The 228,763-nt window shown below is 61.6% G+C and carries 203 protein-coding genes, 1 tRNA gene and 10 pseudogenes (2 of these 214 running past the window's edge); 119 read left to right on the top strand and 95 right to left on the bottom strand.

Annotated elements, in window-relative coordinates:
* The 3 genes from N2605_RS28955 to N2605_RS36610 all read right to left on the bottom strand — a co-directional run.
* Positions 1–826: the beginning of a L,D-transpeptidase family protein gene (locus tag N2605_RS28955; RefSeq protein WP_260344219.1), read on the bottom strand. It extends 1,343 nt beyond the left edge of the window; only the first 826 of its 2,169 coding nucleotides appear in the window; it begins with the start codon at positions 824–826; its stop codon lies off the left edge, out of view.
* A 347-nt stretch (positions 827–1,173) separates the two neighbouring features.
* Positions 1,174–2,670, bottom strand: coding sequence for a sigma-54-dependent transcriptional regulator (locus N2605_RS28950; RefSeq protein WP_035998665.1), 1,497 nt, complete (start codon positions 2,668–2,670; stop codon positions 1,174–1,176).
* Between the two features lie 21 nt (positions 2,671–2,691).
* Positions 2,692–2,859: a hypothetical protein gene (locus N2605_RS36610; protein WP_370128764.1), complete on the bottom strand. Its 168-nt coding sequence runs from the start codon at positions 2,857–2,859 to the stop codon at positions 2,692–2,694.
* Here N2605_RS36610 and N2605_RS28945 point away from each other — a divergent pair.
* From N2605_RS28945 to N2605_RS28890, 12 genes are all read left to right on the top strand, one after another.
* Positions 2,798–4,750: a M3 family oligoendopeptidase gene (locus N2605_RS28945; protein WP_035998669.1), complete on the top strand. Its 1,953-nt coding sequence runs from the start codon at positions 2,798–2,800 to the stop codon at positions 4,748–4,750. The two genes, N2605_RS36610 and N2605_RS28945, sit on opposite strands and share 62 nt — an antisense overlap.
* An 81-nt stretch (positions 4,751–4,831) precedes the next feature.
* Complete coding sequence (locus N2605_RS28940) at positions 4,832–5,056, top strand: AbrB/MazE/SpoVT family DNA-binding domain-containing protein (protein WP_035998672.1); 225 nt, start codon at positions 4,832–4,834, stop codon at positions 5,054–5,056.
* Positions 5,057–5,068: 12 nt separating this feature from the next.
* A complete protein-coding gene (locus N2605_RS28935; RefSeq protein WP_074447732.1) occupies positions 5,069–5,464 on the top strand; it encodes a type II toxin-antitoxin system death-on-curing family toxin in 396 nt (131 codons plus the stop codon).
* A 97-nt stretch (positions 5,465–5,561) separates the two neighbouring features.
* Complete coding sequence (locus tag N2605_RS28930) at positions 5,562–5,714, top strand: aa3-type cytochrome c oxidase subunit IV (RefSeq protein ID WP_035998674.1); 153 nt, start codon at positions 5,562–5,564, stop codon at positions 5,712–5,714.
* 140 nt (positions 5,715–5,854) lie between these two features.
* Positions 5,855–6,982 carry a Re/Si-specific NAD(P)(+) transhydrogenase subunit alpha gene (locus N2605_RS28925; protein WP_035998677.1) on the top strand — a complete coding sequence of 376 codons (1,128 nt, stop codon included), beginning with the start codon at positions 5,855–5,857 and terminating at the stop codon, positions 6,980–6,982.
* A 12-nt stretch (positions 6,983–6,994) separates the two neighbouring features.
* On the top strand, positions 6,995–7,312 hold the full coding sequence (locus N2605_RS28920; protein ID WP_035998681.1) for a proton-translocating transhydrogenase family protein: 318 nt from the start codon (positions 6,995–6,997) through the stop codon (positions 7,310–7,312).
* Between the two features lie 39 nt (positions 7,313–7,351).
* Positions 7,352–8,749, top strand: a complete 1,398-nt coding sequence (locus N2605_RS28915; protein ID WP_035998685.1) for an NAD(P)(+) transhydrogenase (Re/Si-specific) subunit beta — start codon at positions 7,352–7,354, stop codon at positions 8,747–8,749.
* Between the two features lie 210 nt (positions 8,750–8,959).
* Positions 8,960–9,757: an alpha/beta hydrolase gene (locus tag N2605_RS28910; RefSeq protein WP_225112987.1), complete on the top strand. Its 798-nt coding sequence runs from the start codon at positions 8,960–8,962 to the stop codon at positions 9,755–9,757.
* A gap of 97 nt (positions 9,758–9,854) precedes the next feature.
* A complete protein-coding gene (locus N2605_RS28905; RefSeq protein ID WP_035998706.1) occupies positions 9,855–11,189 on the top strand; it encodes a sodium:proton antiporter in 1,335 nt (444 codons plus the stop codon).
* Between the two features lie 48 nt (positions 11,190–11,237).
* Positions 11,238–12,335: a calcium:cation antiporter gene (locus N2605_RS28900; RefSeq protein ID WP_035998688.1), complete on the top strand. Its 1,098-nt coding sequence runs from the start codon at positions 11,238–11,240 to the stop codon at positions 12,333–12,335.
* Positions 12,336–12,347: 12 nt separating this feature from the next.
* Positions 12,348–12,632: a cupin domain-containing protein gene (locus N2605_RS28895; RefSeq protein WP_260344218.1), complete on the top strand. Its 285-nt coding sequence runs from the start codon at positions 12,348–12,350 to the stop codon at positions 12,630–12,632.
* 93 nt (positions 12,633–12,725) lie between these two features.
* Positions 12,726–13,631 (top strand): hypothetical protein, encoded by a 906-nt coding sequence (locus N2605_RS28890; protein ID WP_036021950.1) that lies wholly within the window; start codon positions 12,726–12,728, stop codon positions 13,629–13,631.
* Between the two features lie 26 nt (positions 13,632–13,657).
* Here the strand turns inward: N2605_RS28890 and N2605_RS28885 are convergent, their stop codons facing one another.
* Together N2605_RS28885 and rpsU are read right to left on the bottom strand one after the other, a co-directional pair.
* Positions 13,658–14,308, bottom strand: coding sequence for a tetratricopeptide repeat protein (locus N2605_RS28885; RefSeq protein WP_260344217.1), 651 nt, complete (start codon positions 14,306–14,308; stop codon positions 13,658–13,660).
* Between the two features lie 101 nt (positions 14,309–14,409).
* Positions 14,410–14,706 carry a 30S ribosomal protein S21 gene (gene rpsU, locus N2605_RS28880; protein ID WP_008546194.1) on the bottom strand — a complete coding sequence of 99 codons (297 nt, stop codon included), beginning with the start codon at positions 14,704–14,706 and terminating at the stop codon, positions 14,410–14,412.
* Positions 14,707–14,965: 259 nt separating this feature from the next.
* On the opposite strand from rpsU, the gene aqpZ reads away from it, so the two are divergent.
* Positions 14,966–15,688, top strand: coding sequence for an aquaporin Z (gene aqpZ / locus N2605_RS28875; RefSeq protein WP_035998714.1), 723 nt, complete (start codon positions 14,966–14,968; stop codon positions 15,686–15,688).
* Positions 15,689–15,730: 42 nt separating this feature from the next.
* On the opposite strand, the gene N2605_RS28870 is transcribed toward aqpZ, so the two are convergent.
* A complete protein-coding gene (locus tag N2605_RS28870; protein WP_035998717.1) occupies positions 15,731–16,837 on the bottom strand; it encodes a 5-(carboxyamino)imidazole ribonucleotide synthase in 1,107 nt (368 codons plus the stop codon).
* Complete coding sequence (purE, locus tag N2605_RS28865; RefSeq protein WP_035998720.1) at positions 16,834–17,322, bottom strand: 5-(carboxyamino)imidazole ribonucleotide mutase; 489 nt, start codon at positions 17,320–17,322, stop codon at positions 16,834–16,836. Before purE ends, N2605_RS28870 begins: the two co-directional genes overlap by 4 nt.
* A 142-nt stretch (positions 17,323–17,464) precedes the next feature.
* Here purE and N2605_RS28860 point away from each other — a divergent pair, with 142 nt between their 5' ends.
* Entirely contained in the window at positions 17,465–18,172 is a 708-nt protein-coding gene (locus N2605_RS28860; RefSeq protein ID WP_225141194.1) for a GGDEF domain-containing protein, read from the top strand.
* Position 18,173: 1 nt separating this feature from the next.
* On the opposite strand, the gene N2605_RS28855 is transcribed toward N2605_RS28860, so the two are convergent.
* From N2605_RS28855 to N2605_RS28845, 3 genes are all read right to left on the bottom strand, one after another.
* On the bottom strand, positions 18,174–18,425 hold the full coding sequence (locus N2605_RS28855; RefSeq protein WP_036021965.1) for a hypothetical protein: 252 nt from the start codon (positions 18,423–18,425) through the stop codon (positions 18,174–18,176).
* Positions 18,426–18,447: 22 nt separating this feature from the next.
* Positions 18,448–18,666 (bottom strand): hypothetical protein, encoded by a 219-nt coding sequence (locus tag N2605_RS28850; RefSeq protein WP_035998725.1) that lies wholly within the window; start codon positions 18,664–18,666, stop codon positions 18,448–18,450.
* A gap of 128 nt (positions 18,667–18,794) precedes the next feature.
* A complete protein-coding gene (locus N2605_RS28845) occupies positions 18,795–19,001 on the bottom strand; it encodes a YdcH family protein (RefSeq protein ID WP_008546179.1) in 207 nt (68 codons plus the stop codon).
* A 330-nt stretch (positions 19,002–19,331) separates the two neighbouring features.
* Between N2605_RS28845 and N2605_RS28840 the strand changes: the two genes are divergently transcribed.
* On the top strand, positions 19,332–19,514 hold the full coding sequence (locus tag N2605_RS28840) for a YdcH family protein (protein WP_008546178.1): 183 nt from the start codon (positions 19,332–19,334) through the stop codon (positions 19,512–19,514).
* Between the two features lie 146 nt (positions 19,515–19,660).
* Here the strand turns inward: N2605_RS28840 and N2605_RS28835 are convergent, their stop codons facing one another.
* A complete protein-coding gene (locus N2605_RS28835; protein ID WP_035998729.1) occupies positions 19,661–20,785 on the bottom strand; it encodes an NAD(P)/FAD-dependent oxidoreductase in 1,125 nt (374 codons plus the stop codon).
* Between the two features lie 202 nt (positions 20,786–20,987).
* Here N2605_RS28835 and N2605_RS28830 point away from each other — a divergent pair, with 202 nt between their 5' ends.
* From N2605_RS28830 to N2605_RS28810, 5 genes are all read left to right on the top strand, one after another.
* Complete coding sequence (locus tag N2605_RS28830; RefSeq protein ID WP_225126277.1) at positions 20,988–23,672, top strand: EAL domain-containing protein; 2,685 nt, start codon at positions 20,988–20,990, stop codon at positions 23,670–23,672.
* Positions 23,673–23,810: 138 nt separating this feature from the next.
* Positions 23,811–25,283, top strand: coding sequence for a glycerol-3-phosphate dehydrogenase (locus N2605_RS28825; RefSeq protein ID WP_225126276.1), 1,473 nt, complete (start codon positions 23,811–23,813; stop codon positions 25,281–25,283).
* 169 nt (positions 25,284–25,452) lie between these two features.
* Entirely contained in the window at positions 25,453–26,625 is a 1,173-nt protein-coding gene (locus N2605_RS28820) for an ABC transporter ATP-binding protein (RefSeq protein ID WP_260344215.1), read from the top strand.
* Positions 26,622–27,536, top strand: coding sequence for an ABC transporter permease (locus N2605_RS28815; RefSeq protein WP_225126274.1), 915 nt, complete (start codon positions 26,622–26,624; stop codon positions 27,534–27,536). The genes N2605_RS28820 and N2605_RS28815 overlap by 4 nt, the downstream gene beginning before the upstream one ends.
* Positions 27,537–27,540: 4 nt before the next feature.
* Positions 27,541–28,353 (top strand): ABC transporter permease, encoded by an 813-nt coding sequence (locus N2605_RS28810; RefSeq protein WP_036041161.1) that lies wholly within the window; start codon positions 27,541–27,543, stop codon positions 28,351–28,353.
* Between the two features lie 116 nt (positions 28,354–28,469).
* On the opposite strand, the gene N2605_RS28805 is transcribed toward N2605_RS28810, so the two are convergent.
* The 4 genes from N2605_RS28805 to N2605_RS28790 all read right to left on the bottom strand — a co-directional run bounded on the left by N2605_RS28805 (position 28,470) and on the right by N2605_RS28790 (position 33,741).
* Positions 28,470–29,321 carry a carbohydrate ABC transporter permease gene (locus N2605_RS28805; protein ID WP_035998760.1) on the bottom strand — a complete coding sequence of 284 codons (852 nt, stop codon included), beginning with the start codon at positions 29,319–29,321 and terminating at the stop codon, positions 28,470–28,472.
* The gene (locus N2605_RS28800) at positions 29,318–30,190 is read right to left on the bottom strand and encodes a carbohydrate ABC transporter permease (protein WP_035998764.1); all 873 of its coding nucleotides are present in this window, start codon (positions 30,188–30,190) and stop codon (positions 29,318–29,320) included. The genes N2605_RS28805 and N2605_RS28800 overlap by 4 nt, the downstream gene beginning before the upstream one ends.
* A 93-nt stretch (positions 30,191–30,283) precedes the next feature.
* On the bottom strand, positions 30,284–31,669 hold the full coding sequence (locus N2605_RS28795; protein WP_035998767.1) for an ABC transporter substrate-binding protein: 1,386 nt from the start codon (positions 31,667–31,669) through the stop codon (positions 30,284–30,286).
* A gap of 188 nt (positions 31,670–31,857) precedes the next feature.
* Positions 31,858–33,741 (bottom strand): AsmA family protein, encoded by a 1,884-nt coding sequence (locus tag N2605_RS28790; protein ID WP_260344214.1) that lies wholly within the window; start codon positions 33,739–33,741, stop codon positions 31,858–31,860.
* Between the two features lie 286 nt (positions 33,742–34,027).
* Between N2605_RS28790 and N2605_RS28785 the strand changes: the two genes are divergently transcribed.
* Genes N2605_RS28785 through N2605_RS28775 form a run of 3 tightly spaced genes read left to right on the top strand, consistent with a single transcriptional unit; the run spans position 34,028 to position 36,061 of the window.
* A complete protein-coding gene (locus N2605_RS28785) occupies positions 34,028–34,735 on the top strand; it encodes a CoA transferase subunit A (RefSeq protein ID WP_035998773.1) in 708 nt (235 codons plus the stop codon).
* An 18-nt stretch (positions 34,736–34,753) separates the two neighbouring features.
* The gene (locus tag N2605_RS28780) at positions 34,754–35,404 is read left to right on the top strand and encodes a CoA transferase subunit B (protein WP_035998776.1); all 651 of its coding nucleotides are present in this window, start codon (positions 34,754–34,756) and stop codon (positions 35,402–35,404) included.
* A 21-nt stretch (positions 35,405–35,425) separates the two neighbouring features.
* Positions 35,426–36,061: a GNAT family N-acetyltransferase gene (locus N2605_RS28775; protein WP_260344213.1), complete on the top strand. Its 636-nt coding sequence runs from the start codon at positions 35,426–35,428 to the stop codon at positions 36,059–36,061.
* 81 nt (positions 36,062–36,142) lie between these two features.
* On the opposite strand, the gene N2605_RS28770 is transcribed toward N2605_RS28775, so the two are convergent.
* The 5 genes from N2605_RS28770 to N2605_RS28750 form a co-directional block, all read right to left on the bottom strand.
* Positions 36,143–37,777, bottom strand: coding sequence for an ABC transporter permease (locus N2605_RS28770; protein ID WP_035998781.1), 1,635 nt, complete (start codon positions 37,775–37,777; stop codon positions 36,143–36,145).
* 67 nt (positions 37,778–37,844) lie between these two features.
* The gene (locus N2605_RS28765) at positions 37,845–38,870 is read right to left on the bottom strand and encodes a Fe(3+) ABC transporter substrate-binding protein (protein WP_035998784.1); all 1,026 of its coding nucleotides are present in this window, start codon (positions 38,868–38,870) and stop codon (positions 37,845–37,847) included.
* Between the two features lie 164 nt (positions 38,871–39,034).
* On the bottom strand, positions 39,035–39,913 hold the full coding sequence (locus N2605_RS28760) for an SUMF1/EgtB/PvdO family nonheme iron enzyme (protein ID WP_036022002.1): 879 nt from the start codon (positions 39,911–39,913) through the stop codon (positions 39,035–39,037).
* Positions 39,914–39,971: 58 nt separating this feature from the next.
* Entirely contained in the window at positions 39,972–41,069 is a 1,098-nt protein-coding gene (nirK, locus tag N2605_RS28755; protein ID WP_036022006.1) for a copper-containing nitrite reductase, read from the bottom strand.
* A 302-nt stretch (positions 41,070–41,371) separates the two neighbouring features.
* Entirely contained in the window at positions 41,372–41,572 is a 201-nt protein-coding gene (locus N2605_RS28750; RefSeq protein ID WP_035998787.1) for a hypothetical protein, read from the bottom strand.
* A 165-nt stretch (positions 41,573–41,737) separates the two neighbouring features.
* Between N2605_RS28750 and hemN the strand changes: the two genes are divergently transcribed.
* Positions 41,738–43,090 (top strand): oxygen-independent coproporphyrinogen III oxidase, encoded by a 1,353-nt coding sequence (hemN, locus tag N2605_RS28745; RefSeq protein WP_260344212.1) that lies wholly within the window; start codon positions 41,738–41,740, stop codon positions 43,088–43,090.
* Between the two features lie 178 nt (positions 43,091–43,268).
* On the top strand, positions 43,269–43,466 hold the full coding sequence (locus N2605_RS28740) for a DUF1858 domain-containing protein (RefSeq protein WP_035998817.1): 198 nt from the start codon (positions 43,269–43,271) through the stop codon (positions 43,464–43,466).
* Between the two features lie 103 nt (positions 43,467–43,569).
* Here the strand turns inward: N2605_RS28740 and N2605_RS28735 are convergent, their stop codons facing one another.
* Positions 43,570–44,280 (bottom strand): Crp/Fnr family transcriptional regulator, encoded by a 711-nt coding sequence (locus N2605_RS28735; RefSeq protein WP_260344211.1) that lies wholly within the window; start codon positions 44,278–44,280, stop codon positions 43,570–43,572.
* A 129-nt stretch (positions 44,281–44,409) separates the two neighbouring features.
* Between N2605_RS28735 and N2605_RS28730 the strand changes: the two genes are divergently transcribed.
* On the top strand, positions 44,410–45,621 hold the full coding sequence (locus tag N2605_RS28730; RefSeq protein WP_225137479.1) for an NnrS family protein: 1,212 nt from the start codon (positions 44,410–44,412) through the stop codon (positions 45,619–45,621).
* A gap of 2 nt (positions 45,622–45,623) precedes the next feature.
* Here N2605_RS28730 and N2605_RS28725 read toward each other — a convergent pair whose 3' ends face one another.
* Positions 45,624–46,652, bottom strand: a complete 1,029-nt coding sequence (locus tag N2605_RS28725; RefSeq protein ID WP_260344210.1) for an AraC family transcriptional regulator — start codon at positions 46,650–46,652, stop codon at positions 45,624–45,626.
* 199 nt (positions 46,653–46,851) lie between these two features.
* On the opposite strand from N2605_RS28725, the gene N2605_RS28720 reads away from it, so the two are divergent.
* Both N2605_RS28720 and N2605_RS28715 read left to right on the top strand, forming a co-directional pair.
* Entirely contained in the window at positions 46,852–47,472 is a 621-nt protein-coding gene (locus tag N2605_RS28720; RefSeq protein ID WP_260344209.1) for a response regulator transcription factor, read from the top strand.
* Positions 47,473–47,639: 167 nt separating this feature from the next.
* The gene (locus tag N2605_RS28715) at positions 47,640–49,319 is read left to right on the top strand and encodes a mucoidy inhibitor MuiA family protein (RefSeq protein ID WP_260344208.1); all 1,680 of its coding nucleotides are present in this window, start codon (positions 47,640–47,642) and stop codon (positions 49,317–49,319) included.
* A 172-nt stretch (positions 49,320–49,491) separates the two neighbouring features.
* Here N2605_RS28715 and N2605_RS28710 read toward each other — a convergent pair whose 3' ends face one another.
* From N2605_RS28710 to N2605_RS28695, 4 genes are read right to left on the bottom strand one after another with little or no spacing between them, the layout of a single operon-like run.
* Positions 49,492–50,304 carry a heme ABC transporter ATP-binding protein gene (locus N2605_RS28710; protein WP_260344207.1) on the bottom strand — a complete coding sequence of 271 codons (813 nt, stop codon included), beginning with the start codon at positions 50,302–50,304 and terminating at the stop codon, positions 49,492–49,494.
* Positions 50,301–51,386 (bottom strand): FecCD family ABC transporter permease, encoded by a 1,086-nt coding sequence (locus tag N2605_RS28705; RefSeq protein ID WP_109142538.1) that lies wholly within the window; start codon positions 51,384–51,386, stop codon positions 50,301–50,303. Before N2605_RS28705 ends, N2605_RS28710 begins: the two co-directional genes overlap by 4 nt.
* Positions 51,383–52,333: a heme/hemin ABC transporter substrate-binding protein gene (locus N2605_RS28700; RefSeq protein WP_109142539.1), complete on the bottom strand. Its 951-nt coding sequence runs from the start codon at positions 52,331–52,333 to the stop codon at positions 51,383–51,385. The genes N2605_RS28705 and N2605_RS28700 overlap by 4 nt, the downstream gene beginning before the upstream one ends.
* Before the next feature lie 5 nt (positions 52,334–52,338).
* A complete protein-coding gene (locus N2605_RS28695; protein ID WP_035998834.1) occupies positions 52,339–52,545 on the bottom strand; it encodes a hemin uptake protein HemP in 207 nt (68 codons plus the stop codon).
* A gap of 262 nt (positions 52,546–52,807) precedes the next feature.
* Here N2605_RS28695 and N2605_RS28690 point away from each other — a divergent pair, with 262 nt between their 5' ends.
* The 6 genes from N2605_RS28690 (at position 52,808) to N2605_RS28665 (ending at position 58,273) form a co-directional block, all read left to right on the top strand.
* Complete coding sequence (locus N2605_RS28690; RefSeq protein ID WP_260344206.1) at positions 52,808–55,201, top strand: TonB-dependent hemoglobin/transferrin/lactoferrin family receptor; 2,394 nt, start codon at positions 52,808–52,810, stop codon at positions 55,199–55,201.
* A gap of 126 nt (positions 55,202–55,327) precedes the next feature.
* Positions 55,328–55,663 (top strand): heme-degrading protein HmuQ, encoded by a 336-nt coding sequence (gene hmuQ, locus N2605_RS28685; protein ID WP_035998838.1) that lies wholly within the window; start codon positions 55,328–55,330, stop codon positions 55,661–55,663.
* 24 nt (positions 55,664–55,687) lie between these two features.
* Positions 55,688–56,203, top strand: coding sequence for a heme utilization cystosolic carrier protein HutX (gene hutX / locus N2605_RS28680; RefSeq protein WP_035998840.1), 516 nt, complete (start codon positions 55,688–55,690; stop codon positions 56,201–56,203).
* Between the two features lie 23 nt (positions 56,204–56,226).
* Entirely contained in the window at positions 56,227–57,003 is a 777-nt protein-coding gene (exbB, locus tag N2605_RS28675; protein ID WP_128264129.1) for a tonB-system energizer ExbB, read from the top strand.
* A 2-nt stretch (positions 57,004–57,005) separates the two neighbouring features.
* Positions 57,006–57,446: a TonB system transport protein ExbD gene (exbD, locus tag N2605_RS28670; RefSeq protein ID WP_260344204.1), complete on the top strand. Its 441-nt coding sequence runs from the start codon at positions 57,006–57,008 to the stop codon at positions 57,444–57,446.
* Positions 57,446–58,273: a TonB family protein gene (locus N2605_RS28665; RefSeq protein WP_074447707.1), complete on the top strand. Its 828-nt coding sequence runs from the start codon at positions 57,446–57,448 to the stop codon at positions 58,271–58,273. The genes exbD and N2605_RS28665 overlap by 1 nt, the downstream gene beginning before the upstream one ends.
* 60 nt (positions 58,274–58,333) lie before the next feature.
* Here the strand turns inward: N2605_RS28665 and N2605_RS28660 are convergent, their stop codons facing one another.
* The 5 genes from N2605_RS28660 to N2605_RS28640 form a co-directional block, all read right to left on the bottom strand.
* Positions 58,334–59,689, bottom strand: coding sequence for an esterase-like activity of phytase family protein (locus tag N2605_RS28660; RefSeq protein WP_036022051.1), 1,356 nt, complete (start codon positions 59,687–59,689; stop codon positions 58,334–58,336).
* Between the two features lie 141 nt (positions 59,690–59,830).
* Positions 59,831–60,730 (bottom strand): carbohydrate ABC transporter permease, encoded by a 900-nt coding sequence (locus N2605_RS28655; protein WP_035998862.1) that lies wholly within the window; start codon positions 60,728–60,730, stop codon positions 59,831–59,833.
* Positions 60,723–61,679, bottom strand: coding sequence for a carbohydrate ABC transporter permease (locus N2605_RS28650; protein WP_035998865.1), 957 nt, complete (start codon positions 61,677–61,679; stop codon positions 60,723–60,725). Before N2605_RS28650 ends, N2605_RS28655 begins: the two co-directional genes overlap by 8 nt.
* A 141-nt stretch (positions 61,680–61,820) precedes the next feature.
* A complete protein-coding gene (locus N2605_RS28645; protein ID WP_057028022.1) occupies positions 61,821–63,161 on the bottom strand; it encodes an ABC transporter substrate-binding protein in 1,341 nt (446 codons plus the stop codon).
* 86 nt (positions 63,162–63,247) lie between these two features.
* Complete coding sequence (locus tag N2605_RS28640; RefSeq protein ID WP_260344203.1) at positions 63,248–64,291, bottom strand: C-terminal binding protein; 1,044 nt, start codon at positions 64,289–64,291, stop codon at positions 63,248–63,250.
* A gap of 254 nt (positions 64,292–64,545) precedes the next feature.
* On the opposite strand from N2605_RS28640, the pseudogene N2605_RS28635 reads away from it, so the two are divergent.
* Positions 64,546–66,232 (top strand): annotated as a pseudogene (locus tag N2605_RS28635) (methyl-accepting chemotaxis protein).
* 120 nt (positions 66,233–66,352) lie between these two features.
* Here the strand turns inward: N2605_RS28635 and N2605_RS28630 are convergent.
* Together N2605_RS28630 and N2605_RS28625 are read right to left on the bottom strand one after the other, a co-directional pair.
* Positions 66,353–67,330, bottom strand: coding sequence for a Bug family tripartite tricarboxylate transporter substrate binding protein (locus N2605_RS28630; protein ID WP_260344202.1), 978 nt, complete (start codon positions 67,328–67,330; stop codon positions 66,353–66,355).
* A gap of 97 nt (positions 67,331–67,427) precedes the next feature.
* Entirely contained in the window at positions 67,428–68,363 is a 936-nt protein-coding gene (locus tag N2605_RS28625) for a DMT family transporter (protein WP_036022066.1), read from the bottom strand.
* 104 nt (positions 68,364–68,467) lie between these two features.
* Here N2605_RS28625 and N2605_RS28620 point away from each other — a divergent pair, with 104 nt between their 5' ends.
* The gene (locus N2605_RS28620) at positions 68,468–68,857 is read left to right on the top strand and encodes a DUF1330 domain-containing protein (protein WP_192893391.1); all 390 of its coding nucleotides are present in this window, start codon (positions 68,468–68,470) and stop codon (positions 68,855–68,857) included.
* 194 nt (positions 68,858–69,051) lie between these two features.
* On the opposite strand, the gene N2605_RS28615 is transcribed toward N2605_RS28620, so the two are convergent.
* On the bottom strand, positions 69,052–69,984 hold the full coding sequence (locus N2605_RS28615) for a DMT family transporter (RefSeq protein ID WP_260344200.1): 933 nt from the start codon (positions 69,982–69,984) through the stop codon (positions 69,052–69,054).
* A gap of 422 nt (positions 69,985–70,406) precedes the next feature.
* Here N2605_RS28615 and N2605_RS28610 point away from each other — a divergent pair, with 422 nt between their 5' ends.
* Entirely contained in the window at positions 70,407–71,699 is a 1,293-nt protein-coding gene (locus N2605_RS28610; RefSeq protein WP_109142544.1) for an adenylosuccinate synthase, read from the top strand.
* Between the two features lie 37 nt (positions 71,700–71,736).
* A complete protein-coding gene (locus N2605_RS28605) occupies positions 71,737–73,323 on the top strand; it encodes a hypothetical protein (protein WP_260344199.1) in 1,587 nt (528 codons plus the stop codon).
* Between the two features lie 121 nt (positions 73,324–73,444).
* Here N2605_RS28605 and N2605_RS28600 read toward each other — a convergent pair whose 3' ends face one another.
* The 3 genes from N2605_RS28600 to N2605_RS28590 all read right to left on the bottom strand — a co-directional run bounded on the left by N2605_RS28600 (position 73,445) and on the right by N2605_RS28590 (position 74,466).
* Positions 73,445–73,717, bottom strand: coding sequence for a hypothetical protein (locus N2605_RS28600; RefSeq protein WP_036022099.1), 273 nt, complete (start codon positions 73,715–73,717; stop codon positions 73,445–73,447).
* 252 nt (positions 73,718–73,969) lie between these two features.
* Positions 73,970–74,188, bottom strand: coding sequence for a PIN domain-containing protein (locus tag N2605_RS28595; protein ID WP_035998908.1), 219 nt, complete (start codon positions 74,186–74,188; stop codon positions 73,970–73,972).
* 35 nt (positions 74,189–74,223) lie between these two features.
* Positions 74,224–74,466 carry a hypothetical protein gene (locus N2605_RS28590; RefSeq protein WP_036022082.1) on the bottom strand — a complete coding sequence of 81 codons (243 nt, stop codon included), beginning with the start codon at positions 74,464–74,466 and terminating at the stop codon, positions 74,224–74,226.
* 142 nt (positions 74,467–74,608) lie between these two features.
* On the opposite strand from N2605_RS28590, the gene N2605_RS28585 reads away from it, so the two are divergent.
* Together N2605_RS28585 and N2605_RS28580 are read left to right on the top strand one after the other, a co-directional pair.
* On the top strand, positions 74,609–75,034 hold the full coding sequence (locus tag N2605_RS28585) for a DUF5413 family protein (protein WP_035998913.1): 426 nt from the start codon (positions 74,609–74,611) through the stop codon (positions 75,032–75,034).
* A 58-nt stretch (positions 75,035–75,092) separates the two neighbouring features.
* Positions 75,093–75,635 (top strand): DUF4112 domain-containing protein, encoded by a 543-nt coding sequence (locus N2605_RS28580; RefSeq protein ID WP_260344198.1) that lies wholly within the window; start codon positions 75,093–75,095, stop codon positions 75,633–75,635.
* 238 nt (positions 75,636–75,873) lie between these two features.
* Here the strand turns inward: N2605_RS28580 and N2605_RS28575 are convergent, their stop codons facing one another.
* From N2605_RS28575 to msrA, 4 genes are all read right to left on the bottom strand, one after another.
* Positions 75,874–76,167 carry a hypothetical protein gene (locus tag N2605_RS28575; protein ID WP_024337713.1) on the bottom strand — a complete coding sequence of 98 codons (294 nt, stop codon included), beginning with the start codon at positions 76,165–76,167 and terminating at the stop codon, positions 75,874–75,876.
* A 212-nt stretch (positions 76,168–76,379) separates the two neighbouring features.
* Complete coding sequence (locus tag N2605_RS28570) at positions 76,380–76,544, bottom strand: DUF3309 family protein (RefSeq protein ID WP_036022085.1); 165 nt, start codon at positions 76,542–76,544, stop codon at positions 76,380–76,382.
* Positions 76,545–76,653: 109 nt separating this feature from the next.
* Positions 76,654–77,073 (bottom strand): peptide-methionine (R)-S-oxide reductase MsrB, encoded by a 420-nt coding sequence (gene msrB, locus N2605_RS28565; RefSeq protein WP_109142549.1) that lies wholly within the window; start codon positions 77,071–77,073, stop codon positions 76,654–76,656.
* A gap of 30 nt (positions 77,074–77,103) precedes the next feature.
* Positions 77,104–77,808 (bottom strand): peptide-methionine (S)-S-oxide reductase MsrA, encoded by a 705-nt coding sequence (msrA, locus tag N2605_RS28560; protein WP_260344191.1) that lies wholly within the window; start codon positions 77,806–77,808, stop codon positions 77,104–77,106.
* 247 nt (positions 77,809–78,055) lie between these two features.
* On the opposite strand from msrA, the pseudogene N2605_RS28555 reads away from it, so the two are divergent.
* Positions 78,056–79,743 (top strand): annotated as a pseudogene (locus N2605_RS28555) (caspase family protein).
* 6 nt (positions 79,744–79,749) lie between these two features.
* Here N2605_RS28555 and N2605_RS28550 read toward each other — a convergent pair.
* The 7 genes from N2605_RS28550 to napE all read right to left on the bottom strand — a co-directional run bounded on the left by N2605_RS28550 (position 79,750) and on the right by napE (position 86,842).
* Positions 79,750–81,129, bottom strand: coding sequence for a lipase family protein (locus N2605_RS28550; protein ID WP_260344190.1), 1,380 nt, complete (start codon positions 81,127–81,129; stop codon positions 79,750–79,752).
* 157 nt (positions 81,130–81,286) lie between these two features.
* Positions 81,287–82,402, bottom strand: a complete 1,116-nt coding sequence (locus N2605_RS28545) for an ATP-dependent DNA helicase (RefSeq protein WP_035998929.1) — start codon at positions 82,400–82,402, stop codon at positions 81,287–81,289.
* A 266-nt stretch (positions 82,403–82,668) separates the two neighbouring features.
* Positions 82,669–83,322 (bottom strand): NapC/NirT family cytochrome c, encoded by a 654-nt coding sequence (locus N2605_RS28540; protein WP_035998932.1) that lies wholly within the window; start codon positions 83,320–83,322, stop codon positions 82,669–82,671.
* Positions 83,319–83,789: a nitrate reductase cytochrome c-type subunit gene (locus N2605_RS28535; protein WP_035998936.1), complete on the bottom strand. Its 471-nt coding sequence runs from the start codon at positions 83,787–83,789 to the stop codon at positions 83,319–83,321. The genes N2605_RS28540 and N2605_RS28535 overlap by 4 nt, the downstream gene beginning before the upstream one ends.
* Positions 83,786–86,299, bottom strand: coding sequence for a nitrate reductase catalytic subunit NapA (napA, locus tag N2605_RS28530; protein WP_260344189.1), 2,514 nt, complete (start codon positions 86,297–86,299; stop codon positions 83,786–83,788). Before napA ends, N2605_RS28535 begins: the two co-directional genes overlap by 4 nt.
* A gap of 16 nt (positions 86,300–86,315) precedes the next feature.
* Positions 86,316–86,630, bottom strand: coding sequence for a chaperone NapD (locus N2605_RS28525; RefSeq protein ID WP_157287402.1), 315 nt, complete (start codon positions 86,628–86,630; stop codon positions 86,316–86,318).
* A 26-nt stretch (positions 86,631–86,656) separates the two neighbouring features.
* Positions 86,657–86,842, bottom strand: coding sequence for a periplasmic nitrate reductase, NapE protein (gene napE, locus N2605_RS28520; RefSeq protein ID WP_018318384.1), 186 nt, complete (start codon positions 86,840–86,842; stop codon positions 86,657–86,659).
* A gap of 230 nt (positions 86,843–87,072) precedes the next feature.
* Here napE and N2605_RS28515 point away from each other — a divergent pair, with 230 nt between their 5' ends.
* The 5 genes from N2605_RS28515 to N2605_RS28495 all read left to right on the top strand — a co-directional run bounded on the left by N2605_RS28515 (position 87,073) and on the right by N2605_RS28495 (position 91,326).
* Complete coding sequence (locus tag N2605_RS28515; protein ID WP_036022114.1) at positions 87,073–88,278, top strand: LLM class flavin-dependent oxidoreductase; 1,206 nt, start codon at positions 87,073–87,075, stop codon at positions 88,276–88,278.
* Between the two features lie 255 nt (positions 88,279–88,533).
* Positions 88,534–89,493, top strand: coding sequence for a DUF3618 domain-containing protein (locus N2605_RS28510; protein WP_036022116.1), 960 nt, complete (start codon positions 88,534–88,536; stop codon positions 89,491–89,493).
* Between the two features lie 11 nt (positions 89,494–89,504).
* Complete coding sequence (locus tag N2605_RS28505; protein WP_036022119.1) at positions 89,505–90,182, top strand: hypothetical protein; 678 nt, start codon at positions 89,505–89,507, stop codon at positions 90,180–90,182.
* Positions 90,179–90,595 (top strand): phage holin family protein, encoded by a 417-nt coding sequence (locus N2605_RS28500; RefSeq protein WP_036022122.1) that lies wholly within the window; start codon positions 90,179–90,181, stop codon positions 90,593–90,595. Before N2605_RS28505 ends, N2605_RS28500 begins: the two co-directional genes overlap by 4 nt.
* Positions 90,592–91,326, top strand: coding sequence for a hypothetical protein (locus N2605_RS28495; protein WP_225139230.1), 735 nt, complete (start codon positions 90,592–90,594; stop codon positions 91,324–91,326). Before N2605_RS28500 ends, N2605_RS28495 begins: the two co-directional genes overlap by 4 nt.
* An 84-nt stretch (positions 91,327–91,410) precedes the next feature.
* Here N2605_RS28495 and N2605_RS28490 read toward each other — a convergent pair whose 3' ends face one another.
* From N2605_RS28490 to N2605_RS28480, 3 genes are all read right to left on the bottom strand, one after another.
* Positions 91,411–91,890 carry a DUF2269 family protein gene (locus tag N2605_RS28490; protein ID WP_036022126.1) on the bottom strand — a complete coding sequence of 160 codons (480 nt, stop codon included), beginning with the start codon at positions 91,888–91,890 and terminating at the stop codon, positions 91,411–91,413.
* The gene (locus N2605_RS28485; RefSeq protein ID WP_036022129.1) at positions 91,890–93,164 is read right to left on the bottom strand and encodes an SDR family oxidoreductase; all 1,275 of its coding nucleotides are present in this window, start codon (positions 93,162–93,164) and stop codon (positions 91,890–91,892) included. The genes N2605_RS28490 and N2605_RS28485 overlap by 1 nt, the downstream gene beginning before the upstream one ends.
* A 157-nt stretch (positions 93,165–93,321) precedes the next feature.
* Positions 93,322–94,224, bottom strand: a complete 903-nt coding sequence (locus N2605_RS28480; protein WP_260344183.1) for a LysR family transcriptional regulator — start codon at positions 94,222–94,224, stop codon at positions 93,322–93,324.
* Positions 94,225–94,325: 101 nt separating this feature from the next.
* Between N2605_RS28480 and N2605_RS28475 the strand changes: the two genes are divergently transcribed.
* Together N2605_RS28475 and N2605_RS28470 are read left to right on the top strand one after the other, a co-directional pair.
* Complete coding sequence (locus N2605_RS28475) at positions 94,326–94,592, top strand: hypothetical protein (protein ID WP_141697582.1); 267 nt, start codon at positions 94,326–94,328, stop codon at positions 94,590–94,592.
* Positions 94,593–94,787: 195 nt separating this feature from the next.
* Positions 94,788–95,564: a helix-turn-helix transcriptional regulator gene (locus N2605_RS28470; RefSeq protein WP_036022134.1), complete on the top strand. Its 777-nt coding sequence runs from the start codon at positions 94,788–94,790 to the stop codon at positions 95,562–95,564.
* A 309-nt stretch (positions 95,565–95,873) separates the two neighbouring features.
* Here N2605_RS28470 and N2605_RS28465 read toward each other — a convergent pair whose 3' ends face one another.
* Positions 95,874–96,776, bottom strand: coding sequence for a tetratricopeptide repeat protein (locus N2605_RS28465; RefSeq protein ID WP_225149207.1), 903 nt, complete (start codon positions 96,774–96,776; stop codon positions 95,874–95,876).
* 31 nt (positions 96,777–96,807) lie between these two features.
* Entirely contained in the window at positions 96,808–97,131 is a 324-nt protein-coding gene (locus tag N2605_RS28460) for a hypothetical protein (protein WP_225126228.1), read from the bottom strand.
* Between the two features lie 290 nt (positions 97,132–97,421).
* Here N2605_RS28460 and N2605_RS28455 point away from each other — a divergent pair, with 290 nt between their 5' ends.
* Complete coding sequence (locus N2605_RS28455; protein ID WP_225126226.1) at positions 97,422–97,805, top strand: hypothetical protein; 384 nt, start codon at positions 97,422–97,424, stop codon at positions 97,803–97,805.
* A gap of 49 nt (positions 97,806–97,854) precedes the next feature.
* Here N2605_RS28455 and N2605_RS28450 read toward each other — a convergent pair whose 3' ends face one another.
* On the bottom strand, positions 97,855–98,058 hold the full coding sequence (locus N2605_RS28450; RefSeq protein WP_050995847.1) for a hypothetical protein: 204 nt from the start codon (positions 98,056–98,058) through the stop codon (positions 97,855–97,857).
* A gap of 127 nt (positions 98,059–98,185) precedes the next feature.
* Entirely contained in the window at positions 98,186–99,298 is a 1,113-nt protein-coding gene (locus tag N2605_RS28445; protein ID WP_036022142.1) for a helix-turn-helix transcriptional regulator, read from the bottom strand.
* Between the two features lie 314 nt (positions 99,299–99,612).
* On the opposite strand from N2605_RS28445, the gene N2605_RS28440 reads away from it, so the two are divergent.
* The 9 genes from N2605_RS28440 to N2605_RS28400 all read left to right on the top strand — a co-directional run bounded on the left by N2605_RS28440 (position 99,613) and on the right by N2605_RS28400 (position 106,434).
* Entirely contained in the window at positions 99,613–99,840 is a 228-nt protein-coding gene (locus N2605_RS28440) for a hypothetical protein (protein WP_036022145.1), read from the top strand.
* Between the two features lie 116 nt (positions 99,841–99,956).
* A complete protein-coding gene (locus N2605_RS28435; RefSeq protein WP_225184191.1) occupies positions 99,957–101,123 on the top strand; it encodes a cytochrome P450 in 1,167 nt (388 codons plus the stop codon).
* Positions 101,124–101,647: 524 nt separating this feature from the next.
* Positions 101,648–102,598: a sulfonate ABC transporter substrate-binding protein gene (locus N2605_RS28430; RefSeq protein WP_260344181.1), complete on the top strand. Its 951-nt coding sequence runs from the start codon at positions 101,648–101,650 to the stop codon at positions 102,596–102,598.
* 2 nt (positions 102,599–102,600) lie between these two features.
* Positions 102,601–102,723, top strand: a complete 123-nt coding sequence (locus N2605_RS28425) for a hypothetical protein (RefSeq protein WP_260344179.1) — start codon at positions 102,601–102,603, stop codon at positions 102,721–102,723.
* A gap of 9 nt (positions 102,724–102,732) precedes the next feature.
* Entirely contained in the window at positions 102,733–103,896 is a 1,164-nt protein-coding gene (ssuD, locus tag N2605_RS28420) for an FMNH2-dependent alkanesulfonate monooxygenase (protein WP_260344177.1), read from the top strand.
* Entirely contained in the window at positions 103,893–104,699 is an 807-nt protein-coding gene (gene ssuC, locus N2605_RS28415; protein ID WP_225171454.1) for an aliphatic sulfonate ABC transporter permease SsuC, read from the top strand. The genes ssuD and ssuC overlap by 4 nt, the downstream gene beginning before the upstream one ends.
* A gap of 20 nt (positions 104,700–104,719) precedes the next feature.
* Complete coding sequence (locus N2605_RS28410; RefSeq protein ID WP_036022154.1) at positions 104,720–105,568, top strand: ATP-binding cassette domain-containing protein; 849 nt, start codon at positions 104,720–104,722, stop codon at positions 105,566–105,568.
* A gap of 33 nt (positions 105,569–105,601) precedes the next feature.
* Positions 105,602–106,183, top strand: a complete 582-nt coding sequence (locus tag N2605_RS28405) for a flavin reductase family protein (RefSeq protein WP_225146494.1) — start codon at positions 105,602–105,604, stop codon at positions 106,181–106,183.
* A 95-nt stretch (positions 106,184–106,278) separates the two neighbouring features.
* Positions 106,279–106,434 carry a hypothetical protein gene (locus tag N2605_RS28400; protein ID WP_225141261.1) on the top strand — a complete coding sequence of 52 codons (156 nt, stop codon included), beginning with the start codon at positions 106,279–106,281 and terminating at the stop codon, positions 106,432–106,434.
* Between the two features lie 132 nt (positions 106,435–106,566).
* Here the strand turns inward: N2605_RS28400 and N2605_RS28395 are convergent, their stop codons facing one another.
* The 9 genes from N2605_RS28395 to N2605_RS28355 form a co-directional block, all read right to left on the bottom strand.
* Positions 106,567–107,715, bottom strand: coding sequence for a M20 family metallopeptidase (locus N2605_RS28395; RefSeq protein WP_260344174.1), 1,149 nt, complete (start codon positions 107,713–107,715; stop codon positions 106,567–106,569).
* Between the two features lie 257 nt (positions 107,716–107,972).
* Entirely contained in the window at positions 107,973–109,358 is a 1,386-nt protein-coding gene (gene flbD / locus N2605_RS28390) for a sigma-54-dependent transcriptional regulator FlbD (RefSeq protein WP_035999037.1), read from the bottom strand.
* Between the two features lie 48 nt (positions 109,359–109,406).
* Positions 109,407–109,757, bottom strand: coding sequence for a flagellar motor switch protein FliN (fliN, locus tag N2605_RS28385; RefSeq protein ID WP_057027996.1), 351 nt, complete (start codon positions 109,755–109,757; stop codon positions 109,407–109,409).
* Positions 109,758–109,760: 3 nt separating this feature from the next.
* The gene (locus N2605_RS28380) at positions 109,761–110,384 is read right to left on the bottom strand and encodes a FliH/SctL family protein (protein WP_035999041.1); all 624 of its coding nucleotides are present in this window, start codon (positions 110,382–110,384) and stop codon (positions 109,761–109,763) included.
* Positions 110,384–111,478: a flagellar motor switch protein FliG gene (gene fliG / locus N2605_RS28375; protein ID WP_260344171.1), complete on the bottom strand. Its 1,095-nt coding sequence runs from the start codon at positions 111,476–111,478 to the stop codon at positions 110,384–110,386. The genes N2605_RS28380 and fliG overlap by 1 nt, the downstream gene beginning before the upstream one ends.
* A gap of 32 nt (positions 111,479–111,510) precedes the next feature.
* Positions 111,511–113,121 (bottom strand): flagellar basal-body MS-ring/collar protein FliF, encoded by a 1,611-nt coding sequence (gene fliF, locus N2605_RS28370; RefSeq protein ID WP_057027994.1) that lies wholly within the window; start codon positions 113,119–113,121, stop codon positions 111,511–111,513.
* A gap of 178 nt (positions 113,122–113,299) precedes the next feature.
* Positions 113,300–113,575, bottom strand: coding sequence for a CtrA inhibitor SciP (gene sciP / locus N2605_RS28365; protein ID WP_002714638.1), 276 nt, complete (start codon positions 113,573–113,575; stop codon positions 113,300–113,302).
* A gap of 385 nt (positions 113,576–113,960) precedes the next feature.
* The gene (locus N2605_RS28360) at positions 113,961–114,665 is read right to left on the bottom strand and encodes a flagellar hook assembly protein FlgD (RefSeq protein ID WP_109142571.1); all 705 of its coding nucleotides are present in this window, start codon (positions 114,663–114,665) and stop codon (positions 113,961–113,963) included.
* A 13-nt stretch (positions 114,666–114,678) separates the two neighbouring features.
* Positions 114,679–116,280, bottom strand: a complete 1,602-nt coding sequence (locus N2605_RS28355; RefSeq protein WP_260344103.1) for a flagellar hook-length control protein FliK — start codon at positions 116,278–116,280, stop codon at positions 114,679–114,681.
* A gap of 345 nt (positions 116,281–116,625) precedes the next feature.
* Between N2605_RS28355 and mnmA the strand changes: the two genes are divergently transcribed.
* The 4 genes and pseudogenes from mnmA (at position 116,626) to N2605_RS28335 (ending at position 119,248) form a co-directional block, all read left to right on the top strand.
* On the top strand, positions 116,626–117,807 hold the full coding sequence (gene mnmA, locus N2605_RS28350) for a tRNA 2-thiouridine(34) synthase MnmA (protein WP_260344101.1): 1,182 nt from the start codon (positions 116,626–116,628) through the stop codon (positions 117,805–117,807).
* 81 nt (positions 117,808–117,888) lie between these two features.
* Positions 117,889–118,527: a class I SAM-dependent methyltransferase gene (locus tag N2605_RS28345; RefSeq protein WP_109142574.1), complete on the top strand. Its 639-nt coding sequence runs from the start codon at positions 117,889–117,891 to the stop codon at positions 118,525–118,527.
* 46 nt (positions 118,528–118,573) lie between these two features.
* A pseudogene (locus tag N2605_RS28340) lies at positions 118,574–118,926 on the top strand (hypothetical protein).
* A 245-nt stretch (positions 118,927–119,171) separates the two neighbouring features.
* A tRNA-Met gene (locus N2605_RS28335) sits at positions 119,172–119,248 on the top strand.
* Here N2605_RS28335 and N2605_RS28330 read toward each other — a convergent pair.
* Positions 119,205–120,863 carry a recombinase family protein gene (locus tag N2605_RS28330; RefSeq protein ID WP_260347518.1) on the bottom strand — a complete coding sequence of 553 codons (1,659 nt, stop codon included), beginning with the start codon at positions 120,861–120,863 and terminating at the stop codon, positions 119,205–119,207. The genes N2605_RS28335 and N2605_RS28330 overlap by 44 nt on opposite strands.
* Before the next feature lie 3,599 nt (positions 120,864–124,462).
* Between N2605_RS28330 and N2605_RS28325 the strand changes: the two genes are divergently transcribed.
* The 4 genes from N2605_RS28325 to N2605_RS28310 all read left to right on the top strand — a co-directional run bounded on the left by N2605_RS28325 (position 124,463) and on the right by N2605_RS28310 (position 130,439).
* Complete coding sequence (locus N2605_RS28325) at positions 124,463–124,918, top strand: aspartate 1-decarboxylase (protein WP_260344097.1); 456 nt, start codon at positions 124,463–124,465, stop codon at positions 124,916–124,918.
* A complete protein-coding gene (panB, locus tag N2605_RS28320) occupies positions 124,915–125,787 on the top strand; it encodes a 3-methyl-2-oxobutanoate hydroxymethyltransferase (RefSeq protein WP_260344095.1) in 873 nt (290 codons plus the stop codon). Before N2605_RS28325 ends, panB begins: the two co-directional genes overlap by 4 nt.
* Before the next feature lie 13 nt (positions 125,788–125,800).
* Positions 125,801–126,652, top strand: coding sequence for a pantoate--beta-alanine ligase (panC, locus tag N2605_RS28315; protein ID WP_260344093.1), 852 nt, complete (start codon positions 125,801–125,803; stop codon positions 126,650–126,652).
* A 685-nt stretch (positions 126,653–127,337) separates the two neighbouring features.
* A complete protein-coding gene (locus N2605_RS28310) occupies positions 127,338–130,439 on the top strand; it encodes an efflux RND transporter permease subunit (protein ID WP_260347517.1) in 3,102 nt (1,033 codons plus the stop codon).
* A gap of 291 nt (positions 130,440–130,730) precedes the next feature.
* On the opposite strand, the gene N2605_RS28305 is transcribed toward N2605_RS28310, so the two are convergent.
* Together N2605_RS28305 and gmd are read right to left on the bottom strand one after the other, a co-directional pair.
* Positions 130,731–131,729, bottom strand: a complete 999-nt coding sequence (locus N2605_RS28305; protein WP_311735339.1) for a GDP-L-fucose synthase family protein — start codon at positions 131,727–131,729, stop codon at positions 130,731–130,733.
* Positions 131,710–132,795: a GDP-mannose 4,6-dehydratase gene (gmd, locus tag N2605_RS28300; protein ID WP_260344092.1), complete on the bottom strand. Its 1,086-nt coding sequence runs from the start codon at positions 132,793–132,795 to the stop codon at positions 131,710–131,712. The genes N2605_RS28305 and gmd overlap by 20 nt, the downstream gene beginning before the upstream one ends.
* Before the next feature lie 1,241 nt (positions 132,796–134,036).
* Here gmd and glmS point away from each other — a divergent pair.
* Positions 134,037–135,863 (top strand): glutamine--fructose-6-phosphate transaminase (isomerizing), encoded by a 1,827-nt coding sequence (glmS, locus tag N2605_RS28295; RefSeq protein ID WP_260344090.1) that lies wholly within the window; start codon positions 134,037–134,039, stop codon positions 135,861–135,863.
* Between the two features lie 827 nt (positions 135,864–136,690).
* Complete coding sequence (locus N2605_RS28290) at positions 136,691–136,930, top strand: hypothetical protein (RefSeq protein ID WP_260344088.1); 240 nt, start codon at positions 136,691–136,693, stop codon at positions 136,928–136,930.
* Between the two features lie 1,243 nt (positions 136,931–138,173).
* Here the strand turns inward: N2605_RS28290 and N2605_RS28285 are convergent.
* From N2605_RS28285 to dctA, 4 genes are all read right to left on the bottom strand, one after another.
* Positions 138,174–138,560 carry a response regulator transcription factor gene (locus N2605_RS28285; RefSeq protein ID WP_057028537.1) on the bottom strand — a complete coding sequence of 129 codons (387 nt, stop codon included), beginning with the start codon at positions 138,558–138,560 and terminating at the stop codon, positions 138,174–138,176.
* An 87-nt stretch (positions 138,561–138,647) separates the two neighbouring features.
* Complete coding sequence (locus N2605_RS28280; RefSeq protein ID WP_057027981.1) at positions 138,648–139,331, bottom strand: response regulator transcription factor; 684 nt, start codon at positions 139,329–139,331, stop codon at positions 138,648–138,650.
* Positions 139,328–142,000: a PAS domain S-box protein gene (locus N2605_RS28275; protein ID WP_260344087.1), complete on the bottom strand. Its 2,673-nt coding sequence runs from the start codon at positions 141,998–142,000 to the stop codon at positions 139,328–139,330. The genes N2605_RS28280 and N2605_RS28275 overlap by 4 nt, the downstream gene beginning before the upstream one ends.
* Positions 142,001–142,823: 823 nt before the next feature.
* On the bottom strand, positions 142,824–144,146 hold the full coding sequence (dctA, locus tag N2605_RS28270) for a C4-dicarboxylate transporter DctA (protein ID WP_260344086.1): 1,323 nt from the start codon (positions 144,144–144,146) through the stop codon (positions 142,824–142,826).
* Between the two features lie 1,140 nt (positions 144,147–145,286).
* Here dctA and N2605_RS28265 point away from each other — a divergent pair.
* The 18 genes and pseudogenes from N2605_RS28265 to N2605_RS28180 form a co-directional block, all read left to right on the top strand.
* On the top strand, positions 145,287–145,967 hold the full coding sequence (locus N2605_RS28265; RefSeq protein ID WP_260344085.1) for a molybdate ABC transporter permease subunit: 681 nt from the start codon (positions 145,287–145,289) through the stop codon (positions 145,965–145,967).
* A gap of 71 nt (positions 145,968–146,038) precedes the next feature.
* Positions 146,039–147,301 carry a serine hydrolase domain-containing protein gene (locus N2605_RS28260; protein WP_260344082.1) on the top strand — a complete coding sequence of 421 codons (1,263 nt, stop codon included), beginning with the start codon at positions 146,039–146,041 and terminating at the stop codon, positions 147,299–147,301.
* Positions 147,302–148,102: 801 nt separating this feature from the next.
* Positions 148,103–149,203, top strand: a complete 1,101-nt coding sequence (locus N2605_RS28255) for a hydrogenase small subunit (RefSeq protein ID WP_260347515.1) — start codon at positions 148,103–148,105, stop codon at positions 149,201–149,203.
* Positions 149,204–149,214: 11 nt separating this feature from the next.
* The gene (locus N2605_RS28250; protein ID WP_260344081.1) at positions 149,215–151,005 is read left to right on the top strand and encodes a nickel-dependent hydrogenase large subunit; all 1,791 of its coding nucleotides are present in this window, start codon (positions 149,215–149,217) and stop codon (positions 151,003–151,005) included.
* 5 nt (positions 151,006–151,010) lie between these two features.
* On the top strand, positions 151,011–151,727 hold the full coding sequence (gene cybH, locus N2605_RS28245) for a Ni/Fe-hydrogenase, b-type cytochrome subunit (RefSeq protein WP_260344080.1): 717 nt from the start codon (positions 151,011–151,013) through the stop codon (positions 151,725–151,727).
* A 12-nt stretch (positions 151,728–151,739) separates the two neighbouring features.
* Positions 151,740–152,324 carry a HyaD/HybD family hydrogenase maturation endopeptidase gene (locus tag N2605_RS28240; protein WP_260344079.1) on the top strand — a complete coding sequence of 195 codons (585 nt, stop codon included), beginning with the start codon at positions 151,740–151,742 and terminating at the stop codon, positions 152,322–152,324.
* 16 nt (positions 152,325–152,340) lie between these two features.
* Entirely contained in the window at positions 152,341–152,631 is a 291-nt protein-coding gene (locus N2605_RS28235; protein WP_260344078.1) for a HypC/HybG/HupF family hydrogenase formation chaperone, read from the top strand.
* 616 nt (positions 152,632–153,247) lie between these two features.
* Positions 153,248–154,105 (top strand): hydrogenase expression/formation protein, encoded by an 858-nt coding sequence (locus N2605_RS28230; RefSeq protein WP_260344075.1) that lies wholly within the window; start codon positions 153,248–153,250, stop codon positions 154,103–154,105.
* 91 nt (positions 154,106–154,196) lie between these two features.
* Complete coding sequence (locus N2605_RS28225) at positions 154,197–155,288, top strand: hypothetical protein (protein ID WP_260344074.1); 1,092 nt, start codon at positions 154,197–154,199, stop codon at positions 155,286–155,288.
* Positions 155,281–155,622 carry a hydrogenase maturation nickel metallochaperone HypA/HybF gene (locus tag N2605_RS28220; protein WP_260344073.1) on the top strand — a complete coding sequence of 114 codons (342 nt, stop codon included), beginning with the start codon at positions 155,281–155,283 and terminating at the stop codon, positions 155,620–155,622. Before N2605_RS28225 ends, N2605_RS28220 begins: the two co-directional genes overlap by 8 nt.
* Positions 155,622–156,581: a hydrogenase nickel incorporation protein HypB gene (gene hypB / locus N2605_RS28215; protein WP_260344071.1), complete on the top strand. Its 960-nt coding sequence runs from the start codon at positions 155,622–155,624 to the stop codon at positions 156,579–156,581. The genes N2605_RS28220 and hypB overlap by 1 nt, the downstream gene beginning before the upstream one ends.
* Positions 156,578–158,833, top strand: coding sequence for a carbamoyltransferase HypF (gene hypF / locus N2605_RS28210; RefSeq protein ID WP_260344069.1), 2,256 nt, complete (start codon positions 156,578–156,580; stop codon positions 158,831–158,833). Before hypB ends, hypF begins: the two co-directional genes overlap by 4 nt.
* Before the next feature lie 22 nt (positions 158,834–158,855).
* Entirely contained in the window at positions 158,856–159,071 is a 216-nt protein-coding gene (locus tag N2605_RS28205) for a HypC/HybG/HupF family hydrogenase formation chaperone (protein WP_311735338.1), read from the top strand.
* Positions 159,068–160,210 carry a hydrogenase formation protein HypD gene (hypD, locus tag N2605_RS28200; protein ID WP_260344067.1) on the top strand — a complete coding sequence of 381 codons (1,143 nt, stop codon included), beginning with the start codon at positions 159,068–159,070 and terminating at the stop codon, positions 160,208–160,210. The genes N2605_RS28205 and hypD overlap by 4 nt, the downstream gene beginning before the upstream one ends.
* Entirely contained in the window at positions 160,207–161,253 is a 1,047-nt protein-coding gene (gene hypE, locus N2605_RS28195) for a hydrogenase expression/formation protein HypE (protein ID WP_260344066.1), read from the top strand. Before hypD ends, hypE begins: the two co-directional genes overlap by 4 nt.
* Positions 161,254–161,618: 365 nt before the next feature.
* The gene (ald, locus tag N2605_RS28190) at positions 161,619–162,731 is read left to right on the top strand and encodes an alanine dehydrogenase (protein WP_260344065.1); all 1,113 of its coding nucleotides are present in this window, start codon (positions 161,619–161,621) and stop codon (positions 162,729–162,731) included.
* 738 nt (positions 162,732–163,469) lie between these two features.
* Positions 163,470–163,673: a 4Fe-4S binding protein gene (locus N2605_RS28185; RefSeq protein ID WP_036014930.1), complete on the top strand. Its 204-nt coding sequence runs from the start codon at positions 163,470–163,472 to the stop codon at positions 163,671–163,673.
* 181 nt (positions 163,674–163,854) lie between these two features.
* Positions 163,855–164,104 (top strand): annotated as a pseudogene (locus N2605_RS28180) (Fe-S cluster assembly protein SufB); the annotation flags it as partial.
* A gap of 82 nt (positions 164,105–164,186) precedes the next feature.
* On the opposite strand, the pseudogene N2605_RS28175 reads toward N2605_RS28180, so the two are convergent.
* Positions 164,187–164,342, bottom strand: a pseudogene (locus tag N2605_RS28175) (transposase); the annotation flags it as partial.
* 681 nt (positions 164,343–165,023) lie between these two features.
* On the opposite strand from N2605_RS28175, the gene nifD reads away from it, so the two are divergent.
* The 10 genes from nifD (at position 165,024) to N2605_RS28125 (ending at position 175,029) form a co-directional block, all read left to right on the top strand.
* Positions 165,024–166,526: a nitrogenase molybdenum-iron protein alpha chain gene (nifD, locus tag N2605_RS28170; protein ID WP_260344063.1), complete on the top strand. Its 1,503-nt coding sequence runs from the start codon at positions 165,024–165,026 to the stop codon at positions 166,524–166,526.
* A gap of 67 nt (positions 166,527–166,593) precedes the next feature.
* Positions 166,594–168,150 (top strand): nitrogenase molybdenum-iron protein subunit beta, encoded by a 1,557-nt coding sequence (gene nifK, locus N2605_RS28165; protein WP_057027963.1) that lies wholly within the window; start codon positions 166,594–166,596, stop codon positions 168,148–168,150.
* A gap of 93 nt (positions 168,151–168,243) precedes the next feature.
* Complete coding sequence (nifE, locus tag N2605_RS28160) at positions 168,244–169,890, top strand: nitrogenase iron-molybdenum cofactor biosynthesis protein NifE (protein WP_260344061.1); 1,647 nt, start codon at positions 168,244–168,246, stop codon at positions 169,888–169,890.
* Between the two features lie 9 nt (positions 169,891–169,899).
* Positions 169,900–171,309, top strand: a complete 1,410-nt coding sequence (gene nifN / locus N2605_RS28155; protein ID WP_260344060.1) for a nitrogenase iron-molybdenum cofactor biosynthesis protein NifN — start codon at positions 169,900–169,902, stop codon at positions 171,307–171,309.
* The gene (nifX, locus tag N2605_RS28150; RefSeq protein ID WP_057027961.1) at positions 171,306–171,701 is read left to right on the top strand and encodes a nitrogen fixation protein NifX; all 396 of its coding nucleotides are present in this window, start codon (positions 171,306–171,308) and stop codon (positions 171,699–171,701) included. Before nifN ends, nifX begins: the two co-directional genes overlap by 4 nt.
* A gap of 6 nt (positions 171,702–171,707) precedes the next feature.
* Positions 171,708–172,172, top strand: a complete 465-nt coding sequence (locus N2605_RS28145; RefSeq protein WP_260344059.1) for a NifX-associated nitrogen fixation protein — start codon at positions 171,708–171,710, stop codon at positions 172,170–172,172.
* 12 nt (positions 172,173–172,184) lie between these two features.
* A complete protein-coding gene (locus N2605_RS28140) occupies positions 172,185–172,385 on the top strand; it encodes a CCE_0567 family metalloprotein (protein WP_260344058.1) in 201 nt (66 codons plus the stop codon).
* A 12-nt stretch (positions 172,386–172,397) separates the two neighbouring features.
* Positions 172,398–172,694: a ferredoxin III, nif-specific gene (fdxB, locus tag N2605_RS28135; RefSeq protein WP_260344057.1), complete on the top strand. Its 297-nt coding sequence runs from the start codon at positions 172,398–172,400 to the stop codon at positions 172,692–172,694.
* Positions 172,695–173,520: 826 nt separating this feature from the next.
* Positions 173,521–174,144 (top strand): host specificity protein, encoded by a 624-nt coding sequence (locus tag N2605_RS28130; protein ID WP_260344056.1) that lies wholly within the window; start codon positions 173,521–173,523, stop codon positions 174,142–174,144.
* Between the two features lie 489 nt (positions 174,145–174,633).
* On the top strand, positions 174,634–175,029 hold the full coding sequence (locus tag N2605_RS28125) for a Rieske (2Fe-2S) protein (RefSeq protein WP_260344055.1): 396 nt from the start codon (positions 174,634–174,636) through the stop codon (positions 175,027–175,029).
* A 9-nt stretch (positions 175,030–175,038) separates the two neighbouring features.
* On the opposite strand, the gene N2605_RS28120 is transcribed toward N2605_RS28125, so the two are convergent.
* Positions 175,039–175,629 carry a hypothetical protein gene (locus N2605_RS28120; protein ID WP_260344052.1) on the bottom strand — a complete coding sequence of 197 codons (591 nt, stop codon included), beginning with the start codon at positions 175,627–175,629 and terminating at the stop codon, positions 175,039–175,041.
* A gap of 248 nt (positions 175,630–175,877) precedes the next feature.
* Between N2605_RS28120 and N2605_RS28115 the strand changes: the two genes are divergently transcribed.
* From N2605_RS28115 to N2605_RS28065, 10 genes are all read left to right on the top strand, one after another.
* Positions 175,878–176,198 (top strand): HesB/IscA family protein, encoded by a 321-nt coding sequence (locus N2605_RS28115; protein ID WP_260344051.1) that lies wholly within the window; start codon positions 175,878–175,880, stop codon positions 176,196–176,198.
* A gap of 317 nt (positions 176,199–176,515) precedes the next feature.
* Positions 176,516–177,697: a cysteine desulfurase NifS gene (nifS, locus tag N2605_RS28110; RefSeq protein WP_260344050.1), complete on the top strand. Its 1,182-nt coding sequence runs from the start codon at positions 176,516–176,518 to the stop codon at positions 177,695–177,697.
* Positions 177,694–177,918 (top strand): putative nitrogen fixation protein NifT, encoded by a 225-nt coding sequence (gene nifT, locus N2605_RS28105; RefSeq protein ID WP_260344049.1) that lies wholly within the window; start codon positions 177,694–177,696, stop codon positions 177,916–177,918. Before nifS ends, nifT begins: the two co-directional genes overlap by 4 nt.
* 756 nt (positions 177,919–178,674) lie before the next feature.
* Positions 178,675–180,174, top strand: a complete 1,500-nt coding sequence (gene nifB / locus N2605_RS28100) for a nitrogenase cofactor biosynthesis protein NifB (protein ID WP_425248871.1) — start codon at positions 178,675–178,677, stop codon at positions 180,172–180,174.
* 10 nt (positions 180,175–180,184) lie between these two features.
* Complete coding sequence (locus tag N2605_RS28095) at positions 180,185–180,409, top strand: 4Fe-4S binding protein (protein WP_057027950.1); 225 nt, start codon at positions 180,185–180,187, stop codon at positions 180,407–180,409.
* Between the two features lie 339 nt (positions 180,410–180,748).
* A complete protein-coding gene (locus N2605_RS28090) occupies positions 180,749–181,063 on the top strand; it encodes a nitrogen fixation protein NifZ (protein WP_260344046.1) in 315 nt (104 codons plus the stop codon).
* Complete coding sequence (locus N2605_RS28085; RefSeq protein WP_260344045.1) at positions 181,060–181,299, top strand: nitrogen fixation protein NifZ; 240 nt, start codon at positions 181,060–181,062, stop codon at positions 181,297–181,299. The genes N2605_RS28090 and N2605_RS28085 overlap by 4 nt, the downstream gene beginning before the upstream one ends.
* Before the next feature lie 14 nt (positions 181,300–181,313).
* Complete coding sequence (locus N2605_RS28080; protein ID WP_260344044.1) at positions 181,314–181,673, top strand: DUF3024 domain-containing protein; 360 nt, start codon at positions 181,314–181,316, stop codon at positions 181,671–181,673.
* Positions 181,674–181,707: 34 nt separating this feature from the next.
* Positions 181,708–181,977, top strand: a complete 270-nt coding sequence (locus N2605_RS28075) for a hypothetical protein (protein ID WP_260344043.1) — start codon at positions 181,708–181,710, stop codon at positions 181,975–181,977.
* A gap of 940 nt (positions 181,978–182,917) precedes the next feature.
* A complete protein-coding gene (locus N2605_RS28065) occupies positions 182,918–183,265 on the top strand; it encodes a (2Fe-2S) ferredoxin domain-containing protein (RefSeq protein WP_260344039.1) in 348 nt (115 codons plus the stop codon).
* Between the two features lie 439 nt (positions 183,266–183,704).
* Here the strand turns inward: N2605_RS28065 and N2605_RS28060 are convergent, their stop codons facing one another.
* Complete coding sequence (locus N2605_RS28060; RefSeq protein WP_260344035.1) at positions 183,705–184,436, bottom strand: OmpW/AlkL family protein; 732 nt, start codon at positions 184,434–184,436, stop codon at positions 183,705–183,707.
* A 295-nt stretch (positions 184,437–184,731) separates the two neighbouring features.
* Positions 184,732–185,127 (bottom strand): annotated as a pseudogene (locus N2605_RS36605) (thioredoxin domain-containing protein).
* Positions 185,128–185,707: 580 nt separating this feature from the next.
* Between N2605_RS36605 and nifH the strand changes: the two are divergent.
* The 7 genes from nifH (at position 185,708) to N2605_RS28025 (ending at position 193,387) form a co-directional block, all read left to right on the top strand.
* The gene (nifH, locus tag N2605_RS28055; RefSeq protein ID WP_027571409.1) at positions 185,708–186,592 is read left to right on the top strand and encodes a nitrogenase iron protein; all 885 of its coding nucleotides are present in this window, start codon (positions 185,708–185,710) and stop codon (positions 186,590–186,592) included.
* A 152-nt stretch (positions 186,593–186,744) separates the two neighbouring features.
* The gene (locus tag N2605_RS28050; RefSeq protein WP_425248870.1) at positions 186,745–187,536 is read left to right on the top strand and encodes a nitrogen fixation protein NifQ; all 792 of its coding nucleotides are present in this window, start codon (positions 186,745–186,747) and stop codon (positions 187,534–187,536) included.
* A gap of 230 nt (positions 187,537–187,766) precedes the next feature.
* On the top strand, positions 187,767–188,954 hold the full coding sequence (nifV, locus tag N2605_RS28045; RefSeq protein ID WP_260347513.1) for a homocitrate synthase: 1,188 nt from the start codon (positions 187,767–187,769) through the stop codon (positions 188,952–188,954).
* A 342-nt stretch (positions 188,955–189,296) separates the two neighbouring features.
* Positions 189,297–189,638: a nitrogenase stabilizing/protective protein NifW gene (gene nifW, locus N2605_RS28040; protein ID WP_260344033.1), complete on the top strand. Its 342-nt coding sequence runs from the start codon at positions 189,297–189,299 to the stop codon at positions 189,636–189,638.
* A 984-nt stretch (positions 189,639–190,622) separates the two neighbouring features.
* A complete protein-coding gene (locus N2605_RS28035; RefSeq protein WP_260344031.1) occupies positions 190,623–191,732 on the top strand; it encodes an electron transfer flavoprotein subunit alpha/FixB family protein in 1,110 nt (369 codons plus the stop codon).
* 11 nt (positions 191,733–191,743) lie between these two features.
* Positions 191,744–193,051 carry an FAD-dependent oxidoreductase gene (locus N2605_RS28030; RefSeq protein ID WP_260344029.1) on the top strand — a complete coding sequence of 436 codons (1,308 nt, stop codon included), beginning with the start codon at positions 191,744–191,746 and terminating at the stop codon, positions 193,049–193,051.
* A gap of 39 nt (positions 193,052–193,090) precedes the next feature.
* Positions 193,091–193,387, top strand: a complete 297-nt coding sequence (locus tag N2605_RS28025) for a ferredoxin family protein (protein WP_057028523.1) — start codon at positions 193,091–193,093, stop codon at positions 193,385–193,387.
* 248 nt (positions 193,388–193,635) lie between these two features.
* Here N2605_RS28025 and ahpD read toward each other — a convergent pair whose 3' ends face one another.
* The 8 genes from ahpD to N2605_RS27985 form a co-directional block, all read right to left on the bottom strand.
* The gene (ahpD, locus tag N2605_RS28020) at positions 193,636–194,172 is read right to left on the bottom strand and encodes an alkylhydroperoxidase, AhpD family (RefSeq protein ID WP_260344027.1); all 537 of its coding nucleotides are present in this window, start codon (positions 194,170–194,172) and stop codon (positions 193,636–193,638) included.
* Between the two features lie 6 nt (positions 194,173–194,178).
* Entirely contained in the window at positions 194,179–194,733 is a 555-nt protein-coding gene (locus tag N2605_RS28015) for a peroxiredoxin (RefSeq protein ID WP_260347512.1), read from the bottom strand.
* A 3,684-nt stretch (positions 194,734–198,417) separates the two neighbouring features.
* Entirely contained in the window at positions 198,418–198,912 is a 495-nt protein-coding gene (locus N2605_RS36600; protein ID WP_425248824.1) for a PilZ domain-containing protein, read from the bottom strand.
* Positions 198,875–199,252: a hypothetical protein gene (locus N2605_RS28005; protein ID WP_260344026.1), complete on the bottom strand. Its 378-nt coding sequence runs from the start codon at positions 199,250–199,252 to the stop codon at positions 198,875–198,877. Before N2605_RS28005 ends, N2605_RS36600 begins: the two co-directional genes overlap by 38 nt.
* A 369-nt stretch (positions 199,253–199,621) precedes the next feature.
* Positions 199,622–199,813, bottom strand: coding sequence for a hypothetical protein (locus N2605_RS28000; RefSeq protein ID WP_260344025.1), 192 nt, complete (start codon positions 199,811–199,813; stop codon positions 199,622–199,624).
* Positions 199,814–202,402: 2,589 nt separating this feature from the next.
* The gene (locus tag N2605_RS27995) at positions 202,403–203,926 is read right to left on the bottom strand and encodes a S10 family peptidase (protein WP_260344024.1); all 1,524 of its coding nucleotides are present in this window, start codon (positions 203,924–203,926) and stop codon (positions 202,403–202,405) included.
* Between the two features lie 1,055 nt (positions 203,927–204,981).
* A complete protein-coding gene (modC, locus tag N2605_RS27990; protein ID WP_260344023.1) occupies positions 204,982–206,112 on the bottom strand; it encodes a molybdenum ABC transporter ATP-binding protein in 1,131 nt (376 codons plus the stop codon).
* A gap of 1,224 nt (positions 206,113–207,336) precedes the next feature.
* Entirely contained in the window at positions 207,337–207,537 is a 201-nt protein-coding gene (locus N2605_RS27985) for a hypothetical protein (RefSeq protein ID WP_260344022.1), read from the bottom strand.
* A 143-nt stretch (positions 207,538–207,680) separates the two neighbouring features.
* Here N2605_RS27985 and N2605_RS27980 point away from each other — a divergent pair, with 143 nt between their 5' ends.
* On the top strand, positions 207,681–207,851 hold the full coding sequence (locus tag N2605_RS27980; RefSeq protein WP_260344021.1) for a hypothetical protein: 171 nt from the start codon (positions 207,681–207,683) through the stop codon (positions 207,849–207,851).
* A gap of 26 nt (positions 207,852–207,877) precedes the next feature.
* On the opposite strand, the gene N2605_RS27975 is transcribed toward N2605_RS27980, so the two are convergent.
* Positions 207,878–208,177, bottom strand: coding sequence for a cytochrome-c peroxidase (locus N2605_RS27975; protein WP_260344020.1), 300 nt, complete (start codon positions 208,175–208,177; stop codon positions 207,878–207,880).
* A 3,470-nt stretch (positions 208,178–211,647) separates the two neighbouring features.
* On the opposite strand from N2605_RS27975, the gene N2605_RS27970 reads away from it, so the two are divergent.
* Together N2605_RS27970 and N2605_RS27965 are read left to right on the top strand one after the other, a co-directional pair.
* Entirely contained in the window at positions 211,648–211,878 is a 231-nt protein-coding gene (locus N2605_RS27970) for a hypothetical protein (protein ID WP_260344019.1), read from the top strand.
* 1,407 nt (positions 211,879–213,285) lie between these two features.
* Positions 213,286–215,117 (top strand): annotated as a pseudogene (locus N2605_RS27965) (NEL-type E3 ubiquitin ligase domain-containing protein).
* A 272-nt stretch (positions 215,118–215,389) separates the two neighbouring features.
* Here N2605_RS27965 and N2605_RS27955 read toward each other — a convergent pair.
* From N2605_RS27955 to N2605_RS27910, 10 genes and pseudogenes are all read right to left on the bottom strand, one after another.
* Complete coding sequence (locus tag N2605_RS27955) at positions 215,390–216,109, bottom strand: hypothetical protein (RefSeq protein WP_260344014.1); 720 nt, start codon at positions 216,107–216,109, stop codon at positions 215,390–215,392.
* 58 nt (positions 216,110–216,167) lie between these two features.
* Positions 216,168–216,917: a P-loop NTPase family protein gene (locus N2605_RS27950; protein WP_092302639.1), complete on the bottom strand. Its 750-nt coding sequence runs from the start codon at positions 216,915–216,917 to the stop codon at positions 216,168–216,170.
* Positions 216,918–217,302: 385 nt separating this feature from the next.
* Positions 217,303–217,684 (bottom strand): annotated as a pseudogene (locus tag N2605_RS27945) (M16 family metallopeptidase); the annotation flags it as partial.
* A 506-nt stretch (positions 217,685–218,190) separates the two neighbouring features.
* Positions 218,191–218,895 carry a hypothetical protein gene (locus tag N2605_RS27940; RefSeq protein WP_260344011.1) on the bottom strand — a complete coding sequence of 235 codons (705 nt, stop codon included), beginning with the start codon at positions 218,893–218,895 and terminating at the stop codon, positions 218,191–218,193.
* A gap of 851 nt (positions 218,896–219,746) precedes the next feature.
* Positions 219,747–220,262 carry a tetratricopeptide repeat protein gene (locus N2605_RS27935; RefSeq protein ID WP_260344010.1) on the bottom strand — a complete coding sequence of 172 codons (516 nt, stop codon included), beginning with the start codon at positions 220,260–220,262 and terminating at the stop codon, positions 219,747–219,749.
* 106 nt (positions 220,263–220,368) lie between these two features.
* On the bottom strand, positions 220,369–222,486 hold the full coding sequence (gene sctV, locus N2605_RS27930; protein ID WP_260344009.1) for a type III secretion system export apparatus subunit SctV: 2,118 nt from the start codon (positions 222,484–222,486) through the stop codon (positions 220,369–220,371).
* Between the two features lie 8 nt (positions 222,487–222,494).
* Positions 222,495–222,923: a type III secretion apparatus assembly chaperone SctY gene (sctY, locus tag N2605_RS27925; protein WP_260344008.1), complete on the bottom strand. Its 429-nt coding sequence runs from the start codon at positions 222,921–222,923 to the stop codon at positions 222,495–222,497.
* Positions 222,924–222,925: 2 nt separating this feature from the next.
* On the bottom strand, positions 222,926–223,465 hold the full coding sequence (locus tag N2605_RS27920; protein ID WP_260344007.1) for a hypothetical protein: 540 nt from the start codon (positions 223,463–223,465) through the stop codon (positions 222,926–222,928).
* A 27-nt stretch (positions 223,466–223,492) separates the two neighbouring features.
* A complete protein-coding gene (locus N2605_RS27915) occupies positions 223,493–224,383 on the bottom strand; it encodes an FHA domain-containing protein (protein ID WP_260344005.1) in 891 nt (296 codons plus the stop codon).
* Between the two features lie 115 nt (positions 224,384–224,498).
* Positions 224,499–224,732 (bottom strand): nodulation protein NopA, encoded by a 234-nt coding sequence (locus N2605_RS27910; protein WP_260344004.1) that lies wholly within the window; start codon positions 224,730–224,732, stop codon positions 224,499–224,501.
* Between the two features lie 254 nt (positions 224,733–224,986).
* Here N2605_RS27910 and N2605_RS27905 point away from each other — a divergent pair, with 254 nt between their 5' ends.
* From N2605_RS27905 to N2605_RS27895, 3 genes and pseudogenes are all read left to right on the top strand, one after another.
* Positions 224,987–225,193 (top strand): hypothetical protein, encoded by a 207-nt coding sequence (locus N2605_RS27905; protein ID WP_260344003.1) that lies wholly within the window; start codon positions 224,987–224,989, stop codon positions 225,191–225,193.
* A 529-nt stretch (positions 225,194–225,722) separates the two neighbouring features.
* Positions 225,723–226,390: pseudogene (tnpB, locus tag N2605_RS27900) on the top strand (IS66 family insertion sequence element accessory protein TnpB); the annotation flags it as partial.
* A gap of 139 nt (positions 226,391–226,529) precedes the next feature.
* Positions 226,530–226,859: pseudogene (locus N2605_RS27895) on the top strand (IS66 family transposase zinc-finger binding domain-containing protein); the annotation flags it as partial.
* Between the two features lie 454 nt (positions 226,860–227,313).
* On the opposite strand, the gene N2605_RS27890 reads toward N2605_RS27895, so the two are convergent.
* Positions 227,314–228,763, bottom strand: partial view of an HrpF/NolX family T3SS translocon protein gene (locus N2605_RS27890; protein ID WP_260344001.1) — the 3' portion only. The gene runs 350 nt beyond the window's last position; 1,450 of the gene's 1,800 nt are visible here — the last part of the coding sequence; its start codon lies beyond the right edge, outside the window; its stop codon occupies positions 227,314–227,316.

Here is a 228,763-nt window from a genome sequence, read left to right as displayed (position 1 = left end):
CGACCGGATGCTCGGGATAGAGGATGTCGCCGCCGGCCTGCGACCAATGCATGCGGCCGCTCTGGGCGTGGCGGGCATAGTCGAACATGCTGGCGGTGAGCTTGAGCTCGGCATCCGCCAGCGCATCGGGGGTCGTGGCGGCGAAATCCGGCACCGGATAGTCGGCGGGGTTGAGGCCGTCGGACGCCGCGTCCTTGAGCCGTGCGATCACGCCCTTGGCCGCAGCAGTCAGGTTGCCGCCTTGCGTCCAGATCGGCGCGAAGTCGCGCGCGCCGTAGAACTTCTCAATCGCTGCACGCTCGTTCTTGCGGTCGAAATGGCGCGAGGTCTTGGCGCCGATGATGTCCTTGAGCTTGTCGGCGACCGGTTGGTCGGCGGTGGGCACGTTGCTTGCGGCCTTCACCGGTTCGGCGGCCGGTGCTGCGGGAGCCGCCGGCGTGGCCGTTGCGGTGTCGGCCTTGGCCGGCTCGGTTTTCGCAGTCTCGCTCTTCGGCGCTTCCGGCGCGGGTGTGGTGGCAACGTCGGAGGGCTTGGTCTCCACCTTGTCCGCCGTGGGCGCGACGTTCACCTTGGCGGAATCCCTTGCGACGTCCTTCGTGGAATCCTGCACCGTGGCGGTGGTGTCGAGCTTGATGTCGGCTGCAGTCGGGGGCGGGACGTTTGCCGGTTCGGGGCGCGGGATCGCGGCTTCGATCGCGAGTTCCGCGGCGCTGCTGCGCGGCAGATCCTGCGCCAGGGCCGAGCTGGCCGACACCGTGAGGAAGGTCGCCGCGACCGTCATCAAGACACGGTCAAAGCCCACACGGTGGTTCAAACAGTCACGCATTGTGTCGCACCCCTCGGGTGAGCTGTTCCTTCATGGAACAGCTCGTTATCGCTTATTGATGTTTCGGCTAAACCGCGCCGGCCTCTCGAAAGTTGCACGCCTGCACGCAACGATTCTGACGCAGACGATATACAGGCCCCGATTTTGCGGCCAGCGCTGCCCGGGGCAACTCACGACAAACTGACTTCAAGGGAGCCTCTTGGCAACGGATTGTACGCTTCTGCCACGCGCTTTTCCCTCTGTCTGTCACTTCCAAGTCACGGTTCAAATCGCAGACGAATTCCGTCGTCACGCGAACGGCTTAGAGCGATCTCGCACCGCCGCGCGAAGCTTCGTTCGCACTGGGCTCAATGCGTCTCCTCGCCGCTTTTGCCGCCATGCCCGGGAACCCCGGCCTCGTCGAGTTTGCGGTAGAGCGTCGAGCGGCCGATTTTGAGTCGGCGAGCCACTTCGGACATCTGGCCGCGATAATGCGAGATCGCGAAACGGATGATCTCGTTCTCCATGTCCTCCAGCGGGCGGACATCCCCGGTCGCAGTGAGCATAAACAGCGTTCCCACCGCGGGGAGCGGGGCGATTGGTATTTCATTACCCGACACTACGGAGGGCGTCGCCGCCGGCTCGAGCAGCAACGGAGCGGTCGGAATATCCGTGACGGGATGCGCCTGCGAGGCGAGCAGAGGGAAGTCGCCGAGACCAAGCTGGTCCCCGTCGCTCATCACCACGGCGCGATAGACCGCGTTCTCGAGCTGGCGGATGTTGCCGGGCCAGTCGAGCTGGGCAAGATGGGCCACCGCCTCGCCGCTGATCCCGGTGATCGGGCGGCTCTCCTCGGCGGCAAAGCGCGCGATGAAATGCCTGAGCAGGTGCGGGATATCCTCACGCCGCGCGCGCAGCGAGGGGATCGTCAGCGGCAGCACGTGCAGCCGGTAGAACAGGTCTTCCCGGAATTGTCCCTGCTTCACCCGCTCCAGCAGCTTGCGATTGGTGGCCGAGATGATGCGGACGTCGACCTTGAGCGGCTTGCGGCCGCCGACCGATTCCACGGCGCCTTCCTGGAGCGCACGCAGCAGCTTTACCTGCGCCGTCAGCGGCAGCTCGCTGACCTCGTCCAGAAACAGCGTGCCGCCATGAGCCTCGACGAACTTGCCCGTGTGCCGCTCGGTGGCCCCGGTGAAGGCGCCCTTCTCATGGCCGAACAGGATGGACTCGACGAGGTTGTCGGGAATTGCGCCGCAATTGACCGCAACGAACGGCTTGGCCTTGCGCTCGCCGCTGCCATGGATGGCGCGCGCGAACATCTCCTTGCCGACGCCGGACTCGCCCTCGATCAGCACGGGGATCGCGGAGTTTGCCGCCTTCTGGGCGGCGCGCATCACGCCCGTCATCGCTTCGGAGCGGGTGATGATGTCGGAGAAGGTGAGCCGTCCTTCGCGGCTGTGACGGATGCGCTGCAATTCCCCCTTGAGCGCGGACGTGTTGAGCGCGTTGCGAAGCGAGACCTGGAGCCGCTCGACGCCGACCGGCTTGACGACGAAATCGGCCGCGCCCGCGCGCATCGCGGAGATCACGTTGTCGATACCGCCATGAGCGGTCTGCACGATGACGGGGACGCTCAGGCCGGCTTCGCGGATCTTCGCCAATACGCCCATGCCGTCGAGGCCGGGCATGACGAGGTCGAGGATGACGGCGTCGATGGCCGGTCCGTCGGGGGCAGTGAGGGCGGCAATTGCGGCGTCACCGGAGTCCACGACCACCGTCTCATAGCCGCATTTCTGCACCATGTTCTCGACCAGCCGGCGGGCTACAGCGTCGTCGTCGGCGATCAAAATACTGGCAGCCATGGTGTTCCCCGCACGCTACTACTATCTGTCTCGAATCGGGGCACTCTGGCCGAAGCCGATTAACGCACGCTTAAACCTTGATGCCCCCGCCTGCCGCCGCGATTGTTGAACACAGGTTTCCCACACAATGAATTCGCGCTCCAAGTCCGCCTTGAACAAGTCCGCCTTGAACAAATCTGCCTTGAACAAGTCCGCTCTCAAGAAGTCCGCTCCCGGCAAGCCCGCTCTCCGCAAGCCAAGCACCAAAAAATCCGCCCCCAAGGCACGGCCCTCCAAAGCTGCACCCTCCAAAGCTGCGAGCAAGACCGGCAAGCTTCCGGAGTGGAACCTGACCGACCTCTATTCCGGGATCGAGGCGCCGGAGGTGGCGCGCGACCTCGAGAGAATGGATGCCGACTGCGTCGCCTTCGAGACGGACTACAGGGGCAAGCTGGCGACAGGGACAGCAAACGAAGATGGCGGAAAGTGGCTCGCCGAGGCGGTGCGACGCTATGAGGCGATCGACGATCTCGCCGGCCGTCTCGGCTCCTATGCCGGGCTCGTCCATGCCGGCGACAGTGTGGACCCTGCGATTTCAAAGTTTTACGGCGACGTGTCCGAGCGGCTGACGGCGGCGTCCACGCATCTGTTGTTCTTCGCGCTCGAGCTCAATCGGATCGATGACGATATTTTGAATCGCGCGATGCAGGCCGCCGAGCTCGCGCACTACCGTCCCTGGATCGAGGATCTGCGCAAGGAGAAGCCGTACCAGCTCGACGACAAGCTCGAGCAGCTTTTCCTGGAGAAGGCGCAGACCGGCTATTCAGCCTTCAACCGGCTGTTCGATCAGACCATCTCCAGCCTCCGCTTCAAGGTCGGCGCCAAGGAGCTCGCGATCGAGCCGACGCTGAATCTGCTGCAGGATCGCGACGGCGCCAAGCGCAAGAGCGCGGCGGAGGCACTGGCGAAGACCTTCAAGGCCAATGAGCGCACCTTTGCGCTGATCACCAACACGCTCGCCAAGGACAAGGACATTTCCGACCGTTGGCGCGGCTTCAAGGACGTGGCCGATTCCCGCCATCTGAACAATCGTGTCGAGCGCGAGGTCGTCGATGCGCTGGTCGCCTCGGTGCGCGCAGCCTATCCGAAACTGTCGCATCGCTATTATGCGCTGAAAGCGAAATGGTTCGGCAAGAAGCGGCTGGCCTATTGGGACCGCAACGCGCCGCTGCCTTTCGCGGCGACCGATGTCATCGCCTGGCCGGAGGCGCGCAGCATGGTGCTGACGGCCTATCGCGGCTTCTCGCCCAAAATGGCCGATATCGCCGAGCGCTTCTTCACCGACCGCTGGATCGACGCGCCGGTCCGGCCGGGCAAGGTGCCCGGGGCGTTCTCGCATCCGACCACGCCGTCAGCGCACCCTTACGTTCTCATGAACTACCAGGGCAAGCCGCGCGACGTGATGACGCTCGCGCATGAGCTCGGCCATGGCGTCCATCAGGTGCTCGCGGCAAAGAACGGCGCGCTGATGGCGCCGACGCCGCTGACCCTGGCGGAGACCGCGAGCGTGTTCGGCGAAATGCTCACCTTCAAGCGGCTGCTGGCCCAGACCAAGAGCGCGAAGCAGCGCCAGGCGCTGCTCGCCGGCAAGGTCGAGGACATGATCAACACCGTGGTGCGGCAGATCGCGTTCTATTCCTTCGAGCGTGCGGTCCACACCGAGCGCAAGAACGGCGAGCTCACCGCGACGCGGCTCGGCGAGATCTGGCTGTCGGTGCAGGGCGAGAGCCTTGGACCGGCGATCGAGATCAAGGCGGGCTACGAGAACTACTGGATGTACATCCCGCACTTCATCCATTCGCCGTTCTATGTCTACGCCTACGCGTTCGGCGACTGTCTCGTGAACTCGCTCTATGCCGTCTACGAGAACGCGGCCGAGGGTTTCGCCGAGCGCTATCTCGACATGCTCGCCGCCGGCGGCACCAAGCACTATTCCGAGCTGCTGCGGCCATTCGGGTTAGATGCGAAGGACCCAAAGTTCTGGGACGGCGGGCTCAGCGTCATCGCCGGAATGATCGACGAGCTGGAGGCGATGGGCTGACGCATTCGCCATCCGTAAAACATCCGTTGAACCGACTCGTTGGTTGTGTTATACAAGTGTATAACGCGCCGGAGGTCAGCCATGAAAATTGAGATCAAGAAGATCGGCAATTCGGATGGTTTGCTGTTGCCACGCGAGCTGATGCAGCGCCTCGATCTCAAGCGCGGCCAGCAATTGCATGTGGTGGAATTGCCTGGTGGTGGTTTTCAGCTGCTGCCCTACGACCCCGATTTCGAGCGGACGATGGAGATCGCCGACGAGATCATGGATAAGTATCGCGACACGCTCGCTGCGCTCGCAAAATAGCTGGCGATGCGCATGAGCGATCCTCAGGAGCCGCTCTGGGTCACTTACGAGCAGGCTGTCGCAATTCATGGTCGACAGCTCCGGCGCTTCGGCGGTGCGCCGGGATTGCGCGACGAAGGCATGCTGCGCTCGGCGCTGGAGCGCCCGATCAACAAATGGCGCTCGGAACAGGCGCCGTTGGACGAACTCGCTGCAGCCTATGCATTCGGCCTCGCGAAAAATCATGCATTCGTCGATGGAAACAAGCGCATCGCCTTCATGGCCATGATGGCTTTTCTTCGCAAGAACGGCGTAGCTTTCAGCCCCGATCCCGCGGAAGCGACAACGATCATCCTCTCCCTCGCCGCCGGCGAAGTCAGTGAGGAGAGTCTGACGCGATGGATCCGGGACAATTGGAATTCCAAATGACCCGATTTGCGGGAAAACCCCGCCTCGGTGCCGTTGCCCTGTCTAAATCTTTCAGGTATCCCAGCCCGAGAATTCGACGTTCGACTGGGGACATTCCATGGCTGACCATAGCGAAGTGGCGTACACCACCGCCGACGGCAACGACTACGTTGCCCACGAGCAGACCTATGAGGGCTTCATCAAGCTGGTGAAGTACGGCACGGTCTCGGTCGCGCTCATCGTGATCCTGATGGCGGTCTTTCTGACCTGATCCATCGTCGGCTGCATCCGCCAACGCCGGCGGCTGCTCATTAAATTTGCATACAAGCCGGTTTCAAAACCGGTATCCAAACGTTGCGGGAGTAACGCTAAGTTCGCGTGCGCGTTTTTGTCCGCGTCGCCGGAGGGCCTATGAAGATCGCCGTTGCCAAAGAAATAGATCCGTCGGAGCCGCGGGTCGCCGCTTCGCCTGATACGGTGAAGAAGTTCAAGGCGTTGGGCGCCGAGATCGCCGTCGAGCCGGGTGCCGGCATCAAATCGGGCCTGCCGGATTCCGAATTCACCGCGGTCGGCGCCACCGTCAGCGCTGACGCGCTCAAGGACGCCGACATCATCATCAAGGTGAAGCGCCCTGAGGCATCCGAGCTGGCGCAGTACAAGCGCGGCGCCCTCGTCATCGCCATCATGGACCCCTACGGCAACGAGGCCGCGCTGAAGACGATGGCCGATGCCGGCATCGCCGCCTTCGCGATGGAATTGATGCCGCGCATCACCCGAGCGCAGGTGATGGACGTGCTGTCCTCGCAGGCCAACCTCGCCGGCTACCGCGCCGTGATCGAGGGCGCCGAAGCCTTCGGCCGCGCCTTTCCGATGATGATGACCGCAGCCGGCACCGTGCCTGCCGCAAAGGTGTTCGTGATGGGCGTCGGCGTCGCCGGCCTCCAGGCGATCGCGACCGCGCGCCGTCTCGGCGCCGTGGTGACCGCGACCGACGTGCGGCCCGCCACCAAGGAGCAGGTGGAATCCCTCGGCGCGAAATTCCTCGCCGTCGAGGACGAGGAGTTCAAGAACGCGCAGACCGCCGGCGGCTACGCCAAGGAAATGTCGAAAGAATACCAGGCCAAGCAGGCCGCGCTCACCGCCGAGCACATCAAGAAGCAGGACATCGTCATCACCACCGCGCTGATTCCGGGCCGCCCGGCGCCGAAGCTCGTCAGTGCCGACATGGTCAAGTCGATGAAGCCCGGCTCGGTGCTGGTCGATCTCGCCGTCGAACGCGGCGGCAATGTCGAGGGCGCCAAGGCCGGCGAAGTCGTCGACCTCGATGGCATCAAGATCGTCGGCTACACCAACGTTGCGGGTCGCGTTGCGGCCTCGGCCTCCAGCCTCTACGCGCGCAACCTGTTCTCCTTCATCGAGACCATGGTCGACAAGAAAGAGAAGAAGCTCGCCGTCAACTGGGACGACGAACTCGTCAAGGCTACCGCGCTGACGAAGGACGGCGCCGTGATCCACCCGAACTTCCAGCCGAAAGCTTAAGGAGAGATTGCCATGGAGCACGCTGCACAGGTCGTCGACCCCTTCATCTTCCGGCTGTCGATCTTCGTCCTCGCCGTCTTCGTCGGCTATTTCGTGGTGTGGTCGGTGACGCCGGCGCTGCACACGCCGCTGATGAGCGTGACCAACGCGATCTCCTCGGTGATCGTGGTCGGCGCGCTGCTCGCGGTCGGCGTCGGCATGGTTTCGAGCGGCTCGGGCTGGGCGCGCGGCTTCGGCTTCGTCGCGCTCGTCTTCGCCTGCGTGAACATTTTCGGCGGCTTCCTTGTCACCCAGCGCATGCTGGCGATGTACAAGAAGAAGTCGAAGTAAGCGGCCACCTCGGGCTGAAGGGATCAATGGGGACCTGAGATGAGCGCCAATCTCTCTGCATTCTTGTATCTCGTGGCGGGGGTGCTGTTCATCCTGTCGCTGCGCGGGCTGTCGAGCCCGGCAACCTCGCGCCAGGGCAATCTGTTCGGCATGATTGGCATGGCGATCGCGGTCGCCACCACGCTGGCGAGCCATCCGCCGGCGGATGGCGTGGCCTGGGTCCTCGTGATCCTCGCGGTCGCGATCGGCGGCGGCATCGGCGCGGTGATCGCCCGCCGCGTGCCGATGACCTCGATGCCGGAACTGGTCGCCGCCTTCCACTCGCTGGTCGGCATGGCCGCGGTGCTGGTCGCTGCCGGCGCGTTCTACGCGCCTGAGGCCTTCGACATCGGCAAGCCTGGCGCCATTCATGCATCAAGTCTGGTCGAAATGTCGCTCGGTGTCGCCATCGGCGCGCTGACCTTCACCGGCTCGGTGATCGCCTTCCTGAAGCTGTCCGCGCGCATGAGCGGCGCGCCGATCATCCTGCCGTTCCGCCACATCATCAACATCGCGCTGGCCGTCGCGCTGGTGTTCTTCATCGTCCGTCTCGTCCTCACCGGCGGCGCGTTCGACTTCTGGATGATCACCATCATCGCGCTGGCGCTCGGCGTGCTCATGATCATCCCGATCGGCGGCGCCGACATGCCGGTCGTGATCTCGATGCTGAACTCCTATTCGGGTTGGGCGGCCGCCGGCATCGGCTTCACGCTCGGCAATTCCGCGCTGATCATCACCGGCGCGCTGGTCGGTTCCTCGGGCGCGATCCTGTCCTACATCATGTGCCACGCGATGAACCGGTCCTTCATCTCGGTCATCCTCGGCGGCTTCGGCGGTGAGACCGCGGCGGCCGGCGGCGCCACGGGCGAGCAGAAGCCCGCCAAGCTCGGCTCGGCGGACGATGCGGCCTTCATCATGAAGAACGCCTCCAAGGTCATCATCGTGCCCGGCTACGGCATGGCGGTGGCGCAGGCCCAGCACGCGCTGCGCGAGATGGCGGACATGCTCAAGAAGGAAGGCGTCGAGGTGAAATACGCCATTCACCCGGTCGCCGGCCGCATGCCCGGCCACATGAACGTGCTGCTGGCCGAAGCCAACGTGCCCTATGACGAGGTGTTCGAGCTCGAGGACATCAACTCCGAATTCGCGCAGGCCGACATTGCCTTCGTGATCGGCGCCAACGACGTCACCAACCCGGCGGCCGAAGAGGACAAGACTTCGCCGATCTACGGCATGCCGGTGCTCCAGGTCTGGAAGGCCGGCACGGTGATGTTCATCAAGCGCTCGCTGGCGTCGGGCTATGCCGGTATCGACAATCCGCTGTTCTACCGCGACAACACCATGATGCTGCTCGGCGACGCCAAGAAGGTCACCGAGAACATCGTCAAGGCGATGTGACGGGGGAGGGACCGTGGCCATCAATTAGGAATGGCACCAGTCCGATCGCATGCCGCCCAAGGCGTGCGCGAGCAGCGTGTCGCCTGGCACGCTGCCCACAAGGCGGCGTGCAGCTGCCGCGACGTTCCGGCGAGCCTGCGACCGACGTCATGAAATTGCTGCGGAGCCGTCGCAAGCCCTAGTCTCAAGCGAGGGAGCGGCCGCGCAATGATGAGCATTGTCAAGTGGATCGCCATCGTGCTCCTGACCGTCTATTGCGCCGGTCTCCTCGTGCTGTACGTCCGCCAGCGCGAGATGCTGTTTCCGATCCCGCCCGCCGGCCGCACCGCACCCGATGCTGCGGGCCTTCCCGAGGCGCAAGAGCATGTCCTGACCACGTCTGATGGCGAGCAGGTCATCGTCTGGCACGTGCCGGCCAAGCCCGGTCGTTCCGTGATCCTCTACTTCCACGGCAATGGCGATTTTCTCGCCGGCCGCGTCGGCCGTTTCAAGGCGATGACTGCCGACGGCACCGGCCTCGTTGCGCTGTCCTATCGCGGCTATGGCGGCTCGAGCGGGATGCCGAGCGAGCAGGGCCTGCTGCGCGACGCTGCAGCCGCCTACGCGTTCACCACCGCGCGCTATGCGGCGGAACGAATCGTCGCCTGGGGCTTTTCGCTCGGGACGGGCGTCGCGGTCGCGCTCGCCTCGGAGCATCGCGTTGGAAAACTCATCCTGGAGGCGCCCTATACGTCGACAGCCGACATTGCGGCGTCATCGTTCCGGTTCGTTCCGGTCCGCCTTCTGATGCGCGACCCTTTCCATTCGGACCAGCGCATGTCGCGCGTCACGGTGCCGCTGCTCATCATGCATGGCACCAATGACCTTGTCATTTCGATCGTCTTCGGAGAGCGTCTGTTCGCGCTCGCCCGCGAGCCCAAGCGGTTCGTTCGCATCGAGGGCGGCGGGCACGACGATCTCGATCAATATGGCGCGATCGAAACGGCGAGAGGCTTCATTGGCGGCTGACGGCTTGGCTCAACGTTACATCCCCGCGCTCGCCGTCTCCTGCTTGACGCTTCTGCCGCAGAATGCGCTTGCCGCGACCGGCCTCGATGGTGCGGCGATGCGCTGGCCCTATGCGCTGCCCTTTGCCGGCTTGTTGCTGTCGATTGCAATGGGGCCGCTGCTGTTGCCGAAGATCTGGCATCACCATTACGGCAAGATCACCGCTGCCTGGTCGCTGCTGGCGCTCGCCGCGCTCGTCGTCTTTGCCGGCGGCGCGGCGACCTTGGCGGCGCTGGTCCATGCCATGCTCGCCGAATATCTCGGCTTCATCGTGCTGCTGTTCGCTCTCTATGTCGTGGCCGGCGGCATCCTCATCACCGGCGACATCAAGGGCACGCCGGCGGCGAATGTCGGCATCCTCGCGCTCGGCACGCTGGGGGCGAGCATCGTCGGGACCACGGGTGCCGCGATGATCCTGATCCGCCCCTTGATCCGCGCTAACCGGCAGCGGCGCCACAACACCCATGTCGTCATCTTCTTCATCATCCTGGTGGCCAATGTCGGCGGCGCGCTGAGCCCGCTCGGCGATCCCCCGCTGTTCGTCGGCTTCCTGCATGGCGTTGACTTCTTCTGGACCACGCGGACCATCTGGTTGCAGACCGCACTCGTCGCCGTCCTGCTGCTCGCGATCTTCGCCGTCGTCGACGTCTGGCGCTTTCGCAGTGAGCCGCCGCCCGCCGACACAGGCCGGGGAGAGCCGTTGCGCATCCGCGGCCTCGTCAATCTGGTGCTGATCGCAGCCATCGTCGCCAGCCTTCTCGCTTCGGCGATGTGGAGGCCCGACATTGCCTTCGACATTTTCGGTACCAAGCTGGAGCTGGAGGACGTCGCGCGCAACCTGGCGCTGCTGGCCATCGCGGCGCTGTCGGTGTGGCTGACGCCCGACGAGCACAGGCAGGCCAACGGCTTCACCTGGGAGCCGATCCGCGAGGTCGCAAAACTGTTCGCGGGCATCTTCGTCGCCATCATCCCGGTCATTGCCATGCTCAATGCCGGCCATCACGGCGCGTTCGCCTGGCTGCTGTCGGCGGTGACGGCGCCGGATGGCGCGCCGCGCGAGGTCGTTTATTTCTGGTTCACCGGCCTGATGTCCGCGTTCCTCGACAATGCGCCGACCTATCTGCTGTTCTTCGAGCTCGCCGGCGGCAATCCGCAGGTGCTGATGCATCAGCTCTCGGGCACGCTCGCCTCGATCTCCATGGGAGCGGTCTACATGGGAGCACTCACCTATATCGGCAACGCGCCGAACTTCATGGTGAGCAGCATCGCCCGCGAGAACGGCGTCGCGATGCCGAGCTTCTTCGGTTATCTCCTGCGCGCCGGCGCCGTGCTGATCCCGCTGTTCCTGTTGCTGACGTTCCTGCCGGTCGCACCGATCCTGCACTGGCATTGAATCCGCCGGCCGATTTGCTATTGCTCGCTTTCGTAGTTGGAGCCGATGATGAGCGCGCATGATCCGATGCCCCGGTCGGCCTGGGTCTTTCCGGCGCTGGCCCTGCTGTTGTTCGCAGCCGTCAGCGCCACGGATTACGTCTTCACGCTGTCGTTTGGCGGTCTTCTCTTCACCGTCGTCCTTCTGGTCATCCTGTTCGGCACGGTGTTCGCGGCGGTTCATCATGCCGAGGTGATCGCGGAGCGGGTCGGCGAACCCTACGGCACGCTGGTGCTGACGCTCTCGGTGACCATCATCGAGGTCGCGCTGATCACCACGATCATGCTGGGCGACAAGCCTGCCCCGGCACTGGCGCGCGACACCGTGTTCGCCGTGGTCATGATCGTCTGCAACGGCCTCGTCGGGCTCTGCATCTTCATCGGCGGCCTGCGCTATCGCGAGCAGGGTTTTCAGCTCTCCGGCGCCAACGTCTATCTCAGCGTCCTGTTCGCGCTCGCGACCATCACGCTGATCCTGCCGAACTACACCACCACCACGCCGGGGCCTGTCTATTCGGCGGTCCAGCTCGGCTTCGTCGACGTGGTCACGCTGGCGCTCTATGCGGTGTTTCTCTACACCCAGACGGTCCTGCACAAGGATTACTTCGTCCACGAGCGGGCGTACGCCGGCAGCGGCGAGGTGCATCTGTCGGGCAGGATGCTGGTGCTCAGCGTCGTGCTGCTGCTGATCGCGCTGCTGGCGGTCGTGCTGCTCTCCAAGAAATTCTCGCTGGTGGTCGACGCCGTCGCGGCCAAGATCGGCGCGCCGCCGGCCTTTGCCGGGCTTCTGGTCGCGCTTCTGATCCTGATGCCGGAAGGCGTCGCGGCCGTCTCGGCGGCCCGCCAGAACGACCTCCAGAAGAGCATCAACCTCGCTCTGGGATCGTCGCTGGCGACCATCGGCCTGACCATTCCTGCCGTCGGGGTCGCCACTTACGCGCTCGACAAGGAGCTTGAGCTCGGCCTCGGCGCCCAGGGCAGCGTGCTCCTGCTGCTGACCTTCTTCCTGAGCATGCTGACCTTCGGCACGGGCAGGACCAATGTCCTGTTCGGCCTGGTGCATATGGTGGTATTTGCCGTCTACGTGTTCATGGTTTTCGTACCCTAGAAGGAGCTCCCAGTGCTTGCCGCCAAGTCCGAGGTTCAGGTCGACAACGAAGAGGTCCGGGTGACCGAATGGCGGCTTGCCCCCGGCAGCGCCACCGGCCATCACACCCATGGCATGGACTATGTGATCGTTCCGCTCGCCGCCGGCGAGATGACCATCGTCGCGCCCAATGGCGAAAGGTCCAAGGCGCAGCTTGCCGCCGGGAAATCCTATTTCCGCAAGGCCGGCGTCCAGCATGACGTACTTAACGAAACCTCAACTGAGATCGTGTTCCTTGAAATTGAGCTGAAACGCTAGGGTCGCGCCCCTGTTTGCCATCGATCCGTCGCAGTTGATCCCTCACAATGCCCTAAAGTTCCCGCATCAGGTCGCGCGGGGAGTGTGGTCGGAATGCTGAAATACCTCGCAAAAATTTCGATGGATATTTTCCCCTCGGTGCTCGCGACGATCATCGGGGCCTACATCGTCAATCATTACATCAACGCCAAGCCGGCCGCCGACACCCCAGCCGCCGTGACCGCGCCTGCCCAGACCGGCAGCGACGGCAAACCCACCGATACCGCCAACCTTCCCGCCTCCGGCGTCAAGGCCAAGGGCATCCCCGAGAAGAGCGTGACGGACAAGGCGGCGGTCGAGAAGCCGGTCGATCATCCGCCGGCCGCCGAGACCAAGGCCGCAGACGTGGCTCCCGCTGACACCGGTCCGCGCGGACGTCCCTCTGCCCGCGACAAGGCCGCGGCGAAATCCGCACCGGCGGCTTCTGCTCCCGTGGTTGAGGCCAATTCGGCCCCGACGGCGGCTTCCGCGGCTCCCGACGCCAACGATCTGGCGCGTGCTGCGATCGAGCGCCTGCGCAAGTCGCCCGAGGGCAAGGCTGCCGAGGCCAGGTCGTCGGAAACCAAGCCTGCCGAGGCTCGCGCGTCGGAGACCAAGCCGGCTGAGCCTGCGGTGCGGGACGCCGCCCGCACGCCGGAGGCTCCGCGTGTCGTGAATGTGGAGCCGTCTCCAGTCCGTCCGCTGCCGCCGCCGATCAATGTCTCGACGCCCTCACCCGAGGCCTATGGCAATGGGGGCTCCAATCCGCCCTACACGGCCTCGATCGGCAACGATGATCCGAATCGGGTGACGCCGCCGGCCGACATTCCCGTGCCGGTCATCGCACCGCCGCTCGACCTGCGTGCCGATGCGGGCGCCGCCCTGCCGCGGCCGAAGAAGACCAATGTCGCCGACGAGATGCTGTCGGGCATGAAGTCGATGTTCAACGCCGTTCTGCCCAAGAGCGCCACGCCCGACTAGAACTCCGCTCAGCCTCCGCCAAACCGTCAGCCGCCGACGCGGGCGAGACCGCTGCGAGCGGGTTCGTCGCGTGGACGAAGCGCAACCGCCTTGGTGTAGGACGCCGCCGCCTTGGCTTTGTCGCCCAAGCGCTCATAGACCTGACCTCGCGCGGTCCAAACCTGGGCATTGTTCGGATCGGCCTCGGAGGCTTCGTCGAGATCGGCTGCGGCCTCCTTGACCTTGCCGAGCGCGAGATAGCTGTTGGCGCGGCCCAGCAGCGGCTCGGCCTTTTGCGGGTTGAGTCCGCTGGCGGCGCTGAAATCGGCGATCGCGAAGTCGTGCTGGTTGTTGCCCTGGTAGATCAGGGCGCGGCCATAGAGCGCCTGCGCATTGTAGGGATCGAGGCCGATCGCGCGATTGAACTCGTCGAGCGCTGCCGCGGCCTCGCCTGACTTCGCCAGAAACTGAGCCTTCGCGGTATGGGCCTGGGCTTCGGTGACGTTGCCGGCGCTCACCGCGCTCTCGGCCGGCGCGGCGGCCTTGGGGGCCTCCTGCGGCTTGTCCTTCTCCGGCATCAGTGATCCCAGATCGAACGAGCAGCCGCCCAGCACGATCCCCGTCAGGGCCGCCGCGAGCGGCGGCTGCCAGATCCGGCGCCGTCGCGGAAGGCCGCGCTGGGAGAAAGGGGAGGCCATCTACGGTTGGCTCGCGCTAGAGCTTGATCCGACAAGTCCTCAAAACAATAACGCGGGCCCGGGGCCCGCGTCATCGAAAACTAAAGTCTTGCTGAATCGGCTCAGCGCGGTCCGCGCGGACCTGCACCGGGGCCGCCACGACCGCCGCGATCACCGCCCGGGCCGGCGCCGAACACCGGCTTCGGCTTCATCGGCAGCAGGCCTTCGCGCTGCAGCTTCTTGCGGGCCAGCTTGCGCGCGCGGCGCACGGCTTCGGCCTTTTCGCGGGCCTTCTTCTCGGAGGGCTTCTCGTAATGACCGCGGAGCTTCATCTCGCGGAAAATTCCCTCGCGCTGCATCTTCTTCTTCAGCGCCTTGAGGGCTTGATCAACATTGTTATCGCGAACGAGAACCTGCACGCGGCATCCTCTTCAGGTGGATCGGATTTGAATTCTGGTAAGTCAAAGGGGATGGCGAAACGCGCAAGCCCTTAACCTTGAGCGCGCGGATGTATCAGACAAAACCGCAGATGTCCACCGGCCAAGCGGATTTTCGGGCCAAGTTCGGCCATTAAATGCGGCGAAAATACCTCCATGCGGCCCCGATTTGGGCGATTTGGCGCCGAGGACGGGGCCGCACCGGAGCTTTGTTCCGGAATCTTTGCAATGAGGGACTACAATGGACATCAAAAAATATGCTGCCGAAGCCATCGGCACCTTCTGGCTGACATTCGCGGGCTGCGGAAGCGCGGTGATCGCCGCTGGCTTCCCGCAGGTCGGGATCGGGCTGGTCGGCGTGTCCCTGGCTTTCGGATTGAGCGTCGTCACCATGGCCTACGCGATCGGCCACATCTCCGGGTGCCATCTGAATCCGGCCGTCACGGTCGGTCTCGCCGCCGGCGGCCGCTTTCCGGCCGGCCAGATCCTGCCTTATGTGATCGCCCAGGTGGCGGGCGCGATTGTCGCCGCATCGCTGCTCTATGTCATTGCGAGTGGGGCGCCCGGCTTCGACGTCAGCAAGGGCTTCGCCTCCAACGGCTATGGCGCGCATTCGCCCGGTCAGTACAGCATGATGGCCGGCTTCCTCACCGAGGTGGTGATGACCATGATGTTCCTGTTCATCATCATGGGGGCGACCCATGGGCGCGCGCCGGCGGGATTCGCACCGCTGGCGATCGGGCTCGCGCTGGTGATGATCCACCTCGTCAGCATTCCCGTCACCAACACCTCGGTGAACCCGGCGCGCAGCACCGGCCCGGCGTTGTTCGTCGGCGGCTGGGCGCTGTCGCAGCTGTGGCTGTTCTGGGTCGCGCCGCTGATCGGCGGCGCGCTCGGCGGGGTGATCTATCGCTGGCTCAGCGAGGAGCCCAGCGGCGTCGTTGCGGGCGTGAAGACGGCGTAGTCACAATCGCCCGGCGGGATTGCAGCTCTTGCTGCGATCCCGTCACTTGTCGCGGGGCGGCCTGACTTCCGTCACGTGGCCCATCTTGCGGCCGGGGCGCGGCGCACCCTTGCCGTAGATGTGCACGGTCGCGCCCGGCACGCTCATCCACTTTTCGTAATCGTTGATCTCGTCGCCGATCAGGTTGGTCATGGTGACGACGTCGCCGTGGCGCACCGGCTTGCCGAGCGGCCAGCCGGCGATGGCGCGGATGTGTTGCTCGAACTGCGAGACGGAGGCGCCGTCGAGCGTCCAGTGCCCGGAATTGTGCACGCGCGGCGCGATCTCGTTGACCAGCACCTTCGGTCCGGTGCCGCCTGCCAGCACGAACATTTCGACCGCGAGCACGCCGACATAGTCGAGCGCGCTTGCGATTTTGCTCGCGATGCTGCGCGCCTCCTCGGCGAGCGCGTCAGGAATCGGCGCGGGCGCACGCGATATCTTCAGGATGTGGTCGCGGTGCTCGTTCTCGGTGACGTCGAAGCACTCGACCTCGCCCGTGGCCGCGCGCGCGGCGATCACGGAGATCTCGCGCTCGTAGGGCACGAAGGCCTCCAGGATCGCCGATTTGGTGGCGAGGCTGGTCCACACCTTCGCGATGTCGTCGCCCTCGCGGATGATGGCCTGGCCCTTGCCGTCATAGCCGAAGCGGCGGGTTTTCAGCACCGCTGGAAGGCCGATCCTGGCGATCGCCTCGCGCAGCGAGGAGACGGAGGTGACGTCGGCGTAGGCGGCAGTGCCGATCCCGAGCTTCGTCACGAAATCCTTCTCGGCGAGCCGGTCTTGGGTCGTCTCGAGGATCTTGCGGTTGGGCAGCACCGGGCGGCGCGCGTCCAATACCAGCGCGGCTGCCGCCGGCACGTTCTCGAATTCGTAGGTGATGACGTCGACATCATGCGCGAACAATTCGAGCGCCTCGACGTCGGCATATTCGGCGCAGGTCGCGTTCAGCACGACGTCGAAGGCCGGCGAATCCGGATCGGGCGAGAACACCTGGCAGCGCAGGCCGAGTCGCGCCGCGGCCATGGCCAGCATCCGGCCCAATTGTCCGCCGCCGAGGATTCCGATGGTGTCACCGGGCTTCAGCTTCACGTGCCTGGTGTCCGTCACGCCTTGTCCTCCGGCCGCTCGGCGACCGCCTCGGTCTGGGCCTTGCGCCAGGCGGCGAGGCGATCCGACAGGGCCGGGTCGGACAATGCCAACACGGCCGCTGCCAGCAGCGCGGCATTGATCGCGCCGGCCTTGCCGATGGCGAGGGTGCCGACCGGAATGCCCGCGGGCATCTGGACGATCGAATAGAGCGAATCGACGCCCTTGAGCGTCTTGGATTCGACGGGAACGCCGAAGACGGGAAGTTCCGTCAGCGCCGCCGCCATGCCGGGCAGATGGGCCGCGCCACCGGCGCCGGCGATGATAATCTTGTAACCTGCGGCCTTGGCACCCTTGGCGAATGCGAACAGCCGGTCGGGCGTGCGGTGGGCCGAGACGATGCGGCTGTCGGCAGCAATGCCGAGCGCGTCAAGCGTGTCGGCGGCGTGCCGCATCGTGTCCCAGTCCGACTGGCTTCCCATGATGATGGCGATCGGCGCGGTCATGACGTCAATTGTGCCCAGAAAAACAGAGAGATAGGCCAGATTAATGATTCCGGCCGGCGGCTCGCAAGGCGGTGGCAAGGAGAAGGGAATCCACTATCCTGTCTTGGTGAATCCCCGCAAGCCTTCATTGAGCAGGATGCCCATGAAGAAACCGAAAAGGGCGAGCCCTGCGAAGGCCAGAAAGGGCCGGAACATGAGCGCCGCCCGATCCAAAGCCGTTTCGAGCCGCGCGGCCAAACCGGCCTTGCGCAGAGCGCCGGCTGCCGATGACGGCAAGGCGATCATCCGCGGCCTCAGGAGCAAGCTCAAGGCGGCCCTGCTGCGGATCTCGGAGCTCGAGGCGGCCGCCGATACCGATTTCCTGCTCGGGATTCCCAACCGGCGCGGTTTCGAGCGCGAGCTCGCGCGCGCCATCGCCTATATGAAGCGCTACCGCGCCAGCGGGGCGCTGATCGTGCTCGACGTCGATCGGCTGAAGCCGATCAACGATTCCTTCGGTCATGCCGCCGGCGATGAGGTGCTCAAGGCGATTGTCGCCACGCTGACGCGACAGGTCCGCGCCTCCGACGTGGTCGGCCGGCTCGGGGGCGACGAGTTCGCGCTGCTGCTCTGGAATCTCAGCGAGACCGATGCGAAGGTCAAGGCTGCGGCCTTGGAGCAGGCGATCGACGAATTGTCATTCGTTTTTCGCGGCCAGCACGTGGCCGCGGGCGCCTCGGCCGGCGTCGCGCTGCTCGGTCCGCAATCCGCTGCAGGCCGCGCCCTGGAGGAGGCGGATGCCGCCATGTATGTGCGCAAGGCGAGCCGCCGGCACGAGCCGCGGATCAGGCTGGTCGGCGGCGAGCGCTAGTCTAGAGGGTGGCAAGATCTTCCGGCACGTTGCCGAACTTGCGCAGCAGCGTCGCGTCGCCGAATTCGCCGGTCATGGGATCGCCGCTGCGGCTGAACGCGATCGCGCCGATATGGCCGGCGCCGCGCGCCAGCATCTCTGCGCGTCGCAGCGCCGCCGTCGAGGACTGACACTCCTCTGCAGCGCCTGCGACGGGTGATCCGTCGTCATCGATCAAGAAGGGCATTGCAACGTAATAGGTCACATCCGACATGGCGTTGCTCCAAGGTTGAAGATTATGCGGCGCTGCTCTTGCTCCGCATCTTGCTGCGCGAGATCTCCGGAATGCAGCCGGCTGAAATCGCCGCCTGCAATTCCTCCAGCTCGGCTTCCAGATATTCGTTGGCCATGATCAGCGCCTTGATGGTGCTGCGCAGATTGCCGTCGCACATCGCGATCGCCTGATCGCAGGCCTGTTCGTAATGGCTGTTGTCGAAAAGGGCGGTTGCCGACATCTGCGTTGTCCTCGTGTGTTGTCCTTGAGCGTTCTCTGAGGTGGGGCGCCCGCGAATGTTCCTATTTTGTTCTTATTGAGTCAAGCGGATTCGGAAGCGGCGGGGCGCCGCGCAAGACCGGCTCACGGTCAGGCGATGATGTCGGGGGTGATCTGGTCTTCGATGAACGCGATGCGGTCGCGCAACAACAGCTTGCGCTTCTTCAGGCGCTGTAACCGCAACAGGTCGGGGGCGGGCGATTGATGCAATGCATCGATCGCCGCATCGAGATCTCGGTGTTCCTGCTGCAACCGGGTGAGCTCGGCTTCGAGCTCACGCTCATCTTCATTGGTCATGTCTGCGGTGGCCGAAAACCGATAGGCGTGAGATCCGGGCTGTGGATGCCCTGTGGAAATTATCGTCCTTGCGCCGCGTGATCGCAAGCGATCTGCGATCCCTCGTCCCCGATCTCCAGCAACATATTTCTGCAGGGAGCTGCGGCGGTGCGTGGGCGTATTGATATCATGGATTTTTCCGGCGTGGTTCCCTTAGTCACGCTTCGTTACATATGAACTTTCAAAAATGACGCTGCAACGACGGATACCCATCGACAGGACGAATCGGTGATGTAGACTTGGTTGTCCGGATCGAATCCTAAAGGTTCAACCCTACCGAGGAGGTTTCGAATGACAATTCAGGCACATCTCGTTGAATTGGAACGGAAGCACAAACTTCTCGAAAACGAATTGCACGAAGCTCTCGTGCACCTTTCAACAGACGACCTGCAAATTGTTGAGTTGAAGCGCCGGAAGTTGATGGTCAAGGACCAGATCGAGCGTCTGAAGCAATCTGGCGACACGCTCCACTAGTAACCCCCGTGACAGTGTAGAGTTGATCACGTCCTTCACGCAGGGATGAGAGCATCCGTGCTCATCCCTGCTGCAAGGTGTGTACCGTGCAACACGGTTGTGCGGCGCTCATTCTTGCTTGGACCCGTGGCTCTCGACGCGCACACTTATCCGCTTCTCGAAACACTGTCGATATCTGCGAGCTCGGCGACGTGATCGGCGATCGCGAGCGAGGACGTCAGTCCCGGCGATTCGATGCCGAACAGATTGATCAGGCCTGCAACGCCGTGATCGCGCGGGCCCTGCATCAAGAAATCCTGCGTGGCCACGGCCGGCGGCACGATCTTCGGGCGGATGCCCGAATAGCTCGGCATCAGCGCGCCGTCAGGCAGCGTCGGCCAGTATTTGCGGATCGCGGGATAGAAGCGCTCGGCGCGTGACGGATCGACCTCGTAGTCGATCGTCTCGATCCATTCGACGTCAGGCCCGAAGCGCGCCTGTCCTGCCATGTCCAGCGTCAAGTGCACCCCGAGGCCGCCGGGCTCCGGCACCGGATAGATCAGACGCGAGAACGGCGCCTTGGCGTTGCAGCTGAAGTAGTTTCCCTTGGCGAGATAGGCCGGCGGAATCCGGTCCAGCGGCATGCCGTCGATGTTGCGCGCCACATGCGTTGCCGACAGCCCCGCGGCGTTGACGAGGAGGTTGCATTGCAGCGTCATCGGTGCCTCGCCGCCGGCATCGATCTCGATGAGGCCGGCCGCCGCCTTGGCACGGATCAGCGGGGTGTGAAACGCGAAAGCTGCGCCGGCGTCCTCGGCTTCGCCGCGCAGTGAGAGCATGTAGGAATGGCTGTCGATGATGCCCGTCGACGGTGACAGCAGCGCGGCGTCGCAGGCGAGCGCCGGCTCCAGCGCGCGTGCGGCCTCGCCCGAGAGCAGCTGCATGTCGAGCACGCCGTTGGCCTCGGCATGCGCCTTGATCGATTGCAGCTTCTCGGTCTCCTTCGGGCTGGTCGCGACGATCAGCTTGCCGCAATTTTTGTGCGGGATGCCGCGCTCGGCGCAGTAGCGGTACAGCGCGTGCTTGCCTGCCACGCACATGCGCGCCATCCAGCTCCCGGCCCGGTAGTAGATGCCGGCATGGATCACCTCGCTGTTGCGCGAGGAGGTGACGGTGCCGATCGCCTCGGCTTCCTCCAGCACGATCACCTCGCGCCCGGCCTGGGCGAGCTTCCGGGCCACCGCGAGCCCGACCACGCCGGCTCCGATGACGACGCAATCGACCCTATCCATGGTTGTGCAGGATACCAGTTGGAAGCACCGGTGGCGCACGGTCCGGATGCGGCGGCGCAGGCGGGGCTTCCGTTAAGAAGTCGTTTATCATGTCAGGGCAATTGCCGCATTTTATGTCACATTATTCTGTTGTGCCCACAGGCGTTTACCCGATCCAAACCCGCGAAGCCAGACAATCCGACGTTGAAATCGCGGGTGGCTGATGGCTGAGAAGAACTGGCACGTGGGCAGCACGCTTTGGATTGCTGTGCACGCCCTCCTATGCCTGGCCGTTACGGGCGCGCCTGCGCGCGCCTTTGCGGCATCGGACAGCCTTGCCGTTCCGGGCGATCTCACCAGGCTTGATCCCGGCGTGATCTGGGAAGCCCTCATCGCGGGCATCGTGGTCTGCTCGTTCCTCGCCGCGATCGGGCTGTGGATCCATTCCTCGCTGCGCCGGTCCAGCCGTTTGCAGCTGCGTCGCAACGCCTTCATCTCCTCCGCCATGAACAACCTCAACCAGGGCGTGGTGATGACGGATGCGCAGCGCCGCGTCATCTTCTGCAATGACCGCTATCTCGAGATCTATGGCCTGACGCGATCCGACCTCCGGCCCAACATGACCGGTTGCGACATCCTGAGGCTGCGCCGCGAGCGCGGAGTGCTCGGCGTCACCGATGACGAATTTTACCGGAAGGCATCGAGCGCCAATGGCCTGACCACGGAACTGCCGGACGGACGGGCTATCCTGGTGAAGTATTTCGTGTTGCCGAACGGCGGCTCGGTGGCGACCCATCTCGACGTCACCGAGCAGCGCAACCTGTCGCGGCAGCTCGCCTCCACCAAGCAGTTCCTGGAATCGGTGCTCGATCATGTGCCGGCCTGCGTGGCGGCCAAGAACATCGAGGACGGCTGCTACATCTTCGCCAACAGCGCCTATGAGAAGTTCTGGGGATTGTCGCGGGACTTCGCCGTCGGCAGGAATGCACGGGAGCTGTTTGCGTCGGCCTCGGCGGCCAGCATCGAGGCCGCTGACCAGGCCGCGCTCAATTCGCCGGATGGCCAGCACCGCAATGAGTTCGAGGTGGATCGTGCCGGCGCGCGGCGCATGGTCGCCTCGATCCGGATCGTGGTCCGCAACGAGAGCAACAAGCCCGAATTTCTGCTCATCCTGTTCGAGGACATCACCGACCGCCGCTCGCTGTCGCAGGAGCTGGAGAGCACCAAGAAGTTCCTCGAGCTCGTGGTCGACAACATCCCGGTTGCGCTGATCGTGGAGCAGGTCAAGGACGGCCGCTATCTGCTCGCCAACCGCAGCGCGGAGACGATCCTCAACCGCAGGCGCGAGGAAGCCACCGGCCTGACCGCGTCCGACATCTTCAACGCCAAGGAAGCCAGGCTGATCGTCGCGCGCGACGAGGCCGCGATCAAGAAGCGCGGGATGATCACCGAGGAGCATCCGATCTCTACCAAGAACGGCCTGCGGCTGTTCCTCACCCGCCGCGCCACCGTGGTCAATGATGCCGGCGAGCCGCAATATCTGATCAAGACCCACGAGGATGTCACCGACCGCCGGCAGACCGAGTCGCGCATGGCGCACATGGCCTATCACGACGGCCTCACCGATCTGCCGAATCGCGCGGCCTTCCTGCAGGCGCTGACTCAGATGATCGAGGCTTGCGAGGGCACGGACGAGGAGTTCGCCGTGCTCTGCGTCGACCTCGACGGCCTCAAGGAGGTCAACGACGTCTTCGGCCATGCGCTGGGCGACAAGCTCCTGATCGAGGTCGCCCATCGGCTGCAGGATTCCGCACGCGGCGGCGTGGTGGCGCGCCTGTCCGGGGACGAGTTCGGCCTGATCATCGACGGCAAGCAGCCCGAGGCGGGCCTCGCGCTGGCGCAGCAGATCGGCGAAGCTGTCGCGAGGGACTTCCAGATCGACGGCCGCCCGGTCCGCGCCGGCATCACCACGGGCATGTCGGTCTTTCCCCACAATGGCACCGATGGCGCCTCGCTGCTCGCCAATGCCGGCGCGGCGCTGTTCCGCGCCAAGCAGAAGTCGCGCGGCACGATCAGCCTCTACCAGCCCGAGATGGACCAGCAGATCCGCGACCGCCGCGTGCTGCACCAGGACCTCTCCATGGCGGTCAAGAACGGCGAGCTCTCGCTCGCCTTCCAGCCGCAGGGGGCCGCGGGCCACAGCGTCGCCGAGAGCGAGATCATCGGCTTCGAGGCGCTGGCGCGCTGGCAGCATCCGGTGCGCGGCCAGGTTTCGCCGGCCGAATTCATTCCCATCGCCGAGGAGAGCGGCCTCATCGTCGAGATGGGCGAGTGGATCCTGCGCGAGGCCTGCCGCGAGGCGGCGTCCTGGCCGAAGCCGCTGCAGGTCGCGGTCAATCTGTCGCCGGCGCAGTTCATGCACGGCGACGTGGTCGGCCTCGTCCATTCGATCCTGATCGAGACGGGCCTCGCACCCGGCCGGCTCGAGCTCGAGATCACCGAAGGTGTTCTGATCGAGGATTTCGATCGCGGCCTTGCGCTGCTGCGCCGCCTGAAGGCGCTCGGCGTGCGCATCTCCATGGACGATTTCGGCAGCGGCTATTCTTCGCTGAGCTATCTCCAGGCGTTCCCGTTCGACAAGATCAAGATCGACCGCGCCTTCATCATCAATCTCGGCCGCAACCCGCAATCGGCGGCGATCGTGCGCGCCGTCATCGACCTCGGCCACGGCCTCGAAATGTCGATCATCGCCGAGGGCGTCGAGACGCTCGACCAGCTCGCCTTCCTCGCCAAGGAAGGCTGTGACGGGGTGCAGGGCTATCTGCTCGGCAAGCCGTTGCCGATCGGCAAATATGCCGGGCTCGTCGGCCGCGCCGAAGCCATGGAGCTTGCGCTGAAGACCGGTTAGAGCGTTTTCGAGCGAAGTGGACAGCGGCTCGCGTCAAGAAAACGCGTCAGAATATGAATCTAGAGCCACCGTTCCGATTTCATCGGAACGGAAATCGCTCTAGTGGATGGGAGTGCTTCGCTCCCATTCGACGGCTTCATGGCGGATTACGACCTCGCGATCATCGGCGGCGGCCTGAACGGCGTCAGCCTCGCCCGCGATGCGGCGGGCCGCGGCCTGCGGGTGATCCTGTTCGAGCAGGGCGATCTCGGCGGCGCGGCGTCGTCGGCCACACCGCGGCTGATCCACGGCGATCTCTCGGTGCTGGAGCGCCGCGGCTTTTGGCGGGTGCGCCGGGCACTGGCCGAGCGCCGGACCTGGCTCGCCATCGCGCCGCATCTGGTGCGGCCGATGCGTTTCGTGATTCCTGCACATGTGGACGAGCGTCCGCCGTGGCTGCTGCGGGCCGGCCTGTTTCTTTATGACGTCCTCGCCGGCCGGAGCGGCCTGCCCGGATCGACGACCCTCGACATCACCCATCACCCGGTCGGCAACGCGCTGAAGCGCCCGTTCGGCACGGCGTTCGAATATTCGGACTGTATCGTCGACGATTCCCGCCTTGTCGTGCTCACGGCGCTGGACGCCGCCGAGCGTGGTGCGACGATCCGGACCGGGGCGCGCTGCGTGCGTGCCGACCGAACCGACATCTGGCGGCTCGCCGTGGTCGATCGCGGCCACCGCCGCTCCGTTACAGCAAGGGCGCTGGCCAATACCAGTGGCGGCTGGACCTCGATCGTCGCGGAGACCGTCCTGCGCCAGCCGCAGCCCGCCGCCACGGCCATGCAGATGAGCCAGATCATCGTGCCCAGGCTGTTCGATTCAGACAATGTCTACGTGTTCCAGAACAGCGACGGCCGACTGATCTTCGCAAGCCCGTTTGAGCGCGCGTTCACGCTGATCGGCACAGTCACGCACGATTTCACCGGCGACCCCGCCATCGTGGCGGTGCGAGGGGCCGATGTCGGTTATCTCTGCGAAGCGGCGAGCCGCTACTTCCGCGAGCGCGTCGCCCCGACCGACGTGGTCCGGACGGTCTGCGGCGTCAATCTGAGGCCGGCGTCCGCGCGGCAACGCGAGGGCACAACCCTGTTCCACGCGCGCCGGCGCAAGGCACCGCTGATCACGATGTTCGGCGGCGACCTCACCACCGCGCGCCGGCGCGCCGAGCGGGCGGTGACGAGGCTGACGCCGTTCTATCCGATGTCGCCGCCCTGGACCGCCGGCGCAGCGCTGCCAGGTGGAGATTTCGCCTGGGATCGTTTCGACACCGAGGTCGACCTCGCACGCGAGCGCTGGCGCTTTCTGTCCGAGCCGGAAGCCCAGCGCCTGGTCGCGGCCTACGGCTCGCGATTGGCGGCCGTGCTCGGTGAAGCAAGGACGCGCAAAGAGCTTGGCCCAGCCTTCGGTCCCGAACTGACCGGCGCGGAGGTGCGATATCTCATGACCCACGAATGGGCGCGTTTTCCGGATGACGTTCTGTGGCGCCGTTCCAAGCTGGGCCTGACAATGCCTGCGGCGGACCACGACGCGCTGGCGGCGTTCATGGCAGATCTGAGCCGGTCACTGGTGTAGCCCGGATGGAGCGAAGCGAAATCCGGGAGAGTCTCTGCGCCGGCGAACAGCCGCGGATTCCGCTTCGCTCCATCCGGGCTACGGCGGCGCGATGTAAGTTTTCCCCGAACCGGTTGAGCTAAACACGATCGGCCGCTAGCGTGCGGCGGAATCGGGGTTGGCAGGGACCATGGCGGAAGAATTGCCCGGGATGAACGTTGCGGCTGAAGCGGCTGGCGGGGACGCATGCCCGGCGCCCGGCCAGCCGCTGCTGCGCATCGAGGGCGTCGCCAAGACCTTTGGCACGTTCCGCGCCGTCGACGGCGTGTCGCTCGATATCAAGGCCGGCGAGTTCTTCGCGCTGCTCGGCCCGAGCGGCTGCGGCAAGACCACGCTCTTGCGCATGCTCGCGGGCTTCGAGGCGCCGGACGAGGGGCGTATCCTGCTCGGCGGCAAGGATATCGCGCAGGCGCTGCCGCACGAGCGCCCGATCAACATGATGTTCCAGAACTATGCGCTGTTCCCGCATCTGTCGGTACGCGACAACATTGCCTTCGGCCTGAAGCGCGCCGGCATGCCGCGTGCCGACATCGCCACGCGCGTCGCGGAGATGGTGGCGCTGGTCAAGCTCGAGGGATTGGAGAAGCGCAAGCCGGACCAGTTGTCCGGCGGTCAGCGCCAGCGCGTGGCGCTCGCCCGCGCATTGGCGCGCCGCCCGCAACTCCTGCTGCTCGACGAGCCGCTCGCAGCCCTCGACAAGAAGCTTCGCGAAAACACGCAAGCCGAGCTGATGGAACTGCAGCGGCGGCTCGGCATGACCTTCATCATCGTCACCCACGACCAGGAGGAGGCGATGACGATGGCGAGCCGGATCGGCGTGATGAAATCAGGCAAGCTCGCCCAGGTCGCGAACCCCCGCGAGCTCTATGAGGCGCCGCGCTCGCGCTGGATCGCCGAGTTCGTCGGCGACATCAACCTGTTCGACGGCGAGTCAAAATTGCGCGACGGTCATCGTCTGGTCATCGGCACGCGCGATGCGGGGGCGCTGGTGGTGGCCGAGCCGCGTGAGGCGGTCGGCACCGGAAAACTGGCGGTCGCGATCCGCCCCGAGAAGGTCAAGCTGTCGCGCCGCGGCCCGGCCAACGAGGCCGTTCGTGAGACGGCGATCAACACCCTCGAGGGCGTGATCGCGGACATCTGCTATCTCGGCGGCACCACCACCTATAAGGTGAAGCTCGACACCGGCGGGATGCTGCAGGCGTCGGTCGCTAACAGCGCGCGGCTGGATGTCGACGCCTACAGCCTGAACCAGCATGTCGTCGCCTGGTTCACGCCCGACGATTGCGTGGTGCTGCAATCATGAGCTCGCGCCGCATCTTCGCAAAGCCGGCGCGCTTCGCGGCCATCGCGCCCTATGTCTGGATGGTGCTGTTCTTCCTGGTGCCGTTCGGCTTCGTGCTCAAGATCAGCCTGTCGCAGACCGCGATCGCGCAGCCGCCTTACGAGCCGGTGTTCGACCTCACGGCGGGATGGAACGCGCTGAAGGCAGCGTTCGCTGCGCTCTCGGTCGACAATTTCAAGCTGCTCGCCTCCGACGACATTTACGTCTTCGCCTATGTCCGCAGCCTCACCGTCGCCCTCACGGCCACCGCGCTACTGCTCCTGATCGGCTATCCCATCGCCTACGGGATGGCGCGGCTGCCGCAGCGCTGGCAGGCGGTGGCGATGGTGCTGGTGATCGTGCCGTTCTGGACCTCGTTCCTGATCCGCATCTACGCCTGGATCAACATCCTCCAGCACGACGGCCTGCTGAACCAGGTCCTGCTGGCGCTGCATCTTTTCAGCCAGCCCGTGGTGTGGCTCTCCACCGACACCGCGATGTATATCGGCATCGTCTATTCCTATCTGCCGTTCATGATCCTGCCGCTCTACGCGACGCTCGCCAAGATGGAGCCGGTGCTGGAGGAAGCGGCTGCCGATCTCGGCGCGCCGCCCTGGCGGGTGTTCTGGCTCGTCACCTTCCCGCTGTCGCTGCCCGGTGTCGGCGCCGGCGTGCTCTTGTGCTTCATCCCGATCGTCGGCGAGTTCGTCATTCCCGACCTTCTGGCCGGCTCCAATTCGCTGATGATCGGCCAGACCCTGTGGCTCGAATTCTTCACCAACAAGGACTGGCCGGTTGCCTCGGCTGCCGCGATCGTGCTGCTGGTCGTGCTGCTGGTGCCGCTCTTGCTGTACGAGCGGCTGCAGAAGCGGCAGCTGGAACAGGGAAGATAGCGCGATGCGCAAGGTCTCCCGCCTGTCCCGCTTCAACATCGCCTCGCTCGCGCTGGGGCTGGCGTTCCTCTATTTGCCGATCCTGATCCTCGTTCTCTATTCCTTCAACGCTTCGCGCCTGGTGACGGTGTGGGGCGGCTGGTCGCTGCGCTGGTATCATGAGTTGTTCAACGATCGCGCCATGATCGAGGCGGCCTGGATGAGCCTGCGGGTCGCTGTCGCCTCCGCGACGATCGCGACGCTGCTCGGCACGCTCGCAGCGGTGGCGCTGTCGCGCGGTGAACGCTTTCGTGGTCGCACCCTGTTCTCAGGCATGCTCTACGCACCGCTGGTGATGCCGGAGGTGATCACCGGATTGTCGCTGCTCTTGCTGTTCGTTGCGCTGAACGCCGAGCGGGGTTTCTGGACGGTGACGATCGCCCACACCACGCTCACCATGTGCTTCGTCACGGTGGTCGTGCAGTCGCGCCTCGGCTCGCTCGATCGCTCGCTGGAGGAGGCGGCGATGGATCTCGGCTGCAATCCCGTCGGTGCGTTCGTTGCCGTAACGCTGCCGCTGATCGCCCCTGCAATCGTCGCCGGCTGGATGCTGGCGTTCACGCTGTCGCTCGATGATCTCGTGATCGCGAGCTTCACCACGGGCCCAGGCTCGGCGACGCTGCCGATCCGCATCTATTCGGAGGTGCGGCTCGGCGTGAAGCCCGAGATCAACGCGATCTGCACGCTGGTGATCGCGCTGATCGCGGTGGTGATCGTGATCGCTTCGCTCGCCTCCAAGCTGTCGAGCTCGCAGGGCGAGAGCGCGGCGCCGCTGTAGAGGAGAGCGTCACTCCGGAGCGATACGCAGCATTGAACCATGGTGCGGAATAGCGCACCTGAGAAGCTCGAGATTCCGGGTCTGGTCCTTCGGACCATCCCGGAATGACAGCCTATTTACGACTTCACCGCACCCGCCGTGAGCCCGCCCACCATGTAGCGGCGGAAGGCGTAATAGACCGCGGCCGGCGGCAGCGCGTAGATGAAGCCCGTCGTCATCAGCAGCTCCCAAGGCGAGTCGTCGGCGGCGAGGAAGTTGCCGAGCGCGACGGGGAGGGTGATGTCGCGGTCGTTCGACAGCAGCAGGAACGCGTAGAGATACTCGTTCCAGGCCAGCAGCACCGCATAGGTGCCGATCGCGACCAGCGAGGGCATCATCAGCGGCAAATAGACCAGGCGGAAGATCTGCAGCGTGGTGGCGCCGTCCATCACCGCGGCTTCGTCCAGCTCCACCGGCAGCTTGTCCGAGGCCTGCTTCAGCACCCAGATCGCGTAAGGCGAGGCGATCGTCACCATGGCCAGGATCAGCGACCAGTGATTGTTGAGCAGGCCGTAATTGCCCATCGTGCGATACATCGGGACCGCGAGGAACGCCGCCGGAATGAAATAGGTGAAGAGCGCGAGGTTCAGCACGGCGCGGCCGCCCGGCACCTTCAATCGCGAAATCGCGAACGCCGCGGCGGTCGCGATGAACAGCGTGAGCACGCCCACGGAGACTGCGATCAGCGTCGAATTCCAGAACTGGGCGTAGAAGTCGCGCAGGAAGTAGTGCTGCTGCTTGAACACGATTTCGAAGTTGTGCAGCGTCGGATGGTCCGGCCACAGCTTGCCCGAGAACGCGTCCTCCTTCGGGGAGATCGCGAACAGGAACATGTGGTAGATCGGGATCATCGTCCACAGGAAGACGGGAATGCCGATCAGCAGCAGCCGCGCTTCCGTCGCGACGTCACGGAGGGAGGGAAGCTTCATCGCGACAACCGTTTCATCATGAAGTAAACCAGTGGCAGGACGAACGGCATCGCGCAGACGATGGATGCCATCGCGAGCGAGAGCTGGTCGAGCCGAAGATAGCGGATGCCGAGCGTCGCCAGCACGTGCGTGAGGTCGGCAGGTCCGCCGCCGGTGAGCAGGTAGACGCTGTTGAAATCGCCCAGCGTCCAGATCATCGAGAGCAGCGTGCAGGTGACGTAGAGCGTCTGCATCGACGGCCAGGTGATGTAGCGGAATTTCTGCCACCAGCTGGCACCGTCGACCTCGGCGGCCTCGAACAGATCGTGCGAGATCGCAAGGCGCCCGGTGATCAGGATCAGCGTCCAGAACGGCAGCGACTTCCAGATGTGCACGGCGATCGCCATGCAGAGCGCGACGGTCGGGTCGTTCAGCCAGTTCGGACCGTCATCGCCGGTCAGGGAGAAGATGAAATGGTTGACCATGCCCCATTCGGGATTGAGCATGAAGCGCACCGACAGGATGGTCGGGATCGACGGCACCGCCCAGGGCAGGATGAAGATCACCGACAGCCATCTGATCCAGGTGCGCTGCTGCGCGAAGAAGCCGGACAGGAACAGCGCAATCATCATCTTGATGTTGATGCCGACGACCAGGAAGATCAGCGTGTTGATTGCAGCGCGCGCGAAGATCGGGTCGTGATATAGCGCCACATAGTTTGCCGGATCGCGTGCCAGCCAGAGCCCGTAGCAGACGGGATAGACGACGAAGGCAAGGAAGACGAGCAGATAAGGTGTTAGCAGGAGGATGCCCCAGACCTGCGCCGGGGTCAGCCGCGACGACAGGGGCGGGCCGGGTATTGCCTGATCGCCAGAGAGCGTGATCGCCATTCTTTCGGACTCTTCAAAGAGAAGCCGGCCGCGAGACGCGGCCGGTGTTGTTGTTGCACTCTCCCCCGCAACGCGGAGAGATCGGCGGACGACTCAGCCCGCGACCTGCTTGATGCGGGCGATGAGTTCGTCGACCGCCTTGTCGACCGGAACCTTCTCACTGACGACGCGGTTCATCGCCTTCGCCCACACGTTCTCATTGTTCAAGATCGTGAACTTCCAGTTCCTGGTAAAGTCGAACTGAGAGGTGCCGCCCTTGAACTGGGTGTAGACGGCCTTGCGGTGCTTGTCGGCCTGCCAGAACGGGCTTTCCTGGCTTTCTTTCGTCACCGGGAACCAGCGGCCGAGCGCGCCCTCGATGTAGGGACGGATGTTCTCTTCCTGCAGCAGGAAGTTGAGGAACTGCTTGCCCTCGGCCTTGTTCTTGGCCGCGGTGAAGATCAGACCCGTCTTGACGTCGGAGCGATACTTGATGGTCGAGCCATCGGGAGCCTTGGGGAAGGACGCCGTGACGATGTCCTGCTCATAAGCCTTTTTGCCGGCCTCGCGCTGTTCCGGCGTGAGGTTCTGGTTCTGCGATTCCTCGTACCATTTCGCTGCGATCGAGATCGTGAAGTTGTGGGTCATCACGATCGTCTTGTTGTGGAAGGCGACATTGTTGTCCGGGTCCTTCCAGGTAGTCGCGGAGGGCGGGGCGCAGCCTTTGCTGTAGGTGTCGGTGTAGTCCTTCAGCGCCTTGATCAGGCCGTCGCGGACCTTGGGGTCGTCCACCAGCAGCTTGCCGTCGTCGTCGACCAGCTTGACGTGGTAGGCGTCCATGAAGGTGTAGAACGATTGGAACGAGTCGGTGGATTCCACGCCCATCGGCTGGCCGACGGCATAGATGCGCTGGCCTGTGGCCTTACGGATCGCCGGCTGCACCTTGTCGCACCAGAAGCTCCAGTAGCCGGTCCAGTCGTTCGGGATGTCACTCTGCTTGAAGCCGGCTTTCTCCAGCATGTCGTTCCAGATCTGGACGTGCATGCTCTGCTGCTTCAGCGGGAAGCCGTAATAGGCCTTCTTCTTGGCGACGTCGTTGTAGAGGATCGAGGCGTCCAGCGTGTTCTGCACGAACCGGCCCTTGATCGGCTCCATGACGTCGGTGAGGTCCTCGAGCTTGCCCTCATAGGCCCACTTGCCCTGTACCTGCACGTCGTAGCTGTCGGAATAGGCGACGTCGGGCACGGTGCCCGCATCGAGCGCTGCGACGGTCTTCGGAATCATGTCCTGGATCGCGTATTGCGACAATTCGACCTTGATGCCGGTCTTGGCTTCAAACTTCTTGATCGTCTCGGCGAGCGCTTCGTCCTCGGACTTGTAAAAGCCTTTGACCCACCAGACCGTGATCGTCTTCTGTTGTGCAAATGCGGGCGCAGTGGCGGCAAACAGCCCAACCGCAGCGACCGCCAATGAAACTGCGCCAATAACCTTGGATTTCACGTTTTTCTCCCTCAAACGGCCGGTGTTTTAACCGGTCGTATAAAACACTAGCGCATGGTGGTAGCGCAATCAACGCATCTTGTCGGACCAAGGTCGTAGCGCGTCGGAGATGCATCATGCGCGCATCGATCCAATCGCCGCATCAATTCACCGGGATCAATTCGCGCGCGCTCCACGGCGCACAATCGTCAGTTCGACTTCGCGCCCTCTTTCGCATTTTCGGCGGTCGGCGATCCCTCCGGGCGCTTTCCACCCGTGATGCGTTGCTTGAGGAGATCGAGGAAGGGAGACGCCGCCGGCGACTGCCGGATCAGGCTTTCGGGATCGGGGAAGATCAGGGGATCGTCCCAGGGGCCCTGCACCATGAAGGGCAATTGAAAGCCGGACGCCGTGTTGAGGCTCGCCACGCCCTTCATGTCGTATTCGCGGGCCGGCACCGAGGCGGTGCCGGTCAGCGTGATCTTGGCCGCCGGGCCTTCGATGCGGATGTCTTCGGCGGTTGCGATGCCGTCGGAGAATTTCACGGCGATCGTGAGCTTGTCGTATGGCGTCGAGCCGCTGCGGAAATTGCCGCCGCCCGACAGCGGCCGCCGCTCCAGCCGCTTCAGCAGCTGCTCGGCATTGAAGCCCGCGATCGCGCCGTTATGCCCGGTCACGGTGGCGCTGCCGTCGAGCGACTGCACGAGGCCGAACGGGCTCGAGCCCGAGGCGAACAGCGAGACGTTGATGTTGCCGCGGCCGGACAGCTTGTTGAGGCCGAACAGCTCGGTGGCGCAGGCCTGCAGATCGACGTCGGTGAACTGGAATTGCGCCTTGATGTCGGCGACCGTATCGGACCGCGCGATGCCGAACGAGCCTTTCGCGATACCGCCATAGACCTGCGCCTCGCCGACCGAGAGGGCCAGCGTGCCATTCCGCAAATTGGCGCCGATCGCGGTGCGGCCGAGCCGCGTGGGCCCGACCGTCAGCTTGGCCGCCGACAGGCGCATGTCGAGGTCGGTGGTCGACAATCCCTGGAGGTCGAACAGCTGCCTGTTCCAGTCGCGCGCCCCACTCGCGAGCAGGCGGAACGTCGAGATATAAGGTGTGAAGTCGAGCGCGTCGGCGGCGAGCGTGGCCTGCAGCGTCTGCCGGCCGTTATTGGCGTAGGTCATGACGCCTTCGGCGGCATTGCCGTCGAGCTCGACGTTGACATTGGTGAGCGCGATCGAGGCGCCGACGACGTTGGCGCGCGCCTTCAGCACGAAGCGGCCGAAGCCGCCGCTGCCGGGCTGCGGCTGTCCGGTCCAGCGCAGCGCGTTGCGCAAGGACGGGCTGTCCACTGTGAGCGTGCCCTCCATCATCGCGCTGGTGCGATTGGCGACGCTGCCGTCGAAGGCGAGCTTGAGCGGCGCGCTGGCGATGCGCGCCTTCAGGCCGGAGCGGTCGCCGGAGAGGGCGGCGACGAAATCGGAAAAGCTGATCGAGCCGTCGACGCGCTCGCCGCGCCAGTCGAACTGCCCGGTCGCGGCAAAAGAGCGCGAGATCGAAGGCCAGGCCAGCGACAGGTCGATGTCCTCGAGCTTCTCGTTGGCACGCGTGGCAACGTCCTCGTAATCGAGCACGCCGTCCTGGATGCGGATTTCGGAGAACGAGACCTGGTTCTCGGCCCCGGGCTTCATGGTGCGTGCGATGGTCTGGATGAAGGGCGTCCAGTTGCTCTCGCCGTCCGGCTTCAGGCTGACGTGGATGCGCGGCCGCAGCAGCGTCAGGTCGGCGATCTCGAAACGCTGCAGCAGAAGCGGCAGCAGCCGCAAATTCGCGGTAAGCACGTCGACCTGGAGCGCGGGAGCGCTCGTGCCGCCGCCCTTGAGGCCGACGTCGCGGAAGGAGATGTAGCTCGCCGGAAGCACCGAGATCTCGATGCTGCCTGCGACATTGAGCTCGAGCCCGGTGACGTCGCGGATCTGCGCTTCGACCGCCTTGCGCAGCGCGTCGCGGTTGATGAGCCAGGAGGTCGCGATCAGGGCGATCAGCGCGACGCCGAGCAGCGCCGCGATCGGCGTCCCGAGGCGCTTCATTCCTTGGGCCATGGTCAATGGCATGTCCTGATCGGGTTGGTCGTTGGAGCCAGAAGGGCGGGCGCGTAACGTCTGTGCCGACGCCCAGATCCTATGGTGTTAAGTACCGCAACTTGATGGGTTTTCTTGACGCTTTCAAGGCCGCTGCGCGGTTATGCCCACGGCATGGGCAGCTTCTATCACCCGGGGGCGGAGCGGAGAACCCCGTATCATTGACGGCTTCGGACGATTTCGCCTAATAATCGCCGCCAATGAGGCGCGACGCCCGCCAGCCCAAGGTTCAGTCGAGGTTTTTTGCATGAACAAGGTCTATCCCGACGCCAAGTCGGCGCTGTCAGGCATTCTAAAAGACAACATGATGATCATGTCGGGCGGCTTCGGCCTCTGCGGCATTGCCGAGGAGCTGTCGGACGCGATCCGGGATTCCGGCGTCAAGGGCCTGACCGTGGTCTCCAACAATGCCGGCGTCGACGGCATCGGCCTCAGCCGCCTGCTCGAAACCCGCCAGATCAAGAAGATGATCTCGTCCTATGTCGGCGAGAACAAGCTGTTCGCCCAGCAATACCTCGCCGGCGAGCTGGAACTCGAATTCAATCCGCAGGGCACGCTGGCCGAGCGCATCCGCGCCGGCGGCGCCGGCATCCCGGCCTTCTACACCAAGACCGGCGTCGGCACGCTGATCGCCGAAGGCAAGGAAGTGAAGGAATTCGACGGCGAGAAGTACCTGATGGAGCGCGGCCTGTTCGCCGACCTCGCCATCGTGCACGCCTGGAAGGGCGACACCGCCGGAAACCTGATCTACCGCAAGACCGCGCGCAACTTTAACCCGATGATGGCGACCGCCGCGAAGATCACGGTGGCCGAGGTCGAGCATCTGGTTCCCGCCGGTGAACTCAATCCCGACCACATCCACACGCCCGGCATCTTCGTGAAGCGCATCGTCGAGGTCGGCACGGCCAAGAAGCGCATCGAATTCCGCAACACCCGCCCGCGTACTGCCGCTTAAGCGCAACAGGAGACTCACATGGCCTGGACCCGTGAACAGATGGCCGCGCGCGCCGCGAAGGAATTGCGCGACGGCTACTACGTCAATCTCGGCATCGGCATCCCGACGCTGGTCTCGAACTACATCCCCGATGGCATGGACGTCTCCCTGCAGAGCGAGAACGGCATGCTCGGCATGGGGCCGTTCCCCTATGAGGGCGAGGAAGACGCCGATCTCATCAACGCCGGCAAGCAGACGGTGAGCGAGCTGCCGTCGACCTCGTATTTCTCGAGCGCGGATTCCTTCGGCATGATCCGCGGCGGCCACATGGATCTCTCGATCCTCGGCGCCATGCAGGTGGCCCAGAACGGCGATCTCGCCAACTGGATGATCCCCGGCAAGATGGTCAAGGGCATGGGCGGCGCGATGGATCTCGTCGCAGGCGTCAAGCGCGTCGTGGTGGTGATGGAGCATTCGGCCAAGGACGGCCCGAAGCTCCTGAAGAGGTGCAATCTGCCGCTGACCGGCGAGCGCGTCGTCGACATGGTCGTCACTGATCTTGCCGTCTTCACCATCGACAAGCACGGCGATGGCGGCATGGCGCTGATCGAGCTCGCCGACGGCGTCACGCTCGACGAGATCAAGTCCAAGACCGAAGCCGAATTCCGCGTCGCGCTGAAGAACACGTAGGGTCGTCGTAAAGGGGCGCGCATGACGATACGGTCCGCGCGTCCCGAAGATGCCGAATTCATCGCACAAACCATCCTGAATTCGATGCGCGGCCACCGGCCGCGCGGCTGGTTCGACGTGGCGCTCGGCTGGCCGGAAGCGGAGTGCCTCGCTTTCGTCGCGCGCGTCGCCGTCGCACGGGCGGTGTCGATGTGGCATTTTTCGCAGTTCCTGGTCGCCGAGATTGATGGCAAGCCCGCTGCTGCACTTTGCGCCGTGCCGGCAGCCGGCACCGGACCGGCGGCATGGCGCGCGGTCGAAGAGGTCGGTCTCTCCATTGGGCTGACGGCGTCAGAGCTCGACGCCATCCGCCAGCGCGGTGCCTATTCGCGAGCTTGCTGGGTCCAGGGCGGCGAGGGCGACTGGATGATCGAGCATGTCGCGACCGACCTTGCCTATCGTGGTCGTGGCTTGATGCAGGCGTTGATCGCGCATGCGCTGGACAAAGGGCGCGCAGCTGGGTTTGCCCGGGCGAGGATATCGTTCCTGATCGGCAACGAGCCGGCCGAGCGCGCCTACGCGAAGGCGGGTTTTGTCTTCGCGGAAGAGAAGCGCGACCCGAATTTCGAGGCAATCATCGGCGCGCCCGGTTTTCGCATGTTCGCGCGAAAGATTTGAGCAGGTTGCAGGCGCCGGCGACAACCAAGCGTTTGCTATCAATTGGTCGAAGCGCCATGAATGTGCGGACGATGTGCCCCTTCAAGCGGGGCCGCTCGGCACCTCGGAGAACCGGGTTAGCCAGGCAACCGGGCCGATGCTGGCCGCGATGATCAGGAGGGCCGCGAGCGCGCCGTCCTCGAAATTGCCGCGGCTTGCGTACTGGTAGATTGACGTGGACAGCGTTTCGACGTTGAGGGGCCGCAGGAGCAGCGTTGCCGGCAGCTCCTTCAGGCAGTCGACGAACATGATGATGACGGCGCCAAGCATCGCGGGCCGGAGCAACGGCAGATAGATCTGCCTCAACATGACCCCCTGGCCGGCGCCGACCGCGCGTGCGCTCTCGTCATAGTCGCTCGGAATGCTGTCGAACCCGGCCTTGATCATGCCGACCGGCACAGCCAGAAAACGAATCGTGTAGGCGATCACGACGGCCATCCCGGAGCCGACCAGGACCAGCCCCGGAAGCGAACGTCCGGTCCAGGTCGCGACCGCGCTCAGCGCATTGTCGACCGCCAGGACCGGGGTGAGCAGGCCGAGAGCGATGACGAGACCCGGCAGCGCGTATCCGGCCTGCGCGATGCTCAGCGCGACATATCGCAGAGGATCCGGCCGCAAGCGATGCGCGATCGTCGTGGCGAGCGCAAGCATCAAGGCCATGAGCGTTGCGAGCCCTGCAAAGGCAAACGAATGGAAGGTGTGGCGCCACAGCAGCGGGTCGAAATTTGCAAGCAGGCCGCGGCCGAGAGCCTGATGCGCCAGATAGAGCAGCGGGACCACGAAACCGATCAGCACCGGCAGCACGCAGACCGCGAACGCGATCGACGCTCTTGCGCCCGACAGCGGGGTTCGCCGCCTCACATGCGGGCTTTCGGCCGAGAATTCGATGCTGGCGTTGCGACGGCCGTAACGCTCCATCGCGATCAGGCCGGCGACGATCGCAAGCATCAGGCATGCGAGCTGCGCTGCACCGGCAAGGCTGCCGCGGTTGAGCCAAGTGGTGAAGATCGAGACCGTCAGCGTGCGGATGCCGAGATATTCGCTGGCTCCGATGTCGTTGAGCGTTTCCAGCGCGACCAGCGCCACGCCGACCGCCAGCGCCGGCCGCGCCATCGGCAGTGAAACGCGCCACAAGATGGTCCATCGGCCGGCGCCCAGCGTCGTGGCCGCTTCCGCGAATTCGGCTGACTGAACCTGGAACGTCGCACGCGCCGAGAGATAGACGTAAGGGTAGAGCACGAGCCCGATCACGAAGATGGCGCCCGGCAGCGAGCGGAGGTTGGGCAGAAGGCCGAGGGCATCGCCCAGCGGCAGCCAGGTCGCCAGGGTGCGATGCACCAGGCCCAGCGGTTCGAACAGATCGGCATAGACGTACGCCGCAAGATAGGTCGGAATCGCCAGCGGCAGCGGCATCAGCCACAGCAGCATGCCCCGGCCGGCAAAATCGTGGCGCGACATCACCCATGCAGTGCCGGCGCCGATCAAAAGTGTGACCGCGCCGACCCCGACGAGCAGAAGGGCAGTGTCGAGAAGGGCGGCCGGCAGCACGTAGTTGATCAGGTCGTGCCACACATCGGATGCCGGCTGCAAAGCCAGCGAAACGATCGAGATCACGGGCGCCGCGACCAGGACCGCGGTTGCGATCGCGATGGCGGTTGCGGCGCGACCGGCCCGCACACGGCCCCTCGATCGAGGCCGTGTGCTCGTAGCTTCCAGCAGTTCGATAGACGTGGGCCGCCAGAGATCAGTTGTCAAAGCCGACCTTGTCCACCAGCGAGGCCGCAGCCTTGCGGTTGGCGGCGATCTTTGCGATCGGCAACGGATCCGGGACGAGCTTGCCGTAGCCGGCGATGGTCGCATTGACGGCGACACCGCTCCGAACCGGATATTCGTAGTTCTGGTCGGCATACATCTGCTGCGCCTGCTCGCTGACGAGCCACTCGATCAGCTTGGTACCGTTGGCCTTGTTGGGCGCGTTCTTGGCGAGCAGCACGCCGGAGAGGTTGACGTGGGTGCCGCCGCCCTCGAAGGTCGGCAGGATGACGCGGGTCGCCTCCGCCCACGGCTTCTTCTCGGGATCGTTGTTCATCATCAGCGCCCAGTAATAGGTGTTGCCGATGCCGATATCGCATTTGCCGGCGGCGACGTCACGCGCGGCTTCGCGATCGCCGCCCGACGGCTTCTGCGCGAGATTGGCCTTCAGGCCGCGCAGCCATTCCTCGGCCTTGGCTTCGCCGTACTTGGCCGCGTAGGCCGCGAACAGCGCGTTGTTATAGATGTGCTGGCCCGAGCGAATGCAGATCTTGCCCTTCCACTTGGGATCGGCGAGCTCCTCATAGGTGATCTTGTCCTGCTTGACGCGATCCTTCGAGGCATAGATCACGCGCGCGCGCATGGAGATGCCGGCCCAGTGTCCGTCCGGATCGCGATATTGCGCCGGCACGACCTTGTCGACCGCCTCCGACTTGATCGGCTGGGTGACGCCGGCCTGCACGGCCTCGTCGATGCGGCCGATGTCCACCGTCAGCAGCACGTCGGCCGGACTGTTGGCCCCTTCCGCCTTCATGCGCTGCTCCAGACCGGAGCTTGCGGAGACGACGTTGACCTTGATGCCCGTGTCCTTGGTGAACGCATCGAACAGCGGCTGGATCAGCTTGGTCTCGCGGTAGGTATAGACGTTGACCTCGCCATTGGCGGCGGCCTCCGACACGAAAGACGTGGTCAGGCTCAACACCGCCGCAGACGCGGCGAGGACGCGAAGATAGATCATAAGGGCTGCTCCCAGGCGCGAGATTGAACGCCGATTGAGTAGCGCAGGCGGGGGGCCAACGTTAGCGACGCGATGTCGCGAGAGCATAAGCTTAGAGCAATTCCAAAGTATCTTTTAGACTCATTCTAATACTGAAGCGACGGTCATGGGAAATAATTGGCGCCCTATGATCCTGCCGGCCTCATCTTGCTCAGGCGCTGCGAGACGCTGGCCAGCCACGACGTCTCCTCGCGCACCAGGCGGAAGCCGAGATTGGCGGGCGGCACGCCCTGGGCGCAGCCGCCGGCACGGGCGTCGCGGATGAAGTCGGTGACATAGGCGCGGTGCGCACCCTCGGCGACGCGCACGCCGCAATTCACGGTCGCGCGGCCGGGATTGCCGGAATCATCGACACGCGAGCGCACGAAGCACGTCGCGGTCCACTCCCAGATATTGCCGGCGAGGTCTTCGACGCCATGCTCGTTCGGGCCGAACTTGCCGAAGCGATGAGCCGTGGTGTCGGAGAGGTCGCGTTCGGATTCGCGCTCATAGCGGCTGATCCAGCGCTTCGAAGGGTCGCTTGCATCGACCGGTACCCCGTCATCCCGGAATCTGGAGCCGGCGGCAAAGGCCCATTCCTCGTCGCTCGGCAGGCGGTATTGATGGCCGGTCTTGCGCGACAGCCAGCCTGCATAGGCCTCGGCGTCGTGCCAGCTCACCTGCACTGCGGGACGATCGGGGGCGATTGCCACGTCGCGATCGAGTGCGCGGCAGGCGCCATCCTGCACGCAATGCTGATAGTCCGATGAAGCGACCTGATTCCGCATGATGCGCAGCGGCCGGTTGATCCGGATGGTGCGCATCGGCGCTTCCGCCTGCTGTCCGCCGCGGGTGAAATCGCCGGCCTCGCGATAGGCGAAGCTGCCCGGGGCGACCTCGACCAAGGCCGGCTCGCCGACGGCATGGCGCATTGTCAGCTCCGAGACCAGAGGCGCAACGGCCAGCGGCCCCGCAAGCCCGGCCGCGCAGGCAAGTGCCAGCTTGAGCTTGAATGCGATCAGCACAATCATTCCTCCGCAGAAGGAAAAAAGGGGCCGGCGATGACCGGCCCCTTCGTCGCGTCTAGTTGGTGCTGGCAGGAGGTATTTCGGCAGGCGCCTTCACTTGCATCATCAGATCGTCGTTCCACTTGCCTTCGACCTTGAAGTGCGCGGTGGCGCCGAGACTGGCCGCCTCGATCAGGTTATGCGTGACATAGGCGTAGATGCCGGGCTGCTGGAACTTGTACAGCGCAGCTCCCGCCGAGCCGCCGCGGATGAACCAGGTCTCGAGCCCGACCTCGGGCGCGTTGCCGAACTTGCCGGTCTCCCAGACATAGTCGCCGTGGCCACCGATCAGATGCGGACGGCTGTCGCGATTGGCCTGCGAGTGCACGATCAGCACGTTCTCGCCGACCTTCGCGGTGAGCGCGTTCTTGCCGGTGAGCGCGCCAACCTTGCCGTTGAACACGACATGGGTCGGGGTCAGCTTCTTCATCACCTCTTCGGTCTCGGTGAAGGCTTCGCCCGGCGATTCGTAGGACTTGAAGTTGCCCTTCTCGTCGCGCGGCACGTACATGTCCTGCTCGCCGATATAGTAGACCTTGTCGTATTTCAGCGCGCGGCCCTTGCCGTCGTTCAGCCCCTCACGCGGCAGCACCATCACGGCACCGTTCATGCCCGAGACGACGTGCCAGGGGGTCATCGGGCCGCCCGGTGCGCAGTGATACACGAACACGCCGGTCTTGGTCGCCTTCCAGCGCAGCACGACCTGCTCGCCGGGATTGATGAGCGTGAGCTCGCCGCCGCCGAGCGCGCCGGTCGCGGAATGGAAGTCGATGTTGTGCGGCATGGTGTTCGTCGCGGGATTGACTAGCGTCAGCTCGACATAGTCACCCTCGTGCACGACCATGAGCGGGCCCGGCATCGAGCCGTTGAACGTCATCGCCTGGAAGGTGGTGCCCTTGTCGTCGATAACGAATTTCTTCTCCTCGATCGTCATCCTGAACTCGACGATCTTGGGGCCCTGTGTCGTGGCCTGCTCGTGCGCGTGCACGAAGGGCGGAGCGACCAGCTCTACCTTCTGACGCGGCAGCTTGAGATCGCCGGCGGCGAAAGCCGGGATCGCCAACATCAGGGCGGTCGCGGCGGCGCTGATCAATGCGGCTCTGCGGGTGAACATCGGAAGCATCCTTCATCTGAAATGGTTTTGATGACGGAGTGCAGTGTGCGCCGATTGCGGCAAGCGTGTTTGTGCTGCGACAAGCTTCCGCCGGATTCGCGTTCGGCAACATGACCTAGATTTCTCGAAGGAGCGGGATCGGCGATGGCAACTCACCGCGTCCGCAGGCGCGATGCCGATCGAGGCCGAGCGTCAACTCAGCGGCAACTCGTTTGCATGTTCAAGCTGGATGACGATCTCGGTTGCCCCGCTCATGCGCGTGGACGAGATCGCAAGACAGGCCTTGGCGAAGGCGCGTCCGTTCAGAGCAGGTTCACGGCGAGCCAGACCAATCCCCAGATCGCCAATGACAGCGCGACGAAGACGGCGATCGCGGCCGCCAGGGCGCGCACCGCGCCGGCGGGGGCCGGCGCGGCCGGGGCCGGCCGGAAGTCGTCGAAACGCGGGATATGGCCGCGGACGTCGAGCAGGGAGAGAATGAGTTCGAGTGCGAAAAGCCTCATGGCGAACGCTCCGGATGGCCGCGATTTTTTCTCACCATGGCCGGGAACCGGTATCCGCGCTTTGCGCGAGCGCAAAGCCGCGTCCGCCGATCCGGGTTATTTGAATTCATTCCGTGATTTGCCGCGATGTCTCGCGCGCGGCGGGCATTTACGAATGGGTAACTTATGAGAGCTGATCTTGCGGCGATCTACGGCGAGGAACGCCTGCCACGCTATACCAGCTATCCGACCGCACCGCATTTCACGCCCGCGATCGGTCCGGACGCCTATGCCCGCTGGCTGGCGGAGCTGCCCGTGGCCGCCAGCGCCTCGCTCTATCTGCACGTGCCGTTCTGCCGCGAGATGTGCTGGTACTGCGGCTGCCATACCCAGATCGTCCGCCGCGACGAACTGATCGCCGGCTACCAGCGGACGCTACGCAGAGAGATCGCGCTGACGGCCGAAACCATCGGCCACCGCATCAAGGTCGAGCACATTCATTTCGGCGGCGGTACGCCGACGATCATGGCGCCGGACGCCTTTGCCGAGCTGATGGCGACGATGCGCCAGGAATTCTTCGTGCTGCCCTCGGCGGAAATCGCGGTCGAGATCGATCCCCGTACATTGAGCGCGGACATGGTCGAGGCGATGCGGCTCTCCGGCGTCAACCGCGCGAGCCTCGGCGTGCAGAGCTTCGACCCGGTGGTGCAGCGGGCGATCAACCGTGTGCAGAGCTTCGCGCAGACGGCCTCCGTGGTCGAGATGCTCCGCGGCGCCGGGATCGAGGGTGTCAACTTCGACCTGATCTACGGACTGCCGCACCAGACAGTGGCTTCGTGCCTGGAGACGGTGCGACGCAGCCTCGCGCTTTCACCCAGCCGCTTCTCGGTGTTCGGCTATGCTCACGTGCCATCCTTCAAGAAGCACCAGCGCATGATCAATGAAGGCGTGTTGCCCGACGGCCTTGCGCGCCACGACCAGGCCTGCGCCATCGCCAATGCCTTGAAAGAGGCCGGCTACGTGCAGATCGGGCTCGATCATTTCGCGCGGCCCGACGATGCCATGGCCGTGGCGTTCGAGCAGGGCACGCTGCGGCGCAACTTCCAGGGCTACACCACCGACCGGAGCGAAGTCCTGCTCGGCTTCGGCGCCAGCGCGATTGGGCACCTGCCGCAGGGCTATGTCCAGAACGAGGTGCAGATCGGCGCCTATTCGCAGAGCATCGCTGCCGGCCGCCTCGCCACCGCGAAGGGTTATGGCCTCACCGATGACGACCGGCTGCGCGCCGACATTATCGAACGCATCATGTGCGAGTTCGGTGCCGATCTCGGTGACATCTGCGCGCGCCATGGCGCGGAGGCCGGCGCCATGCTGAAATCTGCCTCGCGTCTGAAGCCGCTGATTTCCGACGGCGTCGTGAGGGTGGAGGGCGATCGACTCGCTGTCGCCAAGGACTCGCGCTTCCTGGTCCGCAGCGTCGCCGCTGCGTTCGATGCGCATCTGGATCCAGGCAAGCAGTTGCACAGTCGGGCGGTGTAGCCCCCCGTCATTCCGGGGCGCGCCTCTTGGCGCGAACCCGGAATCCATTTCACTGCACTGGTTGCTGCTCGATGGATTCCGGTTCGCGCTACGCGCGCCCCGCAATGACGAGCCAGCTTGCGCTCCAACAAAGAAACTCGGTCCCGCGTCGCTATCGTCGATCGGAATGGAGTTGTCCATGTCCTTCCGATCCGACGATCTGGTCGATGACATCATGCATTCGGCGCCGCACACGATCCGCGTGTTTCTCGCCTTCAGGATGGCTTGCGTCGGCTGTCCGATCGCGACCTTCCACACGGTCGATGACGCCTGCCGCGAGCATGGCATTGACCGCGACAAGTTCCTCGCCGCGCTGATCGAGTGCGTGCCGGCGTGAAACGATCAGGAATCGCGCAGGTGTGCGTGGGTTCCCGGATGATGAGCGCGCTTTCGCCGTAAGCGGAAGCGCCTCATCCCTGACTTGAGCAGAGAGGTGTCTCTCACGCCGTGCCGCTGTCGACGCTCCGCTCCGCCAGAACCACAATCTTGTGCGGCTCGCGCAGAATGATGCGCTGGCGGCCGCTCTCGACCAGGCCCTGGCTCTCCCAGCCGCTCAGGATGCGGCTGACGGTGTGCAGCGTGGTGCCCGTCATCTGCGCGATGTCCTGGCGGCTGATCGGGAAGTCGATCTCGATGCCGTGGTCGAGCTTCTTGCCGGATTGCTTGGCGAGGCGAAGCAGCGCGTGCGCGACGCGTTGCTCGACCTGCTGGGTCGACATTTCCAGGATGCGGGTGTGACTTTCCTGCAGCCGCGTGCCGACGGTCTGGAGCGTGTTGGCGGCAATCGCCGGAAACCGCTCGACCAGCCGCGGCCAGGCCGAAGTCGGCCAGATCAGCACGACGCTGTCGTCGACCGCCATGGCCGTCGCCGGATACCGCGCGGCTCCGATCGCCATCGCGAGCCCGAACGTCTCGCCGGGCGCGACATAGCGCACTACGATCTGCTCGCCGGCAGGTGTGGTCTTGGCCGCGCGGACATGGCCGTGCAGCAGCAGGAAGAAGGACTGCGCGTCCGCTCCCTGCTCGAAGATCGCACTGTTCTTGGGATAGCGCGCCGAGCGGGCCTCACGCAGGATCTCGTCCAGAGCTTCCGGCGTCATCCCCGCAAACAGCGGCAAATGCGCAACCAGCGATGTGTCGACCTTGGCCATTCTGCCTCCCCTGGCATCAGGGAGTGTGATGGCACCTGCAATCGTCAGGTAGTTTGCGTTAGCGCAAAACGAGGCCGCCCGGTGGCAGTATTTTTCCAAACAACAGTCTGATTTGATTGGAGTTGACCCATGGCTGGCGCCCGATCCCGCAACTTTACGGGCTGGCCGCTGTTTGCGAACAGCTTTCGCCCCTTTTTCCTGCTCGCCGCAATCCAGGCGGCGTTGTCGATCCTGGTCTGGCTGCCGATGTTCTACGGCGAATTGTCGGTGAGTTCCGCATTCGCGCCGCGCGATTGGCACATCCACGAGATGCTCTATGGCTTCCTGCCGGCCGTCATCACCGGCTTCCTCTTCACCGCCATCCCGAACTGGACGGGGCGCCTGCCGATCCAGGGCGCGCCGCTCGCAGGCTTGGTGACGGTCTGGCTTGCCGGACGCGTCGCGGTGACGCTGTCGGCGAATACCGGTTGGACGTTTGCACTGGTCGTCGATGCCGCGTTCCTGGCACTGGTCGTTGCCGCCGCAACGCGCGAGATCATCGCGGGCGGCAACTGGCGCAACCTGCCGGTGGTCGGGCTGGTGCTGGTTCTGCTCGCCGGCAACGTCGCCTTCCATGTCGAGACGCATTACGCAGGCGCGGCCGACGTCAGCATCCGCGTCGGCATCGGCGTGGTCGTCCTGCTGATCGGCTTGATCGGCGGCCGCATCATTCCGAGCTTCACCCGCAACTGGCTGGTCAAGTTCAATCCCGGCCGCCTGCCGGTGCCGTTCGGACGATTCGATGGCGCGGTGATCGGCTTGAGCGCGCTGGCGCTGATCGCATGGATCGCGGCACCGCTGAACATGATCACCGGCGTCGCGATGGCGGCAGTCGGCGTGCTGCATCTGGTTCGGCTTGCACGCTGGGCCGGCGACCGCACCACGCGGGAGCGGCTGCTGCTGATCCTGCATGTCGGTTATGTCTTCGTGCCGCTCGGCTTCATCCTGAACGCTGTGGCCGCCTTCGGCGAGCTGCCGCCGAGCGCCGGCATCCATGCCTGGATGGCGGGTGCTGCGGGAACGATGACGCTCGCGGTGATGACCCGCGCCAGCCTCGGCCATACCGGACAGGCGCTGACGGCTTCGCCGGCGGTCCAGGCAATCTATGCTGCAATCGTCATCGCGGCTCTGGCCCGAATCGGTGCCGTCGTGTTGCCCGCGTATGGCGACGTGCTGCTGTACGTCGCTGCCTGCGGCTGGATCCTCGCCTTCCTCGGATTTGCCGTCGCGTTCGGTCCGCTGCTCGCCGGCAGCGGGCGGCGGGCGCTCGCCACGATGGGCGTGCCCGCCCCCGCGCGCTGAAGTCAGGCTGCACCTGCCGAGGGCGGTGCGGAGCGAGGCCGCACGCCCTTGCGCCACTCGGTGATGGTGCAGCCGAAGCGGCCGCGAAACCAGCGCGCCATGGCGCTCTGTGCGGAGAAGCCGAGCTGCACCGCGATGTCGGCCAGCGGCCGGGCGGGATCCTCGATCAGCTGGACCATGAGATCGGCGCGTTGCGCGTCCAAGATGGCTGAGAAGCTGGTGCCCGATGCGGCGAGGCGGCGGTGGATGGTGCGGCGGGTACAGGCCAGATGCTCGGCGACGCGCTCGACCGTGCAATCGCCGCTGGCGAGCAGGGTCCGCACCACCTCGTCGACCTTTGCCTCCCAGCTTGCCGGCCTGCTCTCGATCGCCTCGATCCGCTTGCGCAAGTAACTCGCGATCAAGGGATGCGCGCTTGGGATCCGGCGCTGCATGTCGTGCGCCGACAACAGGATCGCATCCTCGTCCGCATTGAAGATCACCCGGCAGCCGAAGAAGTCGCGGTAACGCTTGCGGTCGAGCGGCGGCGGGTAGTGCAGATGCACTTCCAGCGGCCGCCAATCGCCTCCGAACAGCGACTGGATGATGCGCTGAACGCTGCCGAGCGCCATGTCGATCGACTGCCGCGGCGCGCGCGGCTGCCGGCCGCGCAAATGCAGCGTGATGGTCACGGTCCGCTCGTCACGCGTGACGTCGAGCCGCATGCCGTCGTGATGGATATGGATGAAGCGCGAAAACGCCTCGATCGCTTCGCCGACGGTCGCCTGTTCGCGCACGATCAGGCCGACCGCGCCGAAATTGGTGAGGCCGCCGCGCTCGGCGAGACGCAGGCCGAAATCCTCGGCGCCGGAGGCCTTTGCCGACAGTTCGAGCAGGCGGCGCAGGCCGGTGACGGCGATGGGGATGTCGGGCTGGTCGAGGCAGGCCAGCGGCAGCCTGACCTTGCGCATCATCTGGCCGGGGTCGAGCCCAACCGACCGGGCGACCTCGGGGTAACAGCTCAAGCCTGCGCTGCGAATGAGGTCGGTCATGCAAACCGTTCCTGCCAGCCATACCCGCAGATGTCCCGAAATGTAAAGTTTCTGTCTCAATACGTCAAATCGGGGAACCCGGTGGCGCATACATAAGGAAAACCGATGCACTGGCGTGAATGCCGTGCGCATTGACGGCGGGCGCGACGGGGCCCGGCCGTCTCGGGCCATTTGACCAAGACATTGCTGGATCGGGACTATGCCGGGGAACATGCATTCCAAGGGCGAGGTATTCGTCATCGACGCTGACGCCGCCTTCCGCGAACAACTTTCCGCCGCGCTCGAACAGAGCGCCTATGACGTGATCTGCTTTGCCGATGGTGCCTCTCTGCTCTCGGAAGCCAAGACGCGGATGCCGGCCTGTGTGCTGCTGGAAATGCCGCCGGATCGCTCCGCTCTCGAGGTGCTCAGGCAGCTGCGCGAGGAGAATTGCATGGCGCCGGTGCTGGTGACGTCGGCGAATGGCAGCATCGCCATGGCGGTTGACGCCATCAAGAGCGGCGCGACCGACTTCATCGAAAAGCCGTTCCGCACCCACGACATCGTCAACCGGATCGATGCCGCCATCGATCAATTCGCGCAACCCGGGGCGATCGGGCAACGCTGGCTGCCGGGCTGTGAGCCTCTGACCGCGCGCGAAGCCGACGTGCTCGAGCATCTTGCCGCCGGCCTTACCAACAAGGAGATCGCCCGGCGGATGCATCTGAGCGCGCGGACCGTCGAAGGTTACCGCGCCGGCGTCCTGAAGAAGGCCGGCGCCAAGAACGTGACCGATCTGCTCCGGCGCATTTTTGGCCAGGGCTCGCCGACCCAGGCCTGAAGCCGCCCGGACCACCGAGCGTTCCACAGACATGGTGCCGCCGCGGCGGCGCCCCACGGAAGTCTCAATCGAACCGGTTCCTTCCCTGCCGCGTCCAACCACGATGGCGAGGCATCTCATCGCGCGCGTCCGGCTGGCGGCGCGGCGATACCGGCAGGAGGGACTTTATGCGCATCACCGCAAGATATTTGGCAACCACGGGCCTGGTCCTGGTGACCACGGCGCTCGCATCGCCGTCATGGGCGGCCAACGTGGAAGCCAATTCGACGATCGACACGGTCACCGTCTATCCCGACGGTGCAACCGTCACCCGCATCATTTCGCTGGATCTCGCCTCCGGCGATTCGACGCTGGTGGCCAAGGATTTTCCGCTCTCGCTCGATCCATCTTCCCTCCGCGTCGAAGGAGAGGCGGGCGCCAAGCTCACCATCGGCACGATCGATGCACGCCCACCGAAGGCCGCGCCGCCGATCAACCTGCCCGAGCTCGACAAGCGCATCGAAGCGCTGAGGGATCAACGGGCCGACCTGCAAGGTGCGATCGACTCGGCCAATGCCCGGCGCAAGTTCGCGCAGCATTTTGCCGAGGCATCGCCGGCCGGCCTCGGCGAGAAGGGCGAGGCGCGCCCGATCGCCGAATGGCGCGCGGCCTTTGCCGCGGTCGCCGAGGAGATCGCGACCGCCGACAGCGCAATTCGCGATGCCACGCGAAAACAGCGCGAGCTCGACCGCCAGATCGCGCAACTGGAAGCCGAGCGCTCGGCCAAGCCGCCGAGCAAGCTGGAAGTGCGGATCGACGTCGCCTCGGCCGCCGCGACCAAGGCGACGCTGCGCGTGACCTATGCCGTGCGCAACGCGCGCTGGGTGCCGCTCTACGATGCCCGGCTCGACACCGGCGCCAAGGATCGCAAGCCGCAGCTCGAAGTGGTGCGTCGCGCCGAGGTGACGCAGTCCACCGGTGAGGACTGGTCGAACGTGACGCTCGGCGTCTCCACCGTGCGCGTCAGCCGCGGCGGCAGTGCTCCGGAGCTGCATTCGCTGATCGCGCAATATCCACAAGTGCCGAAGCCCATGGCCCTTGGCACGGCCTCGGATCTAGCGCGGCCTGCGCCAACTGTTCGCCAGCGCTCGTACGAGCCCATGTCCAAGGCTGCCGAAGCGACCGAGTTGCGCGAGCGCGCCGACGAGCAACAGGCCGTCGCCGAGATCGGCGACTTCCAGGCCACCTTCAGGATTCCCGGCCGCGTCAGCCTCGGCGCCGCCGACGGTGCCAAGAGCCTACGTATCGCTTCGGTGAATGTGCCCGCCGATCTCGCGGTGCGCGCCGCGCCGGTGCTGGATCCGACCGCATTCCTGGAAGCCAGCTTCAAGCAGACCGACGACACGACCCTGCTGCCGGGCAAGGTCGCGATCTATCGCGACGGCACCTTCGTCGGCCGCGGCAAGATCACGGCGTCCGCCAAGGAGGACATCGTGCGGCTCGGGTTCGGCGCCGACGACAAGGTCAAGATCGAACGCGCCGTGCTCAAGCGCAACGAAGGCTCGGCAGGCCTCCTGGTCACGACGTCGAAGACCGACGAGCGTTCGTTCAAGACCACGATCCGCAACGGGCATGATTTTCCGATTCGCGTCGCGATCGAGGATCAGCTGCCGGTCAGCGAGAACGAGGACATCGTCGTCGAGATGCTGCCCTCGAGCACCCAGCCGACCGCCAACAACATCCGCGACAAGCGCGGCGTGCTGGAATGGTCGTTCGACGCCAAGCCCGGCGAGGCCCGCGACATCAACTTCGCCTGGCGCATCCGCTGGCCGAAGGACAAGAGCATGGTGATCGTCCCGGCGGGCTGATTTCCTGCACAGGTGGCGCAGCTTCACCTCGCCCCGCTTGCGGGGAGAGGTCGGGTTGCTTCGAAGATGCAATCCGGGTGAGGGGGTACAGGTCTCTCGACCATCTCGCGTGTGGAGAGAGGCCCCTCACCCCAACCCTCTCCCCGTAAGAACGGGGCGAGGGAGCGCACCTTCACCGTGGCGGCAGTTCAGCTTGCCCCGCAGCCCGCATCGACTGCGGCAGCACATACGGCACGCCGTCAACTTGATGCACGACCGCGTCGATCTCGAAAATATCCCGGATCCTCTCGCGCGTGACGACCTCGGCGCGCGGACCGTCCGCGGCGAGCCTGCCGCCGGCCAGCACGACCAGGCGGTCGGAAAAGCGGATCGCGAGGTTGAGATCGTGCAGGATCGCGATCACGGCGGTGCCGGCTGCCGCGCGGCGGCGCGCCGCCTCGACGAGGTCGATCTGGTGACGCAGATCGAGGCTCGATGTCGGCTCGTCCAGCAGCAAGAGCCCGGGGCCGTGCTTGGCCTCGCCGCAGGCGAGCTGCACCAGCACGCGGGCGAAATGAGCGCGCTGCTGCTCGCCGCCCGACAGCGTCGGCAATTGCCGCTCGCGGAAATGCGACAGTCCGACCTCGTCCAGCGCGGCGTCGACGAGCGGGCCGGCCTCGCGCAAGCTGCGCTCGCCCGCGCCCATCAGCACGATCTCCTCGACGGTGAAGGGGAAGGTGACGTTGATGTGCTGGGACAGCATTGCACGGCGCGCGGCGAGCTCGCGCGGCGCGAAGCTGCCGATGTCGCGCTGCTTGAGCCGCACCTCGCCGGCGCTCGGGCGGAGATCGCCGGAGAGCAGCCGCAGCAGCGTCGACTTGCCGGCGCCGTTCGGGCCGATGATGGCGATCATCTCGCCGGCCGCAACCGTTAGGCCGACGCCGTCAAGCAATGTCGCGCGGCCGGCGCGCTTGCCTAGGTGTCGTGCATCGAGCACTGCGGTCATAGCGCGGCGAGCCCGCGCTGCCGCAGCAGGATGAAGAGAAAGACGGGTGCGCCGACGGCCGCCGTCAGGATGCCGATCGGCATCTCCGCGGGCGCCACGATGGTGCGCGCCAGCGTGTCGGCCCCGACCATCAGGATCGCGCCTGACAGCACCGAGGCCGGCAACAGCAGGCGATGCGCCGGGCCGATCACGAGACGGAGCAGATGCGGCACGACGATGCCGACGAAGCCGATCACGCCGCTGATCGACACCGCGACGCCGGTCATGGCCGAGACCATCACGATCGAGATCCGCTTCAGGCGCTCGACGTCGACGCCGCCGTGAAAGGCGTCGGCCTCGCCGAGCACCAGCAGGTCGAGGCCGCGCGCGATGAAGGCGCAGCCTGCGAGTCCGGCAATGAGCACCGGCGCGAGCACGGCGGCCTTGGTCCAGGTCGCGCCGCTCATCGAGCCCAGCATCCAGAACGTGATGTCGCGCAGCTGACGGTCATCGGCGATGAATACCAGAAGGCCGATGCCCGCATTGGCGATCGCGGTGATGGCGACGCCGGCGAGCAGGAAGATCGCGATCGAGGTGCGTCCCGAGCGGCTGGAGATGCCGTAGAGGATTGTGGTGGTCGCCAGCGAACCCGCGAAGGCCGCGAGCGGCAACAGCTCGGTCTGGAGAAAGCGCAGCGCCTCGCCGAAGCGGGAATCGGTGAAGACGATCGCGCTCGCGGCTGCGAGCGCGCCGCCGCTGGAGACGCCGACCAGGGCGGGATCGGCGAGCGGGTTGCGAAACAGCCCCTGCATGATCGCGCCGGCCGCGGCAAGCAGGCCGCCGATCATCGCCGCCGCCGCGATCCGGGGAATGCGGATCGACCACAGCACGAGCTGGTCGCGGGCCGTCATGGCCGTGTTTTCGCCGGCCAAGCCCAGCGCGGCTGGCAGCCGGGAGAGCGGGATGCCGGCGGCGCCGACCGTCAGAGCGGCGATCGCGGTGACCAGGAGCACCACGAGCAGAAGGGGAATCGCGAACGATGCTGCTCGCCGTCCCGCGCTGTGTCGCGGGCTCCGTGTTTCGATCCCGGCGGCCACGCTCATTGCCGGCAATTCGCCGTCGACAGCGCCGACGCGAACGCGCCGCCCTCGGCCAAGGCCGGATAGAGCTTGACTGAGAGATCGCGCGCCGCTGCCGCGGTGCGCGGCCCGAAGCCGAGCAGATAAAGCCCATCCATGGTGATGAAGCTCTTGTTGGCCGCGACCGACGTCAGCGCAAAGCCGGGGTGCGTGTAGACTGCATCGGCCTGCAGCGAATCCTTGCCGCGCTCGATCGACAGCACGACATCGGGCTTTGCGGCCACGATCGCCTCGTCGCTGATGACCTTGTAACCGTCGTAATCCTCGACCGCGTTGGCCGCGCCCGCGAGCTGGATGATCTCATCCGCCGCGGTCTTGTGGCCCGCCACCATCGCCCGCCCGTTCTGGAGCGACATCACGAACATCACCCGCACCGGCTTCGTCACCTTGGCGCGCAGGGCACGGAGCTGTGCAAGATCGGCGCCGACCGCGGCGCTGAGACATTCGGCACGCGCATCGACGCCCATGGCGTGGCCGACCAGCTTGATCTTCTCGATCAGGCCTTCCTCGGAAAAGGTCTCGGGCACCAGCACCAGCGGCACCTTCGCCGTCTCCAGGATGTCCATGGTCTCGCGCGGGCCCGAGCCCTGGATCGCCAGGATCAGCGTCGGGTTGAGACCGAGCACGCCTTCGGCCGAGATCTGGCGCACGTAGCCGACATTCGGCTTGTCTTGCAGTGCCGCCGCCGGATAGAGGCTCGTCGTGTCGACGCCGACCAGCCGGCTTTCCAATCCCAGCGCATAGAGGATCTCGGTGATGGCGCCGCCGATCGACACCGTGCGGGCAAAATCGGTAACAGTGACGTCGCGATTGCGCGCGTCATGCACGGTGATGCCCGCGGCGTGCGCAGCAGACGCGAACGCGAGTCCGCCGGAGAGCAGGAGACGGGCGAGGGTGCGGCAACATGTCATTGCAGTTACTTCGTCAGGATCAGCTTGTTCTGCGAGGTCAGGCGGAGACGATAGCTGTCCTCGCCATGCGCAATGATGATCTCGCGCTCGGCGGCAAACAGCTCGCGGCTATCGATGCGGCTGCCGCGCATGGTGAGAGTTCGCGTTGCTGCAGAAGGGCTTTGTGCCCGTCCTGCCGCGCTGCCGCTGCTGTCTCCTGATGTGGCTGACATTGTCGGTGTGATGCGCTTTCGAAAGCTGGAGTACCGCCCGTTTGTACAGGTGGCGCCAAGCGCATTCCAACCATCGCAGTTTACAATCGATATAAACTGTAACCCGATGTCATTGACCGTCAGAGTGTTGCCACGTAACCATTTCTGACGGCGGGGAACTCGCCCGCCTCTTGGGACAATCAGCCAGCCAGTCGCTCGCGTTGCGAGCGCGCGCCAGCCAGACGACATCAAAAACTAAAGTGAAGTGCAGGCTGGGGCTGATATGGCTGACGGGGCTAGGTATTCGCGCGCCCTGATTTTGGGCGCGTCGGTGGTTTCAATTGCGGCAATGACGGCGGAGGGCAGTCTCGCGCAGACCGCATCGCCACAGAGTGAAAACGCGTCGTCGGATAGGCCGAAGCAGGCCAAGCGCAAGCAGGCGCCGCAAGTTGCGCAGCAGGCCGCGCCGGAGGTGATGAACGCCCGCGCCCAGGCCGGCGGCGCAGCGCCGGTGCAAACGCTCGATGCGATTACGGTCGCGGCAACGAAGACCGAGGAGCGTGCCGTGGATGCGCTGGCACCGGTCAGCGTCGTGACCTCGGCGCAGATCGAGGGACGTCAGGCCAGCACGGTTGGTGACCTCATCTATAATGTGCCGGGCGTATGGGTCCAGAATCGCGGCGACGAGCCGTCGACCTCGATCAACATTCGCGGCCTGCAGGATTTCGGCCGCGTTGCTGTCGTCGTCGATGGCGCGCGGCAGAACTATCAGCGCACAGGCCACTTCGCCAACGGCTCCTTCTTCCTCAATCCGGAGCTGATCAGCGGCATCGACATCGTGCGCGGCCCGACCGCGAACATCTACGGCTCCGGCGCGATCGGTGGCGTGGCCTCGTTCCGCACCAAGGACATCGAGGATGTCGTCCGCGTGGGCGAGCGCTGGGGCGTCGATGTCAAGACTATCCTTGGCAGCAATTATGGTCGCGCACTCGGCTCGGCCTTCGGCGGCGTGCACGTCAATCCGAATGTCGACGTGTTCGCAGGCGGCACCTATTCGACGCAGGAGAGCTACAAGGACGGCACCGGCTTCGAGGTCGCCAATACCGGCAATCGGCTCAGCAGCGGCATCGCCAAGCTGACGGTGCGGCCGGCGGACGGCCACGAGGTCAAGCTCGGCGCCATCTTTCAGGAAGACATCTACAGCCTGGGCCAGCCGCCGCGACGCGCCGGCGATCCCAATTCGACCAATGCGAACGGCACGAACAATCTGAACGGCACGTCCATCTACGCCTCCAACGTGAAGAATTACACCACGACGCTCGGCTGGAAATACTCGCAGCCGGATGATCAGTGGTTCGACTGGGATGCGAAGATCTACTGGAATCGCACCGAGAACGACCAGACTAAGACCAGGCACACCACCACGACGCCGTCAGTTTATTGCGGTGGCGTGCCGGGCAATGCCGTTTCGGGGTGCATCGGGAGCAACCGCGGATATCTGCTCGATACGATCGGTATCGACGTGCACAACACGACACGCTTCGAAACGGGAAGCTGGCGCCACGCGGTGACTTACGGTCTGGATGCGTTCCAGGACAAAGTATCTACCCAGGATAGGACGGGTACCGGCGAAGTGACTACGCCGGGCGGCCAGCGCACGGTGTCTGGCGGCTTCGTGCAGTGGAGGGCGAACTACACCTCGATGCTCGAGGTGATCGGTGCGCTCCGTTACGACAATTATCAGCTTTCGTCGGCGTCCTCATCGTCGGGCGGCGATCGCCTCTCGCCGAAGATCACCATTGCTCTCGTTCCGACCGCGGTCGTGACCCCCTATGCCAGCTACGCGGAAGGCTATCGGGCGCCCTCGATCACGGAGACGCTGGTGAGCGGGCCACATGCCGGCGCGACGGTCAACGACTCGTTCTTCCGCTGTCCGTCGGGCACGCCGGGACCGGGCGCGGACTCGACCTTCTGCTTCGTGCCCAATCCAAACCTGCGCCCCGAGGTCGGCAAGAACAAGGAGATCGGTTTCAATATCAAGAAGAACGATCTGTTCACGGCGGGCGACACGCTGCGCGGCAAGATCAACGTGTTCCGCAACGACATCAGCGACTTCATCGATCAGGTCGCTTACGGAAACCCGCTCGTGGTCCCGACCGGGCCGCCACCGGCGCCGTCGATCACGGTGCTCCCGTTCCTGCAGTATCAGAACGTGGCGTCCGCGCTTATTCAAGGCGTCGAGGCCGAGGCGATGTATGACGCGAACCTGTGGTTCTTCGGCCTCTCCGGGACCTATCAGAGCGGAAAGAATCTGCAGACCGGCTTCGGCCTCTACAGCATTCCGCCGCAGAAGATCACGACGACGGCCGGCGTGCGTCTGCTCGACCGCACCCTCATCCTTTCGATGATGTGGACGTCGGCAATCGCCAACTACGACATCCCCAGGACCTACACGCCCGCGACGTCGTACGATCTCGTCAATCTTTACGCGCAGTATCACCCGACGCCCGCTCTCACGCTCAACTTCTCCGTCGAGAACCTCTTCAATCGCTACTATCGTCCGTACGCCATTCCGGTCGGTAGCACGGGCGACACGCAAAACGACGTGAAGTGGGCGAGCGCCGGTGCTGGGCTCGTGATCAAGGGAGGTCTCAAATACCATTTTGGCGGCACCTGAGGAAGACACCGCAGGTTATGCCTTGCTGATCTCGAAGGCCACGCTGATGCGTCAGCGTGGCTTTCGACCCGTTCTGAAATATCCGGTCGGCAATTGCCGATCTACAAGTCACAGGAGAAAAGTCGAATGTTCATCGCCATGAATCGCTTCCAGGTGAAGCCCGGCTCGGAAGCCGCGTTCGAAACCGTCTGGCGGACCCGTGAGTCCTATCTCGGCAGCATGGCGGGGTTCGTCGAATTCCATCTGCTCAAGGGGCCGGTCGCCGAGGACCACACGCTGTATTCCTCGCATACCGTGTGGGTCGACAAAGCGGCTTTCGAGGCCTGGACGCGCTCGGAGGAATTCCGCCGCGCTCATGCGCGCGCCGACAACAAGACCGGCGAGAGCCTCTATCTCGGTCACCCCAAGTTCGAAGGTTTCGAGGTCATCATGACCGAGCGCAAGGCGAGCGCGGCCGCTTGAGGCGCCGGGGTTGAGGAGCCAGATATGCTGAGCACCGATCTCGCCGACCTCAAGGCGCATATGGCGGACAATCCGGGTGCCGTGATCGAGGACGTCGCGCGCGAGCGCAGCGCCACGCCGCGCGCGGTGATCGAGGCGTTGCCGCCGTCAATGGTGCGCATCGGGAGCGGCGAACATTTTGCCGCCGCCATGCAGGACATCGCGGAATGGGGCGAGGTCACGCTGATCGTCCACACCGATGATGCGATCTTCGAGTTCACCGGGACCATTCCCGCGGGCGAGATCGGCCGCGGCTATTTCAACCTGATGCAGCCAAAGGGCCTGCACGGCCATCTCCGCCACGAGCGCTGCGCGGGAATTGCCTTCGTCGAGCGGCCCTTCATGGGCAAGTCCTCGGCCTTCGTCGCCTTCGTGAACGCCGACGGCGGCATCATGTTCAAGGTCTTCGTCGGCCGCGACGAGACGAGGGCGCTGCGGGCGGATCAGCTGGCGCGGTTCCGGCGGCTCGCGGACCGGATCGCGGCGAAGCTTTCGGCGTAACTTCCATTTGTCGGGAGATCAGGATGCAGAGCAATTCCACGCTAGGGCACGTGATCCTCACAATCGCACTGGCGCTCGTGCCGGCGCCGGCCTTTGCGATCGACGCGGCGCTGTTGCCGCGCAATCTGTCGCCCTGGGGCATGTTCCTCGGTGCCGACATCGTCGTGAAGGTCGTGATGGTCGGGCTTGCCGTTGCCTCGCTGGCGACATGGACGGTCTGGCTCGCCAAGACCATCGAGCTGCGTCGCAAGGGCTCGCTCGCCTTGCAGCGGACGCGCACCCTCGAAGGCAACATGACGCTGGCCGAGGCATCCGCGCGGACCGGCGACGCCCGCGACGCAGTCGCGCAGCTGATTCAGTCCTGCGCCAGGGAGGCCGAGCTCTCCGGCGGCATTCTCGACGACGGCCTGCAGGAGCGCGTCGCGTTGCGGCTGGAGCGGGTCGAGGCGGCGATGTCCAGGCAGATCGCGCGCGGCACCGGCGTGCTCGCGACCATCGGCGCCATCGCGCCGTTCGTCGGTCTGTTCGGCACCGTCTGGGGCATCATGAATTCCTTCATCGGCATCTCCGAGAGCCACACCACCAGTCTGGCGGTGGTCGCGCCCGGCATTGCCGAAGCGTTGCTCGCGACCGCGCTCGGTCTCGTCGCCGCGATTCCGGCGGTGGTGATCTACAATCACCTCGTCCGCGGCATTGCCAATTACCGCGCTTTGCTCGGCGACGCCTCGGCGCAGCTCATGCTGCTGGTGAGCCGCCAGCGCGACCACGGCCATTTCCGTCTGGCGCGGGCAGCGGAGTAGCCATGGCCGCCAAGCTCGGAACATCGAAGCTCGGCTCGCGCGGCGAGACGAGGGATTTCGACGTCACCCACGAGATCAACGTCACGCCGTTCATCGACGTGATGCTGGTGCTCCTGATCATCTTCATGGTGGCCGCACCGCTCGCCACCGTCGACATCGGCGTCGATCTCCCGGCGACCGCCGCCGAGCCGGCACCGCGGCCCGACAAGCCGGTCTTCGTCACCGTCAAGCCGGACCTTTCGATCGCCGTGGGTGAGGATATCGTCGCTCGCGACGGGCTCAGCACCTCACTCGATGCCGCCACCAAGGGCCGCAAGGACGAGCGCATCTATCTGCGCGCCGACAAGGCCGTCTCCTATGGCGACCTGATGGAGGTGATGAACACCCTGCGCAACGCCGGCTATCTCAAGGTCGCCCTCGTCGGGCTCGACGGACGCAGCTGATGGCAGCGAACGCCTTTGCCTTGCATCAGCCGCTTGACGAGCGGGAGGGCGCGCGCTGGGGCGCCTCGGCGGCGATGATCGTGGCGCTGCATCTCGGCGCCGCGCTGCTTGCGATGAACTGGCTGAAGCAGGTGCCGGACGAGGGCGTCAACATGCCGGCCATCCTGATCGACATGACGCCGGAGACGTCGGCACCGCAGTCAACGCCGCTGGACATCGCGCCGGGACCGATGATGCAGCAGGCGGATGCGTCACCGCCCGAGCCGGTGCAGCAGCAGGCTGTCGAGGAAATGATCCCGCCGACACCGCCGCAGGAGCGGCCGGAGGTGTTGGCTCCACCGGAACAGAAGCTCGAGCCGAGCCCGCCGCAGCCCGAGCCCGCGAAAGTTGTGCCCGTGGAGAAGCCCGCCCCGGCGAAGCCCAAGGCGGTCCGCCTCGACGCCCGGAAGCCGTCGGATGCCCTTCCGGCGCCGCGCACCAGCGCACCGCCGCGCGCGGAGCGGCAGGCTCCGCTGGCCTCTGCCGTCAATGCCGGCTCGCTCGCGTCTGCGATGGCGACCTATTATCAGCGCGTCCGCGCGCATCTCATGCGCTTCCACCAGTATCCGACGAGCGCGAATGGCCAGAGGGGCGTGGTCAAGGTGAGCTTCACGCTCGGCCGTAACGGTCAGGTATTGTCCAGCCGCCTCGGCGGCTCCTCGGGCGTCGCAGCGCTCGATGCCCAGGCGATGGCCATGGTGCGCCAGGCCCAACCATTCCCGCCGGTGCCGGCCGAGATCAGTTATGCAACCATACCCATCAACGTCCCGGTGATTTTCGGGAAGTAGCCATGGGCAATGACTCTCCCTCCCGCGGAAAAGCGGGAGGGAGAGAGAGCGAGCCTCGCCTCACTTCGCCTTCAGGAAATCCGCGACCTCGAGCAGCACGAACTCGTTGTCGTCGGCCTTGTTGGGATCGCGACTGGAGGAGAACGGCAGGTTGTTGTCGTTGCCGACGATGATGTGGGTGTCGTCGACGCGATCGACGTTCTCGATGGTGAAGAACGGGAAGGTGTAGACGCCGTCGTTGAGCGGCTTCCGCGCCTTCTTGTCGGGATCCCTGATCTTCATCAGGTCGATATAGCCGATCTTGCGCACGGGCTTGCCGACATTGGCGTCGGTCAGCTCGATCTTGTAGACGCGCTTGAACTTGGCGAGGTCGGGGAAGCAGTTCTCGCCGCGCTGGCCTTGCGGGCAGGCCTTGTCGGCGGTGCCCTCGCCATTGTCGCGCTCGATGACGAGGCCGGAGGCCTGGTCGATCATGTTGAAGTCGCCGATGGCGTTGCCGTTCTGCTCGAACACATAATGCCAGTAGCGGCCGGTGAATTTCTCGGCGGCGACGTCGAATTCGAGGATGCGCGAGGCTTCCTTGCCGTCGACCTTCTCCCAGTCCTTCTTGTCGGCATCCCACAGCGGTCCCTCGAGCAGGCCGTAGAGGAACTTGCCGTCTTTGGACGCGGCGAAGCCCTCATAGCCCTTGGAGCGGCGGAGATTGACATTGGTGTAGGTCGCGCCCGGCGCGGCCGGCGTCCCCGCCGCCCAATTGTCGGGCGAGCGCACCGGCTTGCCGTCGGCGACCGTATCGAACACGCCGAGGATTTTGCCTGACTTGTCCGCCTTCAGGACATAGGGGCCGAACTCGTCGCCGATCCAGAAGGTGTCGCCGACAATCTGGAAACCTTCGGTGTCGAAATCGGAGCCGGTGAGATAGCGCTTCTGGGTGTCCTCATGCACGATGCGGAAGGGGACGCGTCTGTCGGGGTCGTGCAGGAAGATGGTCTCCAGCCGCTCCATCTTGCCGCTGGCCCAGTCCATCTTGTAGCGGTTGAGGTACAGCATCGAATCCGGCGAGTTGGCGCGCGCGCCCATGCCGTTGTCGGTGAGGACCCAGAACGTGCCGTCGGGCATGGTCTTGATGCCGGAATGGCCTTGCAGCGGCTGGCCCTTGAACGGCAGCGACACGCCGGTCGGACGCTCGAAGGACTTGCCCATCACGGTGCCGAGCGCGTCGACCCGCTTGCCGGTGGTATATTTGCCCGCCGCCTTGAGATCGGCGGGGGCATCAGCCGGCGCCTCGATGAAGGTTTCGGCGGGCATCACCGCGTGGCCGGCGAGCTTGGCGGGGAATTCGCCCTCGCTCTGCGCGAGCGCTGTGCTCGCGGTGAGGATGATCGTGGCGACGGTGCAAAGAAAAGTCGCGCGCATGTGCGTCTCCTGTTGGCGGACGCAACGCTTATGCGGATCGCATGTTGCAGTATTGTGAAGCCGGGCCAAAGGCCGCAGCGCTCTTCGCCTCTCCCCGCCTGCAGACCGTGAGAACGGGGAGAGGGGGACGAGAGAGCGGGGCTACTCCTTCACCGCACCCGTCAGCGAAGAGACGTAGTAATCCACGAACAGCGAGTAGAAGATCGCGACCGGGAGCGAGCCGAGCAGCGATCCCGCCATCAGCGCACCCCATTGATAGACGTCGCCGGTGACGAGCTCGGTCAGGATCGCGACCGGCACCGTCTTGTTGGCGCCGCTCTGGATGAAGGCGAGCGCGTAGATGAACTCGTTCCAGGACAGCGTGAAGGAGAAGATGCCGGCCGAGATCAGCCCGGGCACCGCGAGCGGCAGCGTGATCCGGCGCAGGATCTGCAGCCGCGTGGCGCCATCGACCAGCGCGCATTCCTCGAGCTCGTAAGGAATCGACTTGAAATAGCCGATCAGGAGCCAGGTGCAGAACGGCACCAGGAAGGTCGGATAGACCAGGATCAGGGCCAGCGGCGAGTCGAACAGGCCGAACTGCACCACCACGGTGGCGAGCGGAATGAACAGGATCGACGGCGGCACCAGATAGGCGAGATAGATGCCGAGGCCGACATAGGGGCTGCCGCGGAAGCGCAGGCGCTCGATCGCGTAGGCCGCCAGCGTCGACGCGATCAGCGACAGCGTGGTCGAGCCGATCGCGACCAGCATCGTCGTCTTCAGCCATTGCGGATAGGCGGTGTTGAACAACAGATGCTTGATGTGCGCCAGGGTCGGCGAGGAGATCCAGAACGGGTTGTTGTCCCGGTAGTTCATCAGCTCCGCGTTCGGCTTGAACGAGGTGATCGCCATCCAATAGAACGGAAACAGCAGGATCAGAACGAAGCAGCCGAGCGGCAGGTAGATCATCATCAGCCGCCGCAGCCCGGAATCCCAGGCCATGGTGTCGGGCGGCGCTTTTGCGTCCGCGACGGTCGATTGCGCGACGGTTTCAGTCATTGGCCTCTCCCTGCTGCCATTTGCGGCGCGCCAGGCCGAAATAGGAGAACAGCGTCGCGAACACCAGGAACGGGATCATCGACACCGCGATCGCCGCGCCTTCGCCGAGCTCGCCGCCGGCGATGCCGCGCTGGAACGCCAGCGTCGCCAGCAAATGCGTCGAGTTCACCGGACCGCCGCGGGTAATGGCGTAGACCAGCTGGAAGTCAGTGAAGGTGAAGATGATCGAGAACGTCATGACGATGGCGAGGATCGGCAGCATCATCGGGAAGGTGATGTAGCGGAAGCGCTGCCAGGCGCTGGCGCCGTCCAGCATCGCGGCCTCGTAGAGCGAGGGCGAGATGGTCTGCAAGCCCGCCAGCAGCGAGATCGCGACGAAGGGAATGCCGCGCCAGATGTTGGCGGCGATCAGCGAGAACCGCGCCGGCCAGGGCGAGCCGAGGAAGTCGATATTGCTGTCGCGCCAATGCAGAACGTCGACCAAGAGGTACGAGATGATCGAGAACTGCGGATCGTAGATCCACCAGAACGCCAGCGCCGACAGCACCGTCGGGACGATCCAGGGCAGCAGCACGATGGCGCGCAGCAGGCTCTTGAACGGGAAATGGTTGTTGAGCAGCAGGGCGAGCCAGAAGCCGAGCGCGAATTTTCCGAAGGTCGCCACGGCCGTGTAGAACACGCTGTAGAACACCGCGTTCCACCACAAGGGATCCGTGAGCAGGTACTGGAAATTCTCGATCCCGACATAGATGCCGCGACGGCCGATCGTGGTGTCGGTGAAGGCGAGCCAGACGCCGAGGCCGAGCGGGTAGGTCAGGAATACCGTGAGCAGCCCGAGCGCGGGCGCGAGGCACATCACGATCAGGAACGGCTTGTAGTCGAACAGGCGCACGATCCAGTTCGGCTGTCGTTGCGCCAGTGCGTGGGAGGAGAGGGTGGTCACGGACATAGATTGGTTTGTCCCGTCTGAAGTGTCACGACACCGTCATTGCGAGCGAAGCGAAGCAATCCAGTCTGTCTCCGCAGTGATCGTCTGGATTGCGTCGTCGCAAGTGCTCCTCGCAATGACGGCGGCTCTGTCGTCGTCGCTCTACCGCTGTCGCCGGAAGTAGCGCTTGCAGCGCTGCTCGGCTTCGGCGGCCGCGGCCTCCGGCGTGGCGGCGCCTGTGGCGACGGAGGCGCACATCTGAATCAGCACGTAATCGGCGCTGACCGCGCCGGTCGCCGTCGAGATCGGCCCCTTGTAGCCGTCATAGTAAGTGCTGTTCATCGTGTTCTTGAACAGGCTCACCTTCGGATCCTGCGACCACACGGCGGCCTCGGCATAGGCGGCCAGCGGCTGCGACCAATAGCCGGAATTGGCGTTGAGCCACGGCTCGTATTGGTCCTTCTCCAGCATGTATTGCAGGAAGGCCTTGGCGGCATTGGGGTACGGGCTGTGCTTGAACACCATGGCGTTCAGCGTCAGGCCCGCCATCGGCGAGACCTTGGCGAGGCCCTTGGGCAGCAGCTGATGCTCGCTGTCCTCGGCGATGGCCTTGGTGGCCGGATCGTTCTTCAGCGAGAAGTACAGTGAGACGCCGTTGGCCGTCAGCGCGATCTCCTGAGAGGAATAGGCCCGGTTGTTGCTGACGTCGTTCCAGGACGGCGTGCCGGCGATGAAGGTCGGATACAGTTCCTTGACCCAGTTCAGTGCGGCGATCGTCTCCTTGCTATTGATGGTGACGTTGCCTTCCTCGTCGAGCAGCGAGGCGTTGTGCGACCACAGCGCCCAGTTGGCGAAGCCGTTGCCGTCGCCCTTGGCGTTGCCGAGTGCGAAGCCGGCCGGCTTGCCGGCCTTTTGCAGTTTGCGGCAGAGGTCGAGCACGCCGGCATGATCTTCCGGAACCTTGTCGAAGCCGACCGATTGCAGGACCGACTTGCGGTAGATCAGGGGACCTGCGGTGGCGCCGAACGGCAGTCCGATCCAGGACTCGCTCTTGTTCTTCTTGCCGTAGCGTTGCGCCAGCGGCAGCCAGCCGCCGTACTTCTTGCCGAGATAGTCGGCGACGTCGGTGAGCTCGATCAGCTTGTCGATGTAGATGTGAGGCGCGTCGGAGAAGCCGATGATGATATCGGGGCCGGCGCCGGAATTCGAGGTCACCGCGGTCTGCTGGTTGATGTCCTCCCAGCCGACGAAGTCGACCTTGACCTCGACCCCGGTGTCCTTGGTGAACTTTGCCGCATTGGCGCGGAACACGTCCTCGTCCGCCTGGACGAAGCGCACCGGGCGCAGCATGCGCAAGGACGCGCCCTTTTCGATCTCGCGCTTGGGTGCCGGGACGTCGGCAGCCTTGATAGCGGATGTTTGCGCTGCAGCACCGGTGGCCGCGAGCGTTGCAGCGGACAGGCCCAGCGCCAAGGCATCACGACGTGTGATGTCGTTCCTCATCAGTACCTCCCTATGATGTCTCCCTTCCCGGCGTTGATCGCCGGTGAAGGGCCGTTTCGGTCGTGGGCGCTTGCTGCGCCGCCCGCCTAGCTGTTCGGCCCGCGGTCCATGCTGACGGGCTGCCAGCGGCGGAGCGCGGTGGTCTGCAGCACCGACGGATTGACGCAGCTTACCGGCCACATGCCCTGGAGCACCAGTGACAATTCGTAGCCCACCCGGCGCTTGCGCGCCTCGTCGAACCGTGCCGAGGCCGAGGCGACATGGGCGGTCAGGGTCACGTTCTCCATGCCGAGCAGGGGATTGTTGTGCGAGGGCGGCTCCTTTTCCAGCACGTCGAGGGCGGCGTGCGCGATCCAGCCCTCCTGCAGCGCCTTGATCAGGCTCTCCTCGTCCACGGTGGCACCGCGGCCGGTGTTGATGAAGATCGAGCCTTTCTTCATCTGTCGGAAGTGCTTCTCGGTCAGCATGTGGTGCACCTCGGGCCGCGCCGGGGCATGCATCGAGACGAAGTCGGATTGCGACAGCACCTCGTTCAGCGTCGCCGGGATCACGCCGTGTTCGTACATCAGCGTTTCCTGGATGAAGGGATCGTAGGCCATCATTCGCAGGCCGAAAGGCGCGGCGCGTTTCGCGACCGCACGCGCAACCCGGCCGAACGAGATGAAGCCAAGCGTCTGGCCCATCAGCCTCGGGATTTTCAGCAGCGCCGGCCGGCCCTCGGCCCAGCGGCCGTCGCGCACCATGCGGTCCTGCTCGACCAGGCGGCGGAAGCCGGCGAGCAGCAGCATCATGGCGTGGTCGGCGACCTCCTCGATGAAGGTGTCGGGAATGTTGGTGACCGGAATGCCGCGGGCCGTGGCGGCCTTGACGTCGACACTGTCGACGCCGACCGAGCCGAGCGTGATCACCTTGCAGCTCTCGAGCGCGTCGATGATGGTCTTGGTGATCGGGATGCCCTTGGCGTAGATCGCGTCGGCGTTCTTCGCGGCGGCGATGAACCCGGCCTCGTCGGCGGGCGCCTCGACGATCTCGGCATCGATCGGATCGAGCGCCTCGCGCTCATAGGAATAATCGCTGCCGGCGACCGTGAAGCTCGCACCCTTCGGCGTCACCACCCTGTATTTCGGCATTATCTGCTCCCGATTTGGTTTCTTGTCGTGGTCCGCCTCGACGAGCGGGCCTTTGCGTCTTTTACGCGAAATTCGGGCAAGTGCGTACAATTCACGGTTGTTGCGGGTGAGGTATATTTCCGTTTTTCCGTGCAAGCCCCGGGCTTCTACGGAGGTGCGTAAGTAACTTGCTAAGGGCTCCGCCACTAAGACTTGATTCGAATTTGATCGATCTCGTCATGCGCCCGTACCCCAATATTGCCGGAGCTAACCCCGTGAAGTTGAGCAATCTGAAGATCGCCCCGAAGCTTGGCATTCTCGTTGGAGTCACGCTGTTCGGCCTCTGCATCTCCGGAGTTCTCGCCGGCTATCTGATGAAGCGCGAGATGGTGAATGCGCGCATCGACCAGGCCAAGGCGATCGTCGAGCTGGCGCGCAACTATGCCGCCGCGTTGAAGAAGCGCGTCGATGCCGGCGAAATGACGAAGGACGCCGCTATGGCCGAGCTTCGCCGCTACGGCAACGCGATGACCTATGACAAGGGTGCCGGCTACCTGTTCGGCACGTCCTATGACGGTCTCACCCAGCTTGCGCCCGATCCGAAGGTGATCGGCACCAACCGAATGGACGTCGTGACCAACGGCCGCAAGCTGTCGCTGGAATTGATGAACGGCGTCAAGGCCAACGGCGAGATCCTGCTTCACTATGAATATATGAAGCCCGGCCAGGAAACGCCGATCCGCAAGATCGGTTACGCGGTCGCGGTCCCCGGCTTCGATATGTATCTCGGCACCGGCGCCTATCTGGATGACATCGACGCCAAGATGGGTCCGGTCTACTGGCTGCTCGGCCTGGCGGTGCTCGGCATCGTCATCGTTGCCGGCAGCGTCGCCTGGATGATCGGCCGCGCACATCAGTGCTCCGCTCGGGCTGCTCGGCACCCGGATGCGGGAGCTGGCCGACGGCAAGCTCGAAGGCGACATCCCCGGCGTCGGTCGTGGCGACGAGATCGGCGCGATGGCATCGACCGTGCAGATCTTCAAGGACAACGCGATCCGCATCCGCGACCTCGAGAAGACCGACGCGGACGCCAAGGAACGCGCCGCGGCGGATCGCCGCAGCGCCATGGAGGAGATCGCCAACGATTTCGAGCGCAGCGTCAACGGCATCGTCCGCTCGGTCTCCTCGGCCGCAGCCGGCATGCAGACCACGGCGCAATCGATGACCGCGACCGCCAGCGATGCCTCCTCGCGCGCGGCGACCGTCGGTGCCGCCTCGCAGAAGGCGTCCGGCAATGTTGGCACCGTTGCGGCCGCCGCCGAAGAGCTGTCGAGCTCGGTTGCGGAAATCTCCCGCCAGGTGACGCGCTCGACTGAAGTTGCGAGCCGTGCCGTCAGCGATGCCGAGCGCACCAACGCCACGGTGCAGGAGCTCTCCACCGGTGCCGAGAAGATCGGCGAGGTGGTCAAGCTCATTCACTCGATCGCGGCGCAGACCAACCTGCTCGCGCTCAACGCCACCATCGAGGCGGCGCGTGCCGGCGAGTCCGGCCGCGGCTTCGCCGTGGTCGCCTCCGAGGTCAAGGCGCTCGCCAACCAGACCGCGAAGGCGACCGAGGAGATCTCCGCCCAGGTCGCGGCGATGCAGACCTCGACCAGCGATGCGGTGTCGGCCATCTCCGGCATCACCCAGACGATCGCCGAGATGAGCGAGATCACAGCCGGCATTTCCGCATCGATCGAGCAGCAGGGCGAGGCGACGCGCGAGATCGCCCGCAACATCCAGTCGGTCGCGGCCGGCTCGAGCGAGATCAACGCCCATATCGGCAGCGTCACCTCGGCCGCCGAAGCGACCGGCAGCGCGGCCAGCGATGTGCTCACCAACGCCCGCGAGCTGGACACCCAGTCCGGCGCGCTGCGCGATGCCGTCGATGGCTTCCTCGCCAAGGTCCGCGCGGCGTAAATTCTTACGCTGAATTCGTAGGGTGGGCAAAGACGCGAAGCGTCGTGCCCACCTTTTCTTTTTGAGTACGGTGCGACTCTTCGTGGGCACGCTGCGCTTTGCCCACCCTACGAGACCGTTCTACTGCTTCTCGATCTTCGCGTTGGCGATCAGCTTCTCCCACAGCACCAGCTGCTCGTTCACGAAGGTGCCGAGCTGCTCCGGCGTGCCGGAAAAAGCGTCCATGCCGAGCGTGGCGAGCTTGGCCTTGATCTCCGGGTTCTCGATGATCTTGCGGATCTCGGTGTTGACCCGGGTCACGATCTCCTTCGGCATGCCGGCCGGGCCGAAATAGCCCTGCCAGGACGTGATGTCGAAGTCCGGCACGCCGGCCTCCTGCATCGAGGGCAGGTGTGGCACCAGCGGCGTGCGGTTCTTGGTGGTGACGGCGAGCGCGCGCAGCGCGTTGCCGTTGACATGGGGCAGGCCGGTCAGGATGTCGACGAACATCATCGACACGCGGCCGCCCATGACGTCGTTGAGCGCCGGCGGCGAGCTCTTGTAGGGCACGTGCAGCAGGTCGAGCCCGGCATTGTGCGCGAAGGTCGCGCCCGACACGATCGCCGCCGACGAGCCCGAGGCGTAGCTCAGCTTGCCCGGATTGGCCTTGCCATAGGCCACCAGCTCTCCGACCGTCTTGGCCGGCACCTCGGGATTGATGACCAGCATGAAGGGCAGATCGCCGGTGCGGGCAATCGGGGTGAAATCCTTGACCGGATCGTAAGTGAGGCTCTTGAGCAGATAGGGATTGGCCGAATGCGTCGTGTTGGTCGTCACCAGCAGCGTGTAGCCGTCGGGAGCAGCCTTCGCGACATAGGTCGCGGCAAGCATGCCGTTGGCCCCCGCCTTGTTCTCGATCACGATGGGAACGCCGAGCGCCTGCGACAGATGCTGCGAAATCAGTCGCGTCGTGGTGTCGGTGCCGCTGCCGGCCGCGAAGGGCAGCACCAGCGTGATGTTGCGGCTGGGATAGGTGTCGGCGTGAGCGGTGGATGCTGCCGTGAGGCATAGCGCGGTCGCGGCGACGGTCCGCAGGTTTCGAATCAGCCCTGAAATCATGTCGGTCGTTCCCTCTTTTTGGTTGGCGGGGAACCTAGCTTGTCCAAAGGGGAATCGGAAGATGGCTATAGGTCGTGACCGCGTCCGTCGCGCGGAATTATGTCATCGCCGAGCCCCGCCGCGATGCAAGCACGACTCCGGCGAGCACCAGGGCGTAACCGATTAGGTGGAACGGCTGGAGCTTCTCGCCCAGCAGCACGATCGCCAGCGCCGAGCCGAACACCGGCACCAAATGGAAGAACGGCGCCGCCCGGTTCGGCCCGATCAGCGCCACGCCGCGGTTGAAGAAGAGATAGGCGAGGGTGGAGGGGAAGATCAGGATGTAGCCCAGTGTCGCCAGCGTGGTCGCGTCGAATTGCAACACGCGGCCGCTCGCCGCCTCCCAGATTGCCGTCGGCAGCAGCATCGTCGCGCCGCAGCAGGTGGTGAAGGACAGGAAGGAGAGCTGGTGGATCTTCGGCCGGCGCGGGATGAAGGCCGAGTAGAGCCCGAACGCCACCAGCGAGGAGGCGAACATGATGTCGCCTCTGTTGAAGCTGATGCTTGCCAGCGCCGCGAGGTCGCCGCGCAGGATGATGATCAGCACGCCGAGCAGCGAGATCGCGATGCCGCCGAGCTGCGCGCCGGTCAGCCGCACGCCGAACAGCACCAGCGACCACAGCGCCACGAACAGCGGACCCGCCGACTGGATCAGCAGCGCATTCAGCGCCTCGGTGTATTGCAGCGCCCAGTACGAGATCGCGTTGTTGAAGGCAAAGCCGACCAGCGACAGGAACAGCATCAGGGGCATGCTCTTGCGCAACGCAGGCCAGTCGCGCTTCAGATGCGGCCAGGCGAACGGCAACAGGATCAGGAACACGCCGAACCAGCGGATCGTGGTGATCGTCAGCGGCGGCACATGCGCCCCGACATGGCGCGCGAGCACGATGTTGCCGGCCCAGAACAGCGAGCTAAGGCTGAGCAGCAGATAAGGCTGGTTGTTGAGCCAGCTGGCCGGATTGGCGGCCGGTGGCGCGGGCGAAGCGGTCGTCATGGGCGTTGGATACAACTTGCGCCCGATTGCCGCGATGGCACAAGTCACAGCGCCGCAATGCTACAATGCAGCCGAGCCCTAAGGAGGTGCCATTGGCGGTCAATATGTTGAACATCGAGGGCCTGGAGCGGCTCGATCCGAATGCGCCGGTGGTGATGCTGAACCTGATGCGCTTCCACGCGCGCTCGCTCGATGGCGACGGGTCGGGCTGGGACGCATACTTGCGCTACAGCGCGATCACGGTGCCGATGATCAAGGCGCGCGGCGGCACGCTGCTCTGGACCGGTGAAGGCAAGGCGGTCGCACTCGGTCCGCACGCGGGCAACGATTGGGACTTCGTCGCGCTGGTCCATTACCCGTCCGTCTCGGCCTTTCTCGACATGATGACCTCGCAAGCCTACGAGCGCGAAGCCGATCCGCATCGCGTCAACGGCTGCGCCGAGCACGTGATCATTGCGACGAGCGAGGCGTACAGCAAGTTCAAAACGAAGTAGCAGCGCGTGCACTTTTCCCCTCTCCCCTTGTGGGAGAGGGTGGCTCGCCGCGTAGCGGCGAGACGGGTGAGGGGTCTCTCTCCGCGAGTCCACTCCCAATTGAATGCGCGGAGACAACCCCTCATCCGGCGCTTCGCGCCACCTTCTCCCACAAGGGGAGAAGGGAAGTGCAGCGAGCGCTTCGATGAAGCCGCCTAACTTGCCTGCTTTCGCGACGCCGCGAACACGCCCGCCAGCACCAATGCGAAACCGATGAAGTGGAACGCCTGCGGGTGCTCGCCCAGAAACGCCATCGCCATGATCGAGCCGAACACCGGCACGACGTGGAAGAACGGTGCGGCGCGGTTGGCGCCGATCAGGCGCACGCCGCGATTGAAGCAGAGATAGGCCAGCGTCGAGGGAAAGACGGCGACGTAGAACAGCGTCAGGAGGTTCGGCCCGTCGAGCTTCATCACCGGGCGAGCGGACAGTTCCCAGATCTCCAGCGGAATGAGACAGGCGGCGCCGCAGCCGAAGGTGAAGGCGAGGAACGAGAGGCCGTGCATCGGCGGCCGCCTCAGTGACAGCACCGAATAGAGCGCGAAGATCAGGAGCGCGAGCAGGAAGATCAGGTCGCCCTTGTTGAAGTCGATGCTCGACAGCGTGGTGAAATCGCCGTGCAGCAGGATGGTCAGCACGCCGCACATCGACAGCAGCACGCCGAAGGCCTGCGCGGCGGTGAGACGAATGCCGAGGATGACCAGCGACCACAACGCCACCAGCAGCGGCGCGGCCGACTGCAGCAGCAGCGTGTTGAGCGCCTGGGTGTGCTCCAGCGCCCAATATTGCAGCGTGTTGAAGGCGCCGATGCCGGTGACCGAGAGCGTGACCATCAGGCCGAGCTTGCCGCGGATCGCCGGCCAGTCCTGCATGAGATGCTTCCAGGCGAACGGCAGCACCAGCAGGAAGGCGAAGAACCAGCGCAGGAACGACAGCGTGACCGGCGGAATGTGGCCGGCGGCGAGCCGCCCGACGATGGCGTTGCCGGCCCAGCACAGCGCGGTAATGCTGAGCAGCAGATAAGGCTGGTTGGCGATCCAGCTGTGGCCGGATGTTTCCGCGCGCGTGGTGTGGCCGGTGGCGGACATTGTGATGGTTGGGCCCCGCGTCGACTACGCCGAGCCCTCCGGCCCGGCGAGGTCCGGGCCGGCTGATCACCCGGCAGGTCCAAAGACACGGAAAACGAGGTTGCATCAACGCCGACGGGCGCATCGCGACCATGCTGGCGGCGAAGGCGGCCTCTCAGGCTTTGGTCGAAGCTGCTGCGCCGGTCCGCCAGGGTTCGGGATTTTCCGCGGATATCAAGGGCTTGGGCCGGACGTTGGACCCCGAAAAAGCCCCGTTCTTGCTTGCCTAGAAGGGCTGCTTCCTTTATCCGGTTGGCTGCCTTGCGTGCGGGCGGCTCCGGCTGCCGATTGGGCTGGGCGCAGGCGTGATCCCGGAAAAGTGGGCACCGGTTTTCCGCGAGGATCATGCCTTCTAGAGACAGATTGAACAGGATTACCCGCGAATGGCCAATGTTGTCGTCGTCGGCGCCCAGTGGGGCGACGAAGGGAAGGGCAAGATCGTCGACTGGTTGTCGGAGCAGGCGGATATCGTCGTCCGCTTCCAGGGCGGCCACAATGCCGGCCACACGCTGGTGATCAACGGCAAGACCTACAAGCTCGCGCTCCTGCCCTCCGGCGTGCTGCGCGGGGGCAAGCTCTCGGTGATCGGCAACGGCGTGGTGTTCGATCCCGCTGCCTTCCTCGACGAGGTCGCCAGGCTCAGGTCGCAGGGCGTCGATGTCAGCCCCGACAACCTGCGTGTCGCCGAAAACGTCACGTTGATCCTGCCGCTGCACCGCGAGCTCGACGCGCACCGCGAATCCGCCAGCGCCGCCACCGCGATCGGCACCACCCGCCGCGGCATCGGCCCGGCCTATGAAGACAAGGTCGGCCGCCGCGCCATCCGCCTGATGGATCTTGCCGATCATCAGACGCTGCCGCACAAGATCGACCGCCTGCTGGCGCACCACAACGCGCTGCGCCGCGGCCTCAACCTGCCGGAATTCGACGGCGCCGTGATCCTGAAGGAGCTGATGGCGATGGCGCCGCAACTCCTGCCCTATGCCGAGACGGTCTGGCGGCTGCTCGATATCGAGCGGCGCGCCGGCAAGCGCATGCTGTTCGAGGGCGCGCAAGGCGCGCTGCTCGACGTCGACCACGGCACCTATCCCTACGTCACCTCGTCCAACACGGTGGCGGCCCAGGCCGCCACCGGCGCCGGCCTCGGGCCGGGCGCGGTCGGCTACGTGCTCGGCCTGTGCAAGGCCTACACGACCCGCGTCGGCCAGGGCCCGTTCCCGACCGAGCAGGACAACGAGATCGGCCGCAAGATCGGCGAGCGCGGCCGCGAGTTCGGCACCAATACCGGCCGCCCGCGCCGCTGCGGCTGGTTCGACGCCGTGCTGGTCCGCCAGGCGGTCCGAACCTGCGGCATCAATGGCCTGGCGCTGACCAAGCTCGACATCCTCGACGGATTCGATTCGATCGAGGTCTGCACCGGCTACAGGCTCGACGGCAAGGAGATCGACCATTTCCCGGCCGGCGAGGGCGCGCAAACCCGGGTCGAGCCGATCTACGAGACCATCGAGGGCTGGAAGGAGCCGACCGCCAATGCGCGGTCCTGGGCCGACCTGCCGGCGCAGGCCATCAAATATGTCCGGCGGATCGAGGAATTGGTGGGATGTCCGGTCGCGCTGCTTTCCACCAGCCCGGAACGCGAAGATACTATCCTGGTGCAAAATCCGTTTGAGGCTTAACGATATCTTACCGGGACGCGCGTATAGTTGAGTAGAAATGGCTGATTACTATCCGCTGATCGCCCGCGCTATTGCCGCCCTGGACCCCAACGCTCCCGGCGAAAGCCGTCGCGCGCTCTATGAACGGGCGCGCACGGCCCTGATCGCGCAGCTGCGCAGCGTGCAGCCGCCGCTCTCCGAATCCGAGATCACCCGGGAACGGCTGTCGCTGGAGGAGGCCGTCCGCAAGGTCGAATCGGAGGCCGCCCAGCGGGCCCGCGAGGCCTCGCGTCCCGGTGGCGCCGCCCGCTCCGGCTCGAGTGGCGATGCCTTCCGCCGCGCTAGCACCCGTGCCACCGAGGCGAGCCCGGCTGCGGCTCCGCCGCGCACGCGTCCGGCCCCGACGCCGCCGCGCGCCGACCGCCCGTCCTTCAACGTCGATGATCAAGGCGAGGCCCCGCGGCCGCCGCGCGCGCCCCGTTTCGACGCCCCGCGCCCACCTGGCCCCGCCGCCCCGCCGCCGGAGCCGCCGGCCGGCCGCGATCGCCAGGGTGGGCGGCGTCCGCCCGACGTCGGCCCGCCGCCGCCGCTGCCGTCCTCACCCGGCGTGCGCGGCTTCCGTGACATCACGGCCGACGCCAACGATCTCGGCGGTGCCGCCGCGCAGGCCAGCCGCGCCGCGCGCCGCACCTACGCCAACGTGCCCTCGCCCTCGCCGGAATTCGACCGGCTGGAGCCGAGCCTGGAAAACCGCGCCGGCGAGACCGAAGCGCCCTATTCCTACGACGAGTCGATCGAGGAGGCCGAGCGCTACGCGCCGCAGCCGCCGTCGCCGCGTCCGCGCATCGCCCCCGATCGCGACGTCAAGAAGCGCGCCCGCACCGGCTCCGCCTTTCCGTTCAAGAGCGCGATTGCCGTCGGCATCGTGCTCATCCTGGTCGGCGCCGGCATCCTCTGGGGCAAGCAACTGGTCCAGATCGTCAACGGCTTTCTCAAGCCGTCCGCGACGCAAGTTGCGGATACGCCGACCCCGGCGCAGCCGCAGAGCAAGCCCAAGATTCCCGATCGGGTCGGTCAGCCCTCGGCGGACCAGCCGGTCGCGCCGGTGGCGCAGAAGGTCGTGCTCTACGACGAGGATCCGTCCGATCCGAAGGGCAAGCAATATGTCGGCTCGGTGGTGTGGCGGCTCGAGCCGATCAAGGCCTCGGGCAACCAGAAGGCCGATGTCTCCGTGCGCGCCGACATCGAGATTCCCGACCGCAAGTTCAAGATGACGATGTCGTTCCGCCGCAACACCGATTCCTCGTTGCCGGCGAGCCACACGGCGGAGCTGACCTTCATCCTGCCGCAGGATTTCCCCGGCGGCAGCGTCTCCAACGTGCCGGGCATCTTGATGAAGTCGAACGAGCAGGCCCGCGGCACGCCGCTCGCCGGCCTCGCGGTCAAGGTCACCGACGGCTTCTTCCTGGTCGGCCTCTCCAATGTCGATGCCGACCGCGCCCGCAACGTCCAGCTCCTGAAGGAGCGCTCCTGGTTCGACGTGCCGCTGGTCTACGCCAACCAGCGCCGCGCCATCATCGCCATCGAGAAGGGCGCCCCCGGCGAGCGCGCCTTCAACGACGCCTTCGCGCAGTGGGGCGATTAAGGCTCTTCTGTCATTCCGGGGCGCGCGTAGCGCGAACCCGGAATCCATTTCACCGCGTCACATGCCGCCCGATGGATTCCGGGCTCGTGCTTCGCACGCCCCGGAATGACGTCCGAGAGGACTACTGCGCCGCGGCTTCCCGCTTGCGCGATGCCGCGGCGGCGGCGTGCTGGCGGTCCATCACGGCGCGGCAGCCGGGGCTGACCTGCGCCTTGTTCCGCACCATGCAGGCGGTGATCCGCGGGATGTCGGGAATCTCGCTGGAGCACAGCCGCATGGCGTCACCCGAGCACATCTGCTGGGCTTCTTGCGTGAAGGCGAAACTGGGTGAGGTCTGGAGAGCGAAGGTGGTGGCGACTGCGAAGAGCGAAGCGATGGTCTGAAGGCGTGTCATGTGGAATGGATCCCCGAGTTCCCTTAAGGCTTGAGCCGCTTGGTTTTGGGGCGCCGCACGCGGCTTGATCTGCCGCATGTCGCAGCCTTCACATCGGGAGCTTCGATCCCGCGTGTGGTCGCTCGACTTCTTGATGCTCGAATCGAAAGTGCTGCGCCGCCCGAGCGAAGTATGCGCCATTGTCACGCGCCCGCAATGGCCGGCACAAAGGAATTCGCAATTGTTGCACGCCAGTCACGTCGCGCGATCGGATCAGCCGATCGGAGACGCTTGTTCCTCATCGCTCGCGCCGAGAGCGGCGGCGTGCTCCTCGACAGCGGTGACGCCCTTGGGCGTCAGCTCGAACAGATCGCCGTCCTTCATCACGTAGCCGTCGGCGATCAATTGCCCCATCTTGCCCTGCGGGTCGTCGGCAAAGGCAACGGATTGGCTGATGTCCCGCAGGATCGAGAGCTCTTCGTCGTGCAACATGGCGTCACTCTCCGTTCGCGGGTATGGGTCCGTCCTCACATGCCGTGGCTCTGAAACACCTTGCTGCAGGACTTCGACAGCTTGGCCCGGTTGGCTTGCAGGCAGCTCTGCACCGCGCCGTCATTGCCGAGGTCCTTGCGGCAGAAGCGCTGGGCATCGCGCGTGCAAGCCTGCCGCTCCTGCGGCGTGCCCATATGGCCTTGGGCCAGCGCGGGTGCCGTCGGCAGGCTGCTCAGGGCCGCCAGCGCGATCGTCGCCAGGAGAAATTTGCGGGCCATCGGCGGCTCCAGTCTGCCAGGGGTCAATTCAGGTCCAGCATGAACTCATCGCCTTGCCACTTGTTCCCCTTAAGGAGCCCGGCGCCCGCTGTTCAAGGTTCCCGCTGCGCTGCTATAACGCCTGCAGAGTGTGAGGTGCTTGATGAAACGCTATCTGGTATTTGCGCTGGTCGTCCCATTCATCGGCGGGTTCCTACTGCTGCTGACGACGACCTACCAGTCCGGCTATTGGGCCCAGACCAACCTCGGCGAGGTCGGCAAGCTGTTCGCGGTGTTCTTCAAGACGCTCCAATACAGCTACCTGTTCGGGTTCTTGCCTGCGCTGATGATCGGCGCAGTCGATGACATCCTGATCCACATCCGCCGGATTGGGCCGGTCTTGCGGATGCTCCTGGTCGGCCTGTTCGCCTTCGCTCTGGCCTCGCTCACCCACAGCTCGCGCGGGCCGGATTCGGGCGCGGTGCAGTTCATCCTGTACGGGCTCGTCGGTTTCGTGCCGGCGGTGATTTCATCCTGGCTGGTGCATCGCTACGTCGAGGAGCCGCAAGCCGCGCCGGTGCCGACCTGACGCGCGGCGTTCGGGCGCGGCCGCAACCTCCGCCGCGCTGGCGCGTTCACTGAAGGCCATGGCCATGCAAGACGACGACATCCTCGCTCCGCGCAAATCCCGTTCCGGGAGCGGCTCGCATGCGCGCTTTTCGCGCGACGAGGCGCGCGGCCCGATCATCGACCAGGACGGCCACGAGATCAGGCCGGAAAGCCTGGAGCAGGGATTTCGCGAGTTTCGTTTCGAGTTCGGTCAAGGCAGCCCGTTCGGCAATCTGACGCGCGAGCAGCGGATCGCGCGGCTCGAGGCGATCGCCAAGCTGCTCGACGTCGCCTTCATCCTGCCCGGCACCAACATCCGCTACGGCATCGACGGGCTGATCGGATTGATTCCCGTCGTCGGCGAAATCATCACCACCGCGATCTCGCTGTGGCTGGTGCGCGAAGCCCGCGCGCTGGGCGCGCCCTGGCACATCACGGCGCGCATGCTCGGCAATGTCGCGGTTGACGGCGTGGTCGGCCTCGTCCCGTTCGCGGGCGACGCCTTCGACGTCATGTTCCGCGCCAACACGCGCAACGTCCGCCTGCTCCAGCGCTGGCTGGAAAAGCAGCCGCGGATGTAGCCTGGCTGAGAGCGCTCGCCGCGAGTCCGACTGGTCGACAATGCGCTCCATCTCCCAGAGTCGTCATTGCGAGCGCAGCGAAGCAATCCAGAATCTTTCCGCGGAGGGACGCTGGATTGCTTCGCTGCGCTCGCAATGACGGATGTGAGATAGCGGGTGAGAAAGCCCCAAACACAAAAGGCGCGACGACCTTTCGGCCATCGCGCCTTCTGCGCACATCGAACTTTGTTGCGAAAGCTTACGCCGCGTCGGCGTCGGTCTCCGCGGCCGGGGCCGGCTTGGGCCGGCGGGGCAGCGGGAAGGCATCGCTCTCGTACAGCGAGCGGATGCCGTTCTGGTCGAAGCGCGCTTCCTCGACCTGGAGATAGGCGCCGTTCAGCGAGTCCGTCGGCAACTGCTCCATCGCGAACTGCACGGCCTCTGCCGCAGTGCCGAACCGCCGATAGGTGAAGCCCGCGCGCTTCTTCTTGCGGATGGCGGCGGGGAAGAGCTCGGCGGAGGTGTTGAAGTTGAACGGACGCAGTGGACGCATGGTCAAAGACCTCGTGATCTTCTCTGGGGCTTTAAGCGCGTGGGGTTGGGGAGGGCAGGGGCCGCAATCGAGCGGGCCCGCCGCATGTCGTTGTCGCCCTCTAATATAGGCCGATTTGACAAAAATGCGACCCCCGCGATGCGAGATGATGAATCAGCGCATGGCAGCCCCGCGGAGACGAAACTTATCAATGTTTCAAAGACTTATATGGCTTAAACTTTGCCAAGAAGCAGCAGCACGACCAGGATCACCAGCACGACTCCGCCGAGCCCGATGCCGGAATGGCCAAGGCCATAGCCGTAGCCGCCGAACCGGCCGGACAGGCCGCCGACGAGATAGATGATCACCAGGATGATTAGGATGGTCCCAAGCGCCATGGCATCCTCCCTGGCGGCCACCGAAATGCGATGATCGGCCGCACCGCCAGAGCAGAAAAGCACATCGCGCCGCCGGGTTCCATGGGGGAACCCGGCGGCGGGCTTGGGTTTATTTGGGCTCGAGCTTCAGGGCCGCGGAATTGATGCAGTAGCGCAGGCCGGTCGGCCCGGGGCCGTCGGGGAAGACGTGGCCGAGATGGCCGCTGCATTTGGAGCAGAGCACCTCGGTGCGGATCATGCCGTGGCTGGTGTCCCGCTCCTCGTCGATGTGGCTCTCGATCGCGGGCTGGGTGAAGCTCGGCCAGCCGCAGCCGGAATCGAACTTGGCATCCGACTCGAACAGCACATTGCCGCAGCCGGCACAGACATAGGTGCCGGCACGGTGGTCGTGCTCATATTCGCCCGAGAAGGGACGCTCGGTCGCCTTCTCGCGCAGCACGGCGTATTGCATCGGCGTCAGCTCGCGCCGCCACTGCTCTTCACTCTTGATGACCTTGTCGTCGGTCGCTTTCGTCTTGGTGTCGGGCATGGGTCTCCCGTTGCTTTGGGGATCTCGCGATCAGTTGGTGGCCTTGCCGGCATTCACCAGCGTCGGCTTCTCGATGTAGTTATCCGCGAACAGCTTTTTCAGGTTCTCGACCTTCGGGATGTCGTTATAGACGATGTAGGGCTGGTTCGGGTGCAGCGTCAGATAATCCTGGTGATAGGCCTCCGCCGGATAGAACGCCTCCAGCGCGCCGATCTTGGTCACGATCGGCTTGTTGAACACCTTGGCGCCGTTGAGCTGGGCGATATAGGCCTCCGCGACCTTCTTCTGCTCGTCCGACGTGGTGAAGATGGCCGAGCGATATTGCGGGCCGACGTCGGGACCCTGGCGGTTGAGCTGAGTCGGGTCGTGCACCACCGAGAAGTAGATCTGCAGGATCTTGCCGTAGGAGATCTTCTTCGGGTCGTACCTGATCTCGACCACCTCGGCATGGCCGGAGCGGCCGCTCGACACGGTCTTGTAATCGGCGGTCGCCTTGGTGCCGCCGGCATAGCCGGAGACCGCGTTGACCACGCCTGCGGTGTGCTGGAAGACGCCTTGCACGCCCCAGAAGCAGCCGCCGGCGAGCACGGCGGTCTGGACGCCGCTCGCGGGCGCCGCGTCCAATGTAGGGGCTGGGATCACGACCGCCTCCTCCGCGGCCCGCGACGGCATCACGAAAGTCAGCGTTAGGGCGGTGGTTGCGGCGAGCAGGGTGGCGAGGGCGGTTCGGCGCATGGCATCCTCTTTCGGAAGGGCTGACAGTCTAGGGCGGTCGGGACCGGGCGAACAGCCTGCCCGGCCGCGTTTTCGCATCATCCGAGATACGGGCCGTACCGCAGATTGTTACGCCGGGGCGGACACGAGACCGTGAGGACGCGGCTGACGCGGCGACGGGCCGGCTTGGCGGGATGCGGAACTCCGCGCTAGATGGACCGGCGCGATCGGTGATCGACCAAATGGTGGCTGGAGCTGGCCTGACAATATGCTGCGCGTCGTACTCCTGATCCTGGCCGTCCTCGCCGCCGGCACTTGCTTTGCCGCGGCCGATCCCCGAGCCCGGCGACGATCTCGCTTTGTGCCGCGACCGCCAGGCTGAGCTGCAGGCCCGCGCCGCCGCCTGCGAGAATCTGCTGAGTGCCGATCGCCTCACCGCCAAGGACAAGGCGATCGCCCTGTCCGCGCGTGGCAATGTCCTGCTCAACAAGCGCGACCATGTCCACGCGATCGAGACGCTGTCCATGGCCATCGACCTCGATCCCGACAACGTCGTCGCGCTCAACCTGCGCGGCCTCGCCTATGAGCGGAGCGGGCAGGAGGATCTCGCGATGGCCGACTACAATCTCGCGCTCCGGAAACGCCCGGCCTATGGCGTTCCCTACAACAACCGCGGCGTCATCCACGCGCGCCGCGGCGCGCTGCAGAGCGCGATCGACGATTTCAGCCTGTCGGTCAAGTACACGCCGAAATTCCTGCTCGCCTGGACCAATCGCGCCCGCGCGCGCACGCTGATGAAGGATTTCGACGGCGCCATCGCCGATTTCGCCGAGGCCGAGAAGATTGATGCGGCTGCGCCGCAGATCGCCGGCAACCGCTGCGTCACTTACGGCATGATGGGCAAGTTCGACCGCGCCCTGGCCGATTGCATGGCCTGATCGAAAAGCAGCCCAGGAACGCGTTCGCGATCAACAACCGCGCCGACGTCAACATGATGAAGGGCGATCTCGACGCGGCGCTGAAGGATTACAACACGGTCATCCAGATCAACCCGAACAATGTCCGCGCCCATTCCGGCCGCGGCCAGATCTACGAGCGCAGGAAGGATCTCGCGCAGGCCCGCGCCGATTATCGCGCCGCCGCCTATTCGCTGACGAGGTTCGACGAGCCGAGGTTGCGCGCGCCCGCGCCATGGCGCAGGAGCGGCTCGCCGCCCTGACGCCGAAGGAGGCGGCGAGCGCGACGACCGGCCGTCGCGTCGCGCTGGTGGTCGGCAACGGCGCCTACAAGAACGTCCATGCGTTGCCCAATCCGCCGCGCGACTCGAAGCTGATCGCCGGCGTGCTGCGCGACCTCGGCTTCCAGACCGTGATGGACACCAGGGACCTCACCCGCGATGCGTTCTTCCAGACGCTGAAGGCCTTCGCCGAGGAAGCGGAAAAGGCCGATTGGGCCATGGTGTATTATGCCGGCCATGGTTTCGAGATCGGCGGGGTGAACTATCTCGTTCCGGTCGACGCCAAGCTCACCGCCGACAAGGACGCCGAGACCGAGGCCGTCGCGCTCGAGCAGGTGATCGCCGCGGTCGGCGCGGCGCGAAAAGTGCGCCTCGTGGTCCTCGATGCCTGCCGCGACAATCCGTTCGCGCCGACCATGCAGCGCACGCTGTCGCTGAAGCTGGTCGAGAAGGGCTTTTCCAACGTCGAGCCAGGTGCGGGCTTCATGGTGGTCTACGCCGCCAAGCACGGCCAGACCGCGATGGATGGCGATGGTAGCCCCAACAGCCCGTTCGCCACCGCGCTCGCGCGCGAGATCAAGCAGCCGAAGGTCGAGATCCGAAAATTGTTCGACATCGTGCGCGACGACGTCTGGGCCGCGACCAGGCACGAGCAGCAGCCGTTCACGTATGGGTCGCCGCCAGGGCGGGAAGATTTTTACTTCGTCGCTGGGAAGTAGCCGCGCTCACGCCAGCGAATTGAACCAGTCGAACGCCGTCGCGTTTCCGTTCAGAACGGCCGCTTCGCCATAGAGGCTCGACAGGAACGTGCCGCGATGGCTTGCGCCATTGACCGCGACGCCCGCGGCGAAATGCCCACCGGCGGCGATTGCGGGCCGCACCAGCCGGGGATGCAGCGCCTCATCGGCCAGCCCGTAGTAAAATCTGATCGGGGAATCGTACTGCCAGTACGTCGCACCATTGCCACCAAGGCGGCGCAGCAATGCGCTGTTGGTCTCGTTGGTGAAGCGATCGAAGAAGCCTTCGACCAGGAAATCGGCGGCGGGCGGAATGCTCTTCGCGATCTCGCCCTCGAGGCTGTAATCGGACCAGTATTTCTCCGCGAAGGCTTGATATTGGGGCTTGACCGCCGTCTTGAACAAGTCGGTCAGCCCGTAGTAGCGGCGATAGCTGCCGAGCAGGACGATCAGGCAGGGTGTGATCCAGGCCGGCGGCATCGGGTAGGAGGTTTCCGAGGCCGGAATATAGGCCGTGGGGTTCGTCCAATAGTGAAAGCTCTCGGCGAGATCATTGAACGGACTCTGTGTGGCGGTCGCCCGCACCTTGATGCCGCGGCGCTGCAGCTCCTGTTTCAGCCACTGCGTGTTCAAGGCGCCTTGCGACCAACCGTTCAGGAACAGGTTTGATTGGCGCAGGCTCAGTGTCCGCAATTCGTGCAACCCTGCCGTCAGGATGTCGAGGCAGCATTGCACCGTCGCGCCCTTCACGGCATAGGCTTCGCTCCGACCGTTGCGATAAGGGCCCTTGCCGACATAATCGGCCGCGACGACCGCATAGCCGTTGCCGGCGAAGCGCTGAATATTGAACAGGGTCTCGATCGAATCGACATTGTCGCGCAGCTCGTAATTTTCGTCCTTCAGCCGCAGCAGGTTCGACGGGACCTGGTCGAAGGAGAGGATCGTGCCGTGCTGCCATGACAGGAGCGGCAAGGTGCCGCGCGCGCCGACCGGAACCGCAAGCAGGCCGCTGACCTTGACGCGTTCTCCGGTATCCGGGATGCGCGTGAAGGTGACGATGCGCCGCAGCTCCACGTCGTTTCGTGCCGCATATCTTTCGGGAAAGGCAGCTGGCAGGATATTGCCTTCGTTGAAGACGGCGTAGAACTTTGCGGCCAGCGTATTGAGCCGTTCCTTGGAGACGCGCACAGGCTTGCCCGCATCCGTGCGTCGTACCTGCGCCGGCAAGCCAAAAGCGGTTTCCGGAATTGTGGTCGAGAGCGCAAGGCCCGCTGCCGCGCTTCCGGACTTGAGGAAGCTCCGGCGGCTCACTGCAACATCATCGAGCCGGCGATCGAGGTCATCAGGCTTTGTCGCGCGCGAGGTCATGCGTTCCACTCCGAGGCAGATCGCAAGCTGATACAGCACAAAGCCTAGCGGGCGGTGAACGCACCTCGTCGTGGCTGCTCATTGTGAGGGTCCGCGGCCCGGATGAGCGCAGCTACAAGCGGCGGATATCGCTACGCTCATCCGCGCTACGGCAGCTTCATACCACCACGCTCAGCCGTTTCGCGGCACGCGTGATGCCGGTATAGAGCCACCGCGCCCGCGAATCCTGGAACGCAAAGCTCTCGTCGAACAGCACGACGTCGTCCCATTGCGAGCCCTGCGATTTGTGCACGGTCAGGACGTAGCCGTAGTCGAACTCGTCATAGGGCTTGCGCTGCTCCCAAGCGATCTGCTCGACGCCGCCCTCGAAGCAATCGGCGCGCACTGAGACCTTGGTCACCTTGTGACCGAAATCCTCATCCGGCGACAACCGCATTGAGAGGATGCGCGATTTCGATCGCGAGGTGTTGCGCGACTTGACGCGCCACAGGCCGCCATTGAACAGGCCCTTCTTGCGGTTGTTGCGCAGGCACACCAGCTTGTCGCCGGCGACCGGGAACTGGTCCTCGATGTTCTGGCGCTGGCGCACCCGCATGTTGTAGGCGCGGCGCGTGTTGTTGCGGCCGACCAGGATCTGGTCGGCGCCCATGACGCGATCGGGATCGAGCTCCTTGCGCGAGACGACCTCGCTCTCGCCGTAACGGCCAATGTCGAGTTCGCGTCCCTCGCGGACGTCCATCGACATCCGCACGATCGGATCGTCCTGGGCCTGGCGATGCACCTCGGTCAGCATCGCGTCCGGCTCGGAATTGGTGAAGAAGCCGCCGCCCTGGATCGGCGGCAGCTGCGCGGGATCGCCGAGCACCAGCAGCGGACAGTCGAACGACATCAGGTCGCGCCCCAATTCGGCATCGACCATCGAGCATTCGTCGATCACGATCAGCTTCGCCTTCGACGCCGGCGCATCGTCCCACAATTCGAAGCTCGGCTGCTCCTCGCCGGATTCGCGGGCGCGGTAGATCAGCGAATGGATGGTGGAGGCGCCGTCGCAGCCCTTGTTGCGCATGACGAGGGCCGCCTTGCCGGTGAAGGCGGCGAACTTCACCTCGCCGTCGACACCCTCGGCAATGTGCCGCGCCAGCGTGGTCTTGCCGGTGCCGGCAAAGCCGAACAGGCGGAACACCGGCGGCGTGCCGCCCCGTCCCGGCTTGGCCTTGAGCCAGTCGCCGACGGCCTTGAGCGCAGCATCCTGATGCGGGGTGAAAGTGGCCATGTCTGTCTTGAGGGAGCGGCGAATGAGGCGATTCGCCTTCCCCCAAACTAACCATTCGCCCCGCTGGTTCAAGCGCGGGCCCGTCGCATTTGAAGTCCGTTCCCGGCCGCCATCCTTCGAGACGCCCGCCTTTGGCGGGCCCTCAGGATGAGGGCTGAGTGCGCGGCGGCATTTTTGGCGGGCAAGATGCCGTTGAGCCTCATCCTGAGGAGGCTGCGAAGCAGCCGTCTCGAAGGACGAGGCGTTCACTCAGGCGTCGCCAAACCCTACTGCCAGCCGGGAACGCCGCGCATGTCGGGCAGCTGGTGGGCGATGCCCTTGTGGCAGTCGATGCAGGTCTTTTCCTTGGTGAACAGGAAGCGCTGGTGCGCCACCGAGGCCCGCGGCGACTGCTTGGTGATGTCCATGGAATCAGCGCTGTGGCAGTTGCGGCATTCCAGCGAGTCGTTGGCCTTGAAGCGCGCCCATTCGTGCGCGGCGAGCTCGAGCCGGTGATCCTGGAATTTCTCGCGGGTGTCGATCGTGCCGAAGATCTTGCCCCAGACCTCCTTGGAGGCCTGCATCTTTCGCGCGATCTTGTCGGTCCAGTTGTGCGGCACGTGGCAGTCCGGGCAGGTCGCGCGCACGCCGGAGCGGTTGGTGAAGTGGACGGTCGACTTCAGCTCGGCGTAGACATTGTCCTTCATCTCGTGGCAGCCGGTGCAGAACTTCTCGGTGTTGGTGATCTCCAGCGCGGTGTTGAAGCCGCCCCAGAAGATCACTCCGGCGACGAAACCGGCCAGCACCAGGGTGCCAAGCGCGAACACCGAGCTCGGCCGGGTCAGCACCTGCCACAGCTCGAGCAGGAACGCCCGGCTGCGCGCGATGACGCCGCGCTTGGCATTCAGCTCCGCGTTGGGATCGTCGGCAGTCGTCGTCATCTGCGGCCACCCGGGCTTGCGCGTGACAGCAGCGTGTCGATGTCGGTGAAATCGTTGCTGACCGGAGGATTGGCGGTGTTCTGCGGCACGTGGCATTCGGTGCAGAAGAAGCGGCGCGGCGAGACCGAGGCCAGGAACTGGCCGTCGCGATCCATGAAGTGCGTGATCGACACCATCGGCGCCTGCGACTCCGCCGTGCGCGCCCGTGCATGGCAGGACAGGCATTTGTTGCCGTTGAGGTCGACCTGGTAGCCGTCGATATTATGCGGGATGACGGGCGGCTGCTCCGGATAGTTGCGCACCTCCTTCTCGGAGGTGTTGCGGTTCGGCAGCATCGGCGGCGCCGGGCCCTCGTCGTTGAGCGGGGTCGGGCCGCGCAGGCCGGAGGTCACCGTCTGCGCCGTCAGCGAGCTCGTGCCCGCTGCGATCGCGAAGGCGAGCAGGATGATTGCGGATCGTTTCATCATGACATGTTCACCCGCTCGATGCGCACGGCGCATTTCTTGAAGTCGGTCTGCAGCGAGATCGGATCGGTGGCGTCGAGCGTCACCTTGTTGATCAGCTTGGATTCGTCGAACCACGGCACGAAGACGAGGCCGCGCGGCGGCCGGTCGCGGCCGCGCGTCTCGACGCGGGCGCGGATGAAGCCGCGGCGGGAGACCACCTTCACCTCGTCGCCGCGGCGCAGCTTCGCCTCCTGCGCATCGTCCGGATGCATGAAGCAGACCGCTTCTGGAAAAGCCTTGAACAGTTCGGGCACGCGGCGCGTCATGGTGCCGGAATGCCAGTGCTCCAGCACGCGGCCGGTCGAGAGCCAGTAGGGATATTCGTTGTCGGGCGATTCCGCCGGCGGCTCGTAGGGCAGCGCGAAGATGCGGGCCTTGCCGTCGGCATGGCCGTAGAACTGCACGTTGGTGCCCTGCTTGACGTAGGGGTCGCTGCCTTCGCGGAAGCGCCACTTGGTCTCCTGGCCGTTGACGACGGGCCAGCGCAGGCCGCGCTCCCGGTGATAGGTGTCGAACGGCGCGAGGTCGTGGCCATGGCCGCGGCCGAACTGGGCATATTCCTCGAACAGGCCCTTGTGGACGTAGAAGCCGAACGCCTTGGATTCGTCGTTGGCATAGCCCGGCTCGATATCGGTGACGGGGAATTTGTCGACCTGGCCATTCTTGTAGAGCACGTCGAACAGGGTCTTGCCGCGATATTCCGGCTTCTTGGCGATCAGCTCCGCGGGCCAGACCTCCTCGATTCTAAAGCGCTTGGAGAACTCCATGAGTTGCCAGAGATCCGACTTCGAATCGCCCGGCGCGGGGACGAGCTGGTGCCAGAACTGGGTGCGCCGCTCGGCATTGCCGTAGGCGCCTTCCTTCTCCACCCACATCGCGGTGGGCAGGATCAGATCGGCGGCGAGCGCCGTCACGGTTGGATAGGCATCGGAGACCACGATGAAATTGTCGGGGTTGCGGAAGCCTGGATAGATCTCCTCGTTGACGTTGGGACCGGCCTGGAGGTTGTTGTTGACCTGCACCCAATAGGCGTTGATCAGGCCGTCCTTCAGCATCCGGCTTTGCAGCACGGCGTGCGCGCCCGGCTTCTCCGGAATGGTGCCTTCGGGCAGCTGCCAGATCTGCTCCGTGTGGTCGCGATGCTTCTTGTTGGTCACCACCATGTCCGCGGGCAGACGGTGCGAGAAGGTGCCGACCTCGCGCGCGGTGCCGCAGGCCGAGGGCTGGCCGGTCAGCGAGAACGGGCTGTTGCCGGGCGCGGAGATCTTTCCGGTCAAAAGGTGGATGTTGTAGACGAGGTTGTTGCACCAGACGCCGCGGGTGTGCTGGTTGAAGCCCATGGTCCAGAACGAGACCACTTTTGTCTTCGGGTCGGCATACAACTCGGCCAGCGCCTCGAGCCGGTTCAGCGGCACGCCCGACATTTGGGCGGCTTTCTCCAGCGTGTACTCCGACACGAACTTGGCGAATTCGTCATAGCTCATGTCGGTGGCGTCGTTGGGTTTCGCCGCGCCCGTCGCCTTCTTCTGCAGCGGATGCTCGGGCCGCAGGCCGTAGCCGATGTCGGTCTGGCCGCGCTTGAACACGGTATGCGCGGCAACGAAGTCCTTGTTGACGCGACCGGTCTTGATGATGTGGTTGGCGATGGCGTTGAGGATGTACAGGTCGGTGTGCGGCTTGAACACCATGCCGATGTCGGCGAGGTCGAACGAGCGGTGCTCGAAAGTGGAGAGCACGGCGACGCGGACATGCGGTGCGGACAGCCGCCGGTCGGCGATGCGCGTCCACAGGATCGGATGCATCTCCGCCATGTTGGAGCCCCACAGCACGAAGGCATCGGTGGCCTCGATGTCGTCGTAGCAGCCGGCCGGCTCGTCGATGCCGAAGGTGCGCATCATGCCGGCGACCGCCGAGGCCATGCAGTGCCGCGCATTGGGATCGATGTTGTTGGTGCGGAAGCCGGCCTTGAACAGCTTGACGGCGGCATAGCCTTCCCAGATCGTCCACTGGCCGGAGCCGAACATGGCGACGCCGTTGGGGCCGCGCTTCTTGATCGCTTCCTTCCACTTCAGCTCCATGATGTCGAAGGCTTCGGTCCAGGTGACGGGCGTGAACTCGCCGTTCTTGTCGTACTTGCCGCCCGTCTTGCGCAGCATCGGCTGCGTCAGCCGGTCATGGCCGTACATGATCTTGGAGAGGAAGTAGCCCTTGACGCAGTTGAGGCCGCGATTGACCTCGGCCTTGATGTCGCCATGGGTGGCGACGACGCGGTTGTCCTTGGTCGCGACCATCACCGAGCAGCCTGTGCCGCAGAAGCGGCAGGCGGCCTTGTCCCATTTCAATTCGCTCTCCTTCCGCTCGGCGGCGAGGTTGGCGGCGAGCGCCGGTGCCGGCAGGCCGGCGGCGGCCGCGGCGATCGCGGCGGCCTCGAGCTTGAGCATCTGGCGGCGGTCGAGCTTCGGCGATGTCATGATGGCTCTTCCTGACTCAGGCGGTTTCAATGGCGTGGAAGACGAGCGCTGCGGAATAGACGTTCGGCAGCGACTGGATGGTGTTGAGCATGGTGCCAAGGCTGCCGGCATCCGCCGCTTCAGCCACGACGACGAGCTTTCCGCGCGCGTCGCGGGCATGAATCTCGCAGCCGGGAAGCGCTGCGATCTCCGCTTCCAGTTCGGCAAGGCGCTCGGGCCGCGCCTGCACGATGATGCTGGCGATCTCGGCGCCCGGCGGTGCGATGACGCGGTCGGCGCTGAGCACCCGGCCGGTGATCAAGGCGCGGCGGTTGAGTGTGGCGTGAGCCATGATGCCTGTCTTTCGCTGGTTGCCGATCAATGCGGGGAGGGCGGCGGGCCGGGAGGGCCGGCGAACATCTGGTAGATCCAGACGCCGAGCCCGTAACTGCCGACCGTCCCGACCGCGAGCACGGGCATCACGATCGCGGTCAGGAACAGGAAGGCGAAAATCTCCATGCGCTTACGGCGCACGCGCGACGTCGTGTCGTCAGGGGCCGACATATTCGGTCTCTTGAAGCTGTGGGGAATCGTGACGGCATCCGGGCCGTCGCCTTGCTGCACTTTAGATACGTTCCACCCGACAACGCGTTGATTTGGATCAATGTCGGTTGGCTGCTTCTCGCTGCGCCGGAGGATGGATCGTCTCCCACGTGGCGGAATTGCGCATCCGTAGACAGCGTCGCCTCGCGCATTAAGATGCCGTTAACAACAACAAGCGGGAGAGCGACGCCATGAAGTTCGGCATCTTCTACGAGCTGCAGCTGCCGCGGCCCTGGGCGGCCGGCGACGAACTCGCCCTTTATCAGAATGCGCTCTCGCAGATGGAGCTCGCCGACAAGCTCGGCTACGACCATGCCTGGGTGGTCGAGCATCACTTCCTCGAAGAATATTCGCACTCGCCCTCGCCGGAATCGTTCCTGGCTGCCGCAAGCCAGCGCACCAAGAACATCCGGCTCGGCCACGGCATCCTCCAGCTCACCACCAATCATCCGGCGCGGGTTGCCGAGCGCGTCGCAGTGCTGGATTTGCTCAGCAACGGCCGCTGCGAGTTCGGCATGGGCGAGAGCGCCTCGATCACCGAGCTCGAGCCGTTCGGCCGCGACATGGAGACCAAGAAGGAGGTGTTCGAGGAGGCGGTCGCGGCCATCTTCCCGATGTTCAAGGACGCAGGCTCAGAGCATCACGGCAAATATTTCGACATCCCCTTGCGCAACGTCGTGCCCAAGCCGGTGCAGAAGCCGCACCCGCCGCTGTGGATGGCCTGCTCGCAGCTGCCGACCATCGAACGTGCCGGCCGCCACGGCTTCGGTGCGCTCGGCTTCCAGTTCGTCAGCGCCGATGCCGCGCATGCCTGGGTGCACGCCTATTACAACGCCATCACCAAGCGGCTGCACAAGCTCGCCGACTACGAGATCAATCCGAACATGGCGCTGGTCTCGTTCTTCATGTGCGCGAAGACGGATGAAGAGGCGCGCGCCCGCGCCGACGGCGCCACCTTCTTCCAGTTTGCGCTGCGCTTCTACGGCGCTTCGCAGAGCCGCCAGCGCCCCGCGCCCTACACCGTCAACATGTGGGACGAGTACAACAAGTGGAAGCGCGACAATCCGCAAGCCCAGGAGGCGGCGCTGCGTGGCGGCCTGATCGGCTCGCCCGAGACGATCCGGAAGAAGCTGAAGCGCTTCCAGTCCTCGCACATCGACCAGGTCATCTTGCTCAACCAGGCCGGCAAGAACAGTCACGAGCATATCTGCGAGTCGCTGGAGCTGTTCGGTCGCGAGGTGATGCCGGAGTTCCAGAACGATCCGGCGCAGGCGGCCTGGAAGCAGGGCGTGATGAGCGGCGAGATCGAGCTGGAAGAGATCGATACCGAGGCCTTCACCGATCGCTACGGCAAGCTGGCGATCAACGTGGCCCCCGCGAAGGCGGCGGCGGGGTAGCGTGTAAGCCACGACAGGTCCTGCTTCCTGGCGCTGAAGCCGGTGCGGTGAGCCGCGCAGGAGTGCGGCGTTTTGACCCGGAGCAGACCTTTCGAACTCTCTGCATCCAGCAATGGCTGGGCGCTCGACGTCGCTCTCCCTTGCGCTGCTTCACGCATATCGTCGTCCCAGCAAGCGCCCAAGCGGCGCGAGGAACGATTCAACACAGCGTGAGTTCGACCTCAAATCCAAGAAACAAAGCAAGAGGGTAACGCGATGACACGATCCGTGGAGGAGTTGAGACGGGAGTCCGAGCGTAGCCGCGCGGAGCTGGCGGCGACGGTCGGACGGTTGAAGGAGCAGATATCGGACACCGCCGAGGACATTCGCCACAAAGTCTCGCCGCAGCACATCAAATCCGAAGTCACCGAATACGTCAGCCACAAGACCCAGAGCTGGGTCGAAGGGCTCAAGCAACAGATCATGGACAACCCGATGGGCGCAGTGGCCGCGGGCGCCGCAGTGGGCGTTCCGTTGCTTCGGTTGGTGCGAGGTACGCCGTTGCCACTTCTCATGATCGGCGCAGGACTCGCCCTGACCTCGAAGACGGTGCGCGATCGTGCTGCAGACGTCACCGGCCCGGTCTTGGACAAAGCCGGGCACATGCTTGAGGGGGTGGCCGAGGGCGCACGGGCGATGCAGGGTGATGCCAAGGAGACGCTGTCCTCCGCGCAAAGCCGAACCGCTGGCATGGCTGATGACGCGCAGGAGAAGGCCGCCGGCATTGCCGCTGATCTGCGGGAGAGCGCGGCGCGTGCTGCCACTTTTGCGAGTGAAAAGCTCAAGAGTGGCATGAATGCAACCAGGGATGCCGCCGCGAGCGCGCCTGACCAGGCCCGGCAGGCCATTGGCGACAATGCTGCGCTCATCGGCGGCCTGGGCATCGCGATCGGCGCCATCATTGCGGCTGCTCTTCCCGAGACCAAGGTCGAAGCTAAGGTTATGGGCCGGACGAGCGACGGGGTGAAGCAGGCTGCTGCCGCCGCGGCGCAATCCGGGTTCGAGGCCGCAAGAGACGCCACCACGTCGGCGGCCGATGCTGCGGCGCAAAGGGTCGCCGATGCTGATCTCGGCACCCATGCCAGCCGCATGACGCAGAACATGGCGGACACTCTGAAGGAGGCTGCGGACGACGTCGTCAAAGCTGCCTTTAGCCCCTCTCAAACCAAAACCTGAAGGAAACCATCATGAGCGATTTGGACCCGCAGAACGTGAAGCAGTTCACAAAGAACCAGGACAAGGGCACCGCGAAGGACATGAAAGAGCAGATCGGCGATGCCGGAGCGGAGATGAAGCAGCGCGCCGGCGATGCGTTCCGGGCATCGGCCGACGTCGCGCGAGACAAGTTCGGCGAGGCCGCGGATGCAGCAAAGGGCGTCGCGGACGGAACCATGGACCAGATTCAGAGCCAGGCGCGCGAACAGCAGCGATCGGGCGCCGATTTCGTCGAGCGCCTCGCGGCCAACATCCGCGAGGCCGGACGGGCTTTCGAGAGCGACGTACCGTTCGCCGCACGCGGCATCGGTTCGGCGGCGGACTATGTCGAGGATGCCGCCCAGAAGATTCGGGACGGAAGCTTCCGAGATCTTGTCGCAGGCGCGACCGATTTCGCCAAACGTCAGCCGGCCGCCTTTCTTGGCATATCGGTGCTGGCTGGCTTCGCGGCCGTTCGCTTCCTGAAGGCATCGGGCGGACAGTCGTCATCCCAAGGGCAGCGCAACACCCCCGGCAGCACGTCGGGGAGCGGGCAAACGTCGGGCGGGAGACCGTTTTCGGCGGGAGAGCAAAACTGGAATCGGGAGTCCGGGACCCGTAACCCCCATACGCAACAATCCTCATCCTTCCAGGGCAGCACGTTACCATGAGCATCGAGCGCGATATCAAAACCAGCAAAAGCGAGTTCAGGGAAATCTCGACGCTGCTCGGCGATGCCATGTCGCAGTTCGCCAAGCTGTTCCAGAACGAGATCGACCTGGCAAAGGCAGAAGTTGGCGAGAAGCTCCAGAAGATCGGCGGCGCCGTCGGCTTGATCGTAGGCGGCGCCGTTCTGGTGATCCCGGCCATCGTCATGGCCTTGTTTGCCCTCTCGGCCGCATTGATCTCCGCAGGATGGTCGCAGCCACTGTCATATCTGACATCGGCAGTCATCGCTGCGGCCATCGCCGCCGCGCTGGTGGCCATGGGCATGAACCGGCTTGATATGCGTCAGCTGGCTCCCCGCGAAACGATCGGCCAGCTGGAAAAAGACAAGGACACCGTGAAGGGAATGGTGCGATGAGCAGCACGAAAACCGGTTTTATCGACAATCTGGTAACGGCCGCCAGGGACAATCCGCTTGCCGCGGCCCTCATCGGAGGCGGCGCGCTTTGGCTATTGGCCGGCGACCAGAAGTTAAAGACTGTAGCGCGTTCTGCTGCCGAGGCCGTCGAACCCGTTGCCGACTTAGGGACGCGCGGCTTCAGCTCGGCAGCATCCGCGATCAAGCGGACCGTGGCGCCGCCGACCGCCCCCGAAATGGACAACGACGGCTCGCAAGGGGTCGGGGAGACCCTGCGTGGCGCGACCGCCGCCGCTTCCGATACTATGTCGCAGGCCGCCGAGGGCGTCCGGGATCGTTTCGACGAGGGCGTCGCCTTCGCGCAGGAGCAATTCAGCAAGCTGGGCAATGCGCTTCCGAACAAGGACACCATGGCGAGTGCGAAGTCGTCACTGGCGGACATGCTGGAGCGGCAACCGCTCGTGCTAGGGGTCGTGGGCATCGCAATTGGTGCGGCCGTGGCGGGCGCGTTCCGCGCCTCCGAGATCGAGAACCAGTATATCGGAGACGTCAGCGACGACGTGAAGGCTGACCTGAACCGGCGCGCCGGTGCGGTCTCGCAGGCCCTGCGTGAAGCCTCGGACACGGTTGTCTCGGAAATCAGCGACACCGGCGCCGAGATTGTGGACCGAGTCAAGCAGGCCGGGATGGACGCCGCGGCAGCTGCCCGCGCCGAGGTGAAGGCTCCGTAGTGAGGCGACGGAGAGCGGGGTGCGCTGGCCACGCGCCTCGCTCTGGTTGGGTGATCAGGCAGGTGGGTTGTCCTGAAGGCGAACCTAATCCCAGTATGGAATGGCCGGACGGGCGATCATCAGCCAGAAGATCATCAGCACGGCCGCGAAAGCCGGAAAGCCGAAGGCGAACCACCACCAGAAGAGACGGTGATAGCGGGCGGGCAGCTTGCCGTTGCTCGCGACCGCTGCGACGGCGAGATCGCGCATCTGCATCTGCATCCACACCACCGGCAGCCAGAAGGCGCCGATCACGAGATACAGTGCAATCGACGCCGCCACCCAGCCGTCGCCGAGGGAATACCCGCTCGACCAGGCGAGCCATGTCCCGGTGATCGGCTGCAGGATCACGGCACTCGCCGTGAACAGGAAGTCGGCCAGCACCACCGTCCGCGCGACTCCCGCGATCTCGCGCGGGTCGCCGCGCAGATGTGCCACCAGCATGAAGAAGGCGATGCCGGCCCCGGTGCCGAGCAGCACGGCAGCGCCGATGATGTGCGCCATCTTCACGAGGAAATAGATCATCAGCGATCCTCGCGGATGGCCATGGCGACCAGATTGAGCATGATCACCGGCCAGATCTTCAGCATCGGTCCCAGCGGATCGGCCCACAGTCGCGGCACCAGGACGGTGCCGATCACGGCATAGGTGAGCGAGATGATCAGTGCGGCCCAGAGTCCGTAGCGGCTCAGAGGCCGCCAGAGAATGGCGATGCCGATGACGATGTCGGCGAGCGCGCCCGCGGTGACGACGAGCGCCGCGACGTTCCCTTGCAGCCCGCCTTCAAGCAGCAACGACATGCCGATATTCCAGCCCGCGCTCAGCGAGATGATGCCGGTGGCGATCCAGAACGCGCCGAAGACGCCAAAGATCAGCGGCTTGAGCGCATACAGCTGTGCAAACCAGCGTTCCTGCACCGACGCAGGCTCGCGTGCGAGCGCGACTTCGAGATCGCGCGGTGGAGTGCCGGTCAATCGACGCCAGGGCTCGGGATCGCCGGTCGCACCGCGGCGCATTTCCGCCTGTGCCGTCGTGTTGATGGGCGTTGGCCATCCCAGCATCTGCGCAACGTCGCCCGCACGATAGGCAATTGAAGCCGCCCAGCGCGGCAGCTGCAGGCGATAGGCCGGGCGCCAGCGCAGCCAGGCGCGAAACAGCGCGACCGCATCGCTGAAGGCGATCCGCCGCGGGCCGGCCAGATCGACCGCGACCCGTGAAGGCGCGCCGGGCTGCAGGAAGAACAGCACGGTCTCAACGACGTCGTCGAGATGCACCGGTTGAATCGCCGCCGTGTCCGGCATGACCGGCAGAACCGGCAGCGCCGCCAGCCCGCGCAGCAGCGCGCTGCCACCATAGGCGGGCCGGCCGACCACGACAGAAGGCCGCAGCACCACCCAATCGAGCTCCCGCGCCATCAAGGCGGCTTCGCCCTCGCGCTTGGTGCGGGAAAAATCGCTGAGCGCATCGACATTGCTGCCGATTGCCGAGAACAGGATGACCCTGCGGACCCCGGCGGTCTCGCAGGCCGCATAGAGTGCCGCGCTGCCGGCGACATGAACGCCTTGCATGTCCTGTCCCTGCAGCGCACCCGCTGCATTGATCACGGCATCGACGCCGGCGAGAAGGCCCTTCCATTTCGACACATCGGTGGTCCGGGCGACGTCGAGCGCGACGTGGCGAGGATCGTGCGCCGCCGCGGGATGACGCGACACCAAGATGCAGTCATGTCCTTCGGCGGACAGCCTGGCGTGGATCGCCGATCCGATGAGTCCTGTAGCCCCGACGAGAAGGATGCGCATCGACTGATCCTTCGATGAGCGGCCTGGGCAACGCCCTGATCAAGCCTTGAAGATACGGACCAATAAAGCGGGGCTGCAATCGTTCCTCGCGGGGGAACTGATGGGTTTGGCTGCAGGCAGAGAACCGGACACCCCGCCCCGCGCAGCTCCCTTGAAGTCAATGGCGGATGATCGAAAGGGTACGGAGCGACGCAGCGGCGTGATCCGCGAATGCCCTCACAGCCGGTGCGGTGCGCCGGGAACCGGGAATCACGACTTGAACCGGTACGGCCGGCTCATAGGCCGGAAGAAGACGCACGAGCTTGCCTGACGAAATCTCGGCTTCGACCTGATAGGATAAAAGTCGAGCGATGCCTTGGCCCGATGTCACGGCGGCAATGACCGTGTCGAGATCTGTCGTCATGAGGCGCGGCATCACGCGAACCGTGTGCAAGCGACCTCGATTTTGAAAACGCAGTTCGGTCGGCCCCGCAAATCCGGAAAAGAACACGACATCGTGCTTCGGTATGTCTCGCGGATGTCGAGGCTCAGGTTGCTTGCGCAAGTAGGAAGGGCTGGCCACCAGGACGCGACGGACCGACCCCACTGATCTGACGACGAGGCGCGAGTCGCGCGGCTGACCTATCCTGACCGCAACATCGATGCCTTCACTGATCAGGTCGAGCGACCTTTCGCCCATGACGAGCTCGATACGGATCGCCGGATGAGCGTCAAGGAAGCTCGATACGATCGGGGCGACATGACGGCGTCCGAAGATGGTGGGAGCGGCTATTCGCAGGATACCGTGCAGCGGAGCCCCCTCCGTCTCGACAAGCCTGCTCATGACGGTCGAGTAGCCGTTGACCAGCTCGCGGGCGCGCTCAGCAAAGTGGCGTCCGGCATCCGTCGGTGCAAGGCGGCGGGTTGTTCGCTCCACCAATCGTCTTCCGACCCTTTCCTCGAGGGCCGCAAGCGCGCGAGTGACCGCGGGAGGCGAACGCTTCAATCGCTTTGCTGCGCCTACCAGACTTCCAACCTCAACTATCGCGACGAATGTCGCAAGTTCATCGAGCCTGTCCATCGGATCATTCCCCGAAATGGAATTGTGACTTTCAGCATTAATTCTAGTGCAATTCAGGAGGTCGTAATAGCCTTCGAATGCGGTCGGCAGCGGAGGCGATCATGATCGCGGCAGCGCGAGAGGCCATAAAGGCTGATAACGCAGACGCAGTGCTCGCGTTTTTCAACGAGCATCAGTGCCCCGCCTTTGTTTCGCAACTCGTTTCGAAAGGTGCCCTCATGCCCGCAGCATTGGAATTTCTGTTGTGGTGTGTCGCGCTCGCAACGTGGCTGATGCTTCTTTGCGCGCTGGTCAGTGAGCGCTTGAAGCGGCTCTCAAAGCTTTTCAGTCATCTGCGCGAGATTGCTTTCAGGCACAGGGTGAAGTGACTCGGTGGGGCCATCGGATCAGCCTCATCTGAGAAAATCGCGACGATGCCGTCTCGAAGGGGGAGGCGCAGCGTGAGACCCGCCAATGGTGTCTGCAACAGCCGAGCGGCCCTGGGCGGCGGTGCTCGTGAGCGCTTCCGGTAAGATTCCGTTGCTGCTATCCTCTCGCAAAAGAGCGTCTTGCGGAGGAATACGGTGCGACCCAACGGGACAACCTTTCATCCGTCGGCCGGCGATGTCACGCCCGCGGTGCTCGCCATCGGCCGCTCCGATTTTCCCGATGTGCTCATCGACACGCTGCGCCGGCAGGCCGATGTCGGCCATTGCATGGTGTTCGCGCTGAGCCGGGCAGGCGCGGCAAGCTGCCTGCTCGATGCCGGCAACATCCCGATCGGCGCCGATCTCGGCGCCGCCTATGCCGGCCAGTTCCACGAAACGGATCCCAACCGCGATGCGCTGTTCGAAGGCGAGGGCGGCGCGCCGATCATGCTGCCTCGCTTCGCGCCGCGCATGTACGGCGCGCGCTACCGCAAGATCTTCTTCCAGGATTCCGGCATCGTCGACAAATGTGCGACCGCGATCTGGACCGGTGACACCTGCTTCTACGTCAACTTCTATCGGATCGCCGCGCAGGGCCGCTTCAGCGCCGCCCAGCGCGAGCGGCTCGGGGCGATCGCACCGGCGATCGCAGCCAGCGTCGCCCGCCATTTCCAGGAGAAGCCGACGTCCGATCTTGCGTCCCTGTTCGCGACGCGCAAGCCGCTCTCCGCGCTCACCCTGCGCGAGCAGGAGGTCTGCCGCCATATCCTCGGAGGCTTCAGCTCGGAGGCGATTTCGCAGGCGCTCGGCATCAGCCTGCATTCGATCCTGACCTACCGCAAGCGCGCCTATGAGCGGCTCGGCATCTCCTCGCAGAGCGAATTATTCGGAATTGTGCTGCGCCTGCTGACGGGTCCGCGCGGCCTGAACTAGGGGCTCCAAGTCCGCGATGTCTGTGTCCATCCAACTTTAGTTGAAGCATTTGGCCTATCATCCGATGCGATTGCGGCGCGTAGGGCGGATCCGAGGATGAGAACATGCCAGACTGGCTTCTTGCACCTATCTGCTTGGTCGCCTTGCTGGGATTCATTGGCTACGCCTTTTACCAGGGCATGAGGGTCCCGCCGGATCGAAACAATACGAACTTTGGACCCGGCCAGAATGATGGTTGGTCCGGCGGCTCTGACGGTCATTCCGGAAGTTAGCACACGTCGGCGGGGCCAAACGTCCGGCGAACCCGAGCTAACCCGACGATCGCTTCTCGACAGCCGCCGCGATTTTCTCCAGGGCGGCGTTTGTGTGCCGCAAGTCGACCAGCTGCTGTTCGCACATCTCGATGATCGTTCGTCCAGACCGCCATCCGAACGCCCGTGCGCCCCCTGGGCAACAAAGCCAGATCAGCGCTGCCAGAAAGACGCCGGCAGCGAGCCAGGATAGCGCCTGCTTCCGGTCGACGTCCGCGAAGGCCTGGCGGAGGTCGCCCTTGCGCAGGTACGCAATCGCGCGGCTGCCGTAGGCGGCATAGTCGTGGGCATATTCGGGATCAACTGCGATCACCCGGTTGTAGTCGGCAATGGCACGGTCAAAATCGCCTTTGGCAAAATAGGCGTTGCCCCGGGCCATGAGAGCGAAGCTATTGTTCGCATTCAGCTGGATGGTGGCGGTATAGTCGGCAATGGCGCGGTCGTTGTCCCCTTTCCTTTGATAGGCGTAGCCGCGCTCGCCGTATCCGACCCGCTTTCCATGGTCTGACAGGCCGGCTTCGAATGCCTGGTCGACGTCGGCTATTGCCCGGTCGTGGTCGTGCCGTTGGTTGTAGATGTGCGACCGGTTGAGCAGTGAGCCGCCAGCTTTCGGGTTTACCCGGATCGCCGCGGTGAAATCTTCAAGGGCGCGGTCATCGCGATCGGCGAAGCTTGTCCATGGCCAGGAACAGCCACGCGCATGATACAAACTCGACAGGTCTTCGCCGTTGTAGTCTCCGCTCTGGATCGCGCGTGTGCAGGCAGCGATGATCTCGGCAGAGGCTTCCTTCGTCCGTTCCAAACAGACTTGTCGATCGTCGGCAGCCGCTGGCCGGCTGACGACGGCGGCTGCGAGTGCCAGAACAACTAGCAGGATGTGGGCGGCAATGCCCGAGCGCATGACTTCGTCCCCGCGATGGCCGGTGTTCGCGCTAACCAGGAGACGGCTTTTCCAGAGCGGTCGCGATCCTCTCCAGCAATGCATTGGTTCGCCTGTTTTCCGCGACCTGCTGCTCGTATAGATCGACCCAGCTCGCCCCGGATGATGAGCGCCGGATCGTGCGCGAGTACCATAGCCAGGCGCCCACCAGCACCAGGAACGGCAACCAGGACACGATCAGATTAAAGACCCAGGATGAACCACCGCTTCCGCCTGGTGTGTTGGCGAACGCAAAGAAAACGACGAGAGCTCCGACGAGACTGACCCACAAGGCAATCAACAGAAGTCGAGATCGAAGCTTGGTCATTTCAGTCACGGCAGTTCCCTTTGGTCGGCTGACAAGGCCGATACTATCATGAGTTGATTTCTCCTCCATGCTCTCGCGCATGCGGTCGTTGCAACGTGGTTAGCCGTTTCTTTGCTGGACGCCTTGGCCATCATGACGCCCACCGTCACGAGGGCACACCGTGAAATTCGTTGCAATTGTCCGGATTGAGCCGGAAGCCGTCGTTGCCTTTCGCTCAGGACGTTCGCGCGGGGTCCCTCAGCGGAAATTAACGTTGCGTCGCCATCATGCTCGACATGCATTCCAAACGGCGTCGTCAAGTGCCCTATCTGGTTCACACCAACAGAGAGCTCGGCCTGATGCTCCGGGGCACCAAGCCCCTCGCATATTTCATGGATATCGTCGGCCAGGAGCCGGACATCTGTATTCGGTATTGGCGCATGTTCGATCGGCATGTCGCTGAAGGCCGCCTGACGAAGCGCGAGCTGATCGAGCCATGTCCTGGGGCGCCGCAGCTCGAATATCGGATGCTGTTCTACACATTGCCCGGTCACGAGTGGCGGATTGACGCCATGCTTGCGCTGCTGAACGAGCCCGGAGCCTGGTCCGATGATCGAGAACGGCGCTTCGGCGAATTGCTCGGTTACGAGACCTGGCAGATCGACCATTGGCTGACGCATGGTCGCTCGCCGACCGACGCTTAGCTTGCTGTCCCGCACACTGGCAACCCTGCAGCGCTCGAGGAGCCCCTTGCTATGCGGAAAGTCGGGAACGATAGGGCGCGGTGAGCAGCAGCATGAACAGCGCTCTCTCGGCCTGGTACTTTGCTGCGGGTCGACTGGCTTCCCGGCCCTGCATCACCACCGCGCCTTGAATGGTGCAGACGCTCCAGCTCCATGTCCTGCGCCTGCGCTGCGCCAGGGTCACTTCGAAAATCGGAAATTCCGGTCCCGCCATCGCCGCCGCTTCTCGCCAGACATCCAATTTGGGCGGAGTTGAACCCGGAGCGCCGGCCTGTGTCTTCACCCATTTGGGTGAAGCGAAGCTTGTCCCTGCCGACGCACGCCACCGGACAAGTCCGGCGTCAATCTCTCAGCGGTAATTTGGGGATCGCGCCGAAGAGGGCAGCTGCGCTCTTCTGGTTGCGCGTTCCCGTCTTGGCGAGGACGGCCTTGACCTGGGTGCGGATGGTTTCGCGGCTGAGCCCGTGATGTGCGGCGATGTCGCCGATCGTCTGTCCTTGCGCGATTCCGCGCGCAACGCGCGCCTCGCTCGGGGTGAGGTCGAACAGGCCGCGAATGAGGGCGAGGCTCGGGGCCTGTGAGGCGGTGACCGGCGTCGCGATGAGGAGGCCAACCGCTCCATCGAAGAGATCGCGGGCCTCGCCCGGCATCGAAACCAGATGAAGCACCACCCGATCGAGATCGCTGGCGCGACGCGCGGCGAAGGAGCACACGGCCTTGTCCGGCGCATCGAGTTGGGCGAGGCCGGCGCGCAGCAGGGTGTCGGCGGCGCGGTCCTTGATCGCGATCCGGTCCTTCGGCAACCATTGCAGAAGGTCGGTCATGGCTTCGATCAAGGCGTTGGCGGTCAGAACCCGCCCGGAGCGCGTGATCGCGAGGGCCGGCAAGCCGACCAGCGACAGCGCCTCGGTTGCCGCCCGCATCCGGGTGAGGCGCCAGCGTGTCGACAGCAAAGCCGCCCGCGCGAGATGGGGGCGAAAGCGGTCGAGAAAATCGAGATCCTGCCGCGAAAAGGCGGGGCGGCCGGCCAGTCTTTCCATGTGGAAGACGATGATCTCACCGGACGGGCTGCGGACCGCCGTCGCGCAGGCGTGTTCGAAGCCCCACTTCTTGTTCCATTCCACCCGATATGGATCGCGCTCCCATTCCTCCGGCGAAAATGCCTCGTGCTCGCCGACGAAGCCGGGGTGATCAAGCGCCAGGAGTCGCGGGGTCGTCTCCGTCCGGCTGGAGAGGTCGCCACGCAGGAACGCCGAGAAAGCCTCGCGGATCGACGGCGACGTCACGACACCATTCCAGACACCGGACCACTGATCGGAGTCCGAGGTGATCATGACCATGCCATGCGCGCCCGCGGCATGAGCGATGTTCTCCAGGACGTCCGGCCAGAGCTCCGGAACGGTCGCTGCCTCGTGGATGCGGTCCACGATCTGCTCGAAGTCGATGCCCGTCATTGCTGCGCTGGACCCATCAGATTCGACCGATCTTTCAGACGCGCGGCGTGCATTTCTGCAGCAGCCTTCGTGCTTCGCCCGCCCAAGGCCCTTGATACCAATCCGCTTCGGCGGAACCAATTGCTACTATTTCCCAAGCCGGCCCGGATGGACGGCTAGCAGAAATCATGTCCATATATCAACTATTTGACAGGTCAGAGGTTGTCCCGGCGGCTTTCAAGGTCGGTCTGATCCCGTAAGCCGGGGGCAGCGCTGAATGGACCACGGTTCTCGGCGCATCAACCTATCGGCGTTCGCGGATAGAGGAGGCGAGCATGATCCTCATATGGCTTGGAGTGCTCCTTGTTTTCGGCGGCGTACTCCAAATGGCGTTTCAGCCCATTTGGCGAGGTCGATTCAGTGGTGGGAAGTGGCTTCGCTCCGGACGTGACACGCTGGAGCCCGAAAGGCCCGGCAGCGGCTTCGGCGTCAAATCGAACTGGCCTGGACTTGTGATGGTCGCGCTTGGCGGCGCTTTCTTGCTGGCCGGAGCTGCCATCTGAGTTGAAAGCAGACAAAGGCAGCTTTTTGGGGCCCGCCTGTCCCAATCCATGGGGACAGACGGCGGCAACTGAAAGGCGCTAGCCTCGGCATCGAGGAGACGACAAGGGAGCGAAGCTTGAGCACCGCGCCGCGCATCGAGATCGACCCGGCTGCCTTCTGGGCCGACCCCTATCCGATGCTCGCCAAGATGCGGAAGGAGGCCCCGATCGCCTTCGTGCCGCAGCTCGGCTCGACGCTGCTGACGAGCCGCGACGACATCTCGATCTCGGAGAAGCAGATCGACGTGTTCTCCTCGCACCAGCCCGCCGGCCTGATGAACCGGCTGATGGGCCACAACATGATGCGCAAGGATGGCGAGGCGCATCTCGTCGAGCGCCGGGCGATGTTTCCGACGGTCTCACCGAAGACGGTGAAGGGCTACTGGACCGCACAGTTCCAGGCCCATGCGGATCGCATCATCGCTTCACTCGAACCGGGCCGGATCGATCTCATGCGCGACTTCGCGCTGCCGTTCTCCGGCGAATGCCTGAAGTCGATCACCGGCCTCACCAACATCGGCTTTCAGGACATGGACACGTGGTCGCAAGGCATGATCGAAGGCATCGCCAATTATGCCGGCGACCCTGAGGTCGAGGCGCGCTGTCATGCGGCGACCGCGGGCATCGACGCCGCGATCGACGACGTCCTGCCGGTGATGCGCAAGCATCCCGACCAGAGCATTTTGGGCGTGCTGCTCGCCTCGGACATGCCGATGGAGAGCGTGCGCGCCAACGTCAAGCTTGCCATCTCCGGCGGCCAGAACGAGCCGCGCAAGGCGATCGCCGGCACGGTCTGGGCGCTGCTGACCCATCCCGACCAGCTCGATCTGGTCCTGCGCGGCGAGGTGTCCTGGCTGCAGGCTTTCGAGGAATATGCCCGCTGGATCTCGCCGATCGGCATGTCGCCGCGCCGCATCGCAAAACCCTGGACCATTCGCGATGTGGCGTTCGAGCTCGACGAACGCGTATTCCTGATGTTCGGCTCCGCCAACCGCGACGAGAAGCATTTCGAGCGCGCGGACCAGTTCGACGTGCGGCGCGACACCTCCAAGAGCGTCGCCTTCGGCGCCGGCCCGCATTTCTGCGCCGGCGCCTTCGCCTCGCGCGCCATGATCGCCGACGTCGCGCTGCCGACATTGTTCGCGCGGGCCTCGCGCATCGAGCTCGCCGAGGACGAAGAGGTGCGGATCGGCGGCTGGGCCTTCCGCGGGCTGCAGAATCTGCCGGTGAGGTGGGAGCAATAGGCCGGTGGTGCTCGTGGCACGCCGCCCGTCACACGTTCGGTGTCATCGCCCGGCTTGACCGGGCGATCCAGTACTCCGAGACAGTTGTGGTTGAATCGCCGGGCCGCGGCGTACTGGATTCCCCGCCTTCGCGGGGAATGACGGCGAGAGGGTGGAGGGAGCTCCGCGCCTCGGCACCCACTACGAAATCATGCCATTCTGCCGCTGTTTTGCCCGACGAGTCAACCGCACTTCGGATAATACGTAAGTCGTTGTTTTCGCACGCCCGGCTACTGTGCATGGGGTTGTTTTGCGAATTTTATGTTCCGCCGGTCCGGGCCCGACCAAATCCGTGGAGCCCTCACATTCGCGTGCAGAAAAATTCCATCTTCATTCGCTTCGCCGCTTGAAAGATTAGTCACGCGCGCGGCATGCAGCGCAGTGCTCGCATCGCTATTTTCGCGGACGTCTCGACACTTCCGATGACGCGCACCATCATTCGGCAAACGTGAATGATGACGGCCGCACGCGGCCGGGAGTGTGGAATGCAGCGTCGAGACTTTCTGAAACTTTCGGTTGGAACTGCGGCCGCCGCCGCGTTCGCATCGCCTGCGATCGCGCAAGGGGCGGTGAAGGAAATTCGTATCGGCTACCAGAAGACCGGCGTGCTGGTCATCACGCGCCAGCAGGCTGCCCTGGAAAGACATTTCGCAGCCTCAGGCATCGAGGTGAAGTGGATCGAGTTCTCCTCGGGCCCGCCGATGATGGAGGCGATGAACGTCGGCAGCGTCGATTTCGGCGCGGTCGGAGATTCCCCGCCTGTGTTCGCCCAGGCCGCGGGCGCGGCGATCGTCTACGCCGCCGGTCAGCCCATCACCAACGGCCAGGGCATCCTGGTGCCCAAGGATTCGCCGATCCGCGACATCACCCATCTCAAGGGCAAGCGCATCGGCTTCACCAAGGGCTCCAGCGCCCACAACGTCGTGGTGCAGACGCTGGAGAAGGCCGGCCTCACCTATGCCGACATCACGCCGGTCTACCTGACGCCGCCGGATGCCGGCCCCGCCTTCGGCAATGGCAGCATCGAGGCCTGGGCGATCTGGGATCCCTATTTCGCCATCGGCGAGACCAAGCAGAACGGCCGCATCCTGATCAATGCGCGCGAGGTCACCAAGACCAATTCCTTCTACATCGCCAACCGGGAGTTCGCGAAGAACCATGGGGCGATCCTGCAGCAGATCGTTGACGTGACGACCGCGGCAGGCCAATGGGCCGAGCAGCACCGCGAGGAGGTCGCCAGATCGCTCGCTGCGATCACCGGCGTCCCCTTGGATATCCAGACCGTCGCCGCCAATCGCGCGAACTTCGTGGTCGGCCCCGTCACCGACGAGATCATCGCGACGCAGCAGGGCGTCGCCGACCGCTTCTACAAGCTCGGCCTGATCCCGAAGCCGATTCATATTCGCGACATCGTCTGGCGCAACCCGGCAGCCTGACCGTGCCGACAACTCTTCCCGTTCAAAAAGGTCTGAACATGAAGCGCATCGTTCAACGCGTGATCGCAGCCATCGTGCTGTCGATCGGCATCGTCGCGGCCGCCGTCGGCACCACTTACGGCTAGGGGCAATCCATGAGCCAATCCAACGCCAACATCCTCTGGTTCCTGCCGACCCATGGTGACGGCCGCTATCTCGGCACCGGCATCGGCGGCCGCGAGGTCAACTTCAACTATCTGCGCCAGATCGCGCAGGCCGCCGATCAGCTCGGCTATTTCGGCGTGCTGTTGCCGACCGGGCGGTCCTGCGAGGATTCCTGGATCGTTGCGTCCTCGGTCGCGCCGTTCACCGAGCGGCTGCGCTATCTCGTCGCCGTTCGTCCCGGCCTGCAATCGCCGAGCGTGGCCGCGCGCATGACCGCGACGCTTGATCGCGTCTCGAACGGCCGGCTCCTCGTCAACGTCGTCACCGGCGGCGATCCCGTCGAGAACAAGGGCGACGGCATCTTCCTCGGCCACGACGAGCGCTACGAGGTCACCCGCGAGTTCCTCAACGTCTACAGCGACCTGCTCGCCGGCAAGACGGTGAACGTCGAGGGCAAGCACATCCGCATCGAGGGCGGCAAGCTGCTGTTTCCGCCCGTGCAGTCGCCGCGCCCCCCGCTGTATTTCGGCGGCTCCTCCGATGCCGGCATCGACGTCGCGGCGGACACCGTCGACAAATATCTCACCTGGGGCGAGCCGCCGGCGCTGGTCGCCGAGAAGATCGCGAAGGTGAGGGAGGTTGCCGCCGCTCGTGGCCGCAAACTCTCCTTCGGCATCCGTCTACACGTCATTGTCCGCGAGACCAACGAAGAAGCTTGGCACGCCGCGAACGAGCTGATCAGGCATGTCAGCGACGACACCATCGCGCTGGCGCAGAAGAACTTTGCCCGTATGGACTCGGTCGGTCAGCAGCGCATGGCGCAGCTCCACGGCGGCAAGCGCGACAAGCTCGAGATCGCGCCGAACCTGTGGGCCGGCGTCGGCCTCGTCCGCGGCGGCGCCGGCACGGCGCTGGTCGGCGACGCCCAGACGGTGGCGGCGCGCATCAGGGAGTATCAGGATCTCGGCATCGATACCTTCATCATGTCGGGCTATCCGCATCTCGAGGAAGCCTATCGCTTCGCCGAGCTGGTGTTCCCGCTGCTCGCGCTGGAGCAGCCGAGCAACGTGACGAAGCTGCATTTCAACGGCGGTCCGTTCGGCGAGACGGTCGGCAGCGATTTCCGTCCGCAGCACCGGGTGTCGCAGTCATGAGCCTGATCGACAGCATTTCGCTTCCGCGCAGCATCCGCCTGCCGCGGGCCGACGGCCTGATCCAGTGGATCGTGCCGCTCGCCATCGTCGCGGTCTGGCAGGTCGCGAGCGTCACCGGCTTCGTGCCGACGCGGGTACTGCCGGCCCCGAGCGACGTCGTGCTCGCGGGCTGGAAGCTGCTGGTCTCCGGTGAGCTCGTCCGCAACATCTGGGTGTCGTTCTGGCGCGCCTCGATCGGCTTTTTGATCGGCGGCAGCATCGGCTTCGCCTTCGGCCTCGCCAACGGCCTGTCGCAGCTTTCGGCCAGGCTCACCGATACCACCCTGCAGATGGTGCGCAACGTGCCGCATCTGGCGCTGATCCCGCTGGTCATCCTCTGGTTCGGCATCGACGAAAGCGCAAAGCTCTTCCTGGTGGCGCTCGGGGTGTTCTTCCCGATCTATCTCAACACGCTGCACGGCATCCGCACCGTCGATCCGCAGCTGATCGAGATGGGCCGCATCTACGGCATGACGGACGGTGAGTTGTTCCGCCGCGTCATCTTCCCGGGCGCGCTGCCCTCGATCTTCGTCGGCATCCGCTTTGCGCTCGGCATCATGTGGCTGACGCTAATCGTCGCCGAGACCATCGCGGCCTCTTCCGGCCTCGGCTACATGGCGATGCAAGCGCGCGAGTTCATGCTGATCGACGTCGTCGTGCTCTCGATCCTGATCTACGCCCTGCTCGGCAAGCTCGCCGACAGCGCCTCCCGCGTGCTGGAGCGTCTGACGCTCTCCTGGCACCCCGCCTTCCAGAAACGTTGAACGAAAATACTGGGAATCACATGCAGACAGCGCTTCGTACCTCTCTTCCCGAGACCGAGCTCGCCGGCCGCGCCACTTTCGCCCCTCACGCCCGCGTGGTGCGCGAGGAGCGGCAAGAAGAACACCGAGTTCAGGCCAGCGGCCTGCCGCTCAGCATCCGCGGCTTGCGCAAATCCTTCGGTGACAACGAGGTGCTGCGCGGCATCGACCTGCACATTCCCGCCGGCCAGTTCGTCGCGATCGTCGGCAAGAGCGGCTGCGGCAAGAGCACCCTGCTGCGCCTGATCGCCGGCCTCGACAAGATCGATGCGGGCAGCATCAGCTTCGGTCAGGAGATCCAGCCCGAGGACATCCGCGTGATGTTCCAGGAGCCGCGGCTGCTGCCCTGGGCCCGCGTGCTCGCCAATGTCGAGGTCGGCCTCGGCCGCGATCGTGCCTCGAGCGATGCGCATGCCCGCGCCGAGAAGGCACTGATCGAGGTCGGCCTCGCTGACAAGCGCGACCAATGGCCTTCGGTGCTCTCGGGCGGCCAGAAGCAGCGCGTCGCGCTCGGCCGCGCGCTGGTCTCGCGCCCGCGCGTGCTCGCCTTCGACGAGCCGCTCGGCGCGCTGGACGCGCTGACCCGCATCTCGATGCAGCGGCTCCTCGAGCGGGTCTGGCGCGATCAGGGCTTTACCGCGATCCTGGTGACCCACGATGTCTCGGAAGCCGTGGCGCTGGCCGACCGCGTGCTCGTCATCGAGGAGGGCCGCATCGCCCATGACGTCACGGTTAACGCCGCCCGGCCGCGCCAGCGCGGCTCGGCCGAGCTTGCCGGGCTCGAAGGCTCGATCCTGAGCCACCTGTTGTCGGCGGACGATCGTACCTAAATAGAGGGAACCCCGCTTGCGGGGAGTAGCGCCATGAATGTAGTGCCCCGCGAGCTCATGACCGAAATTCCCGTCTCGTCCGCCGATTTCCGCGGCGCCATGCGCCACCTCACCGGCGGCGTCAGCGTCATCACGGCCGGGCGGGGCAAGGACATCTCCGGCATGACGGTGACCTCGGTCACCTCGCTGTCGGTCGAGCCGCCGACGCTGCTGGTCAGCATCAACCGCGACGCCTCGTCTTTTCCGCTGATCCGCCGCCACGGCGCCTTCGGCGTGAATATCCTCAATGCTGACCAACTCGACATTGCCGAACGCTTTGCCGGCAAGGGCGGGCTGAAGGGTGCGGATCGCTTTGCAGGCAGCCAGTGGGTGACGGCAGTCTCTGGTGTCCCGCTGCTGGTCGGCGCGCTCTCGGCCTTCGATTGCGAAGTCGAGGAGATCGTCGAGCGCCACTCGCACGGCATCGTCATCGGCCGTGTCCGGGACATCAGGAGCTCGACCCGCACCGCCGCGCTGGCCTATTGGCATGGCCAGTACGTGGCGGTCGACCAGGACGAAGACGCGGCCCGGCTCGCCGATGTCAGCCTTCCCGCGCGCGGCCGGCGCGGCATTTGATCGCCGTCGGCGAGCCTCGCGCAAGGCTGGCCTTTTCCGCCTCGTCGCTCTAGAAGCGCTCCTGAGCTGTCCCGCCGGACGCATGGAGCGGAACGATGAAGCGCGTGGCAACCTTGATCTTCTACACCGTCGGTGCGCTCGCGATCGCCTATCTCGCGCTCTACGCCTACGCGATGTTCTCTGGCTCTCCGATCGTGCCGGGCGATCCCATCCACATCTTCCGCAAGCCGGATGCGCCGAGCTATTCGTGACGGTCTCGTAGGGTGGGTTAGCCGTAGGCGTAACCCACCACTGTTTGTCTCCACGGAAAATGACGAGGTGGGTTACGCCGAGCAGATGCGCTTTGCGCATCTGCAGGGCTAACCCACCCTACGCACCTGTGTTTACCCCCGCAGAATCGCCAGCGCCAGCGCCTGCGCGCGCGGCACGATGCTGTCGATCTCCAAATATTCCTCCGGCGTGTGCGCGAGCCCGCCGACCGGACCGAGACCGCAAATGGTCGGCGTGCCGACCGCGGCGGTGAAGCCGGAATCGGCGCAGCCGCCGGAGAACTCGCCCTGCAGCGTGGTGAGGCCCACCTGCCTTGCGGCCGCCTGATAGTTTTCGAACAGCGCCTTCGAGCCCGCGCTCTGCACCACCGGCACGAACTCGCCCTTGATCGACAGCGTCGCGCTGGTGCCCGGCACGTAGGAGGTCGCGACGATCTTTTCGATCGCACCCATGATCCGCGCGCGATCGGCCGGATCGACATAGCGCAGGTCGATCTGCCCTTCCGCGTAAGGCGCGGTCGTGTTGACGGACTGCCCGCCCGACACGAGGCCGACATTGAGCGTGATGCCCTTGTCGAGATCAGTGAGCGCGTGGATTTGGACGATCTTGTGCGCGAGCTCGCCAATGGCGCTGACGCCGGCGGCGAAGTTGGCGCCGGAATGCGCGGCCTTGCCGGTGATGGCCATGTGCATGAAGATGCCGCCCTTGCGCCCGGTGACGACGTTGCCCGTGGGCCGGCCCGGCTCGGAATTGAACACCGCGCGGGCCGCGCGTCCCTCGCGCTCGATCACCGGGCGCGAGGAGGGCGAGCCGATCTCCTCGTCGGAGGTGATGAGCACCTTAATCGGGTGCGGTGCGCCGCCGAACTTGTGGAAGGCGGCGGCCACGAACACGTTCATGACGAGGCCGGACTTCATGTCGGCGACACCGGGTCCATAGGCGCGGCCATCCCGGATCGTGAACGGCCGCCGCGCAGCCTCGCCCTTGCCGAACACCGTGTCGCGGTGTCCCATCAACAGCACCGGCTTCTCGTTGCTGCCGGGCTTTGCCACCTCGGCATGGATCGCGTCGCCGAACGTGCCGTGGCTTTCGCGCCGGAACGGAATGCCATGCTCGGCAAAGTACCGCTCGAACCGCGCACCGACCGCATCGACGCCCTCCTTGTCGTAGGAGCCGGAATCGATGTTCACGATGTCGCGGAGCAGGTCGATCATCGCCTGCTTCTGCGACGCCAGCCAATCCGTGATTTGAGCTTCAGACATGTGGTCCCTCGCGTGGTTTTCGGGCGGGGTTATAGGGCGTGCCGCGCGGACGGCATAGTCACGTGGCGCGGTTCGGTCATGCGAAGGACGCTCTTGAGGTTCGTCATTGCGAGCGCAGCGAAGCAATTCAGTCTGTCGCCGCCAAAGGATTCTGGATTGCTTCGCTGCGCTCGCAATGACGGGGTGGCGGCCTGCGCCAAACGAAAAATGCCCGGACTTGGCCCGGGCATTCGCGTCCGCTCGATGGTCGCGGGCGCCTACGCCCCCATCATCGGCATCCGCGGATATTCCCCGGGCGTGCCTGCGGGCGGGATCGGGATGCCGCCGTCGGCATATTCGTTGAGCTTGTTGCGCAGCGTGCGGATCGAGATGCCGAGGATGTTGGCGGCATGGGTGCGGTTGCCGAGGCAGTGCTTCAGCGTCTCCAGGATCAGGTCGCGCTCGACGTCGGCGACGGTGCGCCCCACCAGCGCGCGCGTCACCTGCTCGGCGGCCATAGTGGCATGCGCCACGGCCGGGGCGGTCTTGGCGAGGTCGAGGCGGTCGCCGTCCGGCGTGATGATGGCGTCGGGCCCGATCTCGTCGCCCTGGGCCATCAACACCGCGCGGTGCATGGTGTTTTCGAGCTCGCGGACGTTGCCCTGCCAGCGGTTGGCGGAGAGCACGCGGCGCGCCTCGGCCGAGAGCGGACGCAGCGGCACGCCGTTGGCGTCGGCATATTTCTTCACGAAGTGCTGGGCGAGCTCGAGGATGTCGGCGGGACGCTCCCGCAGCGGCGGGATCTTCAAATTCACGACGTTGAGGCGGAACAGCAAGTCCTCGCGGAACGTACCCTCACGCACGGCCTCGGCGAGATTGCGGTTCGAGGTCGCGATGATGCGGATGTCGACCGGAACCGGCTTGGTGCCGCCGACGCGGTCGATCACACGCTCCTGGATGGCGCGCAGCAGTTTCGATTGCAGGCGAACGTCCATCTCCGAGATTTCGTCGAGCAGCAGCGTGCCGCCGGTCGCCTCCTCGAACTTGCCGATGCGGCGGGCGACCGCGCCGGTGAAGGCGCCCTTCTCGTGGCCGAACAGCTCGGATTCCAGCAGGTGCTCCGGGATGGCGGCGCAGTTGATCGAGATGAACGGACGCTTGGCCCGGGCCGAGCGGGAGTGAACGTAGCGCGCCAGCACTTCCTTGCCGGTGCCGGATTCGCCGGTGATCATTACCGAGGCGTCCGAGCCGGCGATCTGCTGGGCGAGCTTGATCACCTTTGCCATGGCGTCGTCACGGTAGACCAGCTCGCGGGAATCGTTGGCGACGGCAGCCAGCACCGCGGCGATCAGCTCCGGATCCGGCGGCAGCGGGATGTATTCCTTGGCCCCGGCATGGATCGCGGCGACCGCGGCGCGGGCGTCGTTGGTGATGCCGCAGGCGACGATCGGGGCGTGGATGTGCTCGGCTTCCAGCCGCAGCACGAGGTCGCGGATGTCGAGCGCAACGTCGACCAGCAGGAGGTCGGCGCCCTTGCCCCCGCGCAGCACGCGCATTGCCTGCTCGTGATCCTCGGCATGGGTCACGGTGGCGCCGTTCTCCATCGCGATCTTGGTGGCGGTGGTGAGCTGGCCCTTCAATGTGCCAACGATGAGAAGCCGCATGTCAGTCTCCTATCCGTCTGCTCGCGCCGTCGCGCGTCATGTCCTTTGTCAGCCGCGTTCGGCCTTGATGATTTCCGTCATGGTCACGCCGAGCTTGTCCTCGACCAGGACGACCTCGCCGCGGGCGACCAGCTTGTTGTTGACGTAGATGTCGATGGCCTCGCCGACGCGCCGGTCGAGCTCGAGCACGGTGCCCGGTCCGAGCTTCAGGAGCTCGCCGACGTCCATCTTGGAGCGGCCGAGCACGGCCGAGACCTGCACCGGCACGTCGAACACCGCCTCGAGGTCGGCGGCGGCACGCGCCGCATATTCGTCCTCGTTGTAGCCGACGTCGGTGCCGGTGGGCGGCATCGGGCCGTTGAGATCGGGCAGCGGGACCTGTCCGTCGGTGTCGCTCATGGTTTAGCTCCCCCTGCGGGACGCGATATAGCGTCCGACCATTTCGTCGATCTTGGCCGCGATGGCGCCGCGCTCCAGCACGACGCCGCCATCGGCCCATTCGATCCGGCAGTCGCCGGTGGCGATTTCCGGCTCGGCCAGGATCACCAGCCGGCCCTCGAAGCCGCTCTGCTTGGCGAGCCGCTCGATCTTCTCGCGCGCGCTGTCGTAGAGCGAATCGTTGATGCGGACGACGAGATGCGGCGTCGCGACCAGATGCGAGAAGCAGTCCTTGACCAGCGCGATGACCTCGCCGAGCGGCTCGGCGGCGACAAGGTCGGCGCACAGCTTGCGCGCCACCGCGACCGCGACCTCGACCGCCTCGGTCTCCATCCTGGTCTCGATGTTGCCGATGCCGGAGGCGACGCCCCGAATCGCGATGTTGATCTCTTCCATGGCGAGCGCAACGCGGCGGTCGCTTTCGGCCTTGGCTTCGCGCTGACCGGCGGCAAAGCCGTCCTGGTAGGCGCGCGCCTCGGCTTCCGCGACCTTCTGGGCGATCTCGGCCGCGGTCGCGGCCTTCTCGCGCGTCGCCCGTTCGGGCGCCGCGAAGTCGGTATCGAACAGGAATTTTGCCGGAGCGGCCATCAGTACACCAGCTCGTCGTCGGCGCGGTTCTTGGTCAGCATGATCTCACCCTTGGCGGCGAGGTCCTTGGCGAGATTGACCAGCAGCGCCTGGGCCTCGTCGACGTCGCGCAGGCGCACGGGGCCCATCGCCGCCATGTCGTCCTGGAGCATCTTGGCCGCGCGCGAGGACATGTTGCCGAAGAAGAAATTGCGGACGTCCTCGTTCGCGCTCTTGAGTGCGACGCCGAGCTTGTCCTTGTCGACGTTGCGCATCAAGGTCTGGGCGGAGCCGGAATCGAGCTTCACCAGGTCGTCGAAGGTGAACATCAGCGCCTTGATGCGCTCGGCGGATTCGCGGTTGTCCTCTTCCAGCGAGGTGATGAAGCGGGTTTCGGTCTGGCGGTCGAAATTGTTGAAGATTTCCGCCATTACCTCGTGGGCGTCGCGGCGGCGGGTCTGCGACAGGTTGGACATGAATTCGGTGCGCAGCGTCTTCTCGACACTCTCGATCACCTCCTTCTGCACCGCCTCCATCTTCAGCATGCGGTTGACGACGTCGAGCGCGAGCTCCTCGGGCAGGATGCCGAGCACGCGCGCGGCGTGCTCCGGCTTCAGCTTCGACAGCACCACGGCGACGGTCTGCGGGTATTCGTTCTTGAGATAGTTGGCGAGAACCTCTTCCTGCACGTTGGAGAGCTTCTCCCACATGTTGCGCCCGGCGGGACCGCGGATCTCGTCCATGATGCCGTTGACGCGTTCCGGCGGCAGGTATTGCTGGAGCAGCCGCTCGGTGGCGTCGAAATTGCCCATCAGCGCGCCCGAGGCCGACATGCGCGAGACGAATTCGAGCAGCATGTCCTCGACGGTGTCGACTTCGACGGTGCCGAGCGTCGACATCTCCAGCGAGAGCTGGCGGACCTCGTCGTCGTCGAGCAGGCTCCAGATCTTGCCGCCATATTGCTCGCCGAGCGCCAGCATCAGGATCGCGGCGCGCCTCGGCCCTGTCAGACCTTCTGTCTTGGGTCCGCCCTCACGGCTGCCGGCGCGCTGACCGAGCGTGGAGATCACGCTGGTGATGTCGTTGGAGTTGGCGTTTTGCAAGGAGGCGGCCATGTCAGATCACTTCTTGATGCACTTGGCTTTGGTTATTTCGTCGGCTCAGTCAGCCACTGGCGGATGATTGCGACGGTTTCGTTGGGATTGCGTTCGGCGAGTTCGCCGACGCGGTGAACGGACTGGGCGTGGACCTGGCCCTGAATGGTGGCGACGTCGATGGCGCTGGTGCCGCCGCTCGGCAGCAGCGGCTGGCCGGCCGGCGCGGCCTCTTCCGAGGCGGCTGGGCCCGTCAGCACGCCGGAGATGGCGGCGGCGACCTCGTCGGAGGCGAGAATGCGCTTGACCAGCGGGCGGATCACCAGGAACAGCACGACGAGGCCGAGCAGCATCATCACGCCGAGCTCGACGAAGTACATGACGTCGTCCTTGGTGAACTGCAGCATGCCGAGAAAACCGCTGGGCTCGCCGATCGGGGCGGTGGAGGGCGCGTCGGCGAAGCGCAGATTGACGACCTCGACCTGGTCGCCGCGCTTCTGGTCGAAGCCGATCGCCGAGCGCACCAGCGTGGCGATGCGGTCGAGCTGCTCCTTGGTGCGGTCCTGGTAGGCCAGCTCGCCCTTGTCGTTCTTGCTGTAGATGCCGTCGACCAGCACCGCGACCGAGATGCGGTTGACCCGGCCGGCCTCGGTCACCTCGGTCTTGGTGGTGCGGGAGATCTCGTAATTGTTGGTCTCTTCGGTCTTCTTGCTCTGGTCCTTGGGCGCGACGCCGTTGTTCTGCTGGTTGCCGGGCAGCTCGTTGTTGACGGTGACCTGGCCGTTGTTGTCGGCGGTCATGCTCTGCTCTTCGCGGGTCTGGCTGGAGCGCAGCACGCGGCCCTCGGGATCGAACTTGTCCGAGGTCTGGGTGACCTTGTTGAAGTCGAAATCGGCGGAGAGCTGCACGCGGGCGCGGCCCGAGCCGACCACGGAGGAGACGATGTCCTCGACCTGCTTGCGCATCCGCTTCTCGAAGGCGATGCGGCGCTCCTCGCCGACCGCCTGTTCCGGATCGGTCTGAGCTCCGTCGGCGAGCAGCTGACCGGCCTCGTCGACAATCGAGACCCGCTGCGGCTTCAGGCCGTTGACGGCGGAGGCGACGAGGTGGCGGATGGCGCGGATCTGCTGGGCTTCCAGCGCACCGCGGACGCGGACCACGATCGAGGCCGACGGCTCCGGCGCCTCGCGGGCGAACAGCGGGCGCTCGGGCAGCACCAGATGGACGCGGGCGGCCTGGATGCGGTCGATGGCCCGGATGGTGCGGGCGAGCTCGCCCTCGAGCGCGCGCAGATGATTGATGTTCTGGACGAAGGAGGTGGTGCCGAGCGCGTCCGACTTGTCGAACACCTCGTAGCCGACGCCGCCGCCCTTGGGCAGGCCTCCCTCGGCGAGCTTCATCCGCAGCCGCGTGACCTTGTCCTTGGGCACCATGATGATGGAGCCCTCATTGCGGATCTCGAACTGGATGCCCTGGCGTTCCAGGTCCTTGATGATGCTGGAGGAGTCTTCGACTGACAGGTCCGTGAACAGCGTCGTCATCTGCGGCGTGGTGACACGCATGATGACGAAGGCAAAGAAGCCGATGAGCGCGGCGGTGACCGCGATCATCGCCCCGAACCGGGCGGCACCGATACTTTTTAAGAAGTCCGCAAGACCTTGCAAGCAACCGCCCCGACCAATCCGACCCGCAACCGAGCGGTCGACTGGGCAATTATTGCCTAGGTGATGGTTTCGATATGGTTAACGAAGGTTAAGAGGTCGGACAAAAGTGCATCATGAAAAAAATCGGCCTCGCAAAGCGAGGCCGATTTTCGTCAAAGACCGCAGAATTCCGGATCGCCTACTGGCGATATTGCTGGATGCGGGTGGTGCGAAGACCCGCCAGACCGTGCTGGTCGATGGAAAACTGCCAGGAGAGGAATTCGTCGACCGTCAGGGTATAACGGCTGCAGGCCTCCTCGAGGGAGAGAAGTCCGCCACGGACAGCGGCGACGACTTCGGCCTTGCGGCGGATGACCCAGCGTTTGGTGCCGGGTGCAGGCAGATCCGCGATCGTCAACGGACTGCCGTCCGGCCCGATGACGTATTTTACCCTCGGGCGATGGGGTTCTGTCATGGCGTACTCACAAACTCTCAACCACTGAACTCACGCCGTAACCGTAACCCCCGCGGCTTAAAAATCCGCTAAGCCTAAGGGTTCAATACAATTCTCGTTGAATCTTGCGGGAACGCGGCCGACTCGGCGGGCGAAAGACGCAGTCTCGGCCGGCTGAGCGGGGCAGAAGGTAAATACTTTACTAACGAACGAGGGTCGGAGCGCGGTGCCGCGGAGGCCCAACCGTCGTCCCGGGGCGCGCGTAGCGCGAGCCCGGGACCCATAACCCCAGGGAGCAGTTTGACGACGACTCGGGGTTACGACCTAATGCGAAAACGACTTCCTGGGGTTATGGATCCCCGCCTTCGCGGGGATGACATCTCGTATGTGGTTCGCTTGCCCGCCCTCAATTGCTCGTCGCAATGATGCTCTTCACCTGGCTCAGCGTGTAGCTGGCGCCGTCGATGGTGAGCAGCGGCGGCGACTGGGTCAGATCGACCGACGACACCACGCCCTGCACCTGCGCGGCGATGCCGACATTGTTGTTCGCGACGTCCTTGCCCGTGGCCGAGATCGTGTACTTGCCGTCGGGCCATTGCGTGCCGTCATTGCCCATCCCGTTCCAGGTGAAGGGAATGTCGTTGCCGGCGGCCGCGGTATATTTACCGTTGAACACGGTCTGGCCGCTCGAATTGGCGATGGAGATCTCGACGGTGGAGTCGGTCGGCACGTTGAGATGCCAGACAGCCGTCGAGTTGGTCATGGTCGCGGTCGAGCCGTCGACCAGCGCGGTCTTGCCGACGAAGCCCAGCGCCTGGGTCGCCTGCGTGGTCTGCTGCAGGGTGACGAGCTGAGCCAGCGATTCGTTGGTCTTGAGCTGCTGCTCGACGCCGGCGAACTGCACCAGCTGCTGGGTGAACTGGTTGGTGTCGAGCGGATCGAGCGGGTTCTGGTTCTGCAGCTGCGTCGTCAGCAGGGTCAGGAAGGTCTGGAAATTGCCGGCGAGCGTCGACCCCGTGGTCGAGCTCATCGACGAATTCGACGAGGATTTCGGCAGATCGGTCGTCCCGGAGACGACCGGGGGCGAAGTGGCGGCATTCGTGGTGGTCATTGCCAGATACTCCTCACACTCTGATGTCGACGCCGCTGCTCGATCCGAGCATGCGGCCATAGCCGCGCCCGATGGGCGCCGTGGAAACGCTGTCGTCCTCGCTGATGATCAGGCGGCGGGCATTGCCGCCATTGTCGTTGTTCTGGCCTGAGTGCTGGCCCGATGAATTCTGGTCGCGCAGGCTGAAGGACAGACCGTTGCTGCCGGTCTTGAAGCCGGCATCGTCGAGCGCGCGCTGCAATTGCGGCGCGTCCTGACGCAGCATCTGCAGCGTCTCCGGTTTCTCGACGGTGAGATGCGAGGTGACGTTGCCGGCGCGGTCGACATTGATGCGCACGTCGATGCGGCCGAGCTCGGCCGGATCGAGGCTGATGTCGAACCGCGACTTGCCGGAGCGAATGGCGGCTGCGATCTCGATCGGGATGCCGCTGATCGGCACCGCGGTAGTGTGGGTCGCCGCGGTCGCGGTGAGCGTCGCGGTCGATGCTGTCGCGGCCGAGGTCGTATTGGTCAGCGGCGCCTGCACGGCGGAGGCGGCCTGTGCGCTGGTATCCGTCGGAGCGAGTGTGGCTTGCGGGCCGGCATGCGCCGGCGCGGCCGACGTGCCCTGGGCCGGATCGGCGGCGCGGTCGGCGGGACCCGCCTTGGCGTCGGTCGCGACGTGATCGGCCTGCGGCTTCAAGCCTTGCGCATGGGCGGCGTTGGCGGCCGGTGCCTGCGCAGCGACGTTCGCCTTGCCGGTGTCCTGGCCGATATTGGAGATGTCGGTCTGGGCTTGCGCCGTGGCGGCCTCTTTGAACGCGGTCTTGGGCGTGCCCTGGCTGACCGCGGCGATCAGCCCGCCACCAGCTTTTGCATCGGTCGAGGCGGTCTCGGTCGTGCCGGCGGCGGCCTCGCCGAGCGTCGTCGTGGTCTCGGCATCGACCTCGGCGCCTGCGGCCTTGGCGCTCGCCGTGGCGGTATCGGTCTTGGCGCCGGCGATCTGGGCCGCGATGGAGGCGCTGGCGGCAAGACCTGCCGCGGCGATCGCGAGCGGCGCGGCGGCGGCATCGCCAGCCTGGTTCGCAGCTGCATTCGGGTCGACCGGGACGACCGGCGCGGCAACGATGATGCCGGGGTCGGGCAGGGCGGTCTGCGTCGTCGCGGAGGGCGCGGCGGCAGCCGCCTCGACGGCGGCCGTGAGGACCTCGGTGCCATCAGTCGCGTCGCTCTCGGGCTCGTCGGATTTGTCGGCCGATTTGGCGTCGGCCGTCTCGGACTTGTCCTTGACCTTGCCGGCGTCCTTGGCCGGATCGCTGGACGCCTCGCCCCTGTCATTCTCCGCCGGCGCAGACGCCTCGGTGTCGTCGCTCGCCTTGCTCTGCGAAGCCTGGTCCGTGGACGAGGTGTCGCGCGACGGCCGCTCGGCCGCCGGAGAGGACGAGGTCTGCTCGCTCCGGCGCGGCGGGCTGTCCTGCGCCGGCGCGTTGTTGCCGCTGGCCTGCGTGTTGCTGTCGACCAGCGAGCCGAAAGCCTCGCTCGCCGGCGTGTCCTTCGGGGCTTGCGACCGGGCAGGCTTCTGCTGCGCGCTCTGGATTTGCACGCTTGCCACGATATCTGACATCCGACCGACCACAGGCAACCCCTTGCAAGCAACTTCGGACCAGAGGGAGCAAGGAGCGGGCCAGTGCCTCAACTCGAAGATTTCAGTAATATAATCAATGATTTGGCGATGTGAGTGGGTTGCCGGGCCGCGGGCTCCGACCCCGCCATTTCTGCCGCCCCGGCAAGAATTGCCCTAAGCGGGGGCTCGCGTGATTGCTTCACCGGAATGCCGCCTATATTAAAGAGGCTACTCTCAGCCGCTTTCGACTTGGGCAGTCGTGCTCTTCGGGAACCAAGGTTCCGGGGGATCGCCGCCGTCCCCGAGAAAGCAAATCGCGGATTCGCGCGTCGCCGCCGTCACAACGCTCTAGGGCCCATGCTCAACAGTCTGGATCTCGAAGGCCGTCCCGAGGACACCAGGGTCGTCGTCGCCATGTCGGGCGGCGTCGATTCCTCGACGACGGCTGCGCTCTTGAAGGCTGAGGGCTACGACGTCGTCGGCATCACGCTGCAGCTCTACGACCATGGCGCGGCCACCCACCGCAAGGGCGCCTGCTGCGCCGGCCAGGACATCCACGACGCCCGCGACGTCGCTGCCAAGCTCGGCATTCCCCATTACGTGCTCGACTACGAGGACCGCTTCCGCGAGTCCGTCATCGACAATTTCGCCGATTCTTATGCCCTTGGTGAAACGCCGGTGCCCTGCATCGAGTGCAACCGCAGCGTCAAATTCCGCGACCTCTTGAAGACCGCCCGCGAGCTCGGCGCGAAGGCGCTCGCCACCGGCCATTACGTCGCCTCGCGCCGCCGGAGCGACGGCTCGCGCGCGCTGGTCTGCGCCGCCGACGCCGACCGCGACCAGAGCTATTTCCTGTTCGCGACCACGCAGGAACAGCTCGACTTCCTGCGCTTTCCGCTCGGCGACATGACCAAGCCCGAGACGCGCGAGCTCGCGCGCCGCTTTGGCCTTGCGGTCGCCGACAAGCACGACAGCCAGGACATCTGCTTCGTGCCGACCGGCCGCTACACCGACATCATCACGCGCCTGCGCCCCAATGCGATGGACCCCGGCGACATCGTCGATCTCGAGGGCCGCGTGCTCGGCCGGCACAACGGCATCGCCAATTTCACCGTCGGCCAGCGCCGCGGCCTCGGCATCGCAGCCCATGCGCCGCTGTTCGTGGTGCGGCTGGACGCGGCGACCCGCCGCGTCGTGGTCGGCCCGCGCGATGCGCTGAAGATGCACCGCATCGCACTTCGCGACGTCAACTGGATCGGCGACGGCGACATCGACCGCGCCATCGGAAGCGGCCTCGAAATGTTCGTGCGCGTGCGCTCCACCCGTAGCCCCCAACCGGCCTGGCTGCGCGGCAGCAATGGCCGTTACGAGGTCGAGCTCGTCGCAGGCGAAGAGGGCGTCTCGCCGGGACAGGCCTGCGTGTTCTACGACGCAGCCGGCGGCCAGGCCCGCGTGCTCGGCGGCGGCTTCATCCAGAGCGCTGCGGCCAAGGTCGGCACGGGCACATCGCGCCCGCTCGCGGAAGTCGTGCGCGGCTGAGGGAATGACGACATCAAGCACAACTCATTGGGCTGGGTTCACCTCTCCTGTTGGGGAGAGGTGAAGTAAGGGCAGGGGGGCATGGCAGCAGACATCTCGCGGGCCGGGGTCGAGAAGGCCTATGGCCGCTGGGCGCCGGTCTATGATCTCGTGTTCGGCAAGGTGTTCGACGCCGGCCGGCAGTCGACAATCGCGGAGGCCGACCGCATCGGCGGCCGTGTCCTCGACGTCGGCGTCGGCACCGGTCTTTCGCTCTCCGAATACGCGCGCACCACCAAGGTCTGCGGCGTCGATATCTCCGAGCCGATGCTGCGCAAGGCGCAGGCGCGTGTCCGGAGCCTACGTCTCTCCAATGTCGAAGTGCTCTCGGTGATGGATGCGAAGAACCTCGCCTTCCCCGACGATTTCTTCGACGCGGTGGTGGCGCAATATGTCATCACCGCCGTGCCCGATCCCGAAGGCACGCTCGACGAGTTCATGCGCGTGCTTAAGTCAGGCGGCGAGCTGATCCTGGTCAATCACATCGGTGCGGAGAGCGGACCTCGCAAGCTGTTCGAGCTCGCTTTCGCGCCCATCGCCCGCCGCCTCGGCTGGCGCCCGGAATTCCCGTGGGCGCGCCTCGAGGGCTGGGCCGCAAGGCACGGCGGCGTCGCGCTCACCGAGCGCCGTCCCATGCCGCCGATGGGCCATTTCTCGCTGATCCGCTACCGCAAATCGTGATTGCGAGCCGCGGGAACAGGGGGCCTCGCGCGCGCGTTTCCTTCCCATGCGCACGACAAACCTCATTCTCGCGGGCCTCCTGATCGCCGCCTCTGCACCAGCGATCGCGCAGGCCCCACCCGCCCCGGCGACGCCGCCGCAAGCGACCGCGCCGCCATCCCCGCAACGCGCCGCCGGCTGTGCCCCATCCGATCGGCTGGCGACCACCCCGGAAGGCACCACCACCGGCCAGTCCCGGGAACCGCTCGGCGACAAGCTGGCCAAGACGGACGGCGTGCTCTGCCCGCCCGCGGGCGTCGATCCCGACATGCACGCCCCCGCGCCCAGCACCGACAGCAACACCCCGGTGATCCCGCCCCCGGCAGCCCCGGCGGCGACCCCAATGTGAGGCCGAAATAAGGGCGCTTCCCTTCGCCTCTCCCCGCCGGGGAGAGGCCGGAATCCGCGCAACGCGCGGATTCCGGGTGAGGGGGACCATCCGCGAGTTCGGCGCCGTAAAAAATCGCAAATTCTGGTGAGAAATCGGGCCGAAGCGGACTTGTCGCGCCGAAGCTTTAGCGAAGGCGGATTGACTTACCCCCGCCCCCTTCCTTATATGCCGCGCGTTCGCGAGATCGGCCTTAAGTCGCCGCCGCGATCCCTGTGGCGGGGTAGCTCAGCTGGTTAGAGCACGGGAATCATAATCCTGGGGTCGGGGGTTCGAGTCCCTCCCCCGCTACCACCTTTCCCCACACTCCTTTGACTTGATTTGGATAGGCCTTTTCGCCGACCAGGGCGTTTAGCCGGCCTGCTATCTCGACGGCTACGCCACTTGGGCGTCCGGGATCGCGGAACACAGTGACCGTCTCGACCAAGTCTCTGATCGCTTCTGCGGCCTCTCCGTCTCCCGCACTGACGCCCTTACCCAGTGCTTCTTCCAGCCGGCCGAGTTGCTCCTCATATCGTTTGAGGATGGCCGGATGCAGCACAATCTCGTTCGGGGCGGGTCGTTCGCTTTGTAGCTCCTCAGATATCCGCTTTCGTTCAGCGTCTAAGGCAGTCGATCGAGGTCCGAGAACGGATGGATCGCCATGTCCCTTCGCGATCGCATCCACCAGTCGTTCGATTTCTCGACGCAACTGTTCTAGCTGCTGCTCAAGGAGGTGCCGCTTTGCCAGCGATGTAGCTAGGAGACGCTTCCGCTCCTCCCGATATGTTCGTACGTATTCCGAAAAAACCTTCGGCGCACGCAGTTCGGCCCTGAGCCCGCTGAGAACTGCACTTTCGACCGCGTCTAAATAAAAAGTCTTGGCAGCAGAACATGTGCCGCTCTCTTTCGCCGCGGAGCAGCGAACACGAATGCGCCCTGACTTGTCGCGTCCATTAGTTGCCATACCCGAACCGCATGAGCCGCAACGGAGCAGTCCGGATAGCATCCGACGAGGCCGACGTTGGTGGCTGGGGTGGATGTGACTGCGCTCTTCCTTGCGTTGCTGAGCGGCCGTGAATAGCTCTGGAGTGACAATTGCAAGATGCGGCACCTCAGCCACCTGCCAGTCAGTCTTCGGATTTGGTCGTGACAGGCGCTTTCCCGAGTCCGGGTCCTTCACCATCCTGACTTTGTTCCAGACAAGGCGCCCCATATAAAGTTCGTTCAGCAGAATGCCAGCGCCCCTCTCATGATTGCCATTGATTGTTGACGCATTCCAGGCTCGTCCCCGCGGAGGTGATACCCTCTCCTTGTTAAGATCATGAGCGATTTCCCGAGGTGTACGACCGTCTACGTATTCCTGAAAGATGCGCCGGATCACTTGCGCCTCGGTCTCGACAACCACGCGTTCGCCACTTCTTCCAGTGACTGCGGCGTACCCGTACGTCAGGCCCCCGCCAGCCAAACCTTGCTTAACCCGCCCCGCTTGGCCGCGACGCACCTTGTGCGCATTGTCCTCACGATAGAGTTGTCCGACCAAGCCGCGAAGGCCGACCAGCACGGTGTTAACGACGCCCTCGTGGACCGCCCGGATCTCAATCCCGAGAAATGACAGTCGCTTATGAATGCCAGCGAGATCTTCCATGTCGCGAGAGAGGCGATCGAGCGCTTCGACGATCACCACGTCAAAGGATCTCTCCCGCGCTTGGTCCAACATCCGCAGGAGGCCTTCGCGGCCCATGACAGACCCACCTGAACGAGCCCGATCTTCATGGGTACTGACGACAGTTAAGCATTCGCGCTCGGCATAGCTCTGGCAAAGTGAAAGCTGATCCTCAATCGATCTCTCGTTTTGCAGATCGGTCGAGAACCGAGCATAGATCGTCGCTCTTTTCCTTATCGCTTCGATCGATGAGCTGTCTTTCATGATCTTCCCTCGCGGCCACACGGGCAAGTACTCGCGCGAGACGTAAGATCGCCTTGTCTGGATTCGTATGCAAGGAAAAGTTGCGATCGGTTTTTCTCACAATCGAACCTTTAGGCTATCGCGCACCTCAAGGAGGTGCACGGACCTGCGCTGGGGCTAGTCGACAAAACGTGGGGGAACTGATCATTTCCGGCATCCTGCTTGGATCAAAACGAAATACAACGGCCGCTATGAGCTCGTCGTGCAATCGGATGCCAAGGCGAAGAAAAGAGAGGAGCGAATGGCTTTGCTTGCGCGGAATTGATACCGCTGGGAAGCGGACGCCCTCTCCATCTAGCGAATCCCTGAGTGGAAACTCCCGAGCCTCGCCAAAGCTCTATTCCGGCTACCATTTCGCCACCAGCTCGGTGTGATTGGAGCCAGTAGCTAGCCGTAGGCGAGGAGGTGGTGGACGGTTCAACCGACGAGGTTTCTCCGGGCAACGGTGGCTTCACGTGCGCTCCAATGATGCGGAAGTCGCGAATTGATCCGTGCCTACTGTGAACAAGGCAAGAAATCATCATTGCCCCTCGCGATAAGCGGCCTCAGGCTTGGTGCGGGGGCCGGAGTGGTCGGCACAACGACTCGTTTTCACTTCAGTTTCTTCTTGGTAAACAGCTCACCGACCAAATCTGGCAGGTGCCTTGCGGGCCTTCTCGACGATAGAAGGCAGAGCGCCCCGGGGCAGCCGCCCAAGGGTGCGAGGGGGCAGCGTTGCAGTACCGTGACGCTGGCGAGCGAAGTTAGTGGCGCACGTGATAGGGACAGCGCTTTCCAAGGGCCTCTTCGACGAGCGCCGAGTCACACTGTCATTTAACTCCGCTGGTAGCGCGGAGCCGGTAGTTATAGGGCTTTGAACAGCGCGGAGCGCCGGCCCGCGTTCCTCCCCTCTAGTTTTAGACCGTCCGGGCTGGAATACTTCAAAACACTGACAGGTGAGCCATGCCCAATCCCTGCCGTCGATTCCTATCAGCCAGAACCTTGAGACGCTGAACGGCTGGCAGCCAGTTACGCTGGTGCGGCCACTCTCGCGATCTGCTGCATAAGTCGGCGACACGTTTGTTGGCGAGCGTCATTATGAGCCAGACAGCTGCCCAAGGAGACCGAGCGCCGCTGAGATCGCTTCTGTCGCCATTGGACAATGTCTCTGATCTCGATCAACGACGTCGATTTGCGCCTTCTCAAGCCCAATAGGTCACAGTTTCCTTGACCCTACTAAACTGCAGAGGAGGCCGAATTGTGCTGGTGCCGCCAAACGCCGCCGATTGATGCGCGGCGGTCCGGCAGGCGAACGGATCTTTGCAGCGCGTACAGTTATCACAGATGAGTAGAGATTTTTGTCGACTGCGAACAGGCAAACGATAGTCCACCGCAATACGACGAAATAGCGGCAACCCTGGGGTCGTCTAACCGTTCTGAAGACTGAGCGGCGTTAACTCGACCGGTCTACAAGTTTGACCAACAGTTTCTCCATTGCTGTGTCACTACCAGTGCTGGTAGGTCACCCGACGCCGCTCTCTCGCTAAAGTCCCACTGCCCTGAGGCGACGGGCCTCACGGGACAGCCGGGTGGGTTAGCCTTGTGATCCCGAGGCTGACTACTGAGCCAGCGGCACGTGATAGGGACAGCGCCTTCCCTCCTCCAATGGAGGGTGCTGAGTCATGTCGCCTCTAGGTTTCCGGCGAAGCGGATGCGGCAAGATAGCGCATTTATCCACCGTCCCCCGGTGGACTAGGCGCCGAGCCGCATCCGCACTGCTTTGTCTCGAACTCCAATTGCGTCTAGTTTGCGCGCCTTACCGGCTTCGGAAAACAGCGTCGACCCCGGCCCGGTAAGCGGCGCGACGTATCCGGGTTCGAAAGCAACTGATGCGCGATCCAAATGCCCAATCCTGCACGCTCGAAGAGCCGCGCGAGCCGGGGGCGTGAGGTTGTAGCGGCGGTCAGCCGTAAACGTGAAGTGGATCGGCTGAGCGGCGATCCGGCGCGTAGCCCCGGTGCGGCTGCGGCTGATCGCAAACGCGCCGAATGGCTATCGTCCGAGGCGTAAACGTTATTGCTGCCGAGGCAAGCGGCCTACGTGGGCCTTTCGCTGTACTTGTGCGCCGCAGGCCTGTCAGCTTTCGGTAAGCCAACCCCGATAAAGAATCGTTGGGTTTAACGGGGGCGTGACAGGGACAGCGCATGAGAAGGACCACCATGTGCCGAGTCACGCTTCCGTTAAGCTCATTGCACTGCGTGTGAGTCTGCTAGTTACCTACAGTGCGGGCGGGGTAGGGACAGCGTCTGTTCCAGCGCAATCAAACAACGGCGGGGCGCGTCCGCACTGCTTCCGAGGATCATCACCAACACTCAGGAGGAAAAGGAGATCGCTTGGCTCAACCATCCGCTGTTGTCTTGATGCAAATGTCTCGGCCATGTGTGGCAACTTCTGCGCCGACAGCCTCTCCGATTCTTTGGCGCGGTACTCCCGGTTGCGCTTTCGAGGTCTCGGATAATCTTTCCAACCGATTGCTTCTATCGCGCTCCGTCTGGATCTATTCGGCCAACATTCTGGCGTCTCTCATGTGCGTTTGGCCCATCATTCTTGTTTATGCAACGCGCACGTGTCCGGACATGCTGGTGTCTCCAGTTCTTGAAGGCAAAGGCCCCAGTTTAGAGACTCGCCGATGAGGACGGGACCGACCGACTTTGGTAGGTGCCCTTCGTTGCTTCTCGAAGATACAACTTGGTAGCCCTTGAGAATTTGAGCCTCTTGGGAGCAAAGGTGGCCAGCCCCAGTCTTTTTGACCGGGTTGGCCACCAGCGCTTGCGACATCCAATCCCACAGGGCTACAGGCCAACAAAATGCATACATTCGAGCGGCATATCGCGTCCCTGCGGTCGCAAGCGCTTGCGGTGCTTGTAGCCAATCAGATCCGTGCCGCCGATCACTCGTTGGGCCTGTCGGATCGCAAGGTCGCGACATTGAACATCGAGGAAGTTCGGGCGTTGCTAGCCATACTCGATTGCATGAAGCCCAACCTACGGGCCCAGGAAGCACGGCAGATCGCTGCGCGCATACGCGCGCTTTTAGAGGAGCCGCCTGGGTCTCAGCCGGTTCGGGTAGGATGTCTGTGAGACCATTAGTGTGAGCTTTCGGTGGTTGCCCAACCGATCCTAAACGGGGGAGCACTTGTCAAAGCTTTAGTCCACTGCCGGAGGACCGATGGGCGCCCATAAGGATGCGGCTCTGACGCCGAAGGTCGAGAGGCCATGGCGCGGAGCATCATCGTAGGTGGCCTGAAAAAGGCTGCAGCCGCGGTGCACTTCAATATTTCGGCGAAGGCCGTCGCCAAGTGGGTCAAGCATTCCGCGAGAATCGACCGAAGCCGACCACGCTCCAGTCGTCAACACACAAGCAAAGGAAGTCTCCAGCCGGTGATCGCGCAACCAAAGGGAATTTTCATCCACTCGCCGGTCATTTTCGAGGCGTCGATTTCTTTTGTATTCCCACGGTTGACAAATTTGTTATGCGCTCCCTAGGAGTACCGCTTGTGCAGAAGGCTCAACGTCCTTCTCATGAGAAAAGTATTCACTGCGAAGCATGTGCCGAACGCCAACTTTCATGACAACGGTTCCATCATCCTCGGTCCACATCCCCATGTCGCATCGGCCATCCCATCAATGGCCTTCGTGAAGATCCGGAACAAGAGCTCCGGGGCGCGGATGTCGACCTGCGTTATTGTCAGCTCACGCGGCTCGCGTTGCTGTGCTCTCAAGGCCGCTGCTGCGCGGATCGGCCAATCCCGTGACCCCATTGTTTGTTGTTTATCCTTCTTAGACGAGCAGCAAACGGCTGAGTTGAGGCCGAAGACGCTAACCTTCATTCGCAGCAGCCAGACTTCTGATCACCTGACATGCTCGATCACTTCGAACGCTGTGGATAGCTATGACTTCGAAACAGTCGGCGAGTTAAGCGACAGTTCCCGCTTTGTCACTTCCGCGCCCGTAAAAATCGAACTGAGGTCCAAATGAGCCACCTTCCGGAGCAGCAGATCGACCGCATCACAATTCCCTTGCTGCAGCGGTGGAAGCAGACCGGCCGGCGTCTCGTCATGACGACTGCCTACGACGCGGTTGCGGCGCGTATCGCGGATCCGTCCGTCGACGTCATTCTCGTCGGTGACAGTGTGGGTAACGTTTGCCTTGGATTCGAAAACACGCTTCCCGTGAGCGTTGCGATGATGAACCATCATCTGGAAGCCGTTGTACGCAGCAAGCCTCGTGCTTTAATCGTTGCCGATATGCCATTTCTTAGCTTCCACGTCAGCGTCGAGGAAACCATACGCAATGCCGGCGGATTCCTGCAGCGAGGCGCAGCTGCGGTGAAACTCGAGGGCGGAGGCAAGAGAATCGAGATGGTACGTGCCCTTGTGGATTGCGAGATTCCTGTGATGGGTCATCTCGGTCTTATGCCGCAGAGCGTCAATGTCATGGGGGGCTTCAAAGTGCAGGGTCGAACAGCGGATGATGCGCTGCGTTTGCTCGATGATGCTCACCGTCTCCAGGAGGCCGGCTGTTTCGCTTTGGTACTGGAGGGCATTCCGGCCGAACTTGCTGCTCGAGCAACCGATTCCTTGACAATACCGACGATCGGAATCGGCGCCGGCTCGGACTGTTCAGGCCAGGTGCTCGTGTTTCACGACGTGCTGGGCCTAACTGAAGGTCATCGCCCCAAATTCGTTCGCGCCTATGCAGAAGGCTTTCAGCAGTTGCGTGATGCGCTTTCGCGCTGGGCCGCGGATGTCCGCGGTGGTGTATTTCCGGGGCCGCAAGAGTCCTATGGGCTCCCCGAAGGCGTCGGCGAGGCAATCACCAACTGGGCGCCCTCCAACCCAACTTGATCTAGAGCTCGACATGCAAACCATCACGAGGATCGCTGAACTTCGCCGTACTCTCGCGAAATCCCGCGGCGCCGATCAACGGGTCGGATTGGTGCCGACGATGGGCTATCTCCACAATGGCCACATGGCGCTGATCGCGGCTAGCCAGGCGCAATGCGACGTCACTGTCGTCAGCATCTTCGTCAACCCTACTCAATTCGGACCAAACGAGGATCTCAGCACCTATCCGCGCGACTTCTTACGCGATGAGGACCTGTGCCGCGATGGCGGTGTTGCGATCCTCTTCGCGCCGGATGCACAGGAAGTCTATCCGAGCCATTTCGAAACCTTCGTTGAGCCGGGTAACCTCGCGAAACCTCTGTGCGGAGTCTTCAGGCCTGGACATTTTCGTGGTGTCGCGACTGTCGTATGCAAGTTGTTCAATATGGTGCAGCCTGACGTCGTGTTTTTTGGGCAGAAGGATTTTCAGCAATGCGCGGTCGTGCGTCGGATGGCAACTGATCTCAATCTCCCGATCGAGATCGTCACCGTACCAACCGTTCGCGAACAGGATGGGCTCGCAATGAGCAGTCGCAACCGCTATCTCAGCAAAGAAGAGCGTCAGCGGGCCCTTGCGATCAATCGTGGATTATCCGCGGCGCTCGATGAATTTCTCTCGGGAGAGCGCAACGTAGAAAAGCTGATTGCGGTCGCCAAGGGTCATTTAGAGGCAGTTGACAGCCTGCAATATCTTGAACTTGTCGACGGTGACACGCTCAAATCGGCCGACAGTCCACTGCGGCGCCCTGCGGCGCTTTGTGCGGCAGCCTACGTTGGCTCAACGCGGCTGATCGACAATGTAATACTGGAGTTGCCAACTTGGTAGCGCATCCGTAGCTAAAGCGAGCGCAGCATTTTGAGCGGCAAGAAATGCTCAAGGCACTGCTCAGAAAGGTGCGTCGAGCTGGTAGCCAAGGGCCAACTACGACGTGACTGTGTTTAGCGAGTTAGCGAAGCCATAGCGCGTGCGTACGGAATATTGGGGGCCGAGAACTTCGTGTCCTGCAACAACACGAGTTTTTGCGCGAGGGCGATCAGCAACCTCGGCAAACTTTGGTATAGTGCTTTGCAGCTTACGCTATATCACCCATTTACCTTTGTAGAGTTGAGCACCCGTCAGATCGTTTGTAGTTTCGATGTTGACCTGGATCATTCGGTCCGCGGTCAGCGCGCAATCTGAACTGATGGCCTCTGTTACAAGTCGTTGAGTTCCGATCAGGAGGCGAACATCTTGAGTCCGACGTCTGGCCGAGTCCTGCAAAAAGGCAACGGCTTTATAGAAGGTGCCCACCATTCCAGATCGCGATCTGCCATCAGAGCAGCAGAATAGCATTCACTGAGCGACGAAGATGGGAGCGAACGATAGGGCGGCGCTCGCGAGCACGTGAGTCCTTAGAGTAGCCGATAGCGCGTCCCTCATACTGGGGGCTCTAGCATAGCCGCTATATTGGTGATCATTGCCGCTTTACAAGTTGCGGCGAATTTGCATCCCACTCTTGAAACGGGTCGATATGACATTTACCGAGCTTTTCATCAGACGTCCGGTATTGTCTATCGTCGTCAGTTCCTTAATTTTGCTGATCGGCTTGCGCGCGGCCACCTTACTCCCGATCCGCCAATATCCCAAGCTATCCAATACGGTCGTCACTATCACGACCTCCTATCCTGGCGCCTCCGCCGACATGATCCAGGGTTTCATCACCACTCCCCTGGAGCAGGCAGTCGCGTCCGCCGAGGGCGTCGACTACATCAGTTCCTCGTCTGTGCTTGGTACCTCGACCATCAAAGTCTACATCAAGCTCAATTTCGATCCAAACGAAGCGCTTACAGAGGTGCTCTCCAAGGTTAACTCAGTCAAATACCTGATTCCGAAGGAAGCAAATGACCCAGTCGTCTCAAAGTCAACCGGTCAGGCGACTGCTGTCATGTACATCGCCTTCGCCAGCGAGGAACTCGCGGCAAGCGCGATCTCCGACTATCTCTCACGCGTCGTGCAACCGGTTATCTCAACGGTCGAGGGTGTAGCAGCGGCAGACATTCTGGGTGGCCAGACTTTTGCAATGCGGCTATGGCTCGATACTGCGAAAATGGCGGGTCACGGCGTGTCCCCGGCTGAGGTTTCGGCTGCAATCGCCGCTAACAACTTCCAGGCCGCGGCGGGCCAGACCAAGGGCTATTTCACTATCTCCGATGTCACGGCAAATACCGATCTGCGGAGTGTCGAAGATTTTAAGCGAATGATCGTCAAGGCCAATGACGGCGGCTTTGTGCGCATGGAGGACATTGCGGTAGTGGAGCTTGCCGCGCAGACTACTGACATTAGCGTCGCGATGAACGGCGAGCACGCGGTCTTTGTCGGCGTGCAGGCGAGCCCGCAAGGCAATCCTCTAAACATAGCGCGAGGCGTTCGAGAGCTGTTTCCAGAAATGGAGCGTAACCTGCCGCCGTCAATGAGGATGAAGGTGGCCTACGACTCCACAAAATTTATTCAATCATCGATCGACGAAGTTGAGAAGACCCTCATTGAGGCCGTCGTGGTCGTTGTGGTCGTGATCTTCCTGTTCCTAACCTCGCTGCGCTCGGTCATCATTCCCGTGGTCACTATTCCGTTGTCGCTCGTTGGCGTCTGCAGCATGATGCTGGTGCTGGGGTTTTCCTTCAATCTCTTGACTCTTCTTGCAATGGTTCTCGCTATCGGTCTCGTGGTCGACGACGCGATCGTGGTGGTCGAGAACATTCATCGTCATTTGGAAGAAGGTGCAACGCCCCGAAAGGCTGCCACGGAAGGAGCGCGCGAGATCGTCGGCCCCGTCGTCTCCATGACGATTACTCTGGCCGCGGTATATGCCCCAATCGGATTTCTGGGCGGCATCACCGGTGCGCTGTTCCGCGAGTTCGCGTTTACGCTAGCGGGAGCGGTGATCGTGTCGGGCGTGATCGCTTTGACGCTATCGCCGATGATGTGCTCGCTCCTCCTGAGGCGCGCAGAGGCGGGGCGATTTGCGAATTTTGTAAACCGTGGGCTCGGCGCCATGACACAGTGGTACGGCCGCAAGCTCGACCGCTCGCTTGACTATCGTCCGGTTACTGGCCTGTTTGCGCTGACCATGCTGGGCCTCGTGGCCTTTCTCTATATGAACACATCCAAGGAACTAGCTCCCGAGGAGGATCAAGGTATCATATTCGCCTTAACGAAAGCGCCGAAATATGCCAATATCGACTACCTCGACTATTACGGCGCCAAGCTCGAAAACGCGTTCCGGAAATTTCCAGAGAGTGACTTGAGCTTCGTGCTGAATGGCGCTAGCGGCCAGCAGATTGGCATGGCCGGTATGTTGCTCAAACCCTGGGACGAGCGCAACCGATCATCGATTGTACTAAAGTCCCTCGTCCAGGCCGAGCTGTCGAAAATCGAAGGCATTAACGCGTTTGCCTTCAGCTTGCCTCCGCTTCCGGGCGGTCCGGACGGCCTACCAGTGCAGATGGTGATCAATTCGACGTTTGGGTTTCAATCCATCTACGAGCAGATGTCGAAGCTGAAGGATGCCGCGCGGAAGAGCGGCCTGTTCATGGTGAGCGACTCCGATCTCGAGTTCAACCAGCCGGTGGTACGAATCAAGGTTGATCGATCCAAAGCTAACGAGCTTGGCATCACCATGCAGACCATCGGCAACGCTCTGGCCACCTTGCTTGGGGGAAACTACGTCAACCGCTTCAATTTGCAGGGCCGCTCTTACCAGGTGATCCCGCAGGTTCCGCGAGGGGAACGCCTGGCGCCGCAAGCGATCGGGAGCTATTACGTGAAGACTGCGACGGGCTCGATGCTTCCGCTATCTACCGTAGTCTCTACCGAGACCGCCACCGATCCGAACGCACTCACTCACTACAACCAGCTCAACTGCGCGACTTTTCAGGCAGTGCCGATGCCCGGCGTCACGATCGAACAGGCTGTGGATTTCTTGGAAGCCGAGGCGAAGAAACTGCCCGCCGGCTTCAGCCACGACTTCCTGGCCGACGCGCGCCAGTACGTCCAAGAGGGTAATCAGCTGGCCATTACATTTGTATTTGCGCTCATCATCATATTCTTGGTGCTTTCGGCGCAGTTCGAAAGCGTGCGCGATCCGCTCATCATCATGATCAGCGTGCCGATGGCAATGGTCGGCGCGTTGATTCCGTCATTCTTTGGCTGGGCGACCATGAACATCTACACCCAGGTTGGACTGTTGACACTGGTCGGGTTGATTTCTAAGCACGGCATCCTACTGGTTGAGTTCGCCAATGAGCTGCAGCTCAAACAGAGAGTTGACCGTCGCTCGGCTATAGAGATGGCGGCGCGCGTGCGACTTCGCCCAATTTTGATGACAACGGCGGCGATGGTCACGGGCTTCATACCCTTGTTGGCTGCAACGGGAGCTGGCGCGGCGAGCCGCTTCTCGATCGGGCTCGTCCTCGCCGCCGGCATGTCTGTGGGCACTCTGATCACGTTATTCGTGCTCCCAGCGCTCTATGTCGCGATCGCGTCCGATCACCGTGACCATGCGAGCGCGGGCCGCGCGAACCTCGCCAAGCTCGAGCTCTCCGACGAAGCTGATGCCGAGATGGCCAGGCAATGACCAGAAAATCAATCTCGGTTTGCTCCGTGTGGCGCGCGAAGGAGCATAGGACCGCTTCACGTTTCCTAGAGCATCGAGAGCTTTTGCGCGCTTGGTGCCAAGCTGGGCTGGCCGGAAAGGAACACGTTGGTGGTCCGGTGTTGGCCGGCTCGGGTGAAGCGGCGCAGGATATTCACGGCTTCGGAACCGAGCTCGATGGGGACAATCGAGAATTGGTGCTTTCTTGATAAAAAGGGCTTACCAATTATCGCAAGGACTGCGCCTGCTATTCGAATCGTTGCTTTGTATGCTCTATTCCGTGGTGCAGTCTCCCGTCCCGAGAACAAGCAGATCATTCTTGTGCCGTCCATCGCTCTCAGCGCGAAACGCCCGATATGCCAGCTGAATGCCGTCCTTCAGCGAGGTCGTGGCGCGCCAGCCAAGCCGTGACAACCGACCGACGTCGAGCAGCTTGCGCGGCGTTCCGTCCGGGCGCGACGTGTCGAAGCTGATCTCACCGCGAAAGCCGACGGTGGCCGCAACGATGAGTGCTAACTCGGCGATGCTGATGTCCTCGCCGGTGCCGATATTGACCGGTTCTGGCGAGGAATAGGTCTTCATTAGATGGATGCAGGCGTCGGCGAGATCCTCGACGTAGAGAAATTCGCGGCGCGGCGTGCCGGTACCCCACACCACGACGTTGCTGCCGCCCGACATCTTGGCCTCGTGAAAGCGGCGGATCAGCGCGGCCATGACGTGGCTGTATTCGGGGTGATAATTGTCGCCGGGGCCGTAAAGATTGGTGGGCATCACGCTGATGAAATCGGCGCCGTACTGGTGGCGATAGGCCTCGGCCATCTTGATGCCCGCAATTTTGGCGATGGCATAGGGCTCGTTGGTCGGCTCCAGCGGGCCGGTCAGCAGCGAGTCCTCTCGCAGCGGCTGCGGCGCCAGGCGCGGATAGATGCAGGAGGAGCCGAAGAACATCAGCTTCTCGCATCTGTTGGCATGGGCAGCCTGGATCACGTTGCTCGATATTGCCAGATTGTCGTGGAGAAACTCGGCGGGCAGCGTGTTGTTAGCGACGATGCCGCCGACCTTGGCAGCGGCGAGGAACACGGCCTGCGGCCTCTTCGCGGCAAACCAGGCATTCACCGCGGATTGGTCGCGCAGGTCAACCTCGCTGCGCGACGCCGTCAAGAGATCAGCCTGCTCGCGTGCCAGTCGGCGCATTAGTGCCGCGCCGACCATGCCACGATGGCCGCCGACGAAAACCGTCTTTCCTTTCAGCTCAAACGCCGCGCTTGCCATTTGCTGTGTCCTGTCTGGCTTGGACGAGATCGCTGGCGACCATTTCCTTCACCATTTGCGAGAACGACGTCTTCGGCGCCCAGCCGAGTTTCGCGCGCGCCTTGCTGGCGTCGCCGATCAGGAGATCGACCTCGGTCGGACGGAAATAGGTCGCATCGATCTGCACCAGGATCTTGCCAGACGCCCTGTCGACGCCGACCTCTTCGATGCCCTTGCCACGCCATTCGATGCTGCGACCGACCTCGGCAAACGCCAGCTCGACGAACTCGCGGACGGACCGCGTCTGGCCGGTCGCGAGCACAAAGTCACCGGGCTCGTCGACCTGAAGGATCCTGTGCATGCCTTCGACGTAGTCGCGGGCATGGCCCCAGTCGCGCTTGGCGTCGAGATTTCCGAGATAGAGCTTGTTCTCGAGGCCGACCTCGATGCCGGCGACGGCGCGGGTGATCTTGCGGGTCACGAAAGTCTCGCCGCGGATGGGACTCTCATGGTTGAAAAGGACGCCGTTGCTCGCGAACATACCGTAGGCCTCACGGTAGTTCACCGTAATCCAGTAGCCATAGAGCTTGGCGGCGCCATAGGGGGAACGCGGATAAAATGGCGTGGTTTCCTTCTGTGGCACCTCTTGCACGAGGCCGTAAAGCTCGGAGGTCGACGCTTGGTAGAAGCGCGTCTCCTTTTCCATGCCAAGGATGCGGATAGCTTCCAAGAGGCGCAGCACACCGATTGCGTCGGCATTGGCGGTGTATTCCGGGCTCTCGAAACTGACCTGGACGTGGCTCTGTGCGGCCAGATTATAGATTTCGGTAGGCCGAATTTGCTGCACAAGCCGGATCAGGTTGGACGAATCGGTCATGTCTCCATAGTGCATTAGGAACGGCACATCGGCGGCATGCGGGTCCTTGTAGAGATGATCGACGCGCGCGGTGTTGAAGGAGGACGACCGGCGCTTGACCCCATGCACGGTGTAGCCGAGACCGAGCAAATGCTGGGCGAGATATGCGCCATCTTGCCCGGTGACGCCGGTGATCATCGCCACGCGCCGGTTTGAATTGTGAACCGCCATGATCTCGCTTCGTTGCTCCGGAAAGAGTTCGCTCTGAAAAACCATTGCCTAGTCGCTTCCCGAAAATCGAGATGCGCACGCGCGCTCCAATCTCAACTAAAGGAGCGCGATCGTTAGCCCCTGTCATACACCTCATGAAGGAATACACAGCATATACATTGATTTATAGGTGGACTGATTTATGCCAACACATCGATCTTAATAGATGAACGTCAGGCGACGTCGCAACGGCGATGACGACAGGTGAGATAAAGTGTAAGCGCCGGTACGCACGCCCGGGCGCACTTGCCGCCTGGCGATATTTCCTATCAGACAGATGCCGTCCATCTGTGAGCCTTATCTACCTCACGCGCATGTATGCATCCGCGCGCGCTCTTAGGTGGGCGCAGAGAAGCGGCGGGTTGCGGCTTCCGAATGGAAGACCCCGTCTTAACGGTCGGCATTACAATTATAATCCACGCCGTTCCCTAATAGCTGGTTTGCAGCAGGCGATGCACAGCCGACGCGAGACAAAATGAGAAGGACTGGCAAACGTTGGTATAGACCGTCGAACGTTTCGATATCGCGAGTTTACGTTAGTACAATGGAGCTTCGACGCCGATCCTCTAATCTTGACCGAAGGTGAGTTGCCTCAGTCCGAGTAAGACAAGTCTCTTAAGCCCGCGCCGAAATTTGTTTTCGGGCGAACTCGACAATTTAAGCTAGAGCCACTGCGCGGGTATATCACCAGCAGACCATGTAGAGGATGCGGGCAGCGTTTTTTCTGTCTGAAATGGAGAGAAGCCGAGACCAAACGTGACCGCTTTCGAAGAATCGATCCTGAGACGCGTAGATTCAGTTGTTGCGCATCAACTTCATCCGGTGGGCCGGTTTCGCTGCTCATGCGTTTTGGAAACTTAGAAGGAGAGGCGCGAGATGGCTCATCAGAAAGGGAGAGTCTGTTTGTGCCGAGCTGGATGTCGCCGTGCAGGCGCAACTGCACGTTTGGCTCTCGTCGAGGCGGTCACGGTGTTGGCGACCCATCGCAGCGTCTATTCGACTAGCTTGCTCAAGAGTGGAATGAAGTCGACGAACAATGATGGCTGATAGAGATCTAAATCACGCGGGCGAATGGGGATGCGATAAAGACGGCCGCGGAAGATTCCGAACTTGAAACCCGTTGTTATCGGGCAAGCGAGTTCTATCACGGGGCTCCTAATCGCGGACGCCGGACTCCTCGAAGTTGGGTTGCATGGATTAACATGTGTGGAATTATTGGCATTTTGGGACGTGGTCCGGTCGTTGGGAAGTTGGTCGCGTCGCTCAGGCGATTGGAATATCGTGGCTACGACTCAGCGGGTCTCGCGACTCTCGAAGGTCTCCATATCGAGCGCCGCCGCGCTCAAGGTAAGCTGAGAAACCTTGAGGAGCAGTTGCGCTATAGTCCCCCTGCAGGTCAAAGCGGCATTGGTCACACCCGCTGGGCGACTCATGGAAGGCCGACCGAGAGCAATGCTCATCCGCATGCGACGGAAAATGTTGCGGTCGTTCATAACGGGATCATTGAGAATTTCCGCGAGCTGCGAGCCGAGCTGGAACGGAATGGAGCCGAGTTTTGCTCAGAGACGGACACCGAGGCTGTGGTGCATCTCGTCGAATTCTACCTCAAAAACGGCTACTCACCGCAGGATGCGGTGCAGGCGTCGTTGCCGCGCTTGCGCGGTGCCTTCGCGTTGGCATTCCTTTTCAAGGGCCACGACGATCTTTTGATCGGCGCGTGCAAGGGATCGCCCCTTGGGATCGGACATGGTAAGGGCGAAGTGTATCTAGGATCTGATGCGATCGCGCTCGCGCCTTTGACCGATACCATTACCTATCTTGAGGACGGTGACTGGGCCGTGCTTACGCGCGCGACGTGCGTGATCTATGGTGCAGACGGCTCTGTCGTTCGCCGGGAAACATCAAAGTTTGCTGTATCGGCTCTCCTTGCGGAAAAGGCGAATTATCGCCACTTCATGGCTAAGGAAATCCACGAGCAGCCGACAGTGGTCGCCCAGACGGTGGCGCATTATCTCGATATGGCGGCCAAACGGGTAGCGCTGCCGCTCGCATTGCCCTTCGACTTCAATTCCATTCAGCGCATTTCAATTACTGCGTGCGGCACGGCAAGCTACGCCGGTCACATCGCCAAATACTGGTTCGAGCGGCTGGCGCGTTTGTCTGTTGAGATAGATGTAGCCTCTGAGTTCCGCTACCGGGAGGCGCCTCTGCGCCGAGGCGATCTCGCGATCGTCATCTCGCAATCGGGCGAGACCGCCGACACACTAGCTGCGTTGCGATACGCCAAGGGCCAGGGCCTGCACACGATATCTGTGGTCAATGTCCCGACGTCGACGATTGCGCGCGAGAGCGAATCCGTTCTGCCGACGCTGGCGGGGGCAGAAATAGGCGTCGCTTCCACCAAGGCATTCATCTGCCAGCTGATGGTACTGGCGGTGCTTGCCATCGCAGCAGGCAGAGAGCGAGGTAAGCTGTCTGAAAACGATGAATCGAAGCTCGTGCAAGAGCTCATCGAGGTGCCGCGGTTGGTTGCTGCGGCCTTGTTGGTCGAGCCGCAGATTGAGAAGCTCGCGCGCTATATCGCCGGCGCGAGGGCGGCACTCTACCTCGGTCGTGGCACATCGGCTCCTCTGGCGTTGGAGGGCGCGCTCAAGCTGAAGGAAGTTTCCTACATCCACTCAGAAGGTTATGCCGCCGGCGAGCTCAAGCACGGGCCGATCGCACTGATCGATGAGGCTATGCCTGTGGTGGTGATCGCGCCTTACGACGGCGTTTTCGAGAAGACCATTTCGAACATGCAAGAAGTGGCGGCTCGGGGCGGCAAGATCATCCTGATCACCGATGCGAAGGGCGCTTCGGAAGCGACGGTGGACACGCTCGTGACCATCGTTCTGCCGACAATGGTCGCAAGCTTTACGCCGATGGTCTATGCCATTCCGGTCCAGCTCTTAGCTTACCATACGGGCGTCGTAAGCGGCGCGGACGTGGATCAGCCGCGTAATCTCGCAAAATCGGTCACGGTGGAATGAGACGGCAGCGTTGGTATCGAAGCGTTCAGGTTTCGGCGTCGACGCGTTCGGCTTCCGTCTCCTTTCCTCGCTTTGTGGATGATGGATCTCGACCAGTTCCAATCCGAAGTCGCTGGTAGCTGCCGTGCAGTCGCGCAACCTCAACCGATACTACCGCCAGCCCGCCTTGGTATAGTATCGGCCACCCTAGCCGCGGCGCGGGATGCCTGTCGGAGTGCAGTGTGCTGTCGAAGCCGTTCAGAAGCGATTGCAATCCGCCACAGGATGCCAAGATGCTGCGATTGGACGGTCGCGATGCGGTCGTCATGAAGCGCGCGCGCTACAATGCCGTTCTGCATAGTATCGCGACGGATGGGAAGGATCCGATTGGCATCGGCAGGTGAAACGTCGATCGACCGTTCCGAACGGAGGAAGATCCTCGCGCTGCTCGCTTCTCATCGTCCTAGTGAATGGCAATGCGCGAGCGCGCCGCCGTTCCATTAGAAGCAGGCCTGTGTCAGCTAACGTGCGGGCGGCCAACAGCATCACGTTAGGTTTTGGTAAGCCAGAGTCCCTATCTGCGCCGCAGGCCTAGCAAGCCTGAACTAGACTCGGAAATGCATGTCCGACCGGAGCACCAACTGCCTTGTATAATTGGATCGATGGCTCGTCCTATTTCGCATCCTCTCCCCTTGACGAGACTGATGAGCAAAACGACGCAGACAGTTTCGCGGATGCGTTTCGTCAACTGCGCTTAGCCCCGCCAAACTCCAGCGGCACTTCGTCTTCGGCACCACGGCCCTATTGGCTTGATTCAAGCCCGCCTGTCGTAGGAGATCGATAAGAGGTTGTTCAGAAAAGCAGAAGGCTATCACAGCGAAATCAGGTACATCGCCGATAACCCACAAGAACATTCGGACTTCGCCTCTCAGAAAGCGGCGCGAACCGCAGAGGTTGCTGAGGAGTATGGAACAACTCGAGATTCTGTTAATGCGCGATACTTCAGCTATCAATTAGGAAACAAGAGTGTCGGTCTTCTTCGAATGGAAGGGGACGACAGCGTGACGAATTTCGACGTGGAAAAGTGACAGGAGCTGTTTCCCGGGCGACCTGGGACGACCGCCACTGTAGATCTCCCGGTTCATCCGCTTGTCGAGAACGCCGGCGATATTCTGCTCGAGCACCGACTTGAAATGGCCGGTGAACGGCCACTGCTGAATTTGCGTCCGGCTAATCCGGAGGCAAGAGCCCGTGCTGCAAAGATGGGGTTCGTCGGGGTTGACGCCGATAACATCGTTCTCGACCCAGTGAAGTCAGACACGTGGGTGAGGAATGGCGACGGCAAGTGGCAGCGAGGATGCACCGCTTCGCGGCATCTTCGCAAAGCTGACGACAGCCAAGACCGTAAAATCGAGATGCCAGCGAGTGCTTCAACATACGATTATGAGGATGATTTCATGTGACCATGGAATCACCGGGCATTTGGCCTCGTGGAAAAAATCGATCTAGCCTGCTCCGCACTCCTCTGCGCCGGCGGCGTTTAGCTCAGAGTTCCTCGTTTGGCTCAGAATGCTCTCTCCTCAGTTCATCTTGGCTTAGCCGTTGCTGATTGTTCGCGCTTGGGAAGTAGGAGCCTATTCTACAAGCCTATTGCTGAGAATGCTCGCTGCGGCGACGACCTGTTTTGCCCCCCCGGCCGAGCGGCCGGGATGTGTGGCGCCGAGCACGTTGGACGGCTGAGACCACGACTCTTCCGCAGATGAAGCTTGCGAAGAAATAAGGGCGTGGACGCCTGACGATAGTCGGTCGCAACAATGTACAGCGAAGCGGCCGCCCAATGGACAAGCCGGGCCGCAAGCGTCAACGGACGTAACGATGCGGTGAGCACGAGCATGGTGCAGAACGCTCTCACCAGAAAAGGGGTGCCCAGTACATGGGGGCCTGCTGAGCGAAGCTCCATTTGCATCGTCACCGCGGTGGGGCTGCACAGCCAATCTCGTGCTTGCCGGTCCATCTCGGCAACTTCGCTCTGCAACGGAATATATAGCCTCGCTCCAGATGGAGCTAAGAAGTGCTTAGGCGCAACGACGGCTCTGGGTCAGCGTTACCATGAGCGTTGGCGTGGATGAGTCGGGTTGGCGTGCCAGCGTCTCTCGCAGGATACTCTGTTCTGCAGCCGCCCATATCCGTAAAGTGTGGACGGGCAAGAAAATTGCTGGCCGCTAGCATATTTAGAGTAAGCCGGAGTTCGGACTGCGAACACGTCGCCGGGTGGCGTGATTGTCGCTCACGAGCTTTAGATCGGACATGAACTCAAGCTGCAGGTTGGAATCAGATACCGCCTCGGGCGCCATATGCCTTCAGTGCGCTGTCGAGGCACTTAAGTAACTCTTGTCCGCCAAATGGTTTGGCGAGGAAGCCTATTGCTCCCGCGTCCAGGGCTGACGTGCGCACACGCTCGCTGGGGAAAGCGGTAATGAAAATGAAAGGTGCTTTGTGACCACGCGTCCGCATCTGTGCCAGCAGCTCCAGCCCGCTCATAGTCGACATCTGCACATCGGTAATGACACAGGATATCTCGTTTAACTGCGGCGACCGCAGGAGCGCCTCGGCCGAAGCAAATATCTGCACGACGTAGCCACGCGATTTCAAGAGGTTGCCTGTCGCCGCACGGACTGAGGCGTCGTCGTCAACGACGGAAATCAAAGGCGTGGACAAGATGAGCCCTCCTGACGCGCGAACAGCGGCTGCCAAAGCACTAGCCACCTTCGGCGAAAGATGGGCTGGAGAGATGAAGCTGTAAAATCATACTTGCGTTTGTTCAGAACGATTTGCACGAAGCCCCAGCGTCTCGCTCATTCTGATCAGCTCGGCAAGTGACCGGGCACGCATCTTTTTCATTACGTGACCCCGGTAGATCTTGACGGTAATCTCGGCGAGCCCAAGTTCGGCGGCTACCTGCTTGTTCATCAGGCCGGCCGTGACCAGTTTCATCACCGCCTGCTCTCGCGGGCTTAAGGTCTCAAATAAAGACTGCAGGTTCGCGACGGTTCGCTGAGCTTCCCGTCTCTTGCGATCGCGTTCGGTCGCCGCAACCACAGCATCAAGCAGTTCCTGATCGCGGAAGGGCTTGCTGAGAAAATCGACCGCACCTCCCTTCATGGCTCTGACGGTCATGGGAATGTCGCCATGACCGGTGATGAAAATGATCGGGATGTGTATGTTCAACCTAGCCAGCTCGGTCTGGTAGTCAAGGCCGCTCAGGCCTGGCAGCCGGACATCAAGAACTAGACAGCTTGGGACGTCCGGAATTGTGCTCTGCAGCATTTCACGGGCCGATCCGAAGGCAACGACCTCCAATCCTACCTGTTTAAAAAGATTAATAAGCGAGCGGCGCACGGAGATGTCATCCTCAACGACAAAGACGATCGCCTTCGTCGAGGCCTCGGCACTGCTACCCGTACTTAGCGAGTCAGATGGTCCAGTCACTGGATGGCCTCCTTATGCACGGGCAGGACAAACTGGAAGGTCGCGCCCGGTTCATCTTTCTCGAGAAACGATAGCCGCCCTCCGTGAGCTTCCACGATAGAACGGCAGATCGAAAGTCCCATTCCAAGGCCACTCGACTTGGTGGTGAAGAAGGGATCCAAGACGTGGTCAGCGTCCTTATCACCGATCCCGACGCCGCAATCGGCCACGGCAAGCTGCACGCGCCCCAGATCGTCCTTGGATGATTGAATCAGAAGTTCGCGCGGCCGGTCTGTAATTGCGTCCATCGCCTCGATTCCGTTCATTACCAGATTGATGATCACCTGTTGTAGCTGAATTCGATCACCGAGGATCCTAGGCAGCACGGCCGTCAACTCGGTTCGCAACGTCACCCGGTGGCTAACAAGCTCTCGTGTTACCAGCGCAACGACGTCCCTGACGACATCATTAATGTCGAGCGGCACCATCTCAATCTCGCCTTTCTTCGCGAGTGCGCGAACACTACGGATCACCTCGCTTGCCCGGATCGCGTCTTCGATGATCCATTCCACTGAAGAGCGCGCTGCGGCAAGATCAGGAGCTTCGCGAGCCATCCATCCGAGGCATGCATCGGCGTTGGTGAGAATAGCGGCGAGTGGCTGGTTTATCTCGTGGGCGATGGAGGTTGTCAGTTCTCCTAACGTCGTTACACGCGTCACATGGGCAAGCTCCGCCTGTGCCTTTCGCAGGTCTTGTTCGGCCTGATCGGCGCGAATAATGGCTGTGATGTCAGTGCTGACGCCACGGTAGCCCAGAAAATTGCCGTTTCCGTCGAAGAAAGGCTTACCACTCGTGCGGACGTAGATCGGGGATCCCATCCTATTCACTGTGCGGTAGACGAGATCCCGAAAAGGCTGATGCGCCTGCAACGTCGCCCGATGCTGCCGCCACTTTTCGGGCTCGTCTTCGACGTCGCACGCAATCTCCCAGCGAAGCAGGTCTATCAATCCTGTGGCCAAAATTCCTGCAGTGCTGGTGTGCTCGGATAAGCGAGTGACCCGATGATCTGGGCCGGTCTCCCAGAGCCAGTCGGAAGCTGTCTCGGCGTAGTCGCGAAAGCGCTGTTCGCTTTCGCGCAGCGCGACAAGTGTGTTTTCCAGGCGTTCCCTAGCTGCGTGTTGATCGGTGACATCCATATGTGTTCCAATCAGCTCGCTGACCTTACCATCGCTAGCGACGACAACATGCGCAACGGAGTGTATACGCCGTATCCCGCCATCTGGCAGAAGAACACGGAAATCATATTCGAACCGCTCGTGCTCCTTTTTTCTCGCCTGGCGCTGCACCTCCTGTAACCGCGGCAAGTCTTCCGGATGGATGCGCGAGCGAATGGTCTCTATCGATACCCGCTCTTGTGGGTTAAAGCCAAACAGTCGATCAACTTCCGCGGAGCGATACACGAAATCTAGACCGTGGACGTCCCAGGACCAGCTGCCTGTGTGGGTGAGATGCTGGGCCTCGGCCAGATAGGCCTCGCTGCGACGCAACTGCTGTTCTGCTCTCCTCGCTGCCGTAATATCGGTAGCTGCCCCAACAAACTCGATTTCACCAGAATCGGTTCTCGTGAGCCGTGCCTTCGCATGGATGTGCTTCACAGAGCCGTCTGGTAGCAGCAATCGATACTCGTGCTCGAAATCGCTCAAGTCTCGCATCGCTCCATCGATAACCTGTTTAACCGAAGCCCTATCGTCTGGGTGAGTGCGATCAACGACAAGCTGCGGCGAGGGAGTCGTTTGAGGATCCAATTGGAAAATCCGAAATGTCTCCTTCGACCAGAACGCCTCGCCAGTGGTGGCGTTCCAGCTGAAGCTGCCTGTATGACTCAACTCCTGCGCTTGAGCCAAATGCGCTTCGCTCCGCTGCAGGGCAAGTTCGGTCTGCTTTCGCTCCGTGACATCTTCGCAGGCGATAAGGACAATGGACTGATCGTCGGCCCAAAGCATGGCCTTGGCGTTTTCACGTACCCACAATACGGAGCCGTCCTTCCTGACTTTTTGGACGTCCCACGTGCGCGATTGTCCAATATCCTCAAGGCACGCCCGAATGCATTTGTGAACGAATGCGCGATCCTCCTCAAGAAATACGCCGAGTACGGAGTGGCCGATCAGTTCTGCAGGAGCATAGCCGAGTTGTGTCGCGCCGAATGTATTGACATTAAGGACAGTGCCGGCTCCATCGACCATGAAGTACATGGCCGGATTGTGCTCGAAGATTGCCCGCCACCGTTTTTCACGATCCTCCAAATCCGCCGCACTCCGCTGAAGCTTGACCGCAGCCACACGCGCAGCCTCTCTTTCCTGGCGGAGCTTTCCGATCAGGTACGTTGCTACAATTGAAACAATAGAGAATGCGACAACCACTGGAAGATCGCGGGGGTCATCGATTTGCAGGCTGAACGCCGGAGGCGCAAAGTAGTATGCGAGAGCAGCGATTGCCGTGATGCAGAGCGCGGATGACGCGATGAAGCTGCCCATCAACGAAAATAGCAAGACTACTAACAAATAGGCGAACGCCGTCGCGGCGAAATGGGCATTAAGGTATACGCAACTCAATGTAACAGCGGCTAAGGTTATGCCGCCGAAGGTCAACTGAGGGGCTGAACGTTTAAGACTGCTGATCTGGATAGACATTTTGAGACCGTCCGGCCTGTTCTCCGGCGGGAGAGCTATAGCATTTTAGGCAAAAATGGGGCAATCCTCGACGCTTGGATCGAGCGTGTCCGAGATTGATCACCTGCGGCCGAACTCAGCACGCGCGGGCAAAAAAAGCATCATAAACGTACGTATGGTTGTCCTAAACTTTTCGATGTGGGGTCGCCGACCGTGCGGCGGTCGAAGCTGAAATGTCTGCTTTGGCTTCCCTGCCGATAGCCTTGGCGGCAGTCGCTCGAGTCCTGCGAGCCGATGCACCCCCTTTACGCCCGCGGCCAAGGACAGCGGTTTTTGTGCAGCCGTGAGGTTGAAGCGAACGATCAGGCGGGCCTCCGGGCCGGGAACGAACAGAAACAAGCGGGCGAACCACTCATCTCGTCGGCACAATCGGTCCTGCGGCGGAAAGCGTAACCTTCATGTGCCGAGACAGGAAGGCGAGGTTGCGCGAGTGCTACCCGGCGATTAGGCCATCACGCCTAGCTGCGGAGGAGTCGTCTCCAATTGGTTTCGGTGGAATCGAGCGCCGACATGACACCGAACCGACGGTGCCGTGGACGACCCGCCGCATTCAGATGGACGGTAGCCTTGACCGTCAAGGAGGCGCCCTGAAGAAGCCCCTAGTTCTTTGAACGCGTGCTTTTCAGGGGCATCTGCCTGGCCACGACGCGCAGCAAGGGCTGTGCACTGGAGAGCGCACGAGAAAGTACCGACTTTCCTTACGTCCTTTGCGCCGATTCGATGTACGAGAAGTGTAGCTCTGGCATTCGATTGGGATTCGGATGGGGGCGTTAAGATCCGGGACCTACCTCATTGAGCTTGTACTGTCGATAGTGGGGGAAGTTGTGGACTGGTTGAGCCGAGCTTGCAACGTTGCGTGCTCGAGCTCGTCTTCCCACCAGGATACGAACACGGCCGCGATGCCATTGCCGATAATGTTGGTCAGGGCGCGCACCTCGCTCATGAACTTGTCGATCGAAAAAACGATTGCGATGCCCGGCACCAGCGCTGGGTTTACTACCGACAACGTCGCAGCGAGGGTGATGAAGCCCGCGCCGGTGACGCCGCTTGCCCCCTTCGAGGTTAGCATTGCCACGAGCAAGATCGTGAGCTGCTGGTTAAAGGAGAGATCGACCCCGAGTGCCTGGGCAATGAACAATGTCGCAAGTGTCATATAGATATTGGTTCCGTCGAGGTTGAAGGAGTAGCCAGTTGGCACCACCAGCCCGACGACCGCCTTGGAGCAGCCCAGCCGCTCGAGCTTTTCCATCAATTGCGGCAGCGCGCTTTCCGAGGACGAAGTACCGAGCACGATCAGAATCTCGTCTTTGATATAGACAAGGAACTTGAAGATTGAAAAGCCGACGAGGCGCGCGATCAAACCCAGCACCACGACCACAAATAACGCCGCCGTCGCGTAAAACAGCGCGATCAAACCAATCAGATTACCGAGTGCTGCAGGCCCGAACTTGCCGACCGTGAAAGCCATGGCGCCGAAGGCTCCGATCGGCGCTGCTTTCATTACAATAGCGATTACGCCGAACATTGCGTGCGTGACGTCGTCAATCATGCCGCGGAGCCGCTCCCCACGCTTTCCCAGCGCCATCAGAGAAAAGCCGAAGAGGATCGCGAACAGGAGAACCTGCAGAACATCGCCGTGAGCGAAGGCGCCGACCACGCTATCGGGGATGATGTTGAGAAAAAAGTCGACGGTCTTCGAAGCTTCCGCCTGCTTGACGTAATTGGCGACGGCCGCAGCATCCGGCTTGACCGCAAGGCCATGACCTATTCGGACGAGATTGCCCATAACAAGGCCCAACAGCAAGGCAAAGCTGGACACGATCTCGAAATAGAACAGCGCTTTGACGCCGACGCACCCAACTTTCTTCGCATCCTGAATATGCGCAATACCAGAGGTGACGGTGCAGAAAATAATCGGCGCGATCACCATCTTAATGAGCTTGATGAACCCGTCACCCAGCGCCTTAACCCAGTCGTTGGTGGCGACAGATGGCCACAGGCAGCCGACCATGGCGCCCATCAAGATCGCGATCAGCACCTGGACGTAGAGTATCTTATACCAAACTTGCGACGCCCGTGCAGGCGCCGCAGTTGCCATGGTGGTCATGACGCTTCCTTCCCGAATATACTCGAATGTCAGCCGCCGCCTCGTTCAGAGGCGGCAGCGTCATCCGAGACTCATCATTTCAGCCGTGTCCGATTGAAGACGGCTCCGGGAGCCGGTGCGTCCTTCCAAAGGCAGGCGTTTAGTTGCGTTGTTCATTCTCGTTAAGCAAGATCTACACCAGACGTCGAAACTGCGGCCGATTAATCAGCCGAGGGCAAATCGTCGGTAGGGCGGGCGCATTGACTGCGTGCTCGGACCGCGTTCGCAAGGTCGAAGAAGAAATTGCAGCGTAGCGCGCGCATTAGCGGAGTTGCCTCGCGACTGGGAGTCTTAGCGTGATCGATATACTCGGTGTGTTGAAATCCATGCAACAATGCGTGGGATTGGTAAAATTGATAGTTTGGATTGCACGCATTTGCCGGATGGAAGTTTGGGTTTCGGAACTAGATTTCGCGAAAGAATCTGTAGTGGATGAGCCGCGCGGTGGCTAGCGGCAAAGCTCGTTTGTGCACGGCGGGTTTGTTTCCGGATCTACGCTGACGATCCGCATTAGCCAGGATGGTCAAAAGTTGGCCTTCGCTCGCGGCCCCTCGCACCTTTGACCGTCTCGCAGAAGCAGCCTCACGCGATTTCCCCCCTGAACCGTTGGTCTTGCTCGCCAACAGCGGGCTTCCGGCGATCCATTCCACTACCGGCGCGGCGTATCGTCGACCGACCATGCTGGCATCTCTTCCGGCGGCGGATTCTAACGCTTCGTTGCGCCGCTGTCGCTGTCTGGTCGGGAACAAAAGATGCGAGAAAGCTCACAGAGCGTTAGGTCCATTTCAAAGTGACGTCGGCGTCCACGCGAATTTCTCTCGCGTTGAGCATAGAGCCCACACTCGCACGCGGCATAGGAATTGCTGATCACAAAAGAGAAGCTACCATCGTCAGATGGATCGAAGCGGACTTGTCACAGGACTTGTCGATGAGACTTGCTATGCTGCTCTTGCTCCCAGAAATGACGCGCGCGAATGTGGCGGCCTCCACGAGCTGCTGCGCGACTAAATCTCGAGTCTCGCCACATACCCGGCTGAGCCGGACGTGCAGGGGATTACTGGCACGATACGGCGACCTGCGCTCACTGGCGGGCTGACGCACATGGATGTCGTTTGGGCAGAGATTTCGCAATCCGTTGCGCTCACGATTGAGCTCGCCAGCGTGGCAACCGTGATCCTTCTCGTGATTGGTGTGCCCCTCGCGTGGTGGCTAGCGCGCTCAAAGACTTTTGCGAGCGAGGCTGTGGCCACGATGATCGTCCTGCCGCTGGTGCTACCGCCACAGGCTCTCGGCTTTGGCGTACTCGTTTTGCTTGGACCGGGTGGCGTTCTCGCCTCTTTCTGGGGCGAGCGCACGTTAGCCTTTACCTTCGCAGGAATGGCAGTCGGATCGGTCCTCTCGGCGCTGCCGTTGGTTGTGCAACCGATCCGTAGCGCCTTTGTTGCGACAGGCGATCGCTCCTTGAAAACGACCAGGCGCGTTTCGCCGTTGTACGCCTTCATTGCAATCAGCGCGCCACCGGCGCGACTGGAGTTTGTAAGGGCTGGCGTAATCGGTTTCTCTCATACGATCGGCACGTTCGGCGTCGTGATGTTGATCGGCGGCAATATTCCTGGGCGCACCAAAGTGTTGTCGGCTTACGTGGTAGAGTACGTCCAGGCGTCGCGTTGGCGCGAAGCCAGTGTGGTTGCTGGTGGTATGGTGTTGTTCGCCTTTGCGGCAATCCTAACCTTGGCGCTCATCGACAGGCACTCTGCCAGGAGGGGCACCGAATCGTCTTAGCCCCGCCCAGTTATCTGATAACGCCGCGCAGCAATCTGCAAACAGGGACCATCCCTCCTTCCGAGGGTACAATGGACAAGCTTGTCATGGCGACGGCAGCTGCTGGAATCGGTCTCAACTCGGTCCGCTCCGCGCCTCTGCCCGAGTCGACGGCCGACGAGGTCGGCGTTTCTCCACAGCGCCTTGCCAAACTGGACGAGTTCTTCGCTCGCGAGATCACGAGCAAACGCGTGCCCGGCGCGGTGATTGCAATCGCCAGAGACGGCAAGCTAATTCACTACAAAGCGTACGGCCAACTCGATCCGGTAAAAGGAAGGCCGATGCGGCTCGATGCGATATTCGCGCTTGCTTCCATGACCAAGCCGATGGTGGCCGTTGCGGGGCTTATCCTCATGGAGCAAGGTCGCCTTCCTCTAAGGGCCAGGCTTGCGGATTACTACCCGGAGTTCGCAAACATGAAGGTGGGAGTGCCGCAGCATGACGGCTCATTAGGATTTCAATCGCAGAATGCTGCGATCTACATCCACGATCTTTATCGCCACACATCCGGGCTCACCTACGGTGCGCCCGCCGACAGCTCTGACCAAGTAGCGCGTCTCTATCCCGATTTCGCCGCTCCGCCCCTAAGGGCCGATAAGCAGGCTTTCATTGAAGCCATTACCAAGCTGCCCCTAGCGCATCAACCGGGAACGGCATTCGAATACGGCTTCTCGACCGATGTGCTGGGAGCTGTCGTTGAACAGGTCAGCGAACAGCGATTGGGCGCCTATCTTGCCAGCAACCTGTGGAAGCCTATCGAAATGCAAGATGCCACTTTCCATTTGTCTCAATCGCAACGCGGGCGCCTCGCGCATCCATTTCCGGGCGACCCGCTGACGGGAAAGCCGCAACAGATCGAGCTCCTCGAAAGCGAGACGAAGTTTGACGGCGGGGGAGCCTGCGCATTTGCGACAGTTGGTGACTACGTGCGCTTTGGACAAATGCTACTCAATGGTGGAGAGCTCGATGGCGAGCGCATTCTCGGTCCGAGGACGGTGCGCCACATGATCTCCAACCACCTTGGGCCAGGGATCAAAAATAAGGTCGCCAATGTGGAGGCGCATCGGGCCGGCTTCGGTTTCGGGCTCGGAGTGGCTGTACGTACAACCGAGGGGCTCTCCGCGGTTCCGGGCAATCCAGGTGAGTTCACCTGGACCGGCGCGTACGGGACACAATTTTTCTGCGACCCAAAAGAGCGTCTGGTCGCAGTGGTCGGAACGGCGGCCCCCGGAGAAATCCGGAAGTACTACCGCGAGCAAGTCCAGTACATGGTCTATGCTGCGATAATCCGATAATTCACTTTCCGCCGAAATGCTCGATGATCCGTTTTGGATAGTAGGCAGAAAGTGTTGCGAGTAGAGAGCGATGCCGACTGAATGTAGGCGCCGCTGCCGTCTATCCGCGTCGGATGGATCGCACTAAGCTTCAAGAACACGATCGCCTCCGCTATCGCGAAGAAACTCCTGCAAGCGGCTGAGTGTCGTGATGCGCCAAGACGCCGCGCTTCTTGCTATTGATTGGCTTGCGTGATGAGCGCCCCGAGACCTTAGCTTTAAACGTCCGGTCTCGTCCACAGCGCCGTAGCTATGACGTGCGACGAGCCGCTTTGAAACCAAAGTCAGACCGAATCCACTCCGATCCAAAAGCAAAGCCAGCGTGCGCATCAGGGCTCAGTCCATTGCGGCCTCTCTTCCCGCTCGACAGCCGCTTCTTGTACGGGCTGCCGGTGAACTTGCTACTATGAGGGCCTTTACGCCACGCGGGTCAGCAATCGGCAAGCCTGATTGGGAGGGGCAGTGGGGTGCGCGTCAACTGCAGCAATTTTACTCGACAAATGTGACGGGTGCCGCGGTTATGGGGTAGTCGCCGTGAAGTGGTGAACCACCGTGCTGATTTGTTGAAGTGCTCACATCGACGTCCGGAATTGGACACCATTGGGACGACAGATCCATGACAAAGCTCTGCTGCCCGGCTTCGACAATCTCGCAAAAGGGAGCGGTAGCTTGATATGTTTCAACTGTTTCGCTTCGATGGCCTGGTTCTTGCTAAAAGTCAGCAGTTCGTGACTACCGACGACTACTCACATGGAAGGTTTCATGGGTGATGCAACGGAAACTTTCTACAGCGTGATCAGACGTCAGGGTATCACCCGTCGTAGTTTCCACAAATTCTGTAGTTTGACCGCCGCGAGCTTGGGACTCGGTCCGCTCACCGTAAGCAGTATTGCCCACGCCCTGGAAACCAAACCGCGTGTGCCCGTCATCTGGTTGCACGGGCTCGAGTGTACCTGTTGCTCGGAAAGCTTTATCCGCTCGGCCCATCCCTTGATCAAAGACGTGCTGCTGTCGATGATTTCGCTCGACTACGACGATACGCTCATGGCGGCGGCTGGACACCAGGCCGAGGCCATCCTGGAAGAAACCCGTGCCAAGTACAAAGGTAGGTATGTTCTCGCCGTCGAAGGCAATCCACCGCTTAACGAGGGCGGCATGTTCTGCATTGATGGCGGCAGGCCGTTCGTTGAAAAGCTCAGGTCGATGGCGGAAGAGGCCATGGCGATTATCGCTTGGGGAACGTGTGCGTCTTGGGGGTGCGTGCAAGCGGCCAAGCCCAATCCGACTGGCGCGGTGCCAATCGATAAGGTGATCACCAACAGGCCCATCATCAAGGTGCCCGGGTGCCCACCTATCGCAGAGATAATGAGTGGCCTCCTGACCTTCATCATCACGTTCGGAAAGCTTCCGGAGCTCGATCGCCAAGGACGCCCCAGTATGTTTTATTCCGAGCGCATTCACGACAAGTGTTATCGGCGTTCCCATTTCGACGCTGGCCAATTCGTCGAAGAGTGGGACGATAGGTACGCCCGCAAGGGCTACTGCCTGTACAAGATGGGCTGCAAGGGACCAACCACCTACAATGCCTGTTCGGCCGTCCGGTGGAACGGCGGAGTTTCATTTCCCGTTCAATCCGGCCACGGCTGCCTCGGCTGTTCCGAGGACGGCTTCTGGGACAAAGGGTCATTTTACGACCGACTCACAACCATCAAGCAGTTTGGCATCGAGGAGAACGCCGACAGGATCGGCATGGCCGCTGCCGGGGTGGTCGGGCTAACCGTCGCTGCCCATGCGGCGGTCACCGCCGTGAAGCGGTTGACCCACAAGCCGGATCACGCGGCCGATAAAGACAAACCGAGTTGAGGAGGACGAGGGTGGCTGTCGTGACGCCAAATGGGTTCAACCTCGATCGTTCCGGCAGGCGAATCGTCATCGATCCGCTGACGCGGATCGAAGGCCACCTGCGCGTCGAAGCCAATCTCGATTCGGACAATGTGATCCGCAATGCGGTCTCAAGCGGGACGATGTGGCGTGGCATCGAAGTCATCCTACGCGGCCGCGATCCGCGCGACGCGTGGGCCTTCACCGAGCGGATTTGCGGGGTCTGCACCGGCACCCATGCGCTCACCTCCGTGCGCGCGGTTGAAAATGCACTGGGAATTGCCATTCCGGAGAATGCCAATTCGATTCGTAACATCATGCAGCTGTGCCTGCTCGTGCATGATCACCTCGTACATTTCTATCACTTGCATGCGTTGGATTGGGTCGACGTGGTCTCCGCGCTCAAGGCCGATCCCAAGTCGACCTCCGCGCTGGCGCAGTCTATCTCGCCCTGGCCGCTGTCATCCCCTGGCTATTTTAAAGATTTGCAGATTCGGCTCACCAAATTCTTCGGATCAGGGCAACTCGGTCCGTTCAAGAATGGGTATTGGGGGCATCCGGCGTACAAGCTACCACCGGAAGCAAACCTGATGGCGCTAGCTCATTATTTGGAAGCGCTCGACTTCCAGAAGGAGATCGTCAAGATCCAAGCTATTTATGGTGGCAAGAACCCGCATCCGAACTGGCTGGTCGGCGGCGTGCCCTGCGCGATCAACGTCGACGGAATCGGTGCGGTGGGCGCGATCAATATGGAGCGACTGAACATCGTGTCCTCGATCATCGACCGCTCGATCGAGTTTGTCGAGCAGATCTACCTGCCCGACATTGTCGCGATCTGCTCGTTCTATAAGGACTGGCTCCACGGCGGCGGTCTTTCGAGCAAAAGCGTGATGTCGTATGGCGACATCCCCGAAAACGCCAACGACAGTTCCGCGGAGAGTTTGAAGCTGCCGCGCGGGGTCATTCTGGATGGCAATCTCAAGGAGATACTTCCGATCGACCATGGTGACCCCGAACAGATTCAGGAATTCGTCGCGCATTCATGGTATAAATACCCCAGCGATTGCTGTGGACTGCATCCCTGGGATGGTATCACCGAGCCAAGTTTTGAACTTGGACCAAAACTCAAAGGCAGCAAGACAGATATCAAGGAACTCGACGAAGGCGGCAAGTACTCCTGGATCAAAGCGCCGCGCTGGCGCGGCCGCGCCGTCGAGGTCGGGCCGTTGGCGCGATACATCGTCGGTTTTGCGCAAGGCCGAGCCGAGTTCAAGGAGCCAGCCGAGAGACTGCTCAAGGGGCTCAATCTTCCCGTGAGTGCGCTGTTCTCGACGCTTGGCCGTACTGCGACGCGGGCGCTTGAATGCCAGTGGGCGGCGCATCAGATGCGTTATTTCCAGGCTAAGCTCGTAATCCATATCAAAGCTGGCAATACGGCAACTGCCAATGTCAGCAGGTGGAGCCCGGAAAGCTGGCGTAAGGAGGCCAAGGGCTATGGGTTCTCTGAGGCGCCTCGCGGTGCACTCGGCCACTGGATTAAAATCAAGGACGCTAAGATCGACAACTATCAATGTGTCGTTCCGACGACTTGGAACGGATCTCCTCGCGATTCCAAGGGCAATATTGGCGCCTTTGAAGCCTCCCTGATCGGTACTCCGATGGCCGATCCGCAGCGGCCCCTGGAGATCCTGCGTACCATCCATTCCTTTGACCCGTGCTTGGCTTGCTCGACCCACGTGATGAGTCCTGAGGGCCAAGAAATGGCTTCAGTCAAAGTGCGGTAGGTCCAATGAAAGACAGCGCACGGGAGCTACTCGCCGCCATCGATGCGGCACCGACTGACCGCAGCACTGGCGGTGGCGTCGCCTACGTTTATGCGCCGGTGCGACTGTGGCATTGGGTTAATGCGGCGGCCATTCTGGTGCTGAGTTCAACGGGCTATCTGATTGGAACCGGGACACCGGAGATGTCGGGAGAGGCAAGCAGCAACTTCCTGTTCGGCTATATCCGCTTTGCCCATTTCACGGCGGGATATGTGCTCAGCGTCGGCTTTCTTCTACGCATCTACTGGGCCTTGATGGGAAATGCGCATGCTATGCAGATCTTTTACGTGCCGCTCTGGCGCGCGTGCTTTTGGCGAGAGGTGTACCACGAGATCCGCAGGTATGCGTTCCTTACAGGGAATCCTGAGAGGGGCCTCGTGCACAATCGCCTTGCTCAGCTCGCAATGTTCTTCATGTTTACGCAGACGATCACATTCTTGGTCGTCACAGGCTTTGCACTTTATGGGCAAGGCACCGGTACTGACAGCTGGCAGTATAAGGCATTCGGCTGGGTCTTTTCAATCTGGCCGAACAGTCACGACGTCCACACCTGGCATCATCTCGGCCTGTGGGTCATCGTGATGTTCGCGCTGGTCCATATCTACGCCGTGATCCGGGAAGACGTCATGTCTCACGGTAGCTTCTCTTCTACGGTATCGGGTGAGCGCCGGTTTGGCGATTGACTGGGAAGGTGGATGCTCAATCCGAAACAGAAAAAACGGATCCTGGTGCTCGGCATCGGCAATATCCTGTGGGCCGATGAGGGCTTCGGCGTGCGTGTGGTCGAGGAGTTTCATCGCCGCTACGCTGTCGATGATAACGTTACTGTCCTCGATGGCGGCACCCAGGGGCTCTACCTCGTCAGTTTTCTTGAGCAGGCCGATTGCCTGATCGTGTTCGATGCGATCGACTACGGATTGCTGCCGGGGCAGTTGAAGCTTGTGCGAGATGACGAAGTGCCAAAATTTACTGGTGCCAGGAAAGTGAGCCTGCATCAGACCGGCTTTCAGGAGGTCTTGAGCGCGGCCGATTTGCTTGGCCGCCGCCCGCGAGAGCTCGCTCTCATCGGCTGTCAGCCGTTGGACCTGGAGAATTGGGGCGGTCCTCTGACGGCGCCGGTGCGCTTTCAGATCGCGCCTGCGATTGAGCTGGGTTGTAAACTCCTAGCGCAGTGGGGCTCGTCGGCAAACCTGCGAAGCGCGCCGCTGCCTGCAGCAGAACAGCTGTTGGCTAACAATATTGACCATGCGAACTATGAGATGAGGGCGCAGCCGGTCTAGCGGCCTGCGACTGGCCATGTGCCTTGGCTTGCCAATGACGATTGTGGAGACTGACGGAATCACCGCGCTGTGCGAGCGTGGCAGTGAACAGCGGCGCGTCTCGGTCATGCTGCTCGTCGATGTACCGGTTGGGTCCAAAGTGCTCGTTCATATCGACAGCGCGGTGCGGCTCTTGGACGAAAACGAAGCAAGGCTGATCTCGGAAGCACTTGACGGGCTTGAGGCCAGCCTCAACGGCCAGGACTTCGATCGCTTCTTTGCGGACTTGATCGGTCACGAGCCACAATTGCCGGAGCACTTACGCTAGCAGTTCCGCGCGCTTGCGCCGGGTGAGTTTCTCACAAAGGGAATTCCAGTCGCACGTAACATTTGCCTGGAAAAATGCCAGGGGTTGGTCGAGCTCCAATCGCGGCCAGAGGATGATTGGCATGCCCCTTGCTAATGGCCTGCTAGCAGAACCGAACATTATCAGAAAGGCGTGTGATGAAGTTGCAACCGGCGCAGCATGGTCCGGCGCGACCCGCTCCGTCCGACGAGGAGGGCGTCGGCTTCGATGCGTGCCTAGCCGCGCACGCTCAAGTAACAGTGGCCATGATGCCGCTGTCCGCGGCCGATACATATATGCTCCGGATCATCCAGCTGGCATTCTTCCCCCCTGAAGCTGTCAAGGAGTTTAAGCAAGGCATGCAAGGCGCACCGCCTCCGCGCGGCGTTAGTGGCACACCAGTCGGTAGGTTCGGCCGGCGTAGACCATCGACGGCAAGCCTGTGTCGTAGTCACGATGAACTCAATCTGATCGGCAAAAGTCCGGACCGTCTGCTCACGATCAACCGCATCTCCGTACCAATCATTCGGGCACACGCCGGCAGCGCTTACCTCGCCAAGTGTATTGCACCCCGATACAGACAACGGAACATCCGATCGTGAAAACAGCGACCCCCGTTGTATCCGGCGGCGCCCACCGGGCGGCGAGCGACCTTGCCACTGGCTCTGCAAGTCTCGATGCATTCAATACCGGCTCGATGAGTGCGCTCGCCGGCCGCGCTTGGCGCGATCGGGACGAGCGTGCAAGGAATTATCCGAACGCCACATTGCTGCTATCAAATGCCGCTGCTGCCGTTGGCGGTCAGAGAAGCGGTGCTGGGACGCACCTCTACGGCCTGGCACATCTCAGCGATAGCGAACGCAAGTTGATCGGGGAAGTCCTCGGAGAAGGTGAGGTGGCCGGCGTGGCTGCGCTGCCAGATGGCTCTTTGGCGCAAATCCGGGAATCCGTGCTTGCGGGAATTTGGCGCGTGCGCATCGGGACCGATCCCTCGCATGAGTATGTTGAGGTCGGGGCGATTCCGCAGATAGTCCGGAGTGCCGCAACTGACCTGACGTCCCCCGATCTGGTGATCGGTACGCCGCCGGATGGCGCGATGAACGTTAAACCGGTTCTGGCTGAAATACGTGAGCGAGCGAGGAGCTGGCGACTTGGCATGCATGCCCACGTCATCAATCTGACGTTGCTGCCAATGAGCATTATCGACTTGGCATTCCTACAGCAAAGCTTGGGCAATGGACCGGTCCAACTCATGTTGCACGGCTATGGCACCTGCCGAGTGCAGGCGACCGGCACCAGGAATGTCTGGTCCGTGCAGTTCTTCAGTTCGACGGATGACATCATCTTGGATACGCTCGAGGTCGGCGGCGTGCCGATTGCTGCATTGGCTGCCGATGAGGATTTCCAGGACTCTGCCGAGCGCCTGCAGGAAATTATCAAGGCGTACTTCACATGAAGAGCTCGGTCATTCGGCATCGGGTGGCATTCCGCAGACAGCGCATGCGCATGGACTATAGATTGCGCGGGATGATGGCGGAGCGTTTCGCATGAGCCTCGTTGCGCGCAACAAAATTGATGTCCACGTATTGCTAGCTGCAGACGTAGTCGCCTCGGTCGAGATCCAACCGCGGGTCCGGCCGCCGCTGGCGCGCGTGTTCGCCGGAAGGGAGCCCTCGACAGTGCTCAACGTGCTGCCGCGGCTTTTCGCGTTGTGTGTCGCTGCCCAACAAACTGCACTGTTGTCCGCGATCGAGACGGCACGCGACGAAGTGATCAGCCGCGCAACAAAACGGCAGCGTATCGCGCTTATCGTTACTGAGCGCATCGCGGATTTGGCACGGGGCCTTTTCGTCGGACATCTTACGCTAGATGTCGCCAGTGCGGCGGGAATCCGGGCCTTGGTGTCGGAATTGTCGGCGATTGTCCGATCCGCACAGCCAGCCTGGAGCTCCCCTCAACGCGAAGCAACGGCACGGATTGTCGCTGCGCTGGCCGTGCTGGGGGTACCTGAGGGGGGCGCGCTGACGTCCGGCAGCCCACTAGCGCTTCGCCTCGCGGCGCTTAATGAGGTCGACCTGAAGTCAATGCCGGCGGCGCACTCGTTCTTGTCTGTTGCTGACGACCAGAACATCACAAAGCGGTTGCTCGGCGATGACTCGACATTTTGCGATTGTCCCGATCTCGACGGACGGGTGCCCGAGACGGGCCCATGGGCGCGCCAAATTACCCGGGATCGGGTCTCGCTGAGGCCCTTCGGTGCAGCCGAGCGGCTGATGGCCAGAATTATTGAAATCCTCCGGCTATGTGCTTGGCTCAAGGCCGGCGCTCAGATTGACGCCGCGGAGCATGGGATTATTGAAAGATACAAACTGGGTCCGGGCCGTGCAGCGGCCGCGGTTGAATGCGCCAGGGGCCGTCTCTACCACGCGGTGGAGCTCGATGCTCATGGCCGGATATCCCGCTTCGAATTCCTTGCGCCGACGGAGTGGAATTTCCACCGGCGCGGACCGCTTGTACGGAACCTGCAGGGCGCGGTGCTCAGGGCTCGACGACGCCGAGATGCAGTCCACGCGGTGATTGCATCGCTTGATCCGTGCGCCGCGTTCACCGTCAATTTTCGCGAACTTCGCGATGCATGAAATGGCGATTTGTCTTGAGATCATTCAGATCGCCGAGGAGAAGGCACACGAGCGATGCTCTTCGCGGGTGCGGAGCATTTGTCTCGAGATGGGAGCGCTGAGTCATGCCGCGCCTGAAGCGATCAGGTTCTGCTTTGCTGCCGCTGCAACGCGGACCGTTGCCGAGGGCGCGGCTCTTACTATCGTCGAACTGCCAGGCCTTGCCTGGTGTATGAGCTGTTCGAAGAGCGTCGAAATTGCACGGCGCGGTGAGTGCTGTCCCTGCTGCGGCAGCTATCAGTTGCAGGTCACCGCTGGCGAACAGATGCGCGTGAAAGAGCTGGAGATCGATTGATGTGTGCTGTTTGCGGCTGCCACGAAGAGACGCCTTCTACCAAACGCGCCGATGCAAATGATATGGAGAGCGATGAGCGATACGGTGATCGTGTGCAGGACAAATCCGATCGCCATTCTGCCTATCCGCCGGGCGAGCGACGCTCGGCGCCCTCAGACCACGCCGGTCATTTTTATGATCGAAATCCTCGCTCTGCCATTGACAGGGCACCTTACATGCAGGCGCTTCCGAGCGGCGGGGGCGGCCCGACAGATTTAAGGGCCCTGCGCGTAAGCGGAAAGGGGATCGTTGAGATCGAGCGCGATATCCTGGGCAAGAATAATGGGATTGCGGCGGTCAACCGCGCGCTATTCGTAGCCGATGACTTGCTTGTACTTAATGTTGTGTCCAGCCCCGGTGCGGGTAAAACAACACTGCTCGTTCGCGCGGTGTCCGATCTTAAGCGCAGCCGGCGGGTCGGGGTCATCGAAGGCGACCAGCAGACCTCGAACGATGCCGAACGTATTCAGGCCGCCGGCGTGCCAGCCGTTCAAATCAATACCGGCAAGAATTGTCATCTCGATGCTGCGATGATTGGCGAGGCTTATCGCCGCTTGCCGGTGCTCTCAGGCGGTATTCTCTTCATCGAGAACGTGGGTAATCTGATCTGTCCCGCTGCCTTCGATCTTGGCGAGGCCTGCAAGATCGTAGTGTTCTCGATTACGGAAGGTGAAGATAAGCCGATCAAATATCCTGATATGTTTGCAGCTTCGTCCCTCATGGTGATTAACAAGATTGATCTGGCGTCGCTGCTTGAGTTTGATTTGGGCAAGGCCATCGAATACGCCAGACGGGTCAACCCAAAGATCGAGGTGCTTGTAGTTTCGGCTCGTAATGGCGAGGGATTTGGTGCGCTCTACGCCTGGATCGATAAACAGGCGCGCCGCCAGAGGCGCGCCTTGGAGGACACAAGGCGATGAGTGCTGCAGCCACCTGCGACAAAACACGGCTGCGCGTACTCGTGAGTGGGGCAGTGCAAGGGGTCGGCTTTCGTCCTTATGTATATGGACTCGCCATGCGGTACGGATTGGCGGGGTTTGTCGTTAATGGCCCCGAGGGCGTTATCATCGAGGTCGAGGGGCACCGTGCGTCAGAGTTTGTCGCCACATTGCCGCTCGAGGCGCCTCCATTGGCACGCATAGACCACATCTGCGTTCGGGAGACTGCGGCGGTAGCGGCCGAAGACTTCACGATCAGTACGAGCGAAGTCGGCAAATTGTCAACGCAAATCGTTGCGGACGCCGCGGTCTGCCAGCAATGCCTCAGCGAGCTTTTCGATCCAGAAAATCGGCATTACCTCTACCCCTTCATCAGTTGCTGCCATTGCGGCCCACGTTACACCATCGCCGAGCGGCTTCCGTACGATCGTCGCAACACTGTGATGAGAGCTTTTAGGTTGTGCGCAGCGTGCGCGGCTGACTATGCCGATCCGGCAAGCCGCCGATTTCACGCGGAGGCGATTGCTTGTCCGACATGCGGACCTCGGCTCAGCCATGGGATCAGCGCCATTGTCGCGGCGATCGTGCGGGGGCAGATCGTGGCGGTAAAGGGGCTGGGCGGATACCAGCTTCTTTGCGATGCGCGTAATCAGGACGCCGTGCAGCGCTTGCGCAGGAGAAAGCACCGCCTTCAGAAGCCGTTCGCAGTTATGGTCGATTCCATAGAGCGCGTTAACGAGATTGCGGAGGCGAAAGCGGTCGAGCTTGCCCTGCTCGAATCCGTAGCACGTCCTATCGTTCTCCTACCATCGCGCAACAAAGTGGCGCCCGCCATAGCTCCTGGTTTATCGCGATTGGGTGTCATGCTGCCCGTAGCGCCGCTGCATCATCTCATCTTCCATGCGCTTAGCTCGCCGGAGGGGCGCTCGGGGTCTGGCGCGGTCATCGTCGCCACCAGTGCAAATCTCTGCGGCGAACCGCTCCTGATTGATAACGCGCAGGCGCTGAGGCGGCTCAAGGCGATCGCCGACCTTGTCGTGATCCATGATCGCGATATCTTGACGCATGCTGATGATTCCGTGGTTTCGGTGGTGGCTGGCCGGCCCCAATTCATTCGTCGTGCTCGTGGCTATGTGCCCGAGCCAATCCGGCTTGAACGGTCCGTCCCGCCCGTGCTCGCCGTCGGGGCGACACTGAAATCTACCATCACCATTACGCGGAACAACCAAGCGTTCGTCTCTCAGCATATTGGCGATCTAAATACGGCCGAAGGCATCCGTGCGTTCGAGAAGACGATCCGGCACCTCACATCGAGCCTTGACGTGGAGCCTGTCGTGATCGCCCATGATCTGCATCCCGATATGGCTTCTACCCGGTTTGCGGAAGCAAATACCCGCAAGCTGGTCGCGGTCCAACATCACCACGCACACGCTGCCGCGGTGATCGCCGAGCATGGGCATGCCGGACCTACGCTTGCCCTGGTGCTCGATGGCCATGGCTTTGGCTCCGACGGGGGTAACTGGGGTGGCGAACTATTGTTGTGCGAAGGGTCGTGGTCGAGACGCATCGGGCACTTAGCGCCGCTGAAAATGCCTGGTGGAGATCGTGCAGCCCGCGAGCCGTGGCGCATGGCGAGCGCAGTATTACATGGGTTCGGTCGGGGTAACGAAATCGTGCAGCGCTTTGCGGCGCAACAGCAAGCCGGGTGTGTGACGGAGTTGCTTGATCAGCCATGCCGGACCACCACGACCAGTGCAGGACGGTTGTTCGACGCGGCAGCGGCGCTGCTGGGGATTGCGAACTTGCAGAGCTATGAGGGCGAAGCAGCGATGAAGCTCGAAGCGCTGGTCCGGCGGACTGCCATTCTCCAAGGCGGCTGGACGATCGACGGCGGCGTGCTGTCGCTTCGTCCGCTGTTTTCGCGGTTGATTGCTGATGACATAGACGCCGCCGGCGGAGCCGAGCTGTTTCATGGCACTTTCGCCGCCGCCTGCGTTGACTGGGTCGCGCGTTCTGCGCAGACAACCGGCGTCAATACCGTCGTTCTGAGCGGCGGCTGCTTCCTGAACGCGGTGCTGGCGGACAAAATCCCGCGGGGGTGCAGCGATGCCGGTCTTACCCCGCTGGTGCCGCGGCGGCTGCCGCCCAATGACGGCGGTTTGAGCCTTGGCCAGGCCTGGATTGCCGCTCTACAGATCGCTCAACAGTCGTCCGCCAGCGGAGGAACTGCCTGATATGTGTCTTTCGGTTCCGGCAATGATCGCGAAAATTCTTCCCAACGAAATGGCCCTCGTGTCCATCGATAACATCAGGCTAGAGATATCGATTGCTCTCATGGACGAGCTCGACGTCGGGGATTGGGTCCTAGTCCATGTCGGCTATGCGCTCGCCAAGATCGATCCGGCGGAAGCCAAGCGCACGCTAGAACTCCTGCAGGAGCTAGCCAGCGCTGCGCAGGAATGCCGGTCATGAAATATTCTGACGAATTTCGCGACAAGACCATCACGCAGGGACTTGCGCGTGCGATTGACGCTGAGGTCAGTTCGCAAAGAGCCTATCGGTTCATGGAATTTTGTGGGGGACACACTCATGCGATCTCCCGCTACGGTCTGGAGGATCTGCTGCCGGCGAACGTCCGGATGATCCACGGGCCCGGTTGTCCCGTTTGCGTTCTGCCCGCGAGCCGTATCGACGTGGCGATTCAGCTCGTCGAGCGGCCAGAGGTCACTCTGTGTGTCTACGGCGATTTGATGCGCGCGCCCGGGTCGCAAGGACAATCCCTGTTGCGGGCCAAAGCGCTGGGCGCCGACATTCGGATGGTCTACTCGACGCTCGAGGCTATCCGGCACGCCGAACAGGCGCCGGGCCGCGAAGTGGTCTTTTTTGCCATCGGATTTGAGACCACCACGCCGCCGACCGCCGTCATGATCCGGATTGCCGAGAACAAGCGGTTGGACGGCCTTAGCGTGTTCTGCAATCACGTGCTTACACCCTCTGCGATGCACAGCATTCTCGAGAACCCGAAAATCCGCAACACCGGCGGGGTCCCCATTGACGGATTCATCGGGCCTGCACATGTCAGCACCATTATCGGTACACAGCCTTACGAACCTCTGGCGGAGCAGTTCAAGAAGCCGATCGTGGTCGCCGGATTTGAACCCCTCGACGTGCTGCAGGCTATCCTCATGCTGGTGCGGCAGGTGAACCAGGGTCGCAACGAGGTGGAAAACCAATACAGCCGTGCAGTGACACGCGAAGGCAATCGGCGCGCCAAGGAAGAGGTGTCGCAGATATTCGAACTGCGTGAGCAGTTTGAATGGCGTGGGCTTGGACTCGTACCCAACAGCGGACTGAAGCTGAAGGGGTCTTACGGAAAATTCGACGCCGAGACTCGTTTTGCGATCCAGGACATGCGCGTCGCAGACAATCCGGCCTGCGAGTGCTGCGCGATCCTGCGTGGCGCCAAACGGCCGGTAGATTGCAAGTTGTTTGGAAACGTCTGCACGCCGGAAACGCCGATAGGGGCCTGCATGGTGTCATCAGAAGGGGCTTGTGCGGCGTATTGGACCTATGGCCGAGTTCGCGATGAGCAGGTGAGGCAGACGTTATGAGCGTGAATGCCTATCAACGCAAGCTCGACGTGGAGAACGGACGCGTTGAACTCTCCCACGGATCCGGGGGCCGTGCCATGGCACAGCTGATCTCCGGCCTTTTTCACCAGGCGTTCGGTAATGAATGGCTCGCCCGCTGCAATGATCAGTCGACGTTTGATGTTTCGGCAGGCCGGATGGTGATGACGACCGACGGTTACGTGGTTTCGCCACTGTTCTTTCCCGGCGGCAATATCGGGTCATTGGCTGTGCACGGCACGATTAATGATATCGCGATGTCCGGTGCGCGTCCCCTCTATTTGTCGGCCAGCTTTATCATCGAAGAGGGTTTCCGGTTTTCGGATCTGACAACCGTGGCGGATTCAATGGGCGCGGCCGCACGCGGTGCCGGCGTTTACATCATTGCCGGCGACACCAAGGTCGTCGAGCGCGGCAAGGCGGACGGTCTGTTCATCTCTACGGCCGGGATCGGGCTTTTGGCCGATGGGCTCGATCTCTCCGCCGACAAGGTAAGGGTCGGGGATCGTGTCCTGGTGTCCGGTAGCCTCGGCGATCATGGGGTGGCGATCATGTCAAAGCGTCAGAACGTCGCTTTTCAAACCGAAATCGTCTCGGACTCGGCAGCGTTGCATAATCTCGTAGCGGTCATGATTGCCGCTGGTGGTGGCGGCATCCGGGTGATGCGCGACCCCACGCGCGGTGGGCTCGCTGCGACTCTCAACGAGATTGCGCATCAATCCGACCTCGGGTTTCATCTGCAGGAATCAACCATTCCGGTGAAGCCCGCGGTTGCGGCTGCCTGCGAGCTGCTTGGACTCGAGCCGATCCATGTCGCCAACGAGGGCAAGCTCGTTGCGATCGTCGCGCCTGACTCGGCCGATGCCGTGCTTGCAGCCATGAAGGCGCACCCGCTCGGGTCCGATGCAGCTGATATTGGCGAGGCAGTGGCTGACGATCACAAATTTGTGCAGATGACGACCGGTTTCGGCGGCCGACGAATCGTCGACTGGCTGTGGGGCGAACAATTGCCTCGGATCTGTTGAACAACCGCGCAATGTCAATTTTTTGGAAGCCAAAGTTGCCATCAATGGTCATTGGCCATCAGCTCCTGAAACGCTTCGCTTAACAGGCAACCCTGCCTAATCGGCAGATGCCATCTTTCCTGCTTGAGAACTCCGGCGAGGCCGGATTCAAGCCGCGATGGCAATTCGGAACGATTCATCGATCGCGCTGCTTCAATGGTTAAGCTCAGCGAGCACGGTGACACGATCCCGCTCAGCACCCGTAGGTTTGAAATCCTGCGAAGCCTGCCAAATATCGCTGAATTCCTGCGCCATTTTGGTCGGCTGCATCGCGCTATCGCTGCGCGCTTCCGATAAGAAGGGCGCGTCAGGCAGGGAGTTTTCAAATGAAAGTCGGAGTCCCAAAGGAAATTAAGGCTCACGAATATCGCGTCGGCCTTACCCCTGGAGCTGCGCGTGAATACGTGGCAGCGGGCCACCGCGTAATGATCGAGACCAATGCGGGCGCTGGCATTGGTGCAACCGATGACGACTATCGCAATGCTGGCGCAACGATCCTAACTTCCGCAGCTGAGGTATTCGCATCGAGCGAGATGATCGTAAAGGTTAAGGAGCCTCAGCGGTCCGAATGGTCTCAGCTGCGTGAGAATCACATCCTGTTCACTTATCTGCATCTGGCCCCCGACCTGGATCAGGCTACCGGCCTCTTGGAATCTGGATGCACCGCGATCGCCTACGAGACCGTAACTGATGCGCACGGTGGTCTTCCACTGCTGGCGCCGATGAGCGAGGTCGCGGGTAGGCTTGCGATCGAAGCGGCGGGTAGCGCCCTAAAGCGGAGTACAGGCGGACGAGGGCTGCTCATCGGTGGAGTGCCCGGTGTTCAGCCTGCCCGAATCGTGGTGATCGGAGGTGGCGTGGTTGGCACGCACGCGGCACGCATGGCGGTTGGTCTGGGCGCAGAAGTGACCATCATTGACCGTTCGTTGATCAGGCTCCGCGAGCTGGATGACCTGTTCGAAGGGCGCGTTCGCACCAGGTTTTCGACTATCGAGTCCGTGGAGGAAGAGGTATTCGCGGCGGATGTGGTGATCGGTGCGGTCCTCGTTCCAGGTGCGAGCGCGCCGAAGCTGGTCCGCCGGAGCATGCTGAGTTCGATGCGCAAGAGGGCGGTACTCGTGGACGTCGCTATCGATCAGGGCGGTTGCTTTGAGACATCGCACCCAACCACTCACGCTGATCCGACTTACGAAGTAGATGGCGTCATTCATTATTGTGTGGCCAATATGCCCGGCGCCGTGCCGCTCACCTCGAGCCAGGCGCTGAATAATGCGACCCTGCCGTTTGGTTTGGCTCTGGCCAACAAGGGTTTTTCCGCCGTGCTCGACAATCCACATTTGCGCGCGGGCCTCAACGTCCATCGCGGCCGGTTAACTTACAAAGCGGTGGCCGAGAGCCTCGGGTTGCCCTTCTCTCCGATCGAACAGGCTGCGGCCTGATCCCAGAGGCCCTTATGGGCGTTTCCTCCCTGACTTAGGCCGCCCTTCGGGGTGGCTTTTTTTCGGCTCCATCAATCTGCTGATCGCCGCCGGCATTTATTTGAAGCGCGGAGCCAAGCGGAGGATCACCAGAAGAACGCCTGGCTTCAGTCGCGCGCGCGATGGGGAGACAATGTACTTTCGCCCCATACAGCGCACGTTAATGCCGGTTTTGCCGCAATACAGGGCGACTGAAAATGCGTCCGATGGGCCCCAGCGGGGCGCGCATCACCGGCGCGACTTTATCTAGCGACCGCCGGACCATTCGAATTGCCTGTGGCGGGGCGGACCGGTGACGACTGCCGGTTGTTCGCTGTGATGCCGTCATTTAAGCCGCGGCTGTCCCGATGAGTGGAACCAACAAGATGCGCTCTGTGTCGACCAGATCGTGCGCGGAGAACTTTGTAATGTCGCGCTACTCATCGATCGTAGCCGCGGCACGGCGGCTTGGGAAGGATCTCAGATCGTCCCCTGAGGCTGGTGAAGGTGGTTCACTTGATCCCGGACTGCCGTGAGATCGACCATGCGCAAATCACAGCATCGATATCAAGCTGTCATGCCCGCTGTAGGATTTGCGACACCGCGTCGAGGCGGCGGTTTGCGTTACCGAAAATACTCCAGACAAATCAAGCTCAGACTATCTGGCACAAGACTTGATAGCAAGAAACTGTCCCACCTTTTGCTTATGGAATCGCAGTGATGGCTTACAAGATAATCGCATCCCAGTGCACCGTCTGCGGTGCGTGTGAGTTCGAGTGTCCCAATGCCGCGATCAGCCTGAAGAACGACATATATGTGATCAATCCGTCCCAGTGTACCCAATGTGAGGGGCATTTTGACGCCCCCCAATGCGCCGTCGTTTGCCCGGTGCCCGATACATGCGTACCGGCAAAGGTGGGGTAACGGATGAGAGGAGCTCCCGTACGAAACATAATGAAGATGCTACCGACAACCGCCGCCTTTCCGATCCGTCTCCTGTTTTGCTCACTGCTGGCCGCGAGTTCGTAGTTCTAGCGTGAGCCGCTCATAGAGCTTTGGCGCAATCCTCCCCGCGGGAGTTGCCCTTGCGCGAGCGGAGCGGCCAATAATAGCCGAACAAGAGACGGTCGAAGGCGCGTGCAGCGCATCGACGTCGACCAGTATCGTTATGGGCTTGAGACCATGATCGACTCCGAGAAGGCTCCGAAGGGCTGTCGGAAGAGATCGTAAAGTTCATCTCACAGAAAAAAGAACGAGCCCGCCCGGATGCTGCAGTCGCGGCTGCAAGCCTATCGGAGCTGGCGACCATGCAGGAGCCGACCTGGGCGCGCGCGTCCGACGATCCCAAGACCGACCTGGCGGGCCGCGTTTGCTCGCCTGTTGCACGACGGCGCTGCTGCCGATGATGAAGAGACGCCTGAGCGCGCCCATCTTCGATGTCGCGCCGAGCTTCTGCTTGCCGCCCGTCGAGCGTTGAAGAGGCGTAAGTCCCAGCCACGCGGCAAAGTCGCCACTTTGGTAAAGGTTTCGGCCGCCAGTGCTAGAGCGGCGATCGCGGTGGGCAGAGATCGGGCCGATCCCAGGAACCGTCATCAGCCTGCGCGATAGCTCGTCCTCGCGAGCGCGTCGCGCGATCTCCATGTCGAGATCCGCGATCTTGCTGTTGAGGCCGCCGAGCAGGTCGAACATCAGTCGGAACATGGTCTGGTCCGCTTCGGGAAGCGAGCTGGGCCATCTCTTCTTCGTCGATCAGGTCGACAAGCGTCGCCACATGCGACGGCCCCTGGATGCAATCCAACCGTCGTAAGCGAGTTGAGCGGTTCTTCAACAGGATCAAGCAATGTCGTCGGGTAGCGACGCGCTATGACAAACTTGCTGCCAACTACCTCGCCTTCCTCCAACTCGCGTCAAACAGGCTATGCTCGGCGCTAAGGAGGCCACGTTCTAGCATCTCACAAGCCTAGTCGGTCAGCCGGCGTTGCAGCCGACTTCCGCCGTCGATCCCAGAGCACTGCGGCCGTGGATACGCTCCAAAACTGACCAGGCAATTTCACGCATAGGCCGCCTTGTTCCATTTCGAACAGGTCCAAACCGGAAAGGTCTCCGCGCAAAGCGTGATGTCGGATTCTCAACAGCACCCCTGTCACCGCAAGAGGCGCCCTAAGTACTTTTTATTGTTCTATTTTTTGTGCTCACCAGACGATGGCATGCTGGTTGCAAAAGTCTCGGATCAAGAAGCCGCCCTCGCAACAGCTAACCTTTGAAGGACATCAGATGAGTCTCGCCACGACCCAGAGCATCGCAGAAATCAGGGCTCGCAACAAAGAGCTGATCGAGGAGGTGCTGAAGGTCTATCCGGAGAAAACCGCGAAACGGCGCGCCAAGCACCTCAACGTTCACCAGGCCGGCAAGTCAGATTGCGGCGTGAAGTCGAACATCAAATCCATACCTGGCGTGATGACGATCAGAGGCTGCGCTTATGCAGGCTCAAAGGGGGTGGTCTGGGGACCAATCAAGGACATGGTTCATATCAGCCATGGCCCGGTCGGCTGCGGTCAGTATTCGTGGGGCTCGCGACGCAACTATTACGTTGGCACGACTGGGATCGATAGCTTCGTGACCCTGCAGTTCACCTCCGACTTCCAGGAAAAGGATATCGTATTCGGCGGCGACAAAAAGCTGGTCAAAATTCTTGATGAGATTCAAGAGCTCTTCCCACTCAACAATGGTATTACGATTCAATCGGAGTGCCCGATCGGATTGATCGGTGACGATATCGAGGCCGTGTCACGAGCGAAATCGAAGGAATATGGAGGCAAGACCATCGTGCCGGTCCGTTGTGAGGGCTTCCGGGGCGTGTCGCAATCACTAGGCCATCACATTGCAAACGATGCGGTGCGCGATTGGATCTTCGGCCGTCCCGAGGCCGACGGAAAACCAAAGTTCGAGTCGACACCGTACGATGTTGCAATCATCGGAGACTACAATATAGGCGGCGACGCTTGGTCGTCGCGAATTCTGCTGGAGGAGATGGGCCTGCGGGTAATCGCGCAGTGGTCCGGCGACGGTTCACTGGCCGAGCTTGAAGCAACGCCGAAAGCAAAGCTCAACATTCTCCATTGCTACCGTTCTATGAACTACATCTCACGCCACATGGAAGAGAAGTTCGGTATTCCTTGGTGCGAGTACAACTTCTTCGGACCTTCAAAGATCGCAGAGTCGCTTCGCAGGATTGCGGGTTATTTCGACGACAAGATCAAGGAAGGCGCCGAGCGAGTGATCAAGAAATATGAGCCGCTGGTGGACGCCGTGGTCGCAAAATATCGCCCGCGCCTGGAGGGCAAGACGGTGATGCTGTACGTGGGCGGCCTTCGGCCGCGTCACGTGATTGGCGCATACGAGGACCTCGGGATGGACGTCATTGGCACGGGATACGAGTTCGGCCACAACGACGACTATCAGCGCACAGCTCAGCACTACGTGAAGGACAGTACGCTCATATACGATGATGTTAATGGCTATGAGTTCGAGCGCTTCGTTGAAAAGCTCCAGCCTGATCTTGTCGGCTCGGGCATCAAGGAGAAATACGTTTTCCAAAAGATAGGTGTGCCGTTCCGGCAGATGCACTCGTGGGACTATTCGGGTCCCTATCACGGCTATGACGGCTTTGCGATCTTTGCACGCGACATGGACATGGCCGTCAACTCCCCGGTCTGGAAGAAAACGAAGGCCCCCTGGAAGGAAGCTTCGAGCGCCAAGCTTCAGGCTGCAGAATAAGGCAACTCATCTCGCTCTCTGGGAAACCCCAGGGCGATACCAATCTCGATAGTGAAGGATTTCACCAATGGCGCAGAGTGCCGAACACGTGCTCGATCATGTCGAACTGTTCCGCGGTCCAGAATACCAGCAGATGTTGGCGAAGAAGAAGATCTTCGAGAATCCTCGCGATCCCGCCGAGGTCGAACGTATCAAGGAGTGGACGAAAACGGCCGAATATCGCGAGAAGAACTTCGCGCGGGAGGCGCTAGCGGTAAATCCGGCCAAGGCATGCCAGCCGCTTGGCGCAGTATTCGCCTCCGTTGGCTTTGAGCGCACGTTGCCCTTCGTCCACGGCTCGCAAGGCTGTGTGGCCTATTACCGTAGTCATCTGTCGCGGCACTTCAAGGAACCTAGCTCCTGTGTCTCTTCATCAATGACGGAAGACGCTGCCGTATTCGGGGGCCTGAACAACATGATCGACGGGCTCGCTAACAGCTACAATATGTACAAGCCCAAGATGATTGCGGTTTCCACAACCTGCATGGCCGAGGTGATCGGCGATGACCTCAACGCCTTCATCAAGACGTCGAAAGAAAAGGGCTCGGTTCCGGCGGACTTCGACGTGCCTTTCGCCCACACGCCGGCGTTCGTCGGCAGCCACGTCACCGGTTATGACAATGCGCTCAAGGGTATCCTGGAGCATTTTTGGGACGGCAAGGCGGGAACAGCGCCGAAGCTGAAGCGCAAGCAGAATGGGACGATCAACATCATTGGTGGGTTCGATGGCTATACCGTCGGGAATCTTCGCGAGATCAAGCGCATCTTGGAATTGATGGGCATCCAGCACACGGTTCTCGCCGACAATTCTGAAGTGTTCGATACTCCGACAGACGGCGAATTCCGGATGTATGACGGTGGCACGACGCTGGAGGATGCGGCCAACGCAATTCACGCGAAGGCGACAATCTCTATGCAGCAGTGGTGCACCGAGAAAACACTGACATTCGTGGCTGAGCATGGCCAGGACGTCGCATCTTTCAACTACCCAATTGGCTTATCCGCAACTGATGATTTTATCGTCGCGCTGTCACGCATCAGCGGCAAGGAGATTCCCGAGAAACTCGCGCGAGAACGTGGCCGCCTGGTGGACGCCATTGCGGACTCCAGCGCTCATATTCATGGCAAGAAGTTCGCGATCTATGGCGATCCGGATCTTTGCTATGGGTTGGCTGCGTTTCTGCTCGAACTCGGCGCCGAACCAACCCATGTGCTGTCCACCAACGGCAACAAAGCGTGGCAGGAAAAAATGCAGGCCCTGCTTGCAAGCTCGCCGTTTGGACAGGGCTGCCAAGCGTATCCCGGCCGAGACCTCTGGCACATGCGCTCACTCTTGTTCACCGAGCCGGTCGATTTTCTGATTGGCAACACCTACGGGAAGTACCTGGAGCGGGATACTGGAACGCCACTGATCCGCATCGGCTTCCCGATCTTTGATCGGCATCACCATCACCGGTCCCCCCTATGGGGCTATCAGGGTGGCTTGAATGTGCTGGTGAAGATACTGGATAAGATCTTCGACGAGATCGACAAGAATACCAACGTTCTTGGCAAAACGGACTACAGCTTCGACATCATTCGCTGATGGGCGACTGCGCGTGCCATCGCCTAAGCTATGGAAGATGGCACGTTCATAAGAGGGTTGGCTTTCCAATGTGTTGCCCTGAGAGGAAACAGGATGAGTTCACTAGCGGCTACGGTCCAGAATGTCTTCGACGAGCCGGGCTGCGCCAAGAATGGCAGTAAGTCGGAGGCCGAGCGTAAGAACGGCTGCACCAAACCGCTGCAGCCCGGTGGCGCGGCGGGCGGCTGTGCTTTCGATGGCGCCAAGGTTGCGCTGCAGCCGTTCACCGATGTTGCTCACTTAGTGCATGGTCCGATCGCGTGCGAAGGTAATTCCTGGGACAATCGCGGCGCCGCGTCCTCGGGCTCCAATCTGTGGCGCACCGCATTCACAACCGACTTGAGCGAAACAGATATTGTATTCGGAGGCGAGAAGCGGCTCTGCAAAGCGATCAAGGAGATTATCGACAAGTGCGACCCCGCCGCCATCTTCGTCTATCAAACCTGCATCCCGGCGATGATTGGCGACGACATCAACGCAGTCTGCAAGGCAGCATCTCAAAGATTTGCAAAGCCGGTGATTCCGATCAATTCGCCGGGCTTCGTCGGTTCGAAGAACCTCGGTAACAAGCTCGCCGGTGAGGCCCTGCTCGACTATGTGATCGGGACGCAAGAACCTGACTACGTTACGCCGTACGATATTAACCTGATCGGAGAATACAACCTTTCGGGAGAGCTTTGGCAAGTGAAGCCGTTGCTAGACGAGCTTGGAGTGCGGATTCTCTCCTGCATCTCCGGCGACGGGAAATATCACGAAGTCGCCTCATCACATCGCGCGCGGGCGGCGATGTTGGTGTGCTCAAAGTCCATGATCAACGTGGCCCGCAAGATGGAGCAACGCTACAAGATCCCATTCTTCGAGGGATCGTTCTACGGTATTCGGGATTCAAGTGAATCGCTACGCCAGCTCGCCCGCTTATTGGTTGAACGCGGTGCCCCGACAGATCTGCTCGGGCGCACCGAAGCGGTGATCGCGCGCGAGGAAGCGCGAGCCTGGGCTGCCATCGCACCGTACAAGCCGCGATTCGAGGGCAAAAAGGCCTTGCTGATGACCGGCGGCGTCAAATCATGGTCGGTCGTTGCGGCACTCCAGGAAGCCGGGCTTGAGTTAGTCGGAACCAGTGTGAAGAAATCGACCAGAGAAGACAAGGAGCGCATCAAAGAGCTCATGGGGCAGGATGCCCACATGATCGAGGACATGACGCCGCGCGAAATGTACAAGATGTTGAAGGACGCAAAAGCGGACATCATGCTATCCGGCGGCAAGTCGCAGTTCGTCGCGCTGAAAGCGGCTATGCCCTGGCTCGATATCAACCAGGAACGTTGCCACGCTTATATGGGCTATGTCGGAATGGTCAAGCTGGTTGAGGAGATCGATAAGTCGCTCTCTAGTCCGATGTGGGAGCAGCTGCGTCGACCAGCGCCATGGGAGGCATTGGCCAAGGTCGTGGAGCAAATGCAGTCGCCAGTGACCGCGATCGCCTGCGATCCGGCGATGGCCGAAAGCGAGCGGCGCGCGAGGAAGATCTGCGTGTGTAACAGCGTCGATCTGGGCACGATTGAGGATGCAATTTACGTGCACGGCTTGAGGAGCGTCGCAGCGGTCCGAGAGCATACCAATGCCGTCGGTGGCTGCTGTCAAACACGAATCGAAGGTATGTTGGTGTCCGAGCCCGCTGACATGCGACAGGCCGCAGAGTAGCGAGGGGTCATGGCCATTGTCACGGCACCAACAAAAGCCTGCGCTGTCAACCCGCTGAAGATGAGCCAGCCAATCGGCGGCGCATACGCCTTTATGGGACTGCGTGCGGCTATGCCGCTTCTGCACGGGTCCCAGGGGTGCACATCCTTCGGGCTCACGCTTTTCGTCCGGCACTTCAAAGAGGCGGTACCGCTGCAGACCACCGCGATGAGCGAGGTCGCGACCGTGCTCGGCGGCTATGAGAATCTCGAGCAGGCGATACTGAACATCTACAACCGAGCTAAACCAAAGATCATCGGAGTTTGCTCGACCGGTGTCACCGAGACCAACGGCGACGATGTGGATGCCTACCTCAAGCTAATCCGGAGCAAGCATCCACAACTCGCAAAGTTGCCACTCGTGTATGTTTCGACGCCTGATTTCAAGGGCGCGTTCCAGGACGGGTGGGAGAAAGCTGTGGCACGCATTGTAGAAGTGCTGGTGGATGGGCCCAATGCCAATCGCCTGCGGGATCCATCGAGGGTGAATGTTCTGCCGGGATGTCACCTGACGCCCGGCGACATTGATGAACTCCGTGTCATACTGGAAGATTTCGGGTTGTGCCCGTCCTTCCTCCCTGACGTAGCAGGATCGCTCGATGGACATATCCCCGATGAGTTTACGCCAACGACCACAGGGGGCATCGGCGTCGGCGAAATCGCGAGCATGGGCCGAGCCGGCTGGACTATTTCAATCGGCGCGCAGATGCAGCGAGCGGCTGAGGTCATGCAGGCTAAGACCGGCGTGCCTTCTCGTGTGTTCGAGCGGATGTGTGGTCTCCGTCCGAATGACGAATTCATGGCGTTTTTGAGCGAGATCAGCGGTCGCCCGATACCCTTGAAATATCGACGCCAGCGCAGTCAGCTCGCCGATGCTATGCTGGACGCTCACTTCCATATTGGAGGTCGCAAACTCGCGATCGGTGCTGAGCCAGACCTTCTGTTCGATTTGTCCGGCATGTTGCACGATATGGGCGCGCAGGTGACCGTCGCCGTGACGACCACTCAGTCGGAGGTGATCGAGCGGATCAAGACCAAGAAGGTTCTCATTGGCGACCTCGAAGATCTGGAAGGACTTGCCAAAAGAAAGCATTGCGACCTGTTGATCACGCATTCGCATGGAAGGCAAGCGGCGGCGCGGCTGAAAGTGCCGTTCCATCGTGCAGGTTTTCCGATGTTCGATCGACTTGGCGCGGGGCACCAAGTATCCGTTGGCTATCGTGGGACCCGAAACTTGATCTTCGAAATCGCCAATCTCGTGATCGCGCATCGCGAAGAGAACGATCGGCCTACCCCAGATACGTGGCGGACTGCGCCCGGACTGCCACAACGGTCGAGTCATGGCCGCTCAATTGGCTCGGCTGAAAGGACAATTGCATGAAGGTCGCTTTTGCCACTCAGGACCTGAGACGCGTCGATGCTCATTTTGGTTGGGCAAAGAATATTGCAATCTACGATGTCGCGTCTGGCGGGCACGTGTTTCTTAAAGCGATAGAGTTTGAGGGCGATCTTAAAGAAGACGGCAGCGATGATAAATTGGCGCCAAAGATCGAGGCGATCAAGGACTGCGCAATCCTTTACGTCGCTGCCATTGGTGGTGCCGCGGCTGCGCGAGTGGTGGCCAACAAAATTCATCCGATCAAGGTGAGCAAACCAGAAAGCATTCTGGTGTTGCTAGAAAAGCTCGAGCGGGTGCTGAAAGGCACGCCACCTCCCTGGCTGCGGAAGGTCGTGGCAAAGGACCAACGGCGAACGTTTGAGTTCGACGAATGAGGTGATATGACCGCAAGAATAGAGCAGCAGGGCAGCGTGGTCGACGCACCATTCCTCATCGAATTGATCAAGATTTGGCGTTCTCAGGATACCAACGGAGCCTGGGAACGGAAGAGCGATCTTGATCTGCTCGAACCCTATATCCTGAGCAAGGAGAAACGGCGCGCATTGCCGCTTATCGGCGATCCCGATCCCAATACACTGTGGCGCCTTGAGCTGTTCTTCAACGCCGTGGCGTTGTCAGTAGAAAGGGAGACCGGCCTCATGATTCAGTCGATTCTGAAGCTGCATCATGAAGGCTTCGGACGCATAGTGCTCATCGCAGGGCGCTTGGTCGCCGTAAACAGGCAGCTGCGCGATGTGCATCGCTTCGGATTCGATAATTTCGTCAAGCTGGCTCAGGAGGGGGATAAATATGTCCGCGAGGGAATCGACCTGGTTCGGAAATTTCCAGACGTGGCGAACTATTGAGGATACTCACTCATGGGCGATCGTGAAACACTGAAGGCCGAGCTAAGGAAAGTGTCGGCCAAGGCAACACAAGCCAAGATGGATCTGCACGACCTTTCGGAAGAGTTACCCATCAACTGGACCTCGATCATGGCGGTGGCGCAGAAGGCCTACGATGCCTATGCGGAACTTGAGCGCAAGAGTCGCGACTTGAAGGCGCTGGAAAATACTTGAAGGGGCGAATGCATGTCGTTTCAAACACGAGACGGACGCGACTGGACGCCACAGTACCTGATCTCGATCGATGCCAAGAAATGCATAGGTTGTGGCCGCTGTTTCAAGGTGTGCGGCCGAGATGTCATGACGTTGAAAGGAATCAGCGAGGAAGGCGAACTTGTCAACCTCGATGACGACGACGATGAGATCGAAAAGAAGATTATGGTTCTGAATGATCAAGGCGCCTGCATTGGCTGCGGTGCATGCGCGAGGGTTTGCCCGGCCAACTGCCAGACTCACACTTCAGCCGCATCTGAAGCGGCGTGAGCAAACCACGCTCGTGCTGTCGCGGCAGGCGAGACATAGGTGGGGAAAGGTGCAATTTTGATCAGGTGAACTCATGGTGAGGACGGTGCGCCGGAAGGATCTCGATTGAACATCGAGTACCAAGATCGAGCGAGCTAAAGTGCGAGCATTGCCTCGACATTGTTGGGCGCTCGCTATGTCAAGCCGATACGATATCCGTTGCTCACAAATCACTCGTCTCCGAGGTCCACCTATTCGTAGAAGGCGATCTGCGCCTCGCGGAGGCGCTCAGGGCACGGAACACTTGGCACGGACGTCTCTAATGATCGTTGCGTGCGTACCTGGTCGGGCCGGGTAACCCATCTGCTGATCGGAACGTGCGAGTCATTTAGAGGTCGGTCTCTTCGACGGGGCGGCGGCCGGCGATCTTGCGTGCGAGTTTACCCACAGATTGCGGCTTGTCGCAGCAGTATCTGTAACTCACGCGCAGACGGCGTCGGGTAGTCACGTCGAAGTGCGCAGAGTGCTTTGGTCAGGTTGTGGTCAGATAGGAATGCGATCCTAGCCGGCAGAGCTTGCGCGGCACGAGCTCAATTACGTGCAACTTTGCCGATAGGAAATCGGTCTCATGTATGGCAGAATCAGCGACTCATCCAGCCAGTTCACAACCGCCAACCAAACTGACGATCGGTCAGAAGCGGGAGATAGTCCCCGGTTTGCGGAAACAGTTGCAGGGATGGAGCGAGGTGGGTCATCATCCGAACCAGCGGCGTCATACTCTCTCGTTTCCGAACCGCCCATTCGAGAGATCGATCGAGAGTCCTTCCTGCGCGGAGTTGAGAGATTCTTGCGCAATGATATCAGAAACATCGCCGAAAACCCAGAAGAGTACTCGGACTTCGTCTCCAAGAAGGCTGAGCGCGCAGCGACGGTTGCTGGAAGTTACGCCAACACCTACGACGATCCAAATAAGCCAGCACGATTTTACAGCTACCGGTTGGGCGACGAAATTGTCGGGCTTCTAAGAACAGGAGGTCCGGCTCGGATTAAAGGAGACCATTTTCAGCAACGGTTTGGGCGCAACGATATCACATCCGTCGTAGATCTTAGGGTGACTCATCCGCTTGTCGAGAACGCTGGCGATATCTTGCTGGAGCATCAGCTGCGAGAGGACGGCGACCATCCGCTGATCTTGTCGCGGCCGGCCCTATCAGGCATGGAACCTCGTCTAGCGGAGATGGGTTTTGTTCCCGTGGGTCGTAACCACTGGGTGCTTGATCCTCACCAGAGCCCCGATGTGTGGGCGAAGAACGAAAACGACGAGTGGCAGCGGGTAGGCAAGCCTACGAAGTATCTTTCCAAAGATGGGGCCAGTGATGTCGGTCCTCAGAGAAGCTACGAAACGGATTCGTCGGAGGATGACCCTTCATTTTACCTGGAGCGCGCTCTTAGGGGGATGCACATGGAATAAGTTGGCTGCAATAGCAGCAGCGGGCCTGAAATGACGGACATTGGACCGTTCTATCCCGGGCTCAACGGTCTTGCTTCAAAGGGGGCGCACGCTCGCTGCGTCGCCCCCGTCTCGGCTGAAACGTCCGTTCAAACTTTTCTCCGAAGGCGCTCACGAAGCTGCGGTGAGATGCGCGATCGAGCGGCGTAACGGGCTCCCCACGGAATGGCCATCAACGAGCAGCAACGACCAGGCAACGCAGGCGGCTATCCGGCAATGATGCAGAGGGCTTGGACCCGAAAGCTGCAGCTGCACGGCTTTCATGGAAACGGCAGCAAGGGTCCAAATTGTCGAACGAATTGGTCCGAATTATGCGTCGGGTAATTGGCTGAGCCCGCTATGGCTGGCTTGCGCGTTGGACTACCACTGACACTATCAGCCCGGCACTTGTACGGTTCTTGCAGGTTGATTGCGCAGCGTAAAAAGCGTCTTCCAATAAATGGGCGATAAATGAAGCCAAATCCGATCTACGCGATCTGCAGCTTTAACGACATCCCGAGCCGTCAGGCCATGGGATTCCATCTCATGATCGTCGAAGATGACGGCAAGCATCGGCCGTGGTCCATTATCGTTGTGCGGTGGGGCAAAAAGGTGCTTGGCTACGTCAATAAGTGTCCTCACAACAGCGTCAGTTTGGACTGGGAGCAGGACCAATTCCTCGATCCATACGGCATCCGGCTGATGTGCGGCAAGCACGGTTCGACCTTCGAACTCGGAACCGGGCGGTGCGTCGAAGGTCCATGTCAAGGTAGAGCGCTCACGCCGATCGCGTTGGCAGTTCTGGATGGTGATATCTGCGTCGTTGGTGTGCATCTTGTTGAAGACGATGCGTCGGCCAACAACTGAAAACCGCGCTCAGACCGGCCGGTTCTCGTTGCGGTTTTTTACAGCCTCCATTCTCCTTAGTCCGTCTTCATACGAGATCTCCTCATAGGAAAGGTCGAGATCCTTTGTGGCATCGAGGAGGTTATCAAGCTTGCCGCCCGGATCGAGCTTCTTGATGTCGTTCTTATTCATCCCGACCAGGTCCATCATTTCCTTCCAAACAGTAGATTCATCGCACGGTAAAACGTGGAAGTTGATATTGCCGAGCTTAACTCGGTACTTCGCTAGCAAATCGATGTTGTTGCAGAACATGAAGTAGCGGCCTGCTGGGCTTAAGGCACCGTCAAGGACGGTCGCAACGTCAGCGAGATACGCGAAGGAGTGTAGATAGCCGGCCAACACCGGAATGAAGCGTTCTCCGTCCTGCGCGATGGTCAGAACTTGCTCGATCGAGTAGTCCGGCGGTCGCTTCTCGTCCGCGAGCTGAGTTTGGAACTTCAGTGCGATGTCGCCGCGAAAGCCAAATCGGCCCGGCTTGGTAGTCGTGCCTTTGAGTACGGCGTTGAGCAGGCGGCCCTCCTTCTCAAGTCTGCCAAGGGCGGTGTTCTCGATTGAAGTCATTAATTTGTCCTCGATCTCAGGTCTTCGCCGACCCGTTGGTCGGTGCCAGATGCGATGCAAATTGCCTGCCGTGGCAGCGTAGCGGCCCACCCTAAAATAAGAACGCGTCAATGGCTCGCACGCGTCAAGTAGCCTTGTAAGGAACCCGACACCTGTTCGAAAGCAACGGTGCGAAATGAGCATCTTAAGCGCCGACGCGCTGGCACGTGACTTGCTGCTCGCGAGGTCCAAGCTAATGAGGGAAAGAAGTGATCAACCTAACCGATAGCGCCGTGAATGCGCTCAAGAGCGCGATTTCATCATCGCAGCACCCGGCCGGCGGTCTGCGCGTCATGATCGAAGCGGGCGGCTGCAATGGATTCAAATACCAGATGGGCCTGGCCGAGGAACCAAAGCCTGACGACACGGTGATCGAATGTAATGGACTGAAGGTGTTTGTCGATAGCAAGAGCCAAGAGCATTTAGTCGGCACAACCATCGATTTCGTGGTGGCACCGGAGAACTCTGGCTTTTCCTTTCACAACCCGAACGCGACCGCGAACTGCTCCTGCGGGAAATCGTTCAGCTGATGGAAAACATAATTTAGGTGATGAGGAGAAGACATTGAACCATGCCGGCCGAACCAGAACAACTGAGGAACTCGTCGTTCACTACGAAGCGAGAGCGTCCCATTCGCTGCGTGCTCGAAGAGATCCGGCTCAATCTGCAAGCGAGCGGTGGTGGCTGTCAGAAAATCAGCACGATAGCATGTTCATGGCGCGGCCAGCCGGTGCTGGCAGGTCGTGTAAGCTTTTGAGTGTAAGGCGGGGAGGCATTCAGGCGCGACTGGTCAGATCGGAGGATTGGATCGCCTGGTCCTCGTCGCTGCTTCAGGCGAGGTGGTAGATTGAGCGAAAACCGAGTGCCGATTTACCTCGACAACAATGCAACGACGCGGACTGATCCATTCGTCCTGCAAGCAATGTTACCTTTCTTCACTGAGCGATTCGGCAATGCCTCGTCCACGCATGCCTTCGGCAACGAGGTCGCAGTCGCTGTGGGGCAAGCCCGGAGAAGCTTGAGGGACCTGTTGGGTAGCGAATACGATCGCGAAATCGTCTTCACCTCGGGAGGAACCGAAGCCAATAATGCCGCGATCCTCTCTGCGCTTGCGACGCAGGAAGATCGAGACGAAGTTGTCACCACTTCGGTTGAGCACTCCGCCGTACTTGCGCTCACGGAGCAATTGTCGACGAGGGGAGTCAGAACGCGCATTGTACCCGTAGATGCCTGCGGCCGGCTTGACATCGAGGCTTTTCGCTGCGCTCTTGGGCCACGCACAGCGATTGCCTCGGTCATGTGGGCCAATAACGAGACCGGAACGATCTTTCCTGTGGAGTTTCTGGCCAACTTGACCCACAAGGCTGGCGCGCTGTTTCACACAGATGCGGTCCAGGCCATTGGTAAGGTGAACTTGAACCTAAAGGGTAGCTTGATCGACATGCTGTCGCTATCCGCGCACAAACTGCACGGTCCCAAGGGGGTCGGCGCATTGTATTTGCGCAGAGGGACTAAATTCCGGCCGCTGATCTGCGGCGGATCACAGGAACGAGGGCGCCGCGGCGGGACCGAGAATGTTCCCGGAATCGTTGGCCTGGGAAAAGCTGCCGAGCTTGCGGCGGAGCGGCTTGAACCTGAGCGTGTCCAAATTGGTGCTTTGCGTGACCGCCTTGAGCAGCGAATTTTGCGCAATTGCGAGTGCGTTGTGCTCGGCGACATCAGGAATCGTTTAGCGAACACAACCAATATTGCCTTCGATCATCTCGAAGGCGAAGCCATTGCCCATCATCTCAACCGGGCGGGCATCGCCGTGTCGCTCGGATCAGCCTGCAGTTCCGGCTCTATGCAGCCATCGCATGTTCTGCGTGCCATGCAGGTGCCGACGTGGCGGATGCACAGCGCGGTGCGCTTTTCTCTTTCGCGTGAAACCTCCGTCGCTGAGGTCGATGAGGTCGTGTGCGCAGTGTCCGACATCGTGGCACGCCTGCGCGCCACCCCCCGCGTCTCAGCCAAGGAGAGGACCTCGTGAAAATCATGATTCGCCGCTCTCCGGACACGGGCCTGTCGATCTACGTGCCAAAGAAGGATCTCGAGGAGCCCATCGTGGCTTCCGAGTACGAGACCTTATGGGGAGGCTGGATCAAAGTAGCTAATGGCTGGGTGTTCGATTTGCCTGAGATGGCGAGCGACACACGGCTACCGATCACAATCGACGCGAAAAAGCGGAACGAGAACGGCGGCGATCCGTGAAGGCACTCACGTAGATCGACTTTGTCGATGAATGCAAAGGTCACTTTCGTGGCCCTCGGCCCCGGCCTGGGGGCCGTGAGGATTGTTACCTATCTCGTCGTGGCATCCCCCAATTTTGCCGATGCGATGTGCTGAGCACACCCAGAGGCATCGGTCGGCTTCTCCGCTGGCAAAGTTGCGCTGCGCGGCTTGCTTGGAGAAACGCGGAGAATGTCGGCGCAGCATATCAAGGTCGACAAACGTCGGTCCGCCGCGACGGCATTGATGATGCAGGCTTTGCTCGGCCAGAGCCGAGGCCGATTGCGCCGTCACCTTTAGCCTTCGTTGCCGCCCGTCATCGTAGGCCGTGTGGTGCCCATTATTGGGATTATTAAGTCCGGCGCCCCCAGCTCGGATCGCCTATTGTGAGGGCCGCAACGCGGGAACGCCCGTTTGATGGACGTCGGCTCGGGCAAGCCAAACGAGAATGAATGCGCACGCCATGGAGCTCTGGGTGAGAATGGCGACTATCTGTCGTGTTGCCAACAAGCTCATCTTTGCTGTTCTTGCAACCGCCAACGCTATCGTTGCACTAACTCGATGGACTACGGCTGCAATTGCATCATCCCCGCCCTGGCATGCAAGTTGCTATCCAGCATCTTGAGGCTCGCTCAAGGATGGTCCTGGGAGGGCGATGATGTCTGCAGGGAAATGAGAATGAACGCGGTCGTCGGACGCGGAAAATATGTCAAAGCTGCAATGGATACCGGCAAAATGATGCAGCCTACTCCCGATCATAAAAGTTGCCGCGCTTCGGCCAGGACCGGGCAGGCGAGCTGTGGCTCGAAGGCCGGACAAGGCGATCTGTCGACCGAAATCTGGGAAAAGGTCAAGACCCATCCCTGCTATAGCGAAGACGCGCATCATCATTACGCTCGCATGCATGTCGCGGTCGCGCCTGCCTGCAACATCCAGTGCAATTACTGCAACAGAAAGTACGACTGCGCCAATGAATCGCGTCCGGGCGTGGTGAGCGAGAAGCTCACTCCCGAGCAGGCGGTGAGAAAGGTGCTCGCGGTCGCGACTGCCATTCCGCAGATGACAGTGCTTGGCATCGCTGGCCCAGGCGATGCTCTGGCCAATCCGGCAAGGACGTTCGAGACGTTCGAGCTGGTCAGCAAGGCGGCTCCCGACATCAAGCTGTGTCTGTCAACTAACGGACTCGCACTACCGGACTATGTTGATGCCATCGTCAGGTCCAAGGTTGACCACGTCACCATCACCATCAACATGGTTGATCCTGAAATCGGAGCAAAGATTTATCCGTGGATCTTCTTCAACCACAAGCGATACACGGGCATTGAGGCGGCAAAGATACTCACTGATCGCCAGCTGCAAGGCCTCGAGATGCTTAGCGAACGGGGTATCTTGTGCAAGGTTAACTCTGTGATGATCCCCGACGTCAATGATGACCACTTGGTCGAGGTCAACAAGGCGGTCACGTCGCGCGGTGCCTTCCTTCACAATATCATGCCGCTGATCTCGGCGCCAGAGCATGGCACAGCATTTGGTCTGAACGGTCAGCGCGGCCCGACGGCGCAAGAACTGAAAGCGCTGCAAGATGCTTGTGAAGGGCAGATAAACATGATGCGGCATTGCCGCCAGTGTCGCGCCGATGCGGTGGGTCTACTCGGGAACGATCGCAGCGCAGAATTCACCACTGATCAGGTCATGAGAATGGACGTCAAGTATGACCTAGAGATGCGCAAGGCTTATCAGGCAAGGGTAGAGAATGAGCGTGTCTCGAAGGCCGAGGCCAACCAAAAAGAGCTTGCGGAACTTTCCGGGGAGATGAGCGCGATCACTCTTCTGGTGGCAGTCGCAACGAAGGGCTCGGGTCTGATCAACGAGCACTTTGGGCATGCAAAGGAATTTCAAGTGTACGAGCTTTCTACATCCGGCGCCAAGCTCGTTGGTCTACGCCGTGTGGAGGTTTACTGTCAGGGCGGTTATGGCGAGCAAGATAGACTTTCCACCGTCATGCGCGGCATCCATGATTGCCATGCAGTCTTCGTGGCCAAAATTGGCGGCTGCCCGAAAAGCAATTTGATCAAGGCGGGCATCGAGCCGGTCGATCAATTCGCCCATGAGTTCATTGAGAAGTCCGCGATCGCTTGGTTCAGATCCTATCTCGACAAGGTGAAACGCGGGGAGATCGAGCATGTGGAGCGGGGCGACGCCGCCATTCGGCTGGGGGCCCGGATCTCTGGGGTGTAAGGGGGAATATGTGCCGTTCAAAATCATCGCCTCGCAGTGCACGAGCTGCTCAGCCTGCGAACCCTTGTGCCCGAACCTTGCGATCTCGGAGAAGGGCGGGAGCTTTGTCATTGAAGCGACGAAATGCACCGAATGTGTTGGCCATTTTGACGAGCCGCAATGTGTAGCAGCCTGTCCGGTCGACAATACCTGCGTGGTTGACAGCTCCTGGCCTCGCTATCAAGCGCCAGGCTAAAGCGTGAGGTCTCAAAGCGGCATGCCAGGGTCTGGTGCTGAAACCGTCGGAAGCGTCGCTCTCAGGGCTGACGTCGTCGTAGGCGCCGGCGTTCGCTCCCCCTCACGGACGGTGACTGCTCTGGATTGTCCTGCGGTCGTGCTGTTGATCGGCAGCGCGGCCTGGCGGCATCTCGGCCGTCCGAGGGTGCTTCGGGATGCGGAGAGCGGCCTTTCAGGCAACTCTCCCGCCGTCGATCTGGTTGATGATACCGCGCGTGGGTGATGGCAGGGTTTCGTCCGCGTGGGCTAAGCGGCGTCTGCTTGCATCTCTAGAGGCGCGATGCACGAGGAGCAGTATATGAACAGCATTCTTCGCGACAGCGACGTCGTCGAGCTCAACGCCCCCCCGGTCTTCAGCTTTGGCCAAAAGCTTCGAGCCAATCGCACAATCCGAAATGATGGCACCTATCCAGGCAAGGAGATCGGCGACGTCTTAGTCAAGAAAGGGCAGGTGGGTTACGTCGTCTCCATCGGAACGTTCTTGCAGCAATTTTACATCTACGGTGTAGAGTTTTTGGAAAGTGGCCACTGCGTTGGCATGAAACGCAAGGAACTAGAGCCGGCGGACGCCTCCGAGGAGATCGATGATCTGCCACTACCGGAGGAGACATGACTCAGCAAGGGTTTCCGAAATATCGACGGGGCCAGCGAGTCAAAGCCGCAGTCGACCTCACCAACGACAGCTCGTTTCCCAACGCGGAGCCCGAGGGAGTCTTGCTCGCCGCCGGAGCGACCGGCGAGATCATCAAAGTCGCTATCCATACCAAAGCCAACGTGCCGGTCTATATTGTCGATTTTGGTCAGGCGCGGCTCATCGGCTGTCTTGAAGAAGAGCTAACAGTGCTTTGAAGGAGGCTTTCGCCATGAATGCCGCGCTGATGAGGAAGGCAAAAATGGGACTGATGCCTCACCCCAACGAGCTCGATCGCAAACGAATCGAGCGCGGCTTGAGCGCGCGCAATCGCTATCTCTATGTCTCGCCAAACGTGACGCCGGTGAGGGGCGGCTACCTCGTCGAGAGCCCCTGTTGCTCGCGCAACATTGACACGGATGGTGCCCTCATCGATGTCGCCCTGATTCTTTATGATGCCGTGAGCGGGATCTGGAAGCTGTTTCGGAAGAATCATGCTCGGGGAATCTGGGAATTTTACAGCCTTTATCACCGCTTGCCTTCTGCGATCGAGGAATTGAATGCTGATCCTGAGCGTATGTTCTGGCAATGAGGGACCACCTTCCACGCGTCATAGAGGAGCCACGATGGCGCTCACCGCGAAAGAATTGATCGAAATCGAACGACTGCTTGCTGCCGATGGCGCCGACATCGAGCCGTTAGTTGAGCTGAGGCGACGCTTTCCGCAGCTTGCTTGGGTATGCTGTGATACGTCGGATTTGTCGGATCAGCCGTTTCGACAGTTTTCTCGGTTCGATCTTCATCTGCTCGATCGGTCGGATCACTGCGTACAGATTACGGCCGACCCAACGCGAGCGACTGGCATCGTATTGGCTAAAAGGGAAGTTGAGCAGTGAGCACTGTCGTGCACACCTGTGAGGAGAATAAGCCATCTCTTCCATCATCCGATCTCGACATTACGCTCGTGGAACTCTCTGCTGTGGAAGCGCGGCCGTGTCCGCCACGAATGCTTAACGGGCAGACTCGGGGTCCAACGCTCGGCCTGAGGCCCGGACCAAGCGCGCTCGAAAACCAGCACATTACCATCGAGACGGTCGGTGTCTCCGGCTCCTGTTCTTTCGTGTTACAAAAGAGGGAGAGGTATGAACTCGCAAGAAATCATCATCCACGTCCGCTTCGCCCCGAACGGGAGGGTGATACAAATCAGCGAGCGTCCCGCCAAGCTCACGCCAGACCAGTGGTTTGATGTCCTTAACGCCCGTGCTTGCTCGGCTTATCGGCCGCTTACGCGTGGTCGCGGGATTTTTCGGCTGAGCCGGACTGCGCTCGATGTCTTCAAGCACGTAACTGCGAGGCCGAGATAAGTGAACAGAAACAGGCGACTTAATGAGCGAATAGACACGAGGTTTTTGCCGTCCGTCCGTCCGTTCGTTCGTCGATCGAGTCGAACTGATCGATGCCATGGGCTCTTAGCCGTCGCGGATCGCTGATAGGAGCGAGGAGCGAACGACACGACCGCAACTTCGGACATAATTCCGATCGCGCGGGACAAAGAAATGGATCGTTGCAGAAACGAAAGCTGCGCCTAGGTGTGCAAAGTGTGCTTTGGAGGAGTTAGATCGTGAGTAAGCGATGAATGAATTATGAGATCGACATAACAGGAGAAGCGGGGTGAGCAGGAGGCGACTTCTGGCGCGAAGGTATCTCGGTCATCTTCGGCGGCGACAACCACATCCGCTCATTTCGTCTGTTTTCGCAAGCGCGAGTGGAAATGAATGAGATCGTTGGGAAATGTGCTAGCACCTCATACTTAGATCAGCGAGACAGGATAAGCGCATGAACTCAGAATACGAATTCAAAATCCCTCAGCTCCATAGGCATCATGTTTTTGCCTGCAACACGCAACGTCCGCCAAGCCATCCACACGGTAGTTGCGGTGCCTCTGGCTCGCAAGCCCTGTGGGATCGAATGGGCAAGGCGATCGAAGCACAAGGCCTCAACGATATTGGCTTCACGATGGCGGGATGCCTTGGCTTTTGCAACTCTGGTCCCTTGCTGGTTGTCTATCCCGATGGAGTCTGGTATCGCGTGACCACACCTGGGGATGTCGACGAGGTCGTCAACTCCCACCTGAAGCAGGGCAAACGTGTCGATCGCCTTGTGATGGTGCTAAAGCGGAGCTAAAGGCGGGCTTGGCTGCGACTCGCAGCAACCATGCACGGCTTGTTCGCCCATCAGCTTGCCAGCTAGGAGCTCGGATCATCTGAAATCGGCCGGCACCTCTCGTCCCCGGTTCTGCGAAGGAGGGTCATTGACCTTCGGCGTATCGCTGTCTTTATAAGGCCGAATAAGGCAAATGGGTCCGTTGCAACGCGCGACGACCCAGCGATATGACTATATGCCGAGCCGATCTGTTATGTGTACCGTCACTCAGGTGCCGTGCGATCCGTAGCTCATAGCGAGCGCAATGCTGCCGACGGCTTTCTGCCTCCCGCCAGCTGACGCATCGTCGACGCGTCAGCTGGCTCCCCGTCGTACGGCGGAGAGGTTAGGAGGCGCACTCGATAACCTCGCGGCGTCCGAGCTGACCAAACGGCGCCGCCTTTCTGGTCCTGTTCTAGCTTTAGAACTTGTAGGCGACGCCGCCGCTGACGAGCCATGGATCGATATTGGCGCGCCCGGTGACGGCAATCGCATTGTTTACTGTCGCGGAGTACTCCGGCCGCAGCCACAGCTTCTTCACATCAAAGTTGAGACCCCAGTGGCGATCAAGCATGTAATCGAAGCCGAATTGGATCGCCGCGCCGAATTGGTTTTTGATGTGTAGGTCCGTGACGGCAAGACCGGCAAGGGAGGTATTGGCTGCCGATTGGTTGAAGAATGCGGTGTAGTTGATGCCCGCGCCGATATAGGGCTTGAGCGGGCCGAAATCTGTGAAGTGATATTGCAGGGTTAGTGTTGGCGGCAACAGCCAGGCTTTGCCGATATCGAGCCCAGTGAGCACGCCATTGCCGCTGATGTGATGGCTAGTCACGCCGAGAATGAGCTCAGCGGCGACGTGTTTCGTGAAAAAGTAGGTGATATCGAGTTCTGGTATGGCGTTGTCGCTGAGCGAAAGTCCGGAACTTGGTGAAGACAGCAATGGCGTCCCGGCAACGTTGACCGAGCTACCTGCGCTCTCAGGCAGAACGCCCAGCACGCGCAGGCGGATCATCCAGGGGCTGCAGGGCGCTATTGGAGGCGCTTTATAGTAGATCGGCGCCTGATCCAGATCCGCACCTCGTGCCGAAATGCTGGCCGCCGAGGTCGCTATGACGAGGACCGACGCCGTCGCCAGAACCGTTCGTACTCTCATCGAAGTCTCCATTCCAAAACTCGCGCGAAGGCCGCGCGGGATCTCTGTCACACATGAGCAACGGCGGGGCATTTGACACCAATCAAATGGGAGCGACCGTTAGCGCGATCGTCCCGCTAAGTTGCATAAGAGTCACGGTCCCGAAAACGGGTTCTGTTCTTATCGTTGTTCGTTCCAAGCGAATCGTTTGCGGCAGGCCGACTCGGTCCCCGCGTGTACTTGCCGTGAAGCAAGCCGGAAGTGGAAGACGTCATTCTTTGCTTCGCTTGATGGCTTGGAGATACGCTCAGCGTCTTCACGTCTGCGGGCAATGCGTGCGGTTTGTTTCGTGCAAGTATTCCTCCAGGTCATCTTGAGTCTTGCCGGCAAGTAGCGACAGCATTGGCTCACGATCGAGGCCCGCACATCGTGCCCCGTCTACGTCGATCAGCGGCCGTCGTATCAGGAGCGGATCCCCTACCATTAATGCAGTGCGCCTGCCGCCTCGATAGAATCGGGATTGACTTCGCCCGACTTGATACGAGGCGCGGCTCGGTTGAACCAGGGATCGACAGGCATATTGCGCAAGAAGCTGCGCAATTCGTCCGAATGCCATGGCTGCTTCAAGATCTCTTGCAGGACCACGTCATGTCCGGCGGACCGGAGCGCTTGAATCTGACGCGTTATTGACACAGCCGGGCTTCTGATAAATATGATTGTCGCCACGGCATACGTGTGTAGGCGTTCTGAGCTGAACGAGAGGCACTGCGCTGCTGCTTCCGCAAGCCCATTCGAAGTTCTTGCGGCCTCAACGCCGACGTCAGCGCACCAAGCGCTGTGCCGCATTTGCAATACTCGCCGCTGGCCCCTAGTTTTCGAGGCGTCCCTTCATTCTCCTCCGATCGCTCGGCTTGCGAGGAGCAGCAAGTTCCGATCCACCTGCGACATCGGAATAGGTTCCCGTCAATTCGGCTTTTGGCGTTGACGTTTGTGGTTGTTTGTTCGTTGTCCGACAGCCGCGCAGATCCCGCCACGTCCAAAACAGCCAACGACCACGCAGCGGCTTGTTGGCTTTTGGAAGCGCAATCAGAAGCTTAAGGGGCGCGGTCAAGCATTGGCACGGCTGTTGCTAACAAGCTGCAGCAACACTGAGTGAGGGCTGAGTGCACGTCGACGCGTAAGGCGAGCGTTGCGCTCCTTCCCTTGAACCTGTGTGCCGGCGCTTCTGCGAGAGAAACTAGCTCGCACAAGAAGCGCGCAAACGTTTGGCAAATCGGTTGATGGAGAGCAACATGTCTTCACTAAGACAAATCGCGTTCTACGGGAAGGGCGGCATCGGGAAGTCCACCACTTCGCAGAACACGCTGGCGGCGCTAGCCGAGATGGGTCAGAAAATCCTGATTGTAGGGTGTGATCCGAAGGCGGACTCGACCCGCCTAATTCTGCACGCCAAGGCGCAAGACACGATTTTGAGTCTTGCCGCGAGCGCCGGCAGCGTGGAGGACCTAGAGCTCGAGGACGTCATGAAGGTCGGCTACAAGGACATTCGCTGCGTGGAGTCCGGCGGTCCTGAGCCAGGTGTCGGCTGCGCCGGCCGCGGTGTCATCACCTCGATCAATTTTCTGGAAGAGAACGGCGCCTACGAGAACATTGACTATGTCTCTTACGACGTGCTTGGCGACGTTGTGTGCGGTGGCTTTGCGATGCCAATCCGTGAGAACAAGGCGCAGGAAATCTACATCGTCATGTCCGGTGAAATGATGGCGATGTATGCCGCGAACAACATCTCCAAGGGCATCCTGAAATACGCAAACTCCGGCGGCGTGCGGCTGGGCGGGCTGATCTGCAACGAGCGGCAGACCGACAAGGAGCTCGAATTGGCGGAAGCGTTGGCCAAGAAGCTAGGCACTCAGCTGATCTACTTCGTGCCGCGCGACAACGTGGTGCAGCATGCGGAATTAAGGCGCATGACGGTACTTGAGTATGCCCCCGATTCCAAGCAGGCGGATCACTATCGCAATCTTGCGACCAAGGTTCACAATAATGGCGGCAAAGGCATCATCCCGACCCCGATCTCCATGGATGAGCTCGAGGACATGCTGATGGAGCATGGCATTATGAAGCCCGTGGATGAATCCATCATCGGCAAGACCGCCGCCGAACTCGCAGCCTCGTAAAGACAGCGAGTCGTGGCCTTGTAAAGGCGCGCGACGGATGCCGGTCTCCCTCACCATCCCTCCCCGGGGGGGGCCGGCATACTGACGATCGACCTTCACCAATACCAGGATGCGCCGTGGCAAACCTTGCCATTGTGAATACCCGCAAAAGTATGTCCGAGCCGCACATCGTTCCGTTCATGGCTGCCTGTGCTGTTGATGCCAACAGCCAGTTGCAAGCCGGAATTGCAACCTACCGCCTGCTCACCGGCGTGCCCCCTGCAGATGCCGATATCGCGATCAACAGCAATCTCGATCGTCATGTCTTGGCGTCTGTCCTGGCGGCTGCCACGATGGATGGTGGCTCCCTCTCAGAAAAGGTCGGCCTGTCCGGCCTTGAATTGGCGGCCTTGCTGCAGCAGTACTTTCCCTCAACCGGGATCAAGCCGGCCGAGCAGCTCTCGCCTTTGCAGGTCTCGCCTTTCAAGTGGGAAGAGCACGAGGAGATCGCAATGCTTCGCGATCTTTTGCTCAAGCAACGCTCGACGGAAGGGGATGTCGGCCGCTGGCTGGCTGCGATGATCGCGCGCCGGGCCATTGAGCCGGACCATCTGTGGGAAGCTCTCGGCTTGCGCAATCGTGCCGAACTCTCTCTGTTGCTGAGCCGCCATTTCGCGCCGCTTGCCGCGCGCAACGTCGATAATATGCGTTGGAAGCGCTTCTTCTACCGCATGCTTTGCGAGAACGAAGGCCTTGTGATGTGCACGACACCCGTGTGCAATCAATGCAACGAATTCAACATCTGCTTCGGTGAAGAAAGCGGTGAGAGCCGGATAGCCGAGGGTCGGCGCGATTTGCTGTCGCAAGCGGCAGCGCGGCCGGCTGTGGCCGGCGATCCGTCATCTGAACTGCCGGAAGAGTCCACGATCGCATCGTCATCCGCGAAAGCCTCGCCCTATCTGTAGGCCGCGCGGGGAGAGGAGGAGTGGGTATGCCGTTTGGCTGCAAGCGAGTGACCATGTGTCCAAGGCGGCGGCGGGCTTGCAACAATTCTCACATCCTGGCGCGCCGCAACTGCATTAAAGCTCGAACTCGGTGGGGCAATAGGCAAGGCGTCGCTTCATGAGCCTGTCGCATTTACGACAATCCATTTGCTGAAGCTTAGGTGGGTCAAACAACAAGGAGCTCTCGCGTGATTGCCGCTAGCACCGCCGCAAAATCGTCTTGGTCCAAGGATGTGCGCGCCAAGCCCACCGTGCTCAACGACACGACATTACGCGACGGCGAGCAGGCACCTGGCGTTGCGTTCACCACAGAGGAAAAGCTAGCGATCGCGCAGGCGCTGGCGCGGGCTGGAGTCACGGAGATCGAGGCGGGAACGCCGGCGATGGGCAACGAGGAGATCGCCGCCATTCGCGCCATTGTCGAAGCAGATCTTCCGCTAACCACCATAGGCTGGTGCCGGATGCGGGAATCGGATGTCGACGCGGCGATCGAAGCAAAGGTGTCCATGATCAATATGTCGATCCCGACCTCCGATGTCCAGATCGCGGCCAAGCTAGGTGGTCATCGCGACCTGGCGCTGGAACGGGTGAAGCGATTGGTAGGCTATGCCTGTGCGCGCGGACTTGAGGTCGCCGTCGGTGGTGAGGACTCCTCCCGCGCCGACATCGATTTTCTCATCAGACTGATGGCAACTGCAAAAGCCGCGGGCGCGCGTCGCTTTCGTATTGCAGATACGCTCAGTGTACTCGATCCCGACGCAACCTACGTGCTGGTCAGGAATTTGCGTGCGACCACCGATCTCGAACTCGAATTTCACGGTCACGATGATCTCGGACTCGCAACCGCCAACACGCTCTCCGCTATCAAGGCCGGCGTGAGCCACGCCTCAGTGACCGTCATCGGGCTGGGCGAGCGGGCCGGAAATGCCCCGCTCGAGGAAATCGCGGTCGCACTCAAGCAGCTCTACGGGCGCGAAACCGGTATCCTACTCCCGGAGCTCGAGAACGTCGCCGCGGTGGTAGCAGCCGCAGCCGCACGTGCGATTCCTATGAACAAGGCCATCGTCGGTGAACATGTATTTACGCACGAATCCGGCATTCATGTCGATGGCCTTTTGAAGGATCAACGCACCTATCAATCGCTTGATCCCGTTTTGTTTGGCCGCTGCAACCGCTTTGTGATCGGCAAGCATTCCGGACTTGGGGCGATCACCGCGTTACTCGATGAACTGCAACTCGTGGCCAGCGCCGATCAAGCCAGACAGATTCTGTCGCAAGTCCGCCAATATGCCATCGAGCACAAGCGGCCGGTCGAGCGCGACACCGTGGCGGCGATCTGGCGCGACGTGTGCGGATGCCTGGCAAACCACCCCGCGTGAAAAGCCGTGTCCAGCAGCGTTTGCGCAAACAGACGCGCCGCAAGGACGGCGTCCGATATCGCTGATGGGTCCGAACGGCGTCCAGCTTTCGCACGTCAGATCCCCTGGCGCAATCTCACCTCCCGATCTTACTTCCCGTTCCGCCATACATACTGTGATCTCCTACCCAATAGCGAGCCGCCCGGCACTGCCAATCGGCGTCTTCTCGCGGTGAGTTCCGGTCCGGCGACCGTCCTGACGAGCGTCAGCCTCGATCGTGGCTTGGCTATTGATCCCGCCAGCAGTCAACAGGCGCCACCCCATCTCATTTACCTTCCAGAGCTAATCCGAAGGAGAATTTCCATGATCAACTCATCCGCAGCAGCCGGTATCCTGGATCGGCTCGGCAAGGCCTCGTCGGCAGAGGAGTTCTTTTCGCTGCTTGGCGTAGAATACGACGCTAAGATAGTGAACGTCGCTCGCCTTCACATCTTAAAGCGCATGGGACAATATTTTGCCGAAGAGCAATTTGCTGGAGCCCCAGAGGCGGAAATCAGAGCTCGGTGCAAGGCGATGCTGGAGCAAGCCTATGCCGATTTCGTGGCATCGTCACCGATCGAGCAGCGTGTGTTCAAGGTTTTGAAGGACGCCGTCGCAGAGCCTAAGAAGGGCGCGGCCTTTGTCCCGCTGAGCGAGTTGAAGTGATCTAGCGTTGCGCAGTGAGCGAATTGTGCCCGACCGCTGCCGAAAGAGATCCCATAGCGGGCCTTCTCTTGATCGTGCTCAAGCTTCTTAAGCCATGACGGAAGCGGCCGCTGTCGTATTCCCGACCATGTCTAGACTGCTCGCGTCTACGGTATGAGAGGTTGTTTGAATTGTGTCGCAAGCCATTTCTTTCGGCTGACTTTCAATGGTCTTTGCAACTGGTACGACACTTGCTGTTGTCCTGCCATCGATGCCGAGAGATGGCAGTCGTCCGCGATGAGTGTGAAGGAGGACCTATGATGCTGCTTTTACTGCCCGCTGATCCCTGCTTCATCATCTCGAGGCCCATAATCGCGTTAGCTCCGTTCGAAGCGGCGATTGACGCGATCAAAGTGCCCTGGCGACGGTGAGACGGTGGTCAATGGATAAGTCTCCGCTTCGCGCGACTCCTGCAGTCTGCATGCACAACATCATCCGCATCGGATTAGTCCCCCATCCCGCTCGAATTTGTGCCCATCTTTTGGCGGATGAGGACTGCGCCACGACGAGCGCGAGCTTCGGCCCATACGGACTGCTTTCGGTGGAGCCTCGGCATGGATTGCGTGATAGAAGTGTTACCGAGATCGACCTCGTTGGCACCGCCAATGTGGACCCGTTGGGCCGGACTAGGGCGCAGGTGCTGCGCAGCGAACGAACTCGCCAACTCAGGCTCCGAAGCTATCGGTTGGAATCACCACGGCGCCCTGGCCAGCCGCGGTGGCGCTCGTCGAATCCGGCGCACAAGGCTTCAGTGAGGAAGACCTCTCCAAGTCCGGCCGGACGCGTGCGTCTTATTGCGACGGCGCGTGTTGTTGTGGGGCCGGTCGCGCACGCAGGCGGGGCAGAGCAGCCAGCCACTTGCTAACCAAAAGTGATCTTCAGCTAATGAAGAGGAAAAAGTGCCCCTTGGCGCGGGCGCCCCTATCGTTGAAAGGAATGTAAACTATGAGCAACGTTAGCAGAACGGCCATGCCAGCGACGGCCGGCCGCGCAGCAGCCAAGAAAGAACTGCCGGAGCACTTCAAGTCGTACAAGCACGTCTGGGTCTTCGTCGAGCTGGAGCGTGGTCAGGTGCATCCGGTTTCTTGGGAGCTTATGGGTGCGGGACGCAGGCTTGCCGACAGGCTAAAAGTGAATCTTGCCGCTGTCGTTATTGGTCCGGAGGGTCAGCACACACGTAACGCCGCGCTTGAAGCCTTTTGCTATGGCGCCGATCTGGCCTATCTCGTGAGCGACAATGTTTTGTCGGACTACCGCAACGAATCCTATACCAAGGCGCTAACCGAGCTCGTCAACACCTACAAGCCCGAGATCCTGCTGCTGGGTGCGACGACGCTCGGTCGCGATCTCGCGGGTTCAGTGGCGACGACCCTATTGACAGGGCTCACTGCGGACTGCACCGCGTTGGACGTAGACGCCGATGGTTCACTTGCGGCGACGCGGCCAACCTTTGGCGGTTCGCTGCTCTGCACGATTTACACCTTGAATTATCGTCCGCAGATGGCCACCGTCCGCCCGCGGGTCATGCCGATGCCTGAGCGTGTCGAACGCGATGCCGCGCGTATCGTCGTTCATCCGCTCCGCCTTGTCGAAGACGATATTGTCACAAAAGTATTGTCCTTCCTGCCCGACCGCGATGCAGAAACGTCCAATCTGGCCTATGCCGATGTCGTGGTTGCGGGCGGCCTGGGACTAGGATCGCCTGAGAACTTTCGGTTGGTGCGCGAGCTCGCAAGTCTACTTGGGGCTGAATATGGCTGCTCGCGTCCTCTCGTGCAAAAAGGGTGGGTTACGTCTGACCGGCAAATCGGCCAGACAGGCAAAACCATCCGGCCGAAGCTTTATATTGCCGCGGGCATTTCCGGTGCGATCCAGCACCGGGTTGGCGTCGAGGGCGCGGATTTGATCGTCGCCGTCAATACAGACAAGAACGCTCCGATCTTCGACTTCGCCCATCTCGCGATCGTCAGTGATGCCATGCAATTGCTACCGGCGCTGACGGCTGCATTTCGCGCGCGGCTTTTGCCAGATTCGCGCGCCCGTATTGCGGTTTAGAGGAGATGCTGATGATTGAAGAAAGATTCGACGCGATCGTGGTCGGGGCCGGTATGGCCGGCAACGCGGCGGCGCTGACGATGGCCAAACGCGGCATGAAGGTGCTGCAACTCGAGCGGGGCGAATATCCCGGCTCGAAGAATGTGCAGGGCGCCATCCTCTATGCCGACATGATGGAAAAGCTAATTCCCGAGTTTCGAGAGGAGGCCCCGCTCGAACGTCACCTGATCGAACAGCGGTTCTGGATGATGGACGATCGGTCTCATGTCGGCATGCATTACCGTTCGGAGGACTTCAACGAGGAGCGGCCGAACCGCTACACGATTATACGCGCCCAGTTCGACAAATGGTTTTCTTCCAAGGTGCGTGCGGCTGGTGCGATCGTGCTGTGCGAGACCACCGTCACCGAGCTCGTACGGGACGATCGTGAAAGGATCGTCGGTGTTCGTACAGATCGCAGAGATGGCGAAATACATGCCGACGTCGTCGTGCTGGCCGAAGGGGTCAATGGCCTGCTCGGCACACGTGCAGGCTTACGTGCGCGTCCGACACCCGACAACGTTGCGCTCGCAGTGAAGGAAATGCACTTCCTGCCTCGCGAGAGTATCGAGGCGCGGTTCAATCTCAAGGGCGATGAAGGTGTCGTGATCGAGGCTGCCGGCACCATTTCCCGCGGAATGACCGGGATGGGTTTTATCTACGCCAATAAAGAGTGCATTTCGCTCGGCATCGGTTGTCTCGTAGCCGACTTCCAACGCACGGGCCAAACGCCGTACGGTCTGCTCGAACAATTCAAGAGGCATCCGTCTGTCGCGCCCCTGATAGAAGGGTCCGAAGTCAAGGAATATTCGGCGCATCTCATTCCTGAAGGCGGTTATAAGTCGATCCCGCAGCTTTATGGGGAAGGCTGGGTCGTAGTGGGCGATGCGGCCCAACTCAACAATGCCATTCATCGTGAGGGCTCCAATCTCGCGATGACCTCCGGTCGCATCGCCGCCGAAGCGATAGGTCTGATAAAATCGCGCGGCGAACCGATGAGTGCAACAAATCTGTCAATCTACAGGAAGATGCTGGACGACTCCTTCGTCATCAAAGATCTGAAGAAGTACAAGGATTTGCCGCCCCTAATGCACACCCACTCTCAAAACTTCTTTCTCACCTATCCGCAGCTCATCTCTAAGGCGATGCAGAACTTTGTGCGCGTCGATGGTACGCCCAAGGCCGAAAAGGAGAAGGCGAGCCTGAAAGCCTTTGTCAAGGCGCGGTCATGGTCAGGTCTGTTCAGCGATGCTTGTCGCTTTGCCCGGGCTTGGCGCTGATCGCAACAGGTGTGAAGTTCAACAATGGAAGGCCAAAGCATGAATTTCGACTCCCAGGTGCGCGTCGAAGACAAGTTGTATTACAACCGCTATCTTGTCGACGTCGGACAACCGCACGTCAAGGTCCGTGCGCACACAACGCCATCGCCGCAGCTACTTGCACTTTTGAAGGTCTGCCCCGCGAGATGCTACGAGATCAACGACGGCGGCCAGGTCGAGGTAGCGGTTGATGGCTGTATTGAGTGCGGTACCTGTCGCGTTATCGCCGAGCCGACCGGCGACATCCAATGGAGCCATCCGCGCGGTGGGTATGGCGTCCTGTTCAAGTTTGGGTGATGGTGAACCAACGAACGTCGCGCGATCGGGGCTGGGCGACAGGATCTCACCCTCCTGTGGCCCATTCCGTGTCAAATTGCAGGGCGGCGGGAATTCGGTCACGCTCTCATGAGGACGTTGCGCAACATGACTTGCTGAGGTGATCCGACGTGACGCTCGTTCGGGAGCCGCAAGGACCCCGTTGTGGTGCCACTGAGTGGCGCTCCAACTCCGTCGATCGGATGCAGGAGTAAAGATCAGCCTCCCGGTTAAGTGGGGACTGGCCCAGCGGCCTCGATGGCGATCGCTACCGACTGCGTGATCGCAGCGAAGCGCACGGCAGTGTGTATCGCTTCGGAATCGACGCCAGCGGCTCTCAGTGTCTTCTCATGGGCATCAATGCAGACACCGCATCCGTTTATGACGGAGACCGCAAGCGACCACAGCTCGAAATCAGACTTGTCCACGCCGGGATTGCCGATCACGTCCATACGGAGCCGTGGCGGCATCGTCTTATATTTCGGGTCTGAAACGAGGTGAGCGAAGCGGTAGTAAACGTTGTTCATTGCCTCCACGGGGGCTGCGGCTTTCGCTGCGGCGATCGCTACAGAGGTCATCACAGCGGACGCAGCGGATTCGATTGCGGCAACGAGGGCTGCATTGCGGGTGGCAGTCGCACTGGCCAGCAGCAGCCCGTATTTTCGTTGCGGCGAAAGCGTCTCATCGGCCACCAAGGAGGTCAAGTTAAGCCTGACATCCTTTGCGAAATCGGGAATTCTGTCGCTTATTTGTTCGATCGACGACATGCTGCCTCAAGCAACGTTCAAGGTTTCGCCGCCGATTTCGCGGTTGCAGGGACAGAGCTCGTCCGTTTGCAGCGCGTCCAGCACGCGGAGCGTGTCCTTAGGACTGCGCCCGACACTGAGATTGGTCGCATAGACGTGCTGAATCGTGTTTTGGGGGTCAACAATGAATGTGCAACGATAGGCAACTCCTTCGGGTGAACGCACGCCAAGGCCGTCGACGAGCGTTCCCTTTGTGTCAGCAAACTGCCAGATTGGCAGATTGTGCAGGTCGACATGTGAGCGCCGCCAAGCAAGTTTGCAGAACTCGTTGTCAGTCGAACCACCCAGCACAACCGCATCGCGGTCAGCGAATTCCTTGGAAAGTCGGGCAAACTCAGCGATCTCTGTCGGGCAGACGAAGGTAAAGTCCTTGGGATAAAAGAAGATGATCTTCCATTTTTCCGGAAAGCTCAGCTCAGTCAGCGTCTCAAATGCACTCTGCCCTTCTTCTTCCTGTGTATGAAAACCGGGCTTCACGCCTGTGATGTCGAATGGCGGCAACTGACTTCCAATTCCGAGCATGCTGTCCTCGCAAACTTGCGTTTTGTAGATTGTCACTTCACTGTTGAAGCAAACAATATGCCATCCATTCTCAGGGTTGGATTTCAGAGGCTTGGATACAGGCATGCCCGTGAGCTTGGAGCGTCGATCGGCGACGAATCTGTAGCCAAGCGCTTCCTTGCCAAAGCTCATGAAAACGTTCTTGCTTTACGCGACCGCCTGAGATGTTCGCCTGCAAGCGTCTGGTCAAAGCCCGTTCTGCGTCCCTCAGAGTAAACTGCCATCTTGCCATCAATGTGCCAAAGGACTGTCGGCCTGCCGCGATCTAATGGAAACAACCAAACCTTACGAAACCCGAGGTTCGTAGCATCTGGCGCAAACAGGAGCGGCTGTATCGCCGCGACAACAGATTGCGCTAGTCAGGGCGGATGCGCGCCGTTGCCAAGCACGGTGCGAGTAGCCATAGGCGACGGCGGTTCGCACATGGAGGCGCTTGAAGCGGCAGGTAGATGACCAGGCTTGAGGATTTGCCGGATCCTGAAACGCTTGAAAGCCAACCAGGCCCGCCGTCGGCGGCGATTGGGGCTTGAACTCAACGTAGCGTCAGGTTGTACAGTCTGGATCATGCATGCGGCGATCACTCTGAAGCGTCTTGATCACAAGGAGAGACCTCAAGGTCTCAAGATCTTAGGTGCATTGGGTATGTGGCTGTGCAGGCTCGGCCGGCTTGTCGTAGATGTGAGGGAATCGGCGTAATTGAATGTGAAGCAGAACTTTCAATCGCGAGTATCAAATTCCGAACGGCAATCGATCAGCCCAAGTTCGACCCCGATGTGCCGCATGCGAGTTCAAGACGGCATTGGGTTGGCGCGAACCGTAAGACCAAGACCATCGAGAACTACGTGACGGCTCTTCGAATGTTCAGCGAGGGTTCCTCAGACCCAAAGGCATCACGCTAAAGGACCTGCTTGGCAAATGCTGATCTGCTGACCGTCTATAAAGATGAATTTATGAAGGTGCGAGCGCCAATAGCAGGAACTACGTGGGTGGAGCATTGAAAACACTCTGCAGTTTTCAGGCTGCAAATCCCATTCCGCCCCAGCTTTTGTGAAGACGCGAGAGCAACCGATGCATTCCCAGAACGAGCGGATAATCCGCCAGTTCGTGGAGAACGTCAAAGAGTACAGAATTGCTCCCGATGGTACCAGACCGCGGCACTGGAAAGGTTCCGCCTGCTACGATCAAGTCCAATGTGCAAGCGCTCAACACGTTTGCTCGTTGGCTCCGAGCACAGAAATAAGGAGCCATTGGCTCTGCGGGCGTTCAATGAACCAAGGTCGCTCACTGCCGAAATGGACGAGTACGTCGAATCTGGTGGCGATGATCGTGACCGCCTCAGCGCGGCACTGTCTCATCTGCGCAGGATCGGGGCTGACGGGCTCCAAGCTGTCGGAGCCGGCGCCCAACTGATGGGACGCGCAACATTGTCGGCTCATCCGGAGGACATCTCCACCATCGACGACTTTCTGACCGTCGCTCTGTCCAAGCTTGGACCTGAGGCGACCAGCAAAGAGAAAGCCGCCGTTTCGACGATGGCCTCCACACTACGCTCATTTAGTGATTGGCTTCAGAGGGAGGGTCGATGCCCAGTCAAGGCCGGTGCAGAGCCCTGCCGGCAGACCTCCCTTCTTCATCGGGGCATCGGGTATGCCTCAAGAGCTCAAGGCCATTGTATCTCGTCTTTCAGGATTGGCAGCATGGCTCACAGCCGGTGTCGGAGTTCCTGCTCGATGTACTGGACAATAAAATGCTGTTGCCGACTTCGCGAATGGCTCCCCGGCCGGTCTCCATCAACGGGTAGACCTACTCCATCACGGTGGGTCCGCGAGGACGTCGCGACGCTCAATTTGTCCATCATCCTGGCCCATCCTCGGTTTCTAAGGCCCGGGTCTCTGGTTCGGCTGCGGGTGTCTCTGCCGGCGACCGCAGCGGACGGGTGCTCGAAGCGAGGGAATGGCTAGGTGACGAGCACTCCAGCGAGACTACGAACTCCTGGGCAGGAGTTGTGGGCGAGCAATCCAAATCTTGCCGCCCGGACCCGGTTTGTAGATCCTTTCATGGCCTTTCGGGTGGGCCAGGGTACTAATGCCGACGCTCTCCGCGCATTCCTTCGCATTGTCGATGATCGGAACGGGAATGACACAGCCGACTTCCTGTTCTTGCCGGTGCCGACGAACGGTCTTCTTCACTTTCGCGGTAGCCTCGCCGACCTAGGCAGCCAGGGGGGCTCAAATCTGGCGGCGACATGGATTCATTGTCTCGTGCCACCAGATCGGGGTGCGAACGCAAGGCCGGACCAGCCCCTGAAGATTGCGAAGTACACCGCCCACATTTGAGCGAGCTTCCGGGATGAACGCCACGCATCAACCATTTTGGAACCACTTCAATCGGTATAAGCGCGTGGTCGTTCGGCTTCAGCAGTCTCGTTTAGGGCCAAGCAACCTCGCGCGAGTTCTATCCGTGCGTCGGTCGCGCCGTGATCGCGAGCGTACATCTCCGCCAGTGGTGCGGAATATCCGAGACGTAGTATCTGACCTCGCTGCAAGACATGCGCCCTGCGGGCCTGTGGTGACGCGAAGGGAGCTTCCGACCAAGCGGGATCGGCAAAAGGCAAGAAAGAATCCCGCGCGCACAATCAATCCCATCCCCCACTCTGCTTTGTAAAGAGAGCAGGCCTGAGCCATGCACACGACGCAAATGAAGAATCGCGCACCGTCAACGTGCCGGAAAACTGTTGCTCCAATGCTTCGAGTTGCGCCGGCACTCGGTTAAGGGAGGTGTTTCAAAGCGACCTGATGCGCATTCGTAGCAATGTCGCAGCGGGGGGCGTGATCGTTGCATTGACGAGCCATCACCGACGAAGAACCCTCCGCCTCCGCACCGGCTTCGGAATACGCCGACCAATCCTTCTCGCGTTAGCGGCTCGCAGGCGACGCCGGAGCGTCTGCAGTTCGTCAAATAGTGCGATGAGGCCCTCGACCCGTTCACGCAGAATAGCCGAATAATTGTAAACCTGACCTCGATTACTCATTACTGCCTCGAACAATGACTATTGAAACAATGAAGGCGACAACGAGAAGAGTATGCAATCGGAGGTAGGAGGATACAAGCCCCAAACGACCGCAGCGGAAGGACCCGCGGACACCGTGCGGTTGTCCTCGCGCGTCCCTTTCGCTTTGTGTTTCGGTTTGGTTCGTTCGAAGGTTCGGTTACTTGAGCAAGGCGGCAGGCCAGGCGGCGCAGCACAAGGGCGGGCACACGCGCCGGCATGGGTGTGGCGCTTACTTCCGTGCTAGCGGCCTCATTCCATAGCCTCGGTCGGCGCCCCAGATGAACGCTCGTAGCTCAACAGCGACGACAAACAGCACTGATTTGATGGTTGCCGGTTCAGTATAAGGCGAAATCCCCAGCGCCTCCCTTAATCTTCACGCAAACAGTCAGCTCAGCTGTCCACTCGATGAAGCGAAATCATCATGGTCCGAGAAGGCAATGAATGCCGCTGCCCAATGCAGTTCGTTCTGAAGAATCGTCGCCCAGAGCTTCAACGGTCATGCGCCACTGTCCAAAATTAGCTAGTCACAGATCGGGTCGCAAGTAGACGCTAAACAGCACTCCGTAAAGTTACGGAGGTGTCCGCGACGGGCACTACTTCTTCAGCAGCACTCCTATGTCCGCGCCATCCGTATGATCGAACCGGCGTGGCGGCCCAAGTCGGCAGCGATTTTCGATGCGCCAACTCCTTGGCGAGCGAGCCTGGCTAAGCGCCGAACCTCCTGGCCCGTCCACTGTTTTGGCTTTGGTGTTTTCATAGCGGCGTTCGACAACATCATTGTGAGCTGACGAGATATTTTCCTGCGTTCGTCTTGGCCTTGTCTTTGCGGTGACGAATTGAACCCCGACGTGAGAGCCATCCACCCAGATCAGCTCGCAGCGTCGAAAAGCCAAGCCGGTGGAGGACAGCACCAAGAAGAATTCTTGTGCTTTCAGGGGATCTGTTGAGCCCTCGACCTCAAGCTTGGCACCGCTCGCCGAGGCATCGACGAGAATGCAGCGTCGCCGCCACGTTCCATCGACACCCATGATGCTCACGATGTGCTTGTGCTCAAACCGAACACGGTGCGCCTTTCGATTGTTCTCCATGGTCCGCAATCCTCAATTTCAAATCATTTTCTCCAAATAGATGCGCCGCCTCCCTTCGCGTCTCGGCAATACGCAGATCAATCATTGCCGACCGGGTCAGCAAGCTCGTTATGATCGTCTCATCCAGTGTGGTCTGTTCGATGAGCAACCGGATGCAGCTATTGGTGAGTTCGAGAATGAAAATTGCGTGACGTATGTCGTCTGTTGTTTGGATGTTGATAGATTGAACTTGCGCCAACAGAGCAGCGACGTTCGCCAGAATCTCAGGCAGTTTCTGGGGCGAGGCGGTTGTCTTAGACTTCGCGTTGTGCGGTTGGCGAAATGTAAGCACCGACGACATTGTCGCACATCTCTATTTGGTTCGGCGGCGGTGCCGAAAGTGATCAAAAAGCAATGAAAACTACAAGTATGCGGTGCAACGAGAAGCCAATGAGGATTGAGCCCCCACCACGACCGGCCACGCCGACCCGTCTTAGATAGATATTCAAGAACTTACGCCAAACCGGTTGACAAACAATTATGAGGTTGCGAGCAGCAGGTATCGTAGTATGTGCGTCGCGTTCTGTGCACTATCGAAATTCGGGCAAGGGCCGGAGGTCGGCTCCAAGTTAGCAAGTGGCGGCCACCCCGAGAAAGCGAGAGCAAAGCTGCCGACTGGGTGGTGGTTTCGAGATTGCAAAAATTACCCGTTCCTAAGCGCCGAACCAAATCACTTCTTCGCGTCCAGCAAGTTACGGGCGTAATACCCTTGTCGTTGAACGGTTGACCTAATCTCGTCGCTTACTCTGAGAATTCTTTTTCTACTCTTGCGCCACTTGATGGTGGAGTAAGCATCGGGTATCGCGGAGCCTGTGCTTAGAACGAGTAAGTCACGTTTGCCATTGCGATAGACATCAAACACTTTTCGCCCCCGTTGATCGTTCGAAGCAAAAAACGAAGTATGTTCTCGTTATTCCGGTCAACCAGGCTACTCTCTTCAGCGGGCGCGCGGGTTGCAAATATGCAACGCGTCGTGCCTTCTTCAACCTGAAGAAGCCAGCGGAGCGCCGTCGAACGCGATTGCGCGAATGGAGGAGCCAGTCGGGTGGATTGCGGGCTCGATCCCACGATCACCTGTCCGGTGAGGAACCCGCGCATATTATCTCGACTTGTAGTCCAGTTCACTCCTCCGCTGCCATCGACTACTGCCCGCCGTTCGACGTGTGTTTTGGTGAATATCTGCGAGCAGTTACAACGGCGATTTCGACTCGCTCAGGACAACCCCTTCGACTATCGCGAAGCCATCATCGATTTCCTTCACCCGTCGTCGCATCCATTTCATCCGATAGGTAGTTCATTTTCTGGACAGCTTGTTCGCGCAAGGTTGTCGTGCTCTTGATGGCTCACGGCTTCGAGGTCAGTAGCCGACGCTGAGAGCATCTTGTCTGGCGAGCATCGCGCGAACTGCAGCTCAGAATCTAGAAAGCCGTTTCGGTCCAGGCATTGGCCATCGGGAAGTTGCGTGGCAAGGACGCCGGTTTGAACGTCTCCCTATGACCTTGAGCGCACCGCGCTCTTCATCGATCTGTTAGACATTTCGTCATTCGGCGATGATGCGGATGTCTGTCTATCGGGGCTCGTCACGCACCCGACCCGGCGCTCAATCGCCCCTGGCGCGCTTCTGCTGCTTCGCGATCGACAATACGCGGTTGGCAGGATGCTGCAATGTTCCCTCCGGCAACAACTCGATCTGGCTGGGACGTGGTGGTCGTCATTTAAATTTGTTAACGACCAGGTTCGCCGAAAAGGGAACACTCCGAGCGGGTCCCCAACGGCGGCCCCAAAGAAGAACAAGTGGGGGCCTCCATGAGTACCCGCGGTCGAGCGGCTGCTGCTGCAATTCGCGAACGTCTTCAGAGCATCGTTTCTGCGCTGGTTGAATTAGAGGAAACCCGAGCCCGAGTTCTCGCGGCTGAACAGAGCGAAAAGCCAACAAGGCCCAAGCCGAAGAAGCGCCTCGCCGAAGCAAGCCCAATGGCAGGAGGCGCTAGCGGCCCGTCGGCCCATGGCTTGCGACCGCTCGGCGGGCGGAACGATCGTGCCCGCGCCCGTTCGACCCTCAGCGTGCGTGCCATCCTTCGCAAGACACCCCGGCACTGACAGTGAGCCACACAGCGTCTCCTAGCGCCAGTAACGCCGCCTCAGTCGCCGGCCTCTGAGTCCCACTTCCGCGATTCTTCGCCCGGAGATGGCTGCTAATGGAACTCGCGGGCGCCGCGGTCGTTGCATGGCCGGGCAGCAGTAGCGACTAGGAGAGCACGTGAACCGACGCCAGCTTGTTCAACGGTCGGCGTTGCTGCCGGCTTTGCTGCTTGCTTCCCGACGCAGCTTGGCCGCCCCACCAGATGCGTTCGGGCCGTCCACCGTCAGAGACCTGGCGCGGAGGCCGGCGGGCAAGCCGTACGAGGCGCCGGACGAGAATGTTGCAGAAGTGATGAACGCGCACCGAGTGCTTGGCGGACCTCGCTCAAACTCGAACCAGTCCTTGACCCGCGACAACTTCCCGTGCGCTGCGCGCAACGGCGCTCTCGCCGCTGAGGGGGCGTACTGACATTGCTCGTGACCGAGTCACCCTCAACCAGTTGCGCGACGTCAATTTTTGCCTGGTAGTGTTAGCTAAATCTCCCATCTTTGTATTTGTCGTGGAGCTTCACTAACTGGTAAAGCACCAACCCGCATATTCCGAGAAAGGCTGCTAAGAATTCTACGACGTGCAATGTCGCCGGCTCGAGGGTTCCTAGGGGGTCGTCGCATCGACAATTGTCCACTTTCCTTCGGGCTATTAATGCCGTCCCCGCTTTGTGGCGTTCTAGCGCTCCAGGCAGAGGCGGTGCGACGTCGCGGGCTAGCAGAATTGGGGTCGCTGCCGCGGATGTGTCAGAGGCGGCGGGTGGCAACGCAAAAGTCGCGGCGGATGCCGGTGCCGCTGCAGAGAGCGAAACGATGGTCGAGGCCAGGAGCAAGATGAGTGTGCTCTTGCAAGCGACATATTTTGATTGATAGCCGTAGAACATTGCTCGTGCCAGACCCGATGTACTCTCAGCGCGCCGGTTCTTCTTGCAGGCTTGAGCCAGCCGCGAGATGGTAGCAAAGATCGTTCCAGCTTTGGCACGGGCATTCATCAACATCCACCCACAGCCTGATTGATGATGATGCAAGTTGGACGAAGGCCGGGTAGTTGGCGGTGAGTTTGTCTTCGCGTGCCACGCGCCGGTATGCGTGACGTTGTTGAGGAAGCGCTCGACGGAATTCCGGGCTCAAATAGAGATGCGAGCGAAGATTGATTGGATCTCAGCGATTGCAGTGCGGCGGAATGTTGGCCAATGCGCCTTCTTCCGGTCCGCATCATAACCCCGGCCGTCCAGGAGCATTGCTCCTGACTTTAGGTGAGATACAAGTCTCTCGGCGTCATTCGCCTGACGCGAACTTGCTTGTGACCAAATCGTCGGCGTTACTTCATCATCGCTTCGACCTCTGCACGAAAAGCTTGGCGCGAGGTATCCCGTGAATAGAACATATGGCCGCCCGGATAGACTACAAGCTTGAGGCGCGGCGCCGAGGCAAACGGCGGCAACTGATCCAGCACGATCTGCGATGCGAAATAGGGGGTGACGAGGTCAAACAGGCCGTGTGCGACGAGCAATTTCATCTTCCGGTCCGTTGCCAGAATCTGGCGCAGCTGCGAAAGGGACTCTGGAGAGCCGCGACCGAAATCCCAAGCCCGCCCAACCGCGCGGTTGAGCAGCTCGTAGGACCCGTCCGGCCGCCAATTAAGCTTGCGCGTAAGCAGATCGACAGTGGCGCTGGTCAGAGGGGCCAATAGCGTATCGCTGGAGGGATCGCCGGAAAGTGGGGAATCGGAGTCCGGATACGGATTGAGGCCACGCACCGAGGCATCATAATTGCCAATTAACTTACCGTTTTTACGCTCGAGTTCACGGCGGAACTCGGTGCGTCCGAAGCGGCCCGCGAGCCTACGACTGACCGCTTGGTCGATGCCGGTCAGCGCTGCGACCTTATCGGCCAGACGCGTGGTCGCTTCATTGTCCGCCTGCCCCTTGATGAGATCGACCAGAAACTCGCTGCGTGCATAGGCTTCCACGTCGGCGAGATCAGATCGCTTTACCGGACCTTCGGCCTCGCGCAGGGTCGCGACATAGCTTGGCAGGGTTGCGACGTATCGCAGCACGCTCGTGCTGTAGTCGAACAGTGGCGAGACCATGATCAGTCCCTTGATGCCTATGCCTTGCTGCGTCTGCAATTGATGGACAACCTTTGGCCCACGAATCCCGCCATAGCTTTCACCCACGATGTATTTCGGCGACAACAGCCGGGCATGCGTTTCGAGCCAGCGGCGGACCACCAGCGCGAGCGCGTTAACGTCGCCGTCAACGGAATAGAGCTGCTTGCGTGCATCATCGCCGGTTCCCACGAAACGGCTATAGCCGGTGCCTACGGGGTCAAGAAACACGAGATCGGTAAAATCGAGCCAAGTTTCCGCGTTTGGCCGCGCCTCCGGAAAGGTCGATGGCGTGACCTCGTCCGCATTGATCGGCAACCGCCACGGTCCGGCATTACCGAGGTGCAGCCAGGCCGATGATGAGCCCGGTCCGCCATTGAAGAAGAATGTTACGGGGCGCGAGCCGCGGTCGGCTCCGTCAAGCTGATAGGCAGTATAGGCGATGTCGGCCTGGGGCTCGCCCTTGTCGTCGAATAGGCGGATGGAGCCGGCGGTCGCGACGAAAGAAAGCGTCCGCCCGGGGAGCTCAAGCGTTTGCGCGGTGCTGGAGTCCGGCGGCAGGCGATGCGGCTCGGCCGGCGATGGCATACTCGGCGTTTGCCCGGCGCCAGCCTTCTGGCCGGGCGGCGTAGTGACCTGAACAGGCGGCGGATCGGCGGCTAGAGCGCTCTCAATTCCCCCGCAGGCAAACAGGATCAGCGCAAGAGAGGTGCGGCGCAGCGCGGCCAAATGCATCGAGTTTCTCCTGTCCCGGCGCGCACCCTGTGCGCGGAACCCATCTGTCAAAGCAATTCTGATCGCTAACTCATTTGGGGGTACAACAAACCTACTAGAGCCAGTAGTCGTCATCATCACCGCGTGCGCGCACAAAGGGCGAATTCCCTCCGTGCATACAAATCTAACCGGGTGGACCCCCAACTCGCCGGCGAGCATGCGGTGTTATCGATGCGGGCCTGTGCCGGCTCAAGGACGTTTCAGCGCGTTACAACCGGCTACGACAGCTTGCGAGAAATCTCCTGGCCGTCGTTTACCTTGCCGCCATCGTCAGAGTGAGTATTGGATCCTGGCCTGACTCCTAGTTCAGCTTCGCTAAGAACCAATGGATCGCCTCAGCCCGTTTTGGCTGCTGCAACCCGAAATAGTGATTTTTGTGCCGGCGCGCTCGGCACAGGGCGCGCGAGCGCCTCCTCGTTGCAGAAAGATGGTCTTCTGTTGCGATGCAGCTGGCTAGGTGTGGCGGCTCCCCCTCGCAAGCCCATCCCGAGATCACGATCGGCTGCGCGGCTGATGTGTACATGCGCGGGGATTGCCTTGCCCATCTCGTCTTGCGAACCAGCAGAGACCTTCGGCGCGATTGCCGTGATTATACCCAAGCTCTCATACCGCCGGGCTAGCGACTGGGAGGTCCACTGCAAGCGCATGATTTGTCCCCCACTCCAGTTATGCCGCTCGAGATCAATCGGTTGCGCCAAGTTGGCGAGTTTGCTCCAAACCGGTAGCGATAAGCATCAACAGAACAGTTAAGTCGAGCGGGCCAGCTGCCCCAAATCTGGAGGGAAGAGCCAAACAATTTTCCTGGTCGCTCAGATGGAGCAGCAGATCTCCCAAGATCGCCTCGCTTTTGGACGATGCCACCGATGCGTACGCGTTGCTGCGCGAGATCGTAAGCAAAATCGGCCCGTAGCCTAGGGATACAACGGTCGATAATTGTCCGCGTATTCGAGCCTCATCCATTTATAGAAACGATTCTCGGCCGGGATCTGTTGATGTGGTTCTCGTACGAGGCACAGCTATGGAAGTTGCGGATTTGGCAGACGCTGCAACAGCGGCTGGGCAGCCCCGAGTGGAACAGCGCGCGTGACTTCCGCCAATACGTCCGCTCCATTGCTGAGCCGTAGTTCATCAAAGGAGCGACGCGCGATGCGGGCCAAAAGCGGAACGCCAGAATTGCAAGCTCCCATAGACAGAACCAAGGTGACTTCAGCCTCGTCGAACGGCAGAGAGGCTTTGATGCGTGCCGGCAATACATTAAGGATAGAGCTTGTACGCTGGGGTTTGCACGCAATGCTGACGTCGCCGGCTGCGATTCGGAGCCGCAGTTTCGTGCCGGGTCTCAGCGGCGCTCCGGGTATCAGAAGCCGCTCTCCCTTGAGGCGAAGCTTGAGCAGCCCATAGCGTCCGTCATAGCCGCCGACCAGGGTATCAAGACAGACTGCCGCTTCGTCCCGCCTGGCAAGCTCCGGAGCGCTCTGAACGACATTGAGCGGTCCGGCTGCAGTCACGGCGCCATCTTTCATCATGACAAGATGATCGGCAAAATGTTCAATATCAGCCATGTCATGACTAACGTATATCATCGCCAATGGGAGCTTGTCCCGCATGCGCACGAGAAATGGCATGATCTCGCGTTTGGCGGAGCGATCGAGCACAATGAGCGGATCGTCCAGCAAAAGCAGTCGAGGCTGGCTTAACAACGCTCTGCCAAGGGCAAGTCGTTGTCGCTCGGCCACAGAAAGATGTGACGGCAAACGCTCGAGCAGTGGCGCCAAGGCGAGTAATTCGACCACACCATCAAAATCGATCAGTGCCGATGTCGATTTTGACGTGTTGTAGAGAAGGGTGCGCCGTGCAGACCAGCCAGAAAAATGGGTAGGCAGCTGGAATACGTATGCGACGGGACGCCGATGAGGCGGCCGAAAGGTTGTCTTATCCTGCCAAATCTCTCCATCGATCGCGCAGAACCCGTCAGGCAGACGCTGCACGCCAGCTATGCAGCGCGCGAGCGTGGTCTTGCCGCACCCCGGCGGACCAAAGATCGCTGTGACGCCTTTGGCTGGTAAGCTGAATTGCGCATCCAGCGGAATGTTCGCGAGAGAGCCGTTGAAGTAGACCTCAATATAGCCTGCTTTTTCTTCTCTCATGTACCTGTGCCTGTGCTCTATCTTCCTATCAAGCCGCGAACACAAGTCGCGCAAATGGAGGTGATGGCTATGCCTTTGACCATTCACTCCGCCGCTCCAGGACGGCGCCTCCGCCAGCGGAGGGGCATAGGTGCGGCGGCGGACTGCAGAGCCATGTTAATATCAGTGGCTTGGTACATGCTCGCGCCGTGAGGATCGAGACAGTCGGGTCCTGTCCCGCGCTTGCGAAAGAGAAGCAAGACACCTTTCCGGCACGCCAGGCTGTCAGCTCACTTCGAGGTGCCAAGGGCTTCTGCTGAATGTCCAAATGGCGCCTTGAGAGATTTGACGGCGTACATGTCCGCTCACGGCCAGAGTTGAACGCTGGCCTCGGGGCCGGGAATCCCCATCAAGAATCCCCGAGCTTTACTAGCTGACTTGGTTTGCACCGGGCGCGATAGCGATGGCGTGTGCATTCTTGGGTCCGAGTAGCGTCAAAGCCAGGTCGATCAGAATGTATCGGATAAGCCTCATTGGAACTCCGGTCCTGCCGCCACCACTTTCTTCGCAGCGCTTTGGTTGATCCTTGCCCAGCAATTCGCGTGCCGCTTCTAGCGGCAAGGGGGGCCTTGTATCGGTCTCCACCGGACCTCTTAAATTGCCGCATCTCATTGTAGGGCTTTGGACACTCGCGTCACCAACCGCACATGCAGGAGCTAGGAGATGAAGCTGAGGATGAACCATCGCCTCTTGCATTTGAGATGTGCTTTGCCGAACACGCGGCCGTAAAACTCGTCAATGATGCACAAGTCCATGCGCCGATTTGGCACACCTTCCGATGTGCGCGCGGGGAGAAGGCCGGCTGCCGGGCGCTTGGAAAAAGGGCTGATCGAAATGATATGCGGTGCCCGCGAACTACGGGAGAGAATCTTCCTCGCAGCAGCGGCTACGCGCGCATTTCAGGGCGCAGACCTTCGTTGCAATGCCAGGTGACCCGGGATTGAGCTGCCAAAGATGGACCATTTGACAGGCCCCCTCAGGAATTCTTGCGTCAGCGACCAACGTTGGGGCTCGAGGCTCGCAAGGTGGGCCCACTGAATGCTCCAGCTTGGACCGCAACATCGCCTGATTTCGTTGCGGCAGCGCTATCTCCCTCCTAATCACAACGTAGCGTGTCCCTATCGAGAAGGCCTACTGTCTAAGGAGGGCCTCGGGATTGCAATGGTCCGCGTGGGCAGTACAGGGTCATCGATCTTTGGCAAGCTGCCCGGTGAGCGAATTCAGAAAGGCGACAACCTCGTCAGCTTCTTCATCGCCGAGCTTTGCACCAAGCTGAACCGCACTCTTCACACCAACCGCTTGCTTAAGACTCCAAACCTGACCAGAATGGAAGTAGGGGAGCGCAATGCGACTTGCGCAACGGCGCCGAGCGGAAAACATACTCATCGCCGAGATCCTTGGTGACGGAAAAACGACCCTTGTCTTCCCTCGGAAGTAGGCTTTCGGCTGGCCTTTTAATCATGCCGAACGGGAAGTAATCCTGTCCACCGACGTTGATCCCGTTGTGGCAAGAGGAGCATCCCTTTTCGATGGAGAGTTTCAGCTTCGGCTTTCTGCTGATCAGTGAGAGCATATCCGTCGTCATCGAGGTACTGATCGAGGGGGCGGCAGGAGTAGTCAACGTCGCCTCGAAAGCCTCGATGGCCTTGCCGAGATTTCAAACGTCACGGGCTCCGCATCATTGGGAAAAGCCTTACTGAACATACGACATAATCAGTCATTGAATTCAATGTGCTGAGCACGCGTTCGGGCGTCGCATTCGACCCTGGACTGGACAGGCCGGCGCCTTGAGATCGGCCGCGCGCACATCCCAGAACTGCGCCACGGTGAAGACCGCGTTATAGACTGTTGGCGCACGATGCGACCCCAGCTGCCAACGATGACCAATCGACGTTGGGCCGGCATCTATCCCGCCAGTCCCAAGGTTATGGCACGTGTTGCAGCTAATAACCCCGCTCGCCGATAGCCAGAAAGACAAGGATTTGCCAAGTGTGACCTTTTCATGGGTGATAGGATTGTCCTTCACCGCGGGAACGGCTGAGGGAATCGGCTTGAAATCCGCTTGGCAGCGCTCATCTGATCCTCATTGGCGCCTGCTGCTCGCAAAACCAGAATGGCTGCGGCCACAACACGTAACCTGCCGGCCAGGGAAAGCTCGCGCACCGCTAATTTCCTCATGTGAAGGCTCGCTTTTGTCCTACATCGTGAAATCGCGAACGTAGCGCGCGGTCCGCGCCCGTCCGCAGAAAGACGTCGACCACGCATGGTGTCTTCCGGGTTCCGGCTAGGCTGCACCCAGGCTGACGCGCTGTCGGTGTTTGTAGCAATCGGCATGCCGGCGGCTCGAGGCCGCTGAGCTGGTTTTGAGCAATTGCCCACCGTGAATAGCAGCAGCCGGCTTGAGGCTATGGTATCGACCGTAGGTGACAGTTACGACGATCACCATGCAAGCCATCGTACCTGGCCTGTCGGTCCAAACCTCTGTACTTCTCAAAGCCCATCGTACGAAACCCTTCTCTGCAGGTCAGCTGGTTGGAGCCGCGAACAAGCGAGCTGTGTCGACCCAGCTTGTCGCTGATCGTCTCGATGCGTGCCCTTGCGCCCTCAACCCCAACACCAGGCAGAGCGTCATCGACCAACATTGGGGACGATCGTCCCGGGGGCAGTCGGTCAGGCGTCCAGTTGTCGGGAGTTCGTCGTACTGCCCCCAATGTGGGTATGCTGCCCGTCTCACACACTTGACGACCCCTCAAAGTGCTTGAATCGATCGTGGCGTCAGGTTGTAGCCTTGCCAAGCAGAACGCCGTATTGGGAGCCGGCATCGCCACACAAGCGCTAAACGGCCGATCTCTGCTGTATCTCGGTCTTTGCATCAGCGTGCTGCGTGTGGCGCGACGATGATTCGGGAGCCCGCAATCATTGCGTCGGCCCGCAACAGCGAGACAGAGGCGGCCCAATCCGGTAAACAGGTTATGCTCGCGCGGCCGAGAACAATAGTGGTGGATATGCGGCTTAAGAGAGGTTTGGTGAATCAAGAGCGACGAATGGGCTGGACTTGCAATGCGCGTCGCTGTGCAGCCGCCCTCGCCGGGATCGCGATCGCAGCGACGTGGTGCACAGGACACGCTCGCGCGCGAGATCGGCGGGCCGAGCAAGTCTTGATGTCGTGCAGATCAGAGGTGATCCGCTTCTGTGACCGCTTTACAGGGCGTAGCGATGTGGACGTAGCGATGTTTTGTCTTAGGGACAATTTCAAGAACTTGCGCGGCGAATGCCGCCGCATGGTGCCGACCGCCGCGGAGAGTAACGACAGACCGAGACGACGTCTCAACAGGCTTCCGGTCGTCCTTCAACGAGAGTGAGGCGTCCGAGCGGCAGTTGCAAAAATGGAGCGGCAGTGAGGTATTCAGGCTGTCGAGCGCCGGAGTTTGGCCCGCTTGGCGGCCGAAAGTCGAGCGGGCTGGAAAAGTGAGCCGAGCCGCAGTTCATCTATCAGGGCGGCTGAGCAGGGTAAATCGATTGGCCTCGGTCAGCCATCGATAGTGCGCCCATAGACGTGCTACGAGGTTGTAATGCGCTCTGAACCTCGATTTCGTACTGCAGCAGTTGCGCTTTGTTCAGCGCTGCAGCCATCCGCGACTTTAAGGCCGTCGTGAGATTGCCATCGGCCCCGCTGTAACCGGTCGAGAGGACAATCTGCGTAAACTGTGGTGGGTACAGCCGGACATCTGCAGGAATCCGTTCTGCGCATCAATCTACGGCGTTGTGGTTGGCAACCAAGTATCTTCCGGCAGGTGGCCAAATCGGCTATAACTTCCAAAAGATCGGCGAAATGTGAGCATTGGAGGTTTGTTCGATCGCGGTCTTCCTCAGATTTCTCAGCTGTGGATCAGTTTCGTCTCGACTGCCCGGCTCAAGGTACAGATAGTTTGTTAGCCCCATCGACTTCCCGAGGGAACCGCTTGATGCCATAGCGGCGTTCTCGAGGTGTGCTTCAGGTGAGTCGCTTCGCCCGATCGTGGTGCTCTTGGCCGAATACACTTTAGGGCTCAAGGTCAAAGGAAACGCCGTCGACAAGAGCCGTTCAAAGGCAGAAAGCTGTTCAAGCAGACGCTTCTCAACGGCCTTGCGCTCCGCCCCAGGTAGGTCCCTTTTAAGGAATCGACGGCAGCGCCAGATTTCGTTCCGCAGCCATCTGATCTCACTCAGTGTATCATCAATTGAAGCCATCACAGATATAGTTCACTTCGTGTCCATGGAGTATCAATATGGCGATCGTATCGAGGGCCATTCCTTGGCTCCGCGTTCCTGCCGAGCAACTGCATCCGAGGACTTGCCACGTCCCGCCCGTCTTTCGGCGAGCAGTTCAATGTATGCCACTCTTATCATCAATATCACCCTACACCGCGCGCGCGGCGAGAAATCGAGGCAGATCCTCGCGTTTTCACGGCGCTGCGATCCTGTGCCTTGCACAATTCCTGCGCTCCACAGAATTGATTAGGGCGCGAGAAAAGCCGAGAACCGGAGCAGTTAAATTCATGTGCGACACGCAGACGGCTCAAGCAGGAACTATTAACGCACAACGCATGTCCCATGGTCGATGGCGGCGGAACTTGCAAGGGCTTGACGACTTTTTTGCCAGTTGAATCGGTGGGCGCCACCTGACTTGGGCCACAGCTCGCGACTTGGACCTTAGCCATGTCGAGCTCTTGCGGCCCAAGCGGCGTAAAGCGGCGGCAGCTTCTTGCGAACGCCTCCTCTCTGATGCTGTCAGTCTCGCGGCCGTACCCGGCATTCGCAATCGCTTACCCGATAAATAATTTATGGGCGAGGTGGACCACATCAACAACATGAGAAAGCCATGGAGACGATTGTTTGAGGAAGGCGAGCCAGCCCGACTGCGATCCTAGGTACGCGCCATCCAATCAAAGAAACGCACGCGCCGGGATTGGGATCTTGGCAATCCGAGGCAAATGTCGGCTAGACGCAGTGTCGAGCCAAATGAGCTCCATGGACAATCTTGCTATCGACATCCGCTGTGCACAGTCCACCTCAGAAGAACGATTTAATAGCTTGAATCTCAAGCTGCGACAGGTTGTAGGCGTGCTGATGCGTAAAAGATAAAGGCCCACTTGGCAGGCGTTGATGGCGCATCGCAAGTGGAGGTCGATTGGAACGGCCTGCTGATTGCCAGTTTTCTCGCCTGCGGGCGATGGCCAGGGAGCCATTTGCACTCTGCACGGGACGTCGGGTCAAAGTACACTGACCAGTTGGAATCGCGAGATGGCCTTGATGATAGAATGATACAGGCAGCAGAATATGTCTGACCCCAGCCGTAATCGTTTTTTTAGCGGTCCAGAGAAAGCGCGCTGGGTGAACAGCCCGCGCTCGCAAGCAAATACTCCAGCGGAATAGACTGTTCATATCCGGCCAGAGGCGATGACCGGCAGCACTGATGGCCGCACAGAGCGCTGCGGTGAAAGCTCGGGAGGTCTTATGTCCTTCCAAACCAGCCTCACGGGGGCGCTAGGCGAAATAGATCGCTCCAGCGTCATCGTTGCATTCTCAACAGTGGTGGTCACGCGCGACAAGAAACTGCGCAACGTTGACCATTCGGTGTTCCAGCAAAAGGCGGCGGTTGAGCTTCAATCTAGATTTCTGCCGAGCTTCGAGGAAAGCATCCGTGCCAAAAGATCGTGGGGGATGCCACGACATGCAGCGCGTTGAGCCGAAAGGCCGGAGGTCAGGCCGGCCGGGACGTTTGCGAGAGAATAGCTTCTCGTGTGTCGCAACTTGACGACGTTCTGATTGGGAAGGTCGGAATTAGGGGGGCATATTTGCAGCATTATTCGACCGGCACTCCAAAGGAGCGGAATGTCGCTGTGTAACTATCATAATCGTGCAACTCGCGCTAGCTGAAGTGCTGAGGAGAAGCGGTTTGAGCCGTGAGGTGGCCGACCAAATAAATCTCTCGATAGCAGCGTTCGACGGGCATGAAGCTGCAGTGTCGAAGATGACTATCCTTCGCAGCGACACTCTCGTGATGTGGTGGCCATACAGAACTGAACTAAAAATCAGAAGGACAAGGTCTTGAGCCAGGCGGAGAATGAAGTCGTCGAGCACATGCTTTCGTCATTGACGACCAGCTTGTTGCAGAGTCGTATCGCGCGCCCTCTGACGAGGGCTGATGCATCATTTTGGGTTAGCCTGCGAGAGAGCGGGCTGATCGCGGCGGAGAGATAGCAGTACGGGTATTGAAACATGTTTCACGCGAGATCAACGAGACGCAGTCGATGCTCGAGTTCATTGATCGCGGTGCGGATCGACTAAATTGAGCTCGACAGACGGAAATTCTTGTCGCACCAGTGCAGATGCAGCTGTTCGATCATTCAGTCGAACGCGCACGGTCAAGTGCCGTCTCATCAGCACTTGCCCGTCGAGATCTGCGACGGTGAGCGGAGGGGCAGTCTTTGTGGCCGATGTCAATGCTGAGAACTCGTCATCGAAGAAATTTAACGAGTCCGTGTTGTTAACATCGGGTGCGCGCCGCGTCTGGTAGAAGGCCGAGCGGCATTGTGGTCTGCAAGCTTTTTAGCTCAGCTATTTAGTATAAGCGTTTGAACGCAGGGGGAAGTGGGGTCGCCTCCGCAAGCGACAGCAAAGTTGGCGGCCTAAGCGTCCGACTGCCAGCGTGCCGGCACCTGGCACCAGTCGGCCCAGCTCCAACTGATTCATCTGCGAGGCCATGAGCCTAAGGTTGTGTAATTGATGAAAGCCGTCCAGTTTCGTCGCTCCGCGGTCCGTCAGCTTATCGACAGCTGGCTCTCCTATCATGAATATCGCTACTCGCTGGCAGCCCCGGCTCAAGGGGCGTAGATCTGGCAGGGGGACATCGGGATAGCCTCCAATATCAACTGATCCGAGAGCGAGACTTCGCCTGGGTTCGCTGCACCGTCTGAAGTTAATCGGTGCACTCGCAGCAGCGTATTCGCGCCAGCGGCGCGTGGCGGCCCCGCTGTGTGATGGGTCCTCATTGCAGTTAGCCGGTGGAGCGTTCTCCATGGCGGTTTACCGGTTCTAAGATGCGCCGCCCCGGCGCGTTTGCTTCATTTTGCTACCGAAGAGACGACATCGATGAATGCAGAACAGCTCGGCGCTGGTACTCCCTCCGTAATATCCGATTCGGAAAGCTCCGAACCGGGCTCTCCGGCCGCATCGCAGTGGGGAGAGGCCTTAACGGACGTTCAGGCGTCCGCTGCCGAGGCGGCTGCCTCGCAGGATGAGATGTTGACGGACTGGGCTGCCGAAGACGGGCAGGGGCAACATGAGAATCGGCAACAGGCGGTAAGTCGAACCAGGGCTTGGCGGGGCGCGGGTGATCTCAATGAGCCGCTAGATCTGTCGTCTCTGTCCCTGACGGCGTTGTCGGCGTCCATTCTGGCCGGGTTGCGCCGCCTGAATGTCGACAATAACCAGCTTAACAGCCTGCCCGAGACCCTTCCGGCGAGCCTCCAACGGCTCTACGCGAGCAATAATCGGCTGACCAGCCTACCCGAGCTTCCACCTGGCCTGCAGCGGCTTTATGCCATCAGCAATGGGCTGACGCGCCTGCCCGCAGAGCTGCCGCCGGGATTGCGGCGGCTGAGTGTCGACAACAATCAGCTGACCAGCCTGCCCGGACGCCTTCCAGCAACGCTTCAGGAGTTGGACGTCAGCGGCAACCGCCTAACCCACCTGCCCGGGCTTCCAGCCGGGCTCCAGCGTCTGAACGTCGCATACAATGAGCTGACGGACCTGCCCGAGCCTCTTCCGGCCGAGCTCCAATGGCTCAGCGCCAGCCACAATCGGCTGACCAGCCTGCCTGAGACGGTCCCGCCCGAGCTGCTGTGGCTCGGCGCCAGCAACAACCAGCTGACCAGCGTGCCCGAGACCCTGCTGACGGAGCTAAGTCGTAACTCGAGCGTTGATCTGGAGAATAATCCGCTTGCCGATTGGGTGCAGGCCGACCTTGCAACAGCGATGCACGCCGGACACTATGCCGGCCCGCAGGTTTTCTACTCGACCGCGGATGGAGCGGAGGAACCTCAGCCGCGGTCCCTGCAAGAGGTTGCCGCGGACTGGCTCGAGGGCGAGCCCACGGCAATGGCCATTTGGCAGCACTTCGGCCATGAAGCGAGGGCAGCGGACTATGCACACTTCCTCGACAGGCTCCGTGCCACCGTGAACTATGGCAACGAGGCATTCCGCCAGACGATCGCCGAAGATTTGCGGCAGGCAGCCGTCAGGCCGCGTCTGCGCGAGCAATATTTCCAGTTGGCTTCGGGAGCGAACGCGAGCTGCGAGGATCGCATTACTTTGGCCTGGAACGGCATGCAGACCGCACGCCTGAACGCTGATGTCGAGGACGGCTTCTATGACGGGAGACTGGGCGAACTGCTCCAGCACGGCCGCGTCATGTTTCGCTTGGAAGCGCTGGACGGAATCGCGCGCGAGAGGGTCAACTCGCTTCGACGTGCCAATCCCGGCGCGGTTGTCGATGAAATCGAGGTGTATCTTGCCTACCAAACCCAGCTGCGTGACCGGCTCGAGCTGCGGCACATCGCTCCCGACATGCGCTTCATGAACGTCTCTCACGTGCCGAGGATGATGTGGCCACGGCTGAGGCATCGGTGCGGAATCAGGAAGCGGCGGAATTTGCCGATTATCTGGCAACGCGCTGGCAACCGTGGGAAAGCGTGACGAGGCGTATTGCGCCCGAAGATTATGCTGCCATGCAAGAGCGGCTCGTCGACGCGATGGGCGAAGAGTTTCAAACCCGTCTGAGTCTCCAACTGGCCCAGGAAGGTTTGACAGGCGATGCCGATGCCGAGCGGGTGCTCGGCGCCCAGATCCGAAACGAGATCGCTCGCGAGATCAAAAGCGCGGTCATGCACCGGGTGCTCGGGGAACTCGGCCTTGATCTATGAGCGTCCTCTGATGGAAGGGCCTGTCGATCCGCCTAGCCGCTCACGAGGTGAAGACAGTCATCAATCCTTTCAGGGACGGGCGTGTCTGCATGAGCCATTCGGCGAATGAGCTGCCGTCACTTGCTGCTCGCGTGATCGGTGCGGACGATCACGGTAAAGATGGGCAATCCACTGCAGATTCGTACACCGCAATTCATGCGTTCGCGTCCCGTTGAGAACGCTATTGAAGACTGCTCATAGCCGGACGAATAGCTGGCGAGCAGATCGGAGTCTCAAGTAGCCCTTGTGGAACGTAGACTGTCGATATCTGTCCCCCGAGATCGATAGGACTTTCGCAGCATCACACTCGAATCCAGATCACGAAACATGCTGTAATTCCGTCGGATCCATTGATGCAGCTCGGTGGACCAGTCCTTCTCGTTACGCAGATATCCAGTGAAGGAAAAGCTAAGCCGGTCTATATATCTCTTGAGGAACAGCGGAAGCGCGGGAATCCGAAGCACCCGCTCGCCATCCATCGCTTCAGGTAATCCGCCGCGCAGCACGAATTCATTGTGGACGGTGACCAGCGACGCCGGCGGAATTCGCCGCCGCAGCATTTCATAACCGCGAAACGAGATGCGGTCAGCACCTGCGACGAAGAGGATGATAGGAGCGACATAGCAGCGCGCAGTCTCCTTCATGAAGCCGATCTCCTCGCACATCTTGAAGAATTCGTCGAAGGCGTGAAAGCCGAGATCGATTACTTTGGATACCCCATCGTGGATGACAAGAGGGTCCATCAGCTGCATCTTGCCGTAAGTGTCGATCACATCCGCGGTCTCTGTGATATGCGGGAGGTAGTCGAGCAATGACGGCTCTTTCAAGTTGACATCAAACGACAGCGCTGTGCCGTTCTTCAGCAGCAAGAACTCGCTCATGGCCCGAGCGATAAGGGTTTTACCGACCTGCGGGCTAGGAGAGCAGATGATGTAGATGGGGGTCGCTAACATAGCCAGCAGATCAATTTGTTTCGTACGTGGGCCCGACCTGAGCTCGCCGAATATGCGACTACTTCTCGCCGGCCCGGGTGGCGGACTTCGCGCCGGCCAATTCCGTCAAGTTGATACGATCAAACTCGCTCCAGACATTTGCCAGCCAGTGGCGGACATAGCCGCGCAGGACGAAGGAGTTGTTCGCGGGTTCATCGTTCCGCCCCTTGTTTGCTACGAAGTCTATGAATGGGACGGATGCGACTTCCACCTGCTCATAAGCCATCTCGTTAAGCTTCGGTATGACCAATTCAGTCGCATGTTTGATCCGGTGAAAATAGGAATTGTATGTCGCTTGATCCCACTGGAAGAATTGAGTGTCGTTGATGAAGTTCTTGACTAGGTAATACTTTGCGCCGCTCATGAAGGTCGCGGTTTCCGCGATCTCGTCTAGTGAAGCGATGGATGATCCGAGGATATGGAACACGGCAAACGTGATCTGGCCAGACCGTGCCGAGTCCAAAAATCCGATGTCGCGTAAGGAAGCCAACGCAGAGGACAGTAAGCCTGCGCGAGCATCGATGACAGTGACGGACAGCCCAGAGTTCAGGGTATCGAAGATCTTCATCTGGTCCGCCGTCGTCGTCATGTCGACGATTTCGGTGATCTCGGGATAAAAGCGCTTCAGTGTTCCCCGCGGCGACTCGGTGTCGAATGCGCGTGTTTGCACGTTGTTGACGCTGAAGTAGTCCAGTAGCGTTCGTGATACGGTCGTCTTGCCGACTCCTCCCTTGTCCGCGCCTACCACAATTACAACTGGCTTCACCATGGAAATCTCCTGAGACACTCGCTATTGCCGCACGCAAATTGCGCAACCGGCGCGTCTCTGCTTTGGGTGCGAACATGGCAGAAAGAAGGGGCAATGAATCTTCGATGCGAGAGCTCTGCTGCCGATGAACGTTTTCAACATCAAGCGAGTGATGTCCTTAGATCACAACGACGATGCAGGCCGAGAATGGTGATTAATCGCTTGTACTGGTGATCTACGTGAGGTTTGTGGGCGGCTGGAATGTGTCGCCAAGAATCAACGGTCGGCCCGTGGTGATCGTTGTGATTGCCATCGTTATCTATCGCTGTCGCTATCTAGATTTGATATGAAGCGATCGAATCTTACGTAGCGTCGGAATGCGAGCGCGGTGGATCGAAGGTCCAGCGAGCTTTTCACCTGGATGGTTGGCGAGGCGCTTGTTGAACTCCTCCAGCCCGACGTCGCGCTCGGACAGCACGTTCTCATCTTTGAGAAGCGAGACCGGTCATGCAGTCGGCTTCAAATTCCATCATCTTGGTGCTCGCGCGGCACGTGCTGGAAGTAGCTGGTGTAGTCGAATCCGGTGTAGGGGTTCTGATCGCCGCCGGCGCGCAGCACGGCCTTGGAGAATTCATTCGCCTGATGTTTGGAGGTGCCCTTGAACATCAGGTGTTCGAGGAAATGCGCAAGCCCGATTTGCCGGGCGGCTCGTCGGCGGAACTGGCCTTATACCGGATCATCTGAGTCACAGCGGGTGTGCGATGATCCGGGATCACGACCACCTGCAGGCCTTTGTGAAGCCTGTAACTCGCTGGTCGATCTAATCCGACCGCGTGGGCAACGACGCTACCCTCTTCAGGAAGATATAAGTCAGTGCGATCATCCGTTCTGTGCTCGATCGCCAGCGCGTGGGCGTCGTCAAGTTGGAGGAATTAGCGGTGGTACCTCCCGCCTTGGCGGTGACCGGAATCCGGCTCATGGCATCGCCTTTCGTTCCATACTGATCCATGTTTGTGGCTGAGAAATCCTACAAAACGGGGAGCCAGCAGAAGGGTCGGACCAATTGTCGGGGTGGCGTACTGAGCCGCGCGCACGCCAACTCGACACAAAACAGAACCGGCGCCACTATTCTGGACAAAGGTGACCGTCGCCATGTCGTGAACACGACGTTGCGCTCAACGGCGTCAGGACGACATGGCGTCAACTGATCAAATGGAAAACTTGCAGAAAAGTGGATTAAGCGGCGATATGATACCGGTGCAACTTTCGGCGGCGCGCTGTTACCGAACTCGCTCTACAGTGGCTTGGCAATATTTCTCATGGTCGCGCGACGGGAGTCGGCGAGCAGCTCCTTGGAGTACACTGCTCCGAAGTAGTCCAGGACGAAGGTGCCAGAATAGCGCACATTATCGGCCGCGCGGATTAGGTTATCGAGAATTGTGCCGACTTGGCCAATGCGGTCGCGATAGCGCGCGCGGATAACGTTAACGGCGTTCATCGAGTGGACGGCCTCGTCGGCAATTACCTCCCGCAGCCAATGATGGAACGTGTTGTTCCCAAGTGTGTCATAAAACGGCTTTTCTGCCGCATAGGCGCGGCAAGTGCACATCTCATCAAATGCGATCATGGCCAATAGGGAGAATTCGTCCGTCAGGTGTTCCATGATCGGACCAAAATCATGAGATCGAGCGTCCAATCTCTCCCGGAGATCCTTTTCGGATTCATTGCCGACAAGTTCAATGATCCGGATGAATCCGTCGGTGTGGCGCTCTTCGTCGATTGCCCAGGCGTTGAAAAATGCCGCAGCTTCATCGGAGACGATAAGATTTCGCGCCACTAATTCTTGTTTTAGATGCCGGGCGTCATATTCGGTGTACAGATCAGGCCACAATTTGTCCCAACGTGCGCGGACATCCGACGCCTCGGCGGCGAACATCGCTGGCGTAAGAGCATCAAATAAGTCTTTTGGACTCCAGTTCCGTCGAAACGGCGTGATCATCCGAGTGCCCCTAATCGCGTACGGTGCGAGCGCTCCGGCGCAACATTGTGGTCATCTGTTATCAGCCGTACGCTCGCACAGCATATTCTACAGACAAACAAGAGGTGCCGTCGTCTCCTTGTTTTGGTAGGCTGATGGCCAGAGGCCTTCCGGCTGGCTGACGCCTCGCCTTGATGGTGCAGTAGCCTTTCGTGATGCACACGGCCGCAAAACCAGGGACACTCGTCAGTGCTGGTCGCCGGTCCAACACGGCCTCACCTGAATCCGGCGGCGCTGCCATGCTGACAGGCACCATAGTTTCCGCAGATCCACGAAGCCGCCTGAGGGGGGAGGACTGCGGCACGCTTGAAGCACCACTAGCGGCACACGTGCATCTTCGCTGCTTTGGCCGGCAGCAATAGCGCCAGAAGCTTCTCTGTTCATCCCCTCCAGCCACAGGTGGTCGTCCTGGCGATGGTAATGGCGCTCGTTTGGTCTCGTCCAGGAAACTAATCGCGCCCGACGGAAGACTTTGAGATATCAACCACTGGCGCCTCGGAAACGAGGGAGTACGGCGGGGTTGCCATCCAAGATCGGCCCGAGGGAAGAATTCGATGGCGCCGAATTCGTAGTAGAGACTATGTCCTGGAACGTTTGACTTCCAGTTCAGTACGAGCGTTCGTGGGTCGGTCGCGGATGCACTTGGCGAGTGGTTGGTTTATTGATCAGGTTATACATGCCGTTTTCATTGTACGAACTGTCGCTTCGCAGGGAATATAACTCTTGAGGCTCTACGGCAGCTGATAATCGGCTAGCTGTCGGTAAGCTGACAGCGAGGCACCGAGCAATTGCGATCCGCTCTTTTTCGTTGGCTACCTCGAACGGTTCGGTGCGAGCCGGCCAGCCGCTTGCAGTTGTGGGTCCGGATTGCGGTTCTGCGTCCTCCCTTCAAGGGCGAGCGACAGCTTGAGATTGTTGCTCAACATCGGATTTTCTGGGTCGATTGCCAAAGCTTGGCGGTATAGCGTTTGCGCCTCGTGATGGCGTCCCTCGTGATCGAGCACAACACCTTTGGCATTCAGTGCGCGCAGGTCGCCGGGTGCTGCAAGCAAGATGTTGTCGAGCACCTCAAGCGCCTCATCAGGGCTTTCGCGCATCAGCAGGGCCCGCGCAAGAGGTATCGCCGCATCGACATTGTTAGGTCGTTGCTTCAGCGCATCGCGCAAAGTCTTCTCGTCAGCATCCTGACTGAGGGCGTGAGAGAGGCGCTCGCGCATAGCTGGATCGACCTCCTTGGCCCCAACCAGCTCTGCCGCAGACGTTGGCTGCTGTGAAAGACTCGCCTTGTGTGAGTTAGCGCAACCCGCGAGCAGCACAATGGCAAGCATGGGGAGAGAGGCCGAGCACGAATGACGACAAAAGTTACGCCAGCGCCGTAGAACATTAATCTTACATGAGTTCATAAGCGACCTCACGACCTCACACCTGTGTTCGTCAGCCGGCCGCAGGGAGGAGGTCACGATGCCCTCCTGTAGAAGTCTTGTCCTTGCCAGGCGCAAGTTTGACGGACCCAATCGGCTGGACGGTGAAATCCGAGGCGAGATCCTGATACGAGAGAACAGGTAGGTCTATTCCATTGCGGGTGAGAAAGCCGCGGACGAAGCGCCGGATATCCATCGAGCCCAGGATAACTGGCTGGTTCTGACTGCGCGCGATGCTCGAACGGATCTGGCGAAATTGTGAAAGTAGCATCTCGCTTTGCCGATCCTCCAAAACGAGGTAGGGACCGACAGCGGTCTCGCGCACCGCACCTCGCACGATATCCTCGGTCTCACGCTCGACGATAAAGGCCGCCACAACACGATGGGCGTTGGCATAGCGGTGACAGATCTGCCGCTTCAGAACGGAGCGCACATATTCGGTGAGCAGTACGGCATTTTGCTCCCGTTCGCTCCATTCTGCAAGCGCCTCCAGAACCAAACGGGTGTTACGGATCGGGATGCCCTCGTCCAGCAAGCGACGTAGGACATCCGCAATGCGAGGGATCGGTGTCGTGCGCAGCACCTCCTTCACCAGATCGGCATATTCCTGCTCCATCCGGCTAAGCAACTGACGCGTTTCCTGAATGCCCACCAGGCGCTGTGCATAGCGAGTCAACGTCGACTGGACGCGCAAGGCGATGATTTCGCTCGGACGGTGGTGCCCTATTCCGGCAGCTTTGAGAGCAGGCGCATGGCCTTGTTCGATCCAGATCCGATTCGTGTCTGGGTCCTGCCAAAAGGGGATCCCGCTCAATTCAATGTTCGCCACGTCGTCGTTAAGTAAGAGTTGTGTGGGGGCAATGGCGCCTTCTTCTACCGGCACTCCTTCGACATCCACCCGGAATTGCGATTGGGCCAGGTGCTGTGCGCTTTGGGCGGGAATGCGTGGAATTGTGATGCCAAGATCAGCTGAAACCAGTGCCGATACCCGTGCGACGCACTGCTCGAGTTCCCCTACGTCGATTGCCTGCATCAGGCTCGGCGCTAGCAACAGCGTAATCGGAAGTGCCTCCGCGGGCACGGTTTGCTTCTGACCTTGTGCCGAAGCGGGAGCCGAACCGGTGGGACCGGCGCCGGCCTTGGGAGCGGTCTTGCCCTCTTGCACGCCAACCTTGAGAAAGCTGGCGGCGGAGAACAGCGCGGCCAGTATGACAAAGGGGGGCAAAGGGAAGCCAGGAACGAACCCCATCACAAGCAAGACACAGGAGGCCAAGCGTAGCGCTTGTGTGCTGGCCGTAAGTTGGTTGACGATATCGGCGCCGAGATTGACTCTGGAAGGACCGTTGACACGAGTGACAATGGTTGCGGCTGTAATTGACAGCAGCAGGGCCGGAATCTGCGAAATGAGCGCATCACCGATCGTCAGGATGGTGTATTGATGCATCGCCTCGTCGAGGGACAAGCCCTTGGAGAGCGACCCGATCGTGACGCCACCCAACATGTTGATGCAGATGACTATTAGTCCGGCTATGGCATCGCCTTTCACGAATTTCATAGCGCCGTCCATCGCGCCGTGCAGTTGGCTTTCTCGCTCCAGCGCGCCGCGCCGGTTGCGGGCTTCGTGCTGATCGATGTGGCCGTTGCGCAGCTCCGCGTCGATAGCCATCTGCTTGCCCGGCAGCGCATCGAGCGTGAAGCGCGCCGATACCTCTGCCACCCGTTCGGCGCCCTTGGCGAGAACCATGAACTGCACCATGGTCACGATCAGGAATATGACAATGCCGACGGCGATGTTGCCGGATATAACGAAATCGCCGAACGTATGGATGATGCTGCCGGCATCGCCCTCGGCTAGGATCAGTCGCGTCGTTGCAACGGTGAGAGCGAGACGAAAGACGGTGGAGATCAGGATGACGCCCGGTAGGGACGAAAAGTCGAGCGGCGTGTTGAGATACAGGGCTACCATCAACAGCAATATGGCAAACCCCAGATTGAAGCCGATCAGCATATCGATCACAACGATCGGGATCGGCATGATCATCATTCCGATCGCCAGGAGAAGCATCAACGCGACCATCAAATCCGGGTGAGCCGGCGCGCGCGTGATGAGATTTCGTAGAAGGTTGGCCATGAGAAGCCTTATTGTCGTTTGATTGTAGCTGTGCTGCCCCGCAACAAAACATAGCGTTTGAAGACGGCTTTCGCTTCGGTCATGCGGCCAACGTGACGCAGGGCGTGGCTGCGCATCAGCATCAAGGGCGGACACGAAGACGGCTCGTCATCCAGTTTGTCAAGCCTGTCCAATACCGACAGCGCTTCGTCACCGCGACGCTCCGAGATGAGAGCGTAGGCCAGGATGCGGAGCAGGCCGATGTCTTGAGACTGTTCGTGAGCGACCAGCCGCAACAGAGCCAGGCTCTTGGCGCTCTGTCCGCACGCAAGGTAGACATAAGAAAGCACGCAGAGCAAATCTCGCTCCGGCCCGGAGATCAGCTCGACGGCGCTGGTTTCGGAAACGATTGGCGGCTGTGTAGATGTGAAGTGTTGCACTTTGTCTGGCCCGACCATTGCTAGCCTTTGATCAAGCCGTTGTGACTTTGCCGGAGCAGGATTAAACGTTGCAGCTCCAGTTGCAGGAGGGCGGCCCCTTCACGTGGCACCAAATCCTCTGGCGCGGCCGATAACGTATCAGCCAAACGCTCCAGAAGAAGGCCGTGTTGCTCAGGACGCAGAACATGCGAATGACGTAAGCGCGGCGTCACGAAGGAGAGCAGACTGTGCGCGAGATTGGGCTCATTAAGCCAAGCGAGTTCCGAGCCTGGCTCGATCTGACTTGGGGGGGCGCGCGCCTCGTCGAGATTAATGCGCGAAACTGCATCGATCGAACTGAGCTCGAGCGCGCTCTCGATCGTTGCGTCCACCGAGCGATCCACCACATCACTATGACGAGAAATCGAGGTGTGGCTCTTGTCATCATTGCCACGCGTCCGGTCAATCCCGATGGACTTGGCTCGAGAATTGACCGGCGTGATGGCAGATGCATGAAGATCAACGTGTGGCTCCTGAAAAGAGGTGCCGGGCTCGACTGGATTCGGGGGCAGCCTAGTCATGGCGCGTTGCTTCCTTACCTGCGGCCGCTAATAGGGCAGAGTGGCCAGCCGGCCATCCCGGCTCAGCAGAACACGCCCTTCCTCAATCCCGTAGACGGTCCATCCATTGCTCAAGAGCGCGCCGACGAAATACTTTTGACCAGCAATGACAATATAGGGATCGCTCCCGCGCCAAACAGCTTGGACTCCAATTGCGGGAGGCGTCTTCTCATCCTTGATAGCCACCGCATTGACGAGCGTATAAGCGCCATTGCTATTGTGATCAAACCGCTGCTGGACGTCTCGCCATGTCGCGAGCGAGGCGGGCGTAATGGTGCCATCGGCGGTGACAACGCCCGCCACAGAGCCGACCTTGATGCCGACAAGGCCCGCTCTGTCAACTTCCTCTTGCAACCGTTCGGCAGCTGCATCGGTGGCCAGAGCATCAGGAGAGCTGAGCGCCAGCTTGGGCGCAATATCCGGAGCAGGGGACGACGGACTTGACGCCACGGTGGTATCGGTCTGGACAAAACTGGATGAGACTGCGCCAACCGCGGCAGAGCTGATCAGGACCAAAGCGAGAAAGGCGAGCGATACATGCCGGCGGTCGATGGAGTCAGCTTGATTGTAGTCCTCGATCGTCCAGCGAATGGACATCGCCCCGGCATGCAAAACGACAGGAAGAGGGACAACAATGGATTCGTTCGGTAAAACAGTCTCGTGCCCCTCGATCCTAACGTCCCTCGCAAGGGCCTCGATCTCGATTGAATTCGAATGGGGGGTGACACGAAGATGGCGCGGTTCGAGGCCTTGTTCGACGAAGATTAAGTCAGCATCGAGGCTGCTGCCAATCAGACACGATCCGGCCCCCACTTTACTTGTCAGCCCGGAGTAACAGCCCGACAACACTTCGAATTGCGGGCAATTTGGTTCATTCACGGTCGGTTTCCTGAACAGCGAACGGAACCGTACGGCAAAACCGTACGGCCCGTTGCAACTTCACAGACTAAGCAGCCGGGGAAAGTGGGGCGGCGACGTCGCCCCATCTCATCCCTTACTGCACCCGCTCATCGGCCGCTTTCTTGACGGTCGAGAGCTCGGTCGAGACGACGCGAAGTTCCACATCTCTCTCAGCAGCCTTTGTGCTGGTCGCAGTCAGAGCGGCGATTTGCCGTTGGAATGCCGCCTCTCCAGCAGCTTCAGCAGCCGTGGATCCGGCTGCAGCAATAACGGTGCCGGCTGACCCACCTGCAGTCGAGGTATGAGACGCACCAACATTTTTAGTCATACTATTCTCCTGTGTGCTCGAATTTCGCCGCCACGTGCGGCTCCTATTTCCTAGCGTCGCAACACGCGACGTCAGGAATCCTCCTCTGTCTCGGCCATGACATCGTCGAAATGGCTCATTGCACTATTCACAAATTGGAGAGCAACGGCTCCCAGAGCGACGTTGAACGCTTGCTGCATAGCGGCTTCATGCGAGTTACCGCCCGGAGTGGGCGCGCCGCCGTTTACGGGAATGTTTGCATCAGGCGATCGGCCATGATCGTCGCGCTCGCCAGGCTTGTGAGATCCTTTTTTGCCGCCGCTTTTGCCGCCAGCCGCATGGAGGTCAGCATCAACGTGCCCAGCGCCGCTAGAGCTCGTAACGCGCATCGGTTCTCCTATGTCAATTCGATCGTGCCGATGGAGGCAGTTTCCGCCCTCCACTATGCAAGTATTAGCTTTCGACAAGCTGACGAGTCGTAGAGAATGCAATGAGCCGATGGTCGATCATCACTATACGTCTTCACCAAGCCAACCGTATTTGAACAAGTTGGCCGGGAACCTGGAGATCAGATCGTTGCCGACGTGCTGCAATCTCGGGCTCACGTCCCTTGCGATCCTCCGAGCTCTTTCGACAATTTGCATGCGGTCAGGTGACGCGGCATGGAGCTTGACCTGGTCGGGAGCGAGGCGGAAAATCAGAGTGACGGCCCATTCACGACCAAAGCGGCCCCTCGGTCATGGCGGGTCCATAGCAGATCCGTCAATCGCGACCCACCTTCAGGGAGACCGAGCAGAAGCCCGCCACTCGAGAAAGAACCCTTCGACTTCTACCGCTCTGGACCAATGTGCTCTCGATCCTCGCGCAAACGGAAGGCTCCGCGGCTGCGCCCGGTCTGTCGCGTAGTGTTAATCCATCGCGATCTTGACAGGCGCAAGCGCTTAGCCGGAACCCTTGCTAGGGATCTGGATAGTTGTGCGAAGAAGCCTCCGGTTTGGACGAAGGTTCGGGATGGGATGGGACAGCAAAAAGGACGTCCATTTGGACGGCACATCACCAGGGTCGGTGAGCCGGCTGGAGGCTCTTGAAGGGCCGTCGGGGCGCCGTGTGCGTTCGGGAGCAGAAGGAGCTCGGATTGTCGCCGAGAGCCTGTTACCCGGTGCCCAGGTGTCCGAGGTGGCGCGCAAGTATGGAACGACGCGCTGGCAGATCTACTGGCGACGGCGCTTTCGACAGCGAGCCCTGTTGGCGGCGTGCGAAGCGTCGCAGCCGACATTCGCGCCTCTGGTGGTGGGAGGTGCGTTGGAGGAGCGTCAGGCTCCGGCAATCAAGCTTGAGATTGCGATTGGTGATATCGTGCTGCGGACGGATACGGCCATTGATACCGAGCAGCTGTTCCGGGTGATCCGCGTGCTGCGAGGCATCACGATGATTGCGGCCGGTGCTGATCTGAAGATTTACGTTGCAACGCGGCCGATCGACTTCCGCTGTGGCCACGATGGCTTGCGGCGAAGGTGCAGGAGATGCTTCGTCTCGACCCGTTCAGCGGACGCAGCCTTCGTGTTTCGATTAAAACGAGCGGATCGGATCAAGATTTTGGTCTGAGATCGAACGGGCTGGTGTTGGTGCACAAACGCCTCAAAGATTGCAAGTTCGTTTGGCCAACGGTCACGGATGGCGTGATGCGCGCGTCGCCGGCGATGTTCGCGGCCTTGTTCAAGGGCTTGGATAAGAGGCATGCTGGACGCGGCGCAAGAGACAGCCGCGGCGGTGATCCAGAGCCGATCGCGGAGCGTGACGGATCAAGGCTCTCATCGCAATCGCGGCTGCTTGCCTGCCCACTTTGCCGCGGGTGGAGCAGATTATCGAGCCTGCGAGCACGCTCTGCCCGTGCGGTTGCGGCGCCATGACGAAGATCGGCGAGGACGTCAGCAAGCGCCTCGACGTGATCCCGGCGCAATGGCGTGTGCTGGTCACGCGCCGCCCGAATACATCTGTCGCCGCTGCTCCGGCCCTGTCGTGCAGGCACACGCACCGGAGCATGTCATGCCCAGCGGGCTGCCGACAGAAGCGGCCATTGCGCACGTGATCGTCTCCAAGTTTGGCGACCATGCGCCATTTTGCCGTCAGGCCGAGATCTATGCGCGACACTGGGCGACTGGTCCGGCGCACCTGTTTCCATCTCCAACCGATCGCGGACCACATGCGCCGCCGCCTACGCGTCAACCCGGCTGCCTATATCACCCCTCGAGGCGATCATCGACGGCCATCCCCATAGCAGGATCAAAGACCTCATGCGGCGGCGCTTCCGCAAAACGTCAAGCAAACCTCAATAGGACCCGGCTGAGCGCTTACTGACAGGCGGGGTATGCAGTCGATGGAACTTCACAGCGGCAGACTGGCTTTGAGGTCGGATTCGGGCGATCGAGCTAGTTTGTACCCAGTGAAGAGCCGAAATAAGTTCCTCAGATTCGGGGCGCTCTCAAGTATGCTGGCAGAACTTGCGCGACCTACTGCTCGGCAGAGAGGCCCAACGGCGCGGAGGCCGCGCAAGCTCGATTAGCGTTTCCAGCGTGATCCTGAGAAGAGAGCTTCAGTCCGCCTAGGCGTTAGCGCCTGCAGCTTGCAAGCGCTCTGACTCGATGCGAGCCTTCAGGTTATTCAGATAATCCTCCGCGTAGGACTGGGCCACCGAAACCGGCAGGTTGATGCCGGCCGTCGCGGCTTCTTGAATTGCCTGCTTCACCAAGCCTTCTCGCATTGCTAATTTGACCTGAGGTCCGGCGATGCAGCCCACCGCCTGTGCCGCAAGGCTCAGCCCGGCTTCTTGCAGCGCTTGCTTTATGTTGCCTCCACTGATGGCAGTATGAAGAAGATTTGCAGCTTGCGCCTCGGCTTCGAGCACCATTGACGCCAGATCGGCCAATTCACCCAAGCCTGGAATGAAGCCAAGTACACCGACTGCTGTTGCGGCCCAGTCGAATACCTTAGAGCCAACTTTGAGCACGTCATTAAGTGCGTGCATGAAGGCGCCACCGTTCTTTTTGGGCGACTTGATGTCGGGCTGGTCTGCCATGCCCATCGTCATGTCCGCGACCGCGTCCTGCTCGGCAGGCGTTCGGACGGCATGCGTCTTCACTTGCTGAACGGTGCGGTTCGCACCCGACATGTTGTTGAAGAACTGGTTGAAGTCGGTGTTGCTGATGTTGCCGGAATCGACCGTATGGCCGCCGCCGAAGTCAAAGAACTTGTGCTGGGTTTTGTAGCCCGTAATCGCGTTGTTCATTAACCCGAACAACACAGGATCGGAGAGCAGCTGGGAGGCCGCCTTTCGCACCTCGGGCGCGAGGCTCTTATCATCGACCATGCTCGCCAGCTTTTCCCGGGTCAGGTCACCCTTCCCGAAGAAAGCGCTTTGGTTCTTGCTGATTGTATTGAGCGTATCGAGCTCGGCTTGCGTGAGATTCATCGATGATGAAGCAACCTGCAGGAAGTCCTCTTTGTGGACCTTGTCTATCGAGCCACCGTACAACTGCTTCCATTCAACCGGGTGGTCGAGGAAGTATTGAGCGGCCGCGAGGACCTGTGGCGGGCATTTGCCGCTTTTAGCTTCGCCGTCGACGATCCGCTTGAAATCCGCAAGGCTCAGGTTTTTTGGCAGGTTGTCGGCATAGCGGTAGAGCTCGCGCAATGCATCGGTCTGGGTCATAACCGATGGCTCGCCATTACGGGTGCCATCGGAAGGGATGTAGTTTTGCGTATAGCTCTTTGCCCGCTGCTCCTGGAAAGCAGCGACCTGAGGGTGGTGATCGGAGAAGCCGGAGAGATCACCTGCTTTGATCTTCCCGCCGCAGCGGCCGTCACCTTGCGAGCCTATCGCATAGAAGAGCTCTGGGTCCTGTTGCAAGGCCTCGATCGCCGCCTTTAGATCCGGCGGTGTGGAGGGATCGTTGGCCAAATCTCCAAGAGATTTCCAATCCAGCGGGCATTTATCTTTGTGTCGGTTTAGCACCGACACAATCTGCAGCTCGGCATCAGTCAGCGTGCCGCTG

Source organism: Bradyrhizobium yuanmingense (assembly GCF_025200905.1).
GTDB lineage: Bacteria > Pseudomonadota > Alphaproteobacteria > Rhizobiales > Xanthobacteraceae > Bradyrhizobium > Bradyrhizobium yuanmingense.
Note: the sequence above shows the minus strand (reverse complement) of the source record. Positions and strands in the feature narration are given on the sequence as shown.

What these genes read in the sequence shown, in the direction of transcription:
- N2605_RS28730 (WP_225137479.1), top strand. Translation starts at nt 44,410, where the DNA reads ATGGCTGGCGCCCGATCCCGCAACTTTACGGGCTGGCCGCTGTTTGCG.
- N2605_RS28700 (WP_109142539.1), bottom strand. Translation starts at nt 52,333, where the DNA reads ATGACATGTTGCCGCACCCTCGCCCGTCTCCTGCTCTCCGGCGGACTC.
- N2605_RS28005 (WP_260344026.1), bottom strand. Translation starts at nt 199,252, where the DNA reads ATGTCGTCGGTGCTTACATTTCGCCAACCGCACAACGCGAAGTCTAAG.
- N2605_RS28090 (WP_260344046.1), top strand. Translation starts at nt 180,749, where the DNA reads ATGAACAGCATTCTTCGCGACAGCGACGTCGTCGAGCTCAACGCCCCC.
- glmS (WP_260344090.1), top strand. Translation starts at nt 134,037, where the DNA reads ATGTGTGGAATTATTGGCATTTTGGGACGTGGTCCGGTCGTTGGGAAG.
- N2605_RS28950 (WP_035998665.1), bottom strand. Translation starts at nt 2,670, where the DNA reads ATGGCTGCCAGTATTTTGATCGCCGACGACGACGCTGTAGCCCGCCGG.
- N2605_RS28125 (WP_260344055.1), top strand. Translation starts at nt 174,634, where the DNA reads ATGAAGCCAAATCCGATCTACGCGATCTGCAGCTTTAACGACATCCCG.
- N2605_RS28440 (WP_036022145.1), top strand. Translation starts at nt 99,613, where the DNA reads ATGATCCTCATATGGCTTGGAGTGCTCCTTGTTTTCGGCGGCGTACTC.
- N2605_RS28600 (WP_036022099.1), bottom strand. Translation starts at nt 73,717, where the DNA reads ATGACACGCCTTCAGACCATCGCTTCGCTCTTCGCAGTCGCCACCACC.
- N2605_RS28890 (WP_036021950.1), top strand. Translation starts at nt 12,726, where the DNA reads ATGCTGAAATACCTCGCAAAAATTTCGATGGATATTTTCCCCTCGGTG.
- N2605_RS28515 (WP_036022114.1), top strand. Translation starts at nt 87,073, where the DNA reads ATGAAGTTCGGCATCTTCTACGAGCTGCAGCTGCCGCGGCCCTGGGCG.
- nifW (WP_260344033.1), top strand. Translation starts at nt 189,297, where the DNA reads ATGATCAACTCATCCGCAGCAGCCGGTATCCTGGATCGGCTCGGCAAG.
- N2605_RS28905 (WP_035998706.1), top strand. Translation starts at nt 9,855, where the DNA reads ATGCGCTGGCCCTATGCGCTGCCCTTTGCCGGCTTGTTGCTGTCGATT.
- msrA (WP_260344191.1), bottom strand. Translation starts at nt 77,808, where the DNA reads ATGCGCCGAACCGCCCTCGCCACCCTGCTCGCCGCAACCACCGCCCTA.
- nifN (WP_260344060.1), top strand. Translation starts at nt 169,900, where the DNA reads ATGGCCATTGTCACGGCACCAACAAAAGCCTGCGCTGTCAACCCGCTG.
- N2605_RS28900 (WP_035998688.1), top strand. Translation starts at nt 11,238, where the DNA reads ATGAGCGCGCATGATCCGATGCCCCGGTCGGCCTGGGTCTTTCCGGCG.
- N2605_RS28630 (WP_260344202.1), bottom strand. Translation starts at nt 67,330, where the DNA reads ATGATTTCAGGGCTGATTCGAAACCTGCGGACCGTCGCCGCGACCGCG.
- nifX (WP_057027961.1), top strand. Translation starts at nt 171,306, where the DNA reads ATGAAGGTCGCTTTTGCCACTCAGGACCTGAGACGCGTCGATGCTCAT.
- N2605_RS28660 (WP_036022051.1), bottom strand. Translation starts at nt 59,689, where the DNA reads ATGCGCGCGACTTTTCTTTGCACCGTCGCCACGATCATCCTCACCGCG.
- fliN (WP_057027996.1), bottom strand. Translation starts at nt 109,757, where the DNA reads ATGAGCGACACCGACGGACAGGTCCCGCTGCCCGATCTCAACGGCCCG.
- N2605_RS28715 (WP_260344208.1), top strand. Translation starts at nt 47,640, where the DNA reads ATGCGCATCACCGCAAGATATTTGGCAACCACGGGCCTGGTCCTGGTG.
- fdxB (WP_260344057.1), top strand. Translation starts at nt 172,398, where the DNA reads ATGTCGTTTCAAACACGAGACGGACGCGACTGGACGCCACAGTACCTG.
- N2605_RS28400 (WP_225141261.1), top strand. Translation starts at nt 106,279, where the DNA reads ATGAAGCGCGTGGCAACCTTGATCTTCTACACCGTCGGTGCGCTCGCG.
- N2605_RS28725 (WP_260344210.1), bottom strand. Translation starts at nt 46,652, where the DNA reads ATGACCGACCTCATTCGCAGCGCAGGCTTGAGCTGTTACCCCGAGGTC.
- N2605_RS28185 (WP_036014930.1), top strand. Translation starts at nt 163,470, where the DNA reads ATGGCTTACAAGATAATCGCATCCCAGTGCACCGTCTGCGGTGCGTGT.
- napA (WP_260344189.1), bottom strand. Translation starts at nt 86,299, where the DNA reads ATGACATCGCCGAAGCTCGACCGCCGCCAGATGCTCAAGCTCGAGGCC.
- nifB (WP_425248871.1), top strand. Translation starts at nt 178,675, where the DNA reads ATGCAGCCTACTCCCGATCATAAAAGTTGCCGCGCTTCGGCCAGGACC.
- N2605_RS28430 (WP_260344181.1), top strand. Translation starts at nt 101,648, where the DNA reads ATGCAGCGTCGAGACTTTCTGAAACTTTCGGTTGGAACTGCGGCCGCC.
- N2605_RS28545 (WP_035998929.1), bottom strand. Translation starts at nt 82,402, where the DNA reads ATGGCCACTTTCACCCCGCATCAGGATGCTGCGCTCAAGGCCGTCGGC.
- N2605_RS28540 (WP_035998932.1), bottom strand. Translation starts at nt 83,322, where the DNA reads ATGACGACGACTGCCGACGATCCCAACGCGGAGCTGAATGCCAAGCGC.
- N2605_RS28405 (WP_225146494.1), top strand. Translation starts at nt 105,602, where the DNA reads ATGAATGTAGTGCCCCGCGAGCTCATGACCGAAATTCCCGTCTCGTCC.
- flbD (WP_035999037.1), bottom strand. Translation starts at nt 109,358, where the DNA reads ATGCGGCTTCTCATCGTTGGCACATTGAAGGGCCAGCTCACCACCGCC.
- nirK (WP_036022006.1), bottom strand. Translation starts at nt 41,069, where the DNA reads ATGTTCACCCGCAGAGCCGCATTGATCAGCGCCGCCGCGACCGCCCTG.
- N2605_RS27910 (WP_260344004.1), bottom strand. Translation starts at nt 224,732, where the DNA reads ATGACTAAAAATGTTGGTGCGTCTCATACCTCGACTGCAGGTGGGTCA.
- N2605_RS28650 (WP_035998865.1), bottom strand. Translation starts at nt 61,679, where the DNA reads ATGTCCGTGACCACCCTCTCCTCCCACGCACTGGCGCAACGACAGCCG.
- napE (WP_018318384.1), bottom strand. Translation starts at nt 86,842, where the DNA reads ATGTCGGCCCCTGACGACACGACGTCGCGCGTGCGCCGTAAGCGCATG.
- N2605_RS28120 (WP_260344052.1), bottom strand. Translation starts at nt 175,629, where the DNA reads ATGACTTCAATCGAGAACACCGCCCTTGGCAGACTTGAGAAGGAGGGC.
- N2605_RS28690 (WP_260344206.1), top strand. Translation starts at nt 52,808, where the DNA reads ATGGCTGACGGGGCTAGGTATTCGCGCGCCCTGATTTTGGGCGCGTCG.
- N2605_RS28255 (WP_260347515.1), top strand. Translation starts at nt 148,103, where the DNA reads ATGGGTGATGCAACGGAAACTTTCTACAGCGTGATCAGACGTCAGGGT.
- N2605_RS28910 (WP_225112987.1), top strand. Translation starts at nt 8,960, where the DNA reads ATGAGCATTGTCAAGTGGATCGCCATCGTGCTCCTGACCGTCTATTGC.
- ssuC (WP_225171454.1), top strand. Translation starts at nt 103,893, where the DNA reads ATGAGCCTGATCGACAGCATTTCGCTTCCGCGCAGCATCCGCCTGCCG.
- nifE (WP_260344061.1), top strand. Translation starts at nt 168,244, where the DNA reads ATGAGTTCACTAGCGGCTACGGTCCAGAATGTCTTCGACGAGCCGGGC.
- N2605_RS28570 (WP_036022085.1), bottom strand. Translation starts at nt 76,544, where the DNA reads ATGGCGCTTGGGACCATCCTAATCATCCTGGTGATCATCTATCTCGTC.
- dctA (WP_260344086.1), bottom strand. Translation starts at nt 144,146, where the DNA reads ATGACCACCATGGCAACTGCGGCGCCTGCACGGGCGTCGCAAGTTTGG.
- ahpD (WP_260344027.1), bottom strand. Translation starts at nt 194,172, where the DNA reads ATGTCGTCGATCGAACAAATAAGCGACAGAATTCCCGATTTCGCAAAG.
- N2605_RS28920 (WP_035998681.1), top strand. Translation starts at nt 6,995, where the DNA reads ATGGAGCACGCTGCACAGGTCGTCGACCCCTTCATCTTCCGGCTGTCG.
- hutX (WP_035998840.1), top strand. Translation starts at nt 55,688, where the DNA reads ATGCTGAGCACCGATCTCGCCGACCTCAAGGCGCATATGGCGGACAAT.
- hypB (WP_260344071.1), top strand. Translation starts at nt 155,622, where the DNA reads ATGTGTGCTGTTTGCGGCTGCCACGAAGAGACGCCTTCTACCAAACGC.
- N2605_RS28505 (WP_036022119.1), top strand. Translation starts at nt 89,505, where the DNA reads ATGAGCGATTTGGACCCGCAGAACGTGAAGCAGTTCACAAAGAACCAG.
- N2605_RS28535 (WP_035998936.1), bottom strand. Translation starts at nt 83,789, where the DNA reads ATGATGAAACGATCCGCAATCATCCTGCTCGCCTTCGCGATCGCAGCG.
- N2605_RS28830 (WP_225126277.1), top strand. Translation starts at nt 20,988, where the DNA reads ATGGCTGAGAAGAACTGGCACGTGGGCAGCACGCTTTGGATTGCTGTG.
- N2605_RS28265 (WP_260344085.1), top strand. Translation starts at nt 145,287, where the DNA reads ATGGATGTCGTTTGGGCAGAGATTTCGCAATCCGTTGCGCTCACGATT.
- N2605_RS28935 (WP_074447732.1), top strand. Translation starts at nt 5,069, where the DNA reads ATGAGCGATCCTCAGGAGCCGCTCTGGGTCACTTACGAGCAGGCTGTC.
- N2605_RS28855 (WP_036021965.1), bottom strand. Translation starts at nt 18,425, where the DNA reads ATGTCGGATGTGACCTATTACGTTGCAATGCCCTTCTTGATCGATGAC.
- N2605_RS28140 (WP_260344058.1), top strand. Translation starts at nt 172,185, where the DNA reads ATGGGCGATCGTGAAACACTGAAGGCCGAGCTAAGGAAAGTGTCGGCC.
- N2605_RS28550 (WP_260344190.1), bottom strand. Translation starts at nt 81,129, where the DNA reads ATGACCTCGCGCGCGACAAAGCCTGATGACCTCGATCGCCGGCTCGAT.
- N2605_RS28060 (WP_260344035.1), bottom strand. Translation starts at nt 184,436, where the DNA reads ATGAGAGTACGAACGGTTCTGGCGACGGCGTCGGTCCTCGTCATAGCG.
- N2605_RS28840 (WP_008546178.1), top strand. Translation starts at nt 19,332, where the DNA reads ATGACAATTCAGGCACATCTCGTTGAATTGGAACGGAAGCACAAACTT.
- N2605_RS28305 (WP_311735339.1), bottom strand. Translation starts at nt 131,729, where the DNA reads ATGGCAAGCGCGGCGTTTGAGCTGAAAGGAAAGACGGTTTTCGTCGGC.
- N2605_RS28605 (WP_260344199.1), top strand. Translation starts at nt 71,737, where the DNA reads ATGGCTGATTACTATCCGCTGATCGCCCGCGCTATTGCCGCCCTGGAC.
- N2605_RS28235 (WP_260344078.1), top strand. Translation starts at nt 152,341, where the DNA reads ATGTGCCTTGGCTTGCCAATGACGATTGTGGAGACTGACGGAATCACC.
- N2605_RS28030 (WP_260344029.1), top strand. Translation starts at nt 191,744, where the DNA reads ATGATTGAAGAAAGATTCGACGCGATCGTGGTCGGGGCCGGTATGGCC.
- N2605_RS28625 (WP_036022066.1), bottom strand. Translation starts at nt 68,363, where the DNA reads ATGACGACCGCTTCGCCCGCGCCACCGGCCGCCAATCCGGCCAGCTGG.
- N2605_RS28800 (WP_035998764.1), bottom strand. Translation starts at nt 30,190, where the DNA reads ATGGCGATCACGCTCTCTGGCGATCAGGCAATACCCGGCCCGCCCCTG.
- N2605_RS28710 (WP_260344207.1), bottom strand. Translation starts at nt 50,304, where the DNA reads ATGACCGCAGTGCTCGATGCACGACACCTAGGCAAGCGCGCCGGCCGC.
- exbB (WP_128264129.1), top strand. Translation starts at nt 56,227, where the DNA reads ATGCAGAGCAATTCCACGCTAGGGCACGTGATCCTCACAATCGCACTG.
- N2605_RS27950 (WP_092302639.1), bottom strand. Translation starts at nt 216,917, where the DNA reads ATGGTGAAGCCAGTTGTAATTGTGGTAGGCGCGGACAAGGGAGGAGTC.
- N2605_RS28275 (WP_260344087.1), bottom strand. Translation starts at nt 142,000, where the DNA reads ATGTCTATCCAGATCAGCAGTCTTAAACGTTCAGCCCCTCAGTTGACC.
- fliG (WP_260344171.1), bottom strand. Translation starts at nt 111,478, where the DNA reads ATGGCCGCCTCCTTGCAAAACGCCAACTCCAACGACATCACCAGCGTG.
- N2605_RS28575 (WP_024337713.1), bottom strand. Translation starts at nt 76,167, where the DNA reads ATGCGTCCACTGCGTCCGTTCAACTTCAACACCTCCGCCGAGCTCTTC.
- N2605_RS28775 (WP_260344213.1), top strand. Translation starts at nt 35,426, where the DNA reads ATGACGATACGGTCCGCGCGTCCCGAAGATGCCGAATTCATCGCACAA.
- N2605_RS28720 (WP_260344209.1), top strand. Translation starts at nt 46,852, where the DNA reads ATGCCGGGGAACATGCATTCCAAGGGCGAGGTATTCGTCATCGACGCT.
- sctY (WP_260344008.1), bottom strand. Translation starts at nt 222,923, where the DNA reads ATGGTCGGGCCAGACAAAGTGCAACACTTCACATCTACACAGCCGCCA.
- N2605_RS28825 (WP_225126276.1), top strand. Translation starts at nt 23,811, where the DNA reads ATGGCGGATTACGACCTCGCGATCATCGGCGGCGGCCTGAACGGCGTC.
- N2605_RS27935 (WP_260344010.1), bottom strand. Translation starts at nt 220,262, where the DNA reads ATGCTTGCCATTGTGCTGCTCGCGGGTTGCGCTAACTCACACAAGGCG.
- N2605_RS27955 (WP_260344014.1), bottom strand. Translation starts at nt 216,109, where the DNA reads ATGTTAGCGACCCCCATCTACATCATCTGCTCTCCTAGCCCGCAGGTC.
- hemN (WP_260344212.1), top strand. Translation starts at nt 41,738, where the DNA reads ATGAGAGCTGATCTTGCGGCGATCTACGGCGAGGAACGCCTGCCACGC.
- N2605_RS28705 (WP_109142538.1), bottom strand. Translation starts at nt 51,386, where the DNA reads ATGAGCGTGGCCGCCGGGATCGAAACACGGAGCCCGCGACACAGCGCG.
- N2605_RS27980 (WP_260344021.1), top strand. Translation starts at nt 207,681, where the DNA reads ATGGAGAGTTTCAGCTTCGGCTTTCTGCTGATCAGTGAGAGCATATCC.
- N2605_RS28465 (WP_225149207.1), bottom strand. Translation starts at nt 96,776, where the DNA reads ATGCGCTCGGGCATTGCCGCCCACATCCTGCTAGTTGTTCTGGCACTC.
- N2605_RS28850 (WP_035998725.1), bottom strand. Translation starts at nt 18,666, where the DNA reads ATGTCGGCAACCGCCCTTTTCGACAACAGCCATTACGAACAGGCCTGC.
- N2605_RS28015 (WP_260347512.1), bottom strand. Translation starts at nt 194,733, where the DNA reads ATGCTCGGAATTGGAAGTCAGTTGCCGCCATTCGACATCACAGGCGTG.
- N2605_RS28615 (WP_260344200.1), bottom strand. Translation starts at nt 69,984, where the DNA reads ATGTCCGCCACCGGCCACACCACGCGCGCGGAAACATCCGGCCACAGC.
- sciP (WP_002714638.1), bottom strand. Translation starts at nt 113,575, where the DNA reads ATGACAGAACCCCATCGCCCGAGGGTAAAATACGTCATCGGGCCGGAC.
- N2605_RS28585 (WP_035998913.1), top strand. Translation starts at nt 74,609, where the DNA reads ATGAAACGCTATCTGGTATTTGCGCTGGTCGTCCCATTCATCGGCGGG.
- aqpZ (WP_035998714.1), top strand. Translation starts at nt 14,966, where the DNA reads ATGGACATCAAAAAATATGCTGCCGAAGCCATCGGCACCTTCTGGCTG.
- N2605_RS28925 (WP_035998677.1), top strand. Translation starts at nt 5,855, where the DNA reads ATGAAGATCGCCGTTGCCAAAGAAATAGATCCGTCGGAGCCGCGGGTC.
- N2605_RS28695 (WP_035998834.1), bottom strand. Translation starts at nt 52,545, where the DNA reads ATGTCAGCCACATCAGGAGACAGCAGCGGCAGCGCGGCAGGACGGGCA.
- N2605_RS28595 (WP_035998908.1), bottom strand. Translation starts at nt 74,188, where the DNA reads ATGTTGCACGACGAAGAGCTCTCGATCCTGCGGGACATCAGCCAATCC.
- N2605_RS28915 (WP_035998685.1), top strand. Translation starts at nt 7,352, where the DNA reads ATGAGCGCCAATCTCTCTGCATTCTTGTATCTCGTGGCGGGGGTGCTG.
- gmd (WP_260344092.1), bottom strand. Translation starts at nt 132,795, where the DNA reads ATGGCGGTTCACAATTCAAACCGGCGCGTGGCGATGATCACCGGCGTC.
- N2605_RS27905 (WP_260344003.1), top strand. Translation starts at nt 224,987, where the DNA reads ATGATCGTCGCGCTCGCCAGGCTTGTGAGATCCTTTTTTGCCGCCGCT.
- N2605_RS27940 (WP_260344011.1), bottom strand. Translation starts at nt 218,895, where the DNA reads ATGATCACGCCGTTTCGACGGAACTGGAGTCCAAAAGACTTATTTGAT.
- ssuD (WP_260344177.1), top strand. Translation starts at nt 102,733, where the DNA reads ATGAGCCAATCCAACGCCAACATCCTCTGGTTCCTGCCGACCCATGGT.
- hypD (WP_260344067.1), top strand. Translation starts at nt 159,068, where the DNA reads ATGAAATATTCTGACGAATTTCGCGACAAGACCATCACGCAGGGACTT.
- N2605_RS28205 (WP_311735338.1), top strand. Translation starts at nt 158,856, where the DNA reads ATGATCGCGAAAATTCTTCCCAACGAAATGGCCCTCGTGTCCATCGAT.
- N2605_RS27970 (WP_260344019.1), top strand. Translation starts at nt 211,648, where the DNA reads ATGTCCTTCCAAACCAGCCTCACGGGGGCGCTAGGCGAAATAGATCGC.
- N2605_RS28225 (WP_260344074.1), top strand. Translation starts at nt 154,197, where the DNA reads ATGAGCCTCGTTGCGCGCAACAAAATTGATGTCCACGTATTGCTAGCT.
- N2605_RS28310 (WP_260347517.1), top strand. Translation starts at nt 127,338, where the DNA reads ATGACATTTACCGAGCTTTTCATCAGACGTCCGGTATTGTCTATCGTC.
- N2605_RS28765 (WP_035998784.1), bottom strand. Translation starts at nt 38,870, where the DNA reads ATGATCTATCTTCGCGTCCTCGCCGCGTCTGCGGCGGTGTTGAGCCTG.
- N2605_RS28085 (WP_260344045.1), top strand. Translation starts at nt 181,060, where the DNA reads ATGACTCAGCAAGGGTTTCCGAAATATCGACGGGGCCAGCGAGTCAAA.
- purE (WP_035998720.1), bottom strand. Translation starts at nt 17,322, where the DNA reads ATGACCGCGCCGATCGCCATCATCATGGGAAGCCAGTCGGACTGGGAC.
- N2605_RS28665 (WP_074447707.1), top strand. Translation starts at nt 57,446, where the DNA reads ATGGCAGCGAACGCCTTTGCCTTGCATCAGCCGCTTGACGAGCGGGAG.
- N2605_RS28475 (WP_141697582.1), top strand. Translation starts at nt 94,326, where the DNA reads ATGATCGCGGCAGCGCGAGAGGCCATAAAGGCTGATAACGCAGACGCA.
- N2605_RS28080 (WP_260344044.1), top strand. Translation starts at nt 181,314, where the DNA reads ATGAATGCCGCGCTGATGAGGAAGGCAAAAATGGGACTGATGCCTCAC.
- N2605_RS28740 (WP_035998817.1), top strand. Translation starts at nt 43,269, where the DNA reads ATGTCCTTCCGATCCGACGATCTGGTCGATGACATCATGCATTCGGCG.
- N2605_RS28220 (WP_260344073.1), top strand. Translation starts at nt 155,281, where the DNA reads ATGCATGAAATGGCGATTTGTCTTGAGATCATTCAGATCGCCGAGGAG.
- mnmA (WP_260344101.1), top strand. Translation starts at nt 116,626, where the DNA reads ATGCTCAACAGTCTGGATCTCGAAGGCCGTCCCGAGGACACCAGGGTC.
- panB (WP_260344095.1), top strand. Translation starts at nt 124,915, where the DNA reads ATGAGCCACCTTCCGGAGCAGCAGATCGACCGCATCACAATTCCCTTG.
- N2605_RS28490 (WP_036022126.1), bottom strand. Translation starts at nt 91,890, where the DNA reads ATGATCTATTTCCTCGTGAAGATGGCGCACATCATCGGCGCTGCCGTG.
- N2605_RS28145 (WP_260344059.1), top strand. Translation starts at nt 171,708, where the DNA reads ATGACCGCAAGAATAGAGCAGCAGGGCAGCGTGGTCGACGCACCATTC.
- N2605_RS28345 (WP_109142574.1), top strand. Translation starts at nt 117,889, where the DNA reads ATGGCAGCAGACATCTCGCGGGCCGGGGTCGAGAAGGCCTATGGCCGC.
- N2605_RS28805 (WP_035998760.1), bottom strand. Translation starts at nt 29,321, where the DNA reads ATGAAGCTTCCCTCCCTCCGTGACGTCGCGACGGAAGCGCGGCTGCTG.
- exbD (WP_260344204.1), top strand. Translation starts at nt 57,006, where the DNA reads ATGGCCGCCAAGCTCGGAACATCGAAGCTCGGCTCGCGCGGCGAGACG.
- N2605_RS28885 (WP_260344217.1), bottom strand. Translation starts at nt 14,308, where the DNA reads ATGGCCTCCCCTTTCTCCCAGCGCGGCCTTCCGCGACGGCGCCGGATC.
- N2605_RS28325 (WP_260344097.1), top strand. Translation starts at nt 124,463, where the DNA reads ATGAGAAAAGTATTCACTGCGAAGCATGTGCCGAACGCCAACTTTCAT.
- N2605_RS28655 (WP_035998862.1), bottom strand. Translation starts at nt 60,730, where the DNA reads ATGACTGAAACCGTCGCGCAATCGACCGTCGCGGACGCAAAAGCGCCG.
- N2605_RS28815 (WP_225126274.1), top strand. Translation starts at nt 26,622, where the DNA reads ATGAGCTCGCGCCGCATCTTCGCAAAGCCGGCGCGCTTCGCGGCCATC.
- N2605_RS28835 (WP_035998729.1), bottom strand. Translation starts at nt 20,785, where the DNA reads ATGGATAGGGTCGATTGCGTCGTCATCGGAGCCGGCGTGGTCGGGCTC.
- N2605_RS28450 (WP_050995847.1), bottom strand. Translation starts at nt 98,058, where the DNA reads ATGGCGGGACCGGAATTTCCGATTTTCGAAGTGACCCTGGCGCAGCGC.
- N2605_RS28845 (WP_008546179.1), bottom strand. Translation starts at nt 19,001, where the DNA reads ATGACCAATGAAGATGAGCGTGAGCTCGAAGCCGAGCTCACCCGGTTG.
- N2605_RS36600 (WP_425248824.1), bottom strand. Translation starts at nt 198,912, where the DNA reads ATGGAGAACAATCGAAAGGCGCACCGTGTTCGGTTTGAGCACAAGCAC.
- N2605_RS28445 (WP_036022142.1), bottom strand. Translation starts at nt 99,298, where the DNA reads ATGACGGGCATCGACTTCGAGCAGATCGTGGACCGCATCCACGAGGCA.
- N2605_RS28820 (WP_260344215.1), top strand. Translation starts at nt 25,453, where the DNA reads ATGGCGGAAGAATTGCCCGGGATGAACGTTGCGGCTGAAGCGGCTGGC.
- N2605_RS28510 (WP_036022116.1), top strand. Translation starts at nt 88,534, where the DNA reads ATGACACGATCCGTGGAGGAGTTGAGACGGGAGTCCGAGCGTAGCCGC.
- N2605_RS28860 (WP_225141194.1), top strand. Translation starts at nt 17,465, where the DNA reads ATGAAGAAACCGAAAAGGGCGAGCCCTGCGAAGGCCAGAAAGGGCCGG.
- N2605_RS28735 (WP_260344211.1), bottom strand. Translation starts at nt 44,280, where the DNA reads ATGGCCAAGGTCGACACATCGCTGGTTGCGCATTTGCCGCTGTTTGCG.
- N2605_RS28360 (WP_109142571.1), bottom strand. Translation starts at nt 114,665, where the DNA reads ATGACCACCACGAATGCCGCCACTTCGCCCCCGGTCGTCTCCGGGACG.
- N2605_RS28240 (WP_260344079.1), top strand. Translation starts at nt 151,740, where the DNA reads ATGCTCAATCCGAAACAGAAAAAACGGATCCTGGTGCTCGGCATCGGC.
- N2605_RS28525 (WP_157287402.1), bottom strand. Translation starts at nt 86,630, where the DNA reads ATGGCTCACGCCACACTCAACCGCCGCGCCTTGATCACCGGCCGGGTG.
- nifK (WP_057027963.1), top strand. Translation starts at nt 166,594, where the DNA reads ATGGCGCAGAGTGCCGAACACGTGCTCGATCATGTCGAACTGTTCCGC.
- N2605_RS28380 (WP_035999041.1), bottom strand. Translation starts at nt 110,384, where the DNA reads ATGGCCGCTCCGGCAAAATTCCTGTTCGATACCGACTTCGCGGCGCCC.
- N2605_RS27920 (WP_260344007.1), bottom strand. Translation starts at nt 223,465, where the DNA reads ATGACTAGGCTGCCCCCGAATCCAGTCGAGCCCGGCACCTCTTTTCAG.
- sctV (WP_260344009.1), bottom strand. Translation starts at nt 222,486, where the DNA reads ATGGCCAACCTTCTACGAAATCTCATCACGCGCGCGCCGGCTCACCCG.
- hypF (WP_260344069.1), top strand. Translation starts at nt 156,578, where the DNA reads ATGAGTGCTGCAGCCACCTGCGACAAAACACGGCTGCGCGTACTCGTG.
- N2605_RS28930 (WP_035998674.1), top strand. Translation starts at nt 5,562, where the DNA reads ATGGCTGACCATAGCGAAGTGGCGTACACCACCGCCGACGGCAACGAC.
- N2605_RS28480 (WP_260344183.1), bottom strand. Translation starts at nt 94,224, where the DNA reads ATGGACAGGCTCGATGAACTTGCGACATTCGTCGCGATAGTTGAGGTT.
- N2605_RS28495 (WP_225139230.1), top strand. Translation starts at nt 90,592, where the DNA reads ATGAGCAGCACGAAAACCGGTTTTATCGACAATCTGGTAACGGCCGCC.
- N2605_RS28395 (WP_260344174.1), bottom strand. Translation starts at nt 107,715, where the DNA reads ATGTCTGAAGCTCAAATCACGGATTGGCTGGCGTCGCAGAAGCAGGCG.
- N2605_RS28330 (WP_260347518.1), bottom strand. Translation starts at nt 120,863, where the DNA reads ATGAAAGACAGCTCATCGATCGAAGCGATAAGGAAAAGAGCGACGATC.
- N2605_RS28940 (WP_035998672.1), top strand. Translation starts at nt 4,832, where the DNA reads ATGAAAATTGAGATCAAGAAGATCGGCAATTCGGATGGTTTGCTGTTG.
- N2605_RS28590 (WP_036022082.1), bottom strand. Translation starts at nt 74,466, where the DNA reads ATGGCCCGCAAATTTCTCCTGGCGACGATCGCGCTGGCGGCCCTGAGC.
- N2605_RS28640 (WP_260344203.1), bottom strand. Translation starts at nt 64,291, where the DNA reads ATGCCGAAATACAGGGTGGTGACGCCGAAGGGTGCGAGCTTCACGGTC.
- panC (WP_260344093.1), top strand. Translation starts at nt 125,801, where the DNA reads ATGCAAACCATCACGAGGATCGCTGAACTTCGCCGTACTCTCGCGAAA.
- N2605_RS28780 (WP_035998776.1), top strand. Translation starts at nt 34,754, where the DNA reads ATGGCCTGGACCCGTGAACAGATGGCCGCGCGCGCCGCGAAGGAATTG.
- N2605_RS28645 (WP_057028022.1), bottom strand. Translation starts at nt 63,161, where the DNA reads ATGAGGAACGACATCACACGTCGTGATGCCTTGGCGCTGGGCCTGTCC.
- ald (WP_260344065.1), top strand. Translation starts at nt 161,619, where the DNA reads ATGAAAGTCGGAGTCCCAAAGGAAATTAAGGCTCACGAATATCGCGTC.
- N2605_RS28075 (WP_260344043.1), top strand. Translation starts at nt 181,708, where the DNA reads ATGGCGCTCACCGCGAAAGAATTGATCGAAATCGAACGACTGCTTGCT.
- N2605_RS28485 (WP_036022129.1), bottom strand. Translation starts at nt 93,164, where the DNA reads ATGCGCATCCTTCTCGTCGGGGCTACAGGACTCATCGGATCGGCGATC.
- N2605_RS28260 (WP_260344082.1), top strand. Translation starts at nt 146,039, where the DNA reads ATGGACAAGCTTGTCATGGCGACGGCAGCTGCTGGAATCGGTCTCAAC.
- modC (WP_260344023.1), bottom strand. Translation starts at nt 206,112, where the DNA reads ATGAGAGAAGAAAAAGCAGGCTATATTGAGGTCTACTTCAACGGCTCT.
- nifD (WP_260344063.1), top strand. Translation starts at nt 165,024, where the DNA reads ATGAGTCTCGCCACGACCCAGAGCATCGCAGAAATCAGGGCTCGCAAC.
- hmuQ (WP_035998838.1), top strand. Translation starts at nt 55,328, where the DNA reads ATGTTCATCGCCATGAATCGCTTCCAGGTGAAGCCCGGCTCGGAAGCC.
- N2605_RS28785 (WP_035998773.1), top strand. Translation starts at nt 34,028, where the DNA reads ATGAACAAGGTCTATCCCGACGCCAAGTCGGCGCTGTCAGGCATTCTA.
- N2605_RS28035 (WP_260344031.1), top strand. Translation starts at nt 190,623, where the DNA reads ATGAGCAACGTTAGCAGAACGGCCATGCCAGCGACGGCCGGCCGCGCA.
- N2605_RS28610 (WP_109142544.1), top strand. Translation starts at nt 70,407, where the DNA reads ATGGCCAATGTTGTCGTCGTCGGCGCCCAGTGGGGCGACGAAGGGAAG.
- cybH (WP_260344080.1), top strand. Translation starts at nt 151,011, where the DNA reads ATGAAAGACAGCGCACGGGAGCTACTCGCCGCCATCGATGCGGCACCG.
- nifH (WP_027571409.1), top strand. Translation starts at nt 185,708, where the DNA reads ATGTCTTCACTAAGACAAATCGCGTTCTACGGGAAGGGCGGCATCGGG.
- hypE (WP_260344066.1), top strand. Translation starts at nt 160,207, where the DNA reads ATGAGCGTGAATGCCTATCAACGCAAGCTCGACGTGGAGAACGGACGC.
- N2605_RS28050 (WP_425248870.1), top strand. Translation starts at nt 186,745, where the DNA reads ATGTCCGAGCCGCACATCGTTCCGTTCATGGCTGCCTGTGCTGTTGAT.
- N2605_RS28500 (WP_036022122.1), top strand. Translation starts at nt 90,179, where the DNA reads ATGAGCATCGAGCGCGATATCAAAACCAGCAAAAGCGAGTTCAGGGAA.
- msrB (WP_109142549.1), bottom strand. Translation starts at nt 77,073, where the DNA reads ATGCCCGACACCAAGACGAAAGCGACCGACGACAAGGTCATCAAGAGT.
- N2605_RS27995 (WP_260344024.1), bottom strand. Translation starts at nt 203,926, where the DNA reads ATGCATTTGGCCGCGCTGCGCCGCACCTCTCTTGCGCTGATCCTGTTT.
- N2605_RS27985 (WP_260344022.1), bottom strand. Translation starts at nt 207,537, where the DNA reads ATGAGTATGTTTTCCGCTCGGCGCCGTTGCGCAAGTCGCATTGCGCTC.
- N2605_RS28580 (WP_260344198.1), top strand. Translation starts at nt 75,093, where the DNA reads ATGGCCATGCAAGACGACGACATCCTCGCTCCGCGCAAATCCCGTTCC.
- N2605_RS28620 (WP_192893391.1), top strand. Translation starts at nt 68,468, where the DNA reads ATGTTGAACATCGAGGGCCTGGAGCGGCTCGATCCGAATGCGCCGGTG.
- N2605_RS28810 (WP_036041161.1), top strand. Translation starts at nt 27,541, where the DNA reads ATGCGCAAGGTCTCCCGCCTGTCCCGCTTCAACATCGCCTCGCTCGCG.
- N2605_RS28025 (WP_057028523.1), top strand. Translation starts at nt 193,091, where the DNA reads ATGAATTTCGACTCCCAGGTGCGCGTCGAAGACAAGTTGTATTACAAC.
- N2605_RS28790 (WP_260344214.1), bottom strand. Translation starts at nt 33,741, where the DNA reads ATGGCCCAAGGAATGAAGCGCCTCGGGACGCCGATCGCGGCGCTGCTC.
- N2605_RS28945 (WP_035998669.1), top strand. Translation starts at nt 2,798, where the DNA reads ATGAATTCGCGCTCCAAGTCCGCCTTGAACAAGTCCGCCTTGAACAAA.
- N2605_RS28750 (WP_035998787.1), bottom strand. Translation starts at nt 41,572, where the DNA reads ATGAGGCTTTTCGCACTCGAACTCATTCTCTCCCTGCTCGACGTCCGC.
- N2605_RS28065 (WP_260344039.1), top strand. Translation starts at nt 182,918, where the DNA reads ATGAACTCAGAATACGAATTCAAAATCCCTCAGCTCCATAGGCATCAT.
- N2605_RS28410 (WP_036022154.1), top strand. Translation starts at nt 104,720, where the DNA reads ATGCAGACAGCGCTTCGTACCTCTCTTCCCGAGACCGAGCTCGCCGGC.